We start from the raw sequence: 222748 nt of genomic DNA, 5'->3' as shown, positions 1-222748 counted from the left end.
CCGCCGTCGAGGGGGACACCTCAAACCGGGCCGCCGCCCCACGCCGCGTCTGGCCGGCTGCAACATCGCGAACGATCCTAAGCCGCAAGTCCGATGAAACCGGTTTTCCCATGGTGCGCATCCTCCCACGCTCCAGGAAATCAGAATACGCTTCCATACGAAACTATGCGATTCAGACTTCTTACCGGACGCTCATGCGCGGCTTTCGCCTCGACGCTTGCGGATGTGCCGGCTGCGATCGACGGGGCGGCGCCGGCAAGGCGCGTCCGATGCGAAGGCGGCCGGAGCCATGTCCGGCCCCCAGGGGCCACGCTCGGGAGTGGTGTTGAGGGCGCCGCCGGCAACACCGGCTTCCGCGTCTTCTCCGAGGCATGCGTGCGCGGCGCCACCCGCCACCAACGGCTCAAGGTGCCGGGCAGCCAGCCATGGTCAGGATGGCGGCGTTGAAGGCGCCGTCGAACGCCAGCAGCTTTTCCGCTGTGCCGCTCGACGAGAGAGGGGCGCTCTTCGAGGGTAGAATCGGATCCGGCCCGGCGACGGCGTCGTTCAGGTCGCCGCGTATTCGTCGTCGGTGACCGGCTCCATCCATTCGACGTGCGAGCCGTCCAGGGCCTCCTGCATGGCGATGTGCGTCATGGCCGTGTCGGGCCCGGCGCCATGCCAGTGCTTTTCTCCCGGCGGGATCCAGACGACGTCGCCGGCACGAATGACCTGGACCGGTCCTCCCTTCGTCCGGGCGAGACCGGAGCCCGAAACGACGTAGAGGGTCTGGCCCAGCGGGTGCGTGTGCCAGTTCGTCCGGGCGCCCGGGTCGAAGCGCACCACGGCCGAGCGCAGCCGCGCCGGCTCCTGCGCTTCGATGATCGGGTCCTGCCAGACTGCCCCGGTGAAGTGGGCGGCCGGTGGCCGCCGCGAGGCGACCGATCCGCAACGTTTGATGTCCATCGCGCGCTCTCCTGTGTCCGTGGCGCTTGCTCCGGCCCCTTCCGACCCTGTGCTTTCGGTGTCGCTGAACCGGCTATGCGCGATCCGTCATGTAGCCCGAGCCGGCACCGTCGAGAAAGGGCGTTATGACCCGTTCGACTTTCTCGACGACCTCGAGGCTGAGGACGTTGCCGTCGACTTTGCGGGGCAGGGGCTGCTCGCGCCAGGCGGATCCGTGGGCCTGGATATGGTCCATCGCGCGATTGGCGTTGGAGAAGGCGTTTGCGCCGGGCTCGCCCTGCGCCGCTTCGAAGGCTGCCGCAATGGCGATGCTCAACCGGTCCGAAAGCTCTCCCGCCGCAGCAGCGTGGCCGGCGTCCCGCAGGCGCAGAATTTCGCGCAGGTGAGGGGCGACGGCATTGCCGGTGCTGAGCAGCCAGCCGTCATAGGGGCCAACCGGCTTCAAGGCCTCAGCATATCCGCCTTCCGCCCCGCGAACCATCCAGACCGTGCCGAAGTCGAGCCCGCTGTCGGCAACGGCGTCGGCCCCGGAACTGTCCTTGAACATCGTCACCCTTGGCGAGCGCGACAGCTTGGCCAAGGTCTGCGGCGCCAGCACGCAGCCGGTGACCTGCGGCAGCTGGTAGACGGCGATCGGCAGCGTGCTCTCTGCCATGACGGCGTCGTAATGGGCCTCGATCGATTCCTGTGTGGCGGCCGCATCGACGGGCGGGCAAACCACGACGCCCTTGCACCGCTCGGACAAGGCCGGTTCGGCCCGAAGGCGCTCCTCGAGACGTCGCAGACGCGCCACCACCTCTTCGGTGGTCGGGCAGAGTGCGCCGAACAGGATCGAGAGGTCGAGATCCAGGACCTCCTCTCTTGCCGCAAGGTCGATCAGGGCGTCGAAGCCTGCCGCGTCGATGTCCCAGCCGTCGCCGGTGGAGCCGGCCAACATGATCTGGCGGACCGAGGAGCGAATGGCTCCGAGATGTGCGATGGTGCGCTCGATGTCGACCGCGCCGGGACGCTCGCCGCTGTAATGGGTGAGGATCGGCACCCACAGCCCGTCGTCGGACCCCTGGTCGCCAGTTGGCGTGATTTCACTCATTGCTGCTTTCCTCTCGCAAATCCTGCGTATTGTTCTGGCCGCGAGGGCAATCTCGCGTCATCTTTCCGGGCCGCGGTCCTCTACGGGCCGTCGCCGGGTCAGACCGGCCGGACGTGGTCGAAGCGCGGATTGCGGGCGAAGACCGCGTGGCGTTCGCCGCCGGCCCGCATTTCGGCGGCGATCGCACGCTCGATCCTGCCGAGGGTTTCCGCGTCCTCGATGATCTGCGGCGCGATCGCCTGGGGAATGACGACGATCCCGTCACCGTCGGCGAGAACGTAATCCAAGGGCGCGACGGTGAGCGTTCCGCCGAGCAGCGACGGCATGGCGACCGAAACGTCCCTGGCCGTCAGGCGCCAGCGCCGGGCGGCGTTGTTCGGCACCACTTGAGCACAATGGCAGGGCATGCCGTAGCCGCGGATCTCGTCGGCGTCCCGCACCGCGCCGCTGGTCACGATGGCACGGCAGCCGGCGCGCTGGACGCTGTAGGCCATGAAGCCGCCGAGCACCGCGCCGGAGGTGAAGCCGCCGGTCTCGATGAAGAGGATGGTGCCCGGAGCGCAGACGCTTTCGAGCGTGTCGGCCGGCATCGGCTTGGCCGGATTGACGGCGCTGAGCGTCGGGGCGCCCTGCAGGCAGGCGGCCCGTCCCGCGACCACTCCGTGCGGGGCTATCGGCCGGAGCGACGAGGCGAGCGCATGGTTCGGCACGCCCGCCTCGTCCATCACGTCGCTGACGAGGCCGGTCTCGAGCTTGGCCAGCCGTTCCAGCCAGTCTTCAGCGTTCTGCGACATGAACCGTCACTCCCATTTCATTCGCGATCTCGACGATCTCCCGCAGCACACCGCGCTGGAGAGCGATGCCGTTCAGGCTCTGATCCTGCTCCATTTCGTGCTCGCGCTCGCCGGGCATGCGCACGCCGTCCGATCCGGGGGCGGGGGCGGATGCCTTCAGGAGATCGACATAGCCGTCCATCCGGGCCCGGAAGGCAACCGGATCGAGAAAGGCTGCGACGTCGATCGCGAGGACGAAATGGCTGTTGCGCTGGGGCGTATCCAGATCGTCGTAGAGGTTGGTCAATTCGGTGCCGAAGGCGCCGCCCATCAGGACGCCGGTCAGGATCTCGCAGGCGAGGATCAGGCCCCAGCCCTTGTGCCCGCCGATCGGCAGGATCCAGCCGCCGTTTCGAACCCATTCGGGATCGTTGGTCGGCCGCCCGTCCTTGTCGACCAGCCAGCCGTCGGGAAGCGGCCGCCCCTCTTCGGCATGTTGCAGGATCTTCCCCCGGGAGCTCATGCCGAGCGCCGCGTCGAAGATGATCGGTGGGTGGCGCCCGGCCGGAACGCCGATGGTGATCGGCAGCGGCCCGGTGATCGGCGTCGTGCCGCCCCAGGCGGGCATGATCGGCGAGGCGTTGGTGGTGGCGATGCCGATCATGCCCGCTTCGATCGCCTGGCTGGCGTAGAAGGCGCCCTCGCCATTGTGGTTCGAATTGTGCACGCCGACGGCGCCGATGCCGCGCCCCTTGGCCTTTCGGATCGCCATTTCCATGGCACGCGCCGTCAGCACCGAGCCGAGGCCCGCATCGCCGTCGAGCAACGCCGTGCCCTCCGTCTCGCGAACGATTTCAGCCTCGGCGTTCGGATTGATGCCGCCGATGCGCAGCCGCCGCAGATAGACGGGGAGCCTGAGCACCCCGTGGGAATTCATGCCGCGCAAATCCGCCGACACCAGGGATCTCGCGACGATGCCGGCGTCCTTGGTCGGCACCGAGAGCCTGACGAGCAGGGTCTCCACCATCTCCCGGAGCGGCGCCTGCTGGACGCGCACCGTCTTGGCGTCTGCGGCCTCGACCGGCAGATCGAACGTCTCGCGCTCGGTTCTTTGCCCCGTCGTGCTCGCGCCGTCAGCCATGATGAGACCTCCCCTCGCTTCAGTTCGTTCGGTATCGCCCGCCCGTGCGGACGTCTTTCGGCATTAAAACAGAATGCCCCGTGGCAGCGGCACCATGAGCACGTCGGACATGAGCGCCGCGACGCCGACGATCCCGCCAATGCCGACGACCATGATCAGGAGCAGCCGTTTCGGCGCGAAGGTCTCGCGCTCGGCGATCAGGGTCAGGGCGACGAAGGCGACGGCACTCGAGACGATGAAGCCGATCGTGTTCATCGCGAACAACCAGAGGCCGAAGACCACCAGGAGCGACAGCGGCCGCCCCAGGGATTCGGTCCCGCCGCGTTCGGCTGGCGAAGACGTCCGCCCGTTTGCCCGAAGAACGGCGGCGGAGCGGATCAGGATCAGCACCGAGCAGATCGCCATCGCCGCGGCCATGGTGCGCGGAAACACCGAGCCGAGAGCCGTGTACCGATCCGCGTCTGTCCAGACGAAGACCGACAGGGCGATGAAGCAGAGCGGCGGAGCGAAGTTCGAGAGAAGCAAGGTCACTTCGATGCCTCCGATCGGCCGGCTTCGGTGGCCGGATGTCTTTGCCGGCGCCGTGCCTTCCACAAGGAGCGCAGGGCAGGCCCCAGAAGTCCCATGACGATGATCGTGACGAGGAACAGCGAGATCGGGCTCTGGAAGAAGCGCCCGACGATGTCTCCCTGCGCCCGTCCGATCAGGAAGGTCTGCACGAAGCCCTGCTCGGCGATCGAGCCGAGGACGAGGCCGAGCGCGATCGGCGAGGTCGGATAGCCCACTTCCTTGATGAGCCAGGCGATGACGCCGAGCACCAGCATGATGACCACGTCGTACCAGTTGTTCTGGATGGAATAGCTGCCGACCACGGTCAGGAAGGCGATCGAGGGAACCAGCGCGGCCTTGGGGATCGAGGCGATGCTGCGATAGGCGTAGCGCCCGATCAGAAGTCCCACCGGCAGCATGAACAGCGTCGCCAGGATCAGTCCGGCAATGAAGGTGTAGGTGATCTCGGCCTGTTCGGTGAACAGCGTCGGCCCGATCTTGATCCCCTGCACGAGCAAGGCGCCGAGGATGATGGCGTCCGGCGGGGTGCCGGGGATGCCGAGGACGAGGGTGGGCACGAAGCCGCCCCCGACGGTGGCGTTGTTGGCCGATTCCGTCGCGATGATCCCGGCGGGGTTGCCCTTGCCGAAGCTGTCTTTGTCCTTGGAGGCGCGCTGGGCCGCCGAATAGGTGATCAGACTGGCGATCGAGCCGCCGGCACCGGGCAGAATGCCGATGAGCGTTCCCACCACCGAGCTGCGGACGAGGTTGAACTTGTTGCGCCCGAGGATCGAGAAGGCCTCGCGCAGGCGAAAGCCGGCGACGTGCGATCCTTGCGGCGGATCGAGATGGGGATCGGCGGTCCGCACGAGGTCGAAGAGCACCGGAATGCAATAGATCCCGATCAGTCCGGCGACGACGTTGATGCCGCCGATGAGGGCATTGGTGCCGAAGGTGAGGCGCAGATCGCCGCCCACCGTCGCGACGCCGACCATGGACAGCATCAGGCCGAAGAGCGCTGCCACGAGCCCCTTCAGCTGATTGCCGACCGAAAGCGCCGCGATCAGCGTCAGCCCAAGAATGGCGAGCCAGAAATATTCGGCCGGCCCGAACTGCAGCGCGACCCGGGCGAGGGGCGGCGCGAGGAGAAGCAGCATCAGGGCCCCCGTCAGGCCGCCGAAGACGGAAACCAGGGTCGCGAGCGTGACTGCCAATGCCCCGTCGCCGCGCTTGGCCATCGGGAAGCCGTCGAAGGTGGTGGCGATCGCCGAGGGCGTGCCCGGCGTGTTGACGAGGATGGCCGCATAGGCGCCGCCATAGAGGGCGCCGGTATAGATCGCGCCGAGCATGACCAGCCCGGACGCCGGGTCCATGGTGAAAGTGAAGGGCACCAGCACCGCGAGCGACATAGTCGCCGACAGTCCCGGCAACGCGCCGATCAAGGTTCCGACCGCGACCCCGAAAAGCGCGAGGAGGAGATTGGTCGGCTCCAAGGCATTCGAAAAGTATCCCAGAATTTCCATGGCCGCCTCCCGCGCCGAAAGGGACGAGCCGGTCGAACGACCGGCCCGCCGACAGCTCTTACTTGTCGATCAGCCCGAGCGGCTCGGCGACCGACGTGTAGATCTCCGTCTGCTCCGCGATGAATTCCGGGATCTCGGAATAGGTGATGTCGACCGGGACGAAGCCGGCCTGTTCCATCTCCTGCTTGAACTCGGCGTTCTGGCTGATCTTGGAGATCATCCCGGAGACTTCCTGGCGGCGCTCCTCCGGCGTCCCGTTCGGCACCGCGACGCCACGATAGGCGCCGCCGACCAGATCGTAGCCCAGCTCCTTGAAGGTCGGCGCGTCGGGAAGCGCCGGCAGGCGTTCGTCGGCCGCCACGGCCAGCACCCGCAGCTGGTCGCCCTGGTTCACGCCCTCGGTGGTGTAGGTGACCGATGCCTGGACCTGGTTTCCGAGCAGCGCTGCGGTGGCCGGGCTCGTGCCGCTGAAGGGAATGTAGGTCGTGACGACCTCGGCCACCTGATCGAAGCGCTCCTTCATGACCTGATCGCCGGAATTGGACCCCGAGCCGGAGAAGGTGAGGCTGCCGGGATTCTCCTTGGCGTAGGCGATCAGATCGTCGAGTGTCTTGAACTGGCTGTCCTTGGGAACGACGACGATGCTGGGCGTGTACTGGAAGAAGTTGACCGTGGCGATGTCGTCGGTCTCATAGCCGACATCGGCGGCCATGGGCTGGAGGATGTTGTGGGGCAGGTTGGTCCCCATGATCGTGTAGCCGTCGGGCTCCATGGAGTTGAGGCGTGCCCAGCCCTGCGCGCCGCCGCCGCCGGGCATGTACTGGACGACGGCCCCAACGCCGATCTCCGCCTCGAAGTACTTCTGCTGCATCCGTGCGGCGAGATCCGACGCGCCGCCGGCATTGAAGACGACGATGTAGTTGATCGGCTTGTCCGGATAGCCGCCCGAGGTCTGGGCGAAGGCCGGTGCGAGCATCAGGCTCGTCGCGCCGAGGGCCAAGGCTCCGGCAAAAAGACGTCTGGTAAACATTCTGTTCCTCCCATGAATGGACTTGGTAGTGACCGGCTCTAGCGGCCGGCTCGAATCCGGACACTCATCCGAGCGCCCGGCAGACCGCGTCGGTCACCTCGGTGCAGCTGGCCGAACCTCCCAGATCGCGCGGAATGGCGTGTCCCTCGGAAAGGCTCGTCGCGACTGCTTGGCGAATGCGATCAGCGGCGCCGGCCAGGGCCTCGTCGGCATGCTTGTCGGCCAGCCAATCGAGCATCAGGGCGCCGGAAAGGATCATCGCCAGGGGGCTCGCGGCGTTCTGGCCGGCGATGTCGGGCGCCGAGCCGTGGGCGCCCTGGAAGAGGCCGTGCGTATCGCCCACTTCGCCGGACGGCGCGATGCCGAGGCCGCCGACGGTCGCCGCGCCGAGATCGGAGATGATGTCGCCGAACATGTTCTCGGCGACGATCACGTCGTAGAAGTCGGGCTTCTTCAGCATGTGGACGGTGATCGCGTCGGCATAGGCGTAGTCGATCTCGACGTCGGGATAGTCGCCGGCGACCTCCTGGCAAACCGCGCGGAAGAAGGCGTAGGAGCGCAGGATGTTGGCCTTGTCGCAGACCGTGACCCGGCGTTTGCCGTCACGGGGCGCGCCGTCGCGCTTGCGCGACAGGTTGAAGGCGAATCGGGCGACGCGCTCGACGCCCTTGCGGCTGACGACCAGAGTGTCGGTTGCAAACTCGTTGCGCAGGACGACGCCGGCGCCGCGGCTGGCATAGAGGCCCTCGGTGTTCTCGCGGATGATGACGTAGTCGATGTCGATGGTCTCGCGCGCGGCGAGCGGCGATCCGACACCGGCCAGAAGCTTGATCGGACGGACGTTGGCATAGAGATCGAGCTTGAAGCGGAGCTGCAGATGCAGCTCGTTGCCGACTTCCGTGCCGTCGGGATAGGTGATCTCCGGCAGGCCGGCAGCGCCGTGGAGGATCGCATGGCTCTCGCGGCACAGCCTCAACGTTTCGTCCGGAAGCACATCGCCGCTGCGGGCGTAATGGGCGGCGCCGCCCGGCGCATCGATGAAGTGGAGCACGTTCTCGCCGACGGCTTCGCGCAGAACCCGAATGGCGGCTTGGGCGACTTCGGGGCCGATTCCGTCACCTTCGATCGTGACGATGTCGTAACGCGGCATGAGGAGATCCATTGCTATTGCCCGCTGTGGGGGCCGCGGGAGGGGCATCCGGGCCGGCGATGGCTGGAGCGCCAGTCCTTCCTCGGTCGGTGAGGTGGCGACCATACGAGCGGGCGGGGGCGGCGCAAGAGTTTTACGAGCGCCATTTGCGTCGCAAACTTCATCGCTTTAAGCGGTAATAAGATTATTGATAATCGGCGAGGGGGACGATTTGTCGAAACATGGAAGCAGGACCGCCGAAGCGGTGGCCCGGGTCGTCTCCGAGCTCGAACGCGACATCATCTTCGGCCGTTATCTTCCCAAGCAGCGGCTTTACGAAGACGAGTTCATGGTCGGCTTCAATGCCAAGCGGCACGTGGTCCGGGCGGCGCTCGTCGAACTCGAACGGCGGGGGATCGTCGAGAAACTGCCGAACCGGGGCGCGGCGGTGCGCTATTTCTCGCGCCAAGAGGTCGAGGATCTCTATCTCCTGCGGGCCATCCTGCATCGGGAGGGCGCCCTGCGCATCCGGCTGCCGCCGGACGCTGCGTGGTTCGAACGGCTTCAAGAGGCCCAGGAAGCGCATCGCGACGCGTTCGACCGGCGCGATCTCCTGGCGATCTTTCAGACCAACGCCGAATTCCACCGCATCCTGTTCGAGGGAACGGGCAACGCCTATCTGATCGAGGCGATCGCCGCCACCGACGCCAAGACCCATGGCATCCGATCCCACGGCCTCAGCGTCACCGAACTGGTCGACAGGGCCAAGCTCGAACATGTCGCGATCATCGAGGCGATCGAGGGGGAGCGCCTCGAGCAACTCGCCGACATCTGCGTGGAGCACATCCAGCCCGCCAAGAAATTCTATCTCGACAAGTTTTGCAGCAATCTCTAGCCGGGTCGCGGTATGCTGAACATGAACGGGACCCGCGGCGTCGCCAGATCCGATCCCATCGGGATCGATCGCATGTGTTCGGCGGGCGAATGCGCCGACGTCCTCGTCTGCCGGTATTCGGAAAACGGAAGCGGCTCGGCGGCGGATCTTATCCGGCTCGATCCAGAACAAGAGCTCGGCGATCATCCCGGCGAAGTGGCGCGGTCGCGAATGGATGAACCGCAGGACGAAAGCGAAGCCGCCATAGACGTTCGTCTCCTGTGTCGCGATCCAGCAGAAGTCATCGAGACGCGGCGCCCCGCAATGTTCGACGATCCAGTTGAGGTTATGGATGTCGATCGCGGAATAGTCGACGTGGTGGACGATTGGCGTGGCGGGGCGTAGAAGCAGTCGATGCAATTCGCGCCTGGCCGATGCCGAGCGCGAGACCTTGCTTCAGGCGCTCGGAGCGGAGAACGGCAACATCAGCAAGGTCGCGCGGCGGCTCGGAATTTCACGACCGACGCTCTACCGGAAACTGGAGCTTCACGGCCTGTCGCGAAAATTCGTGTGAGCCGTCTTCTTTCCTCTTCTTGCTCGAAGCCGATGACCCATCCGCCAGAGCCTGACGCTGCAAAACGTCGAACGCTTCCGCAGGCGTGCAAGCGCCGATTCCGCATCTTCTTCCGCCTTGTGCGGATCGCATTTTGCGCGTCTACTCGGCTGATGGGAACTTCGAAGGACGTCAGCCATGTGCCATCTCTTCGCTAGCATTCCGCAGGATGATACCGAAATGGAGACCCGTTCGGTCCGGATGAATGGACAGGTCACGTCCATTCGCCTGGAGGCGGCATTCTGGCATACGCTTGAGGATCTGGCGGAAAACCAGGGAATGACTTTGGCCAAGTTTCTGACGACGCTTCACGACGAGGTGCTGGAATTGCAGGGGCGGGTGCGTAATTTCGCCTCGCTCCTGCGCTGTGCCTGCCTCGTCTATCTGCAGCAACAAGACGCGGCGGTGTTCGAAAAGCCCGGCACTGCGCCGAGCCGCCACCCTTTGTCGGGCATCCGTATCGCCAGCTAGCCTCGATCGGTGCGGAGGGGCCTGACCGGCGCAGCCTCGGCCGAAGAGAGGGCGAGGCGCCGGCCTCCATCGGCATTTTCCCAGCGCGAAAATGCTGGCGTAACAGCATTCTACTACCCGGCCACGCAGACGACTTCCTAGATTGATTCCAACTTCGGTACCGATCGACGACGCAAGATCGGACTGCCGATGAAGGAGCATGAGGGAGTTTTCGTGGCCAAGGTCATCCACACAATGATTCGCGTGCTCGACGAGGCGCGCTCCATCGAGTTTTACGAAAAAGCATTCGGGCTGAAGATCGCCGACCGCTTCGACTTCGACGGCTTCACACTGATCTATCTGTCGAACGCGGAAGCGACCCACGAGGTCGAGTTGACCGTCAACAAAGGGCAGAGCGAGCCCTACGACCTCGGCAACGGCTACGGCCATGTCGCGGTTTCCGTTGCCGATCTTGCCGCCGAACACGAGCGGATGAAGGCGGCCGGCCTTTCGCCCAAGGACATCAAGGAAATCAGCCACGACGGCAAGCCGCTCGGTCGGTTCTTCTTCATCGAAGACCCGGACGGCTACAAGATCGAGGTCCTGGAGCGGCGCGGCCGCTTCCAGTGACCGTCGGCATGGCGCTCCCGGGGAGGGAGGGCGCCCTGCCGCTTCGATCGGACGACCGCATCACAACCAAAATATGGGAGGAAATGGCATGGCAAAGACGACGCTCGCGCTGAACCGGCGCGGTTTTGTGAAGGCGGGCGTCGGGCTGCTCGCCATGACGGTCATGCCGTCGGGCCTGATCGTGGGGAACGCCTGGGCACAGATGCCGCGCTCCGCCAAGCCGGACACCTTTGCCGCGCTCGTTCAGATGTCGCGGGACTGCTATCCGCACGAGGCGGTCGCCGATTCCTATTATGCCAATGCGGTCAGTGTCCTCGACGAGGCTGCGCGATCCTCCGAGGCGGATCTGGCGCTGCTCGAGGACGGCGTCGCCGAGCTCGATGCGGCCGCCAGGGAAAAGGGCGGCACCGACTACAAGTCGCTTCCGGACGAGGCCGACCGCGTCGCCATCCTCGAGGCGATGGGCGAAGCCGATCCGTTCTTCCAGAAGGTGCGCTCCAACCTCGTCGTCGGCCTCTACAACCAGAAGGAGCTCTGGCCGATCTTCGGCTACGAGGGCGCCTCGGCCGACCAGGGCGGCTACATCGATCGCGGCTTCGACGACATCGACTGGGTCTGACGGCACGTCCTCGACCACACCGCGCATCGAACGAACAGCATTGGGGCAGGGTGCCAGGCCGCGAGGAGGCGGCGCGCATCCGGGAGCGCCCGGGAGGAACCAACATGCCAGCACCTTACGATCTCAACGACGACAGCGTGGTCGTCATCGTCGGCTCGGGCGCCGGCGGCGGCACGCTCGGCACACAGCTCGCCCTGAAGGGCATCGACACGGTGATCCTGGAGGCGGGATCGCGCCACGAGACCTGGGACTTCATCAACGACGAATGGGATTCCTTCGCCCAGCTCGCCTGGAAGGACAAGCGCCGGACCTCCGGCGACTGGCGGGTGTCGAAGGACTTTCCCAACCTGCCCGCCTGGATCGTCAAGTCCGTGGGTGGCTCCACTGTGCACTGGGCCGGCGCCTCGCTGCGCTTTCAGGAGCACGAGTTCAAGACGAAGACCCATTACGGTGAACTCGCCGACGCCAATCTCCTCGACTGGCCGATCGACCTCACGGAAATGGAGCCGTGGTACGCCATGGCCGAGGACCGGATGGGCGTGACCCGCACCAACGGCATTCCAGGCCTTCCCGGCAACAACAACTTCAAGGTCATGGAGGCCGGCGCCAAGAAGATCGGCTACAAGGAAGTTCACACCGGCCGCATGGCCATCAACTCCGAACCGCGCGACGACCGGGGATCGTGCCTGCAAATCGGCTTCTGCTTCCAGGGCTGCAAGTCGGGCGCCAAATGGTCGACACTCGTTGCCGAGATCCCCAAGGGCGAGGCGACCGGCAAGCTCGAAGTGCGGCCCGACTGCATGGTGCTCAAGATCGAGCACAACGACGCCGGCAAGGTGACGGGCGTCGTCTATGCCGACAAGGAAGGCCGCATGCAGCGCCAGAAGGCCCGCATGATCGCAGTCGCTGGCAACTCGATCGAGAGCCCGCGGCTCCTGCTCAACTCGGCCTCGTCGAAATTTCCCGACGGGCTGGCGAACTCCTCCGGACAGGTGGGGCGCAACTACATGCGCCACACCACCGGCTCGGTCTACGGCATCTTCGAAAAGCCGGTCCACATGTATCGCGGCACGACCATGGCCGGCATCATCCGTGACGAGGCCAAGCACGACCCCTCGCGCGGCTTCGTCGGCGGCTACGAGTTCGAGACGCTGTCGCTCGGCCTGCCCTTCATGGCCGCCTTCCTCGACCCCGGCAAATGGGGCCGCGATTTTTCCAGTGCCATGGACGGCTATGCCAACATGGCCGGCATGTGGATCGTCGGCGAGGACATGCCGCGCGCCGACAACCGCGTGACCCTGTCCGACGAAAAGGACGAGCACGGGATGCCGATCCCGGACGTCCATTTCGACGACCACGAGAACGACACGGCCATGCGCAATCACGCCTACAAGCAGGGCGCGGCGATCTACGACGCGGTCGGCGCGGTCCGCACGATCGAGACACCACCTTATCCCTCGACCCACAATCTCGGCACCAACCGGATGAGCGAGAAACCCGAGGACGGGGTGGTCAATCGGTTCGGACAGGCTCACGACATCTCGAACCTCTTCGTTTCGGACGGCTCGCAATTCACCACAGGGGCCGCCGAGAACCCGACGCTGACCATCGTCGCCCTGGCCCTTCGCCAGGCCGACCACATCGCCGGCCGCATGGCGAAGGGCGAGCTTTAGGCACCGGCGACACAGCGAGGCGACGAAGCGAGTTTTCCACCGCAAAATGCCGCCCGGCATGGCCCATCGGGCGGATCGCCTCCGGCTTCCGACCGATGCCGTCGCACGACCGACGGGGCTGAATCCTTATCGTCAGGCGAAAAACTTCTCCCGCTCTTCGAGAACGCCGCCTTTACCGGCGGCGCTTCCTCATTCAACTTCCGTATCGGCGATCTAGGGAGGCCGCCGGGAGGAAGACGACATGAGTGCTGCGGCGCAGTCCACGCCCGCCGTTGCGGGTGCGAGGACATCCCTGGCCAAAGGTCTGGATCTGTTGACCGTCATCGCCGAGCGCGGGGCGGACGGCATGGTCCTGAGCGCTGCGGCGCGTCGCGCCGGCATGCATGTGGCGACCGCCCACCGGCTGCTCGGGACGCTCACCGAGGCCGGCTTCGTCAGCTTCGATCCCTATTCCAAGCGTTACCATCTCGGCATCATGCCTTACGAGATCGTCGGCAGGGCCGGCGAGAACGTCGCCTTCGTCGAGCTGCGCAGGCGCATGCGCTGCTCGCTTCGGGCCGTCCAGGAGGACGTCGGCGGCATCGTCTGCCTGTCCGTCCCCTCGCGCGGCGAATCGCTCTGCATCGACGTCATCGGCGGCGACACCGATATCCACATCAACACTCTCGAGGTCGGTTCGCGGCGCCCCCTCGGGGCCGGGGCGGCGAGCCTCGCTTTGCTCGCCGTCATGCCGGAAGAGGAGCGCGAACAGACGATCGAGCGCGAGCGCGAACGCTACCGCAAATACGGCGATCTGACCGCCGAGATCGTCCGCGCCGCCATCGCCCGATATCCCGTCGAAGGCTACGTGGTGAACGATGCGGTGATCATCCCGGACATCGCCGCCATCGGCATTCCCTTGTTCGAGGGCGACCGCGTGATCGCCGCCTTGTCCGTGACGAACGTCCAGTCACGCCTGTCGAAGCAGAAGGCGGCGGTGGTCGCCACGATGCTCGCCGTCGCCGAGCGGGCCGGCTTCACCACCTGCAGGAAGATCTGATGTTTCCGATCGATCTCTTTCATCGCCAGGCCCGGGCGACACCCGATGCCGTTGCCGTCGAAGCCGCGGACGCGTCCTTGAGCTACCGCGAGCTCCACGCTTCGGCCTCTGCCTTCGCCGCCGCACTGCAGGACATCGACCCCGAACCCGGCTCACGGGTCGGCATCTGCTGCTTCAATCATGTCGAGCACCTGATTGCGTGGCTCGGTGTGCTCGCTGCCGGCAAGGTCTGGGTGCCGCTCTATCCGAAGAACAAGAGCGAGGAGATCGGCCGGGCCGTCGACTTCACCGGCATGAGCATCGTGGTGGTCGATCCGGAGGTCCGCGAGCTGGTGTCCCGGGGCTCCGCGCGGATCTTGACGACGTCGCCGGACAAGGGCGAGGCGACCGTCGCCGGCCTCGTCGAACGCCATGCCGGCAAGCGGCCTGCCTTTCACCCGCTGCCCCTCGATGCCACCCAGGCGATCAAGTTCACCGGTGGTTCGACCGGCGTGCCCAAGGGCGTGATGCAGCCCTACCGGTCCTGGAACACCAACATCGCCACGCAGATTGTCTCCTGGAACCTGCGGGAAGGCGACCGCTATCTGGCGGCGGCGCCGATCACCCACGGCACCTCGACCTACATCCTGCCGACGCTGGGCACCGGCGGGACGATCGTCCTGACCGACAGGCCGAGGCCGGCGGAGGTGCTGGCGCAACTCGCCGACAACCGCATCGCCACGACCTTCGTCCCGCCGACGATGATCTACATGATGATGCAGGAGCCCGGCATCGAGACGCTGCGCTTTCCGACCCTGCGCAACCTCGTCTACGGCTCGGCACCGATGCGCAGCGAGGAGATCGAGCGCGCGCAGAAGATCTTCGGCCCGGTCGTCGCATCGACCTACGGCCAGACGGAAGCGCCGCAGATCGCCACGATGATCTCGGCGGACGACCTTCGGCGCGAGGACAAGCGCGCCTCCGTCGGTCGTGAGACCTTTCTCACCCGAGTCGCAATCGTCGACGGCGACGGCAACGAACTGCCGGCCGGCGAGATCGGCGAGATCGTCATCCGCGGCGATCTGGTGATGACCGGCTACTGGCGCCAGCCCGAAAAGACCGCTGAGACCGTTCGCGACGGCTGGCTCCACACCGGCGATCTCGGCTCCTTCGACGAGGAGGGCTTCCTGTTCATCAAGGGCCGCTCCAAGGATGTGGTGATCACCGGCGGCTTCAACGTCTATCCCTCCGACGTCGAGCCGGTGATCGCCGAGCATGATGCCGTCGCCGACTGCGCGGTCTTCGGCGTGCCTGACGACAAATGGGGCGAAGCGGTGCTCGCGGCGGTCGAGCTCAAGCCAGGCCGCGCCGCCGATCCGGCCGAGATCATCCGCCACGTCAAGGACAGGCTCGGCTCGGTGAAGGCCCCCAAGGAGGTCCTCGTCTACGAAGAGCTTCCCCGCAACGCCTACGGCAAGCTGCAGAAGCAGACTCTCGTCGACGACTTCGAGGCGCGCAGAAACACGAAGGAAACGGCATGAGCCAGACGCCCACCACCGCTTTGTCGCGCTACACCGAGACCGACGTCTACTACCGCGACCGCAATCTGGTGAAGGACATTCTCGCACCGGGCAAGAACGCCGATTTCGTCTCGGTCGCCGTCTGGCACATGCTGGGACGGGAAATATCCGACGGCGAGCGCAATGTTCTCAACGCGGTGCTGATCACCATGATGGAGCACGGCTTCACGCCGAGCGCCATCGCCACCCGCTCGATCTACATGAGCGCGCCGGAGAACCTGCAAGGGGCCGTTGCTGCCGGGCTTCTGGCAGTCGGCTCGAGCTTCGTCGGTACGGTGGAGAACAATGCGCGGTTGCTCGATCGCATCGTGAAGGCCGCCCCAGAGGACCGGGAGGCGCTCGCGGCCGAAATCGTCGACGATCATCGCTCCCGCAAGGCGCCGTTGCCGGGGTTCGGGCACCATCTGCACAAGCCTGTCGATCCCCGTGCGCTGCGGCTTCTCGAAATCGCCGGAGAGAACGGCCTCGATGGTGAACATTGCGCGGCGCTGCGTCTCCTGTCGCGCGTCCTCGACGAGAAGCGCGGCAAGCCGACCACCATCAACGCCACCGGCGCGACGGCGGCGCTGCTGGGCGAGATGGGCATTCCGGTGGAACTCATGCGCGGCTTCAGCGTGCTCGGCCGCACCGCCGGGCTGATCGCCCATATCGCCGAGGAGCAGCAGCGTCCGAGCGGGCGCTTCATCTGGCAGCTCGTCGACGACGCGATCCCCTACGAGGCCGACGATGGCGGGGAGAAGAAGCGATGAGGGCGACGGCGCTCGTCACCGGCGCCGCCCGCAACATCGGCGGCGCGATCGCCAAGCGATTGACGGCCGACGGCTTCGATGTTGTGGTGCTCGACCGGGTCGAGCCGGATCACGACAGCTTCGTCGAATTTCTTGAAGTCGACCTGTCCGATGTCGCAGACCTTTCGAAGACGCTCGACGATCTCGTCCGCCGAAGGCCGGTGACTCGGCTCGTCAACAATGCCGGCATCGTCGCGCCGGCAAGCGTCGAGGACACCGACCCCGCGTCGATCGACGCGGTGGCCGCCGTCAACGTCAAGGCGCCGCTGATCTGCCTGCAGAAGGTGCTGCCGGCGATGAAGGCGGCAGGCATCGGCCGGGTGGTGAACATTTCGAGCCGGGTGGCCCTCGGCAAGGAAAAGCGCACCGCCTATGCGGCCTCGAAGGCCGGGCTGCACGGCATGACCAAGACATGGGCGCTGGAACTCGGCCGCCACGGCATCACGGTGAATGCCGTCGGGCCCGGCCCGATCCGCACATCGCTTTTCGACGAGGTCAATCCGCCCGACGATCCCCGCACCGCGGCGATCATCGCCAAGGTGCCCGTCGAACGGTTGGGCACACCCGACGACATCGCCGACGCGGTCTCGTTCTTCGCGTCGGATCGCGCGGGCTTCGTCACCGGTCAGGTTCTCTACGTCTGCGGAGGCATGACCATCGGATCGGTCTGATCCAACAGCAGGCAATGCGTCAAACTGGGAGGAAAGACGATGAAGACATTCGGTAGACTGCTCGCTGCGGCGACGGTGTTCGCAACCGGGCTCGGACTGGCATCACAGGCCAGTGCACAGGCCGACGACTATCCCACCAAGCGCGTGACGATCATCGTCCCCTACAGCGCTGGCGGCGCCACCGACGTCCTCGCTCGCCAAGTCGCGCAGGGGCTCACGGAAAAATGGGGTGAGACCGTCACGGTCGAGAACCGCCCCGGCGCCGGCGCCACGCTCGGTACGGCCCAGGCGGCGCGCGCCCGCCCCGACGGCTACACGCTGTTCATGGGGCAGGTCTCGTCCCACGGCATCGCCCCGGCCGTCTATGCCAATCTCCAGTACAAGGCCAAGGAAGACTTCGAGCCGATCGTCTGGATCACCGAGATCCCGAACGTGATGGTCGTGCCGGAAGCCTCCAAAGCCACTACCGTGCAGGAGTTCATGGATCAGGCGAAGGGCAAGAACGTCAGCTTCGGCTCGTCGGGCACCGGCAGCTCGATCCATCTGTCCGGCGAGATGTTCAAGGCACGCACCGGCCTCGACATGACCCACGTACCCTATCGCGGCAGCGGCGAGGCGGTTCCCGCCCTGGTCTCCGGCAATATCGACGTGATGTTCGACAATCTTCCCTCGGCAATGCCGCAGATCAAGGCCGGCACGATCCGGGCCCTGGCGGTGACGTCGGCCGAGCGTGATCCCTCGCTCCCGGACGTTCCGACGCTCTCCGAGACCGGCATCGAAGGCCTCGAAGGCTTCGAGGCGAAGTCATGGTTCGGCCTTCTCGCTCCGGCCGGAACGGACAAGGCGATCGTCGATAAGGTCAACGCCTCGGTGAACGAGGTGATCAGCGGCGAGACGTTCCAGACCTACGCCAAGAACAACGGCGCGACGGTGGTCGGGGGTTCGCCGGAGAAGTTCGGGGAGTTCATCGACGCCGAGCTCGACAAGTGGGCGAAGGTGGTCTCCGACGCGGGCGTGCGCGTCGAGTAAGCCGTCTTTGGCGGGGCGCGCGACGAACGGCGCCCCGCCTTCCTCGTTCGTTCGTGGAGGCATCCCGATGTCGGATACATCAGTCGAGGCGGGCGGAACGCCGGTCGCGCGGCGAAGCTCGCGCGACGTCTTCTTCGGTCTCGGCGTCGCGGCGGCCGCGCTCGTCTTTGCCCTCGTCGCCATCCCGGCCTTCATTTCCGTGCCGGCGAGCGTCAAGGCCGCGCCGCTCTCGCCGGCGTTTCTGCCTTACGTTCTCACCGCCCTGATCGGAGTGCTCGGCCTCGTCTGCGCCGCCCAGGCGATCTTCGGCCAGGGCGTTCCGAAGGAGGACGGCGAGGGCTTCGATCCGGCACGCGGATGGCCCTGGAAACTCGTCCTCGTGCTTGCGGTTTTTGCCGCCTTCTGGTGGCTCCCGGAAAGCGTCGGCACGTTGCCCGTCGCGATCTTCGCCATGGCGGTCCTTCTTGCGATCGGCGGGGAACGCTCCTGGGTGCGGGGGGCCGCCGTCGCCATCCTCATTCCAGTCTTCGTCTGGCTGTTCTTCACCCAGGTCGCGCAGGTGCCGTTGCCCGAGGGGCCGGTCGAGGAGTTGATCGCGCTATGATGGAGAATATCGGCCTCGGCCTCTCGCTGTTCTTCACCCTGCAGAACTTCGTCGCCATCGGCGTCGGCGTGATGATCGGCGTCATCATCGGCTCGATCCCCGGCTTGACCGCAACGATGGCCGTCGCCCTGGCGCTGCCCTTCACTTTCTCGCTGCCGCCGGTGACAGGCATCCTTTTGCTCGTCGGCATCTACAAGGGCGGCATCTTCGGCGGTTCGATCTCGGCGATCCTCATCCGCGCGCCGGGCACGCCGGCCGCCGCCTGCACCACCCTCGACGGCTATCCGATGGCGCGCCGGGGCGAGGCCGGCAAGGCGCTGCAGATGGCGCTCTACGCCTCCTGCATCGCCGACGTCATCTCCAATCTCGCGCTGATCTTCCTCGCCGGCACCATCGCCAGCTTCGCGCTCGAATTCGGCCCGCCGGAATATTTCTGGCTGATCGCCTTCTCGCTGACCATCGTCATCTCGATCTCGGGATCGTCGCTGACCAAGGGCATCATCTCGGGCCTGCTCGGCGTCCTCTTGTCGACCGTCGGCCTCGATCTCGTCTACGGCACGCAGCGCCTGACCTTCGACAATTTCAACCTGATGGGCGGCATCGGCTACATTCCGCTGCTCATCGGTCTCTTCGCGATCCCGGAAGTCATCGAATTCTACCTCCAGCGCGCCAGCCCGCTGAACGTCTCCTCCAGCGACAGATCGCGGGTGTCCTGGGCCGAGTTCAAGCGTTGCCTGCCGACGATCGTGCGCGGCAGCTTCATCGGCGTGGCGCTCGGTTCGGTTCCGGGCATCGGCGCGACGGCCGCCTCGTTCCTCTCCTACGGCGAGGCCCGGCGGAACTCGAAGACGCCCGAGACCTTCGGCCGCGGCGAGATCAAGGGCGTGGCGGCGGCCGAATCCGGCAACAACGGCGTTGCCGGCGCGACGCTGATCCCGCTGCTCGCCCTCGGCATTCCGGGCGACGTCGTCACCGCCGTCATCCTCGGCGCGTTCATGCTGCAGGGGCTGACGCCCGGGCCGCTGATGTTCCAGGACAACATCGACCTCATCTACGCGCTGTTCTGCGGCATGATCGTCGCGTCGGTCTTCCTGTTCGGCAGCGGCCTCTTCGCCATCCGCTACTTCGCCAAGATCACGGACGTGCCCCGGCACATCCTCATCCCGTTGGTCCTGCTGTTCTGCGTCTTCGGCAGCTACGCCGTCCAGAACCAGATGTTCGACGTTTTGATCATGCTGTGCTTCGGCGTGCTCGGCTTCCTCATGGCGCGGATCGGCATGTCGACTCCGCCGCTTTTGATCGGCTTCATCCTCGGGCCGCTCTTCGAGGACAATCTGCGCCGCTCCTACCTCATCGCCAACGACGCCTCGGTGTTTGTGCGCAGCCCGATCTGCTGGTTCTTCATCGCGGCCACCGTGCTCTCGCTGTTCATCGGCCTGCGCAAGGAGTTCCAGTCCGCGAAGGCGGCACGCGAACGCGCGGCCGCGGGCGCATGACAACGAAACGGAAGGAAGTCATGGATCGGGATCTCGAGGGCCGCGTCGCGCTTGTCCTCGGCGCGGGCTCGCTCGGCGAGGGGATCGGCATCGGCAAGGCGATCTGCCTCGCCTTCTGCCGGGCGGGCGCCACCGTCGTCGCCGCCGATCGCGACCTTTCCGCGGCCGAGGAAACGGCGCGGGTTTGCCGCGAAGCGGGTGGGTTGGCAGAAGCCGCCGCGGTCGACGTCCTCGACGATGCCGCGCTCGCAGCGCTGGTCGGCGAGACGGCGGAGCGCCATGGCCGGATCGACGTCCTCCACTGCAATGTCGGTCTCGGCCGGGCCGGGCCGTCGGGCGAGACTTCGCCTGCGGAATGGCGCCGGATCGCCGACGCCAATCTGACTTCGCTGCATGTGGCGTCGCAGGCCGTCGTGCCGATCATGACCCGGCAGGGCAGGGGCGTCGTGCTCGCCACGTCCTCGATCGCCGGCATCCGCCATGTCGGCTACCCGCATCTCGCCTATGGCGCGACCAAGGCGGCTGCCATCCAGTTCATCCGCCTCTTTGCCATGGAGCATGCGGCGAGCGGCATTCGGGCGAACACCATCATCGCCGGCCTGATCGATACCCCGCGCATCCGCACCACGCTGGCGAAGGCCTATGCCGGCAAGAGCATCGACGACGCGCTGGCGGTCCGAAATGCGCAGGTGCCGCTCGGACGGATGGGGTCGTCGGAGGACGTCGCCGAGGCGGCGCTGTTCCTTGCCTCCGACCGCGCCGCCTACATCACCGCCACCGAGCTCCTGGTCGACGGCGGCCTCGCCGCGACGGTGCGCCAGCCGGCTGTCTGAAAGGCACGACCATGACCCTTCCCACGACGATGTCCGCCGTCTTCGCGGCCCGGCCCGGCGGCCCCGAGGTGCTGGAGATCCGCACGGTGCCGGTTCCGCAGCCGGCGGCGGGCGAAGTGCTGATCGAAGTGGAGGCCGCCGGCATCAACCGGCCCGACGCCAAGCAGCGGGCCGGCAATTATGCGCCACCACCCGGCGTGACGGAGGTCCTCGGCCTGGAGGTCGCCGGCCGGATCGTCGCCTGCGGCCCGGGCGTCGACGAGGCAATGATGGGCAGGGAGGTCTGCGCCCTGGTCTCCGGGGGCGGCTATGCGCAGTACTGCACGGCACCAGTGCCGCAGATCCTGCCGAAGCCGGAACGGCTTTCCTGGATCGAAGCTGCGGCACTTCCCGAGACCACGTTCACCGTCTGGGCAAATCTCTTCGACATCGGCCGGCTTCGCGTCGGCGAGCGCGTGCTGATCCATGGCGGCACCAGCGGCATCGGCACGACGGCGATCCAACTGGCCAAGGCATGCGGATGCTGGGTCGCGACCACGGCGGGAAGTGAGCACAAGGTCCAGCGGGCGCGAGAGATCGGCGCAGATCTCGCCATCGACTACCGCCAGGAGGACTTCTGCCAGACCGTGCTCGACGGGACGAAGGGCGAGGGGGTCCACGCCATTCTCGATCTCGTCTGCGCAGACTATCTCGACCGCAATCTTCGCTGTCTCGCCGACGACGGCCGGTTGATCGTCGTGTCGTTCCTCGGCGGCGCCGTCGGCAGCGTGAACTTTCAGACGCTCGCCAAGCGCCGGCAGACGATCTGCGGCTCGACCCTCCGTCCCCGCTCCATCGCCGACAAGGGGCGACTGGCGCGAGAGATCGAGACCCATGTCTGGCCGCTCGTCGAGCGCGGCTTCTACGCGCCGGTGATCAACTCGGTGCATACGCTCGAAAACGTCCGCGACGCCCATCAGGAGATGGAGGACGGGCAGCATGTCGGCAAGATCGTTTTGGCGGTGAAGCCGTCGGGAGTTCGGTGATGGGCCCGATCGGCCGCCTGCTCATCCCCTGAACGCCATCCAGAGGCGCCTTTCTGCTCCGGTTCCAAGGCAGGTCCTGCGTCTTTCCGATCAGGGTCTTCTCGCTCCAAGCTCCATCCGCACGCCATTTCTCGATCAGCTTGGCATCGACCGCCACCACGCTGCCTTCATGGACCGGCTCTGCCAGCTTTGCTGGGCGGCAAGCGAGGAGGCTGTCGACGCAAGAGCGCGCCGCCGAGAGAGTGTCCAGATCGGGGAACCGATACGGCCAGCCGGCGTGACGACCTCAATCGAAAATGCGGTGACGGTTGAGGATGGCGTTCGGGTCGAAGGCGGCTTTCAGCCTGCGCATGACGGCGATCTCGGCTTCGCTTCGCGCAAGATGCAGCCAGGGCTTTTTGTCGACACCGATTCCGTGTTCGGCGGAAATCGAGCCGCCATGCTCGGCGGCGAGCCGGTACACCCGGTCGATCGCCGCACGGCCCTTCGGCGTGCTGATGACATAATGCAGGTTGCCGTCGCCGAGATGCCCGAACAGGATGAATTCGGTCCCTGCGTCGATCGCCTTCACGGCCTTCTGGCTCGCCTTCAGGAAGTCTCCTATCCGAGAGACCGGGACGCTGATGTCGCCGCCGGTTATATTGTTGCGGGACCTGACGTACTCGGCGCAGGAATCGCGGATGTCCCACAGCTGGGCGAATTCCCGCCTCGACTGCGATATCACCGCGTCTTCCACGCTACCGGCCTCGATCGCCTCCATCAGGCAGGCCGTGAAGCTGTCGAGTTCACTTCCGTCCTGCCGGATTTCAGCCTCCGTGAGAACGTAGAACGGCGCCTTCGTGGAAAAGGGACGGGGCACGCCGAGAAACTCGACCACCCCGTCGAAGGCCGCGGGCAACATCAGTTCGAAGGCGGACAGCGCGCTGCCGAGCCTGACGCGCAGCACCTTGAGAAGGGCGATGGCCGCATCGAGCGAGGGGACGGCGAGCAAGGCGTTGACCGTGTCATGGGGCTTGGAGTGGAGTTTCAGAAGCGCTTGCGTCACGACGCCGAGCGTTCCCTCGCTGCCGATGAAAAGCTGCTTCAGGTCGTAGCCCGAATTGTCCTTGTCGAGCCCGCGCAGGTTGGAAAGGACCGTCCCGTCGGCAAGCACCGCTTCGAGGCCGGCGACCTGGGCGCGGAACATGCCGTAGCGAAGGACGCGGATGCCGCCTGCATTGGTCGCGATGTTGCCGCCGATCGTGGCAGTGCCGCGGGCGCCGAGATCGACGCCGAACAGATAGCCGGCCGCGTCCGCTTTCTCCTGGACGGTCTGAAGTGGTGTGCCGGCCGAGGCGAGGATGGCACCGGCATCGGTATCGACGTCGCCGACATCGCTCATGCGCTCCAGCGAGAGAACGGCTTCGCCGGGATGGATTCGGTGCCCCCCCGACAGTCCCGTGCGCCCGCCATGCAGCACGAGCGGCTGGGCGAAGGCGTTGCAAGCGGCGAGACACACAGCGACCTCACTGGTCGAGGAGGGCCTCATGATGAAACGCGGTTGCGCGGAGAAGCGGCCGCGGCGATCTTCCTGATAGCGGGGATCGATGTCGTCGCCGATCATCAAGGCTGCGCGAGGCAACAGAACGGCGAGGCGGTTCAAAAGCGCCTCGTTCGGCGGCGCATCGCTCGCGAGTTCCTCGATCACGGCGGCCCCCTCCATCCCGCAGCTTCCAGAATGAAGGACTTTACCACCAAACTTATATTTGTCATACCTTTTCCATGGCGTCGTCGAACTGGTGCCGGACCGGCAGACCGGGAGGCGAGCCAGCAGCGAATTGGAGGCACGAGCGATGACCATCGAATATGATCGGATCGTCAGGACGAGTCTCTCCAGACAGGTCGCCGAGTCGATCCGTGCGGCGATCCTGGACGGGCGGCTTGGCGTCGACCAACGCCTCCCGGACGAGATCGAGCTGGCCCGGCGGTTCAAGGTTTCCAGGCCGACGGTCCGCGAGGCGCTGAAACGGTTGGCGGCGCAGAACCTGATCCGCTCGCAGCGCGGGCCGTCCGGCGGGACTTTCGTCGACCTCCCGAGTTTGGAGAGCGTCAGCCGGACCATCGAGGGGGCGACAACCCTCCTGATCGGCATGGGAGCGTTTTCCGTCGAGGAAATCGTCCTCAGCCGCATGGAAACCGAGACGCTCGCCTGCCGCCTGGCGGCGGCCAACCGGACGCAGAGGGACCTCGATGCGATGGAGGCGGAGATTGCGGTCGAGCGCGAGGCGACGCTGAGCGATGAAGGGTTCTGCGCCTCCGACGTTCGCTTTCATCGGGCGGTGGTCGATGCGACGGCGAACGGGCCGCTGAAATTGATGATGTACACGGTGATCGAAAGTTTCATCCCGATCACCAACATGATCATCGTCGAGGACCGCGAACGTCGGCGGGCTGCCGAGTCCCACGCGCGCATCACGCAGGCGATCGCGGCTCGAGACGGGGAAGGGGCGGCTGCCCTGATGCGCCGCCATCTCGAAGGCATGCGCGGAATTCTCGAACAGGCGCTCGCCCAGCGTGCGGCCCGATTCGCGAGTACGACCGAAGATGCACTGACGGCGAGCGGCGCGGGCGCTTCCACCCCCCGTTTGCTCGATGGCCTTGGATGAAGCGGCACCTGCCGCCGCCCGAGCGACGCCCGCCCTCTTTCACCCCCAGCGGAGAGCAACAATGACAGATCCGTTTCGCGCCCTGATGATCGTCGATCAGGACGGCAAGCCGAAAGCCGAGTTCCGCGAACTCACCATCGCCGATCTGCCGGACTACGACGTTCTGGTCGAGATCGCCTATTCGACCTTGAACTACAAGGATGGCCTCGCGGTCTCCGGCAAGGGAAGGATCGCGCGGCGCCTGCCCATGGTCGCCGGCATCGACATGGCTGGCACGGTGGTGGAGAGCCGTTCGCCCGATTGGAAGCCCGGCGACAAGGTCGTCGCCAATGGCTGGGGCATGTCCGAGACGGAATGGGGCGCCTATTCGCTCTATCAGAGGGTCAAGCCGGAATGGCTGATCCGCCTGCCGGAGGCGTTCGACATCAAAGCAACGATGGCGATCGGAACGGCCGGCTACACGGCGGCGCTCTGCGTCGACGCTTTGGAGGACTGGGGACGGATCGCCGCCAAGGACCTGCCGGTGCTGGTCACGGGCGCAGCCGGCGGTGTCGGGTCGACGGCGATCAGCCTGCTTTCGGCAAAGGGCTACGAGGTCACGGCATCGACCGGGCGGCCCGACACCCACGACTACCTGAAGAGCCTCGGAGCGAGCGGCTTCATCGACCGCAGCAGCCTTACCGAGAAGGGCAAACCGCTCGACAAGGAGCGCTTCGCGGGCGCCGTGGATACCGTCGGATCCACCACGCTCGCCAACGTCCTGGCCCAGACCGCCTATGGCGGCGCCGTCGCCGCCTGCGGCCTGGCTGGCGGCATGGATCTGCCGGCGACCGTGGCGCCGCACATCCTGCGCGGCGTGGCGCTGATCGGCATCGACAGCGTCATGGCACCGCTGGCCAAGCGCGAGCGCGCCTGGAAGACCCTCGCCGATCATCTGGACAAGGCTCACCTCGACAGGATCGCCCGCGTCGAGCCTCTCTCCGACCTGCCGAAGCTTGCCGAAGAGATCGTCGCAGGCCGGATCCGCGGCCGGGTCGTGATCGACGTCAAGGCCTGACGGATATCCGTCCTTGCGGAAAAGAAAGGCCGGGCGCGCTGCAACAGCGCCCGGCCTGAATTCGTGTTCGAGAGAGAGGTCGCCGGAGCCTTCCCGAAGCTTCAGCCGGCCGTCTGGGTGATGAACTTGGTCATCAGATAAGCCTCGATCGCTTCCGAGCCGCCCTCGGTCCCGTAGCCGGAATCCTTGATGCCGCCGAAGGGCACTTCGGGCAAAGCGAGGCCGATATGGTTGATCGTCATCATCCCGGCTTCGACGCGGGTACCGAGCTCGCGCATCGTCTCCGCCGACCGGGTGAAGGCATAGGAGGCAAGGCCGAAGGGCAGCCGGTTGGCCTCGGTGATGGCCTCCTGCGCGTTCGAAAAACGGTTCACGATCGCCACCGGGCCGAAGGGCTCCTCGTTCATGATCCGCGCCTTGACCGGTACGTTGGCGAGCACCGTCGGTTCGAAGAAGTTACCCTGGTTGCCGCTGCGCTTGCCGCCGGTCTTGAGCTCAGCGCCGTTCGAGACGGCATCGGCGACGAGTTCCTCGAGCGCCGGAATGCGCCGCTCATTGGCGAGCGGCCCCATCTGGGTCCCCGCGTCGAGGCCGTTGCCGACCTTGATCGCCTTGGCCGCCGCAGTGATGCCGTCGAGGAACGTGTCGAAGGCGCCGTCCTGAACGAGAAACCGCGTCGGCGAGACGCAGACCTGCCCGGCATTGCGGAATTTCGAGGCGGAAAGGAGCTTGACCGCCTTTTCGAGATCGGCGTCGTCGAAGACGATCGCCGGCGCATGGCCGCCGAGCTCCATCGTCGCGCGCTTCATGTGCTGGCCGGCGAGCGCGGCGAGATGCTTGCCGACGCTGGTCGAGCCGGTGAAGGAGATCTTGCGGATCACCGGATGGGGAATGAGATATTCCGAGATTTCGGCAGGAACGCCATAGACGAGGTTGACGACGCCTGCAGGCACTCCCGCATCGACGAAGGCGCGGACGAGCGCCGCCGGGGCGGCCGGCGTTTCCTCCGGCGCCTTGACGATGATAGAGCAGCCTGCGGCCAGAGCCGCGGAGAGCTTGCGCACCACCTGGTTGATCGGGAAGTTCCAGGGCGTGAAGGCCGCGACCGGGCCGACCGGCAACTTGATGGCCATCTGTGCGACGCCCGGTACACGGCCGGGGATGATCTGCCCGTAGGTTCGCCGCGCCTCCTCGGCGAACCAGTCGATGACGTCGGCACCGGCAAGGATCTCGCCTTTGGCCTCAGGAAGCGGTTTGCCCTGTTCGCGCGTCATGATCCAGGCGAGTTCGTCCGCCCGCTCGCGGAAGATGTCCGCAGCCTTGCGCATGAGCTTGGAGCGCTCGAAGGCGGACGTTTGGCTCCAGATGCGAAATCCCTCTTCCACCGCCGCGATGGCGTCGTCGAGATCGGCGATGCCGGCATGGGCGACGGTTCCGATGACCTCGTCGGTGGCGGGATCGCGGACGTCGATCGTCCGTCCATCCTTGCTGTCGCGCCATTGGCCGGCGATGAACAATTGGGTGTTCGGATAGTGCATCGTTTGCGTTCCTATGGGGATTTCAGAATGTTGGGGCGGGCCAAGCCCGCTCAGTTGCGACCGAGATAGCCGAGAGCCAACGAGATCGACTGTGCCGCTTCCAGGACGTGGACCGAGAACTGCTTGATCTGTTGACGCTTGATGCGGGTATCTGGCCCCGACATGCCGATCGCACCGACCATCTGGCCGGAACGTCCGAGGATCGCCGAGGCACAGGCCGCAATTCCTTCGCGCCACTCGCCGTGGGGTACGATCGCATAGCCGTCCTGTCTAGCCTTCTCGATGTCGGCCCTCAGCTCCTGCAGCGTCGCCCGGGTGGTGGCGGTGTAACGGTGGAGGCGATCGGGGAACCGGTCGAGATAGGCATCCGGCATGTGAGCGAGCATCGCCTTGCCGGTCGCGACCGCGTAGGCGGGAGCCCGTGACCCGACGCTGGTATGGGCACGGATGTGATGGGCGCTCTCGATCTTCTCGAGATAGACGACCTCGAGCCCGTCGAGGATCGACAGGTGAATGGTTTCTCCGGTGGCCTCGGCAAGGCGCTGCATCGAAGGCTGGGCGATCTCGATGAGATCCATGCGCCGGATGACCTGGCTGCCGAGTTCCCAGATCCTCGTCGTGAGGCGGTAGGTGCTCTGCCCCTCTATCTGCCGGACATAGCCTTGCTGCTGCAGGGTGGAGAGAAGGCGATGGACGTTGCTCTTGGTGAAGGACAGCTCGTTGGCGAGATCGGTGACACCACGAGGCGTCTCGCTGGCGGCCAGCGTCTCGAGCAGTCGCAATCCCTTGATGAAAGCCTTGTCCATGAAATGCCTGATCGCCGGAACGAGTGTCGGGTCATGAAGCCATATACTCTTCGACCGGATAAGGTGAGCGCAAGAACCCAAAAGAGCTGCGAGAAGTTGTGACGGCGGCCATCGGGCAGGACGAACCGCGCTTTTCCCACGACACGCGGGGCTGTCACACAGGCGGCGATCGGGGCGACTGCGTTCGGTCGTCGCCCCGACTGGTCGTGCCTTATTCGGCCAGCAACGAGTTCAGCTTCTCCTGGCCGTATTCCTCATTGGTGGTCCGGCCGTCCGGCGACATCGCCCCCCAATATTCCGGGCTCCACACGATCGCCTTGGCGACGTTGTCCGGGTTGTTGGCCCAATAGCGGCTGACTTCCGGATCGGCCGCTTCGAAGACCAGCGGCGAGGGCAGGGCCACCGGATAGGCGGAGGTCAGTTCCGCGGCCCGCTCGGCGTCGAGCCGCCAGGACAACAGCTTCAGGGCGTTGTCGTAATGCGGCGCGTCCTTGGGGATCGAGAAGAAGTCGTAGTAGATGAAGCCCTGGTTCCAGTTCAGCTCGATCGGGGCGCCCTCGAGCGCCAGCAGGCTCATCGTGCCGGTATAGGCCATGCACATGTCCGCCTCGCCGTCGAGCAGCAGCTGCGGCGGCTGTGCGGAGGTCGTCCACCACTTGACGACATGCGGCTTGATCTCCCGAACCTTCTTCAGCGCGCGCTCCATGTCGAGCGGATAGAGCTCCTCCTTCTTGACGCCGTCGGCCATCAGCGCCGCCTCGAAGACGAAGCGGGGCCAAGCGGGCAGGCATCGCTTGCCGGGGAATGCGTCGACGTTCCAGAAATCCGCCCAGTTCTGCGGCGCCTTTTCGCCCGTGTAGCTATCGGTGTTGTATGCCATGCCGACGCCGATCACCTGCAGCGCCACGCCCTTCGGCCGCTTGAGGTTCTCGGGCATGGTGTCGAGCGTCTTCTTGGCGCTGTCGGAGAGCTTGTCGTAATCGATGTCGGCGAGGCAGCAGTCGCCGAGCAGCTTGGTCTCCTGATCGAAGATGAAGGTCAGGTCCCACTCGGTCTTGCCGGCCTCGACCTGCGCCTTGATGCGCGGACCGCTACGGGCTTCCTGGACGAGGACGACGTCGATGCCGGTCTCCGCCTCGAAGGGATCGTACATGATCTTGCGCAGCGCATCGCCATAGGCGCCGCCAGGATCCTGCATCACCACTTCGTTGCTCTGGGCGAGAGCCGTGCCGGTGACGGCAAGGCCGACCGTCGCGCCGAATACCCCCGCCATCAGGCGGGACATCGTATTTGCCAATCTCATTTCAGTCTCCTCTCTCGTTGTTTTCGTTGCATTCATTGGGCGCGCTGCGGACGGGCAAGGACCGGGCGTGCCAGGATGATGCCGCCGATGACCAGGAGGACTTCCAGGGTCGAGACTACGGCGAGCACCGGGTTGAGCTGATAGTTCACGTCGGCCCATAGCCTGAGCGGAAGCGTCTGCAGGCGGGGGCCCGTGAGGAACAGCGTGAGCACCAGTTCGTCGAACGAGTGCAGGAAGGCGAAGAAGGTCGCGGCTGCGAGCCCCGGTGCGATCGCCGGCAGGGTCACCATGCGAAACACCGTCATCGGCGAGGCGCCGTGGACGGCCGCGGCCCGTTCGAGATCACGACTGACACTCTGAAGCGAAGCCGAGACGATCACCACCACGATTGGCAGACCGCCGATGGCATGGGCAGCCGCAAGCCCCCCGATCGTGCCGTCGAGGCCGGTTCGCAGATAAAGGCCGTAGAGAGACAGGCCGAGCACCACCGGCGGCACGATGACGGGGCTGACGATGAGCAGCATGATCAAGGTCTTGCCGACGATCTTGCTGCGCACGATCCCCATCGCGGCCGAGGCGCCGAGAGCGACGGCCATGACTGCGGAAATCACCGCAATGCTCAAGGAGTTGAGGAAGGCCTCGATCCAGGCGCTGTCGGTGAAGAATTCCTCGTACCAACGCAGCGAATAGGAGGGCGGCGGGAAGGTCATGTAGCTGGCATGGCTGAAGGAGATGATCGCAACCGCGACGATCGGCACGATCAAGGTGGCGATCACGAAGATCGTCATTGCGCTCACGGTCACGCGCCCGACCGAGCCCGGCAGCTTCGACAGCGCCCGCAGGATCGGCCAGCCGAGGGTGTCCGCGACGACCATGCCTGCCGTGCGGCGGTGCGGCGCGCTCGCTCCAGATCGGCTCTTGCTCTCGTGCGCCTCGGCAAGCTTGCCGCCGCCCCAGAGGAACTCGAAGCCGAGGAATCGACCGGCGACACCGACCACGACGAGGGTGATCACCAGGAGGACGACGCCGAGAGCCTGCAGGAAGCCTTCGCTGGTGACGAAGTTCGCCTGCTGGGTGATGTGCATGGCGAACATCTGGTCGCCCGGCCCGCCAAGCAGCGTCGGCGTGATGAAGAAGCCGAGGCCCATGACGAAGACCAGGAGAAAGCCGGCGCCTGCCCCCGGCAGGGTGAGCGGCAGGAGGACCCGCCAGAAGGTGGCGATCGGCCCTGCGCCGCTCGCCGCGGCCGCACGCGTCAGCCCGCTGTCGAGGCGGGCGACACTCGAATAGATCGACAGCACCATGATCGGCAGAAGCACGGCCGTCATGCCGAGCAGCACGGCGCCGCGATTGAACAGGAGCTGCATCGGCTCGTCGAAAATGCCGAGGGCGACGGCGAGCTTGTTGATCGGCCCGTTGCGGCCGAGAAGCACCATCCATGAGTAGGTGCGGATCAGGATCGCGATGAAATAGGGAAGGATGATGGTGGTCGCGACGAAGACCTGGACCCAGCCACGCGTGCGATGGATCATCAGGGCCGTCGGATAGCCGAAGATACAGCAAAGGATGGCGACGGTGACCGAGATCCCCATCGTCCTGACGAGAGAATCCCAGTAGAGCGGCAGCGAGAATACCCGCTCGAAATGGATCCAGGGTGTCGAGCCGTTGAAGCTGATGCGGATCAGGTCGATCAGCGGGACGAGGTAGATGAAGCTGAGGAAGATGACCGCCGGCGCGAGCAGCCAGATCGGATTGCGCAATCGCTGCGAGAACGGCACCGCACGCGAGCCGGCGGCGGGCAAGTCGAGGGCCGGGGCGCTCATGACAGCATCCAGCAGTCGTCGGCGCCCCAGCTGGCGTGGAGCGTCCCGCCGATCGCAGGCAGTCCGCGATGCGCGCTGTCCGAACAGCGGATCAGGAGCTTTTCCCCACCTTCCATCTCGGCCTCGATACGCAGGATCTCGCCGAGAAACAGTGCGGACGTCACCGTGACCGGGATGGAGTTCTTCCCGGCCTCGTTCGAAATCGTGATCCGCTCGGGGCGCACCAGAACCGTCGCCTTGCCGACGTCGATCGCGTTTCGGCTTCGGGCGCTGAACGTGTAGCCGGCGCGGTTGCGCAGCGTCATCATGTCCCCGCGCTTCTGCATCACCTCCGCCTCGATCAGATTGCTCTCGCCGACGAAGGAGGCGACGAAACGATCGACCGGATGGCGATAGATTTCCACGGGCGTTCCGACCTGGACGATATGCCCGGCATTCAGCACCGCGATCCGGTCGCTCATGGTCAGCGCTTCGCCCTGGTCATGGGTGACGAAGAGGATCGTCGAGCCGAGGGTCTGATGGAGATCACGGATCTCGATCTGGATCGATTCCCGCAGGCGCCGGTCGAGAGCACTCAACGGCTCGTCCATCAGGACGACCTTGGGGCGCATGACGATCGCGCGGGCGATCGCGACGCGCTGCTGCTGGCCGCCGCTCATCTGTGAGGGCGCCTTGTGCGCGTGGTCCGACATGCGCATGATCTCGAGCGTCTCGGCGACCCGTCGCTCCGCGGTCTGCCGATCGACGCCTGCCATGCGCAGCGGAAAGGCGACGTTCTGCGTGACCGTCATGTTGGGGAAAAGGGCGTAGCCCTGGAACACCATGCCGAAGCCGCGCTTGTGGGTCGGCACGTGATGGATGGGCTTGCCGTCGACGAGGATTTCTCCCGCATCGATTTTCTGGAAGCCGGCGACGAGATTCAGAAGCGTGGTCTTGCCACTGCCGCTCGGTCCGAGGAGGGTGATGAACTCGCCCGGGCTGACGCTCAGGCTGATATCGTCCGCGGCACGAAAATGCCCGTAGTACTTGGTCACACTCCTGACGTCGACGCTGCTGCCGATCGTCTGATTGGCGGGACTGGAAGCCGCCGGTCGAGCGGGTGCCGAGGCGTCCGCCCAACCCTGCGGCGCGCGAGCCGAATCTTCCATCTCATGTTCCTTCCGGGTCTGTTCCATAATATAGAACAGCTTTCCAGAATTCATATTTTCCCGAGTAAAGCCGTTTGTCAAGCGGCCGGTGGACCCGGCACCGGCGTTCAGGAATGATCCAACAAAAACAGAGCTTTGACGCGCTCCAGCATCCTCATGAGTCCTCCGGAGAGGCGCGTTTGACAGGGGCCTCGAACAAAGAATATAGTTCATTTAGAACGGCGTTCCGAATTATAGAACATGGGGCGCGATCGCGGCTGCTGTCGCGGGAGGCAAGCGTGGGTTCTGATCTGAGACGAATGGCGGAGGCGGTCCAGCCGGGCATGTGCATCGCACTGCCGGTGGATTATGCCGGCGTTTCCATGGCGATGACCCGGCCGCTGATCGAGCATGGCGCCGATCGCCTGCATCTGGTGTGCGTGCCGACGGGTGGTCTGCAGGTGGACATGCTGATCGGAGCGGGCCTCGTCGCTCGCGTCGAGACGAGTGCCGTTTCGCTCGGCGAGGCCGGCGGCGCGCCGCGCTTCAACGATGCGGTCAAATCCGCAAGGATCGAGATTTGCGACGCCACCTGTCCGGCCATTCATGCAGGGCTTCTTGCCAGCCAGAAGGGTGTCCCCTTCGTTCCCATCCGGGGGCTGATCGGCACCGACGTCCTTGCCAACCGGGGCGACTGGCGGGTGATCGACAATCCCTTCGAAGCGGCGGGCGATCCGATCGTCCTCGTGCCGGCGATCCATCCCGACGTCGCGATCTTCCATGCGCCGATGGCCGACCGTGACGGCAACGTCTGGATCGGCCGCCGCCGCGAGCTGGCGGCCATGGCCTATGCGTCCCGGACGACCCTCGTCACCGTGGAGCGGATCGTCGAACGCAGCCTGCTCGCCGACGAGACCACGGCCGCAGGGACGCTGCCGGGCATTTACGTCAGCGATGTCGCGGTCGCCGAGCGGGGCGCCTGGCCCTATGGGCTATGGGGCGAGTACGAGACCGATACCGCGGAGCTGAAACGCTACGCCGCGGCCGCGCGTTCGGCCGAAGGCTTTGCCGACTACATGAGCGGCGATCTGCGGGAGGCCGCGCGATGAGCGGACCTGCAACCTCCCGCGAGATCCTGATCACCGCCATAGCGCGGCTGCTCGACGGCGTGCGCCACGTCGCCGTCGGTGCGGCTTCGCCGATCCCGGCGGCCGGCGCCATGCTGCTGCGCGCCCTGAAGCAAGAGGCGAAGGCCGAGAGAGTGCGTCTTTCGATCCTCGGTTCGGTCGAACACAATTTCTTCACCAATGGTTCGGCGGAACTCTTCGACTGCGCGGGGCAGGGGCGGATCGACGCCTTCTTTCTTGGCGGCGGCCAGATCGACGGTCGCGGCAACGTCAATCTGGTCGGCGTTGGCGACTATCCGGCGACGAAGGTGCGCTGGCCCGGTTCCTTCGGCTCCGCCTATCTCTATTTCGCCGTGCCCCGCGTCATCCTGTTCCGCGAGGAGCATACGCCCCGGGTGTTCGTCGAGAAGGTCGACTTTATCAGCGCCCCCGGCGTCAGCGAACCGGGCGTCTGGCGCGAAGGCGGCCCCGCGGCCCTCGTCACCAGCAAGGGGCTGTTCTCCTTCGATCGAAGCCGTCCCGGCTTCCGACTCGAAAGCATCCATCCGGCCCATGATCTACGCGAGATCAAGGCGGCGACCGGATTCGCCTTCGAACACGACGAGCGGCCACCCTTCACGCCAGCCCCGAACGAGGAAACGTTGGCGCTTCTTCGCGGCCGCGTTCTCGACGAACTCCACGAAACCTATCCCGGCTTCGCCGCTGAGCTTCGCCGGGAAATCGATGGCTGCGCCAGCGCGGCATAGAAGCGAGTGCTCATGACGACCGATCGCGGTTCACTGTCTCATCTGAAGGTCATCGACGCCAGCCGCGTGCTCGGCGGGCCTTATGCCGGCCAGGTTCTCGCCGACCACGGCGCGGACGTCATCAAGGTCGAGCCGCCGACGGGCGACGAGACGCGGGGCTGGGGGCCGCCATTTTTGGATGACGCCGCGAGCTATTTCCTGGGGCTCAACCGCAACAAGCGCGGCATGGCGCTGGATCTCTCCCAGCCCGCCGGGCGCGAGCTCCTCCTGCGGCTTCTCGAAGACGCCGATGTCTTCATCGAGAACTTCAAGACCGGCACGTTGGAGAAATGGGGCCTCGGCCCGGAAGAACTGGAGACGCGCTTTCCGCGTTTGATCCACTGCCGGGTCTCCGGCTTCGGCGCCGACGGGCCGCTCGGCGGCTTGCCGGGCTACGACGCGGCCGTCCAGGCAACCTGCGGCATCATGAGCGTCAACGGCGAAAAGGGCGGCCAGCCCCTGCGGGTCGGGCTGCCGGTCGTCGACATGGTGACGGGGCTGAACGCCGTCATCGGGATCCTGATGGCGCTGGCCGAACGCGGAGAGAGCGGCAAGGGTCAGTTCGTCGAGACGACGCTCTACGACTGCGGGGTTTCGCTCCTCCACCCGCATCTGCCGAACTACTATCTGAACGAGGTGCCGGCCAAGCCCTCCGGCAACGCACACCCGAACATCTGCCCTTACGATACCTTTGCGACGGGGACGGAGCCGATCTTCCTCGCGGTCGGCAACAATCGCCAGTTCGCGCAGCTTTGCCGGACGATCGGCCGGCCGGAGCTTGCCGAGGATCCCCGCTTTGCCTCCAACGGCACCCGCAACGTCAACCGCGACGCGCTGAAGGCCTTACTGGAGGAGGCGCTGGCGGAGCATGACTGCGAAGTCCTGGCGGAACGCCTGATCAAGTCCGGTGTCCCCTGTGGTGCGGTCCGCTCCATCGACCAGGTGGTCGCCGACCCGCATACGCATCATCGGGGCATGATCGTCGACATCGGCAATTATCGCGGCACGGGAAGCCCGATCAAACTGTCGCGGACGCCGGCGAGCTATCGCATGAAGCCGCCGGCCTTCGCCGAGCACACCGCCGACATCCTGGCCGGCATCGGCGTTGCCGGCGCGGACTATCAGGACGTGTTGCCGGGGCTCGAAGCGGCGCCTTCCGTCAAGACCAAGACCGCCTGAAGGGGGGCGCGACGTGACCGAGACGATCACCATCGGAACGATCGGCGACGGCTTCATGCAGCCGCAGCTGTTCGAGGCGGCGCTGCGCAGGCGTCTCGGCGAGCGGCCGGTTCGCTACCAGAGCATGATGCCGGACTGGCCGTTGAGACTGCAGACGACCAAGAAGGACCCAAGCCTGCCGGTGGCGGAGTTTCTGGGGCGGCCGGAGGAGTATTTCGACTTCCTCGCCGATCTCGACATCCTGATCACCCATCTGGCGCCGATCACCGCCGAGAGCCTTGCCCATGCGCCGAAGCTGAAGATCATCGCCGTCTCGCGCGGCGGGCCGGTGAACGTCGAGATGCCGGCGGCGCGCGAGCGGGGGGTCACCGTGATCAACACGCCGGGACGAAACGCCTCGGCCGTCGCCGAATTCACCATCGCCTCGATCCTCGCCGAAACCCGCAATCTCGTCCGCGGGCATCTGAACGTCGCCGGCGGTGGGTTCGGCCGCGAATTCTTCCATTACGACCAGACCGGGCCGGAGCTCTGTGAAATGACCGTCGGCATCGTCGGCTATGGCGATATCGGCACCCGCGTCGCACGGCTCCTCCACGCCTTCGGCGCGCGCATCCTGGTCGCCGATCCGTTCAAGAAGCTGACGGAGGCGGACCGCGCGATGGGAATCGAGAAGGTTCCCTTCGACGATCTCCTGCGCCAGAGCGACGTCGTCACCCTCCATCCCCGCGTCACGCCGGAGACCCGCGGCATGATCGGGCGAGCCCAGATCGCGATGATGAAGCCTGGCGCCTACATCATCAACACGACGCGCGGGCAGGTGCTCGACTATCAGGCGCTCTTCGACGCGCTCGTGTCGGGGCATCTGAAGGGCGCGGCCCTCGACACCTTCGATCCCGAGCCTCCGCCGGCGGACCTGCCGCTTCTCAAGCTGCCCAACGTGACGCTGTCGCCGCATATCGCCGGCGCGTCGCGCTATTCCGCCCATAAGGCCGCCGAAATGATCGCCGAGGATATCGGCCGTCTCCTGGAAGGCCGCTCCCCCCTCTATCCGACGAAGTGAGATCGATGATGGACGACGAACTGAAGCTGCGCACGGAACTGGTCGAAGCCTGCCAGAACATGAGCCGGCTCGGCATCAATAAGGGCACGGCCGGCAATGTCAGCGTGCGCCATGGCGAGGGTCTCCTGATCTCGCCGACGGGCGTTCCCTACGACAAGCTGACACCGGAGCACGTGGTGGCGATGCGCTGGGACGCGACCTTCGAGGGCGACGTGCTGCCGTCGAGCGAATGGCGCTTCCATCGGGACATTCTTCAGGCGAGGCCGGATCTCAACGCCATCGTCCACACCCATTCGACCAAGGCGACGGCGGTCTCGATCCTCGAAAAGGACATTCCGGCCATCCATTACGCGATCGCCGCCACCGGGGCGTCCAGGATCCGCTGCGCGCCTTACGAGATCTTCGGCTCCCAGGAGCTCGCCGATCGCGCCATCGAGGCGCTGGAAGGCTCGCGCGCCTGCCTGCTCGCCCATCACGGCGTGATCGCGGCCCATGTCTCCATCGCCCGGGCGCTCGCTTTGGCCGTCACTGTCGAGGAGCTTGCCAGCCAGTATCTTCTCTGCCTGCCGACCGGCGAGCCGCCGGTCCTCAGCGAAGAGCAGATCGCCGAGGTGCTGGTGAAGTTCAAGACCTACGGGCAGCAGAGTCCGAAGGTCGTCGAAGGCTATCGTCAGGCGTCCTGAAGCCGATGAACCCGGTCCTGCTCTGTCTCGATTCCGGCACGACGGCTGTCAAGGCTGCAGCCTTTGACGGTTCCGGGCGTCTGCTCGCGGCCGCGGAGCGGCCGAACCGTGCGCTCAGGCGGAGCGCCGAGCGGGTCGAACAGGACATGGGCATGTCCCGCCAAGACGGGTTTGCCGTCCTGAGGGACTGCGCGAGCCAACTGTCCGGCCCGGTCGCGGGCATCGTCGTCACCGGGCAGGGCGACGGGCTTTGGCCGGTGGGCGAGGATCTCGAACCCGTCGGCCAGGCGATGACCTGGCTCGACGGCCGCTGCCGCGCGCTGGCGGGGGATCTGGCGGAGCAGGGCGCTCTGGATGAAATCCGCCTGCTCACCGGTTCGCGCCCGACCTCCGCCTCGCAGAGCCTGCAGCTTTTCTGGCTCAGCCGCAACGAGCCGGAGCGCTTCGCCAAGATCCGCTTCGCCTTGCGCCTGAAGGAGTGGCTGTTCCTCGGCCTGACCGGCAAGGCGATGGCGGAACCGAGCGCCGTTCTGCCGGTATGGGGTAATTGGCGCACCGGCGCGACGTCGCGCCTCGTCGAGGTGGCGATCGGCCTAAACAAGGGCATCGCCCTGTTGCCCGAACTCGCGCCGATCGACGCCTGCACGGCATTCCTCTCGGGCGAGGCCGCAGCCGAGATCGGCATCGCGGGACGGGACATTCCCGTTCTCCTTGGTCCAGGCGACGTCCAGACGACGCTGATCGGGCTCGGCCTCGGAACGCGTCCAGGTGTCAGCCGCGCCTCGATCTTCGGCACCAGCGCCATCCATGCCTGCCACATCACCGACGCCGGTGTGGTCCCCACCGAACCCGCCGGAGCGATGGTGCAGCAATTCGCCCTCGGCGAGGGCTATCTCTGCTTTCACCCGAGCTTCAACGGCGCGACGCTGATGTCCCATCTCGGCAGGTTGATGGCGGGTGTGCCGGAGCGGAGCGCGCCGCATTATTCCGACCTGATCCTGCACCCGTTCTTCGAGCCCGGCGGCGAACGCGCGCCCGTGACGACGCCGCATGCGACCGGCGCGATCTTCGGCCTGACCGCGCAGACCCGGCCAGAGGAGATCGCCTGGGCGGCGCGCGAGGCGCTGGCCTTCGTCGCCCGCAAGAGCCACGACATGATGAACGCCCCCGCCGGTGCGCTGTCGCTCGGCGGCGGCCTTGCCGGCGACGCGACGTTTGCGAGCTTCCTCGCGACGCTTCTCGGCGCGAAGGTCGAGCGGACGACGACGGGACATGCGAGTCTGCGCGGGCTCGGCACGATCGGCGCGAAATTTCTCCTGGGTGCCTCGGACGCAGAGATTGCCAGCTGGATCGGCCCGCCGGACGAGGCCATCGAGCCGGGCACGGGCCCCGTCCGCGACTACGCCATGGCGAAATACGATCTGTTCGTCCGCCTCCTCGATGCCGTGGCGCCGAACTGGGAAGCCTTCTCGGCATTGCGCCGGCAGGCCGTGATGAAGGAGCCTTGCGCATGAACGGCGCCGATCTTCTCTGCGAGACGCTGCTCGCCAACGACATCGACGTCTGCTTCGCCAATCCCGGCACGTCGGAGATGCATTTCGTCGCCGCCCTCGACCGGCAGCCGAAGATGCGCTGCGTCCTCGGCCTGTTCGAGGGCGTGGTGACCGGCGCGGCGGACGGTTATGCGCGCATGGCAGACAAGCCGGCGGCGACGCTTCTCCATCTCGGTCCGGGCCTCGCCAACGGCATCGCCAATCTGCACAATGCCCGCCGCGCCCACACGCCGATGGTCAACGTGGTGGGCGACCATGCGACCCATCACCTTGCCTATGACGCCCCCCTGACCTCCGACATCGAGTCCCTGGCGCGACCGGTGTCGCACTGGCTCGGCCGGGCCGAGCGCGCGGATCTCGTCGGACAGCGGGCGGAGGAGGCAATCACGGCTGCGACGCGGCAACCAGGCCAGATCGCGACGCTGATCCTCCACGCCGACGCGGCCTGGAATTCGACCGATCGGGCCGTCGCGAAACGGGCTCCGCGACTGGCGCCCACGGCGCCCGACGGAGCGCGTGTCGACACGGCGGCAAGGGCGCTGCGGGCCGGTCGGCAGACGACCATCCTCGTCTCCGGCCTCGCCCTGCGCGAGCGGCAGCTGAAACTTCTCGACCGTCTTGCCAATGCGACCGGCGCGCGGCTGATGGCTCAGCAGGCCAATGGCCGCATGCAGCGCGGCGCAGGGCGCCCGGCGCTCGACCGGGTGCCCTATGTCATCGACCAGGCGCTCGCCACCTTCCGCGACACCGAGCAGGTTATCCTCATCGGCGCGAAGGCTCCAGTCGGCTTCTTCGCCTATCCGGGCAAGCCGAGTTCCATGCTGCCGGAGGATTGTGCGGTCCTCGAACTGATCGAAGAGGGCGGCGACGTCGTCGCGGCGATCGAGGCCCTGGCCGAGGCGGTCGGGATCGGCCACGTGGCGGCCCCCCGTCTCGCCGAGCGGTACCGGCCCCCCCTGTTGTCCGGGCGGCTGACGCCCGAGGCGATGGCGATCGCGCTTGCCCACCACATGCCTGCCGATGCGATCGTCTGCGACGAGTCGGTCTCGTCGGGCCGCGACTTCTTCCGCAGCACCCATGGTGCCGAGCCCCACGACTTCCTGCAGCTCACCGGCGGCGCCATCGGGATCGGCCTGCCGCTGACGACGGGGGCGGCCGTCGCCTGTCCGGGCCGCAAGGTGATCGGTCTTCAGGCCGACGGCAGCGGCATGTATACGGTTCAGGCGCTCTGGACCCAGGCCCGCGAGGCGCTGGACGTGGTGACGATCGTCTATGCCAATCGCCGCTATCAGATCCTGCACAAGGAGCTGGAAAATGTCGGCGCCGGTGCGCCCGGCGAGAACGCTCGGCGCATGCTGGACCTCGACAATCCGGAACTCGACTGGGTGAAGATCGCGGGTGGCATGGGGGTGGAGGCCGCACGCGCCGACACGGCGGAGGGTTTCGAGACGCTTCTTTCCGCAGCGTGCCGGCGAAAGGGCCCCTTCCTGATCGAAGCGGTGATCTGAGCGGCTTGAAAGAAGAACGATGGGTACTGTCGAACGCATTCCGCATTGCAGCCATTGGGGCGCCTATACGATCCTCGTCGAGAACGGGGCGATCGTCGGCGTCGAACCCTTCGAGCATGATCCGGCGCCGTCGCCGATCATTCACTCCGTCGCGGAGTGGGCGAAATCCGATCGGCGCGTCCTTCGTCCGATGGTGCGCGAAGGCTGGCTGGAAAAGCGCGAGAAGAGCGATCGGCGCGGCCGCGGCAAGGAGAAATTCGTGCCGGTGAGCTGGGGCGAGGCGACACGCCTCGTCGCTGAGGAGATCACGCGGGTCGCGGGCAGCCATGGCAATGCGTCGATCTTCGCCGGATCCTATGGCTGGACAAGTTGCGGCCGCTTCCACCACGCCTCGACGCTTCTGAAGCGCATGCTCAATCTCGTCGGCGGCTTCACCCGTCACGTCGACACCTACTCGATCGCCGCCGGCCCTGTGATCCTGCGCCATACGCTCGGCGACGAAGGCGCCTGCGGCGGACAGGCCAACACGCTCGATACGATTGCCGAACACACCGAAACGCTGGTCGTCTTCGGGGCGCTGTCGCCGCGCACGGCGCAGAGCGAGGCCGGCGGCATCGCCACCCATTCGCTGGAAACCTATCTCAGACAGATCGCCGATCGCGGCGTTCGGGTCGTCCTGGTCTCGCCGTTGAAGGACGACGTCCCCGAATGGCTGAATGCCGAATGGTGGCCGATCCGCCCGAACACCGACACGGCGCTGATGCTGGGGCTGGCCGGCGAGATCTTGAAGAACGGCCGCGAGGCGCGCGACTTTCTTGCACGTTGCACCAGCGGCTCCGAGCGACTGATCGCCTATCTCGACGGCCACGAGGACGGTGTCCGCAAGGATGCGGCCTGGGCCGCCACGATCACCGGCCTCGACGCGGCCGGGATCGCTGAGCTTGCAAATACGCTCGTCGCCACGCGCAGCATGCTGACGGTGAGCTGGAGCCTGCAGCGTGCCCATCACGGCGAACAGCCCTTCTGGGCGGCGCTGGGCCTGGCATCGATCGTCGGCCAGATCGGCCTGCCGGGGGGCGGCGTCGGCTATGGCTACGCTTCGCTCGGCGGCGTCGGCGCGCCGATCAATCTCGGCCGCTCGCCGGCCATCTCTCCCTTTGCGAAGGTCATCGACAGCTTCATTCCGGTGGCGCGCATCTCGGACATGCTGCTCAACCCCGGCAAGACCTTCACCTATGAGGGCGCGGAGCGGACCTATCCGGATATCAGGCTGGTCTACTGGGCCGGCGGCAACCCCTATCATCATCATCAGGACATCAATCGCCTGTCCGAGGCCTGGACTCGGCCCGAAACGATCATCGTCCAGGACCCGATGTTCACCGCGACCGCCCAGCGTGCCGACATCGTTCTTCCCGCCTCCACCTCCATCGAGCGCAACGACCTTGCCGGAAACAAGCGCTCCGACTTCATCATCGCCATGAAGAGGGCGATCGAGCCGCTGGGCGAGGCGCGCTCGGATTTCGACATCTTCAACGGGATCGCCGAAAGGCTCGGCGTGGGCGAGGCCTTCGCCGAGGGGCGTGACGAGATGGCCTGGCTGCGCCATCTCTACGAGACGAGCAGGGAAGATGCCGCCAGCCGCCTCGGCTTCGAGATGCCGGACTTCGACGCGTTCTGGGAGGCGGGCTATGCGCGCTGCCCGGTGAAGACGGGGCACACCTATCTGGCCGAATTCCGAGAGCACCCGGAGCGAAACGCGCTCGTCACGGAGAGCGGCCGGATCGTGCTCGGCAGCGACAAGCTGGAGCGTCTCGGCCATGCCGGCTGTCCGGCCCATCCTGCGTGGATGGAGCCCGCCGAATGGCTCGGCCGGGACGATGCGGGCGGGCGGTTGCATCTGATTTCCCACCAGCCGGCCGGGCGCCTGCACAGCCAACTCGAGACCGGCGAGGCGAGCCTTGCCATGAAACGGGGCGGCCGGGAGCAGGCGCGCCTCAACGCAGAGGACGCGAGGCGCCTTTCCATCGCGGACGGAGAGACGGTGCGCCTGTACAACGACCGCGGCGCCTGTCTTGCGACGGCGACCGTCGCCGACACCGTGCGGCCCGGCGTCGTCGTGCTGCCGACCGGGGCGTGGTTTACGCCGAGCGGCAACAGCGGCCTCGACCTCGCCGGCAATCCGAACGTCCTGACCCTCGACATCGGAACCTCCGAGTTCGGCCAGGGCTGCTCGGCCCACACCTGCCTCGTTCACGTCGAGCCCTATGCGGGAGAGGCTCCCGACGCGTTCGAGGCCTATCGGAAGAACCTCGCCGCGATCGCGGCGGAATAAGGAGTGCCTCCATCATGACCGACCAGCCGATCAGCCGCTTTCCTGTGCCCAAGATCGAGGACCTGCCGGAAGACATTCGCGACCGTATCCTCGCCGTGCAGGAGAAGTCCGGCTTCGTGCCCAACGTCTTCCTGACGCTTGCCCACCGGCCGGATGAATTCCGTGCCTTCTTCGCCTATCACGATGCGCTCATGGACAAGCCCGGCCCGATCACCAAGGCGGAACGCGAGATGATCGTCGTGGCCACCAGCAACGTGAATCAGTGCCAGTACTGTGTGGTCGCCCACGGCGCGATCCTGCGCATCCGAGCCAAGGATCCGCTGATCGCCGACCAGGTCGCGATCAACTACCGCAAGGCCGACATCAGCGAGCGCCAGAAGGCGATGCTGGACTTCGCCATTAAGGTCTCCCAGCGCGCCTACGAGGTGGGGGACGAGGACATGGAGACGCTGAAGAGCCACGGCTTCACCGACGACGACGTCTGGGACATCGCCGCGATCTCGGCGTTCTTCGGCATGTCGAACCGCCTGGCGAATGCGACCAGCATGCGCCCCAACCCCGAATTCTATGCGATGGGGCGCTGATCGTGGCCCGCAAGGGATACAAGGATCTCCTCGCCGAGGCGGATGCTGTCGTCTGCTCCATCACGGTTGAAGAGGCGGCGGCAGCGCTTGATGACGAGAATATCGTTCTGGTGGATGTCCGCGATCCCCGTGAATTGACGCGCGAAGGCATGATTCCGGGCGCCTTCCACGCTCCGCGCGGCATGCTGGAGTTCTGGATCGATCCGGAAAGCCCGTATCACAGGCCGGTCTTCGCTGAACCGAAGACCTTCGTCTTCTACTGCGCGTCGGGGTGGCGCTCCCTGCTCGCCGCGAAGACCGCCCTGGAAATGGGTCTCGACGCGCGGAGCATGCGGAACGGCTTTTCGGGCTGGAAGGACAATGGCTTGTCAGTGGTGCAGAAGGAAAGCTCGACGAAATAGTACCGGCCGTGTCGGCGGCATATCTATCATATGTCCCGAGGCGAGGCTGCCGACGAAGAACACGACCTCATGCTCAGATCGAGCGCACCGGAAATCAACTCGAGGCGGCGTACGCCAAGGTCGCAGCCGCCTTGGCAAGACCGGCGAGCGCAAATCGCTGTTTGCCAGCGAGGGCAGCTTTTGACCGCGTCACTTCATCCCCTTCACCCCGCTCGGCCGCGCCTGTTCAGTCCCACAGTGTGATGGCGTATCTTTGAACTCGAAAGAGAGGGAAGCGCTATGGGCCAGGTTCTTCACGGCAGCGCCAAGACCACGCACGCCGTTCGAGCAGAACTACAGCGATCGAAAGCTCCGACGGCGGCGCGGCAGACGGCAAGTTCGTCGACGGATTGGCCAAGTTCGGCCCAGAGATAGAAGCCGGAACCTTGCTCATCCGGACGGAAAGTCCGATCTCCTCCAGCTCTGTCACGGCCGCGGCATTGGCGCTCTCGACGCGTGAGCGAAGCCGGCGCAGATGCCGCAGATACTGGCCGCCCTGGATCAGATTGAAGACGAAACGCTCCACATGATCGGAGGTGGCGACGCATGTCAGGAGCTTCATGTCCGTCAGCGGGCCGATGAGGGAGGGATGGCCCGCGATGAAGCCGCATCTGAGGCTTGCAGAGAGCGTCTTGGAGAACGTCCCGAGATAAAGAACTCGATTGAGCTGATCGAGCGCGGCGAGACGCGAGAAGGCAGGTGGGACGATGTCGGCAAAGGCGTCGTTCTCGACGATCAGGAAGCCCCACTGTTCAGCTGCCTGCAGAAGGCCGAATGCCACCGGCGGTTCCAGCGAGCCGCCGGTGGCATTGTGCGCCTGGGACTGGGTGAAGAAGAGCTTCGGCCGGTGGGGCGCAAGCTTGTGCCTGAGGTCGTCGAGGTCGGGACCATCCGGCGTGCGGCGGCGTCCTATATGGCGTGGATCGCCCGCGACAACGGCGGCTTTCAGACATCTTCGACGCTGCCGGCCATGCGGGCCCAGGTCCAGTTGCTCGGGATCGGCAATCCGTTCGCGGCTCGCTTGAAACTTCTGGCCGCGCGCGAACCCTGGAAATGCCGATGGCCGTCGGCCTTGTCGGGGGGCGACGAAAACGCATCCCCCCGCTCAGGCCGCGCCGAAGATTCTGCAGGTTCAGAGCGCGCAGGAGTTGGCCGAGGTGACCGTCGCGGTCGCCCAGAACATGGCGGCCCTTCGCGCGCTCGCGACGGAGGGTAGCCAGCGCGGACACATGGCGTTGCACGCCCGCAACATCGCGATCGTCGCTTCAAGGGCGGTTCCAGCAGCCCGGACGGTGGAGTCTACTACGTCGGGCCCGACGGTGGCGATCCCCTGTCCGTTCTGCCGAACCTGAAGATCGCCAACGGCATCGGCCTCAGCCCGGACGGCAAGACGTTGTGGGTGACGGAACTGGCGGGCGGAAAGCTGCAAAAGGGTCTCGCTCGCCGACGCCACCATCGTCGCCCCCTTCGGCGCGGTCGTCACCTACACCTTCACGGGGGCGGGACCGGATTCGCTTCGCCTGGATGCCGACTCCTGCCGGGACGCGACGAGGGACACAATCTGCAATCGACTTCCATGGCGATCCGGCCGGGAACCGACGAGATGCTGATCCTGACCAATGACTGGGATCAGGGCCAAGGCTCGACGATATTCGCGGTGAAAGCCCTGGCGAAGGCTGCAGCCAACCCCGCCGACAGCGAGTAGGCCCGCGGTTCTGCCACAGGTGATCCGACGGGGTATCTCACCGTGCCGGCATCTCGCTTGAGCGCAGCGAGATGCCGGCGGATTGTGCGTTCCAGGTCCCGCCTGGCCATCGGACGATCGGGAGCGCATCGCCGCTTCGTCGTGGCCGGCTGTTCAGCGGTCGGCCGAGACGGTCATCTTCTGCGGCCGGACGATGGCTGGTCGATCAGGCCGCGGGATCGAGGATCTTCGTGTCGCTCTGCTTGTAGCGGAACTTCGTGTCCGTCAGTCCCGCGGCGTCCGACAGGGTGGCCGCGAGGAGCTGCGGTGCGAAGATGTCGAAGATCGCCTGCAAGATGCGATCCTCAGCGTGTGGGACCTCGAGGACGGTCAGCGTCCTGCCGTCGGCAATCCCGCTCTTCGAGGTGACCAGCAGCGCCGGGCAGCCGATGGCGTCGAGCTGGCGGGCGAGTTCGACCTCGCGGCCGCTGCCGAAGATCACGACTCCCGTCGTCTCATCCATCGATTCCATCGGCCCGTGCAGATAATGGCGGGTGTCGTAGGCGGCGGCCGGGATGCGTGAGGCCTCGCGGATGAGCAGCGAGGCTTCGTCGGCGGTTCCGAGCGCCGCGCCGGCGCCGACGCAGTCGATGGCGCGCCGATCGGCGAACAATCGCCCGAGCCGGTCCATCTTGGCATCGGCGGCCTCGAGGATCGCCGCGGACTGTCCGGGCAGGGCGTCCCAGTCGGTGCCTTTGCCGCCGGTGATCGCGTCGAGAACGAGGCCGGCGACGAGCAGCGTCGCGGTGTAGCCGGTGCTCGACGGCGTCGCATCGGCGCCGTTGGCCTGCGTCACGTGATGGTTGGCCGCCTTTGCCAGTGGGCTTTCCGCGCTGTTGGTGATCGCCAGGCTTTCGGCGCCCGGCAGCTTGCGAAGCGCCTCGACCGTCTCGACGCTGCGGCCGCGATGCGACAGGGCGATGATGGAATCGGCGAGATCGTAACCTTCGGCCATGTCGACCGCGCGGATCGCCACCGCCCGTCTGCCCCGCCGCTGCATCTCGCTCGCGGCGACCACCGCCGCAGCGAAGCTCGCCCCGATGCCGGTCACCGCCGTCAGGCCCGCGCCGAAGCCGGAGAGATCCATGCCTGCGAGTTCGGCCCGTGCCGCGGCGAGGCTGTCGGCCAGGGATTCCGTCTGGCGGGCGACTGTCGATCGATAGCTCATGAAGATGCCTTTGCTGTCATGGTGGATGTGTGCGGCCGCACGAAGAGCGCGCCCGGCTCGCTGCGGGCGAGTTGCGCGGCGAGGCGGTGGGCTCCCTCGACGGGCGCGCCGGTGAAGAGGATGGGTTCGATCCGGCTGTCGCAGCTTTCTTCGAGGCCCGCGCAGAAGGCGCGCCAGAGGCTTGGCTGCGAAGAAATCACGCTGCCGCCGGCAACGACCCTTCGGGCGCCGGCGCCGCGGCGATCGAGCCGTGCGACGAGTTCGGCGAGCGAACGCCCACCTTCACTGACTACCCGCGCGGCGAGCCTCGATCCCGCCGCTTCGGCGGCAAACACGATGGGAGCGAAGGAGCCGGCGGCGACGGGGCCGCCGATCTGACCGAGGCGGCTTCCGATCCGGGCGGGGGAGGGAATTTTGAGAGCCTCGAAGACCGCGGCCACCAGCGGCTCGTCCCGTCTGCCGCCTTCGTCCAGATGGCGGGCGACGGCCCTTGCCGCCTCGCGGACGAGACTGGCGGCGCTGCCCTCGTCGCCGATGATCCAGCCCCATCCGCCGGCGACCAGCATCTCGCCCGTTGGTGTGCGGCAGACGGCGATCGAGCCCGTCCCGGCGACGAGGCCGATCTCGCCCGGATGACCGAGAGCTGCCGGCATCAGTTCGGCGTCGTTGACGACACGCACCGGGAACGGGCTTATTCGGGCAAACGCCGCCTCGAAGGCTTCGCACTCCGCCGCGTCGTCGCAGCCATGCGCCCCGACGGCCATCGCCGCGATGGCAGTTCCCTCTGACAGGTCGTGGACCAGTCGCAACAGCTCGGCGGCGTCCGCATGCCATTCCCGCAGCCGCCAGTTGGCGGTCGGGACGACCTCATCCCTCGCCAGGTCCGGTCCGCGCAGCCGCAAATGCGTCTTCGTCCCGCCGATGTCGATCCCGACGACCGTTGCCGTCGATCCTGCGCGGTCTGCGTCTTGCCCGCTCGTCATGCGGCACCGGCTGGGCGGATGCGCTGGCCGGCGGCGCCGAACAGCAGGAAGCGGGATGGGTCGAGCCGGATCCGGTTCGCCGTTTCGGCGCGATGGCGGGCATTGTCGCTGCGCGCGATGATCCGCTCGCCGGCCGGCATCGTCGCATGCACGTAAGTCACGTCGCCGAGTTCCTCGACGAGCGTCACGTCGACCTCGACATCGCCGTCGCGCCTTTCATCGGAAGGGGCGAGCCGGACGTGCTCCGGCCGCACACCGATCTCGATGGGCCCTTCGGCGGCGTCGAAGCCTTCAAACGGCATGACGAGGGATGTGGACGATCCGCCGATGCGATCGAGGACGATCGCGTCGGGGCGCACCTCCTTCACCGTCGCCGACAAGAAATTCATCTTCGGTGATCCGATGAAGCCGGCGACGAAGCGGTTGTCCGGGTCGTCGTAGAGGTCGAGCGGGCGTCCGCACTGCTGGATGACGCCGCCATTGAGAACCACCATCCGGTCGGCCAGGGTCATCGCCTCGACCTGATCGTGGGTGACGTAGATCATCGTCGCTTTGAGCCGCCGATGCAGATCGATCAGCTCGGCGCGCATCTGCACGCGGAGTTCGGCGTCGAGATTCGACAGCGGCTCGTCGAACAGGAAGACCTTGGGCTCCCTGACGATCGCCCGGCCGATGGCGACGCGCTGCTTCTGGCCACCGGACAACTGGCCGGGCCTGCGATCCATATGCTTCTCGAGCTGCAGGATGGCCGCGGCCTTTGCCACCTTCTCGCGGATCTCCGCCTTCTTCGCCCCCGCCATCCTCAGGCTGAAGCCCATGTTCTCGGCGGCCGTCATGTGCGGGTAGAGGGCGTAGGACTGGAACACCATCGCTGTGCCCCGGCGGGCCGGATCGACGTCGTTGAGACGCTCGCCGTCGAGATGGAGATCCCCGGCGGTGACCTCTTCGAGACCGGAAATGATGCGCAGCAGGGTCGACTTGCCGCAGCCGGACGGGCCGACGAAGACGACGAACTCGCCGGACCGGATGTTGAGATTGATGTCGCGCAGGACGTCGACGACGCCGAATTTCTTGGCGACGCCGGTGAGATCGAGTTGTGCCATCTGAGCCTCGGTAGATCCTCAGCCCTTCGATCCGGACATCGCGATGCCCTCGACGATCTTGCGCTGGAAGATGAGGAAGAAGAGGAGCGGCGGGATGGCCGCCAGAAGATTGGCGGTCATCACCACGTCCACCGTCTGGTGGGAGAAGGGTGCGTTGAAAAGCCCGACGACCTGGCTGACCGTGTATTTCTCGGCGTTCGACAGAACGATGAGCGGCCAGATGAAATTGCCCCAGGTCTTCATGAAGGTGAGGATCGCCAGCGTGACCATGGCGTTGCGGGTCAGCGGCAGGACGACGTGCCAGTAGATCTGGAAGTGCCGCGCCCCGTCGAGCCGCGCCGCCTCGATCATCTCCTTCGGCAGGCCCTTCATGAATTCGACCAAAAGGAACAGGCCGAAGGCCGAGGCGAGGCCGGGCGCGACGAGGCCCTGCATCGTGTTGATCCAGCCGAGTTCGGCCGTCAGCAGATAGGTCGGGATGATGGTGACGGCCGTCGGCACCATCAAAGACAGCATGATCAGGCCGAAGAGGGGACGCTTTCCGGGGAATTCGAACAGGGCGAATTCGAAGGCCGCCATCGAGCCGAGAAGCAGCACGCCGGCGATGGTCAGGAGCGCATAGGCCATCGACATGTAATAGGCGTGGAGATAACCGGTCTCCCGCATGATCATCGCGACCTTGTCCCAGCCGGCCGCAAACGAGGTCGGATAGAGCCGCGGGTTGATCGAAACCGGCGTCCCGGGCTCGGTGAAGACGACGTTGACCATCCACCAGATCGGGAAGACCACGACGATGGTCACGCAGATCGCCATCGCCCAGCGGCACAAGTCCCAAGCCGTGATGGAGGACCACCGGCTCCGCCGGCTCCCGGTCGCCTCGATCGCGAGGGTCATGGCTTGCTCCTCATGGCTCGAAGGCCGAACATCCCGGCGGTGACGACGATGATCAGTGCGGTGAGGATGAAGCCGTAGGCCGAGGCCTGGCCGAAGCGGACCGACCCGAAGGCGCGGCCCATCATGTCCATGACGGGAAAGAGCAGCGCGTTCTGCCGGCCGCCGTAGTTGGTGAAGGACGAGCCGGTCAAAAGCCACGGCACGTCGAAGACCTGAAGGGCCGAGATCAGACCGTAGGTCATGACGAAGAACAGCACCGGCGCCAGCATCGGAATGGTGACGTGGCGCACCTGCTGCAGCCGGCTGGCGCCGTCGAGCCGCGCCGCCTCGTAGAGATCGACCGGAATGTTCTTCAGCCCGGCGAGGAGGATGACCATGTTGAAGCCTGCAGACACCCAGATGTCGACCGCGATCAGCGAGAAGAGCATCGTGTCGGTGTCGTTGAGGAAGTTGACGGACGGATAGCCGAACCAGCCGAGCACCATGTTCACCAGGCCGAAATTCGGCGCATACATCCACCGCCAGATCGTCGCCGCCAGGAAGGCGGGCAGGACGACGGGCAGGAAGAAAACGCTGCGGAAAAGGTTCGACCAGAAGCCGCTGAAGCTGTCGACGAGAAGCGCCAGGCCGAAGGCCACCGCGATGCCGAGCGGTACGGTGATGACGACGTAGGTGACGAGGTTCCACATCGCCCGCGAGAAATCCCGCGAGCCGACGATCCGCTCGTAATTGGCAAGCCCGACGAAGTGCGGCTCGGTTACGGCGTTCCAGTCGTGGAAGCTGTAATAGAAGCCGCTGACGATCGGATAGAGAAAGAAGGCCGCGAACAGCGCCACGAAGGGCAGCACCATCAGATAATGTGGCAGATGTCTCAAATTCATGGTCATTGCCCCGGGCAGGCGTCCGGCCGCAGGGCCGGACGCGCTTTCATCGCTCAGTTGGCCAGGCAGTCGTTGAGCTCCTCGACCAGTTCCTTCGCGCCCTCTTCGGGGGAGGCATCGCCGTCGGCGACCATCGCGGCATTGTCGGTGACGATCGAGCGGTAGCAGTTCGGATAAGCGCCCTCGAAATAGGGGGGCATGACGTCGACGGCGTATTTCACTGCCTGCACCGACTTCTCGATCAGCGGCAGGGCGGCGACGTCCGGATCCGCCATGGCCTCGGCATTGGCGTTGTAGCGCGACAGGAGCTTCGCCCAGCGCGCCATCTGGTTCTTCTCGGTGATGTAGGCGGCGAATTCGAAGGCGATCTTCTGGTGGTCGCCCGGCGCCACGCCGACGATCTCGTAGCTCTTGATGCCGCCGTGCTCGCCTTCCTTCATACCGGGCACCAGCACGAAGTCGTATTTCAGGCCCGACTCCTTCGCCGCCTGCTCGTAGGTCGGATTGACCCACGGGCCGACGACGTGGAACGCCAGCTGGTTGGTGATGAAGAGATCCTTGGTCGACTGGTCGTTGCGGCTGGTGCCGCTGTTGAGCGGCGCCATGTCGACGAAGAGCTGCAGGACCTTGGCATAGGTCTCGGGATCGATCTTGGTCTTCATTGCCGCGAAATCGATGCCCCAGCCGTCGATGCCGCCGACGATCGCATAGGTGCTGGCGACCGAATTGAAGACCTGCGTCTGGTCGGGCACGGCGTATTTGCCCGCCTTCTGAACGGCCTGCATCTGCCCGTACCATTCGTCCCAGGTCTTCGGCGGTTGCGAGGTGTCGATCCCGGCTTCCTCGAGGACCGTCAGATTGCGGAACATGATCTCGCCGAAGCCCGTATAGGGCAGGCAATAAAGCTCTTCCGGCTTCGGCATGCAGCTCTTCAGCGCGTCCGCGTCGAACTGGGCGCGGTATTCTTCGGGCATCTCCATCCACAGCGGGTAGAGGTTGGACAGCGCCCCGACCTCGACGAGCTGCGCGCCGACGGCCAGCCCGTTCATGAAGACGTCGGGCAAGGTGCCACTGGCGGCGCCGGCGATCTGCCCCGCCGTCAGGTCGTCGTCGCCGCGTCCGGAAATGTTGATGGTGACGTTCGGATGCTTTTCCTTGAACTCGGAAATGAACGTCTGCTGCAGCGCCAGGGCGTCGCCCTGGGCGAAGTCCGAATAGACCCAGTATTCGAGCGTTACCGGCTCGTCGGCCGCCCGGGCGGAACTGGCCGCGAAGGCCAAGAGGACGGTTGCTGACTTCAGCATGGCGGAACTGCGCATGAGGCTCTCCATTTGCTTGACTTGCACCAGACTCTCAGCCGCAGGATCCGCGCGACTTATGTTAGGCATGTTAACAAACAAAATTGGATGCGCAAGCTGAAAAGCCCGTCGAACGTTCGTTCCTCCATCTGGGGCCGATCCGCGGCCGATCTTAGGTGGATCGCCCGTCGGCCGATCACGCCAGGCCGGCATATCCTGCGATCTGAGGTGGGGGCGGCAGCCGCGGGGGCGGATGGGGGCACGGCGGCATGGGCTCGCCGGGACGGCTCGGTGCGTCGCTCCGCTAGAGCGAAGGCTGGGCCAGCACGACGTCCAGTGCGCGGTCGACCGCCAGCTTCTCGATGCCGAGCACGGTGGCATCGGGCCCGAGCGAACTGGTCTCGATGCTCACCGGATAGCTGAGGGCGTTGGCGACCGTCCGCACAACCGGCAGGATCAGCTGGCTGGTCCCGACGCCGCCGCCGAGAACGACGAGGCCCGGATCGACGATGGCGACGCAGCTGGCGACCAGCGCCCCGATATCGGCGGCATGCCGCTCCACGTGATCCCGGGCGACGGCGTCGCCGTTTTCAGCCCGCAGGAACAGTGCGCCGGCGTCTTCTGGAGCCGCCGCCGCCGTCGGCCACGCCTGGCGCACCCGCTGCATCAGCATTTCCGTGCCGAGATAGGTTTCGGCCTCGCCGGCGACCGGGGTGTGGCCGGGCGCGAAGGGATAGGCGAGGTGGCCGATCTCGCCGGCCGCCCCGTTGCGCCCGCGAATCAGTCGTCCCCCCAGCATCAGCCCCATGCCGAGTTTGAGGCCGATCTGGATATAGGCGAAGTCTTCCCGGCCCTGCGCGACGCCATAGACGTTCTCGGCGACGGCGGCGCAGTTGACGTTGTTTTCCAGCACCAGTTCGGGGCCGTCCGGCGGCGCGAAATGGGTGAAGAGTTCGTCCTGGCGGGTGGAGGCGCGCTCGGCGCCGTCGACGACCACCCGCGAGGGCAGGGCGATGCCGATGGCCCGCAGCGGCCCCCATGTCGCCTCCGTCTCGCCGGCTGCCGCCGCGAACTCCTCGGCGACGGCCCGGCTGATCTCTTCGTTCATCAGCCGATGGCTGGCGGGAAGCCTGTAGGTGCGGCTGTGCAGCAGCCGGTGATCGAGCGTCGCCACCCGCAGCCGCACATGGGTCGAGCCCGCATCGACCGCCGTCACGTGGCCGGCACCGGCGCCGACCCGGTAGAGCGCCGCCTTGCGCCCGGGCTGCCCTGCGACTCGCCGACCTTCTCGACATAGCCGAGCCGCTCCAGTTCGCCGATCGAGGCGGACATGGTCGGCCGCGACAGCGCCAGCTGCTCCCCGATCTGCGGCCGGGTCGAGGGGCCGCTCGCCACGAGGCTGCGAAACACGGCGCGTGCGCTCGGCGTCAGCTCGGCGGCCGAAAAACGCTCGCCCGGTCTCGACAAATGACTGAAACCCATTTGTTATGCAGCTTTATGAAATTGCGACGACATCGCGTTCCAGCATGAGGATGCATATGTCATGGCAGAAGGAAAATGGCAAAATGGCTGATCTGTCAGAGCTCGAGCTCGGTTACGACGTGCCGGCTCTGCCGGGTATGGCGTCGGGCGAGATCCAGACGCCGGCCCTGGTCGTCGACCTTGATGCCTTGGAGCGCAATCTCGCCCGGATGCGCGGCTTTGCCGAGACTGCCGGAATGCGCCTGCGGGCACATGCGAAGACCCACAAGTCGGCTGACGTCGCAAGGCTGCAGATGAGCCAGGGCGGGGCCTGCGGGATCTGCTGCCAGAAGGTCTCGGAAGCCGAGGCCATGGTGCGCGCCGGCATCACCGACATCCTGGTGACCAATGAGGTTCGCGATCCGGTCAAGATCGACCGGCTGGCCCGGCTCGCCACGCGAGCCCGCATCATCGTCTGCGTCGACGCTCCTGAGAATGTCGAGCCGCTGTCACAGGCAGCGCAGCGCCACGGCGTCACGATCGAAGCCTTGGTGGAGATCGATTGCGGCGCCGGCCGCTGCGGCATCGAGCCCGGCCCGCCGGCCGTGCGGCTGGCGCTGGCGATCGCGGGGGCGAAGGCTCTGCGTTTTGCCGGCCTGCAGGCCTATCACGGACCCGCCCAGCACATCGCCGATCCAGCCGAAAGAGCCGCCGCGATCGCGGCGGCCGCCGACGTCACCGCCCGGACGGTTTCCCTCATCCGGGACGCTGGCCTCGATTGCGACATCGTCGGGGGAGCCGGAACGGGGAGCTTCCCGTTCGAGGCGCGGTCCGGCGTCTACAACGAGCTTCAATGCGGCTCCTACGTCTTCATGGATGCGGACTATGAGAAGATCCGGGCGGAGGACGGCGGGAGGGTCGGCGGGTTCGAGAATGCGCTCTTCGTCCTGACCTCCGTCCTGAGCCTTCCGACGCGCGAACGCGCAGTCTGCGACGCCGGCTTGAAAGCTCTGGCTGTCGACAGCGGCCTCCCGAGGGTCTTCGACAAGCCAGGCGTGCGATACACCGGCGCGTCCGACGAACATGGCGTCCTTGCGGTCGACGGCGGCGAACTCGACATCAACGAAAGGATCAAGCTCGTCCCAGGCCATTGCGACCCGACCTGCAATCTCCACGACTGGTTCGTTGCCGTGCGCGGGCAGACCGTCGAGACGCTGTGGCCGGTGACCGCGCGGGGGAAGGTCTTCTGACGGGAACTCCACGCCACCACATTGCGGGACTGAACATCCAGTGGACTGAATCCGACGCTTGGTGTCCCCACGCTTGACGGCGGCGATGATCTTGTCTGGACCTGCGGTCCAGACGAAGGCGATCTGGCCCGAAAAGTGGACGGGTTCAGGGCCGCCCAGGGCCTTCGGGCGCTTGGCGTCGGAGACGTTCATCCCGCCATACTTCGCCTTACAGTTATATAACGTCGCCTCGCAGACGCCGTGCTGGCGGGCCAGGTCGCCCGCCTTCGCACATGCCTCGTGCTCACGCAGAACTGTGATGATCTGCTCTTGCGTAATTCGCTTCCGCTTCCTCACTCCTTCCTTCGATCTCTAATCTGAGATGGAGGAAACACTCAGTGGCAGGTCAACGCTTCTCGAAGCGGAACATTCCGCCGTCGCCGGGCAGTTCCGGATCATCCGGACGGTGCGGGTTCGGGTGGCCGGCATGGTAGTATGCGGTGATCTGGAAGCCGCAGACATTGACGTAGAAGTGGATGTTGCGTTTTTCGAAGTATGGCGTGTGGGTCGTCCAGACCTCCGTCTCCGGGTAGCGCTCCTCGATCGCCGCCCACGCCTTGCGACCGATGCCGCGGCCCAACTCGTCTGCGCGCACGAAGAGGAGATCGAGCGAATTGTGGCGCGTCTCCGCATCGATCGAGACGACGGCGCCGCCGACCCAGCGCCCGTCCTCGAGGATGCGGTGAACCACCGCGTTCGGTGCGTCGAAGGAGGCGGCAACCTCCTCGTCGAGCGGGATCGGTCCCTTGTCCACCGATCCGAACGTGTCCACGACCGCGATCGCGAAGGCGTCCTGAAGATCCTTGCGGAAGCGGGGCAGGTCGGCTTCGGACGCGACGTCGAGGGTGATGCGGCCGGGTGCCGGAATGGCAGTCATGGGAGGTCTCCAGAATTGGAAGAGGATTTTTGGGGCGCGGGTGCGGGCCCGGCCTCGGCGGGGATCGCCCTGCACCGGACGGTCATTCTCCGGCGGGCGCCGGGCTCGGCTCGATCCGATCCCTGGCCTTGCGCTCGGCGAGGCGCATGACGAGGACGAAGAAGACCGGCACGAACAGGACGGCGAGGACGGTGGCCGAGATCATGCCGCCGAAGAGGCCGGTGCCGAGCGCGTTCTGCGTCTCGGAACTCGGGCCCTTGGCGATCACGAGCGGCACGATGCCGAGGGTGAAGGCGAGCGAGGTCATGACGATCGGCCGCAGGCGCAGGCGCGCCGCCTCGACCGCCGCCTCCGCCAGACTCATGCCCTCACCCCGCAGCTTGCGGGCGAACTCCACGATCAGGACCGCGTTCTTGGCCGACAGGCCGATCAGCGTGATGAGCCCGACCTTGAAGAATACGTCGTTCTCCAATCCCCTCAGATGCACCGCAGCCACGGCGCCGACGATGCCGAGCGGCACCACCAGGATGACCGAGAGCGGAATCGCCCAGCTTTCGTAGAGAGCCGCGAGAACGAGGAAGACGACCACGAAGGAGGCTGCGAGGAGGATCGGCGCCTCGGCGCCCGACTGACGCTCCTGAAAGGACTGGCCGACCCATTCCACGGCAAATCCTCCGGGAAGCTCGGCGGCGAGCCGCTCCATCTCTTTCATGGCATCACCGCTCGACACGCCGGACGCGGCATCGCCGGAGATGCTCAGCGAGGGATAGCCGTTGGTGCGGCTGAGTTGGAGCGGTCCGAGCGACCATGTGGGCGTCACCACCTCCGAGAGGGGCACCATGCCGCCCTTGTCGTTGCGCACGTGAAGCTTGAGGACGTCCTCGACCTGCATGCGGTCCTCCGCTCGCGCCTGGACGATGACCTGCTGAAGGCGGCCGGCGCGCGGGAAGTCGTTGACATAGGTCGAGCCCATGGCCGCACCGAGGGCGTCGGTGATGGCGGAGAAGGACAGGCCCAGCGCCCCGGCCTTCTGCCGGTCGATGTCGAGCTTCACCGTCGGGCCGCTCGGCAGGCCGTCGACGCGCACGTTCTGGAGGAGCGCGCTTTTGGCCGCGAGGTCCACCAGCGTCTCGGACGACGCCTGCAGCGCCGCGGCGTCGCGGCCCGCTCGGTCGAGGAGGCGCAGGGCGAAACCTGAGGTCGTGCCGAGCTCCTCGATGGCCGGCGGCTTCATCACGAGAACCTCACCCTCGGTTGCTTGCGCCATCGCCCTCGTTGCCGCCTCCACTTCGGTGTCCGTGTCGCCGGTCCGCTCGTCGAAGTCTTTCAGGCTCGTGAAGGCCATGGCGGCGTTCGATCCCGAGCCAGAGAAGCCGAAGCCCATGATCGAGAGGTTGCCCGCGATGTCGGGGCGCGTCGCGACATGGGCGTCGTAACGCTCCACCAGCTTGCGCGTGCGCTCGGCCGTCGCGTCGGCCGGCAGGGTGAAGGAGGTCATGAAGGTGCCCTGGTCCTCGTCCGGCACGAAGGCTGTTGGCAATGCGCCGAAGCTCAGCGCCAGCGCGCCGACGATTGCGCCGTAGACCAGCATGACGCGGGCGCCCCGCCTCACCAGCCAACCGACCCACGTGACATAGCGACCCGTCAGCCGATCGAAGCCCCGGTTGAACCAGGCGAAGAAGCCTCGGCGCTCGTGATGGGCCGTGACCGGCTTCAGGATCGTGGCGCAGAGCGCGGGCGTCAGACTGAGGGCCAGAAAGGCCGAGAACAGGATCGATACCGCGAGCGAGACCGTGAACTGCCGGTAGATCGCCCCGATCGAGCCGGTCGCAAGGCCCATGGGGAGGAACACCGCCGTCAGGACGAGGGTGATGCCGACTACTGCGCCGGTGATCTCGCGCATGGCACGGCGCGTGGCCTCGCGCGGGGACAAGCCCTCCCTCGCCATCAGGCGCTCGACGTTCTCCACCACGACGATCGCGTCGTCCACGATGATGCCGATCGCCAGCACCATGCCGAACATGGTGAGCACGTTGACCGAGTATCCGATCCCCCAGATCACCGCGAAAGTGCCGAGGAGCGCGATCGGCGCGACGATTGCCGGGATCAGCGTATAGCGCACGTTCTGCAGGAACAGGAGCATGATCAGGAATACCAGCACCATCGCCTCGCCGAGCGTCTGGACGACCTTGGCGATCGAGAGCTTCACGAAGGGGGCGGTATCGTAGGAGATGGCGTAGGAAATGCCCTCCGGCATCGAGGGAGCGAGCTCGGCGAGGCGGGCGCGCACGCCCTCCGAGGTGCTGACGGCGTTGGCGCCGGGCGAAAGCTGAATCGCGGCGGCCGTCGCGGGCTTGCCGTCGTCGAAGATCGAGAAGCCCATGCTCTGCGGGCCGACCTCGACCGTCGCCACGTCGCCGAGCGTCAGCTTCGAGCCGTCCGGGTCGGCGCGCAGAACGATGGCGGAGAATTCCTCGGGCGTCTCCAACTGGCCGCTGAGGGTCAGGGGCACGCTGACCGCCTGGCCGGGAACGGTCGGCGGCTCGCCGAGCCGCCCCGGCGCCACCTGGACGTTCTGCGTCTGGATGGCCTGGACGATCTCGGCCATCGAGACCGAGTAGGATACGAGGCGGGCGGGATCGACCCAGACGCGCATCGCTGCCTCCGAGCCGAAGGACTGGACGCGGCCGACCCCCGCCACCTGCTTGAGCTCAGGCGACAGGCTCCGCGCAAGATAGTCCTCGAGCGCCAGCGTGGCCACCTTGCCGCCCTCGGAGCGCAGCGTCACGATCATCAGGAAGCCGGACGAGGCGGCCTCGACCGAGAGGCCGGCGCGGCGCACGGGCTCGGGCAGGCGCGGCTCGACAGCCTTCAGGCGGTTCTGCACGTCGATCTGGGCCATCTCCGGATCGGTGCCGGGCTTGAAGGTCACGGTGACGCTGGCATTGCCCGATGCGTCCGCCGAAGACTCGAAATAGAGGAGGTTCTTGACCGCCGTCAGTTCGCGCTCGATCGGCGCGACCACGCTGTCGGCGACGGTCTGCGGGCCGGCGCCGGTATAGGTCGCATTGATGCTGACGCTCGGCGGCGCGATCACCGGAAAGCGCGAGACGGGAAGCTGCGGGATCGCCGCAAGCCCCGCCAGTGTGATGAATATCGCGACGACCCAGGCGAAGACCGGCCTGTCGATGAAGAATTGCGGCATGGGAGAGCTTTCAGCCTTCGGGCGAGGATGCGGCGGGCTGGTAGGGGACGGGAGCGAGCGGACGGCCCGGCTCGGCGCGATCCTGCCCCTCGACGAGGACGGTCTCCCCGGCAGAAAGACCGGACAGAATCACGTAGTGCCGCTCGACCAGGGGACCGAGCTCGACCGCTCGGAGGGTAGCGGTGTTGTCGGGTCCCAGAACCGCGAGTTGCGGCTGGCCCGACGCGTCCCGTTGAACCGCCTGCTGCGGCACAGTGAGCGCTGCGGGATAGACGGCGCTCGGCACCTTGGCGCGCAGATACATGCCGGGCAGGAGCTGGCGATAGGGATTGGGCACTTCGACCCGCAGGCCAATGCTGCCGGTGCCCGGATCGACCGTGCTGTCGGAGAACAGGACCTTGCCGGGAAACTCGTAAGGTTTGCCCGCGATCGTCAGGATGTCTACGGCCAGCGTGCCGGCCTCCTCGCTGCGCCCGCTCGCCACCATGTCCTCCAGAGCCTCGCGACGGATCGAGGGCTGGCGCACGTCGAGATAGACTCGGTCGAGCTGCTGGACGACGGCGAGTGCCGTTGCGCCGCCGGCCGTGGCGAGGCCGCCCTCGGTGGTGAGAGCCTGACCGATCCGCCCGGGGACCGGGCTTCGGACGGTGGCATGCGCCAGCTCCAGCCTGCGGCGCGTCAGGTTGGCCGTCGCCTCGGCGACGCTCGCCTTGGCCTGGGCGAGCGCGGCCGTGGCGTCGCCCAGCGCGGCGGCGCTCGCCGTGCGCGTGGCCGACAGCGCCTGGACACGCTCGTATTTGAGGTTCGCGTTGAGAAGGTCGGCTTGCGCCCGTGCGAGAACGGCACTCGCCGCCTCGACGTCGGCGGCGAGCGGGGCGGGGTCGATCTGGAACAGCGGCTGGTCGGCCGTCACCTCGGAACCTTCGGTGAACAGAACTTTCTGGATGATGCCGGAAACCTGAGGGCGGATCTCGGCGGTGCGCAGCGCCGAGACGCGGCCCGGCAGCTCGTCGGTGACGACCACCCGGCGCGGTTCGACCGTGACCACGGCGACAGGCGGCGGATCAGCGGGCGGGGCCGCCTGCGCCGTGCCTGTTTCGCCCTTCGAGCAGGCAGCGAGCAGCAGCGCGGCGGCGCCGAGACAGGCGGGGATCGAGAAGCGGCGCAGGGTCGGCATTGCGGTGTCTCCATGGCAACGGTCTCGTCGCGTCCAGACGACGACGCTCCTATCGGCCCGTTCCGTTGGCGCCGCGTGCAGAATAGGTTGCGGTTTCGTGGAGAACGCGCCGGGGCGCTCGACGGCCGCCGTGCCGGATGGCATCCAATGGTCAAGGAGAACGCCCGCCATGACAGCCCTTGTCCTAATCGCCGAGGACGACGAGGAGATCTGCGCCATTCTCGACGCCTATCTGGTGCGCGAGGGCTTCCGTACGGTCAAGGCACGGGACGGCCGCACCGCGCTCGACCTACACCTCGCGCTGAAGCCCGACCTCGTGCTTCTCGACGTCACCATGCCGCGCCTCGATGGATGGGAGGTGCTGGCCGAACTGCGCCGCCGGGGCTCGACGCCGGCCATCATGATCACCGCGCTCGACAAGGACATCGACCGCCTGCAAGGACTGCGGATCGGGGCGGACGACTACGTGGTGAAACCGTTCAACCCGATCGAGGTCGTGGCGCGGGCGAAGGCGGTGCTCCGTCGGTCGGGATTGGCGAGCGCGGCGGGCGTCTTGCGGGTCGGGGAGCTCTCGATCGATCTCGACGCCTACCAGGCGAGCCTCGGCGACGCGCCCCTCGCGCTGACGCTGACCGAGTTCCGCATTCTCGCCCACATGGCGCGCAGCCCGACGAAGGTGTTCACCCGGAGCGAGCTGGTGGATGCCTGCCTGCCGGGTTCGGACGCGCTCGACCGCACGGTGGACAGCCATCTCAGCAAGCTGCGCAAGAAGCTGGAGCAGGCGGGCGCGCAGGGGCTCCTGCCCGGCGTGCGCGGCGTCGGCTACCGCCTGACGGCGTGAAGGTCATGAAGCTTCGCGCCGGGCTGAGCCGTCAGATCCTCCTGGCCATGTCCGCCATCACCGTGACGGCCGGGACCCTCGTCTTCTTCGGGACCTATCTCGCCTACACGGTGATCATCGCCTTCTATCCACGGCTGGACAGTGGGGACGAATGGCTCACCGCGACCGACCTCGCAATTTTGGGAGCCTCCATCCTCGTCGCTCTGCCGGTCGCGGCCGTGGTCGCCCTGCGTCTCGCGCGGCGCATCCTGGAGCCCTTGGAGGCGCTTGCTCGAAGCGCCCGGCGTATCGCGGAAGGCGATCTGTCGGCGCGGGCCTCGCCCGGCGACCGCTCGCTCGGCGAGATCGCGACGCTCATCGACGACTTCAACACCATGGCGCAGCGCCTTCAGGACATGGCCGCCGACATGGCGCTCTGGAACGCCACGATCGCGCACGAACTGCGTACGCCGCTGACCATCCTGAAAGGCCGCCTCCAGGGCATGATCGACGGTGTGTTCGACCCGGACGAGCGTTCGCTCCGGGGGCTGGTCCTCCAAGTGGACAGCCTGGCGCGGCTCGTCGAGGATCTGCGCACGGTCACACTCGCCGACAGCGGCCATCTCGACCTGCGCCTCGAGCGCGTTCACCTCGCCAAGGAGATCCGCGAGATGGCCGAGCTGCTGGCTCCCGAGCTGAGGGCCCAGGGCTTCGCGCTCGCGCTCGACCTGTCGGACGTCACGGTCGAAGTCGACGCGACGCGCGTGCGGCAGGCCCTTCTCGCTCTCATCACCAATGCACGGCGCTATGCCATGCGCGGTGCGATCAGGATCTCGCTGAGGCAGAGCGGCGGGGAGACGGTGCTCGGCGTCGCCGACGAGGGGCCGGGCCTTCCGCCGGACAAAGCGACGCGCATCTTCGATCCCTTCGTGCGAGGCGATGCGATCCGGTCGCGCGAACTGGGCGGCAACGGGCTCGGCCTTTCGGTGGTCCGCGCCATCGTCGAAGCGCACGGCGGGTGCGTCCGCTACCGTCCTTCGCAGAGCGGCGGTGCTTTGTTCGAGATGGCATTCAAGACCGTGACCTAGCCCAAGGGCGCAAGGACGCATAGTTTCCAGCCGTCTGCTCCGTCCCGTAGGACGAAGGACTTCCCGACCTCCACTCGATGTCCAGAGGCTACCTCAGCCGGAACGGCTGGTCGAACCGCTGCATATTGTCGTGGTGCTGCTGGTAGTTGACGAGTTTGGCGAACAAGACGGCGAAGGCACCGCAGACAATGCAAACGATGAAGAAATTTCGGACGATCATGCGCGGCCTCCTGGTTGCGCGAGATGTCTATTGCCAGCCAGTCGAGGAAAGATGCAGGTTTGGTGCAGATCGCATGGAGAGTCTCGCGCACCGTAAGCGGCAGTAGTTTAGACCTGCTGCTCGGCAATTCACTGCCCTTTGCACGTCTTGACGCACGCCGGCCTTCGATGTTCCCAAAATTCGACTGAGGGTTGCGATGGGCGGAACCCGAAGGGCAGGTTTCCGACGATCACTGCTAAGGAGGTGACAGTCTCCTTCCTGCTCGTGGCCACCGCCCCGCGGATAGCTTGACCGTGCGGGAAGGCGGTGATCGGGTGTCGAACCACTGCTTGCAGTTGCTGTCGTTGTCTTCCGTTCTCACGGATGTGATCGCCCGTCGAAGTCGGCCGGAAATCTTGGATCGGCTAACGGTTGCGGAAGAGCGACTGTAGTTGCTCTCGTGTGATCTCAGGAAGTTCGCTCATCAGCAATTCGGCGGCCATACCGTCCAGACAAGCGCCAGATAGCGTGCCTCCTGAACCTCACGAGCTCGGAGACTGAGCTTAACATGCGTCAGCCCGATTCGCCCGGCGAGCCCATCTGGCAGGCGCTTGCGCCAATAGTAGACGGCGCCGCGTCGTTCGAGACCTGTCGTGATCCCCATTTCACACTCCGTGTCACACGGTTGTGTCACAGTCGTGTGTCCCATTTGGCGGAATGGCTCCCCAGCTGGAACGGATCGATCAGTATTTCAATAGCTTAGATGGGTCTGGCTGGGGCGGCAGGATTCGAACCTGCGAATGGCGGCACCAAAAGCCGCTGCCTTACCACTTGGCGACGCCCCAATGGCTCGAATGGCCGTGGGCCGGTCTCATACCGGCTTGTGCCGCGCCATGCAATGCGTCCCGTGAGGCTATGGTGGTATACGGTTCGGCGATTTTCTTCGTCGGGAGCGAGGGGGACCTGCTCGCGGGGGACGTTTCGGTTCTGCGGGAGTCGCGCCATGACGGGGGACCCTGGCCCCGAGGCTTGGCACATGGCACGAAGATGGCGAAGTGACGATCCGCCGGTGCAGCGGTGCCGACAAGTCGGGCAGGGGGTGCGAGCGGCTTTCGCTTCGCCGGTAGCCCTCCCGGAAATATCGATTCCCGCTTTTCCAATCATGCGCTATCCGCGCCGACGCGCCCGGGCGCCGTCGTCGTAGCTCTCCCGGAAATACTGCAGGAAGACGTCGAGCATGCCGTGCTCGAAGGGTTCCGTCTTGGCGTCCCAGCGGTTGACGAAGACGTCCCAGGCCTGCGCCTTCTTGGAGAACGGCACGACCGAAGTCGGTACCCGCGCCATGACCGCTTCGGGCGAAAGGTCGTCGATCAGCCGCTTCAGGGCCTTCTGCATGGCCGCGAAGGTGATCAGTTCGTGTTCGGAAAGATCGCGGAAGGCTTCCTCGAAGCTCTCCTGCGCCGACAGGTAGTCGTGCCCCGCGCTGCCGAACATCCTGGTGAGAGCGGCCTCGGCCGTCGGCGAGAATTTCAGCGGGTTGTTGCCGGCGGCCTCGATCGTCGTGCGATCGGCGCTGCGGGTGAGGGTCTTCGCCTTGGCTCGCATCTTCAACAGATCGCCGACGCCCTTTGCGACGACGCCGAGAAGCACACCGATCTCCCGGGCGGCGTCTTTCGGCGGGCGCTTGGCGAAGGCGCCGGGATCGAGGCCCGCCGCCAAGGCGATCGCCGAAAGCAGCGTGTCGGCATCGGTTCCCGCGGGCGAGGCGAGGCGTTGCGCCGAGCCTGCCATGTCCGGCGGGGCAGCCGGTCTCGGCGGCATGTCCTGCCAGGCGATGGGTCGCGGATCGGGCGGCGTCGCCGCGAGGCTGCGACGGTCGCCCGCCGGTCGCGGCCACGCGGCAGCGGCGGGCATGGACGGCGGCTCGGGGGAGGGCGCCGGTGCGTTGATCTCGAACGGATCGTCGTCGCTTTCGCCGCGAGGCGGGGATCGATCGAATTCCTCGTTGGCCTCATGCCGCTCCCCGGGAAAAGCCTCGACCCCGCTCCTTGGGGCCGGTCCATCGGGAGGGCTCGACCAGTCGGGAGACGATCCGCCGGCCGGTCCGGCCGGTGCCCCGGCCGCTCCCTGCACGTCGAAGCTGAAGGCCTCCTGCTCGAAGGCCGGCGGGTTCGGCCGGCGCGGCGGTTGCAGGTCGACCGGCGGCGCGACGGGTCCGTCGATCGCCCAAGGGTTCCCCATTGCCGCGCCATTGCCTTCAAGGGGCGGAGGGAGCGGCTTGCCGCGCCCCGGGCCGGCGGGAAGGGAGAGAGGAGACGGCCCCTCGTCCCAGCCGCCGCTGCCAGCCTCGATCCTGACCGCGAGGACGTAGTGGCCGATCTGGATGCGGTCGCCGGTCTCGAGCCGCTTCGGGCGGGCGAGGCGGCTGTCCGAGCCGTTGACGAAGGTGCCGTTGGTGGAATGGTCGATGAGGAGAAAGCCGCCGCCTTCGAAGCGCACCTCGCAGTGGCGGCTGGAGATCATGCGTTCGGGATCGGGCAGCACGAAGTCGCGCGGCGGCTCGCGGCCGATTTCGAAGGAGCGGTCGGTGGCGGAAAACCCAGTCGGTCCGCCATTGTCCAGCCTGTCGAGATTTTCGACGACGAGTTCGATGCGCATGCTCCACCTGCTCCTCTCACCGCTGCGGCGGAAGGTCTTCGCCGGCGACGATCGCTGCCGCGATGCGCCGCGCGAAGGTGACGAATTCGTCAAGCGTCGCGGCGCGTGCGGCAATCTCGCTCCGGGCGAGGAGACCGAGAATGCCGGCGTTGATCGCCCGCGGAGTGGCGAAGGCAGGCGCCGACACCTCCGGCAGTCCCGGCGTCGAAATGCTGCCCGAGCTCCAGCCGAGACCGAGAGAGATCCAGACGGCCGGGCTCCGCGGCCGCGATGCCTCGGCGATGGCGAGGATCTCCCGCCGCAGCACCTCGCGGTTGAGATCGCCCCAAGATTCGGCGAGCCACGCCGCGATCAGTGCCACGAGGCGGGCGTCGGACCGGCCGTCCGTCGGCGGACGCGCCGCAAGGCAGCGATGGCCCCAGGCGACGGCCGCGGCCGGCGGCAACAGATAGGCGCAGAAGGTCACGGCTTCCTCCGGGGTGGTGGAGGACATCAGCCGGGCGAGAAACTGCGGGCTGGTCTCGCCGCCGGGCCGGGCCCGCATGTCGTCGGCTATGGCGGGACTTGCCGAAAACACGTCCCGGGCCAGGATCGCCAGGTCGGGACGCCGCGTCCCCGGCAGATTTCCGCCGGCCCCGTCGGAGGTAAGGCTCGCTTGGCGGGGCTCGATCATGTGTTGATCTTCACCAGGGCGCCCTTGATGTCCATCGTCATCCCGGCCTGGTGCTCCGAGTTCAAGCCCGCTTTCGAGGTGAATTCCTGCGATGCTCTGATCTCGACGTTCGGCGACTGGATGATGATCGACTGGCCCTCCATGACGATGGAACTCGCGCCGACCCGAAGCGTGATGCGCCGGCCGGCGGTGACGGTGAGGTCCCGGCCGACATCGAGCGTGTCGTCGTGGCCGATGCCGCTCGTGCGGTCGTTCAGTACCTGGCGGCGTTCGTTGTTCAAGACCTTCGCCTCGAGATCGTGCTGGGCGTGCAGGCGGACCAGCTCGTCGCCGCTGGTATCGTCGATGGCGAACTCGTTGTAGCCCCCGCCGCCGACCGTCGAGTTGGATTTCCACCCGGCGATGGTCTTCTTGTCGTCGAGCGGGTAGGGCGGCTCGTTGTCGCCGTTGTAGACGCAGCCGGTGACCACCGGCCGATCCGGATCGCCGTCGAGAAATTCGACGATCACCTCCATGCCCACCCGGGGAATGAAGATGGCGCCGAAGCCCTTGCCGGCCCAGACCTGGGTCACCCGGCAGCGCATCGACCGGTCCCCCTGGCGGTCCCAGTGGAACCTGACGAGGATGCGGCCGTGCTCGTCGCAGTCGATCTCGCCTTTGCCGACCACCTTTGCCGTCTGCGGCCCGGGCGCTCTGGGTCGGGGCGTCGCACAGAGCGGCAGGAAGGGGATGTCGGCGGGAAGGACGGTGTAGGCGCCCTCGTAGGAATCCTCGCCTCCCGAGGCGCCGCTGATATAGTCCTCGGCCCGGTAGTGGTGGCTCGCCGCCAGCGTCAGATATTCGCGGTTGAGCGAGCCGGTCGGATGGTTGGCGAGGGTGACGAGGTGGCCGGGCGAGAGGCTCATGCAGTCGCCTTCCATCGTCATCTGCCGGTCGAGCGCGCGCGTCGCCTCGATCCTGGCGCGCGCCAGATCCTCGCCGGCCCCCCGCTCGGTATAGCGGCCGGGGAAGCGGTAGACCTCGAGGTCGCCATGGGCAAAATCGCTGTCGCCCCGGCGCTCCGACCTGAGGTCGGCACCGGGTTTCTTGAAGTCGTAGTCGTTCAGCGTGGTGCGGCCGTGGGTGAAGCGCCGTCCGGCGACGATGCGCGAGAGATGCTCCTCGGGGCGCCGGTACTGGCGATCGAGCGGATAATAGTTGCGGACGGAGCCCGGCACCGGATCGTAGCCGGAAATGCCGTCCGCCATGACCAGCGTGTGTTCCCCGCGGCCGTGCCTGAAATAATAGGCGATGCCGTGCGCTTCCATGAGCCGGCGGCAGAAGTCGAGATCGCTCTCCTCGAACTGCACCGTGTATTCCAGCGTCGGATAGGATCTCGTCAGCCGCTTTTCGAATCGGGCGAGGCCGCCATGGGCGGAAAACACCTTCGAGACGATGTCGGGCGCCGTCATCTCGTGGAAGATCAGCCGGTCGACGCGGTGGCCGAGGAGTTCGAACCAAGGCCTCAGGGTCAACTGGTAGCGATAGGCGCCTTCTTCCGCACCGAGCCATTCGGCATCCGTGAGGATGCCGTCGAAGAAGCGGACGCCGTCGCGGATCGTGTTGAGGCGAACGGTCGAATGTTCGCCGATCGCCGCGGAAAAATCGAGATCGGGCTGTTTCGACAGGGCGTCGACCCGCAGATCGAAATTTTCGCTGACCGCTTCCGTCCCGGTCAGCCGGTGGAGAACCAGAACGTCTTCGCCGAACGGCGTCGTCAATTCGCCGATACGTGTCTGTTGCAGAAGCGATCCGCTCATCGAAGCCGTGTCGTCCCTCTCCGTTCCGAGGATCGCCGGAAACGCCACCGGCACCGATCCCGCGACGGCTTTCCGGCGAGAGGCCATCCGGCCGCGGGGCCGACCGGCGCAGCCTAGCAAAGAAGACGGCCGATCCACAACCTATATGTGCATCATCCGAAATATGCTCGCAAATCGAGATGGACGCCGTGTGACTGGCGAAACGCCTCGGCGAGAAAGGTCGGGAGGACGGCAGCTGCCCGGGTGAGGTGTCGCAGCCGCAATCAACGGCTTGCGGCCTTCGCCGCCATTCTCTCGCGTCGACCGCGCGGCGCGAGGGGCGCCGGCTTACGCGGCGTTCTGGGCCATGGCGCTGGTCATCAGCGCGTAGATGGCGCTGCCGTCGCGCGTCGCGCGGATCTCGTCGACGATGTCGCGGTTGCGCAGCAGTCGGGCGACCTTCGACAGGGCCTTGAGGTGATCTGCGCCCGAGCCCTGAGGGGCGAGAAGCAGGAACACGATGTCGACCGGCTGGTCGTCAAGAGCGTCGAAATCGACGGGCCGCGAGAGGCGGGCAAACAGGCCGACGATGCGGTCGAGCTCGCCGAGCTTGCCATGCGGAATGGCGATGCCGTTGCCGACGCCGGTCGAGCCGAGCTTTTCGCGACCCAAGATGGTCTCGAAAATCTCGCGCTCGGAAATGCCGGTGATCTCGGCGGCCTTGCCGGCCAACTCCTGCAAGACCTGCTTTTTCGAGTTGGCCCGCAGATCGGGCATGATCGCGCCGGGGTCAATCAGCGTATTGACATCCATCGAAGACCAGCCTTCTCGCTTCAGGCACGTCACCCTAGAGGGCGGAGCTTATCGCGCCGTTACGATTCCCGCGAGTAGTTCGACGGATCGACCCAGCCATAATTGCCGTCAGCGCGGCGGAAGACGATGTTGAGGTCGCCCGAATTGGCGTTCCGGAACAACACGAAAGGGCTGTCCTGCCGATCGAGTTCCATCACCGCACCGGCAACCGAGTGGGTGCCGACCTTGAGGGTGGTCTCGGCGATGATGGCGGGGGCGTAGTCGGCCGGAACTTCTTCCGCTTCCTCGGGGATCGCCGCCATGACCTGATAGGCCATCTCGCGGTGGCTGTTGTTCTGATGGTCCTTCAGCCGCCGCTTGTAGCGGCGCAGCCGCTTCTCGATCCGCTCGGCGGCGCCGGCAAAGCTTGCTTCGGGATCGTGGGCCTCGCCAGCTGCCTGGAACACGACGCCGGTATCGAGATGGACCGTGCAGTCCGTGGCAAAGCGGCTGCTGCCTTCCTTCGAGACGACGACGGTACCGGAGAAATTGCCGTCGAAATATTTGTCGACCGCTTCGCCGAGGCGCTCTTCGATGCGCTGGCGAAAGGCTTCGCCGACATCCATGTGCTTTCCCGATACGCGCAAGGCCATTCCATCTCTCCTATCCTTCGCCGTCGCCCCGTCGACGCTTCGGTCGACCGGGACGCGGCGCTTCCGAGGGCGGCGCCGACGCGCCGAAGCGCCTGCCCGGCACCGAGCAAAGCCGCACCCGGAAGTGCGGCCTTCTAGAAACGTCGCTCGGACCTGTCAACGCGGCCGGCTCCCGAACCAGCTAGATATGGCTCGGACCGTCACAATGGAAGCCGAAGCCCGGATGGATTTCGAGGAAGGGGACGGCGAGGCCGGGCTCAGGAGGCGAGCCGGCGGGCGTTCATCTCCCGCCGACGCTGGATCGAGGAGGCAATGCCGAGCGCTTCGCGGTATTTCGCCACCGTCCGCCGGGCCAGATCGATCCCTTCCTTCTTCAGGATGGCGGCGATGTCGTCGTCGGACATGACCTTGTGGACGCTCTCGGAATCGACCAGCATCTTGATGCGGTGCTTGACGCTCTGAGCCGAATGAGCGTCGCCGCCATTGGCCGAGGCGATCGCCACGGTGAAGAAGAATCGCATCTCGAAGGTACCGCGGGGCGTCGCGATGTATTTCTGCGCGGTGACGCGGCTGACGGTCGATTCATGCATGCCGATGGCTTCGGCGACGGACATCAGCGTCATCGGCTTGAGACCGCCGACCCCGTGGGTGAGGAATCCGTCCTGCCGGCGGACGATCTCCGTCGCGACCTTCAGGATGGTCTTGGCGCGCTGATCGAGTGCCCGCACGAGCCAGTTGGCCGATTGCTGGCATTCCGACAGAAAGCTCGCGTCCTCGCCCTTCAGCGCGCCGCCGCGGACGGCGGCGAGGTAGCTGTTGTCGACGATCACGCGCGGCAAAGCGTCGGAATTGAGCTCCACCAGCCAGCCGCCGTCGATCGCTTCCGTGACGAAGACGTCCGGCACGATCGCCTCGGTTCCGTCGTGGTCGAAGGCATGGCCGGGTTTCGGATCGAGGGCCCTGACCTCCGCCAGGATGTCCATCAGCTCCGCTTCGTCCTCGCCGGTGAGGCGGCGCAGGGTGGAAAAATCCCGCCGGGCGAGCAGGTCGAGATTCTGCAGCACCACCGCGATGACGGGGTCGTAGCGGTTCTTCCGTCTCAGCTGGATGGCGAGGCATTCCGAAAGGTCGCGGGCAAAGAGGCCGGCCGGCGAGACCTCGCCCTGCAGCTTGGCGATCGCGGCCGCGACGGCTTTCGGGCACTCGCCGAGGCTCGCCGCAACGTCCTGCTCGGTGATCCGCAGGTAGCCGCTTTCGTCGAGATGCTCGACCAGGACGGCTCCGATCCGCTGCGACGCCCGGTCGACGAGAATGTCGGCGACTTCCTTCGACGCGTGCTGGTGCAGCGAGATGCGGCGGTCGGCGAGATCCTCGATGCTGAAGTCGCCGTCGCCCGATCGCCCTCGCTCGGAGCCCGACCGTGGCGCGGAGGCCGGGCGGTTCGCCGGATCGCTCTTGGTCGAGGCGAGGCTCGGCGCGGCCGTGCCGGCCTCTGGCCCGGCAGCCGGCGCGGCAACGCTTCGCGAAGGCTCGCCTTCCGGGCCGGCGCCCTGGACGAGCAGTGGGTTGCACTCCATCTGGGTGTCGACGAAAGCCTGCAGTTCGGTGGTGCTGTATTGCAAGAGACGGATCGACTGGAGCAGCTGGGGCGTCATCACCAGCGACTGCGACTGTCGGATCTGCAGCTTTGCGGAAAGTGCCATTTACGCCGATCGAACTCGCTGTGAACCGGGCGTGACGCGGCGTCGTGCCATTGTCACGCGGCGACGTGCGAAGGTTCCAGGAAAAGGCGCAACGACCTCTCCCAAGCCTCAGCGCCGCCATCAAAGCGGTTGAGGTCATGGCTTGTCAATCGACGATGTCGCCGTCCGTCCCGGTGAGTGGCGCTGGGGAACTCAGAAGCTGAATTGCTCACCGAGATAAAGCCTGCGCACGTCGCGATTGTCGACGATCGCCTGGGGGGTGCCGTGCGTCAGGACGGAGCCGGCGTGCATGATGTAGGCGCGGTCGATCAGGCCGAGCGTCTCCCGGACGTTGTGATCGGTGATGAGCACGCCGATGCCGCGCGCCGTCAGGTGACGCACGAGGCCCTGGATGTCGGCGACGGCAATCGGATCGACACCTGCGAAGGGCTCGTCGAGCAGCATGAAGGTCGGCTTGGAAGCGAGCGCCCGGGCGATTTCGCATCGCCGTCTCTCGCCGCCGGATAGCGACGTCGAGGCCTGCTTGCGCAGGTGCGAGATGTGGAACTCCTCGAGCAGCTCGTCGAGTTCGGCCTCCCGCAGCTTCTTGTTGGGCTGCGCCACCTCAAGCACCGCCCGGATGTTGTCCTCGACCGAGAGGCCGCGGAAGATCGAAGCTTCCTGCGGCAGATAGCCGATGCCGAGACGGGCGCGCCTGTACATCGGCACCTTGGTGATGTCGTGGCCGTCGAGCCCGATCCGTCCGGTGTCGACCGGTATGAGCCCGGTGATCATGTAGAAGCAGGTGGTCTTGCCGGCGCCGTTCGGCCCGAGCAGGCCGACGGCTTCGCCGCGGCGCACCACCAGCCCGACGTCGTCCACCACCCGGCGGCCGCGATAGGTCTTTGTCAGGCCTGCTGCGACCAGCGTCCCATCGAACCGACCGGCGCTGGAGGCCTCGCCCTCGGGCTGCGAACGAACGTTCAAGCCTTCGCCCTCTCTAGCGCGCCTGACCGGAGCCACTCTGGCCCGGCGTCAGCATCAGACGAACGCGGCCGCCTCCTGCCGTGTTGCCACATTGCGTGCTTTCCAGCTTGGCGACGCCGGTGTCCATGCGGATCGTCAGACGGCATCCCTCGGCGACGTTTTCGCCTTGAGTGAGGACGACGTTGCCGGTCAGGGTGACGAGATTCTGCGCCATGTCGAATGACGCCTGGTTGGCCGTGGCGACCTGGCTGGAGGACTTCACATAGACGTTGTTGGTCGCCTCCAGCCGGTCGATCTGGCTGGAGCCGCCCGGAAGCGAGCCCGGCTCAGACTGGGCGGCGGCGTCGCCGCTCGCCTTATTCGCCGCGTTGCCGTTTCTCTTGTAATAGACGATCAGCTTGCCGGCGCTCAGCTGCACCTCGCCCTGCTTCACCGAGACGTTGCCCGAGAAGGTCGCGACGGTGTTCCGGTCGTCGATGTCGAGCTGGTTGGACTCGATCGCGATGGGCTGGTCGCCGCGAAGCTGCAGGCCGGTGAAGGTCTGCCTCGCGCCGCCCTCGCTCTGGGCCGCCACGGGGCCGCTCAGCGCCATCACGACGGCGACGGCAATGGCCTTTGCGGAGAGGGCCTTTGCGGAGAAATTCTGAGAGCTCATGCTCTGTCACTCTTTCGGCTGGAAAGCGGAAGCCTCGCTCTTCAGCGAGGCCGGGTTGATCAGCATTTTCACGCGGCCGCCGAAGGACAGGAACTGACCGCCGTCGGAAACCTTCAAACTCTGCGCCTCGATCGTCTGCGTCCCCGACTTGATCAGCACCGGGCCTCTTCCGTCCATCGTTCCCGACGACAGATCGATGTCGGCGCCGGCGAGTCGAACCGAGATTCCGCTGGTCGTCTTGACGGAGATGCCCTGGCTCAGCTGCAGCGTTCCGACCGTGGCGTCGTAGTAGCCGGACTCGGAGCGGATGTCAGCCGTGACATCGTCGTCGATCGGGACCGTGGCCTGAATGGCGTCGAGGGTGATGCCGCCGCCGTCGAGCGACTGCACCGCGCGGCTCGCGATGAGCTGGTAGGGCCTGTTCTTGCTGTCGACGCCGGACATGCGCGGGTCCTGCATGACCACGCTGCCGTCGTCGATTGCGGTGCTCGTCACCGAAACGTCGTCGGTCACGCTGCGGGCCAGCCAAATGAGCACCAGACCGCCGAGAAGGATCACCGCGGCCACGACGGGCAGGCCGATCTTCAGCATCCGTACGAGACGGGAATGCCGTACGGCGCGCGAGAACTCGGCCTGTCTGGTCGCCGAGAATTCCGCTCGGCCCGCGTCGCCCCGGCGTGGCGGGTCGAGATCAACCATCTGTAATGTCAAGGAAACCTCTCATCGGAATCGGCTCCTCGATCCGAGTTCGAGCCGTCTTGCGAGCTGTTCTGAACCTCAAGGCGGCGCTCTTTAGCATCAATCAACGTGTTTTGCGACAGTCAATAGCACGGAAGCGACATATCGACGTGGCGACTATCGGCCTTCCGTGTCCTGGCGAAGGCCATTGCAGGTTTCCTCCGTCCCGATCCGCGTCGCCGCCCGCCCCGATCTCACATTCGAACTTCACAGGTGCCGTGCTTTTCGCTAGCCAACTGTCTGGTGAGACGAGGTAATGGAACGGAGAGCGGAATGGTCAATGTGGCCGGCGAGTTGATCGATCGTCGCCGACTTCGGCGCAGACTGAGCTTCTGGCGCATCACGGCCGTGGCGATCGCCGTCGTGGCCCTGATCGCCGTGCCCTTTCTCGTCGGGATTCCGAGCGCCTTCGACGGTCGGTCGTCCGATCAGATCGCCCGGGTCTCGATCGAGGGGATGATCCTCGAGGATCGCAAGCTCCTGGAGCTCCTCGACGAATTGAAGGACGACGACAACGTCAAGGCGGTCGTCATGCGCATCGATTCACCGGGCGGCACGACGGCGGGCGGAGAATCGATCTATCAGGCGGTGCGAGCGGTGGCGCAGAAGAAGCCCGTCGCCGCGCAGGTCGGGACGCTGGCCGCCTCGGCGGGCTACATGATCGCTGCCGGTACGGATCACATCGTCGCCCGGCGCACCTCCATCGTCGGGTCGATCGGGGTGATCTTCCAGTATGTGAACGCCGAGAAGCTCCTCGCTACGGTGGGCGTCGAGGTCAACGCCATCAAATCCGCGCCGCTGAAGGCCGAGCCATCGCCCTTCGGACCGCCGCCGCCGGGCGCCGAGGACATGATCCGCCGCCTGGTGATGGACACCTACGACTGGTTCGTCGGGCTGGTCGCCGAGCGGCGCGGCATCGCGCCCGGAGAGGCGCGGCGGCTGGCCGACGGATCGATCTTCACCGGCCAGCAGGGCCTTGGTCTCAAGCTCGTCGACGAGATCGGCGGCGAGGAGGCGGTGCGTCGCTGGCTGGAGACGGACAAGAAGATCCCGGCCGGACTGAAGTTCGTCGATCGCAAGCCGGAGGATGATTCCTCCTTTTCCCTGCTCGGCTCCGCTCGCTCGCTCGCCTATGAGATCGTCGGCCTCGACTTGCGGGCCGGAAATCTCCCCTCGGCGCTGATGATGAAGGCGGGACAGCTTGACGGGCTCGTATCGCTCTGGCAGCCTTTGAGTAGCCGCGCAAATGTTCAGTGAAGCCTCGGAATTCTTTATAAGTTTTGCCGACGTACCGCAGCGGTGGGGGACAAGGACATCGTCTGCCCGCTGCGGCGTTTTGCATGAGGGATATCGCGAATGATCAAGTCCGAGCTCGTCCAGGCCATCGCCAACCGCAATCCGCATCTTTATCAGCGGGACGTCGAGACGATCGTCAACGCCATTTTCGACGAGATCACCGAGGCTCTGTCCGACTCGAACCGCGTCGAACTGCGCGGCTTCGGCGCCTTCTCGGTGAAGAACCGGCCGCCGCGCTCGGGCCGCAACCCGCGCACCGGCGAAGCCGTCTCCGTCGAGGAGAAGTGGGTGCCGTTCTTCAAGGCCGGCAAGGAATTGCGCGAAAGGCTGAACCGCAAGTGACGTCGATGGCGCATTTGCCGGCTCGGACGGCGACGAGAATGCGCCCGGCGCGTTGACGCGGCCCGCCCTTCTGCCATCTTATGCCTCCTGCGTCGCCGCGCGCCCTGACCAGCCTGGACGAAGAGACATGATCGCCAAAATCACCGCCGCCATCGTTCTCCTGCCGATCACCATCGTGCTCGTGGTGTTCATGGTGGTCAATCGAGGCGACGTCACGGTCAGCCTCGATCCGTTCGGCAGCATTCCGCAGCTCAGCTTCGACGTGTCCCTGTCCATCCTCATGATGGGCGCAGTCATCTTCGGTCTCGTTCTCGGCGGCATCGGGACGTTTCTGAGCCAGAACCACCACCGCCGGGCCTCCTACAAGCGCAAGCACGAGATCGAGCGGCTGCAGCGCGAAACCGGCAAGAAGGACGAGCGCATCCGCATGCTGGAGGAGGATCGGGCTGCTGCGACGACCGGGACGGGCTCGAGAGCCCTCGTGCCGGCTGCGCGCGCTGCCTGAAGGCCTGGGACACCTGAGGTCGAAGGAAGGACCGGCCCAGCGAGGCCGATCTGCCCGCATCCGCGATCTGGACCTGCCGGCGAGACGAGCAGGCGAGGGCCGCGAGGCTTGACTGGACGGCGGACGCCTACGCTTCAGACGTCTTGTCCGGCTTCGTCAGCAGTCGCCCATGCCAAGCAAGGTCGGCGTGGAAGAACGGCCGCAAAGCGAGAAGCTTCGTCATCCCGGCCATCGAGCCTGGATCCATTCCTCAGCGGCGAAGCGGCCTGATGCTTTGACCCATTCTGCGACGTCGTTGTGCCGCGCGAGTCGCGGGCCGCACCGCAGATGATGAGATTTGTGAATGCGGTAGCGGCAGACGCCGAGGGACGGCGGCGAGACGTCACCAAAAACGCGTCTTCAGCAAAAAAAAGAGACCGGGAGCCCCGTCTTCAAGACTCCCGGTCGAGCGGCCACAGTGGAAGGGACGGGACACTGCGACCGTTTCTCACCGCCGATTGTGAAAGACGGTTGGCGGCGGAGCGGCAGATCGTGGTGTTGGTTGACGACCGGCTGCTCCATGCCGTGGAACATCGCACCAGCCCCCTGAACGGGGCCGGAAGCCGCCGTTCATCTACCGTTCAGGGTGCAGCCCCGGTTGCCCGGCCGTTCCGGCACGGGCGCAGAGCGAGCTGCGACGTCGCCAAAAAATTTTGCCGGCTTCGAATTCTCTCTTGAACCGCCCAGCAGGCGCGACCAATTCTTCGGTGCGGCCGCTGGAAAGGGCCGCAGGACCGAAGCAACGCCAGACGGGTTGCTCGATCGGTCATGGACGAAACTTGTTGCTTCCTATGGAGAACATCATGCGTCACGTTGATTTTGCCCCCCTCTATCGTTCCACCGTCGGCTTCGACCGCCTCGTCTCGATGCTCGACGGGCTGTCCCAGCCCGACAACGGCCAGACCTATCCGCCCTACAACATCGAACGCACCGGCGAGAACGCCTACCGCATCACCATGGCGGTCGCGGGCTTCGACGAGACCGAGCTTTCGATCGAGTCGCGTGAGAACACGCTGACCGTGAAGGGCGAGAAGGCCGAGAAGGAAGACGGCGCGAGCGAGACCCTCTATCGCGGCATCGCCGGCCGCGCCTTCGAGCGGCGCTTCCAGCTCGCCGAGCATGTCGAGGTCCGGGGCGCCAGCTTGAAAAACGGCCTCCTTCACGTCGATCTCGTCCGGATCATTCCGGAGGCGATGAAGCCGCGCAAGATCGAGATCGTCTCGACCGCCGGCAACGCCAACGAGAAGCAGATCGAGGCCGCCGCGGCCTGAGGCCGCACGACAGCCTGCGCTTGCCGTTCGGCGCCCGCGTCGTCGCAAGCACACGATATGCGAACTGCCTCGCCCCCGGCAAACACCGGGGGCGTTTCTGTTTCGATCTCATGCGAGGCGGCATCGGCGCTGAATGAGGGTGGCGAAGCTCTGATGCTTTGAGCAGCGAGGCGAATTCGGCAGTCTTGCGATCCTTGGTGAACTGGTACGCTTCCTGCTTGGCTTGTCGCTGGACGGCAAGGACGCCCATGAAGGGCTGCCCGTCCGCCCGGCTGACGCAAGTGGAGGCATCGATGCGCGAAAAGACGGCAGCGCCGCTTGGCACACTGATTTACAAGCTCGACGACGTGCCGCCGCCGGGGCCGGCGACGCTGGCTGCGGTCCAGCACATCCTCGCGGCGATCGTCGGCATCGTCACGCCGACCTTGATCATCGGCGGGGTGCTGGGGCTGGGCGCCGAGGTTCCCTATCTCATCGCCATGTCGCTGTTCGTCTCGGGCGTTGCCACCTTCATCCAGTGCCGGCGGATCGGCCCGGTCGGCTCCGGCCTCCTCAGCCTGCAGGGCACGAGCTTCGCCTTTCTCGGCGCGGTCCTCGCGGCGGGCTTCGCCGTCAAGGGACGGGGTGGCACGCCCGAAGACATCCTGGCGATGATCTTCGGCCTCTGCCTCGTCGGCTGCCTCGTCGAGATCGCGCTCTCCCAGTTCATCGGCAAGCTCGGCCGGATCATCACGCCGACCGTCACCGGCGTCGTCATCACCGTGATCGGCCTGTCGCTGGTCAAGGTCGGCTTCACCGATTTTGCCGGCGGCGCGACGGCGGGCGAGAATCTCGGCGATCCGGTCAATCTCGCCCTCGGCTTTCTCGTCGTGGCGGTGATCCTCGTCCTCAGCTTCCATTCCAACCGATGATCCGCATCTCGGCGATCATGCTGGGGCTGGTGGCGGGGTTTCTCGTCGCCCTCGTCCTCGGCAGGGTCGACGTCTCGTCCTTCGGCACCGGACCGCTGTTCGCGCTGCCGATGCCGCTGCGCTACGGCCTCGACTTCGACCTCGCGCTGTTCCTGCCGATCGCCTTCATCTATCTCATCACCGCCATCGAGACGACGGGAGACCTCACCGCCAATTCGGTGATCGCCGGCGAACCGGTGAGGGGCGATCTCTACCTGTCGCGCATCAAGGGCGGCGTTCTTGCCGACGGCGTTAATTCGGGCCTTGCCGCGCTGTTCAACACCTTCCCCAACACGACCTTCTCCCAGAACAACGGCGTCATCCAGATGACCGGCGTCGCCAGCCGCCATGTCGGCCTCTACATCGCCGGCATCCTGGTGGTGATGGGCTTCCTGCCGATCATCAGCAGCGTCTTCCTGATGATCCCCAAGCCGGTGATCGGCGGCGCGACGCTGGTTCTCTTCGGCACCATTGCCGTCGCCGGCATCCGCATCCTGGCCAGCGAGGATATCGACCGGCGCAAGGCCTATATCATGGCCGTGTCCTTCGGCCTCGGCCTCGGCGTCACGCTCGTGCCCGACGCCACCCAGCAGCTGCCGGACTTCATCCGCCAGGTCTTTGCGACGCCGATCACCCTCGCCGGCCTGTCGGCGATCGTCCTGTCGCTGGCCATTCCTGAAACCGCCATCGACGCGCCGGCGGCGCCTTCGCCGACTGTGGATGCCGTCGCGGCCGAATAGCCGTCATGCCCGTTGCGGCTTTGAGGCACCTTTCGTGTCAGGCGGTCTTGGGTCGCTTGTAGCGGATGGTCTCGAAGCGCGGGCCGAGAAGGTCGACCATCAACAGCTTGCCGATCAGCGGCTCGCCGATGCCGCAGATCAGCTTGATCGCCTCGTTGGCCGCGAGCGTGCCGAGGACGCCGGTGGTGGTGCCGAGGATTCCGGCCTCGGCGCAGGACGGCACGACGCCGGGGGGAGGGGTCTCGGGGAAGAGATCGCGGTAGCGCGGGTTCTGCCGTCCGTCCGCGTCTGTCAGATGCGGCGCCAACACGGTGAGCGAGCCGGAAAAGCGCTGCACCGCCGCCGTCACCAGCGGGATCCTTGCCGCTTCGCAGAGATCGGCCATCAGATAGCGGGTGGAAAAGTTGTCCGAACCGTCGACGACGAGATCGTAGCCCGCGACGATCTCGGGTCCGTTCTGCGCGTCGAGCCGCACCGCATGGGGCGCAAAGGCGACATGCGGATTGAGGCCGGCGACGCGCTCGCCGGCACTGTCGAGCTTCGGCCGGCCGATGTCGGAGGTGGCGTGGATCACCTGCCGCTGCAGGTTGGAGAGCGACACCGTGTCGTCGTCGGCCATGCCGATCCGCCCGACGCCGGCCGCCGCGAGATAGAGCGCCACCGGCGAGCCGAGGCCGCCGGCACCGACGACGAGCACCCGGGCAGTCTTGAGCCTCTGCTGACCGGCGCCGCCGACTTCCGGCAGTACGATGTGGCGCGCGTAGCGCTCGATCTCGTCCCGTCCGAGCGCCTGCCCCGCGGTGGGGGCCTTGGTCTGCCTCATCGTCTCATTCTCCACTCGCCCGGCCGATCGGGATCATGTTCGCCCGCCCCTCGAGCGCCTCGAACAGCGCCTCGTCCGTCCCGGTCATGAAGGCCTGGACCCCGAGCGTCGAAACGAGATCGAACAGCGCCTGGCGCCTCCCGGGATCGAGATGGGCGGCCACCTCGTCGAGGAGGAGAATCGGCCGGAAGCCCGAAACCTGCGCGACGAGTTGGGCGTGAGCGAGGACGAGACCGATCAGGAGGGCCTTCTGTTCGCCGGTCGAGGCGAGGGCGGCAGGCATGTCCTTGGCGGCGAAAAACACCGAGAGATCCGCACGGTGCGGCCCTTCACGCGTCCGGCCGGCGGCCCTGTCCAGGGAGCGTGAGCGCTTGAGACCGAGGCGTACCGCCTCTTCGGCGTCGACGGCGGGACCGGCCAGATCCACGTCCTCGAAGCCGGACTGGAGCGACAGCCGCGCGGCCGGAAACGGGCTTGCATCCGCCGCCGCGGCGATCTTCGTCGCCAGCATGTCGGCGAGTTCGGTGCGGGCGATCGCCATGGCGACGCCGAGTTCGGCCATCTGCGCCTCGAGGCCGGAGAGCCAAGCGTCGTCCATGCGGTCTTCGGAGAGGAGGCGATTGCGCGAGCGCATCGCCCGCTCGTAGTCGCTGGCGCGGCGGCCATGGGCCGGATCGATGGCGAGAACCATCCGGTCGAGAAACCGCCGGCGGTCGGCGCCAGGCCCGGTGAACAGGCCATCCATCGCGGGCGTCAGCCAGAGGACGCGGCAGATATCCAGAAGCTCGTCGGCGGTCTTCGCCGCGGTTTCGTCGATCCTGAGGGCACGGCTCGCGGGCCCGTCCGCCGTCGGATGCAGCCGCGATTCGACAAGGACCTCGCCGTCGTTCGAGACCACCGCGGCTCTGGCGAAGAACCCGCCGCTGCCGCCCTTGCGCGCCATTTCGCCATAGGTGGCGCGGCGAATGCCCCGGCCCGGCGAGAGCAGCGACAGGGCTTCGAGCAGATTGGTCTTGCCGGCGCCGTTGTCGCCGAAGAAGACGACGAAGCCGCTGTCGAAGGACAGATCGAGGGTGGGATAGTTGCGGAAGTCGCCGAGCCGCAGCCGCTCCACCCGCGTCGAGGGCAGTGGCACAGAAGACGGCGCGGTATCGCTCAAAGCCGGCCTCGCCGCTTGCCTCACACCCGCATCGGCATCAGGACGTAGAGCGTCGTCTCGTCGCCGCCGTCCCGGATCAGGGTCGGCGAGCCGGGATCGGCCAGCATGAAGACGGCGCTTTCGCCGGACAGCTGGCTGGTGATGTCGAGGAGATAGCGGGCGTTGAAGCCGATCTCGATGTCGTCTGAGCCGTATTCGACGGCGAGTTCTTCGGTCGCCGTGCCGCTGTCCGGCGAGTTCACCGTCAGCATCAGCTGGTCGGGCGACAGCGACAGCTTCACCGCCCGACCGCGTTCCGACGAAATGGTCGAGACGCGGTCGACGGCGGCCGAGAAGGTCTGCCGGTCGAGGGTGAGCGCCTTGTCGTTGTTCTGCGGGATGACCCGCTGATAGTCCGGGAAGGTCCCGTCGATCAGCTTGGAGGTCATCACCACGGCGCCGATGGAAAAGCGGATCTTCGAATCGGAGAGTTCGACCGCCACCATGTCGTCTTCGCCGCATTCGCCGAGGAGCTTCTGCACCTCGCCGACGGTCTTGCGCGGCACGATGATGCCCGGCATGCCCTCCGAGCCCGACGGCGCATTGACCTCGGCCCGGGCGAGCCGGTGGCCGTCGGTCGCAACGGCTCGCAGCGAGAGGTCGCCGTCGACCTCGACGGTGTGGAGATAGATGCCGTTGAGATAGTAGCGCGTCTCTTCGGTGGAGATCGCGAACTGGGTCCGCTCGATCAGCCGCAGGAGGTCCGCCGCCTTGAGGGAAAAATTGTGGCTGAGGCTGCCGGCGGTGATGTCGGGAAAGTCCGACTCGGGCAGGCACTGCAGGCGGAAGTTCGACCGGCCGGAGGAGATCGTCATCTGCGTCCCCTCGCCATTGGTGGCGAGCTTGACCTCGGAGCCCTCGGACAGCTTGCGGACGATGTCGTAGAGGAGGTGGGCCGGCACCGTCGTCGCGCCCGTCTCCTCGCCCATCGCCGGAACGGTTTCGGTGATTTCGATGTCGAGATCGGTCGCCTTCAGCCGCATGCCGTCGCCCTCGGTGCGCACCAGCACGTTGGACAGGATCGGAATCGTGTTGCGCCGTTCGACCACGCGGTGGACGTGCGACAGCGACTTCAGAAGGTTCGAACGCTCGATGATGATACGCATGGGGTCTGCCGTTCCATAGGTTCCGGGGACCCGACCAAGAGCCTTCCGGGACCAACGTTCTTAGAGGCTCGCTCGCGGCTTGAAAAGGGCGAAGCGGCGGGGCGGCGCGCCAAAAGCGCGCTGCACCGCCGTCTTCGGCCGCATCGGAGGCGAGGGCGCCGGTGGGCCGGCTATTCCTCGATCATCCGCCGGATCAGGTCGAGCTCGTTGGAGAACGTCTCGTCCTTGGAGCGCTCGCCTTCGATCTTGCGGACGGCATGCAGCACCGTCGTGTGGTCCCGGCCGCCGAAGCGCCGGCCGATCTCCGGCAGGGAGCGCGGCGTCATCGTCTTGGCGAGATACATGGCGATCTGGCGCGGGCGGACGATGGTCTTGGTGCGCCGCGCGGAGAGAATGTCGGTGCGCGTCACGTTGTAGTGGCGCGAGACGAACTTCAGGATGTCCTCGATCCGCACCTTCCGCTCGACATTCGCCCGGGTCAGCTGGTTGAGCAGGTCTTCCAGATGCTCGGCCGACAACGGCTGGCCGAGCGAGTGGCGAAAGGCGATCTGGTTGAAGGCGCCTTCGAGATCGCGGCCGGAGCCGATCACCCGCTTGGCGATCGTATCGATCATGTGGTCCGGCATGGCGAAGGTCGGATCCTCGGCCCGCATGGCGGCGGCGCGGCTTTCGAGGATCGCCTTCCTCATCGGGTAATCGGGAACGCCGATCTCCAGCGTGATGCCGTTGGCGAGCCGCGAGCGGACCCTCGGATCGAGGGATTCGAGATCGGCCGCCGGCCGGTCGGCGGCGCAGATCACCTGCTTGGCCGAATCGATCAGTGCATTGAGGAGGTGGCAGAACTCCTGCTGGATCGACTTGCCCTGAAGGAACTGGGTGTCGTCGATGATCAGGATGTCGATGCCGCGCAGGGTCTCCTTGAGGTCGAGGGCGCGGTTGTCGCGGATGGCGGTGGCGAAGCGCCACATGAAGTATTCGGCGGTCAGATAGACCACCCGCGGCCGGTCGGGCCGGCGGACCGCCGAATTGGCGATCGCCTGGAGGAGGTGGGTCTTGCCGAGGCCGACCGCGGCGTGGACGAAAAGCGGGTTGAAGCGCACCGAGCCGGGCCCGTTTTCCGCGATGGATCTTGCCGCCGCGAGCGCTACCCGGTTCGACGCCCCCTCGACGAAACTCTCGAAGACGTAGCGGGGATCGAGCGGCGAGCCGAATTCGGGCGAGCCCGATACGGTGAACGGCGCTTCGAGCAGCTCCTGTTCCTCGGCCACCGGCTTCTGAACGAGCCGCGCGTCGCCGGCTGCCAGGGGAACGGCCTGTTCGGCGCGTCCGCCGATTCGGCTCGAACGGATGGTGACACCGCCGCCCCGGACGGCGGAGCGAACCGCGACGTCGACGCGCAGCGTCCCGGGGACCTCGTCGGCAAAGATCTCGGTCAAGAGCTCCTGATAGTGCGACTGAATCCATGAGCGCAGGAAGGCAGTCGGCACGGAGACCTGGCAGACACCCTTGCCGAGAGTGTCGAGTTTCATGCGCTGGAACCAGCTCATGTAGATGTCCTGGCCGAGCTGAGCCTTGAGGCGCATCTTGACGCGCTCGATCACCTCCGCCCGGTCTGAGTCAACATCCGTCATCATTGCCCCGTGCTTGCCGCTCTTCATTTGCGGCGCGTTCATGGCGCCGTCGATCTTGGTTCTCGCCGGGCCCGTTGCCGCCGGGCGGGCGCGAATCATCTCTGTAGCCATGGAAGACCCTCCGCTTTCCAGCCGGCGATGGTGCCCCGGTGACCATTCTGGTCGGGGGCGCCCTCGAAGCCGTCGAGAATGTTGATGCAATGTTCGAAACCGGCCGCTGTCAGGGCACGCGCGGCCGCGACCGAGCGAACCCCTGAGCGGCAGAGGAGAAAGATCTGACCATCCCGCTTGCCCGGCCCTTCGCCGAGTGCCGCTTCGACCCGCTCGACGAAAGCCGGATCGACCGCCATCGAGGGATAGGACTGCCACTCGACCAGAACCGCCGTCTTGGCGAGCGGCGAGAGGTCGGGGATCCCGACATAGGTCCATTCCGCCGCGGTCCTCACGTCGACGAGGATTGCGGTCGGATCGTCCGCCAGCACCGACCAGCACTGCCGGACGCTCACATCGCCTTCATAGCCCTGCGCCATCGCACCTTCCCCAGAGTGAGTACAACGACAGTATCCAGCCGGCTGCCCTTCGGGCCGACTACCAACCGTCACTAAATTTCATGATAGGATTTGAGAGTCTAAAAGGCGGACGTTGCGAAGGACGTCCGCGAACCCATCACAGGACTGCTTGAAGCTCTGGATAAGTCCGCTTGTCCCCGCACTACGTCTGTCTCCGCTCTTGTCATGGCGAGAATTTACGAAACCCGAGCGGCCGGGGCAAGCCGACTCGATGGGATTCCCGGTCGACGGCAGCGCCCTTGTTGCGACTCCGACATCGCCTCCGCGCAGCCTTCCCGCCGGAACCCCTTATGCCCCTGCGGTTTGGCTCTTGCGGCTGCGCGCCTCGCACCCTCGAAAGAATAAATTTTGCGGAATTCGCGACGGGCTACTTGACTCAAAGGCTTGGCAGAAATTGGTTAGCCGGCAACGACGGTCGAATTGGCGACCTTCGGCAAGTAATTGATAAATAAGAGTCTTTTTGAACAACGTGTCAACGGCATGATGCCTCGCGACAATCTGACGCCTTCCGCGACCGAATCCTCGGCCCGTCGTCGGCGTCAAGCCTCGAATCAAAAAAGCCCGGCCGCGAGCCGAGCTTTCTCAAAGTCATCGCAGAGGAAAAATCAGGCCTCCGCGATCGCCTTCACGCGATGCGACAGGCGAGAGATCTTCCGGGAAACGGTGTTGCGATGGAAGACACCCTTGGATGCGGCGCGGCGCATCTCCGGTTCGGCATTGCGGAACGCGGCGACTGCGGCCTCCTTGTCGCCGGCGGCAATCGCCTCTTCGACCTTGCGCAGGAAGGTCCGTACGCGCGAGCGGCGGGCACCGTTGATGGCCGTGCGGCGAGCGATCTTTCGCGTCGCCTTCTTGGCCGAAGGAGTGTTGGCCATTGTCGTCTCTCTTTCCTGATCGGACCATGAAGCGCCAGCGTTCAGCAGGCTACGCAGCGCACAAAAGAACTGGGCGGCGCCCGCTAGGCACCGCCAATTGGCGCGCCTTATAAGAAAATGGCGGCGCCGCGTCAACCTTCGACGTCGTCATCGCGTCGTCATCGAGCGCCCGGGGGTGAGGGCGGAGGCGCAGGCAGGCGGGCGCTTCAGCGATTCTTGAACTGCGGCGAGCGCTTCTGCACGAAAGCCTCCATGCCCTCGCTCTGGTCCTCCGTGGCGAACAGCGCGTGGAACACCCGCCGCTCGAATCGCAGTCCTTCGGACAAGGGGACCTCGAAGGCGCGGTTGACGGCTTCCTTGGCCAGCATGACCGCCGGCAGGGAAAAATTGGCGATCTTGTCGGCGGTGCGCAGCGCCTCCTCGACGAGGTCGCTCGCCGGCACGATTCGGGCGACGAGGCCGCAGCGCTCGGCCTCCTGCACGTCCATCAGCCGGCCGGTGAGGCAGAGATCCATGGTCTTCGCCTTGCCGATCGAACGGGCGAGGCGCTGGGTGCCGCCCATGCCCGGGATGACGCCGAGGGTGATCTCCGGCTGGCCGAACTTGGCGTTGTCGGCAGCGATCACGATGTCGCACATCAGCGCGACTTCGCAGCCGCCGCCGAGGGCGTAGCCGGCGACCGCCGCGATCGTCGGCTTGCGAAAATCGCCCAGCCCCTCCCACTCGGCCCAGAGATCGGTCGTCAGGGCCTCGGGAAAGTCCAGCCCCTGCATCTCCTTGATATCGGCACCGGCGGCAAAGGCCTTTTCCGACCCCGTCAGCACCACCGCGCCGATCTTGGCATCGCTCTGGAACGTCTGCAGCGCCTGGACGATCTCGCGCATCATCTGGACGCTCAAGGCGTTCATCGACTTCGGCCGGTTGAAAGTGACGAGGCCGACACGGCCGCGGGTCTCGACTTTGATCGTCTCGTAGCTCATGGCGCTCCACCGTCTCGACATGCGCCGAACGCAACGCCGACGCTTGCTTTTCGCCATGCTTGGACGATCGAGGCAGCGAACGCAATACGACTTGACGGCGCAGGTTCCCCCGCCCGTCGAGCGCTAGCGCTGGCAGAGCGGGCAGAAGAATGTCGAGCGGCCGGACTGGACGATCCGCTTGACGACGCCGCGACATGTCTCGCGCCGGCACGGCTCGTCCTCGCGGCCATAGACAGCGAAGGAATGCTGAAAATAGCCGAGCGAGCCGTCGGCTTGGCGGTAGTCCTTCAGCGAGGAACCGCCGGCGGCGATCGCATCGAAGATCGTCTCGCGGATCTGCCGGGCGAGTTCGTCGAGCCGCTTCGTCGGCCCGCCCTTCGCCGTCACAAGGGTGCCGGCGGCCCGGCGCGGCGACAGCTTGGCTCGCCAAAGCGCCTCGCAGACATAGATGTTGCCGAGGCCGGCGACGACCTTCTGGTCGAGAAGTGCCGCCTTCAACGGCGCGGCACGGCCCGCAAAGAACGGCGCCAACGCCGCGCCGGACAAGGCGTTGCCGGTCGGCTCGATGCCGAGCCCGCGAAAATGCGGATGGGCGTCGAAGTCGACCCTCTCGATCAGACTCATATAGCCGAAGCGCCGCGGGTCGTTGAAGATCACCGTGACGGCCGTCGCCTTGGCGGTCTCCAGCTCGAAGCGGACGTGATCGTGCAGCCGCTCGCTCGATCGGGGGTGGACGAAAACGCCGGGTGTGCTCGCTCCGGCCGGGCTCTCGATGCGGAACGAGCCGGACATGCCGAGATGCATGGCGAGAACGGTGCCGCCTTCGAGATCGGCGAGGAGATATTTCGCCCGCCGTCCGAGCCCCTCGATCCTGCGGCCGGCGAGGCGCACGGCGAAGTTTTCCGGTAGCGGGAAGCGCAGATCCGGGCGGGCAAGGACGACCCGCTCGATCCGGGCGCCCGCCATGACCGGCTCGAGGCCGCGTCGCACGGTCTCCACCTCTGGCAATTCCGGCATGTGCGCTTAAGTCCTTTGCTGAAATGGGCGCTTGGCGGCGGCCTCTTGGCGGGGCGCGAAGAAGCCGTTAGGCCCGTCCCGCGCGACGTCTTCTCGCTGCCCGCCAGGCGATGAGTCGGGTGCCCGCACTATCCGCATCGAACCGATGCGTTGCAACGAAGGTCGAATGTCATGTCGCAGTCGCGCGTCACCGGAGCCGAAGCCATGGAGACGGCCTATGGCTATGCGACCGTCAGCGGCCGGGGCGAGAAGCAGGAGCGCGTCAACGAGGTCTTCCACCGCGTCGCCGAACGCTACGACCTGATGAACGACCTCATGTCCGGCGGCCTGCACCGGGCCTGGAAGGCGGCGATGGTCGCTTGGCTCAGCCCGCCGCACCGGCCGGAATATCGCTTCCTCGACGTTGCCGGCGGCACCGGCGACGTCGCCTTCCGCATCGTCGAGGCCACGCGCGGCCGCGCCCACGGGACCGTGCTCGACATCAATGCCTCGATGCTCGCCGTCGGGGCGGAGCGGGCGATCAAGAAGAAGCTCGGCGGCAATCTGACCTTCACCGAGGGCAACGCTGAGGAACTGCCCCTGCTGGACAACCATTTCGACGCCTATACGATTGCCTTCGGAATCCGCAACGTGCCGCGGATCGGCGAGGCGCTGAAAGAGGCCTACCGTGTGCTGAAGCCCGGCGGCCGCTTCATGTGCCTGGAATTCTCCGAGGTCGACCTGCCGGTTCTCGACAAGATCTACGACGCCTGGTCGTTCAATGCCATTCCGCGGATCGGCGAACTCGTCGCGCGCGACCGCGACTCCTACGCCTATCTGGTGGAATCGATTCGCCGGTTTCCGAACCAGGCGAACTTCGCGGCGGCGATCCGCGAGGCCGGTTTTGAGCGGGTCGACTACCGCAACCTGTCCGGCGGCATCGCGGCCATCCATTCGGGATGGAAGCTCTGACGCCGGTGACGCTTGCAGTCGACATCGCACCAGCGGAAACATCCGTGCTTCATCGAAACCGTAGACGGGGGGCTCGCGTGATTCCGACCGCGTCCCAGTCCGGCCGGGCCAGGCGGCGAGACTCGTGACCAATCCAATTTCCGGGACGTTCGCGCTTGTCCGGGCCGTCTTCGTGCTGGCGCGCGAGGGCGTCGTCGGCGCCTTTCCCGCCGAGGGCCTGCCGGCCGGCGCCAAGCTGCTGCACCGTTTCGCGCGGTTGATCCAGCGCGGATCGACGAAGGGGCGGGACCGCTCCGACCGGCTGTCGCGGGCGCTGCACCGGCTCGGCCCGTCCTATGTGAAGCTCGGGCAGTTTCTGGCGACGCGCCCGGACATCGTCGGGGCAGACATCGCCGGCGAACTCGGCGCGCTGCAGGACAAGGTGCCGCCTTTCGAGCGGCACCTCGCCGTTGCCGAGATCGAGACGACCCTGGGGCGACGGCTCGACGACCTCTACATTGATCTCGGCGAGGTCGTGGGCGCAGCCTCGATCGCCCAGGTCTACAAGGCGCGGATCCGCAATCCCGACGGCAGCGAGCGCTTTGCCGCGGTCAAGGTGATCCGGCCGGGCATCCGGGCGCGCTTTCGCCGCGAACTCGACACGTTCCGTTTCATCGCCGACTTTCTCGAACGCTTCGTCGAATCCTCCCGAAGGTTGCGCCCGGTCGCCGTGGTCGAGACGCTCACCCAGTCGACCCGCATCGAGATGGATCTCAGGCTCGAAGCGGCGGCCTCCTCGGAAATGGCAGAGAACGTCGCGCACGACAAAGGCTTCCGCGTACCGGGGATCGACTGGGAGCGGACCGGTCGCGACGTCATCACCATGGAGTGGATCGACGGGATCAAGCTCTCGGACGTGAACGCAGTCATTGCCGCGGGGCACGACACCAAGAAGATCGGCGTCACCGTCGTCCAGTCGTTCCTGCAGCACGCGATGCGCGACGGCTTCTTCCACGCCGACATGCATCAGGGCAATCTGTTCATCGCGCCCGACGGCACGATCGTCGCGGTCGACCTCGGCATCGTCGGCCGGCTCAGCCGCGATTCCAAGCGCTTCCTCGCCGAGATCCTCTACGGCTTCATCCAGCGAGACTACCGCCGCGTCGCGGAGGTGCATTTCGAGGCCGGCTACGTGCCGCGCACCCAGGACGTCGCGAGCTTCGCCCAGGCGCTCCGGGCAATCGGCGAACCGATCTACGGCCAGCCGGCGGAAACGATCTCCATGGGGCACCTGTTGTCGCTGCTCTTCGAGATCACCCAGCTCTTCGAAATGCAGACGCGGCCCGAACTCGTCCTCCTGCAGAAGACCATGGTCGTCGTCGAGGGCGTCGCGCGCAGCTTCGATCCGAAGTTCAACATGTGGGTCGCCGCCGAGCCGGTGGTTTCCGAATACATCATGGCCGAACTCGGCCCGGCGGCGAAGCTGCAGGAGGCGCGGGACGGGCTTCAGGCCGGGATGAAGCTTCTGCGCAAGGCGCCGGAACTCGCCGTCGGCCTGGAAATCCTCGGCCGCGAACTCCCCGAACTGATCGAAAACGGCATCCGCCTCAACGACGACACGCTGTACGACCTCGTCCAGGACGGCAAGGCGAGCATCATCCTCGGCCATGTCGAGCGCTGGGTGATCGCGATCGCCCTCGTCACCATCGCGGGCGCGCTGGTCTTGGGGTGAGACGGGGGTGGCGCGTTGCTCGCGGCGGGGCGCGCGGCTGCGTTGCCGGGAGGAATGCGCAGGGTTAGATACTGTGACGGAAGATGCAGGCCGGCAGGAGGATGCGAATGGCAAGCCTGACGATCGACGATCTGGATGACGCCGCGCTGGAGCGTCTCGAGGCCATGGCCAGGAACCACAATCGGTCTGTGGCCGATGAGGCGAAATCGCTGCTCGTGGAACACTTGAACGATGTTCCCGCCTCGAAGGCGGAACGAGAAGCCGATCTGGATCGGCGGGTGGCTCTGGTTCTGGAGAAAATCAAAAGCGGCGAGGGAGTTTCCGATCTCGGCATCGCTCTCGGTCAGCCGGCCCTCGTCGGCCATCCGGTGCGATCGCCCGAGGAGCAGAAGCGCGTCTTCGAAGCGATTATGGCTCTTCGGGTACCCCCTTCATCCGAGCCGTTTGATCAGAAGGCCTTCACCGACGAGCTCTGGAGCTTCGTCGAGTGATTGTCGTCGACACCTCGGCACTAGTAGCCATCCTCCTGTCCGAGCCCGATGGAGAAGGCCTTGCCGGCGCGCTGATCGTCGAGCGTGAAGCAGCAATGGCTGCTCCTTCATTTCTAGAGACAAGCATCGGTCTCAATGCGCGCATCGGTTCGCAATACAAGCCGAGGCTCGAAGCCTTGGTCGCGTCCACAAACATTCAAATGATACCTTTCACGAAGGAAATGGCCGACATCGCAGCAGTCGCCTGGCAGCGCTACGACCGTGGTTCGGGCAGCGCCGCGAAGCTGAATTTCGGCGACTGCTTCTCCTACGCGCTGGCACAATCTCTTGATGCGCCGCTGCTTTTCAAGGGCGACGACTTCGCGGCGACCGACGTGACGGCGGCCCTGGCCCCATGAGCGCTCTTGCCGGCAAGCGCATCCTCCTCATCATCGGCGGCGGCATCGCGGCCTATAAATGCCTCGACCTCATCCGCCGCCTCAAGGAGCGCGGCGCCGGCGTCACACCGGTGATGACGCGGGCGGCGGCCGAGTTCGTCACACCGCTTTCGGTCGGCGCGCTGGCCGCGAACCGGGTCTATTCCGATCTCTTCGACCGCGAGGACGAGCAGGACGTCGGCCACATCCGCCTTGCCCGCGAGCACGGTCTCGTCGTCGTCGCGCCGGCGACCGCCGACCGCATGGCGCGTCTTGCGGGCGGGCTTGCCGAGGATCTCGCCGGGGCGATCCTGCTGGCGACCCGCGCACCGGTCCTCATGGCGCCGGCGATGAACCCGGCGATGTGGGAGCATCCCGCCACCCGCCGCAATCTAGCGCGGCTCGGCGAGGACGGCGTTCGCTTCGTCGGCCCCGGCACGGGCGAGATGGCCGAAAAGGGCGAGGCGGGCGTCGGCCGAATGGCGGAACCGCTGGAGATCGTCGCCGCCGCCGAAGCCATCCTGTCGCCGAAGGAGCGGCCGCTCGCGGGGCTGTCGGCCGTCGTTACCTCCGGGCCGACCCACGAGCCGATCGACCCCGTCCGCTACATCGCCAACCGCTCTTCGGGCCGTCAAGGTCATGCGATCGCGGCGGCCTTGCGCGATGCCGGCGCGGACGTGACGCTGGTCTCCGGCCCGGTGACGCTGCCGGATCCACAAGGGGTCTCGGTGCGCCATGTCGAAACGGCGGCCGAAATGCTCTCTGCCGTCGAGGCGTCGCTGCCGGCCGACATCGCCGTCTTCGTCGCCGCCGTCGCGGATTGGCGGGTCGCGGCCGAGAGTCTGCGCAAGATCAAGAAGACTGCCGAGGGCCCCCCAAGCCTTGCCTTGGCCGAGAACCCGGACATTCTGGCCACCATCGGCCATCATGCCAAGCGGCCAGGCCTCGTCGTCGGCTTTGCGGCCGAGACCGACGATCTGTTGGCCAACGCTCGTAACAAGCTGGAACGGAAGGGCGCCGATGCGATCCTCGCCAACGATGTCTCGCCTGAGGGTGGCGTGATGGGGGGCAGCGACAACACCATCCGCCTCGTCACGGCCGATGGGGTGGAAGAGTGGCCGAAGCTCGCCAAGGACGCGGCAGCCGGACGGCTGGCGGGCTGGATTGCAGCGCGGCTCGGGCGGAGCGTCAGGAAATGAGCGTGTCACGATCACCGGAAGGCGCGACGGTCCGCGTCATGCGGCTCGAAAACGGCCAAGACGCGAAGTTGCCGAGCTATGCCAGCGAAGGCGCGGCCGGCGCCGATCTCAGCGCCGCCCTGGTGGCGCCGCTGACCCTCGAACCCGGCGAGCGCGCCCTGGTGCCGACGGGGCTGGCGGTCGAGCTGCCCGACGGATTCGAGATGCAGATCCGGCCGAGATCCGGTCTTGCCGCGCGCCAGGGGGTTACGGTGCTCAACAGCCCCGGCACGATCGACAGCGACTATCGCGGCGAGGTGAAGGTGCTTTTGATCAATCTCGGCGCCGAGCCGGTGATGATTTCCCACGGCGACCGGATCGCCCAGGTCGTGATCGCCCCCGTGACGCGGGCGGCGTTCACGCTGGCCGAGGCACTTTCCGGCTCGGTTCGGGGTGAGGGGGGGTTCGGCTCGACGGGGCAGAACTGAGGCCCCCTGGCGGCCGGATGCATTCTCTCGGATTGCCATCGGGCCGGCCCATCACATCGACGCCTCCCAATCGGCGCGGCCGATCAGCGAGCCAACGGGACGGCTGCGGCGGTCCGCAGTCCGTCGCCGCCGCGCAGGCGGCCGTTCCCCTGGGCGGTTATCGCCGTGATGGTGCAGCGGTTCCGGCCGCCTTCCTTGGCCTTGTAGAGATTGGCGTCGGCCGCCTCGTAGACCCGCGCGAAGGGCTGCGGCGACCGCATGAAGACGCCGCCGATCGAGACGGAAAGCTGGGCGCCCTTCGTGTGCGAGCCGACATGCAGTCGATTGATCGCTTCGCGCAGACGCTCGGCCACCATCTCGCCCTGATCGGCATTGCTGCAGGGAAGCGAGATGACGAACTCCTCGCCGCCGAGCCGTCCGACCGCGTCGCTTTCGCGGGTCAGCTTCTTCAACGTCGCGGCGATCTTCTTCAGGGCGATGTCGCCGACGGGATGGCCCAAGCGATCGTTGATCTTCTTGAAATGGTCGGCATCGACGATAAGCAGCATCAGTCCCTTGTCGCTCTCGCCGAGAAGCAAGCGCAGATGGCTGCGGAACTTCCGGTCGAAACCCTGGCGGTTGAGAACGCCGGTCAGCCGGTCCGTCAGGGCTGCCCGCATCAGGCCGTCATTGTCGGCGTAGAGCGAGGATACCCTGAGGGCGAGATAGGCAAGATAGGGAAGAGCACTCGCTACGGCGACGGCAACCGTGAAGCCGACGGCCCTCAGCATGACCGCCTCGCCGTAGGGCTTGAAGAACCACAGCGCCAGGGCCGTGGTCGCGAGCGTCACGACGACCGCAAGAAGAACGAACTCCCCCCAGACGGTTTTCATTCGGTCTGATGATGGCTGCATGTCGTTGGCCCCGCAACGTTTCGAATGCTCGTATGCACTCTGCGTCGGCGTTCAGCCTGACGATATATTCTTGAAGATCAGGTCGCTGCCGGCAGTACAATTTGGTTAAAACATTGCCGATCGCCTCGCGTTCTGCGGCTGCCGCGCAAAGCTTTTCCGACGATGCCGGGCGGATTGGGAAAAACAGGCCTCCTACCGAGCGGCCAAGCGTCCTATCTTCCCTTCGAGCGACGTTTCGACGCAATGGGCCGTTCGGCTTTCCCCGAGCCGGGCAGCCGCGTCTGGCGGCAAGCTGCGTAAGGCCGGTGAGGACGAAATCCTCGCGCCGGTCCGAACGCCACCGACCCGAGGCCGAACGGTCGCGCCGAACGAGATCTCGCCCCGGCGAATGCCGGACAAAAACTTGGAGGACATCATGGATAAGCCCGTCACCGACAGCCTGCCGCGAACCAAGGGACGGGGTCGGATCTACGATTCCATCACCGACACGATCGGCGATACGCCGCTGGTGCGCCTCGACAAGGTCGCCAGGGAGTATGGCGTGAAGGCCAATCTTCTCGCCAAGCTCGAATTCTTCAATCCGATCGCCAGCGTCAAGGATCGCATCGGCGTGGCGATGATCGAGAAGCTCGAGGCGGAGGGTAGGATCACGCCGGGCAAGACCACGCTCGTCGAGCCGACGTCGGGCAACACCGGCATCGGCCTCGCCTTCGCCGCTGCGGCGAAGGGCTACAAGCTCGTCCTCACCATGCCCGAGACGATGTCGATGGAGCGGCGCAAGATGCTGCGGCTGCTGGGCGCCGATCTCGTCCTGACCGAAGGCGCCAAAGGCATGAAGGGCGCCATCGCCAAGGCCGAGGAACTGGTGCAGAGCCTGCCCGACGCCGTGGTCCCACAGCAGTTCGAGAACCCGGCCAATCCGGAGATCCACCGCCGGACGACGGCCGAGGAAATCTGGAACGACACCGGCGGCAAGGTCGACGCGCTGGTCGCCGGCATCGGCACGGGCGGCACGATCACCGGGGTGGGACAGGTTCTGAAGGATCGCAATCCGGCGATCAGGATCTTCGCCGTCGAGCCGGAGGCCTCGCCGGTGCTGTCCGGCGGCGAGCCGGGCCCGCACAAGATCCAGGGCATCGGCGCGGGCTTCGCCCCGGCGATCCTCGACCGCGAGATCTACGACGAGATCGTCAAGGTCGCCAACGACGAGAGCTTCGAATATGCCCGTCTGGTGGCGCGGCTCGAAGGCATTCCGGTCGGGATCTCGTCCGGCGCGGCCGTGCGCGCAGCGGTGATCGTCGGCCAACGCGAGGAGATGGCGGGCAAGAACATCGTCATCATCATCCCGTCCTTTGCCGAGCGCTATCTCTCGACGGCGCTGTTCGAAGGCCTCGCCGACGAGAGCTGACGCCGTTGGCCGGCGAGGAGCGCAAGGCGATGGACGTCTTCGCCCTCACTGAGCGGCTGATGCGCATGGACGACGCGGCCTGGGCGCGTCACGCCAACCCGCTCAGCGTCTGGAGCCGGGTGGCGACGCTGCCGCTGCTCGTCCTGGCCTTCTGGACGCGGGCCTGGATCGGCTGGTGGTGTCTCTTGCCCGTCGCCGCCGTCGTGATCTTCGTCTTCGTCAATCCGCGGCTGTTCGCGCCGCCCGCCCGGCAGGACAGCTGGGCGGCGCGGGCGACCTATGGCGAGCGGCTGTTCCTCGCGAGGCGGGAGCGCGCCGTCCCGCCGCACCACCGGCGCGTGGCGCTGCTCCTGACAAGCGTGTCGGCCGCCGGCGTGGTGCCGCTCGTCTACGGTCTTGCCGTCCTGCAGGTCTGGCCGACCCTCTTCGGCCTTGTTCTCGCGATGGGCGGCAAGCTGTGGTTCTGCGACCGCATGGTCTGGCTGCACGAGGACATGCGCGGCGAAAACCCGCCGCGCCGTGAACCCGCAGCCTGACCGTGGCCCGTGGGGCTTGCCGGAGGGGCGGATGAGGGCGGGCCGCTGCGCCGCCCTTCATGGGGTGGTCGTGGAAGCCGCGGCACCGTCCGTTTGTGTCGGCGGGCGTTCGGCCCGGCTCAGCGTCCGTCGCGCTTTGCCAGCGTCCTGAGCCGAAGCGCGTTCAGCTTGATGAAGCCGGCCGCGTCCTTCTGGTCGTAGGCGCCGTGGTCGTCCTCGAAGGTGACGAGGGCATCCGAATAGAGCGACTTCGGTGAGGAGCGGCCCTCGACGATGACGTTGCCCTTGTAGAGCTTGAGGCGAACCTCGCCCTCGACGTTGCGCTGGCTGAGATCGATCGCCGCCTGCAGCATCTCGCGCTCGGGGGAGAACCAGAAGCCGTTGTAGATCAGCTCGGCATAGCGCGGCATTAGCTCGTCCTTCAGATGTGCCGCGCCGCGATCGAGCGTGATCGACTCGATCGCCCGGTGGGCGACGAGGAGGATCGTGCCGCCCGGCGTCTCGTAGATGCCCCGGGACTTCATGCCGACGAAGCGGTTCTCGACGAGATCCAGCCGGCCGATGCCGTTGTCACGGCCGAGATCGTTGAGCGCGGCGAGCAGCTCGTGCGGCTTCATCGCCTTGCCGTCGATCGAGACCGGATCGCCGTTCTTGAAGCCGATGATGATGACGGTCGGCTTGTCCGGCGCCTCCTCGGGGCTGACCGTGCGCATGAAGACGTAGGGCGGCGGCGTCTCGGCGGGGTCCTCCAGCACCTTGCCCTCGGAGGAGGAGTGCAGGAGGTTGGCATCGACCGAGAAGGGCGCCTCGCCGCGCTTGTCCTTGGTGACGAGGATCTGGTTCTTCTCGGCAAAGTCGATCAGGTCGGTGCGCGACTTGAACTCCCAGTCGCGCCAGGGGGCGATGACCTTGATGTCCGGGTTGAGCGCGTATGCCGAAAGCTCGAAGCGGACCTGATCGTTGCCCTTGCCCGTCGCGCCATGGGCGATCGCGTCGGCGCCGGTCTCTCTGGCGATGTCGACGAGATGTTTGGAGATCAGCGGCCGGGCGATCGAGGTGCCGAGGAGATAGGTGCCCTCGTAGACGGCGTTCGCCCGGAACATCGGGAAGACGAAGTCGCGGCAGAACTCCTCGCGCACGTCGACGATCCGGATGTCCTTGACGCCGGCCCGCTCGGCCTTTTCGCGAGCCGGGGTCAGCTCCTCGCCCTGGCCGAGATCGGCGGTGAAGGTCACCACCTCGGCGCCGAACTCGGTTTGCAGCCATTTCAGGATGATCGAGGTGTCGAGCCCGCCCGAATAGGCGAGGACGACCTTTTTGACGTCGCGTTTGGTGGCCATGATGTTTGCGTGTGCCCGCTGAAGATTTGCGTCATCGGGCGTCTACACAAAAGCGGCGGCGAAGGGAACACGGGGAGGCCAGCTAACGCGCGAGCCGCCGATGAATCCACTGCCAGGCCTTGTCGGATTTCAGGTCGAAATCCGTGCATTCGTCGTCATAGAGTTTGCCTTCCGCATAGTGTTTGGCTGCCATCCCGCCAGCCACGCCCATTACGGTGCTGGCAGTCGCGATGGTCAACAGGCCGACCCAACCCAGAGGCCCGGAAACGACCATCAGGGCAATGCCGGCGACAGCCGCAGAACCGGCAAGCCCACCAGCTTTCTCCGCGACGATGATCGTGCGCTCCTTGTCGGATTCCGCGGTTCTGATTGCCGTCGCTGTGACACCGAGATCGATCACTCCGAGCACGACATTGCCGCGGCTCGCCGCTCTGCCGATGCGGCCGAGGGTTCGAATCTGGTCGCTATGCGCAGCGAGCTTATCCGCAGCGTGCGGTGCGACGCGCAGCACTTCGCCCGGCTTGCGCGAAGGGTTGATGAGGCGATGCAGCGGGCCCAGCTTGGATTCGACCGCCTTGATCCGTTTCGACCGCTGGTAGTCATATTGACCCTTGTTGAGAATCCCGGCGCTTTTCATTCCGTGCAGGCCGATGATTTCGCGGATCGGCTCCTGTGCCGCATGAGCGGTCTTTTTGACGAAATCGAAATAGTTTCCTGAGCCGGTCAGGGCGGCGTCGTACATGTTGATGGAGCCGATGAAATCCTGCTCCGGTGCCTGTACGGTGGTGAGCTTTGATTTGATGATCCCGCATGCGCTTTTCGCGCTTGGCGCCAGACGTGGCAATTCCCCATCGACGCCTTTCGAAGATCCAGTCGACGGGAATTGAAAGGGCGCCGCCTTTTGCATCCCGGCACTGGCTGAAGGGGCATTGGAGTGCGAGTGAATGCCCCTATTCGCGGAAGGCGGCAGCACGACGATCTGGCCCGGATAGATCCGATCCGGGTCCTTGATGTCAGGATTGCTCTCGAGAATGAGCCGGACGACGGCCTCTCTATCTCGAAGGAAGGCGGCGTCGCCGTAATGTGCTCGCAGGATGCGATAGAGTTCGTCGCCTGGGCGCACCTGATAAAAGCCGATGCTCATGCGGGTCCGCCATCTCGAATAATCGTAAAGGTTGTATAATTGGCTTCTGCATCGCCTGTCAAAGCGCGCCCGGCGTTGCGTCTGGTGGGCGAGAAGCGAATGGCGTAAAGAGGTCGGCAGCCTCGCCAACCATGCGGCCATCATGACCTTCATTCCCGACCTCTCGACCATCCTCGCCTTCTCCGTCGCCTGTTTCGTCCTGACGATCACGCCGGGGCCGGACATGACGCTGTTCCTCGGCCGCACCCTCGCCGGCGGCCGCGCGTCGGGGATCGCCGCGTATGCCGGCGCCTCGACAGGCTCGCTGATCCATACGACGCTTGCCGCAGTCGGCCTGTCGGCGCTGATCGCCGCCTCGCCCGAGGCATTCTTCGTTCTGAAGATCTTCGGCGCCGGCTATCTCATCTTTCTCGCCGTTCAGGCGATCCGCACCGGCTCGACCTTCAAGCTGGATGCCAATGGCGAGAAGAAGCAGCCCTCGCTCAAGGGCAGCTGGCTGACGGGAATCGGCATCAACCTCTCCAATCCGAAGATCATCCTGTTCTTCGTGACCTTCCTGCCGCAATTCGTCCATGCCGGCGATCCCCATGCGGGGCAGAAGCTGTTCTTCCTCGGCGTCTATTTCATCGTCTTCGCGACGCCGTTTTCCCTCGCGATGATCGTCGCGGCCGACAAGCTCGCGAGCGCGCTGAAGCGCCGGCCGAAGATCACCCGGGCGATCGACTATCTCTTCGCCAGCATCTTCTCGGCCTTCGCGGTGAAGATCCTCATGACACAGGGGCGCTGAGCGACCATCCGGTCCGCTACCAGAGCGGCCGGTCTGGATCGTTGGCGAACAGCGTATCGTCCCGGCGCAAGGTCGCCTTGCTGTCGATGCCGTCGACGACGATGGTGGTGACGAAGCCCGCATCGGCCATCGCGTAGCAGGCATTGCCGAGAAACCCGCCGCCCTGGTTCAGGGTCACGCGAACGGGCGGATTTTCGGGGTCGGCATAGACCGGCTCGCCGACCATCAGGTCGATTGCATCGGAGGGATCGAGCCTCGTAAGAGCCACTCTCACCGCCTCGGCGTTTGCGTCCGCCGGATACTTGTCGTCGAGCATCTGCCGGCGCAGGCCTTCGAGGCTCGCCATCGTTCTCGCGTCGGAGCCGACGCGCGGCTTGGCATCGGCAAAGGCGCCGATCATCCGCTGGACGGCGTTGCGGCAGGCAATGGTGGGCCAGTCTCTCGGCAAGGGCAGGGGGTCGCCGACGAGGCCGATGCCGAGGCCGGCGATTTCCGCCGGAGTGTCGATTATTTCCATCTTTGCCGGGGCCGTCGTCAGCAGCTTCGACAACAGCCCGCCATCCACCGACCGCATGCGCGTCGCATAGTCGAGCAGCAGCGCATTCACGAGGCGCGACTGGTCGAGGACCTCGTTGACCAACTCGACCTGATCGGCGCGGCCCGAGAAGAAGCCGTGATAGCCGAGCCGGGCGCCCGGTTCGACCTCGCGGCGCACCTGATGGGCGTAGCTGCCGAAGGCCTTGCCGCCGAGAAAGGCGATGGCGCAGGCGCTAAGACAATTCTTGCCGCGCTCGACGATCGTGCCAGCATAGGCCGTGTGGATCGCCTCGCCGAGCCGCATGCCTTCGAGGAGGCTGCCGCCCGGCGAATCGAAGGAGACGGCGAAGAGGGGGCCGTCGATCCGCGGCGCGACGGTGGTGGTGAAACGGTCGGCATCGCCCTTCTCGATCGGGCCGGTGGCGTGGATCGTCTCGCCCTCGATGCGGAACTCCATGGAGAAAGCCAGCGTCGGCAGAAGGCAGAGCAACAGGGCGGAGAGGAAAGGTTTCATCGGAGGGACCGCGGATCGATGATGACGTAGCGTCATCATAAGGCGGCTCGCGGTCGGATGCACCCCTCGGTAGGACCAATAGGGGATCGGGCCTCAATAAGGCGGCAGTGTCTTCGCCTTCTGGCCCTTCGCCGCCTCGGCCCACCATTCGAGGTCGGCCGCAAAGCGGGGAAACGCCTTTTCCAGCCGGGCGCCAGGCTCGCCTGTCGGCCGCCCGCTCTCGTCGAGTGTCGCCGATATCGGCCCGACCGACAGGGCGGAGGAGATCACCACCATGCCCATCTCGGACAGGGTGCCGTGCCAGGCGAGCGCCGCTCGTACGCCCGAAAAGCGCCCGGCCGAATAGCTGGCGATCGCCGCCGGTCGCCAGAACCACTCTTCGAGAAAATGGTCGGTGAGGTTCTTCAGCCCCGGCTGCACACCCCAATTGTATTCGCCGGTGACGAAGACGAAGCCGTCCGCCGCCTTGATCTTCGCGGCAAGCGCTTCGAGCGCCGCCGGAGCCGTGCCTGGGGCGTATTCCTTGTACATCCGATCGAGCATCGGCAGGTCGAGCGCCTTGGCGTCGATGAGTTCGCAGTCGTCGCCGCGCGCCTTGAAGCCGTCGACCACGAAGTCCGCGAGGCGGATGCCCATCCGGTCGCGGCGATAGGAGCCGTAGAACACCAGGAATTTCATGCCGCCGAGCCTCCGTTGTCGTGAACCGGGCGCAGGCGCCCGGACGGCCAAATGAGCCAGCTTTCGGTCAGGGGAAGGGGCTTGGCCGATTGTGGCGGGAGTTTGACCTGGATCAAGTCGGTCGCATGTCAGACTGACTAATCCTGGGGCGGTCCCAATCGCCAATCCCAGCAGAGATCATTCCATGCCCATCCACCATCAGACCGCCGCGCTCCTCGCCGGCGCAGCCCTTGCCGCCGTCACCTTGAGCGGGCCCGCCGCTGCCGCGGATCTCACCGGCATTGCCGCGCCTGTCGAATATCAGAGCCCCTGGCAGATCCGCCTGCGCGGCCTCGGCGTCCTCACCGAGGACGAAGGATATGTCGACGGTGTCAATGGATCGGACCTGTCCTATTCGAACACGGTGATCCCCGAACTCGACATCAGCTACTACTTCACCGACAACATCGCCGCCGAACTCATCCTCGGCACGACCTATGCGAATGTGAATGGCGAGGGGTCGATCGCCGGCCTCGGCCGCGTCGGCAAGACCTGGCTGCTGCCGCCGACCCTGACGCTCCAGTATCACTTCACCGATTTCGGCAAGTTCAAGCCCTATGTCGGCGCCGGCGCGACCTATGCGATCTTCTACAACCAAGACGGCGACGCCGCCTCCGACCTCGATATCGAGAACACCTTCGGCGCGGCCTTGCAGGTCGGCTTCGACTACATGATCGACGATCACTGGGGCTGGAACGTCGACGTCAAGAAAATCTTCCTCGAGCCGGATTTCGATGTCGTCGTCGGCGGCAGCAAATTGTCCGGCAAGGCCAAGCTCAATCCCTGGCTGATCGGCACGGGCGTCACCTATCGCTTCTGAGCGATATTCCGAACGGGGACGATGCCGGGACCGGACGGGGACCTTGCATCGTGAGGCGGGGTCGGGGCACAGGCTTAAGGCTGGCGCCCCGATTGCGTTCTAGGCATAGGCATAGGGCCCGCCGCGCTTCAGCCCCTGGCGATAGGCGGGCCGCGCATGGATGCGCAGGAGGAAGTCGCGCAGCCGCGGATGGTATTCGTAGCCGAAACGCTGGGCTGCCGCCTCGACGGGAAAGCTCATCATGATGTCGGCGACGGAAAGCTCGGCGCCGGCGAACCAGCCGGTCTTTTCGATCGAGCGCTCCCAATGGTCGAGATGCAGCGCCATCTGCGGCTTCACCAGCATCTCGTCGACCTTTTCCATCGCGGTCTTGAGGATCGGCTTGGCGAAGAACGGCGCCCGATCCGGGATCATCTGCAGGACGAGCATCAGGAACAAAGGCGGCATCGCGGAGCCTTCCGCGTAATGCAGGAAGTGCCGCGCCTGCCAGTAGTCGTCGCTGCCCTCCGGCGGCATCAGCCGTCCCTCGCCATACCGCGAGAGAATGTATTCGACGATGGCGCCGGTTTCGGCGATGGTGCGGCCCTCGTCGGTGACCACCGGCGACTTGCCGAGCGGATGCACCTTCTTGAGCTCCGGCGGGGCCTGCAGGTCCTTGGTCCGCTCGTAACGCTTGACCTCGTAGGGGGCGCCGAGTTCTTCGAGCAGCCAGAGCACCCGCTGGGAGCGCGAGTTGTTCAGATGGTGGACGGTGAGCAAGGGCGCACTCCGGAGGGCGAGGGAAAAGGGGCGGCCGTCAGGACGCCTTCCGGCGCTCGTCGGTCTTTCCCATCACGAACTAGTGCGCCAGGGCGGGCTGGGCCATGGCTGTCCGCCTTTCCGGGCGCCACGTGCGATCCTGACGGCCGGCAGGACCGGCACATGGAGGCATGCGGCCATCGATGGCATTCACCCCGCTCGTTCGACCCCTATTTGGGGGGCTTGTCGCGTGTCTCGCGGCGGTGTCGCTACAGGAACGATTTTGACGTTTACGTAAAAGTAGCGTATCAGGCCGCCAGCTAGGCAGCACTCGGGGCAGCTTCGGCATTCGCCCCAGGCAAGGAACCGAAAGGGAGCCGTTCCATGTCGTTTCGCAAGGACAAGATCACCCGCCCGATCTTCAAATGGGCCAAGGGCGTCATGCCGTCCATCTCGAAGACCGAGCAGGAGGCCATCGGCGCCGGCACCGTCTGGTGGGACGGCCAGCTGTTCTCCGGCAATCCGGACTGGGACGAATTGATCAAGACCCCGCCGGCGCGGCTTTCGCCGGAAGAGCAGGCCTTCATGGACGGGCCGGTGAACGAGCTCTGCGGGATGATCGACGACTGGAAGATCGCCTCGCAGGATCACGACCTTCCCCAGGAAGTCTGGGCATTCCTGCGCGAGAAGAAATTCTTCGGCATGATCATTCCGAAGGAATATGGCGGCCTCGGCTTTTCCAACACCGCCCATTCGGAGATCGTCCGCAAGGTCTCGTCGGTTTCGGTGGTCGCCGGCGTCACCGTCATGGTGCCGAACTCGCTCGGACCCGGCGAACTGCTCCTGCATTTCGGCCGCAAGGAAGAGCGGGACTACTGGCTGCCGCGCCTTGCCGACGGCCGCGACATTCCCTGCTTCGGCCTGACTTCGCAGGATGCCGGCTCGGACGCCGCGGCGATGACCGACACCGGTATCGTGGAATATGGCGAGCATGAGGGCGAGCGCGTCCTCGGCATCCGCCTCAACTTCCACAAGCGCTACATCACCCTCGGCCCGGTGGCGACGGTCATGGGCCTCGCCTTCAAGATGTTCGATCCGCAGAACCATCTTGGCCGCGGCGAGGAACTCGGCATCACCGTGGCGCTCTTGCCGACCTCGCATCCGGGGGTCTCTCACGGCGAGCGGCACATCCCGCTGCACAGCTATTTCCAGAACGGCCCGCTCTCCGGCGAGGACGTGTTCATCCCGCTCGACTGGATCCTCGGCGGCGAGAAGCAGATCGGCCAGGGCTGGACGATGCTGATGACGGCGCTGGCCGCCGGCCGCTCGATCTCGCTGCCGTCGCAGGCCGCAGCCGCCGCTGCCTATTGCGCCCGCGTCACCGGCGCATACGCCCGGGTGCGCACCCAGTTCGGCGTGCCGATCGGCATGTTCGAGGGCATCCAGCAGCCGCTCGCCGAGATCGTCGCCAATGCCTACACGATCGACGCCGCCCGGCGGCTGACGGTCGCCGCCCTCGACGAGGGGCACAGGCCCTCGGTGCTGTCGGCGATCATGAAGGCTCACGCCACCTACCGGATGCGCGAATGCGTCGAGCGGGCGATGGACATCCATGGCGGCAAGGCGATCATCGAGGGCGAGAAGAACTATCTCGCGCCGATGTACATGTCGGTGCCCATCGGCATCACCGTCGAGGGCGCCAACATCCTCACCCGCAATCTGATGATCTTCGGCCAGGGGGCAATCAGGGCCCATCCCTACATGCTGAAGGAGATGATGGCGCTGTCGGAGGAGGACCGGGAGAAGGGCCTCGCCGATTTCGACGAGCATTTCTGGGCCCATGTCGGCCATTCGATGAAGACCGCCTGGCGCTCCTTCGCGCGCGGCTGGACCGGCGGCCTCGCCGCCCCGGCGCCGAAGAACGCCGCCTTCACCGGCCACTGGCGGCAGCTGTCGCGCTATGCCGCCGCCTTCTCGCTGCTCTCCGACCTGTCGCTGCTCACCCTTGGCGGAGCGCTGAAGCGCAAGGAGATGCTCTCGGCTCGGCTCGGCGACATCCTGTCGGAACTCTATCTCCTCGGCGCGGTGCTGAAGCGCTTCGAGGTCGAGGGACGCCCGGAGGCCGACAAGCCGCTGATCGAGTACATCATGGAGAAGGGCTACTGCCGCCTCGGCATCGCCTTCAACGGCGTGCTCGACAATCTGCCGGCTCGCTGGGCCGCCGTCTTGGTGCGCTTCCTCGCCTTCCCGCTCGGCGTTCCCTACGAGGAGCCGTCGGACGAACTGACCACCGAGGTGGCGAACATGGTGATGCGCCCGTCGTCCCAGCGCGACAGGCTGACGCCGGACGTCTATCTCGGCGAGCGCCATGCATCGCACCCTGTCAAGGACCTCGAACATGCCTTCGAGCTGGTCTGCGACGCGGCGCCGATCGAGAAGAAGATGCGCGAAAAGAAGGTGAAGGATCCCCTTGCCGCGCGGGATGCGGGCGTTATCACCTCGGACGAGTACGTGCGCCTCATGACGGTGAAGGAAGCGGTCGCCAAGGTGGTCGCGGTCGACGCCTATCACGCGCACGACGTGTCGCCGCTCGCCGACCAGCACGCCACCCAGCGGCGCAAGGCCGGCAACGAACAAATCGAGCCGCGCGAGGCCGCCGAGTGAATTCACGCCCCGTCTATCTCGTCGACGGTGCCCGCACGCCCTTCATCAAGGCGCGCGGGCGCCCCGGCCCCTTCACCCCCGTCGATCTCGCCGTCCAGTGCGGCCGGCCGCTCTTGTTGCGGCAGGGTTTTCCGGTCGCGGCGATCGACCTCGTCGTCCTCGGCTGCGTCAACGTCGTCGCCGACGAGATGAACCCGGCGCGGGTGGCATCGCTGAGGCTCGGCATCTCCGACGAGATCCCGGCCTTCACCGTGCAGATCAATTGCGGCTCCGGCATGCAGTCGGTCGACACGGCCTTCCGCTACATCGAGCGCGGCACCCATGAGATCGTGCTCGCCGGCGGAGCCGAGGCGCTCAGCCATTCGCCGCTGGTTCTGCGGCGCGGCGCCGTCGAGTGGTTCGCGGCGCTCAACCGGGCGAAGTCCGTTGGCGAGCGGGCGGGGATGTTCGCCAAGCTGAAGCCGGACTACCTCAAGCCCGTCATCGGGCTGGAGCGCGGCCTGACCGATCCGATCACCGATCTCAACATGGGCCAGACGGCCGAGATCCTCGCCCATCTCTTCGACGTCTCCCGCCGCAATGCCGACGCCTATGCCATCGAGAGCCATCGCCGGTTGGGCGAGGCGACAAAGAACGGCTGGCTGAAGGACGAGATGCTGCCCGCTGTCGCAAGGGACGGCAAGGTCTACGACCATGACGACGGCATCCGGCCGGGAACCACGGTCAAGGATCTCGGCAAGCTGAGGCCGGCCTTCGAGAAGCCCTATGGCAAGGTAACGCCCGGCAATTCCTCGCAGATCACCGACGGCGCCTCCTGGACGATCCTCGCCTCGGAAGCGGCGGTGGAGAAATACGGGCTGAAGCCGCTGGCCCGCATCGTCGATTCCGACTGGGCGGGCCTCGATCCCTCGATCATGGGCCTCGGCCCGGTCACGTCGACAGCGCCGATCCTGAAGCGCCAGAACATCTCGGTTGCGGATATCGATCTGTGGGAGCTGAACGAGGCCTTCGCCGCGCAGGTGCTCTCCTGCGTCGCCGCCTTCGACCAGCCTGACGTCACCGACGGCGTCCTCGGCCTCGAAGGACGCGGCGGCAGGATCGGCCACGACAGGCTCAATGTCGACGGCGGGGCGATCGCGCTCGGCCATCCGGTCGGCACCTCCGGCAACCGCATCACGCTTCATCTCGCCAATGCCATGAAGCGGCTCGGCAAGAAGCGCGGCATCGCCACCGAATGCATCGGCGGCGGCCTCGGCGGGGCGATGCTGCTCGAAGCCGCCTGAGCGTTTGCTCGGGCGAATTCCAATCGACAAGAAACGCGGCGACAGCGGACGGAAACGGACGATATGGGCAGGATGCTGAACGCGCTTTCGCAGCGCGATCTCGAACTGGGGCCGGCACGAGACGTCGAGCCGACCGGACATTTCCGGGTCGCGAAGGACGACAACGGCGTCGTCTGGATGGTGCTCGACCGCACCGACAAGCGCGTCAACACCATCGACCGTCCGGTGCTGGAAGAGCTTGCCGGCCATATCGAGCGCTTCGAGAAAGAGCGGCCGGCGGCGATCGTCATCCGCTCCGGCAAGGCGGCCGGCTTTGCGGCCGGCGCCGACATCAACCAGTTCGTCGGCGCCTCGACCGCCGAGATCAAGGCAGCCCTCGATCAGGGGCACCAGGTGCTGGATCGTCTGGCGGCGCTGCCATGCCGGACGATCGCCGTCGTTCACGGCCACTGCCTCGGCGCCGGCCTGGAACTGGCGCTCGCCTGCGACCGCCGCATCGCCGTCTCCGACGCCTCGCTCGGCTTTCCCGAGGTGATGCTCGGCCTTCACCCCGGCCTCGGCGGCACCTTCCGGGCGCCCTCCATCGCCGATCCCGTCGAGGCGATGACGATGATGCTGACCGGCCGAGCAATGCCGGCCAAGCGTGCCCGGTCGATCGGTCTCGTCGACGCCGTCGTCGAGGAGCGCCATGTCGCGGCGGCCGTCGAGGCGGCGTTCTATGGCGACCTGCGCAAGAAGTCCCCGTCGCTCCAGGCACGGGCCATGGGCTACAAGCCTGGCCGTCAGTTCGCCGCGCGGCAGATGCGCAAGAAGACGGCTGAAAAGGCGCGGCAGGAGAACTATCCGGCGCCCTTCAAGCTGATCGACCTCTGGGAGGAGCATGGCGGCAACCCCAGGGCCATGCAGCGCGCCGAGATCGATAGCTTCGCCGAGCTGATCGAGACCGAGACCTCGAAGAACCTCGTGCGGGTGTTCTTCCTGCGCGAGAAGATGAAAGGCCTGAAGGACGGCTCCTCAGGCGTGAAACATCTCCATGTCGTCGGCGCCGGCGCGATGGGCGGCGAGATCGCCGCCTGGGCGGCGGGGCAGGGCTTCAAGGTGACGCTCGGCGACATCAAGCTCGAGCCGATCGGCGGCGCCGTGAAGAAGGCGGCGAAGATGCTGGAGAAGGTGCTGAAGGACCCGCTGAAGGTTCGCGACGCCCTCGACCGGCTGATCCCCGACCCGGACGGCCTCGGCATCTCCCATGCCGATCTCGTCATCGAGGCGGTGCCGGAAAAGATCGAGCTGAAGCACAAGATCTACGCGGCGATCGAGCCGCAGCTGAAGGAAGGCGCTCTGCTCGCCACCAACACTTCGGCCTTGCCGCTCGCCGATCTCGCCGCCGGCCTCAAGGACCCGTCACGCTTCGTCGGCCTGCACTTCTTCAACCCGGTCTCGCGCATGCAACTCGTCGAGATCGTCTCGCACGATCGGATCTCCTCTGAGACGGCGCGCCGCGCCACCGCCTTTGCCGCCGAGATCTCGCGGCTGCCGGCTCCGGTCGGCTCGGCGCCCGGCTTCCTCGTCAACCGCGCGCTGACGCCGTACATGGCCGAGGCGCTCGTGCTGCTCGACGAAGGCATCCCGAAGGAGCGCATCGACCTGCGGGCCGAGGAATTCGGCATGCCGATGGGGCCGATCGAACTGACCGATCAGGTCGGGCTCGACATCGCCCTCGACGTCGCCACCTCGCTGCGGGAACGGCTCGGCGAAAACACGCTGCCGCCGGCCCCCGACTGGCTGACGAAGATGGTCGAGGAGAAGCGTCTCGGCCGCAAGACCGGGCGCGGCCTTTACGACTATGACGACGAGGGCAAGCCGAAGAAGATCGCCCCCGAAGCGCTGCCGGACAATTCCAAGGACGATCCGGACATGATCGACCGGCTGATCCTGCCGATGCTGAACGCCGTCGTCGCCTGCATCGACGAGGGCGTCATCACCGACGAGGAGATCGTCGACGGCGCGATGATCTTCGGCACGGGCTTTGCGCCCTACCGCGGCGGCCCCGTCCACTATGCGCGCCAGCGCGGCATCGACGGGATCGTCCAGCGGATGAAGGATCTGGCGGCCAAGCACGGGCCTCGCTTCGAGCCGCATCCGGGCTGGGAGCGGCTCAAGGGCTGATGGTGCGACGCTTCGCCGACGAGGACGAACTCGCCCGCGCCATCGTCGAAAGGGTCGGCAGGAAGATCGTGCTCGCCTTGCCGCTCGGCCTCGGCAAGGGCAACCACGTCGCCAATGCGCTCTATCGCCTGGCAGCGGGAGATCCGTCCATCGTTTTGACGATCTTCACCGCCCTGTCGCTTGATCCTCCCTCGGGGGGCAGCGGCCTTGCCGGCCGTTTCGCCGGCCCGCTCGCCGAACGGCTCTATGACGGGGTGACGCGGCTCGACTATGTCGACGCCCGCAAGAAGGGGCAGCTGCCGCCGAATGTCCGGGTGATCGAGTTCTTCCTGCAGGCCGGATCGCTCCTGTCCAACCGGGCGGCGCAGGAGAACTACGTCTCGGCGAACTACACCCATGCCGCCCGCTATGTGGTCGAAAGCGGCGTCAACGTCGTCGCCCAGATGGTGGCGCCCTCCGAGGACCGGGAGCATTATTCCCTCGGCTCGAATACCGACATGACGCTCGACCTCCTGCCGGTGATGGAGGCGATGAAGGGCGCGGGGCGAGAGGTTCTCCTCGTCGGCGAGGCGAACCGGGAGATGCCCTTCATGGGCAGTGCGGCCGCTCTTGATGTGTCGCGCTTCGACATGATCCTCGAAGGTGGCAGGGCCGAGGAGGCCCGGCTCTTCTCCGTGCCGAAGCAGCCGATTTCCCTGACCGACCACGCCATCGGGCTCTATGCGGCAGCGCTGGTGAAGGACGGCGGGACGATCCAAATCGGCATCGGCGGCATGGGCGACGCCATCGCCAATGCGCTGATCCTCCGGCACCGCGACCCGGTCCGTTTCAAGGCTGTGCTCGCGGCGCTCGGAAACTGGCCGGAGACGATCGAGCTCGAGACCCGCCCCTTCGAGGAAGGCCTCTATGCGCTGTCGGAAATGTTCGTCGACCCGCTGATGCAACTGATCGACGCGGGCATCGTCCGGCGAGAGGCATCGGACGGCAAGATCCTCCATGGCGGTTTCTTCGTCGGGCCGGAGAGCTTCTATCGCCGGCTGCGGGAAATGGACCTCGAACTGAAGGAAAAGATCGCCATGCGCGAAATCTCCTTCATCAACGACCTGCCCGCCCATGATCGCGCCCGCCATGCCGCAGACCGGCGCGACGCGCGCTTCTTCAACTCGGCGATGATCGCCACCGCCCTCGGCGACGTCTGTTCCGATCAACTGGAAGACGGGCGGGTGGTGTCTGGCGTCGGCGGGCAGTTCAACTTCGTCAATCAGGCCTTCGCGCTCGAAGGCGCACGCTCGATGCTGATGCTCGCTTCCACCCGCAATGGCGGGCGCCAGTCGAACATCCGCTGGAGCTACGGCCACACCACCGTGCCGCGGCACATGAAGGACGTCGTCGTCACCGAATACGGCGTCGCCGACCTTCGGGGCCGCGTCGACCGCGACACCGCCGCGGCGATGATCGCCATTGCCGACGAGAGTGCGCAAGGCTCGCTGATCGGGCAAGCCGTTGCGGCGCGAAAGCTCGAAATCGGGCACCGGCCGAAGCGGTGGAATTCCAGGCGGGAGCTGGAAGACGCGCTGAGACCCTTTGCCGACGTTCTGCCGACCTATCCCTTTGGCACCGACCTCACCGCGGAGGAGCGGCAGCTGGCCCCGGCGCTGCGCCGATTGAAGGAGCACGAGGGCAACTGGCCGGCGATGGCGCGGCTCTTCAGGCGCGGGCTGGGCGGCGAACCCTCTTCCGCTCACGCCGCCGCGCTGGGCAGGCTGGACCTCGCAAGGCCGCGCAGCCTCGCCGATCGAATGACCCGGGTCCTTGTCCTCGGCGCGCTGCGGGCCGAGAGTGATCGCGCCAAGGACGCGGGCGGATGAACGCCGCACCGCGACAAGGCGCGCCGGGCTTCACATCAGATCGCGACGCAGAGATTTTCCTGCTCGCCGAGGCCGCTGCCGCCGAGGCGTATCCGATCGCCGGCCTTCAGGAAGCGCGGCGGGTCGTAGGACAGGCCGACGCCCGCCAGCGTACCCGTCAGGATGACGTCGCCCGGCTCCAGCCGCATGAAGCGCGAGACGTAGGAGACGAGGTAGGGGATCTTGAAGATCATCTCGCCCGTCGAGCCGATCTGCTGGCGCTCGCCATTGACGTCGAGCCACAGTGCGACGGAATCGGGATCGGACAACTCGTCCGGCGTCACCAGCCAGGGGCCGAGCGGGCAGAAAGTGTCGTGCGACTTGCCCTTGGTCCACTGCCCGCCGCGCTGCAGCTGAAAGTTGCGCTCGGTGATGTCGTTGGCGAGGCAATAGCCGGCGATCGCGCGCTGGGCATCCTCGACGCCGGCATATTTGGCGACGCGGCCGATAACGACGGCGAGCTCGACGCCCCAGTCGACCCGGTTCGCCAGCCGGGGAATCTCGATCGGATCGTTCGGGCCGCAGGCGCTCGTCGCCGATTTCAGAAACAGCGTCGGCTCCGGATTCATCCGGAAGCCCGCGAGCCGGGCGCTGTCGGAATAGTTCGGCCCGACGCCGACGATCTTGCCGATGCGTTCGATCGGCTTGCAGAGGCGAACGCCTTCCGCGACCTTCGGAAGCGTCTCGGGATCGATCGCCGCAAGCTCCACCAGCCGGTCGGGGTCGAGATTCGCGCCGTCGAGGGTCCCGACGTAATCGGAAGTATCGCGGATGCCGCCGGCCTCGTCGACGAGGCCCGGGCGCTCCGAACCACGCTCGCCAAACCGAACAAGCCGCATCGAGACCTCCCTAATGTATCGTGGAAGAAATGGCTGAACGGGCGGCCGGGTTCCTTGCAGGCGCGGGTTCGCTGCAGAAAGGGTCGCCGTCCGCTTTCACTCGCGACATATGGAGTTGAAGTGGACGGGCGTCGACGCGCTTTCAATCGAAACAGTTCGAATAATTGATGATATTGCACAGCCGGCGATCGACTTCGCCGCGCGGAGCGACGGAGGAGATCAAACAATGCCACGGCCACCAGTCGAGGACATCGCCTTCACCTTGCGGACCATAGCGGGTCTCGACGGGGCGATGGCAGAGGGGCTTCTCCCGGATCTTTCGCCGGACCTCGTCGAGGCGGTTCTGGCGGAAGCGGCGCGCTTTGCGGATGAGCGCATGGCGCCGCTCGACCGGATCGGTGACGAGGTGGGGGCCTGTTTCGAGAACGGCGGCGTCACCATGCCGTCGGGCTGGAAGGAGCTTTACCGGGACTGGACGGCGGGCGGTTGGAACGCCTTGTCCGGCCCTGCCGAATATGGCGGGCAGGCGCTGCCGACGGCGCTCGCCGCGGCAGTTGCCGAGATGTGGAACCACGCCTCCATGCCCTTCGCCCTCGGCCCGCTGCTCACCATCGGCGCGGTCGAGGCGGTGGAAAAGCACGGCTCCGAAGAGCTGAAGCGCATCTATCTGGAAAAGCTCGTCTCCGGCGAATGGATGGGCACGATGAACCTCACCGAGCCGCAGGCGGGCTCGGATCTCTCGGCTCTTCGTTCGCGGGCCGAGCGCCGGAGCGACGGCAGCTACCGGATCTTCGGCCAGAAGATCTACATCACCTATGGCGAGCACGACCTGACCGACAACATCGTCCATCTGGTGCTTGCCCGGCTGCCGGACGCGCCAGCGGGCGTGAAGGGCATCTCGTTGTTCCTCGTACCGAAATTCCTGCCGGACGAGAGCGGCGCGCCGGGCCGGCGCAACGACGTGGTCTGTCATTCGATCGAGCACAAGCTCGGCATCCATGCCTCGCCGACCTGCACCATGCTCTACGGCGAAGGCACGGTCGAGGGCGAGGAGCCGGGTGCGGTCGGCTTCCTCATCGGCGACGAAAATCGCGGCCTCGCCTGCATGTTCACGATGATGAACAACGCCCGGCTGATGGTCGGGATGGAAGGCGTCGGCCTCGCCGATGCCGCCTATGACAAGGCGCTCGCCTATGCGCGCGAGCGCCGCCAGGGCCGGGCGACGCGGCTGGCGCCCGACGCCGAGAAGGCCGGCTCGATGAGCCCGATCCTCGCTCACCCGGATGTCGCCCGTACGCTTCTGACGATGAAGGGCCTGACCGACGCTGCCCGCGCCATCGCCTTCAACTGCGCCATCGCCACCGACCGGGCGCGGGCCCATGCGACGAGTGATGCGGAAAAGGCCGGCCTCTGGCAGGAGCGGGCCAATCTCCTGACCCCGGTCGCGAAAGCCTTTGCAACCGACGTCGCCTGCGAGGTCGCCTCGCTCGGGATCCAGGTTCATGGCGGCATGGGCTTCGTCGAGGAGACCGGCGCCGCAAGGCTGCTGCGGAACGCCCGCATCACGCCGATCTACGAAGGCACCAACGGCATCCAGGCGATCGACCTCGTCACCCGCAAGATCGGCCAGTCGGGTGGCGAGGCGGTGTCCGGCCTGTTTGCCGAACTCTCGTCGACGCTTGCCGAACTGTCGCGGCGAAATGCGCCGGAATTCGGCGAGACGGCCGCCTGTCTCGAAGCCGGAATGGCCGATCTTCGGGCCGCGACGGACCATCTCCTCGGCCTGTTGCGATCGAAGGAGACCGACGCGGCGCTCGCGGGCGCTGCTCCGTATCTCAGGCTCTTCGCCCTTGCATCAGGCGGCATATGGCTTGCCAAGGGCGCACTGGCCGGGCCGAACGATCAGCGGATCGCGCTTTGCCGGTTCGTCGCCGAGAATCTGGTGACCGAGTCGTCGTCCCTCAGGCACAAGGTGGTGGCAGGGGCAGCGAGCCTTGCGGCCGCCCACGATCTTCTCGTCGAGGCGGCATCGTGATGTCCGAGCTGATCGAAACCGGCGTAAGGGACGGCGTCATGACCCTCCGGATGAACCGTCCGGACAAGAAGAACGCCCTCAATCGCGAAATGTACCGCGCGATGCTCGAAGCATTGCAGGCGGCGTCGTCCGACGAGGCCATCCGCGCGGTCGTCTTCGCCGGGGTGCCGGGGGCGTTTTCGGCCGGCAACGACATCAAGGACTTCCTGGCGATCGCCGAGGGCGGCTCGCTGCCGGCCGAGACGGGCGATTTCCTGCATCTCGTCGCTGGCTTCGACAAGCCGATGATCGCCGCGGTGGACGGGCTGGCCATCGGCATCGGCACGACGCTGCTGATGCATTGCGACCTCGTCTATGCGAGCCCGCGATCGATGTTCAAAACCCCCTTCCTCGACCTCGGCGTCACGCCGGAAGCGGCCTCCAGCCTGATCGCTCCGCGCATGATGGGCGACCAGCGGGCCTTTGCCCTGCTCGTCCTCGGCGAGAGCTTCGACGCCGAGGCGGCGCGGCAGGCGGGGCTGGTCTACAAGCTGGTCGACGCCCCGGAAGAGGCGGCATCGAGCGCCGCGGTCCAACTCGCCGCGAAGCCGCCCGAAGCGCTGCGGATCGCCCGAGGCCTGCTGCGCGGCCGCCGCGAGGACGTGCTCGCCCGCATGGACGAGGAACTCGAGATCTTCGCCGGACGGCTCCGCTCCGACGAGGCGCGGGCGGCCTTTGCGGCGTTCCTGAGCCGCTGACGGGCGAGGACCGTTGGCTCGTCGTCGTCCGGGACTCTTCGGCGAGGCAGCGGAGGTGAGATGCGCCCAGCGACACCGTTCCTCCGTCAGCGGTCCCATGCCGGAAGCCGACCGCGCTGGATGATCCCATCCGCCGGCCGCATTTGCCCCGCCGGCAGCGGCAGTGATAGACGCTGCCGTTTCGGCGCCCTTCGAACGCGACTCGTCGAACCCTTGTCAGGATGCCCATGACCACCGCATCGCCCATCATCCGTGAAAAGGTCTCGTCATGCGTCTAGGCGGGCGTCTGGCCGCGGCGATCGAAGTGCTATCCGACGTCGAGGCGCGGCGGCGGCCGGTCGCCGACGCGCTCAAGGACTGGGGCCTCGCCCACCGCTTCGCCGGCTCCGGCGACCGGGCGGCGATCGGCAACATCGTCTACGACGCCTTGCGCAAGAAGCGCTCCTACGGTTTTCGCATGGGCGACGAGGGCGCTGCGGCGCTGGGCTTTGCCGCGGTGCTCGATGGGCTCGGAATGGAGACGGCGGAACTGGCCGCCGCGCTGGACGGCGACCGTTTCGCGCCAGCGATGCCGGGAGACGACCAGGTCGGGCGCTTTGGCGGCGCCGATCTCTCCGAAGCGCCCGATGCCGTGCGCGCCGACGTGCCGGACTGGATCGCCGCCCGTCTCGAAGCATCCCTCGGCGACGGCTGGGTGGAGGAGGCCGCGGCGCTTTCGACGCGTCCGCCGCTCGATCTGCGCGTCAACACGCTGAAGGCCGATCGCGACAAGGTGGTGAAGGCGCTCGCGCCTTTCGACGCCACCGCGAGCGATCTCGCCCCGGAGGGCATCCGCATCGCCGCGATCGAAGGGGCCGGCCGCCATCCGAACGTACAGGTGGAGGCGGGCTTCCAGAAAGGCTGGTTCGAGGTGCAGGACGAGGGCTCGCAGCTCGCCGCGCTGCTCTCCGGCGCCGCTCCCGGCGAACAGGTGCTCGATCTGTGCGCCGGGGCAGGGGGCAAGTCCCTGGCTCTGGCCGCCATGATGGAGAACACCGGCCAGATCCATGCCGCCGACTCGGACCGCCACCGTCTCGCTCCGATTCACGAGCGGCTCGCCCGCGCCGGCAGCCGCAACGTTCAGGTCCACGATCCGCGCGAGGACATGGCCGGTCTCATCGGCTCCATGGACCTGACCCTCGTCGACGCGCCCTGCACGGGCTCCGGCACCTGGCGGCGGCGGCCGGACGCCAAATGGCGCCTGTCCGAAAACGCGCTCGCCAAGCGGATCGAGGAGCAGGATGCGGTGCTCGATCGCGCTGCGCGCTTCGTGCGCCCCGGTGGCCGGCTCGCCTACGTCACCTGCTCGCTCATCGCCGACGAGAACGCCGCCCGCATCGCCGCCTTCCTGGAGCGGCATGCCGGGGAGGGGTTCGCGGTGGCCGACACCGGTGCGCGCTGGGCCGCGATGCTGCCGGAAGCGATCGAGCGCTGCCGCGTCAGGGACCTTGCCGGAGGGAGCGTGATCACCATGACGCCGAAACTCACCGGCACGGACGGTTTCTTCTTCGCGCTGCTTGAGCGGGCAGGATGAACGGCGGCCCGAATTGGCCGCTCGTCGGGAAGTGGCGCATCCTCTCGACCGAGATGTGGGATCGCGAGGCGCTCGACAGCTGCGGCCCGGCCTATTTCCTGTTCGGCGAGCGGGAGGGCGAGGCCCGGCTGATCGTGATGGAGCTCTCCCTCGACTGCGGATTCTCGAACACCATGGTCCACTTCGATTTCCACGGCTCGGACGAGGGAATGGAGATTTCGGGAGACGGCTTTGCGGAACTGCGGGAGGACGGGCTGATCGAAGGCGAGATTTCACTCAGGGACGGCGACGAAAGCATGTACGTCGCGCGCCGGTGGCGGGCCGAGGACGAACGATGAGCCGATATCTCGCCCTGCCGCTGTTCCTGCTCCTGAGCGTCGGGGGCGGTGCCCTGATCGGGCTCTCCGTTGAGACTGGCGGCTGGTACGCAGAGCTCGCCAAGCCGAGCTTCAACCCGCCGGATTGGGTCTTCGCGCCGGTCTGGGGAACGCTCTACATCCTCATCGGCGTTGCCGGCTGGCGCGTCTGGCGCGCGGGGATCGGAACGGCGCAGAAGCTGTGGTGGCTGCAGCTGGCGTTGAACGTCGCCTGGCCGCCGGTGTTCTTTTCCGCCCACATGCTCGGCGCGGCTCTGATCGTCATCCTCGCCCTCGACGCGGCGGTCGTCGCCTTCGTCGCCGCTGCCTGGCGCACGGAGCGGGTGTCGGCGTTGCTGTTTCTGCCTTATCTCGCCTGGGTCGCCTATGCGAGCCTTCTCAACGCGGCACTCTGGTGGTTGAACTAGCGGCCGCAACGAACGCGCCGAGGCCGCCATGACCAATCCACCCGAAACCGACCATGCGATCGAAACCATCGGCGGTAGAAGCGTTCTCTTCGTCATGGCCGCCCATGCCGAATATGGCGAAAAGCTCAAAAGCCGCATCCGCCCGCTTATGACCGGCGTCGGGCCGATCGAGGCGGCACTCCACACCGGCGTTGCGCTGCAGCAACTGGAGACGCGAAGGGGGCGGCCCGATCTCGTCGTCTCGCTCGGCTCGGCCGGCTCGCGGAGGCTCGAACAGGGCGAGGTCTATCAGGTCGCCTCGGTGTCCTGGCGCGACATCGACGCCTCTCTCCTGGGATTTACGAAAGGCGTGACGCCCTTCCTCGATCATCCCGTCGAAACGCCGATGCCGACACCGATCGAAGGGGTTCCTGCCGCCCGCCTCTCGACGGGCGCCGACATCGTCTCGGGGCCGCGCTACGACGCGATCGACGCCGACATGGTCGACATGGAGACGTTCGCGGTGCTGAGGGCTTGCCAGCGCTTTGGTGTCCCGCTCGTCGGCCTGCGCGGCATATCGGACGGAGCCGCCGAGCTCCATCACTACGACGACTGGATGACCCTGCTGCACGTCATCGACGAAAAGCTCGCCGAGGCAATCGACCGGCTGGAGGCGGCGATGGAACGAGGCGCGACTTTCGTCTGATCAGCTTCCCAGTTCCTCGAAAGTGAAGAGATAATCAATGCGGGCCCCCGCCATCGCTGGCAGGGGCCCGCATCATGCGGTCGGCAGGTTCGCTGGTTCGTCCTACTGTCCGCCGCCGAGGCTGTGGACGTAGACCGTCAGCTCCTTCACCGTGGTTTCGCCGAGGCGCTCTTCCCAGGCGGGCATGACGCCGTGGCGGGGGGCGGTGACCTGCCGGACGATGTCGTCCTTCGTGCCGCCGAAGAGCCAGATCGCGTCGTTCAGCGCCGGGGCGCCGAGTTCCTTGACGCCTTCGCCGCTTTCGCCGTGGCAGGCGGCGCAGTTGTCGGCGAAGACAGCCTGGCCCTTGTCTGCGGCCGCCTTGTCGTCGGCATTGCCGGCGAAGGAGAGGACGTATTCGGCGACGTCGCCGATCTGCTCGCGGTCGAGGATGCCGTCGCGGCCGAAGGCCGGCATCTCCGAGATCCGCGTGTCGTCGTCGCTCGCAAAGCGGATGCCGTGCTGAAGCGTCGTGTGGATGGCGTCGAGCGAGCCGCCCCAGAGCCAGGCGTCGTCGTTGAGGTTCGGATAGCCCGGCCCGCCTTCCGCGCCCGAGCCGTGGCATTGGACGCAATTGACCTTGAAGGCCGCCCGGCCGCCGGCGATGGCGACGGTGCGAAGCTCGGGATCGGCATTGATCTCCTCGACGGAGAGCGAGGTGATCTGCTCGATCTGTCCGGCCCGTGCTGCGTTGGCGGTGGCAGTCTCTTCGGCGAGTTCGCCGCGGCTCGACCAGCCCAGCAGTCCGGAAGTGGCGGAATTTACCAGCGGCCAGGCGGGGTAGAGCACCGAATAGACGAGCGCGAAGGCGATCGTCGCGTAGAAGGTCCACAGCCACCAGCGCGGCAGAGGATTGTTGAGCTCCTTGATGCCGTCCCAGGAGTGGCCCGTGGTCTCGACACCGGTGATCTGATCGACGTCCTTGTGATCGGCCATGGCTCAATCGTCCTTGAGAGGGATGGCGGCGGCCTCGTCGGCCGCCCGGCGGGCACCGGGGCGCAGCACGAAGCCGACGACCCCGAGGAAGAAGAGGGCCATGGCGAGCAGCATCCAGCTATCCGCGAAGGCGCGCATGGTGTGGTAATCGAAGTCCATGTCGGGCCTCCTCAGCGCTGGTTTTCTTGCGGGTCGTAGACGGAGAAGTCGACCAGCGTGCCGAGCATCTGGAGATAGGCGACGAGGGCGTCCATCTCGGTCAGGCGCTGGGGATTGCCGTCGAAATTCGCCACCACGGCCTTGGGATAGCGGGCAAGCAGACCGGAGGTGTCGCCGTCCGGGTTCACCTGGGCCTTGAGATCGGCCGCGGCGTTCTCGACCATCGCATCGTCATAGGGCACGCCCACCGCCCTGTTCGCCGCCAGATGTCCGGCCGGATCCTTCATGTCGAGATCGGCATTCAGCAGGAAGCCGTAGGACGGCATGATCGATTCCGGCACGACCGAGCGCGGATCGGTGAGGTGCTGCACCTGCCATTCGTCGGAGTAGCGGCCGCCCACCCGGGCGAGATCCGGCCCGGTGCGCTTCGAGCCCCACTGGAACGGGTGATCGTACATCGATTCCGCCGCCAGCGAATAATGACCGTAGCGCTCGGTCTCGTCGCGGAACGGGCGGATCATCTGCGAGTGGCAGTTGTAGCAACCCTCGCGCAGGTAGATGTTGCGGCCGGCCAGTTCGAGCGGCGAGTAGGGCCGCATGCCTTCCACCTTCTCGATGGTACTCTCGATGTAGAAGAGCGGGGCGATCTCGACGATGCCGCCGATCGTCACCACCAGGAGCGACAGGACGAGGAGCAGCGTGGCGTTGCGCTCGATCTTGCCGTGATGGGCGAGGATGCCTCTGGCGACAGGGTCGGCCTTCAGCTCCGGCCGCGCCCCGTCGAGGGCGAGGTTTTCGTCTTTCTTGTCGGTCATCGGATTTTCCTCACTCCGCCGGCTGCAGGGTTTGGGTGCCCATCGGCACCTCCCGACGGAGGTCGCCGCGGATGGTCTTGTAGACGTTGAAGGCCATGATCAGTGCCCCGACCAGGAACATCGCCCCGCCCAGCATGCGCAGGACGTAGTAGGGATGCATGGCGGCGACGGTCTCGGCGAAGGAGTAGACGAGATATCCGTCTTCCCCGTATTCGCGCCACATCAGGCCCTGCATGATGCCCGAGACCCACATGACGGCCGCGTAGACGACGATGCCGAGGGTGGCGAGCCAGAAGTGCCAGTTGACGAGGCGGAGCGAGTAGAGCCGCTCACGGCCCCACAGCTTCGGCGTCAGATGATAGACCGCACCGAAGGAGATCATGCCGACCCAGCCGAGCGCGCCGGAATGGACGTGTCCGATGGTCCAGTCGGTGTAGTGCGAAAGCGAGTTCACCGACTTGATCGACATCATCGGGCCCTCGAAGGTCGACATGCCGTAGAAGGCGATGGAGATCACCATCATCCGCAGCACCGGATCGGTGCGAAGCTTGTCCCAGGCGCCCGACAGCGTCATCAGCCCGTTGATCATGCCGCCCCAGGAGGGCATCCACAGCATGATCGAGAAGACCATGCCCAGCGTCTGCGCCCAGTCGGGCAAAGCGGTGTAGTGGAGGTGATGGGGGCCGGCCCAGATGTAGAGGAAGATCAGCGCCCAGAAGTGGATGATCGACAGCCGGTAGGAATAGACCGGCCGGTTCGCCTGCTTGGGAACGAAGTAGTACATCATTCCGAGGAAGCCGGCGGTGAGGAAGAAGCCGACGGCATTGTGGCCGTACCACCACTGGGTCAGCGCATCCTGGACGCCGGAGAAGGCCGAGTAGCTCTTGGCGCCGAGGAAGGAGACCGGCAGCGACAGGTTGTTGACCACGTGCAGCATCGCGATGGTCACGATGAAGGCGAGGTAGAACCAGTTGGCGACGTAGATGTGCGGTTCCTTGCGCCTCACCAGCGTGCCGAGGAAGACCGCCAGATAGGCGACCCAGACGACGGTCAACCACAGATCGACGTACCATTCCGGCTCGGCATATTCCCGGCTTTCGGTGATGCCGAGGAGATAGCCGGTCGCCGCCATGACGATGAACAGCTGATAGCCCCAGAAGACGAACCAGGCGAGGTTGCCGCCCCACAGCCGTGCCCGGCAGGTGCGCTGGACGACGTAGAAGGAGGTGGCGATCAGCGCATTGCCACCAAAGGCGAAGACCACCGCCGACGTATGCAGCGGCCGCATGCGGCCGAAATTGAACCAGGGCTGGATGTTGAGATCCGGCCAGGCGAGCTGCGAGGCGATGACGACGCCGACGAGAAAGCCGACAATCCCCCAGAACACCGTCGCAATGACGCCGTAGCGGACGACATCGTCCATGTAGGCCACCGACGCGGTGGCCGCGCTCTGGCTTTGCGCCGCCAAGCCGCCCCTCGGCCCCGTCTGCGAGCCGTCCGCCCGCAACGGGATCATCTTGTCGCCGGAAAAATCGATCCGGCGCATCAGCACGATCGTCGCCAGCGCCAGCACGACGAACAGCACATAGGAGTGCGCTCTGAATGGCTCGTCAGCCGCGAAGCCGGCGCCGAGCAGCGCCAGGAACGCGGCGAGACCGACGAGCATGGTCTCGGTCGTATATTTCATCAAATTGCCACCCTCGCTCGAACCGGCGGCAAGCGGCGGCCGGAAGGGCCGGGCCGAACGCCGGGATCGGGAGTGCACTTGTCAGTTTCCGCAGGCGCGCGCCTTGACCTGGATCAAGGAAGTCCGGGCCTCGATCGGCGAGACAGATGCCATGATCAACGCCATCGGAGCAGCGCCATGACGTTCCAGCCCCGGTCCCAGTCGGAAGCCGAGTTTTCGGCCGAAGTTTCGTACCAAGGCGTCGCAAGCGCCGTCGTCGTCTTTCATCCCGCCGCAACCCGCGGCGAGTTGCCGCGGTCGGTGCCGAGCGTAGATGGCTTCGGCGCTGCGCCTTTGGGTGCGGGTTCTGGGGTCGCAGCGGCGCTGTCCCATCAGCTTGCGGCCCAGCGCCGGCTCTGCGATGCGCTGGAGGCGATCGCAGACGGCTTGCCGGACGATCTCGACGCCCAGCAGACGCTGCATGTCGCCCGCTCCATCGGACCGGGTATTCGTCGTGCGCACCGCTTCGAGGAAGACACCGTCTTTCCCGTTCTCAAGACGAGCCGCGACGCGTCCCCGGAACTCTCCGGGACGCTGCAGCGCCTGCATTTCGAGCATTGGGAGGACGAGAGCTTCGGCGACGAGCTGGCCGACAAGCTGATCGACTACGTCAGGACGCGGGCCGCGGCGAAGCACTGCAAGGCATCGCAGGCCGGCTTTCCACGACGCATGGGCTCTTTCGGTATCGTCGCCGCCGAGCCGGCGGGATCGTCGGCGAATCCGGCGGCCGAAGCGCTCGGCTACATGTTGCGCGGCTTCTTCGAAGGGCTCCGGCGGCACATCGCCTTCGAAGAGGAGCATCTCGTTCCACTTCTGGCGAAGATCGGGTGAGGCGATGACGGCCTTCCAGTCTCCGGTCGATCACCGCGCCGTGCTTGCCCGCTACGGCGCCGAGGTGCCGCGCTACACCAGCTATCCGACGGCGCCGCATTTTGCCGCAGGCACTGGCGGGGCTTTGTGGGACGAGCTTTGCGACGGGCTCGATCCCGAAGCGCCGGTCTCGGTCTATATGCACGTTCCGTTCTGCGACCGGCTGTGCTGGTTCTGCGGGTGCCACACCAAGCAGACCCGCCGCTACGATCCGGTCGAGGCCTATGTCGGCTCGGTCGTTGCGGAGATCGCCGCCTTTCGTCGCCGCCTTGGGTTTTCGCCGAAGCTCGGCGCCCTGCATCTCGGCGGCGGCTCGCCGAGCTTCCTCCGCCCGGACGACCTGAAGCGCCTGTCCGAGGCGCTGCACGCCGCCTTCGACTTTGCCGCGGATGCCGAGATCAGCGTCGAGATCGACCCGTCGGATGTGACGGACGAGACGCTGTCGGGCCTGCGCGCCCTGGAGGTGACCCGCGTTTCGATCGGCGTTCAGGATTTCGACCCGGCGGTGCAGGCGGCGATCAACCGGCCGCAGAGCTTCGAGCAGACGCGCGACGTCATCGCGGCGCTGCGCGCCTCCGGCCTCGTCTCGATCAACATCGACGTGCTCTACGGCTTGCCGCTGCAGACGCCGGAGCGGCTCGACGCGACCGTCGAACAGGTGATCGCGCTCCAGCCTGAGCGCGTGGCGCTGTTCGGCTACGCCCACGTGCCGCATGTGAAAAAGCACCAGACGATGATCCGGACCGAAGACCTGCCCGGATCAGAGGCGCGGTTCGCCGATGCCGCGCGCGCGGCATCGGCCTTTCGGAGCGCCGGCTACGAGGCGATCGGCATCGACCATTTCGCACTGCATGGCGACAAACTCGCCAAGGCGGCGCGCTCAGGCACGCTGCGCCGCAACTTCCAGGGCTACACCGCCGATCCCTGCGACACGCTGATCGGCTTCGGCGCCTCGGCGATCTCGCGCTTTGCCGGCGGCTATGTCCAGAACACCGTGCCGACCGGCCTCTATCAAGGCCGGATTGCGGCGAGCGAGCCGGCCGCCGAACGCGGCTACCGGCTGAGCCAGGACGACATGATCCGAAGCCATATGGTCGAGCGGCTGATGTGCGACTTCGCGCTGGATCTGGGGGCGCTGTCCGACCGCTTCGGCGTCGCGGCACAGCCTTATGTCCGCGAGGCCCTGCGGCTGGCGGCGATCGATCCGGACGGGCTTGTGGAGGTCACTGGCCGTCGCTTCGTCATCCGCCCCGAGGCGAGAAGCCTCGCCCGCACGGTCGCCTCCTGGTTCGACGCCCATCTTCGGAGCGGCGAGGCGCGTTACTCGAAGGCGGTGTGAGGTGTCACGAAGCGACACGCCGCGTTCGGTCCACTGAATCAGGCCAAGAAACCGCCAGTCCATGTTTCGCGCGACGAGCTCGAAATTCTCGCATCTTGCAAGTTAATGCGGGTCATTGGTAATTGGTTTTGCTTATGAATTTGATTTGCGGAGTTCGGAGAAAGTCTTCCTGCGCGTTAGCTGGAGATTAAGTGGGCGAGGGTACCACTTCGGCAAAGGCACGCCGCCGGGGCAGCCTTCGTCGATGAAAGTTCGTTCACGTGCGTCTCTCAGACCTCAAGATATCCCGCCGCATTGGTATCGTCGCGTCCATCTCGATCCTCGGGATGCTGGGTCTGGCCACGACCTTCGTCGTCGAGCGGGGCATTCGGTCGGCCTATGACGATGCGGCGGATCGAGCCGCGGAGACCGAACGGCTGATCGACCAGGTCGAGATTGCCTTCCTGGAGGAGCGGCGAAGCGAAAAGGACTTCTTTCTTCGCAAGGACATGGCCTTTGCCACCGCGCACGAGACCATCGCCGCGACGCTGAAGGCGGACCTTGCCTCCTTGGCGGACATGGTCGCAGAAACGGAGCGGCTGAGCCCGCTTTCGAGCGATGTCACGCGGATGAACTCGCTGTTTCAGGATTACCGCGGGCAATTCGGTGAGGCTGTCGAGGTGACCCAGGCATTGGGTCTCGACGAGACGAGCGGCTATCAGGGCGCGTTGCGGGCCGCCGTTCACTCGTTGGAAGAGACCCTGAACAAACTCGGCGATCCCGAGTTGCAGGTGATGATGCTCATGCTGCGCCGGCACGAGAAGGACTTCATGCTGCGCGGCGATCCCAAATACATCACCAGGCTGCAGGATCAGCTCTCCGAGCTTCGCGCGTTGCCCTCGCTTCGTTTCGGCATGCCGGCGTCCTACCGAACGGCGATGGACGACCTGCAAAGCTACGAGACGAGCTTCCTGGCGTTCACGCAGGCGACGATTGCCGCCGCGGATATCCGCAAGCAGCTCAGCGAGACGTTCAGCGAGATCGAGCCGTCGTTCGAGACCGTGAAGACGGCCGTCTCTCAAGCACGTGTCGATGCCAAGACGCAGAGCGCCTGGATTTCATCGCTTGCATTGAAGGCGATGATCGGTTCGGCCGTTTTCCTCGTCCTGCTCATCGCCACAATTCTGTTCGTCGTCGGCCGCTCCATCACGCTCCCCCTGGGCCTGACGGCCCTGGCGATGCGCAAATTCGCCGACGGCGATACCACTGCGGCGCTTCCCGACGCCGGCCGGAAGGATGAGATCGGCGACATGGTTCGTGCTCTCCAGGTCTTCCGCCAGGCCGAAGAGGACAAGCGCCGAATGGAAGCCGAGGCGTTGGAGGCAGGCCGCACCTCGGCCGAACAGCGGCGTCGAGCCGAGTTGGCGGCGACGGAAGAGGCGCGGCGGGAGTTCATCCGGAACGTTTCCCCGGCCTTTACGGCGCTCTCGAACGGCGATCTCACCGCTCGGATGGAACGGAGCCGGATGGTTGGATTCGAGGAAATCTGCGATCAGTTCAACGAGTCGATCCAGAGCCTGGAGGAGGTGATCGGCGCCGTCGTTTCGGCATCGGGCTCGATCCATGTCGGGCTCGACGAGATCAACACCGCCTCGAACGATCTGGCGCGGCGTACCGAGCAGCAGGCTGCGAGCCTGGAAGAAACGGTGGCGGCGCTCTCGGAGGTGACGAAAGGGGTGAATGGGACGGCCGACGGAGCCGCACGGGCTCAGGAGTCCGCCCTGCAGGCTCAACGCAATGCCGAGAAGGGCGGAAGCATCGTGGCCCAGGCCGTCAACGCGATGACCCAGATCGAGAAGTCATCGGACCAGATCGGTCAGATCATCACAATCATCGACGAGATCGCCTTCCAGACCAACCTCCTTGCCCTCAATGCGGGCGTCGAGGCGGCGCGCGCCGGCGAGGCCGGCAAGGGCTTCGCCGTGGTCGCACAGGAAGTGCGGGGACTCGCTCAGCGTTCCGCCGAAGCTGCCAAGGAGATCAAGGCGTTGATCTCTGCCTCGGGAGAGGAGGTCCACAGCGGTGTGCAACTGGTCACGGCCTCCGGCCAGTCGCTGAACGAAATCGTCGCCCAAGTCGCGGATATGTCGGCAATCGTTGCGCAGATCGCCAAGGGTACCCGCGAGCAAAGCACGAGCCTGAAGGAGGTCTCGGCCGCTGCAGACCAGATGGACAAGGTGACGCAACAGAACGCCGCAATGGTCGAAGAAGCGACGGCCGCCGCCCAGGCTCTGGGAAAAGAGACGGATCATCTCTCACAGCTCACGGGCCGCTTCAAAACGGCCACATCCCGGACAGCGGACGCGGATCGATCCGCAGCCCGTCCAGTCACTCGGCCCACGACGAGACGCGCGGCCCCGGCCGCTCAATCCGTCCCGCAACTCAAGGTCCTGGGAGCGGGCGGAGCTGCGCTGAAAGCAGACGCCAAGGAATGGGAAGAGTTCTGATCTGAAACGGAAAGCCCTGCATTCGGCTCTTGCCTCGTTTCTAGGCCGCATCCACCTCGCAGCGAGCTCTCAGCCGTTCCAGGTCGGGCACCGTCACCGTCCGGTTGTTCTCGACGACGATGACACCGGCCTTGCGCAACCTGGTGATCTGGCGGCTGACCGTCTCGATGGTGAGGCCGAGGAAATCGGCAATGTCGGCCCGCTTCAGCGGGATTTCGAAGCGGATCGGCCGATCGCCGCTTGGCGCCTCGGGATCGACGTTCTCGGCGATCATCAACAGGAAGCTCGCGACCTTTTCGGCCGCGGTCTTGCGGCCGAGGGCGAAGATCCACTCGCGCGCTTCGTCGAGTTCGTCGAGCGCCTGCTGATAGAGCCGGCGTTCGAGATCGGGCGAATGGGCGATCATCTCGTCCATTACCTGCTTGGGAAAACTGCAGAGCTTTACGTCGGTGGCCGCCTCGGCGGTCGTTTCGCTGAAGGAGCGGAACGGACGGCCGACGAAATCCGGCGCAAACTGCAGACCGACGATCTGCTGCCGTCCGTCCGCCATCAGCCGGGTGAGCTTCACGACGCCCGCGAGAATGTTGGAGTAGTGCCTGAAGTCCTCGCCGGAGGAGACGATTGCGCCATCGCCAGCCACCGTCTGTTTGACGGTGTGCCGGCTGAGCCGGGTCAGCTCTTGCGGCGTCAGCGCGCCGCAGATCCCGCGATGGCGCGCCTCGCAGGCGCGGCAGACCACCGGGACATCGGAATTGTGGACGTCGAGGCGCGGCTTCCCGGCTATCGCGTCCGCTGTCGGCAGATCGTTCCTCATGGCCACGCCAACCCGCATGACAGGCCGGCGTCTGTCAATTGGGAATCATACCTGTTCCCCACGCAAGGTTCGCCCGACGCTGTTCGGGCGCCGGCGCTTCGGCGGGGCCACGCTCGGCGTCGTGCCGTGGACACGGTACCCGTCGCCGGCCGCCGTGCCAGCGCCAGCTTGCCATTGCACCGCCGCGGTCAGTCGAGCGGATAGCGCTCGCGCAGTGCCCGAACCTGATCGGCGGTGAGCATGCGCGGCGATTCTCTCCTGAGGAGCATGGCAAGTTTCGCCGTTTCTTCCAGTTCCTCGGTGGCGAAGACGGCCGCGTCGAGATCCTTGCCGGCGACGACAGGGCCGTGATTGGCGAGGATGACTGCGGGGCGGGTGCCGCCGAGTTCGGCGACGGCCGCCCCCATCGCCGGATCGCCGGGCATGAAATAGGGAAGCAGCTTCACCCTTCCCAGGCGCATGACCGAATAGGCGGTGAGCGGCGGCAGGACGTCGTCTGGATCGACGTCCGGCAACATCGAATAGGCCACCGAATGGGTGGAATGCAGGTGGACGACCGCGCCCGTCGTGCCGCGCGTGCGGTAGAAGGCCTCGTGCAGCGGCATTTCCTTCGTCGGCTTGTCGCCCGATACGAATCGTCCGTCGGCGTCGAAGAGCGACAGCCGCGCCGGATCCAGATCGCCCATGGTCGAGCCCGTCGGCGTCACCAGAAGGCCGCCATCTGCCGTGCGCGCCGAGATGTTGCCCGACGAGCCGCAGGTCAGGCCGCGATCGAAGAGCGACTGCGCCATCCGGCAGATCTTTTCCCGCAGCCGGGTCTCGTCGCTCATCGTCTGTCCTCGTCGTGTCGCGGCACTGCGGTCGGGGCCGGCGGATAGACCCCGGCGAGCTGGGTGAGGTGGCGCGACATTTCTTCGCTGGCTTGCATCGGATCGCGCGCTTCGATCGCCGCGAAGATCCGCACATGGGCTTTGAAGGCGCGCTCGGTCTGACCGGGTGTCTGGAGGCTGGTATTGCGCACCTCCGTCAGCCATTCGCTGACTGCGGCGAAGAAGGCATCGATCATCGGGTTGCCGACGATCCGCGCGATCGCGGCGTGGAACTCGATGTCGGTGCGACCGAAGGCCTCGAGGTCGCCCATCGCGGCGCGATTGCGCTCGAGCGTCGCCTTCAGTTCGGCGACGGTCCTGTCGTCGGCCTGTTCCGCCGCGATGCGCGCCGTCCCGGTTTCCACGATGAGCCGGACCTGCATCAGCGAGCGCAGCCCGCCGGGCTGGGCCAGATGATAGGTCGCGGCCTGCGACAGCATGGACAGGAGAAAGTCCGGCTGCGGCGCCGAGACGCGCGCCCGCGTTCCCGGCCGTGTCGTCACCATGCCGCGGCTTTGCAGGGCGGCGATCGCCTCGCGCACCGTCAGCCGCGAGACACCGAACTCTTCCATCAGATCGCGCTCGGAGGGGAGGGGATCGTCGGTTCCGTAGACGCCCTCGCAGATCTCCGTCGCGAGTATTTCCACGAGCTCCTCGTGCATCCGTTTCGGCTTCAACAGGCGGCGGGCCCGCGTGGCGGGCGCTGCCGGACCGTCCGGATCTGTCATGTCCACCTATCCTGTCGCTTCGTTCGAGCACCCATTGACACGGCTACCAAGTTTACGCCAGAAAGTCACCATCTCATCTGAATGTCTGATGGTCGGACCAGTTGAGAATGGCCACGGGAGCGGCCATACCGAATCGGGAGGTTCTTATGAGAACGATGCTACGCGCCGCGCTGCTCGCGGCGGCCACCACCGTGTCGACGATGCCGGCATTCGCCGAGGACATCGCGATCGCGCTGCATGTCGAACCCAGCCACGAGATGTTTCAGGTCGGCGAGCGGCTGAAGAAGAACATCGAGGAGCAGTCGGGCGGGCGCTATACCGTGACGCTGCTCGGCACCGAGGTTGGCGGCGAGCGCGACCATCTGGAGGGGGCGAGCTTCGGCGAATACCAGATCGCTCTCGGGGGCTCGATGCCGATGACCCTCTATGCGCCGGAATATGCGGCGGCCGATCTGCCCTTCACTTTCGGTTCCAGCGAAGAGGCGCGGAAGGTGTATGAGGGCGAGATGGGCGAAGCCCTGCGGCAGAAGGTCATCGAGAGCGGCCATCTGCGGCTCGTCGGCCTGTCGGTGCGCAATCCGCGCAACCTGACCTCGAAGACGCCGGTCAAGACCCCTGCGGACGTCGAGGGCGTCCGCATGCGCGTCCCCGAGATCGCACCCTGGGTAGAGATCTGGACCGAGATCGGCGCACTGCCTTCGCCGATCGCCTGGCCGGAGGTCTACACCTCGCTCCAGACGGGCGTCATCGACATGCAGGAAAACCCCGTCGACTACATCTGGTCGGGCAAGCTCTTCGAAGTGCAGTCCTATGTGAACCGCACCGAGCACGTCTATTCCTTCTTCCACTGGCTGATGAACGAGGACTTCTATCAGGGCCTGCCGGAAGAGGATCGCACGATGATCCAGTCGGCGATCGACGAGGCGATCGTCTGGGGCGACGATCTCGTCACCGGCAACCAGGACAAGCTCTACGAGCAGCTCCAGGAAAAGGGCATGGAAGTGGTCGAGCCGGACGTCGCGGCCTTCCGCCAGAAGGCTGCGCCGGCCATCCGCCGCATCGCCGAGGGCTTCGCCCCTGAGGTCCGCGAATACGTGCTCTCGAAGCTCGGCGACGAGTGAGGCGAGAGCGGGAGCGCGCCCACCGCGCGCTCCCGCGACGGTTGGTCGGTCGGGAGGATCTTCGTGGAACGTCCATTGAACGAGGGGGCTGGAGCCTGGCGCGTCGCCGCCGTCTTCTGGTCTGCCGTCGAAACGGTCATGACCCTCGCCTTCATCGGCATGCTGGTCGTCATGTTCGTCCAAGTCGCGGCGCGATACGTCTTCGCGGTCGGCGTCCCCTGGACCGACGAGACCTCGCGCTTCCTGTTCATCGGCGAGATCTTTCTCGGCGCGGCGATCGCGCAGCGGGCCGGGGCGCAGATCCGCATCACCATCCTCCTCGACATGCTGCCGCGCTCTGCGCGCCGGGTATTCGACGTCATCGGCGACCTTTTGACCGTCGCCATCGCGGGCGCCCTCGTCTGGGGCGCCGTCGGGATGATGCAGCGGACCGGCAGCGTCAGCGCCAGCACCATCCCTGTGTCCTTCTCCACCCTTTATCTCATCCAGGCGATCGGGATCGCGATGCTGGTGCTGCTCGTCCTGCGCGACCTCGTCCTGACCCTTTTCGGCCGCTCCACACCGGAGAGCGCGGCATGACGATCTTCTTTGCCCTGTTCGGCACGCTGCTGCTGCTGCTCTTCGTCGGTGTTCCGGTCGGCTTCGCGATGATCGGCGCGTCGATCGCCGTCCTCGCCTCGAACCGAGGTCTCGGCTCGGTGCCCTACGAGATGGTGGCGCAGCGCACGCTTTACGGCGTCAACAGTTTCACCCTCCTCGCCATCCCGGCCTTCCTCCTGATCGGCCGTCTGATGAACACCTCGGGGATCTCGGACCGGGTCTTCGACATCGCCCGCTCGCTTGTGGGGCATCTGCGGGGCGGCCTCGGCCACGTCAACGTCCTGTCGAGCATGCTGTTCGCCGGCATGTCCGGCTCCGCCGTCGCCGATGCCGGCGGCCTCGGGCCGGTCCAGATGAAGGCGATGGAGAAGGACGGCTACGACCGGGGCTTCAGCGCCGCGGTCACCGCGAGTTCGGCGACCATCGGCCCGATCATCCCACCGAGCATTCCGGCCGTCATCTACGGCGCCCTGGCCAATGTCTCGATCGCCGCGGTGTTTCTCGGCTCGATCGTGCCCGGCGTCCTGATGGGCCTCGGTCTCATGGCCCTCGTCGCCTACATGTCTCACAAGCGCGGCTACCCCGTCGCTACGCGGGCTTCGATCCGCGACATCCTGCGGGCCTGCGGCCGCGGCTTCCTGCCGATCCTGACCCCGGTCATCATTATCGCCGGCATCCTGTCGGGGGTCTTCACGCCCACCGAGGCGTCCGCCATCGCCGTCGTCTACTGCGCGCTGATCGCCTTTTTCGTCTACCGGACGATCTCGCTGCGGGAGTTCTGGACAATCTGCCGCGAAACGGCGGTGGACACGGCGGCGCTGCTCGTCATCATTGCCGGCTCGGCCCTCTACGCCTGGGTGCTGGCGCGCTATCAGGTGACATCGCAGATCATCGACTTCCTGTCCGCCAACGTCGCGGACAAGTGGGTGCTGCTGCTGCTTCTCAACCTCTTCATCCTCCTCGTCGGCTGCTTCATCGACAGCGTGCCGGCCCTGTTCCTGCTGACGCCGATCCTGACGCCGCTGGTCGTGAGCTACGGCATCGACCCCGTCCATTTCGGCGTCGTCATGATCTTCAACCTGATGATCGGCCTCGTCACGCCACCGGTTGGAACCGTTCTGTTCACCGTTCAGAAGGTCGCCGACATCCCGTTCGGCAGCCTGGTGCGCGAGATCCTGCCCTTCTACATCCCGCTGTTCGGGATGCTGATCGCGATCACCTTCATTCCGTGGCTCGTCCTCGGTGTGCCGAACTGGCTGCTGAACTGACGGGCGCGGGTCAGAATCACCGGAGTAGACGATGTCTGTGCTTGTTTTCGGCGGCCTCGGTCATGTCGGTTCCTGGGTCGCGCACGACCTGGCGGCCCGCGGCGAGGAGGTGGTGATCTTCGACGCCGGCGCCGACCGGCTGGAAGGTCGCGGCCTCGATCATCTCGAAGCCGTCGCCGACCGGATCACCCTCGAGAACGTCGATGTCCTCGACGTCCATACGCTTTTCGAGCGCATGCGGGCCTACGAGGGGAAGATCGACTGCGTCGTCTGGGGCGTCGCGGTCATCGCCGGACCAAGCTTCGCCAGGCGTCCGTTCCGCAACATCCAGATCAACACGGTCGGGATGCTGAACGTTCTCGAAGCCTGCCGCATCCTCGGCGTGCCGAAGTTCGTCAACCTCTCCTCCGGTGCGATCTACGGCAATCATCCCGGCGGGCAGACCGAGGAGACGCCGGTTCAGGTCACCGACCTCTACGGCGCGACCAAGGCGGCCAATGAGGCGCTGGCGCTCCAGTATGGCGGCACCTACGGCTTCGACGTGCGCAACGCTCGCCTCTACTTCGTCTACGGGCCCGGCCGGATGCCCTCGCGGATGCACGTGCTCTACCAGGCGATGTTCGGGGCGCTCGAGGGGCTGGAGAACGTCTCCTCGCCGTCGGGCGGCGACCAGTCGCTCGACTGGACTCACGTGCGCGACACGGCGGCGGGTATCGTCGCGCTCATCGACGCTCCGTCCGACGTCGCGGGGGAGGCGTTCAACGTCTCGTCCGGCGTCGCCGTGCGCCACGACGAGATCATGAAGACGTCCGACGAAATCGCCGGTCGCAGGAGCGGCATGGCCCTGGGGCCGGGGCGCTTCTTCGAGCGCGGCGCGCCGCTCGACATCACCAAGGCGCGCCAGCGCCTCGGCTTTTCGCCCCGATTCACCGACATCCATGCCGGTATCGAAGACTACGCCCGGTGGATCGAGGCGCAGGGAGGCAAGAGGTGAACGTCGCCGCCGAGGCCCCGGCCGCCGGGCCGGGGCGCATCCGCGCCACCTATCTTCTGCGCACTGCGGGCGATGCGGACAAGGTCGCGGCCATCGTCGCCGGTGAGCAATCATCTGGCACGTTTCTTCCAGTTCCCGGCGAGAGCGAGGCGCTCAAGCAGCGCTCAGCCGCGCGTGTCGAGCGGCTGGCCCCGGTCGAGGATGGTGGTCTGCCGCCGCTTCCCGGTGCATCGCCCGGCGCGTTGGCCAGCTACGAGATGGAGCTGTCCTGGCCCTTCGCCAATCTCGGCGCCTCGCTGCCAAACCTTCTCGCCGCCCTTGCCGGCAATCTCTACGAGCTGCGTGACGTTGCCGGGCTGAAGCTGCTCGACTTCGCCGTGCCGGCCGAATTCTACGCCGCCTATCCCGGGCCGGCCTTCGGCGTCGCGGGTACGCGGCGCCTTGCCGGCGTCGCGGAGGGTCCCCTGATCGGCACCATCGTCAAGCCCTCCGTCGGGCTCGATCCGGCGGAGACGGCGGCCGTCGTCGACCAGCTCTGCGAGGGCGGCATCGACTTCGTCAAGGACGACGAGCTGCAGGCGGACGGGCCTGGCTGCCCGTTCGACGAGCGCGTGAAGCGGGTGCTCGACGTGGTCCGGCGCCACGAGGCGCGAACCGGCCGGACCGTCATGGTCGCTTTCAATCTGACGGGCGAGATCGACGAGATGCTGCGGCGCCACGATCTCGTCGCCGAGCTCGGCGGAAGCTGCGTGATGGTCAGCCTCAACGGGGTCGGGCCGGCCGGGGTCACCGCCCTGCGGCGCCATGCTCGGCTGCCGATCCATGCCCACCGCAATGGCTGGGGCTATCTCGGCCGGTCAGTGGACAATGGCTTCTCCTACGTCGCCTGGCAGAAGATCTGGCGGCTTGCCGGTGTCGACCACATGCATGTAAACGGCATTGCCAACAAGTTCTGGGAACCCGACGACAGCGTCGTCGCCTCCGCGCGGGCCTGCCTGACGCCGATGACGAAAAGCCATCGGAACGTCGTCATGCCGGTGTTCTCCTCCGGCCAGACGGTGATGCAGGCCGAGCCCACTCTGGCGCGCCTCGATTCGAGCGACTTCATCTTCTGCGCCGGCGGGGGCATCGTCGCCCATCCGAGGGGGATCGCCGCCGGTGTCAGGTCCCTCAGGCAAGCCTTCGATGCCGCGAGCGCCGGAATTCCCCTCGGCGAAGCCGCCAAACGCTCCCCCGAACTGGCCGAGGCCGTGGAGAAGTTCTCATGACGATTGCCACCGGAAACGTGATGCTGGCATTTTACGGCGACGATTTCACCGGGTCCACCGACGCTTTGGAGGTGACGGCCCTGGCGGGATTGCCGACCGTCCTCTTCACCGGGGTGCCGAGCGCGGAGGATCTTGCGCGTTTTGAAGGCTACCCCGTCGTCGGCATTGCCGGGACGGCGCGCTCCCAGTCGCCGGAATGGATGGAGGAGAATCTCCCCGCCTGTTTCGAGGCGCTGGCGAAGCTGTCGCCGCGGATCATCCAGTACAAGGTCTGCTCGACCTTCGATTCCTCGCCGCGGACCGGCTCCATCGGCAAGGCGATCGACATCGGCAGCCGGTTCGTTGCGGCCGACTGGTCGCCGAGCATCGTCGGGGCGCCGCATCTCGGCCGCTGGCTCGTCTTCAGCAATCTGTTCGCGGCGGCCGGCGGAACCCGCTACCGGATCGATCGCCATCCGACCATGTCCCGCCATCCGGTCACCCCGATGCGGGAGAGCGATCTGCGCCTGCATCTGAAAGAGCAGACCGGGCGCACGATTCTCGGTATCGACCTCGCCAGCCTGGCGCGGGGCGAAGCAGGGGCCGAGCGTGAGAAGGCCCGGGCCGAGCGCGCGGTGGCCTTCGTCGACGTCGCCGACGACGCGTCCCAGCGCGAGGCCGGCCGCCTCGTCTGGGAGGGGGCGGGAGAGGGGATCTTCAGCGCCTCTTCCTCCGGTCTGCAATACGCCCTCGTCGCCCATTGGCGCGAGACCGGCGTCTTGCCGCCGGAAGCGCCCACCTTCCCGCCGGCAGCGGCGGTGGATCGCCTGCTGGTTCTGTCGGGAAGCTGCTCGCCGGTCACCGCCGAGCAGATCGCCGCGGCCGAGGCGGCCGGCTTCGCCGCGGTCCGTCTCGACGTCGAGGCCGCGGTCGACGCCGCGCGGCAGGAGGGTGAGGTCGCCCGCATCATGGATGCGGCGACGGCTGCCTTCGCGACCGGCAAGGGCGTCGTCGTCTTTGCCGCGAAGACCGTCGACGACCCGGCCTTCGTCGCCCTGAAGGAGCGGGCCGGCACCGACGCCAGCTTCTCGGCTGCCCAGGACGCCATCGGCCGCACCCTCGGTCTCGTCGCTGCGAATGCCGTTCCGGCCTTCGATCTGAAGCGCATCGTGGTTGCCGGCGGCGACACCTCGGGCAGGGTGCTCGAGACCATCCCGGTCCTGGCGCTGGAAGTCGCCCACCCCCTCGGTCGCGGGGCTCCCGTCTGCCGCTGCCACGGCACCGAGCCGGGTTTCGACGGCCTGCAAGTCGTCCTCAAGGGCGGCCAACTCGGCCAGCCCTCGCTCTTCGTCGATGCGCTGGAGGGTACGGCGCGAGGATGAACCCATCGGCTCGTTCGAACGAGCTGTCGCGCCGGTCCCGCCCGCTCGGCGAGGTTGGGGGATGGATGAGGAGACCGTCACACCCCCGACCGCCCGCGATGGCCACGACCGGGCAAAGGCTTGGCGGCTTTTGGCGGATGCGACCGGCGGGTTGTGGGAACTCTTCCCGATTCTGAAGAAACGGCGCTGCCCGGGTTTATACTTCGCGCGTGAAGCGGCATATTGGGAGTGGCGGGGTGCTGCCTGCTCTGCGGGTTCGCCGCAGGAGAGAAGGCGCCCTTAACGCAAATGGGAGAGCAAGCTATGGCCTGGAACAAGCCGGTTGTCACCGAAATCTGCATGGCGATGGAAATCAACGGCTACATGCCCGTCGAATTCTAATCGGCCATGACTGTCGATATGGGCCGCGGGCGGGATCACCGCCTGCGGCTTTTTGTTTTGGGCTCTGCTGCCGGCGGCGGCTACCCGCAGTGGAACTGTCTGTGCGACGTCTGCCGGCTCTACTGGGCCGGCGACGAGCGGGTCGTTGCGCGCTCGCAGTCCTCGATCGCCGCATCCGCCGACGGCCGCAACTGGCTCTTGTTGAATGCCTCGCCGGATCTGCGCCAACAGGTGCTGACCTCGCCGCGGCTTGCCCCCAGCGCTCATGCCGATGACGCGGCAAGGCGGGCGACGCCAATTTCCGCCGTGCTCGTAACCAATGGCGACGTCGACCACATCGCCGGGCTCCTGACACTGCGCGAAAAGCAGCGCTTCCCGCTCTACGGAACGACCGGCGTTCTCGGCATGATCGCCGAGAGCCCGGTTTTTCAGGTGCTCGATCCGGCCTTCGTCGAAAAGCGCCCGGTGGCGATCGGCGCCGGCTTCGAGCCTTTGCCGGGCCTCTTCGTCGAGATCTTCTCCGTGCCCGGCAAGGTGCCGCTGTTCATGGAGAGGGGCGAGGTCGATGTCGGCGAGGAAAGCGAGATGACCGTCGGGGTGAAGCTTTCGGCGCACGGAAAGACCGCCTTCTACATTCCCGGCTGCGCCCATTTGCCGGCAACGCTCGCGGAGCGCATTCGCGACGCCGACGCGCTGCTCTTCGACGGCACGCTCTTTGCCGACGACGAGATGCGGCAGGCCGGCGTCGGGGAAAAGACCGGCCGGCGCATGGGCCACATGCCGATCTCGGGCGAGGGCGGCAGCCTTCACGCCTTCGAGGGGCTCGACATCGCCCGCCGCGCCTATATCCACATCAACAACACGAACCCCATTCTCGTCCAGGGTTCCGACCAACGCGCGACCGTCGAAGCCGCCGGCTGGACGGTCACCCATGACGGGATGGAGATCGCCTTATGACCAAGTCCCGAGCCGAGATGATGAGTGGGGCGGAACTCGAGGCCGCGTTGCGCCGGATCGGCGAGACGCGCTACCATTCGCTCCATCCCTTCCAGATTCTGTTGCAGGAAGGCCGGCTGAACCGCCCGCAGGTTCAGGCCTGGGCGCTGAACCGCTATTACTATCAGGCGAACATTCCGGTGAAGGATTCCTACATCCTCGCCCGGCTCGGCACGGTCGAATTGCGCCGCGAATGGCGTCAGCGCATTCTCGATCACGACGGATCGGAGACCGAGCGCGGCGGCATCGAGAAGTGGATCGCGCTGACCGACGGTGTCGGCCTCGACCGGGACTACGTCATGTCCGGCCGCGGCATCCTCGCCGGCACGCGCTTTGCGGTCGACGCCTACGTCCATTTCGTCCGCGACCGCTCGCTGCTCGAGGCCATCGCCTCCTCGCTCACCGAATTGTTCTCGCCCAACGTCATCGGCGTGCGGACCAAGGGCATGCTGGCCCATTACGACTTCATCTCGCAGGACACGCTGGCCTATTTCGACAAGCGGCCGGTGCAGGCCAAGCGCGACAGCGATTTCGCCCTGAACTACTGCCTCGAGCACGCCGACACCCGCGAGAAGCAGGAGGCGGTGATGGATGCGCTGCGCTTCAAGTGCCAGGTGCTCTGGGCGCAGCTCGATGCGTTGTACTACGCCTATGTCGAGCCGGCCCTGACGCCGCCGGATGCCTGGCGGCCGGGCGAAGCGGAAAGCGGCGGGAAGGCGCCCTGATGGCGGCGCCCCGGAGCATTGCCGACGAGACCGTCCCGGCCCTGCCGCGCGGGGTGAAATTTCGCGAGGACAAGGCCCGCGGCCGCTACGTGCTGCTCGGGCCGGAGCGGATCTTTGAGGCCGATCCGATCGCCACCGAGATCTTGAAGCGGATCGACGGCAAGACGACGTTCAAGGCGATCCTCGGTCAACTGACCCAGTTGTTCACCGCCGACGAGGCGACGATCCGTCCGGATGTCGAGGCACTCCTGACGGATCTGTCCGACAAGCAGATGGTGACCCTATGAGCGACACGATCCTCCTCGACCGCCCGGACAGGGCGGTCACGCCGCAGCCGCAGCCGCCCCTCGGCCTCCTCGCCGAGGTCACCCATCGCTGTCCCTTGCGCTGCACCTATTGCTCGAACCCGCTGCAGCTGGATCCGAAGTCGGCCGAGCTCGACACCGAGACCTGGAAGCGCGTCTTCAGCGAAGCCGCCGAACTCGGCGTCATCCATCTCCACATGTCCGGCGGCGAGCCGACGGCCCGCCGCGACATCGTCGAACTGACCCGCCACGCCGCCGAGGTCGGGCTTTATATCAACCTCATCACATCGGGCATCGGCGTCGACGACGCCAAGCTCGACGCACTCATCGAGGCCGGCTGCGATCACATCCAGCTGTCGATGCAGGGCGCCGACGAGGGCATCACCCAAAGGGTCGGCGGCTATCGTGGCGGCTATGAGAAGAAGCGGGCCTTCGCCCGGGCCGTGGTCGAGCGGGGCGTACCGCTGACGTTGAACGCCGTCATCCACCGGATGAACATCCATCAGGTGCCGGAGATGATCGAAAAGGCGGTGGAGTTCGGCGCCAAGCGCCTGGAGATCGCCCACACGCAATATTACGGATGGGCGCTGAAGAACCGGGCGCAGCTGATGCCGGTCCGCGAGGACGTCGACCGGACCATCGAGGAGGTCGAGACGGCCCGCGCGAGGCTCAAGGGTACGCTGGTCATCGACGCGGTGTTCCCCGACTACTACGCCCGCTATCCGAAACTCTGCAATGGCGGCTGGGGAACCCGCACCTTCTCGGTCACGCCATCCGGCAAGGTGCTGCCCTGCCACGCCGCCGAGACGATCACCCATCTCGACTTCTGGAACGTCCGCGACCACTCTCTGGCCGAGACCTGGTACGACGGCCCCGCCTTCACGGCCTATCGGGGCACGAGCTGGATGAAGGAGCCCTGCCTGTCCTGCGAGCGCAAGCATGTCGATTTCGGCGGCTGCCGGTGTCAGGCCCTGGCACTGACGGGCGATGCGGCGAACACCGACCCGGTCTGCATCAAGTCGCCGCTGCACGACAGCATCGGGACAATGGCGACGACCGAGTCGGCCGTTGCCGAGCCGGGCGCCGCCACCTATCGCGGTTTTCGTGCGGGGTAAGGGCTTCCGCCTGGTGACTATTCGGCAGCCTGGCGCTCGACCAGCACCGGCGCGTCCGCCTCACGGAAATACGCATGAGCTGCCGCGACGCCGGCGCCGGGGGTGATCTTCGCGCCGGCATCGGCGAGCGAGATCTCCGCCGCAGCGAGGGCTGAAAGGCACATCACCGCGTTGAGATCGCCGAGATGGCCGATCCGGAAGACCTTGCCGTTCAGCCGTGCGAGCCCGCCGCCGAAGGAGGTGTCGTAGCGCTCGTAGGCGATCTTGATCACCCGGTTGGCGTCGACACCCTCGGGCACGTAGATCGCCGAGACAGTGTCGGAATACCATTGCGGCCCGGCGGCGACGAGCTTCAGGCCGAGGCCCTGGATGCCGCGGCGAACGCCTTCGGCAAGGCGGTGATGCCGGGCGAAGACGTTCTCCAGACCCTCCTCGAACAGCATGTCGAGGGCGGCGCGCAGGCCATGGAAGAACTGCGTCGGCGGCGTGTAGGGGAAGTAGCCCTGATCGTTCATGGCGATCTGGTCGGCGAAGGCGAAATAGCTGCGGGCCATCTTCGGCCGATTGTCATGGTTCGCGGCGAGCGCCTTTTCCGAGACCGAGAGGAACGACAAGCCGGCCGGCAGCATGAAACCCTTTTGCGAGCCGGCGACGGCGAGGTCGACGCCCCATTCGTCCTGCCGAAACTCGATCGAGGCGATCGACGAGACGCCGTCGACGAACAAGAGGGCCGGGTGGGAATGGGCGTCGAGAACCTTGCGCACCCCGGCAATGTCGGAGGTGACGCCCGTGGCCGTCTCGTTGTGGGTGACGAAGACAGCGCGGATCTCGTGGTCGGCGTCGGCGGCGATCCGCGCCTCATAGGCGTCGAGGGGGACGCCCTTGCCCCATTCGACGTCGATGACTTCGACGTCGAGGCCGAGACGCTGGGCCATCTCCACCCACAGATGGGAGAACTGGCCGAAGCGCGCCATCAGCACCTTGTCGCCGCTGGCGAGGGTGTTCTGGATCGCCGCTTCCCAGGCGCCGGTGCCCGAAGAGGGGAACATGAACACCCGTCCGCTCTCGTTTCTGAAGGCGCGCTTCAGGTCGCCAAAGAGGCCCAGCGTCAGCTCCGGCAGGTCCGGCGAGCGCTGATCCTCCATCGGCACGTTCATGGCGCGCCGCACCCGGTCCGGCACGTTCGTCGGTCCCGGAATGAAAAGCTGTCTGATGCCGTGTTTCACGTCGTCCTCCCTGTCGCGCCGCACACGGCGTCCTCGGGCACCCATGGCGCCCGGATTTTTGCGGCGATGGTAGCGAGGCGGAGGATAAATGAAACTTTTATTTTCTCACCGCCAGAGATAGAAAAACTTATGGATGTCTCGAGAATTTTTTTTGCCCCTTTCGCCTTATCTGCGCCGGGACGGTTCCGGCGAGCGTCGGCCGTGACGGAAACACCAAGAGAAAGCAGCGGCGATGGGACTTCTATCCGGCCTGATGGGCCTGACCAGCGACGTCGACGTGAACGAAGTTCACGCCGAGCTCGCACCGATCATGATCGACGGCGAGGAGATCGTCCTCGCCTTCGCGGTCGTGCGCGACATGCTCGTCTTCACCGATCTCAGGCTGATCATCGTCGACAAGCAGGGCATGACGGGCCGCAAGCGGACGATCCAGTCGATCCCCTATCGGGCGATCACCACCTTTTCGATCGAGACGGCGGGCACGTTCGACGCCGATTCCGAAATGACGATCTGGGTGAGCGGCCAGCCACCGTTCACCCGTGAATTGTCGCGGCGCTCGAACATCGCCGGCATCCAGAAGGCCCTGGCAGAAGGTGTGCTCGGACGGCGCTAGCATTGCGAGATCCGCGCCAGGCCCCGGACGAAAGCGGACATGTCGATGCCGCCGTTGAATCACCGCGGCCGGGAGAGGTCGTGCGACGGTTTTTTGTCAGTCCGGTAGAAAAATTTTAAGCTTCGTGGATCGGAATCGGATCTCGGGAGTTGAAAAGCGATGCCGACGATCACAACCGCCATTCGATTTGCCGAAACGAGGGACGCTGCCGCCCTTGCGAATGTCCACGAATCGGCCTGGCGGGGCGCTTATGCCGGCCTCATTCCCCACGGCTGCCTGACTTCGATCCTTCAGCGCCGGCAATCCGGCTGGTGGCAACGCGCCGTGCAGAACGGCGCCGGCATTCTCGTCGTGGAATTTTGCGGCGAGACGGTCGGCTACGCCACCATGGGCCCGAACCGGACGAAGGCCCTCGCGGTCGACGGCGAGATCTACGAACTCTACCTGAAGCCCTCCCATCAGGGCGTCGGTTTCGGCCGGCGCCTTTTTTGCGCCAGCCAGAAACTCCTGCGCGAGCGGAACCTCGCGAGCCACGCCGTCTGGGCGCTCGCCGACAATTCGCTGGCCACGGGCTTCTACGAACGGCTCGGCGGCGTGGTGATCGCCGAAGGCGAGGAGCGCTTCAACGACATGGCGCTGCGCAAGATCGCCTATGCCTGGCCGGCCAAGTAAGGTTCACCGCGGAAGCTTCGTCAGCGGCCGGTTCTGCTGCGCGCCCGTCTTCGCCCCAGCGTAAGACGGCTCCGGCTGGACGCGGCCACGTGCCTTTCGTGGATCAGGCGCCCTCGACCATGATGGCGCGATGGCCGATGTCGGTGCGGAAGAACCCGTCGTCCCAGCCCACCTGCTCGACGGCCGCATAGGCACGGGCGGCCGCCTCGCGTACCGTGGCGCCGCGCGCGGTGACGTTGAGCACCCGGCCGCCGGTCGCCACGAGACGGTCGCCATCGCGGCTGGTGCCGGCGTGGAAGATCCGGGTCGTCGCATCGTCTGCCGGCAACTTGGTGATTTCAGTGCCCTTGCTGTAGGCGCCCGGATAGCCTTCCGCGGCCATCACCACCGTCAGTGCCCGATCCCGCGACCAGGTCGGCGCGATGGCCGAGACGTCGCCCCTGGCGGCCGCCAGGAAGGCCTCGAGCGGATCGCCGTCGAGCCGCATCATCAGCACCTGCGCTTCGGGATCACCGAAGCGGACGTTGTATTCGATCAGCTTCGGACCGGTCTCCGTCAGCATCAGCCCGGCATAGAGGATACCGCGAAACGGCGCGCCGATCTCGGCCATGCCCTTCAGTGTCGGTTCGACGATCTCCTTCATCGCCCGCTCGACCAGCCGCTCGGTCATCACCAAAGCGGGCGAATAGGCGCCCATGCCGCCGGTGTTCGGCCCACGGTCGCGGTCGAAGGCACGCTTGTGATCCTGGGCGGTGCCGAAGACGATGGCGCGGTTGCCGTCGCAAAGGCAGAAGAGGCTCGCCTCCTCGCCTTCGAGAAACTCCTCGATGACGATCTCGGCGCCGGGCCCGCCGAAGTCGCCCTCGAAGCAGCCGTCGACCGCCGCCATCGCCTCCGCCCGGTTGGTCGCGATGGTCACGCCTTTGCCGGCCGCCAACCCGTCGGCCTTGATGACGGTGGGATAGCCGGTCTCGTCGAGATAGGTCTTGGCCGCGGCGGCGTCGGTGAAGCGCTTGTAGCGGGCGGTCGGAATGTCGTGGCGCGAGCAGAGATCCTTGGTGAAGGCCTTCGAGCCTTCGAGCCGGGCGGCCGCCGCCGATGGCCCGAAGACGAGGATGCCGGCTTCCTCCAGCCGGTCCGCCAGCCCCGCCACGAGCGGTGCCTCCGGGCCGACGACGACGAGGCCGACCGCCTTGTCGCGGCAGAACCGGACGATCGCTTCGTGATCGGCGACGTCGAGCGGGACGATCTCGGCGCATTCGGCGATGCCCGGATTTCCCGGCGCCGCATAGAGCCGGTTGAGCATCGGCGACTGGGCGATCTTCCAGGCCAACGCGTGTTCGCGGCCGCCGGAGCCGATCAAGAGGACATCCATGCGCATTTCCCGGCTCGAGCCACTGTCGTTTTTCATCATCAGAGTGCCGATAGGGGGCTATGGGCAGGGAGGTCAAGAACGGCGGGCCGCGAAAAAATTGCGCCGGGAAGCATTGCAACGTGATTTTCACTTGACTGCAGCAATCATGCACACACTCTGGTCGCCATGGCGAATCTCAAAACCAGCCTGGCTGAATCCACCGATCGGGTCTCCGACGCGCCAGTGTACAACTGGGTGTATCGCTGGCTACCGCGAGCCATTTGGCCCTATGCGCAGCTCGCCCGGTGGGACCGGCCGATCGGCTGGCAGCTTCTGTTGTGGCCGTGCTGGTGGTCGGCGGCGCTAGCGCCCCAGGCGATCGCTCCGAGCGCGGTGCATCCGGGCCTGCCGAGCCTCTGGCATCTGTTCCTGTTTCTCGTTGGCGCCGTCGCCATGCGCGGAGCGGGCTGCACCTACAACGACCTCGTTGATCACGACATCGACGACAAGGTGGCGCGAACGCGCTCGCGCCCGCTGCCCTCCGGACGGGTGAGCCGCGGGCAGGCGAAGCTGTTTCTCGTCCTGCAGTCGCTGCTCGGCCTTCTCGTCCTCCTCCAGTTCAATCTCTTCGCCGTGCTTCTCGGTATCCTTTCGCTGCTGACGGTGGCGATCTATCCGTTTCTCAAGCGCTTCACCGACTGGCCGCAGCTCGGCCTCGGCCTGGCTTTCTCATGGGGCGCGCTGATGGGCTGGGCCGGCCATTGGGGCTCCTTGTCGCTGTCGCCGCTGCTGCTTTACGCTGGCTCGATCCTCTGGACGATCGGCTACGACACGATCTACGCCCATCAGGACAAGGAGGACGACGCCCTCGTCGGCGTCAGGTCGACCGCCCGCCTGTTCGGACGGCATACGCGCGAAGCCCTGACAGTCCTTTATCTCGGGGCGATCGTCCTGTTCTTCGCCGCTTTCGCCACCGCCCCGATGGGCGCGGCCGGAGGCCCGTCCTGGCCCGCCTATGCTGCGCTGGCCGTCGGTGCGGTGCAGATGGTCTGGCAGATCCTCAGCCTCGACATCGACGACCCCGATCAGTGCCTCGGTCTGTTCAAGTCGAACACGGTGTTCGGTTGGATCATCTTCTTCGGCCTGATCTTCTCCGCGCTGTTCTCGCTGTCGATGCCGGTTACCGCGAGCTGAGCCGCCGGGCTGCGTCATTGTCTCACCCGGCTGGTTTTCGGCCTTGGCGACGTTGCTGCTCCTCGCGAAACCGGGCAAGCGTTCCCATCTTTGGGCCATGCCAGCCGCGCGCGACCGTCGTCGCTGCGCCTCACCCGTCTGAGAGGACATCCTGCCCGAAGCCGTGCTCCACCCCCGCCACGTCGACGTCCACCTTGCCGACCCGGCTCTTGCGGACGACCGCCAGACAGGCTGGCTGCCGTTGCTCGATCCGGCCGAGCGCGCCCGCTACGAGCGCTACAAGGTCGAGGGCGCGCGGCAGGAATATCTGACCGGCCGGGCGCTGGTCCGGACCACCTTGTCGCGCTATGCGGACGTCGATCCGGCGGACTGGCGCTTCGAGGCCAATCGTTACGGCCGCCCCTCGATCGCGGCGGATCAGGCCCATCTCGCGCCGGACCTCGTCTTCAACCTCTCCCATACGCGAGGGCTCGTCGCGCTCGCCGTCGGACAGGACTGCGACCTCGGCGTCGACGTCGAATGGATCGACCGGGACAACGAACTCGCCAGGCTCTGCGACCGCTATTTCGCTCCCAGCGAGGCCGCCCATGTCCGGGCCGGCGAGGGGGCGGAACGGACGGAACGCTTCTTCGCCTTCTGGACGCTGAAGGAGGCCTACATCAAGGCGCGCGGCATGGGACTCGCCCTGCCGCTCGACGGCTTTGCCTACGACATCACCGGCGATGCGCCGATCATCGCCTTCAAATCCAGCTGCCCGGACGATCCGGCCCGCTGGCGTTTCCTCAGGCGCACCATGGGGCCGAGCCACCGGCTCGCCCTTGCCATATCCTCGCGACAAGGCGGGATGCGGCTGTGGTTCGGACGCGTCGTGCCGCTTGGAGACGACGCGCCGGTCGAAGAGACGGTGCTTCCTCTCGATGGCGGGCAGCGCGCGCCGTGAGACTCTACGCCGTCGCCGATCTTCATCTGGGATTTGCCGCCAATCGCGAGGCCCTGGCCGAAATCCGGCCACGCCCGGACGACTGGCTGATTCTGGCCGGCGACGTCGGCGAGACGACCAATCATCTGCGCCTTGCCTTCGAGAGCCTGGCGCAGAAGTTCAAGCAGCTCGTCTGGGTGCCCGGCAATCACGAGCTCTGGGCGGTGGGCGAGCGCGGTGCCCCCGCCGGCGAAGCGCCGCGGCGGGGGGAGGCGCGCTATCGTGCCTTCGTCGATCTCTGCCGCGAATACGGCGTTCTGACCCCGGAGGACGACTATCCTTTGATCGAGATCGACGGCAGTCCGCTCCGGCTGGTGCCGATGTTTCTGCTCTATGATTATTCCTTCCGCCCGCCGGACGTCGCCGCGGAGGACGCGCTGGCCTGGGCGCGCAGGGGCGGGGTGCGCTGCGCCGACGAGCAGTTTCTTTCGCCCGCCCCCTTCGCCAGTCGCTCCGAATGGTGCCGGGAGCGCTGCGATCTGACCGAGGCGCGGCTGCGGGAACTCGGCGAGGAAAGCGTCCCGCGCATTTTCGTTAATCACTGGCCCCTGCGCGAGGAATTGGCCCGGCCGCCGCGCATCCCGCGCTTTTCGCTGTGGTGCGGCACGACGCGGACCGAGGACTGGCACCGCCGCTTCAATGCTTCCGTGGTGGTCTCGGGCCACCTCCACATGCCGTCGAGCCGGATCATCGACGGGGTCCGCTTCGAGGAAGTCTCGTTCGGCTACCCCAAACAGTGGCATGGACGGCGCGCGCCCGACGAGGCGCTGCGCCGGATCATGATCTGAGGGACCGCGACGCGGCCCCTCGATTCGTCGTGTCGTTCAGGCGACGACATGCAGGAAACCGGCGGCCAGGGCGACGGCCACGAACAGGAGACCGGTGACGGCGACGGCTTGGACGGCTTCGGTGTGGAACAGGCTGCGGAGCATGGCGGCGAACCTTTCGTGATGGCGTTGCGCTCTGCGCCGCATGTGGTCTTTTCCATCGCTCCGCGACATTCGGATTGCGACATCGCGTGACGCAACATGCACATTCGTCATCGATGACGAATTTTTCGGAAAGCCGCCGGCAAGCTTCCTTTGCGTCCCCTCTTCCAACCGTGGATTTGACGCGCCTTCCGGCGCTCAGGCCGAGTGCGAAAAGATGTCCTCTTCCCCCCATCCGGCGAGGTCGAGCTTCACCCGGGTCGGCAGGAAGGCGAAGCAGGCCTTGGCGAAATCCATGCGCTCCTCGCGCTCGAGCCGCTTGTAGAGGACGCCCATGATGTCGTGGAGATAGAGAACGTCCGAAGCGGCATATTCGACCTGCGCCTGAGACAGCGTCTCGGCCGCCCAGTCGGAGGACTGCTGCTGCTTCGAGAGGTCGACGCCGATGAGTTCGCGGGCGAGATCCTTGAGCCCGTGGCGGTCGGTATAGGTGCGGGTCAGGCGCGAGGCGATCTTGGTGCAGAAGACGTTGGCGGTCATGGCGCCGAAGGCGTGGTAGAGCGCCGCGACGTCGAAGCGGGCATAATGGAAGATCTTGGTCTTCGAGGCGTCCTTCAGGAGCGCGGCGATGTTCGGTGCCTCGCGCTGGCCCTTGGCGATCTGGACGACGTCCGCGGTGCCGTCCCCCGGCGAGAGTTGGACGACGCAGAGCCTGTCGCGCCGCGTGTCGAGGCCGAGCGTTTCGGTGTCGATGGCGACGGGGCCGTTGTAGCGGGAGAGGTCGGGAAGGTCGCCCTTGTGCACGCGGATGGTCATGATCTGCCTTTGTCGATTCGTAATCCTGCAGATCGATAGCGGATTTCGGTCGAAAGCCCAAAAGCAGACGCGGTCCCGGGCGGCCTGCCGGCGGCTGCCTCTTCGCCGAACACAGGCGACGCAATCGAAACAGGGCGGCGCCGCTTCAGGCACCGCCCCATCGCGAAGGTGTTCGCGAACCCCTTATTCCGGACGAACGACGCTGCCGTCGGGGGAGACCGGCTGAGCGGGAACCGCGACCGGCGCCACGGCCGCCGGAACCGCCACTGCGGGCTGCAGGGTCAGCTTGGAGACGCCAAGCGCCGCGTTGATCCCTTCCTGGGCCTGCAGGCTGAGCGGCTGCAGCGTGTAGCTGTCGTTCGCGCCGCCGACGAGGACGTTCGCGCCGCCGCCGACCAGTGCCGAAGCCTCGGCAGTCGCGCCGACATAGGTGCCGGCGAGGGCGCTCTGGCTGTAGGCATTGCCGTCGGCCATGACCACCGCCCAGGTCATGACGGTCCGACCGGTCACGCCAACGTCGAGGCCGAAGGTGTCGAGCGTCCCGGCATAGACTTCCCGGGCTCCGCCGCCGGCCGGCGTGAACTCGCAGACCAGTTCCTCGGAGGAGCCGACAATGAAGCCGGTAGAGCCCTTGCTGTGGCAGCCCAGCGTCCCAGCCTCCACCGCGGCGGAAGCCGGCATGGCGAAGAGGGGCAGCGACAGGGCCGTCGCGGCAGCCAGCGCGAGGGGGATGTGACGATTCTTCATGGCAGGGTACCTCATTTCAGCGATATGTCCGCTTCGGAAGAGGCAAACCAAACGGCGGACCGGGTGTTCCAATTTATGACGCTGCGGAACGGCGACTTTTTTCCCGCCGAGATGATTCAGAGGCGTTCTCCAGGACGGCGAAACGGGAAAACCGCCCCGGGGAGGACGGAGCGGTTTCCTTGATCTGTCCGGCCGCTCGTGAGCGGCGGGGGAGGGGGACCGGTGACGAAGAACGGCCGGACAGCGTGAGGACGGATCAGTGGCAGGAGCGGACGCGCTTCCAGACCCAGAGCTTGTTGCCGCACTCGTCGTAGCCGGCGAAGACCTTGCGCTTTTCGACGTGGCAGACCTTTTCGTAGCGGACGGTGTCGTAGCCGTGGTGCGGCTTGTGCCAGCTTTTGGCGCTGGCCGGGGCCGAAAGGGCGGCGCCGGCGACGGCGATGGTGGCGATGGCGATGATGGTGTTGCGGATCATTTGTCGGGCTCTCCTGGGGATCGAGGCTGGTCTCTCCGACCGATGCCCGAAGAGTGAAAAGCCCAGAGCGGTTTCTGCGGCTCAGACCGCCGAAGCTCGGCGAGAACCTCGATGGCGCCCGCTGAACGCCCATTCGGCCACGATCCCCGCCGCGTCCGCCTAAACGAAACCTGCCGGCACGGTGGCGGGGACGGGATCAAGATACAGGTTTATGAACTTACTGAGTTCATCGAAAAGTTACTTCGTATCGTCAGCCTTTGTATTAATGGATTTCGAAGGATGTTCGCTGTTTCATGAAATTCCGTGGCAGCCAGTAACTCAATTGAAATGAGGTATGGCCGTTAGATGGCATGACGACACGATCGAAGGCCTCCCGCCATGGCAATCACCCGACGGAATTTCCTGGGCGTCTGCGCCTTGCCGATTCTGACCGGCATGGCCTTGCCGGCTCGTTCGGCCACCCCTCACGACGATCCCCACTCCCCGATACTCACCGTCAGCCGCAATGGCGGGCGGCTTGCTGAATTCAGCCGGGCCGATCTCGCCGCCATGCCGCAGACGCGGCTTTCGACCCATACGCCTTGGACCAGCGCGCCGACGGACTACGAAGGCCCGTCCGTCGAAGTCTTCCTCTCGAATTTTCCTGGTGAAGGCGAGCGGCTGCGGCTTCTCGCCCTGAACGATTATCTCGTCACCGCCGAAGCCCGGATGCTGATCGAGGCCGGCGCGATCCTCGCAATCAAGGAAAACGGTAGCTTCATGCCGGCCGCGCGCAAAGGGCCGGTCTTCCTGATGTTTCCCTTCGATGCCGATCCCCGCCTGCAGTCGCAGCGATACTACAGCCGGGCTGTCTGGCAGCTCATCGCGATCGAATTGACATGAGGGGGTATTCGCTCAGGCGGCTCGCGGGCGCCGGCTGGTTCATCGGCGTGCTCATGACGGCGACGGTGATGCTGGGGCTGACGGCCATCCAGACCTCCATCCAGACCGAGAGCTATCACCGCGGTCTGCTGGATGCGTCCTCCCACATTGCGACGTTCGACTATGCGCGGGCGCAGATCGAGATCGAGAGGCTCGCCCGAACCATCGAGGGATTGGAGGCGGGCCGCGTCACGCCAGATCAGCTCGACACCGCCTTCGAAGTCGTTCGTACGCGCGTCGACGCCATCCCCCTCGTCATGACGGGTCGGCCGTTCCGAGATGCCCTCGTCGCCCGTGAAGAGCTTGCCGAGGCGTGCGACGACATCGAAGCGGTGCTGCCGCTCATCGGGCAACCGGAGATCGCGCGCCAGGTGGTCGACCGCCTCGACCAACTCGCCGGGACGTTCTCCAGGCTGTCGACCCTCTCCAATGGCATCCAGGGAGACCTCATCGCCAGCTGGCGGGATCGCCTTTCGATCGCCCTGGCGGATCTCGGCTTCGATCTGCGGCTTCTGTGCGGCCTCGGCCTCGTCCTGCTCGTCGTTTTGTCCGTCCAGAAACTGCGCTTCAGGCACCAGGCCCTGACGGATCCGCTCACGGGCCTGCCCAACCGTGCCTCCTTCCGTCAATGGTCGCGCCGGACGGCGGGGAAGAAGGACATCGCCGTCGCGGTCGTCGACCTCGATCTGTTCAAGGAGATCAACGACAGTTGTGGCCATCAGCGTGGCGATACGCTGCTTTGCGAGGTTGGTGGCATCTTTCGGGCGGTGATGGACAGGCGTGACGAGTTCGCCCGCATCGGCGGCGACGAGTTCGGGCTCCTGTTCGTCGGGCCGGGCGCGCTGGAACGGGCCGAGCATGCCTGCGCCGAGGCGGCGCGCCGCCTGGGTGAGCTTCAGACGATCTGCTGCGATGACAGGCGGCCGACGTTCAGCATCGGCCTTGCCGCCTCCAGCAACGGGGACCGGACACTGGAGGCGCTGCTGTTGGAAGCAGACGCGGCGATGTACTGCGCCAAAAGCGCCGGCGGCGACTGCATCGTCGTCGCCTCGGACGATTTCCGCAATGGATTGGAGCAACGCCGGCTCCTGCAGCGCGACCTCGCCACCGCGGTGTCACGGGGCGAATTCGAGACGGTGTTCCAGCCGATCGTCGAGGTCGGAACCCTGCGCGCCCACGGCTTCGAGACCTTGCTGCGGTGGGATCATCCCGATCTCGGCCGTCTCTCTCCCGATTTCTTCATTCCGCTCGCCGAGGAGACCGGCGCCATCGTCGAGATCGGCCGCTTCGTCCTCGACAGGGCGCTTTCGGTCGCGGCGAAATGGCCGGAGCCGCTGACCGTTTCCGTCAACGTCTCGGCGGTTCAACTCGGCGACAAGGCCTTCGTCGCCCATGTGCATGAATCGCTGCTCCGCCACGACGTGGCGCCACACCGGCTGATCCTCGAGATCACCGAGACGGTGCTGATCCGCAACGGCAATGCCAAGGCGGTGCTGGACGAATTGCGGGCGCTCGGCGTCGGCATCGCGCTCGACGACTTCGGCACCGGCTACGCCTCGATGGGCTATCTGCGGCAGTACCGCTTCGACAAGATCAAGATCGACAAGTCCTTCGTCTCGACGATGGTCGACGAGGGCAAGAGCGCCGCGATCGTCAGGGCGATCTGCGGGCTTGCCCGCGACATTTCCGCCACCGTCGTCGCCGAGGGAATCGAAACCGAGGAGCTCCTGTCGCTCGTCGGAGAGGCCGGATGCCAGCTCGGCCAGGGCTACCTCTTCGCCCGACCGATGAGCGCGCTGCAGACGACGCTGTTCATCGAACGAAACGGCTGGGGCGGTACAGCGGCGGTGCCGGCACCTGTGGCCTCCATCGATGCGACGGCCGCCGAAGCGGACTATTTCGTGCCGTACATCCGGTCGCCGGCGTCGCCGAGGCCCGGCACGATGTAACCCTTCTCGTTGAGATGGCTGTCGATGGCGGCGGTGAATATCTCGACGTCGGGATGGGCGGCGCGGAAGCGCTCGATGCCCTCCGGCGCGGCGAGCAGGCACAGGAAGCGGATGTTGCGGGCGCCGCGCTCCTTCAGCTTTTCGATGGCGGCGATGGCGGAGTTGGCCGTCGCCAGCATCGGGTCGACGACGATGACCAGACGATCGGCGAGATCCTCCGGCGCCTTGAAGTAATATTCGACCGGCTGCAGCGTCTCGTGATCGCGGTAGATGCCGACATGGGCGACGCGCGCGGCCGGGACGAGATCGAGCATGCCTTCCAGAAGCCCGTTGCCGGCTCTGAGGATCGACGCGAAGACCAGCTTCTTGCCCTCCAGCGTCGGCGCGTCGATCGTCGTCATCGGGGTTTCGATGCGCACCGTCGTCAGTTGGAGGTTGCGGGTCACCTCGTAGCAAAGCAGCGTCGAGATCTCTCGCAGGAGCCCTCTGAAGCTCGCCGTCGACGTCTCCTTGTCGCGCATGATCGTCAGCTTGTGCTGGACCAGCGGATGGTCGATGACGGTGATGCCCTCCATGATGCCCTCTCTTTCGGCTCGCGCATTCGTTCGTGTTCGGTGGGCGGTCGCGTCGCGCGTACTCGCCGGTTCGGATCAGACCTTTCTCCGGTCTAGTCCGATGTGGCGGGCGAGCCAAGCGAAAGCGCGGCGATCTGGAACCGGTCGAGCAGCCGGCGCCGGACGTCCTCCTCGACGAAGGCCGCCTCGATGGCGTTGCGGGTCAGCGCGATCCGCTCGGCGTCGGTCAGACCGTTTTCCCGCGCGAGCCGGTATTCGCGGGCAAGATCGGTGTGAAAGAACGGCGGGTCGTCCGATCCGAGCGTCGCCTTGACGCCCGCCGCGACCAGCCGCTTCAGGGGATGGGCGGCGATGTCGGGATAGATTCCGAGGGCGAGGTTGGAGCCGGGGCAGACCTCGAGGACGATCCCCGTCTCGGCGATCTCGCGGACGAGGTCCGGATCCTCGATCGCGCGCACGCCATGGCCGATGCGGGAAGGCTTCAGCCAGTCGATCGAGGCCCTGACGCTTTCCGGGCCGCAGAGCTCGCCGGCATGGGCGGTGAGGCCGAGGCCCGCATCGCGGGCGACGTCGAAGGCCCTGGAGAAATCGCGCGGCGCGCCGATCCGTTCGTCGCCGGCGAGGTTGAAGCCGGTGACGAAGGGACGGCTCGGCCCGGCGGCAAAGCGCGCCGCCGCCTCGACCGCCTCCGCTCCGAGATGGCGGACGCCGACGATCACCATGCGGGCTTCGATCCCGGCCTCGTCCCGCGCCCGGACTATCCCGGCGGCAAGGCCGCGGGCGTAGACCTCCGGCTCCGTGCCGCTCGATCGCGCATGATCGGGAGAGATGAAGAATTCCGCATAAAGTGCGCCCTCTGCCGCGAGATCCGACAGATGGGCATAAGCGAGGTCGGCATAGTCCTCCTCGCTCCGGAAAACCGTCGCGGCATGGTCGTAGGCGGCGAGAAAGCTGGTGAAGTCGTGCCAGACATAGGCGCCGTCCCGGATGATCGCCGAGACGTCGACGGCGTATTTCGCGCCGAGCCGCTCGACGAGGGCAGGCGGCGCGGCGCCTTCGATGTGGCAGTGGAGTTCGGCGAGCGGGAAGCGCGGAGCGCCGGCGCCGCGCATCGGCTGCGAGGCGATCACAGGAAGCTCCTGCCGTGGCGGCCGGGGTCGAGCCCGAGATGCACCGCCACCGAGGCGCCGATGTCGGCAAAACTCTCGCGCCGGCCGATCGGCCTCGGCTCGATTTCCGGGCCGAAGGCGAGGACGGGCACGATCTCGCGGGTATGGTCGGTGCCCCTGAAGGTCGGATCGCAGCCGTGATCGGCCGTGAGGATCGCGACGTCGCCGGGCTTCATCATCGCCTCGAGTTCCGGCAGCCGCCGATCGAATGCTTCGAGCGCCGCGGCATAGCCCGCAACGTCGCGGCGATGGCCGTAGAGGGAATCGAAGTCGACGAAATTGGCGAAGACGAGATCGCCGTCCGCCGCCTCGCTCATCGCTTCGAGCGTCCGATCGAACAGGGCCATGTCGCCGTCGCCCTTCAGGATGCGGGAAATGCCGCGATGGGCGAAGATGTCGGCGATCTTGCCGATGGCATGGACGTCACGTCCGGCGGCGACGGCCCGGTCGAGCAGCGTCGGCTCCGGCGGCGGCACGGAATAGTCGCGGCGATTGGCGGTCCGGGTGAAGGTCTCGGCGCTGTCGCCGGTGAAAGGCCGGGCGATCACCCGGCCGATGTTCAACGGATCGACGCGGCGGCGGGCGGCCGTGCAGACGTCATAGAGCCGATCGAGGCCGAAACGGCTCTCGTGAGCGGCGATCTGCAGGACGCTGTCCGAGGAGGTGTAGAAGATCGGCTTGCCGCTCGAGAGGCTCTCCTCGCCGAGTTCACGGATGATCTCGGTCCCCGAGGCGTGCCGATCGCCGAGGATGCCGGGAAGGCCGGTGTCGTCCATGATCTGACGGATCAGTTCGGGCGGGAAGGTCGGCACGGTCCGTGGAAAATAGCCCCAGTCGAACAGCACCGGGACGCCGGCGATCTCCCAATGGCCGGACGGCGTGTCCTTGCCATGGGATATCTCGCAGGCCGAGCCCCAGACGGCTTCGGGCCGCCCGGCGAGTTCGCCGTGCCCCGCCGCCGCATAAAGGCCGAGCCGTCGGAGATTGGGTATGTCGAGTTCGCCGCGGCGGCCCGCCGCGTCTGCACGGCCGGCCCGGCAGGCGTCGAGGATATGGCCGAAGGTGTTCGATCCGGCGTCGCCGAATGGCTCGGCATCCGGCGCCGCGCCGATGCCGAAGGAATCGAGCACCAGGATGATCGCTCGCGCCATGTCCGCCTCCTGCCTGCTGCGGGCGGTCTGAAGGCCGGCGGACCAGCGCTCGTCACCCGCGATCTCGGGCATGCTTGCTGAAACCGACAGCCGGGTCAGCAGCCCGAGCAGACCACCTTATCGCCGAGGCGCGGGGTATGATAGCTCGTCTCGCCCATCGTGATCGTGCCGAGAAGACCGAAACCTCCGAGCGTCTCGTAGTCGTAATAGGCATCGGTGACGATGATGTAGGCGCTCTTTTCCTTGGCGAAGTCGGCGGGCAGGGTGTATTTCTGGCCGGCGACGAGGGGCTTCGTGCCGACGATGGCGTTGCGCGACCTGGTCCAGTCGACGGTCGCCTTGCCGTTCGCGTCGATCTTGACCTGAGTGACGCGCAGAAACACCTTCGATGCGTCATAGGGCTGCATCAGCGAGGCGGTGACGTCGAAGAGCGAGTTGATCTGGCTGGGCGTCGCGACCTCGACCTGCCCGACGAGATCGCCGATCGTGCCGGCCGCATTGTGGATCTTGCGGTTGACCGCCAAGGCGACGGCGGCGTCGGAGCCGCCCATGTACAGCACCGCGATGAACGGGAAGACGATGGCGAATTCGACGGCGGCGACGCCGCGCTTGTCGCGCGGGAGACGGGCTGCCGCGCGCAGGAAGTCTTGCATCGCGAAGCGCAGGCAATCGAAGCGGCCGATGATCATCAGTACGGCTCCGTCATGAAGGCTGCGCTGCCGACCACCATGAAGGAATGGTCGCTCATGCTGGTCGCCATCTTGCGCAGAACGTCGACGTAGAGCGGCCATTTGTAATAGGCCTTGAGGGACGTGACCGTCTCGCCCGTTGGCTTGGTGTAGGAAAAGCCCGTGGTGTCGAGATCGCCATTCTTGATCGGCGCGCTCGTCGGAACTGCGCCGAACGACCCGTAGGTCTTCAGGTCGACCTGCAGCTTCGAGCAGTCGAAGAGGAAATTGACCTCCTTGCAGAGCTTGGCCTTGAATTCGTCCTTGGTGAGATCGGCGCTGGTGATCTGGCCCGTGCGAACCTCGCGCCCGATCTTGGCGACGGCCCGGTCCATGACGAGTTCGGCGTAGAAGATCGTCGCCGTTTCGATCAGCACGAGCATCAGGATCAGGAACGGGAACGCCAGAATGACGAATTCGATCGCGACGGCGCCGTCGCGGTTGCGAAGAAACGACGCGATCTTCCGCCTGCCTGTCGCGTGACTGGCCGGGGCGGTCTCTGCCTTCCGACAGTGCGAGGGCTTTTGGTCGGAGGCGTCGTCGTGGTCTTTGATCGTGAGCATCGCGCTTTCCGAAAATCGATGCTGAACGGCGTCTTCGAAGGGATGCCGCCGTCTCGCCGGGGCCGAGCGGCCCGAGAGCACCTCCCTGAAAATGACCGGCAACGCTTAGAAAAGCGTTACGTTGGGAGAGAGATTTTCATCGAAAGCGACGATTTCGGTGGGGTTCGATCGCCGCCCCTTACGCGCGGTCGCGCAACGGCCGTGCCGTCAAGCGGCCGGCTGGGACGTCTTCGCGCCCGCCCACTGCCCGCATTGCCGTAGCGGCCACGACGGTGGCATTAGGAAGAGTTCGGTTCGGACCCGCGACCGTCGTCGAGGTCGAAAGTCCGTCGGCGCGGGCCACGGCACGGAGACGGTGAATGACGGGCGCGTAGCGGCCGGGCGGCGCACCGCGGCCGCGATCAGTTGCCCCCGGCGGCCTGCTCGACGATGCTCTGACGCTGGGTCTGCTGCTGGACGACCGCGCTGAAGCTGCTCATGTCGTCTCCGACGGTGACGGTGGGGACGCATTTCGGCGTGCAGGCATAGGTCGAACGGCTTGCCTGCCGATAGACGCGGACGGTGTTCTCCTCGAAAGTCTGCACCGAGACCTGCTCGTCGATGAAGGCCTCGCCGTCCTCGCCGAGGATCACCACGTTGGTGATCCCGCTGCTCTTGCCGGTCAGGACGAGGCGGCTCGACGACAGGACCTGCACGTCGACGATTGCAGGATTGCCGACGATGACGGTGCCGGCCGGCTTTTCCAGCTCGATCACCTTTGCCTGATCCATCTCAACGGAGAGGGGGGCCTTGGCCACTGCCATGTCGGGGGAAGCGGCCAGGAAGAAGATGGTCGACAGCAGGGAGGCGACGGCTGGTCGCAGAACCATGGGAAAAAATCCGATCGATCGTCTTGGTTGCGGATTGGGTGTCAATCTCGCCGATTAGGCTGAACGAAGCATTAACGGCCGGCCGGCGGGGCGCTGGATGCTGCAGCCAAACCCGTTTGGGGCTAGCGCTTTCCGGCCGCGACGACCGGATGGCGGAGCGGATCTCGCATCGCCGGCCCATCCGACCGCTCCATCGCTGGATGGTGGCCCCGAACGATCGGGGCGGGCAAAGGCGGGAAATAAGTAAAAATCAACCAATCACTTTAAGCCCATCGCAACGGCACACGGCTAAGGTCCATGTCACCCGAACGACGGGACAGTCGACGGGCGCGCTACCCCGAGATCTCAAGGAGTCATCATGTCCAACCTCATCGCACGCTTTGCCAAGAACGAATCCGGCGCCACCGCCATCGAGTACGGCCTGATCGGCGGTATCATGGCCGTCGCGCTGCTCGCCATGTTCGCGATCTTCACGCCGAAGATGGAAGCAGCCCTCACCAACATCGGCGACAAGATGAAGACCGGCAAAGAGTAATAAGCGCGATCGTCTGACGATGACGCGTCGACGGATTGTAATGTGGGCGGCCGGCAACTTGCCGGCTGCCCACGATTGCTTTGGCCCAAGTGCTCATTCGGCCGCGCCGGTTGCAACTGGGCGCATTTGCCGGCTCATCTGCCGATCGGATCCATCGCGCCGTCCTGGCTCCTCCGGCCCGAGCGCAGGGCGCGCGATGGATTGAGGCCAACGTCCCATAGGCGAGAGGCTGTAAACGAACGGCTCACCTTTTGCGTCCATGGTCTCGTCGGACGGCACTTCTTGCCGAGCGTGGCAAGTCCGCCGGTTCGACACGCCGCGGTGAAGGAGACGTCATGCTCACCACAGTCCTGCTCCTCACCGTCTTCCCCTTCGCGATGATCTACAGCGCGCTCACCGACCTTCTGGAAATGAAGATCGAGAACCGGGTGATGATCGTGCTCGTGGTCGCCTTCGTTCCGGCGGCATTGCTCGTTGGCATACCATGGCCGCTGCTCGGCAGCCATTTCCTCGTCGGCTTCCTGTGCCTCTGCGTCACCTTCGGAATGTTCGCGGCCGGCTGGATGGGCGGCGGCGACGCCAAGCTGATCGCGGCGACGGCGCTGTGGTTCGGACCGAGCATGCTGTCAGTGGAGTACATTCTCTTCGCCGCGCTCGTCGGCGGTGCGCTGACGGTGGCGCTGCTCGTCCTACGCAGCCACTTCCTGCCGGTGACGGGCGTCGAGTTCGTCGACCGCCTGATGGAGACAGAGACCGGTGTGCCTTACGGGATCGCGCTCGGCGTCGCCGGCCTCTACGTCTATTCCGACAGCTTCTGGCTGACCGCGGCGCTCGGCTGACGGCGGGCGCCGCAGGCGCTGCCGCCTCGGATCCTCAGCGCTTCATCAGGCGGATCGCCTCGCCGACGATGCCGCGGCGGAACAACAGCACGCAGAGCACGAAGACGACGCCGATGATCACCGTCACCGGCACGTCGGACGTCGCGAAATAATTCTGCATCGTCACCACCACCGCCGCGCCGAGCGAGGGGCCGAAGATCGTGCCCATGCCGCCGAGCAGCGTCATCAGCACGACTTCACCGGACATCTGCCAGGCAACGTCGGTGAGCGTCGCGATCTGCAGGACGATCGCCTTCATCGCGCCGGCAAGGCCGGCGATCGTCGCCGACATGACGAAGGCCGCGAGCTTGTAGCGCTCGACCCGGTAGCCGAGGGAGATCGCCCGGTTCTCGTTCTCGCGGATCGCCTGGAGCACGTGGCCGAAGGGTGAGTGGACGATCCGCCAGACGGCGAAGAAGCCGAACAGGAAGACCGCGAGCACGAAGTAGTAGATGTTGAGCGGGCGGTTGAGGTCGACGAGGCCGAGGAGATCGCCGCGCGGCACGCCCTGGATGCCGTCCTCGCCATGGGTGAAGGGCGCCTGCAGGAAGATGAAGAAGATCATCTGCGACAGAGCGAGCGTCACCATGGCGAAGTAGATGCCCTGGCGGCGGATCGCGAGGGCGCCGACGGCAAGGCCCATGACGCCGGCGCCGACTGCGCCGACGAGGATCGCCGAGAGCGGCTCGAAACCCCAGACCTTGGCGGCATGGGCGGCGAAATAGGCGGCGCCGCCGAAGAACGCCGCATGGCCGAAGGACAACAGCCCGACATAGCCGAGGAGAAGGTTGAAGGCGGTGGCGAACAGCGCGAAGCACAGCACCGTCATCAGGAAGACCGGATAGACGAAGAAGGGCGCCGCGATCAGCCCGGCGACGGCGATCACCGCGACGACAAGGCCGATCCGCGAAAGGCTCTTCTGCCGCCGATGGCCAGCTTCGGCGTCCGTGGCTTCGGGCGCGGCGGCGCCGGATTGGGTGAGGCTCGACATCGTCAGATCTCCTTGCCGAAGAGGCCGGCCGGCCGAAGCATCAGGACGATCGCCATGATGACGAAGACGACGATGTTGGAGGCTTCAGGATAGAACACCTTGGTCAGGCCTTCCAGAATGCCGAGCACGTAGCCGGTGACGATCGCCCCGCCGATCGAGCCCATGCCGCCGATGACGACGACGGCGAAGACGATGATGATGAGGTTCGAGCCCATCAGCGGCGAGACCTGATAGATCGGCGCCGCAAGGACGCCGGCAAGGCCGGCGAGCCCGGCACCGAGCGCGTAGGTCAGCGTCAGCAGCAGTGGCACGTTGACGCCGAAGGCCTGGACGAGCTGCGGGTTCTCGGTGGCGGCTCTGAGATACGCTCCGAGCCGGGTCTTTTCGATCAGGAGCCAGACGGCGAGGCAGATGACGATCGAGGCGACGACGACGAAGCCGCGATAGTTCGGCAGGAACATGAAGCCGAGATTGGTGCCGCCCGAAAGCAGGGCCGGCCCGGCATAGGGCTGCCCCGCCGCGCCGTAGTACCAGCGGAAGGTGCCCTCGATGATCAGCGCAAGTCCGAAGGTGAAGAGCAGGCCGTAGAGATGGTCGAGGTCGTAGAGCCGCGACAGCATGGTGCGCTCGATCAGCGCCGAGATCGCCGCGACGATCAGGGGCGCGATGATCAACGCAGGCCAGAAGCCGATCCCGGTATAGAACAGCAGCAGGTAGGCGGTGAAGGCGCCGAGCATGTATTGCGCGCCGTGGGCAAAATTGATCACCCTGAGAAGCCCGAAGATCACCGCCAGGCCGAGCGACAGGAGCGCATAGAACGACCCGTTGATGAAGCCGATCAGGAGCTGGCCGAGGAGGGCGGGGAGGGGAATGCCGAAGAGCATCGTCATCGCGTCAAATCCTCACACGCCCACGACTTCGTGCAGCCGGTCGATTCTGCTCTCGAGCTCGGCCGTCGGGAAGCTTTCCAGGATGTGCCCGTCCTCCATCAGATAGAAGCGGTCGGCGACCTTTCTGGCGAAGCGGAAGTTCTGTTCGACGAGCAATAGCGTCATGCCCTTCTTCTTCAGTTCGATCAGGACGTCGCCGATTCTCTGGATGATGACGGGCGCGAGCCCCTCGGTCGGCTCGTCGAGGAGGATGATCCTGACGCCGGTTCGAAGGATCCGGGCGATCGCCAGCATCTGCTGTTCGCCGCCGGAGAGCTTCGTGCCCGGCGAATTGCGCCGTTCGGCGAGGTTGGGGAAGAGGTCGAAGATCTCCTCGACGCTCATGCCGCCCTCGGCGACCTTCGGCGGCAGCATGAGGTTCTCCGTCACCGACAGAGTGGCGAAGATGCCGCGCTCTTCCGGGACATAACCGATGCCGTGATGGGCGGTGCGGTGCACCGGCACCTTCATCATGTCCTCTCCGGCGATGCGGATCTCGCCCTCGCGGCGGGGAAGAATGTTCATGATGGCGCGCAAGGTCGTCGTCTTGCCGGCGCCGTTGCGCCCGACGAGGGTGATCGTCTCGCCTTCGTGGAGATCGAGAGACACACCATGGAGGACGTGGCTTTCGCCGTACCAGCCATGGAGATCGCGGACCTGCAGCAGCGGTTCCTTGCCGGCGGGGCGCTCGGTCACAGCCCTACTCATCCTCGCTCCCCATATAGGCCTCGCGCACCCGCTTGTCGTTGCTGACCGCCGCATAGTCGCCCTCGGCGAGGATTTCGCCGCGGGCGAGCACCGTGACCCGGTCGCAGAGGTCGGCGACGACGTTGAGATTGTGTTCGACCATCACCACCGTCCGGCCCTTGGCGATGCGGCGGATGAGATCGGAGATGCGGCCGATGTCTTCGGCGCCCATACCGGCCATCGGTTCGTCGAAGAGCAGCACCGGCGGATCGAGCGCGAGAGTGGTGGCGATTTCCAGCGCGCGCTTGCGGCCATAGGGCAGTTCCGCCGCATCGTAGGCGGAGAAGGCGGACAGGCCGACGGCATCGATCAGCCGCTCGGCCTCCTCGTTCAGCCGGCCGAGCAGGCGGTTGGAGCGCCAGAACTGCACCGCGAGCCCCTCCTTGCGCTGCAGCGCGACGCGGACGTTGTCGAGGACGGTCAGATGCGGAAAGACGGCCGAAATCTGGAACGAGCGCACGAGGCCCAGCCGCGCCACGTCGGCGGGCTTCACCTTGGTGATGTCCTCGCCGCGAAAGACGATCCTGCCCTCGGTGGGAGTGAGGAACTTGGTCAGGAGATTGAAGACCGTCGTCTTGCCGGCTCCGTTCGGGCCGATGAGAGCGTGGATCGTGCCTTCCATGACGTCGAGATCGACGTTGTTCACGGCCTTGAAGCCGAAGAATTCCTTGGTGAGGCCGCGGGCCGACAGGATCGCGTCCGACGAGGTGGCGCTCATTGCGTTCGGGTTCTCCTGGCGTGATCGATCCATGACCGGGCTGCGGCCGTTGCCTCGGCGTGACCGGCGGCCCGAAGCGACCGCCGGTCTCGGTGGTTCAGTTCTTCGGGAAGGACGACACGTCGCAGCCGCTCTCGGCCACGGTGGCGTAGGCCTTGTCGCCCGGGATTGTCTCGATCTGGTTGTAGAGATCCCATTCGCCGGTCGATTCTTCCGGTGTCTTCACCTGGAAGAGATACATGTCATAGACCATGCGGCCGTTCTCCAGGACCTTGCCCTTCTTGGCGAAGAGGTCCTCGACCGGCATCTCGTGCAGCTTCCTGGCGACGGCTTCGGTCTCGTCGGTGCCGGCTGCCTTGATCGCCTTCAGATATTGCAGCACCCCGGAATAGGTGCCGACATGGAGCATGTTCGGCATCTGCCCGTGTTTTTCCATGTAGCGCTTGGCGAAGGCGCGGTTTTCGTCGTCCTGATCCCAGTACCAGCCGGCCGTCAGATAAAGCCCTTGCGCGCCCTTGGTGCCGAGCGAATGGGCGTCGGTCAGGGTCAGGAGCAGCGAGGCCATCTTCTGGCCGGCCTGGGTGAGGCCGAACTCGTTCGCCGCCTTGACGGCGTTCGAGGTGTCGAGGCCGGCATTGGCAAGCCCGATCACCTTGGCGCCGGACGACTGCGCCTGCAGGATGAAGGACGAAAAGTCGCTGGTCGACAGCGGGTGGCGGACGGCGCCCAGCACCTTGCCGCCATTCGCCTCGATCACCTCGGTGGCCTGGCTCTGCAGCGAATCGCCGAAGGCATAGTCGGCGGTGAGGAAGAACCATGTGTCGTCGCCGCCGCGCACCAACGCGCCGGCCGTGCCGCGCGACAATGCACGGGTGTCGTAGGCCCACTGGAAGCCATAGGGGCTGCACTGGCTGCCGGAGATCTCGGCCGAGCCGCCGCCCGAGACGATGGTGATCTTCTTCTTCTCGCGCGACAGGCTTTGGACGGCGAGCGCCACCGACGAGGTCGGCAGGTCCATGATCGCGTCCACCTTGTCCTCGTCGTACCACTGGCGTGCGACGTTGGAGCCGATGTCGGCCTTGTTCTGATGGTCTGCGGCGACGATCTCGATCGGCGCCCCGAGGACGGTCCCGCCGAAATCTTCTACGGCCAGTCTCGCCGCGACGACCGATCCCTCGCCGCCGGTGTCGGCATAGACGCCGGAGCGGTCGTTCATGATGCCGATCTTGACGACGCCGTCCGAGATCTCCTGTGCGCTGGCCGATCCGGCCAGGGCCAGCGAGCCGGCGATCAGCCCGGCTGCGAGACCGGACCTTCGGCGCGATGCGCCGCTTCTGACAATGTGCATGCTGTTCTCCTCCCAGAGTTCATCGCGCCCCCTCTTCTCCCGGAAGGGCGCAACATGCATTGGATGGCGGGCAGGGTTCGACTGCAAGTGGTTTGTTCGACAAACTTCGGATTGCAGCCGGGCCACCCCAAGAGGAAGCCGAGCGGGAGGGGCAAACATCGGGCGCCTCCCTCCCGTTTCGGGTCGGTGCTCAGTTGGCGAAGGCGGAGACGTCGCAGCCGGAGTCTTCGACCGACAGGAAGGCCTCCTTGCCGGGAACTGCGGAAACCTCGGTGTAGTAGTCCCACTCGCCCTTCATCTCGTCCGGCTTCTTCACCTGGAAGAGATACATGTCGTAGACCATGCGGCCGTTCGCCTGGACCGTGCCCTTCTTGGCGAAGAGATCCTCGACCGGCAGCTCGTGCAGTTTGGCGGCGACGGCCTTGGTCTCGTCGGTGCCGGCGGCCTTCACCGCCTTCAGATAGCTCAGCACCGCCGAATAGGTGCCGGTCTGGATCATGTTCGGCATCCGCCCGGTCTTTTCCATGAAGCGCTTGGCGAATTCGCGGTTCTCGTCGTTCTGGTCCCAGTACCAGCCCTCGGTGAGGTTCAGCCCCTGGGCCGCCTCGGCGCCGAGACCGTTGACCTCGGCGAGGGTGAAGAGCAGGGCGGCGAGCTTCTGGCCGCCCTGGACGATGCCGAATTCGGAGGCTCCCTTGATGGCGTTGGCGGTGTCGAGGCCGGCATTGGCGAGGCCGATGACCTTGGCGCCGGAGGACTGGGCCTGCAGTAGGAAGGACGAGAAATCGTTGGTCGCCAGCGGATGGCGAACCGAGCCGAGGACCTCGCCGCCCGATTCCTTGACGAAGTTGCCGGTCTGCTCCTCGAGCGAATAGCCGAAGGCGTAGTCCGCGGTCAGGAAGAACCAGGTGTCGCCGCCGGCCTTGACCAGCGCGCCGCCGGTGCCGACGGCGAGCGCATGGGTGTCGTAGGCCCAATGGAAGCCATAGGGGCTGCACTGCTTGCCGGTGAGCTCCGTCGTCGCCGCGCCGGTGACGATGTCGATCTTGCCCTTTTCCTTCGACAGGCCCTGGACCGCGAGGGCGACCGAGGAGGTCGTCAGCTCCATGATCGCGTCGACCTGCTGCGTGTCGTACCATTCGCGGGCGATGTTCGAGGCGATGTCCGGCTTGTTCTGGTGGTCGGCGTTGATGATCTGGATCGGCTTGTCGAGCACGGTGCCGCCGAAGTCTTCGGCCGCCATCTCGGCCGCCGCGACCGACCACTTGCCGCCGAAGTCGGCATAGACGCCGGACTGGTCGTTCAGGATGCCGATCTTGACGACGTCGTCCGATACCTCCTGCGCGAAGGCGCCGGCGGGCATGGCGAGGCCGGCGACGATCGTCGCGGCAAGAAGGGATTTGTCGATGCGCATGCGAATTCCTCCCGAATGGACAAGCAAAGACCCCGATCTCCTCCCGGGCTCTTCCTCTCGGCGCGATGAGAGACAGCGAGCGGACCAATGTCAACGGTCTGATTCTGCGTCATGCCCGTCTATTGGCCGACATTAGACTTTGGTCGCAGAGTGTCCGGCCGGCGCCGATGCTTCGTTCGGCGAGGCGGCTGCGAGGGCGAGTCTTTCCCGGTCCGTCGTGGCCGCTCGTGCGGCTTCCCGGTCGTTCCGCGACCATCGTGCGCCGGTCCGGCTTCGCCCGGCGTTGCCGCGATCCAGCTGCCGTTTCCGGCCAGCCAGCGCGTCAGACGGGCGACGACGATGTGGCGGTTGATGTCGTAGCGCGGGTCGCGGCTGCGGCTGAGGCGCGTCTGGCGGTGGAGCTCCCGGCTGACGCGCTCGCTGACCGTGGCGCGAACCGAAACCTCGAGCCGGCCGGCATCGTCCTCGCCGCAGGCCTCGGCGATGGAGGGGCCGGCCGCGCCGTAGCGGCGCAGCGCCGCCTGCAGTTCGAGCCGCTCTCGCGTGATGCGGTCCAACTCCCGCCGCGCCTCCACCTGGCGGCGAATCCGAGCGGACATGATTTCGAGGAGAGGGGCGAGATCGTCGGTCGTCGTCACGGTGAAACTCCGGGCTGAGGGGCACCGGTCAGCATCGCCGACGTGAGGCGGGGCGGGGATATCTTCCTTGACGCGGGGCCGCAGATTGCTCCGAAAAATTGCCGTAGAGCGCTGATGAGTATGGCATCGGCAGGTGGCGTCGCATTTTTGCATATTAGGAAGATATTCACATATCTGCCGGTTTGGCCTATAACCGGGTGAAGCCAAGCCAGGAGACCGAGCCATGCAGCAGGCAATGCCGCACGAAACGAACGGTGCAACCGAAGGGTGCCGGAAGCCGCCCTTGTGGTGGGAGGCGGCGGGGGCGTTGATGCGCGGTCCCGCAGACTCGGCGACCGGAGGAGACGATCGAGATCGCCTCGCCGACGCCGCCTGTCGCCTGGCCCAGGAGATCGCGGCTCTGGGCTTCGACGTGCCGGTGGCCGAGATCCGCCGCCCGAGCCGCGCCGAGAGCCGGGCCTGCGACGCCCGTCACGCGGCGATGTATCTCGCCAACACCACCTTCGGCATCTCGCTGACGCGCATCGGCGCGGCGTTCGGCCGCGAGCGCACGAGCATCGCCTACGCCATTCGGAGGGTCGAGGACTGGCGCGACGACGCTGCCTGCAATCTCATGCTGGAGCGGCTTGAGGCGCTGGCGATCACCGCCTGCCGGACCATCGACACCGGCATCGCCGTCAAGCTTTCCTCGAAGGTGCGGCGATGAGCGCGGGGCCGGGCTTCAACGAGGAGGAAACGCCGCTGACGCGGCTGGCGACCCGGCGCGGCCGCGACGGCGAGCCGTTTCTAACCGCCACCGAGGCGATGGCGGGCGAACGGATCCGCGCCGACTTCACCCGTGGCCAGATGACACCGTCGCTCACCCAGCGCTGGGACGCCATGCCGCGCGCCCCGCGGCGGGGCGGGGGAGCCGAACTCGGCGACACCGCGATCGATGCGAGGAAACGGGTCTCGACCGCCTGCGAGGCCGTCGGCCCGGAGCTCTCCGGTCTCGTCCTCGACGTCTGCTGCTTCCTCAAGGGGCTGGAGACGGTGGAGCGGGAGCGGCAGTGGCCTGCGCGTTCGGCAAAGCTCCTCCTGAAGACGGCGCTCGCCATGCTCGCCCGGCATTACGGCTTCGATTGCGATCGCCAGGGCCGGGAAGGCCGCATCCGCCGTTGGCGGGCGCCGATGGAGGAAACGGTCGAACGGAGCCGGTGAAAAACGTCGGCCACTTCTTCTCTGGCGATCGGCGGCCCTCACGCCGCGGCGGCGGCCTCTCGGGCATCGTTCTTGATCCGCGCCACCATCGACCTGAGGCCGTTTGAGCGCTGCGGCGTCAGGTGCTCCTGAAGCCCGAGGCGGGAAAACAGTGCCTCGGCGTCGAGCGCCGCGATCTCCCCGGCGCGGCGGCCGGAGAAGAGGGCGAGCGCGATTGCGACGAGCCCCTTGACGATGTGGGCGTCCGAGTCGCCTCGGAAGGTCAGGTGAGGCGGGCTTTGCCCGTCGCTCTCGCTGACCAGCCAGACCTGGCTGACGCAGCCGCGCACCTTGGTCTCCTCGGTCATCTCGTCCGGGGAGAGATCGGGCAGCGCCCGGCCGAGCTCGATGAGATAGCGGTATCTGTCTTCCCAGTCGTCGAGAAGCTCGAAATCCGCGATGATCTCGTCGATCGTCTGCATGGTCGCTCCGGTCTCAGGCGCTGTGGTCTGGCTGCCGGATCGGCCCGAGATTCGCTGCAAGGCCAAGGTTGGCCTTGCTTCGTCTCGAACCATCCGGTCGTCGCTCTCGGCGTACCGGACATATAGGTGCTGCGGTCGGCACTGTCAGGTCCGGGGCGCGGGCACCGGCACCGGCACGATCTGCGCGAGGCGCCGGCTTGCCGTCGACGTCGGCAGCGGCCGGTTCTCCACCCGCGGCAGGCGGCCGCCGTCCTTCATCGTGACGCCGTGATCGGGGGCGGCATTCGTCGCGCTATCCAGCGCCCGGTCGCTGGGGATGGCGACGCGTGGCGACGCGGCGGTCGATGTCTGGATTGCAGCGGTGGTCACCGCATCGGTGCGCACCGGCGAGGCCGGAACGGGGAGAGCTGCTTCATCGCCGGCTACGGCGCGCGGCCTCGCCTCGACGGTCTCCGCGGTCCGCACCGCGTCGCCGGCCGTGCTTGTCCCACGACGCTCCGACACCGCCGAGCCGACGAAGCCGTAGGCGATCGCGAGCCCTTCGGCGACCCGCTCGCCGGCGAATCTGGCGACGTCACCGCCGGCGGCGCAGGCCGAAGGCGCCCGATCGCAGAAGTTCGACAGATCGGAAACCGCCGCCTGTGCGCCATAGAGCAGCGCGAAGGAATTGATCTCCGGCCCCGCGCCGCCCTTGTCTTCGCCCGGCACGACGAGTGCGATCAGCCCCAGAAAGAAACCCACCTTGATGACGAAGCGAATCATCGCCGTTCCCCGTCCCGTTCATCTCGCGCCGCGATCCCGACTCTCCGTTCGGCTCACGGCTTCATTCCAGCCATCTTGGCAGGCGGGCTGGAAGGTCACGTTGAAATTGCTCTGAAAATTTTAGCAAAACCCGATCGATTCGGGCCGACGCGGAGACGGAAAGCCTGGACGGAGCCGGATCTACCTCCTCGTTTCTGTTCGTTAACCATGTTCGCAGGTCGAGAACGTATGAAACGCATAGTTTCCTGGGGATCGCAGGCCTCGGACAAGGTCGCCGCCCGCCCGGCTTATGGCTTCCTTAATGCGCCCCGGCCATGATCGCCCAGTCGGTTAGGAGTCGTTTGGCGGCCCAGCCGGCACGTCAGATGATCTGCCAAGGTGAGACGAAGTATGAGGCAAGCGTCGAAGCGTCCAGCGGGCACAGGACGGCGTGTCCCATGGGCCGCGATCCGCTTCCTGAACCTGCGGCTCGACCAGTTCGTCGCGCCGTCGATCACGGAGGGCGGCGAGCGGCGCTTCCAGGCGTTCGTTCTGCGGCTTTTCCTCGTCCTCGCCCTCGGCACGGCCGTTTCGGCCCCGCTTCTTCTCGTCATGGGCAATTCGGCTTCCGTGACGGCCTTTCCGCTCATCCTCGCGGCCGTGGCGCTTGCATCGGCAGCCTATCTGTCGATCGCCGGGCGTCCGGACGCGGTGCTCTGGCTCTGGGGCACGATCGTCTCCGTCGGGCTTGCGATCGCGGCCCATGGCAATCTTGAGATGGCGAAGTTCGCGCCGGTGATTCTCGCCGTTCTGCCGCTCGAGGCCGCCGCTGCAGGACGCTATCGGCTGGCGGGCGGACTGACGGTGGTTTCGCTTTGCTGCGGCAGCCTGCTTCTTGCCGGAGGCTTTGGCGTCTCACGGCTGCCCGTCGCCGAGACCGCGCTCGGGCTCCTCGTGCTGTTCTATGGTCTGCGGTTCGTCGGTCTGAGGCGTCGTCCCGCTCAGGCTAGCCTGGCCGACGACCGGACTGGCGATTTCGTCGAACGTCTGGCTCGCCGTCGGGCGGCCGAATCGTTCGGGGCGATGATGTTCGAGGTCTCGCAAGGTGGCCGGATCGACCACGCCTCGACGAAGGCCGCGGAGGCGATAGCCGGCCGCGGCTGGGGCTGTCCCGGCGAACTCTTCGGCGAATTGTGCCACGTCGCCGACCGGCTGTCGGTCATGCAGGCGATCGATGCCGCGCGCGCCGGCGGCGAGCCGGGGCCGATCGAGGCGCGGCTGAAGGTGGCGCATGGCGGCTTCGACCGCTTCGTCCTGACGATCGATCGCATCGAGGAAGCCGACGAGGCCGGCGCATTCCTCGCTCCCGTCGTCTCCATCGCGCTCGCCGCCGCATCGGTCGGCGAGGCGATGGGCGATGCCGACGTCGAGACGCTGAAGGAGGCTTCGGCTGCCAAGAGCCGGTTTCTCGCCACCGTCAGCCACGAACTGCGCACGCCGCTCAACGCCATCATCGGCTTTTCCGACGTCCTCGATCAGGAGTATTTCGGCGGCTTCGAAAGCTCCAAGCAAAAGGAATATGTCGGCCTGATCCGCCAGTCGGGCGAACATCTCCTGTCGATCGTCAACACCCTCCTCGACGTCTCGAAGATCGAGGCCGGCCGTTACGAACTCGATCCTGAGCCGTTCGAGTTGTCCGTCCTGATGGCGGATGTCGGCGACTTCATGCGCGAGGAGGCCCGCCGCAAGGGGCTTCGGCTCGACGTGAGGTCGGGCGCCGGCGTCACCCTCGTTGCCGATCGCAGGGCCTGCCGCCAGATCCTCCTCAACCTCGTCGCCAACGCCCTGAAGTTCACCGAGACGGGGGCAGTGACGCTGGAGAGCCGCGTGCGCAACGGCTTCTGCGAGCTTTTGGTCAGCGACACCGGCATCGGCATCGCCGAGGCGGACATCGCGCGTCTCGGAATTCCGTTCGTCCAGGTTTCCTCCGGCCTGTCGCGGCGCTACGAGGGGACCGGCCTCGGCCTGTCCCTGGTCAAGGGACTCGCCGAACTCCACGGTGGTGGCATGGCCGTCGAGAGTCAGCCCGGCGTCGGCACGATGGTAACGATCCGCCTGCCCGCCGCCGGGTTGCCCACCGCTGAAGACCCGTCCGATTCACCACAGGAAAAGATCGTCGCGTTGAGTGATGCCCGCAGCAAAACGAACTCCCAGACGCAAATCCGTGAAAACCGACGCTCGGCCTGAAGGCCTGCTCGACACCGCCGCGGCGCTGTCGTCGCGAGCGGCGATCGGCTTCCTGCGTCTCGTCGCGCGCCATCCTGCCCTGTCGACCGGGATCGCCATCTTCGCCGTGACCGCCACCAGCGTGACGGTCAACGGTCTCTATGAGCAGCACGGGCGGCATCAGAACCCGATGCTGGCGACGCGACTTGTCGCCAGCGCCCCGGCGCCCGAACGATTCGGCTCTGCCGCAAATACGGCGCCCGAGCTCTCGTCGGCGGCCCTTGAGGCGCCCACCGCCCCGGCACAGGCGGCACCCGCGCGGCAACGGGCGGCGGCAGAACCGTCCGCGCCGGCAGGTACGACGGCGCCGAGCCGTCTGGCGAACGTACCCGCGCCGGCGCCGAGGCCGCTCGAACGACGCGATCCCGAGGAGACCGCATCGATCTCGCCGGGGCAGGGCGGGCGTGTCGTCGCCCCCAGCGCCGCCAAGCGGCCGAAGAATACTTCCGGCTCGAGATTCGGCGGGCTCGCCGAGGCCGAAAGGGTGAAGATGATCCAGGCGGCGCTGTCCTCGGCCCAAGTTGCCAACCTCACCGTCGACGGCGTCCTCGGCGAGCAGACCAGGGCGGCGATCCGCACCTTCGAGGCACTGGAAGGCATGGACGTCACAGGCAACCCGGAGCCCCGTGTCCTCGAACGGCTTGCCGAGATCGGCCTCGTCGAATAAGCCGGTCGGCATGCGGATCACCAGCGAGATCTTCGTCGCTCAGCTCGTGCGACGGCTGTTTGCGGCCGGCGGCTTCGCCGCCGTGATGCGGCGCGGCGCGGATGCCGCGGGCGCGATCTTCGTCGTCGCCCGTTCGCGCGACGGTGGTATCACCCTCTTCGGGCCGGCGGTGCAGAGCCTCGCAGACGACGACGGCAGCCGGCGCTTCATGGCCGAGCAGGCCGCCGACGAGGCCGCCCTCGACGCGCGCTTCGTGAGGGAGGCGCGCTTCGACCCCGACTTCTGGGTGGTCGAGATCGAGACCGACTCCCCCGAAAGCTTCATCGACGTCGTCGAGGCCTGAGCCTTCGGGCTCAGCTACACGCTCCTCAGCAGTGAGCGTCGATCACCTGCCGGATGGCAGCGACATGGGCAGGCTCCGCCCCGCAGCAGCCGCCGAGGATGGTCGCGCCGCGGTCGATCGCCGCCTTCGCGAACCGGGCCATCGATGCCGGTCCCTCAGGGTGAACGGCCCTCCCGCAGACGAGCTGCGGCAAGCCGCAATTGGGCTTCACAGCGAGGCCGACGCCCGGCATGCGTTGCATCGCGGCGGCGCCGGCAAGCGCCGTGTCCGGCCCCTCGCAGCAATTCGCACCGATCGCCAGTGGCGCGACCTCGAGACCATCGAAGGCGGCGGCGAAGCCGGACGGAGACAGGCCGGCCGGCGTCGTCCCGCCGGCGCCGAAGCTGGCGGTGGCGACATAGGCAAGACCGGCGGCGATGGCGGCCCTTGCGGCGGCGCGGGCCTCGTCGGCCGACACCATGGTCTCGAGCCAGACGAGATCGACCCCTCCGGCCTTCAGCCCGGCAATCTGCTCAGCGAAGATCTGGGCGTTGTCGTCCTCGGCGGACGAACGCCCAGCCACCTTTCGCCGCCAGGTGGGCCCGACGGATCCCGCCACGAGCACCGGCCGCGGCGCACGCTCTGCCGCCCGACGCGCCAGCTCCGCGGCGAGCCGGTTCAGTTCGCGCGGTCGCGAGTCGGCGCCCCACAGGGCCAGGCGAGGGGCGTTCGCGCCGAAGGAGCACGTCAGGATGATGTCCGACCCGGCGGCCACGAAGGCGCGGTGGAGCGCGGCGATCTCCTCCGGCCGCTCGGTCAGCCATCGCTCCGGCGCCACGCCCTCGGGAAGACCCGCCGCAAGAAGGTTCGTACCCATCGCGCCATCGGCGAGGAGGACGACGTCGTCGTCGCGGCGGAACGGTGAAGCGATCATCGTCACACGGCTGCCATCGCGGTTTGATCTTTCGGGCCCGCTCATAGCAGTTTGGTGCCGGAACGCCCAAGGTTCGGGTCAGCTTTCCGTGGTCAGTTCGATCGACGGTCAGGTTCGGACCCGCGGTCGCTCCTGCCGCCGACGATCCGGCCGGTGAGGGGACCCGACCACCATGTATGAGCGCTCCGTCCGACGTCTCGAAGAGCCTGAACTCGTCAGTGCGCTGGTCAGTGCGCTCCTCAAGGCCGGGTATTCCCGCGACACGATCGAGCGGGCGCTGATCCGTCAGGCGCCGGTCGATCTCGACGTCTTCTCAGAATGCTACAAGCAGCTGACGGAAGCGAGCGCCGCCTTGCACGGGACGACGGAAGTTCGTCGAAAGTCCGGCGTCCAGCAGGCGGCCTGAGCGTCCGGCTCCGCCCATTCGTCCCGTGGTCGATCCGGCCGGCCGCAGAGAATCTCTTGCACTTGAGGACGATATCCGGCCCATCGCGGCGGCGGCGAGGCCGAAACGCTGGACCGACCGGGCGAGGACTCGCTCTCCGCGCCGATGGCCATCGCGCAAGGCGTTCCGCGGTGGTGGCGGTGCCCGGTCCGCACCCCAGACGGGCTTCGCAGTGGGCCTGGGGAGAGTTTTTTCGAGCTGATTTCTCCGAGTAAAGGGAACGGTAACCGCATCTCAGTAGAACTGTCGACGACACCGGATGTCGTTGGCTTCGAAGAAGGTTCCGCGTATCGGAGCGCTACATCCGGTGTCTCTCCTCATGCCGTGGCGAAGATTGTCCCGCACGCATCGATGAGGGTCGCGAGCATCTGGGATGCGGCGGTGCTCCCTGTCTGAAGAATCCCCGCTGGAATTACATCGCGCTGCTTAGCGCCAGGGCCGCAGCTTCGTCCAACGGCTCGGGCCTCTCGCATCGCTGCTCGATCTCGATGGTCCGCTGCGTCGTCGCTGCATCGACGATCGCGGTGAGAACGGCGAGGATGTGCAGCGCCACGTCGCCATTTGCCCGATGCGGCCGGCCGGCCTCGATCGCCGCCGCCATTTCCGCCAGGCCGAGGCCGCGGTAGTTGGCGAATCGTGGCTCGGCCACAGGCCAGTTGGCGGCACCGAAGGTCCGATCGGTCGTTGCAGTCACCTGCCATTCGGCGGGGCCGACGGCGAGCTCGATATCGCCGCCGAACCAGTTCGGATCGGGAACCCGCATCGAGCCTTCGGTCCCGTGGATTTCCAATGGCCGCAGCCCGTGGCGCCAGACGTCCCAGCTGGCGAGAAAGGTGATCTGCGCACCGCTCTCGAAGGACAGCAGCGCCTGGAGCGAGGTCAGCACCTCGACGGGGATCTCCTTGCCTTCGACGGGCGAGCCTGGCGTCGTCACCTTGCGGGTCTCGAAGGCGATCTGACCGGTCGCCTGGACGCTGGCGACAGGGCCGAGCAGGTTGACGAGGGCCGTCAGATAGTAGGGTCCCATGTCGAAGACCGGGCCGCCGCCGGGCTTGAAGAAGAACGTCGGATCGGGGTGCCAGTGCTCCATGCCGTGGGAGAGCACCGCCGCCGTGCCGAGCACCGGCCTGCCGATCGTGCCGGCGTCGACCATCTGCCGCGCCGTCTGGATCGAGGCGCCGAGCACCGTGTCCGGCGCGCAGCCGACCCGGAGCCCCCGACGCCTCGCGGCTTCGACGATGGCGATGCCGTCCGCGAGCGAACCCGCCAGCGGCTTTTCGGAATAGACGTGCTTGCCGCTTTCCAGCGCCGCGAGGGAGATCTCGGCATGGGCGGCCGGCACCGTCAGGTTGAGAACGACGTCGATGTCGTCGCGGGCCAGGAGCGCCGGAACGCCGACGGCTTCGATGCCGTATTTCGCCGCCTGGCGCTCCGCCGCCTCGGCCTTCAGATCGGCGCAGGCGACAAAGCGGATGCCGGGAAAGCGCGGCGCGTTGACGAGGTAGATGTCGGAAATGTTGCCGCAGCCGACGAGGCCGATGCTGAGGGTCATGGGATGGTCTTTCGATCAGGTCAGGCGTTGGCGGCGGAAAGTTCACGCATCTTGGCGGCGCTGACGCGGGCGAAGCGGGCAAAATCCGACGGCTTGTCGTGCTCGGCGATCATCAGGCTGGCGCCGGAGGCTGCCGAGATCCGCCAGAGTTCGTCCCAGTCGAGAACGCCGGCGCCGACGTCCGCCCAGCCGTCCTCGTCGAGGTTCTCGCCCGCGGGCGCGATGTCCTTGACGTGGACGGCGGCGATCCGGCCGGCATATCGTTCGAGCCAGGCGGCGGGATCGGCGCCGGCGCGGGCGATCCAGGCGAGATCGGCCTCCCACAGGACGCCTTCGGCGAGAACGTGCTCGATCGGCCACGAGCCGTCGGCAAGGGCAGCGAACTCGAAGTCGTGATTGTGCCAGGCGAGCCTCAGGCCCTCGTCGGCGCATTCGGCGGCAAGTTCGGCAAGGCGCGTGCCGAGTTCGCTCCAACCCGCGGCGTCCCGCGGCCGCAGGTCCGGCATCAGAAAGGGGATCACCACGGTCTCGATGGCGAGCGTACGGCAGATCTCGACCACCTGGTCGAGATTATCCTCCGCCAAGGCGAGGTCGAAATGGCCGCTCTTCGCCGTCAGTCCGGCTTCGTCGAGGGCTTTGCGGAAGCCTTTGGCGTCCTCGTAGTTCGGGCGAAAGGTCTCGACATTGGTGTAGCCGGCTTCGGCGAGCGTCTTCAGGACGTCGACGTCGGGCGGCGCGAGGCGGGCCGAGTAGAGCTGGAAGGAAATCGGGTCGGTAATGGCCATGGGGTGACGTCCTGATGGGGATTGTCGGCGATCAGAGGCGAAGGTCGGTCGCGGTGTCGAACACGCAGGCATTCGCCGGGTCGAAGGAAAAGCGGATGGTCTCGCCGGGGCGGATCTCGGTCTCGCCGTCGGTGCGGATGGTCAGGGGCGCGCCGGCAAGGCTGGTCCACACGATGGTGTCGGCGCCCATCGCCTCGACCAGATCGACCGTGCCTTCGCAGGCGAAGTGGCCCTCCGGCACCTCGCCGAGGCCGATGTGCTCGGGCCGGATGCCGAAGACGACGGCGCCGTCCGCCTTGGGCGGCCGGGCAAAATCGTAGCGCGACAGCGGGACGCGCACGTCGCCCAGTTCGGCCGCCGGGCCGTCCGCGCCGCTCCGAAGCGCGCCGTCGAAGAAGTTCATGCCGGGCGAGCCGATGAAGCCGGCGACGAAGCGGTTGACCGGCCGACGATAGATATCCTTCGGCGCACCCAGCTGCTGGATCACTCCGCCACGCATCACGGCGATCCGGTCGGCCAGGGTCATCGCCTCCACCTGATCGTGGGTGACGTAGATCATCGTGTTGCCGAGCCGCTGGTGCAGCTTCTTGATCTCGACGCGCAGCTCGTTGCGCAGTTTCGCATCGAGGTTGGACAGGGGCTCGTCGAACAGGAAGACGTCGACGTTCCGCACCAGCGCCCTCCCGATCGCGACCCGCTGGCGCTGGCCGCCGGAAAGCTCGGAGGGTCGGCGTCTCATCAGGCCGTCCAGCTGCAGGAGATCGGCGACGCGCTTCACGCGGGCCTCGATCTCGCTTTTCGGCAGGCCGGCGATCCTCAGACCGAAGGAGAGGTTCTTCTCGACGCTCATGCGCGGATAGAGCGCATAGGACTGGAACACCATGCCGATGCCGCGGTCCTTCGGCTCGGCCCAGGTGACGTTCTTGCCGTCGATCCAGATCTCGCCGTCGGAAATGTCGAGCAGCCCGGCGATGGCGTTCAGGAGGGTGGACTTGCCGCAGCCCGACGGCCCGAGCAGGACCAGGAACTCGCCCGGCGAAATCTCGAGGTCGAGGCCGGCGATCACCTTGTGGGCGCCGAAGGCGATGTCGAGGTCGCGGACGGAGACCGAGGAGTCCTCGCCGGCGGCCATGGCTCCGCCGGGTCGGGCCTTGCCGCTGTGGTCGCCGGCGCCGGGGCGCGGAGTCGAATGGGTCGTTGCCTCTGCGATCATCCCTTCACGGCTCCCGCTGCGATGCCGCGGACGAACCAGCGGCCGGATACGAAATAGACGAGGAGGGGGACGGCGGCGGTGAGGATGGTCGCCGCCATGTTGAGGTTGTATTCCCGCTCGCCGTAGGTGGAGTTGACGACGTTGTTGAGCTGCACGGTCATCGGCAGGTTCTCCCGGCCGGCGAAGACCAGCCCGAGGATGAAGTCGTTCCAGATGTTGGTGATCTGCAGGATCGCCGCGACGATCAGGATCGGCGTCGACATCGGCAGCATGACGTTCCAGAAGATCCGGAAGAAGCCGCCGCCGTCGACCCGCGCCGCGTTGAACAGCTCCACCGGCAGGCCGGCATAGAAGTTCCTGAAGATCAGCGTCATGATCGGCAGGCCGAAGATGACGTGGACGATGACGATGCAGGCCAGCGTGTTGTAGAGCCCGACCATCGAGAAGGCCCGGACCATCGGATAGAGGAAGATCTGGTAGGGCAGGAAGGCCCCGAGGAGGAGGATCGCGAACAGGACGTCTGCGCCCTTCACCCGCCAGAAGGACAGGGCGTAGCCGAGGATGGCCCCGGCGGCGATCGAGGCGATCGTGCTCGGCACGGTGATGACGACGGAGTTCCAGAAGCCGACGCGGATGCCCTCGCAGTCGAGACCGGTGCAGGCGCTCGACCAGGCTTTTATCCATGCCGTCAGATCGAAGCTCTCCGGTAACGCGAAGATCGAGCCCTCGCGGATTTCCGGCATGGTCTTCAGCGAGGTCAGCACCATGACGACGGCCGGCAGCAGGAAGAAGGCCGCGGCGACGGCGACGAAGCCGTAGAGCCCGATCCGCCCGATGGTGAGCCGCCGCGGCTTGCGCCCGCGGGTCGCGGATCGTTCGCGATGGCGGGAGGGGGTGGCGCGGTCGTCGGCCGAGCCGGAGCGGAAGGCGAGGGCGGAGGCGCCCTTCGGCGGCTCGCGGGAGGAGGTGGCGTCGATGCTCATGTCGCCGCTCCCGCCCGCACCTTGCGGAAATATTCGCTGTAGATCCACGGCACCAGAACGGCCGCGACGGTGATCAGCATGACGGTCGCGGCTGCCGTGGCGAGCCCGATGTTCTGCCGGGTGAAGAGATTGTCCATGACGAATTTCGCCGGCATGTCGGAGGATATTCCCGGGCCGCCATTGGTCAGCGCCACCACCAGGTCGAACGCCTTGACGACGCTGATCGACAGGAGCACCACGGCGGTGAGGATCAGGGGCCGCAGCATCGGCACGACGACGAAGAGATAGACCCGCCAGGCCGGGATACCGTCGATGCGGGACGCCTTCCAGATCTCCTCGTCGACGCCGCGCAGGCCCGCCAGCATCAGCGCCATGACGAGGCCGGACGCCTGCCACAGCCCGGCGAGGACGAGGGCGTAGAGCGCCATGTCCCGATCCACCGCCCAGGCGAAGGAGAAGCTCTCGAAGCCCCAGTCGCGCACCGCCTTCTGGATGCCGAGGCCGGGGTTCATCAGCCACTGCCAGATCAGCCCGGTGACGATGAAGGACATGGCATAGGGATAGAGGAACACCGTCCGGAGGGTGTTCTCGAAGCGGACCTTCTGATCGAGCACGACGGCGAGGAGAAAGCCGAGCACGAGCGCGCCGGTGATGAACAGGACGCCGAAGATCACGGCGTTCTGCATCGAGACGAGCCACCGCGTCGAGGAAAACAGCCGGTGGTACTGGTCGAAGCCGACATAGACGTCGACGGGCAGGAGCTTGGATGCGGTGAAGGAGATCTGCACCGTCCAGAGCATCGTCCCGACATAGGCGACGAGGACCACCAGCCAGAACGGGACGAGCATGAGGCTCGCCGTCGAAGGACGCTTGCGGGGCGCCGTCATGGTCTGTTCTCCGGGAACTTGTCTCGCGAGCGGCGGCGAAGGCGGCGGACGTGACGCCGAATGCTGCAGATCGCGGGAAGGCCGATGAAGCGGACCCGGCTTGGTCTGCCGGGCCGCGCGCGTTCTCGGCTGCCGATCAGCCCTCGACTTCGAAGGCGTTGACGAAGCCCTCGACGACGTCCTCCGGCTGTGCCGACGGGTTGTTCCAGAACTGCGTGACGACGTCGTCGACCGCGCCGGCGAGGCTGGCGGAGACGAGGATCTCGAAGACCGGCGCCTGGCTGTCCTCGCTCTTCAGGAGTTCCAGCCCCTTCTTTGCGCAGGCGTCGAAGGCCGAGGTGTCGACGTCGTTGCGCACCGGCATCGAGCCCTTGGCGAGGTTGAACGCGGCCTGCGCGTCCTTGGAGATCATCGTCTCGACGAGGAGATCCTGCGCCTTCTTCTGGGCCTCGTCCTCGGTCTTCGGGAAGACGAAGACGTCGCCGCCGACCATCAGCATGGTGTCGTCGAGGCCGATGGTGCAGCCATAGTCCTCGCTCGGCGTCTTGCCGGCATTGGTGAACTCGCCCTTCACCCAGTCGCCCATCACCTGGATGGCGGCCGTGTCCCGGAGAAGGAGGGAGGTCGTGTCGTTCCAGCTGCGACCGGGCGAGCCGGCATCGACCAGGCCGCGCAGCGCGCCGTAGGTCTCGACGGCCTTGGCGAAGCCCTCCGAGCGCACGGCTTCCTCGTCCTTGTCGCGGTAGATCCGCATGTAGAGGTCCTTGCCGCCCTGCTGCAGCAGGATGGCGTTGAACAGCGCGCGCTCCTGCCAGGGCTGGCCACCGAGGGCGAGCGGCGTGAAGCCGGCCTCCTTGATCTTCTGCAGGGCCGGGATCATCGCTTCCCAGGTCGAGGGCAGCTCCGCGACGCCGGATTTCTCCAGAACGGTCTTGGAATAGAACGTCCAGTTCTGGCCGTGGACGTTGATCGGCAGGGCATACATCTCGCCGTCGCGGCTGGCGGCTTCGACCAGCGCGGTCGGCATCGCCTTCTTCCAGCCGCCTTCCTCGGCGAGCGCCTCGATCGGCCGGATCAGGCCCTGGGACACGAGATCGTCGAACTGGCGTCCGGTGTTGAACTGGGCCGCCGTCGGTGGCTGGCCGCCGACCATGCGGTTGATCGTCGCCGCCCGCGAGTTCTCGCCGCCGGCGGTCGCCGTGTCGACCCATTCGCCACCGGCCTTCTCATAGGCATCGGCGAAGGTCTTGATGGCGGCGGACTCGCCGCCCGAGGTCCACCAGTGCATGACTTCCGCCCGCGGCTTGTCCTGGGCGCTCGCGGGCATCGCCGCGAAGGCGAGGGCCGAACCTGCTAATATGGTCGCGATCAGTTGCTTCATTTTCTGCTTCCTCCCAAAAGCGGACCGTGAAGGTCTCCCCTATTACGGCTTCTGTAATCGATTACATCAATGCTAAGACGAATGTCGATCAATTACAAGCCGGCGATTGGGCTTGGTGGAAAAGCAGCGGAAGAACGATGAGTGAGCCCCGTCGGGCACCGAAGATCGGTGATGTGGCCGTGGCGGCCGGTGTTTCGGTGGCGACGGTGTCGCGGGCGCTTTCGGCGCCGGAAAAACTGAAGCCGGAAACGCGCGAGAAGGTGATGGTTGCCGTCGCCGCCCTCGGCTACACGCCGAACTCGGTGGCGCGGCAATTGCGCGCGGGCCATTCCTCGCTGGTCCTCGTCATCGTGCCGCGTCGGACCAATCCGCCGTTCTTCGCCGAGGTGCTGCACGGCATCGATTCCACCCTGGCTGCGGCCGGCTACGTGCTGATCACCGGCTACATGGAAGGCGCCGAGCACGATCTGAGGCTGATCGAACTCGCCGCGTCCGGCCATGTCGCCGGCCTCCTGACGATCTCCGGCGACCTGCCGAAAGTGGCGGGCCGCTCGATCCTCGACGCCGGCCTGCCGGCGGTGGCGATCTGCGCCGATCCCGGCGTCGAAGGCCTGCCGGCCGTGCTTCTCGACGACGAGCGGGCGGCCGCCATGCAGGTCGAGCATCTCGCAGCCCTCGGCCATCGCCGCCTGTTCTACGTCTCGGGACCGCCCGGCAACTACAACGAGGTGACGCGCCACCGCGGCATCGTCGCGGCGATCGAGCGGGCCGGGCTCGGTCGGGAGGCGCTGATCGAGTATCCCGGCAACTACACCTTCACCGGCGGCGTCGCCGGCGCGAAGGCCTATCTCGGCCTCGCCGACCGGCCGACTGGGGTGATCTGCGGCAATGACGAGACCGCCATCGCCTTCGTCAAGACCGTCCGGGCGGCCGGTCTCGATATCCCCGACGACCTCTCGGTGATCGGCTTCGACGGTATCGAACTCGCCGATTTCTGCGAGCCGACCCTGTCGACCATCGCCCAGCCACGCTTCGATCTGGGAGCGAGGGGGGCGCGTTTGTTGATCGATCGCCTCGACGGCAACGCGACCGCCGAGGCGATGCCGGCTGGGGGGAGGATCATGATGCAGGGGACGCTTCTCGCCCGCGACAGCACGCGCAGGATCGACTGAAATCCTGTCGACGCCCCATGTCTCACCGTTCAGAGCGAGCGAGCGAGATTCCTGCGCCAGAGCCGAGCAGCGCGGCGAAATAGACCGCGATGCCGTGGATCTGGATCGGAAAATCCACGGCCGAATGGGCAAGCACGAGGCCAAGCGCGGCAAGGCAGACGATCGGGATCGGGCGCAGTCGCCGACGCTCCCGCAGGCCGGTGAGGTAGCAGCGCAGCAGCAGAACGAGGCAGACGAGGAACAGTGGCACGAAGGGCAGTCCGAGGCCGAGATAGGCCTCGAGATAGGAATTGTGTGCCTGCTCGATAATGCCGTAGATGCCGCATTCGGGCAGGCGATACATCGCAAAGACGTCCTCGAAGGTCCCGAAGCCCGTTCCCCAGAGTGGATTGTCACCGATCGCGGCGAGGGTCTCGCGATATAGACAGGCTCGCCCCTCGTCGTAGCCGCTCGTTTCGACGCGCAGGAGTGTCTGGCCGCCAAACAGGCTGAATACCGCGAATGCCGCCAGGATCACGGTGCCCGTGGCGGTCCATCGGCCGACTGGTCCGACGTCCCGCCATCTCGATGTGTGGATGATGCCGAGGAGCGCCGCCAGCAGGCTGGCGAAGGACAGCACGATTCCGGCGCGCGAGCGTGTCAGAAACAGTGCGACCAGCGTGGCAAGAAGCACGAGCGTCGTCAGCAAGATCCCGGTGTGACGCTCAAGGAAGGCGAGACCCGGCTGGGAAGGCGTGCGCGGCGACCGCGTTCGGCCGGGCTGCGACGTTTGCCAGAACAGCCAGCCGAGTGCCGCCAGACTGGCAAGGCCGAAGAAGGTCGCCGCGTTGTTCCTGTTGACGAAGACCGAGGTGACGACGGTCGGATCGAGAAAGGTCTGGTCGAACAGCCGCATGTTCGGGAAGGCAAGGTAGCGCAGCAGCCCGAACAGCGGGACGGTGATGCCGAGAAGCGCGAGCGCGCGCCACGTCCGCAGACCCTCGACGTCGTCCCGCGACAGCAGCAGCGCCGTTCCGAAGACGAGAAAGGGAACTGCCACGCCAGGAATGCTGCGCAATGTCACGCCGGGCGCAATCGAGACCGCGCCGCCCGAAAATCCCAGATTCTCGGCGACGGCTCCCCAAACCGGATTGGCCATTGGATTGCCGGCCATCCATACGGCCTGAAGCAGGAGATAGGCGACCGTCGTGGCTACGATGACAAGAAGCAAACGGATGACACGACCACCAGACCGGGAAATGCTGGTGGTAGCAACGGTCGAGGCGAATACAATCGCAAGCACCGTGCCAGAGAGGTAGACATATTCTGGTCGTGCTGCCCCCAGTGGGGCAATGCTTATTGCGACACCAGAAATAAAAATTACCCGAATGACGGTGTATATCACCATTTTTATCTTCCTGTAGTGAAGAAAAAATTTGAAAACGATCCGTTAAAACATCGCGGAATTCGATTTAGAAAAACAAAAATAGAGCGACGGTTTCGCGTCATTGATAATATATGGCTAAAACGAGCAGAATTTATTTCCGCTATGAATGAAAAAGTTCTGAATGGCGATCGAATTGAGCAATGAATAAGACTGATTCGCATACAGTATAAATCGATTCTCAATAAAGCAGCCATTTTGGGCGAAATTGATAGAATTCTCATGGGATTGCTCACTGCAGTGATCGTTTCATATTTTAGGGCATTAACGAGAACGCGAGTAACGACTTGAAATAAGGAATTTGTAATGTTAACAAAAAGTCGCTTTTGAGAGTGAAATCAAGGATCGTGCCGTGTACCGTAGCGCGTTCTTCGTCGTCGATTTGCTGCTGATGTCCGTGGCTTCGCTGCTTGCGGTTGCGCTGCGAGGGGCTTCGGTGGAGGCGGTCCTGGATTCCCCGTATCACTGGATGTTCGCCGGCGTCGCCGTGCTGTGCGCCATGCTGGTCTGGCCCCTCTTGGGGATCCCGCGGCGCCCATGGCGGTACTTTGCCGCCTCCGATGTCGTCCACCTCGTCCTTGCAGTCACGGCCGTCGTGTTGATGACGCTCTTCGTCATGTTCACGGTCAATCGATCGGAACTCGTCGCCCGCTCCGTGCCGCTCCTGCAGTGGTGCCTCTGTCTGGCGTTGCTGATCTTCGCCCGGGTCGGCGTGCGCCATTTGCCGGCCTCGGCCCCGGTCGGGCGCGACGGAGTTCCGGCCGGTCGGCAATACGTTCTCCTCGTCGGGTTCAATCGTCGCTCGGAGGTCTATCTGCGGTGCATCGAGGCCCTGTATCCGGGGCGCGTCTCGGTCATCGGCATCCTCGACGACGACCCCTCGGTGAAGGGGCTGATGCTGAAGGGCAAGCCGGTTATCGGGCGGCCGGACAATCTGATCTCGGCGATCCGGCGGCTTCGCAACCACGGGGTGGAGATCAGCCGCGTGGTCGTGACGGTTCCCAGGGAGGAACTGTCGCCGGCCTTCAACGCCGCCTGTGAGAGGTTGCTGGCGGAGGCGGAGATCACGCTGGACCATTTCGAGGGTCTGTTCGGTGCCGTCCGAGCGCCCCTAGCCTCGGCCATTCCCACTGTCGACGGTCCCGGCGTCTCGCCGTCTCTCTCGGCAGACGGCGTCATGGCGCCGGGCGGCGGGCGGCGGCGATATCTTGCCGTCAAACGCAGCATCGACTTCGTTCTCGCGCTTTCGATGATCGTCCTTCTCGCGCCGCTGTATCTCGTTCTCGCTGCGCTCGTCGCCGTCGATCTCGGTCGGCCCGTGACGTTCTGGCAGGAGCGGCCCGGCCTGAACCGCCGTCCCTTCCGGGTCTACAAGTTCAGGACGATGGGCGATGCCTACGACGTCGAGGGCAACGAAATCCCGCTGGAACTCAGGCTGTCGCCGATCGGGGCGGCGCTCCGGCGGCTGCGGCTCGACGAACTGCCTCAGCTTTTCAACATTCTGGTCGGCAACATGTCGTTCGTCGGTCCCCGTCCGTTGCTGCCGGCAGATCAGCCGGAGCGGCCGGAAGTCCGCCTGCGCATGCGGCCCGGCCTGACGGGGTGGGCTCAGATCAACGGCGGCCGCGGCCTTTCCGTCACCGACAAGAGCGCGCTCGATTGCTGGTATGTCGAGAACGCCAGCCTATGGATCGACGCCAAGATCATCGTGAGGACGGTCCGCTTCCTGCTCGAAGGGGAGGCGCCGCCGCGCCAGCAGGTCCTCAATCAGGCCTATGGCGTCCTGGAAGATCGGCGGGTGCTCGCCAAGATGTCTCCGGCATATGGGCGGGCGACATGGCGGGCGTGAGGAATGGTGGGCTGCCGCACGATCGACCCGGACTCGCTGGCGCGGAAACCGAGGAGATTCGTGACGGGGCCGGATCTGCCGGCAACGGCAAGGGCGGCAGCTGGTTCGCCGTTCATTGCCATGCCGGCAAGGAACGAATGGCCGAGACGCATCTGCTGCGCCAGGGCTTCGGGGTCTTTCTTCCGCTGCTGCGCTGCGGCGAGACGAGGGCGCGCCGGGCGAGGCCGGTTCTGGCGCCGCTTTTTCCGGGCTACGTCTTTGCCGGGTTCGACCCACGCGCGGCCGGCTGGCGACGGGTCAACGGAACCTATGGGGTGAAGAAGCTGGTCTCTTTCGGCGAGACGCCGGAGCCGGTTCCTCCCACCTTCATGGCAGCGCTCAGACACTCCTGCGACGAGATGAGCATCTTCTCCTTCCGGCGGGCCTCCGCCTTTCGCGAAGGCGATCGCGTCAAGCTCGCTGCGGGGCCGTTCATGGGCATGATCGGTGAGATCGAGGCGATGGGCGGGCCGGACAGAGCCTGGCTGCTTCTGGCAATTCTGGGGCGAACCGCCCGGGTCTCCGTCGGTCTCGACGAGTTGCAGAAGATCGCCTGAGACGAAGGCCCCCCGGCATTCGGGTTCGATCCGGCCCGGAACCGATGCGGAGCGACCGGCGAGCCCGACATTCGTTGGGCAGATCGCGCGGCAATTCGACATATCGGGCAACCTGCCCGGGCGTGATGCGCCGATGCGGCGACCCTTCCGGCGGCAAGTGACCGGGAGTGCGGTAGCTATCCGATCATACCGAGGTGGGCGCCGGGTCGGATTGCTGCACCATGGCGAGAGGACGGCGGACCGCCGGTTCCGAGCCGCCAGAAGTGCAGCCAGAGCCCGCCGCGCGACCTTTGAACCTCTTGCGGCATGGGACGAAACCCGGATCTGGCGGCCCATCGGTCGGCGGAGTGTCGCCCGCCCGGGCCGTCAGACAAAGCCTTCACGGAGTTTGGCAATGAAATACGCGCTCGTCTGCGGCGCCGGCGGCTTCATCGGCCACCATCTGGTGCGGCGGCTCAAGGCCGAGGGTTTCTGGGTGCGCGGCGTCGACCTGAAGTTTCCACGCTTCAGCGGCTCGGAGGCGGATGATTTCGTCATCGGCGATCTGCGCCGCCAGAGCTTCGTCGACGCCGTCGTCGACCGGCATTTCGACGAGATCTACCAGCTGGCCGCGGACATGGGCGGCGCCGGCTACATCTTCACCGGCGAGCACGACGCCGACGTCATGCACAATTCCGCGACGATCAATCTCAACGTTCTCGACGCCGCCTATCGGCGCAACTGCCGGCGCATCTTCTATTCCTCTTCGGCCTGCATGTATCCGCAATACAACCAGCTCGATCCGGACAATCCGAAATGCTCCGAGGACAGCGCCTATCCCGCCGCGCCGGACAGCGAATATGGCTGGGAAAAGCTGTTCAGTGAGCGGCTCTATCTCGCTTATGCGCGCAATTACGGGATGGATGTTCGCGTCGCGCGCTACCACAACATCTTCGGCCCTGAGGGCAGCTGGAACGACGGCAAGGAAAAGGCGCCGGCCGCCATCTGCCGCAAGGTCGCGCAGGCCTTCGACGGCGACGCGATCGAGATCTGGGGCGACGGCCGGCAGACGCGGTCATTCCTCTTCATCGACGAGTGCCTGGAAGCGACCCTGCGCCTGATGCGCTCGGATTGGACCGGGCCGGTCAATATCGGCTCGGAGGAGATGGTGACGATCGATCAACTGGTCGACCTCGTCGCCGGGATCGCCGGCAAATCGGTCGAAAAGCGCCACGTCGAGGGCCCGACCGGCGTGCGAGGCAGGAATTCCGACAACCGGCTGATCCGGGAGAGGCTCGGCTGGGCGCCGAACGCGCCGCTGAAGGATGGGCTCGAAAGGACCTATGCGTGGATCGCTCGTCAGGTCGAGCGCAACAGCTATCTGGTCGCCGCGGAATGACCCATGCAGCGACCATCGGGGCAGCAGCGCTGCCCGCCGCGACGATCCTCGGCGCACGGGTTCACGGGCCGACGCTGGCGCAGGCGGTGGCCCTCATCGAAGAATGGATACGCCAGCCCGAAGGGCGCTGTCGCAGCGTCGTCGCGACGGGCTTTCATGGGCTGTGGGTCGGCCATCAGGACGCTGCGTTCCGGGCCGTGTTGAATGCCGCCGACCTGTTCTGCCCGGACGGCATCGCCCCGGTGTGGCTGTCGCGGCTGCAAGGCCGGGCGCTGCCGGCGCGCGTGCCGGGCGGCGACCTCATGGGGGCACTGCTGCGACGCGCCGACGAGGAAGGCTATCGCAGCTATTTCTACGGCGACACCGACGAAACCCTGGATGCCCTTTGCCGACGGGTCGAGGCGGAGTTTTCGGGCGCTGCGGTCGCGGGGCGCTACGCGCCGCCGTTTCGCAGCTTGTCCGAGGCGGAGGAGGCCGAGCACGTCGCCGCCATCAACGCGTCCGGTGCCGACATCCTGTGGGTGGGCCTCGGTTGTCCGAAGCAGGAGCGTTTCATCGCCCGCAACAAGCATCGCCTGACGGTGCCGGTGGCGATCGGCGTCGGCGCCGCCTTCCGGTTTCAGGCAGGCCTCGTGCCGCGCGCCCCGAAATGGCTCGGCGATGCCGGCTTCGAATGGGCCTGGCGGCTTGCTGCCGAGCCGCGGAAGATGTGGCGCCGCGACTTGACCGACGGTCCTCGCTTCCTCGCCGCGGCGCTGGCGGATGCCTGGCGCGTCCGGCGCGCGGTGACGAGCCGTTGACCGGCCCGCTGGCAAGGCGCGGGGATAGGCCAATGAATTCCGGGCCGGCCGCGGGCGCCCGAGCCGCGAGCTCCGTCGTCTGCCGTCTCTGGCGGGTGCTGTCGCCGCGTCGCAGGCGTCAGTTCTGGCTGGTGATCGTCCTGATGCTGGCCGGCGCGATCGCCGAGGTGCTGACGCTCGGGGCGGTTCTGCCGTTTCTCTCGGTCATCGCCGATCCGGCAAGCGTCATGGCCTATCCGAGCGTGACCCTCGTGATGGAATGGCTCGGCCTGAATGGCCGCGACGACCTCCTGCTCGCTCTGACGAGCCTCTTTGCCGTCACGGCCATCGGCGCCGCAGCCGTCCGGCTGGCGCTGGTCTGGGCGACCAACAAATACGTCTTTTTGGTCGGTTACGATCTCGGCACCCGGCTCTACGAGCGCATGCTGTATCAACCTTACGTCTTCCACGCCTCGCAGAACACCAGCGAGGTCGTCGCCTCGCTCCAGAAGGTCCAGCAAGTGACCTTCAACGTCCTCCTGCCGTTGATGCACGGCGTCAGCTCGGTGTTCATCGGCCTGTTCATCGTCGCCGCGCTGTTGTGCGTCGACGTGGCGGCGTCGGCTGCCGCCTTTGCCGGTTTCGGCCTGATCTATCTGGGTGTGTGGCTTTTCAGCCGGAGCCGGCTGCGCGCCAACGGCCGGATCATCGCCCGCGTACAGTCGGCCCGGGTCCAGACTTTGCAGGAAGGCCTCGGCGGCATCCGCGACGTCCTGCTCGATGGCAACCAGCCGGTGTTCCTGGAGAAATTCGCCGACCTCGACCGGCAGTTCCGCGATGCCCAGGCGACCAACAATCTGATCGCCGCGGCGCCGCGCTTCGTCGTCGAGGCTTGCGGCATGGTCCTGATCGCCTTCCTCGCCCTGGTCCTTTCCCGCGGGGCGGGCGGCATCGCTGCAACATTGCCGGTCCTGGGAGCGCTCGCGCTCGGGGCACAGCGTCTCGTCCCGCTGATGCAGCAGATCTATGGCGGCTCGAGCGCCATCGCCGCCTATGGCAGGACGGCGGAAGACGTCCTCGACATGGCCGAGGCGGCGGTGCCCGAGGAATGGATGGAGGCGCCGTCGTCGCCTCTGCCTTTCGAGCGCGCGATCACCCTGCGCGGGGTGTCTTTCGCCTATCGGGGGGACGAGCGGCGTGCGATCCGCGGTCTGGGCGTCACGATCCCGAAAGGCGCCCGCGTCGGCATCGTCGGTCCGACGGGCAGCGGCAAGAGCACGCTGATCGATCTTCTGATGGGCCTCCTCGAACCCACAGAGGGGGCGATCGAGATCGACGGCCGCCGTCTCGATGCCGCGACGCGACGGGCCTGGCGCGCCCAGATCGCCCACGTGCCGCAGTCGATCTTCCTGGCGGACGCGTCGATCGCCGAGAACATCGCCTTCGGCATCGCGCCGGAACGCATCGACCTCGAACGGGTGCGGCAGGCGGCGCAGCAGGCGGCAATCGCCCATCACGTCGAGAGCCTGCCGGAAGGCTACGCCACCATGGTGGGCGAGCGCGGCATCCGCCTGTCGGGCGGGCAGCGCCAGCGGATCGGCATCGCCCGCGCGCTCTACAAGGGCGCCAGCGTCCTGGTGCTCGACGAGGCGACGAGCGCGCTCGACACCCAGACGGAAGCGACGGTGATGGCCGCGGTGGAGCGGCTGGCCGCCGATCTGACCATCGTGATCATCGCCCATCGCACCTCGACCATCGCCTTCTGCGACCAGCAGATCCGGCTCGAGGGCGGCCGCCTGGTGAAAAGCGCGAACATCCGTGCGTCCACCCCGGGGCGCCGCAGCCCGTCGTCGCTCCTGCGGTTCGACGCCGAAGGCCGTTACGCGACATCCGTCGATTCAACCGAATGATCGGATCGAAACTCGTATGTACAATTCCTTCATGTGGGGCGCGCCTTCGGCGTCGAGGAACGAGATCCTCCGCTCCTATGAGCCGATCCAGCCCTTTCTGCTTCTGGAACTGTCGAAGCATCTTGCCATCGACACCTTCATCGACGTCGGCGCGAACATCGGAACCTACAGCCTGTTCTTGTCGAGGCTCGCCGGCGTCGGGGCCATCCACGCCTTCGAGCCGAACGGCAAGAGCTTCGAGGAGCTCGGCAGGAACATCGTGCTGAATGGCCTGGCACAGAAGGTACACACGCACCGCCTCGCCGCGTCGAGCACATCCGGCCAGGCGGTTTTCCAGGTGGTCGGGGACTATTCCGGCGCCAACGGCATCAAGTCGACGAGCATCCATGCGGCGGGCATCGCCGAGAGTGTCGTCGAATGCGTGACGCTGGATTCGATGCTCGACGCGTTCGGCGAGCGCATCGGATTGAAGATCGACGTGGAGGGCCATGAGCTCGAGGTTCTTCGCGGCGCCCGCCAAGTGCTGACGACGCGCAAGGCCCTTTTGCAGATCGAGAACTACCAGAGCGACGGCGACGACGTGGCAGGATTTCTGGGCGACGCCGGATACGAGAGGATCACGCGGGTCGGCCCCGACCATTACTACACGAACATGGCAGAGCGGCCGACGGATGCCGAACTGGTGGCGATGTTCGAGGAAGCGGCGCGGGCGGCGATCGCCGCCAATCTCGAACCGGGCGGCGCGACGGCGCGGATCAATCTTTCCTCTGGCGTCGCGCTGGAATTTGCCGGCGGGGCGGCGCGATTTCTGCGGACCGTCAAGCGCCGGCTGCGAGGCTAGGCCGGTGCTGAAAATCGCAAAGCCGGCGTCTTCCATCGGCAGGTTCGTCCGCGTCGCGCGGCGCAAGGCGCGATCGGCGGTCTTCCACGCCAATCGCTGGGTCCAGTATTGCCGTTGGCGCTATCGCGACGTGGATGAGAATGCCGGCACCCCCCACGGCCTTTCGCGCCCTTTGATCGTCTCGCTCACCTCCTATCCGCCCCGCTTTCACCTGCTTCCGCTCACGCTGAAGTGCCTGCTCTCGCAGTCGGTCCGACCTGATGCGGTGATCCTGTGGATCTCCCACGAGGACCGGGACCGCCTGACGCCTCGCATCCTGCGGCTTCAGGAATTCGGCCTGACGATCCGCTTCTGCGAGGACCTTCGCTCCTACAAGAAGATCGTGCCGACCCTGCGCGAGCATCCGGAGAGCTTCGTCGTAACCGCCGACGACGACGCCTGTTACGAGCGCGACTGGCTGAAGGGGCTCGTCGACGGGTGGCGCCACGACGACGAGGTCGTCTGTCACAGGGCGCATCGGATCAGGCTCCATGAAGACGGTTTGCCGCGATCCTACGGAGGGTGGGACTGGGAGACCCGAAGCCAGGAAGCCTCGCCGCTGATCTTTCCGACCGGCGGCGGCGGCGTTCTCTATCCTCCCGCCGTCTTCGCTCCGGACGTCTGCCGGCAGGATCTCTTCATGACGCTGTGTCCCTCGGCGGACGACGTCTGGCTCTATTGGATGATGCGTTCGACCGGGGCCGTCGCCAAGGCGATCGGTTCGCCGCCACCGATGTTCTGGCCGGCCGGCCGGCTCGACTCGCTCTCCCACCACAATGTCGGGGAGGGCGCCGGCAACGATCGCCAGATCCGTCGGATGATCGACGCATTCGGCTTTCCGGGAAAGGCGGTATCGAAACCATGAGATCGGTCCAGGACATCTTGCGGGTCGCGAGCCGCTTCGCACGAACCGGACGGCTGCGGGCCGAGTTCGCCGGCTCCGCGGCCTATTGGGAGGAGCGCTATGCGCGGGGCGGCAACTCCGGCGCCGGCTCCTACGGCCGCCTTGCGGTGTTCAAGGCCGAAACGCTGGACGCCTTCATGGACAGGCACCGGATCGAGAGCGTCATCGAGTTCGGCTGCGGCGACGGTAGCCAGCTCGAAATGCTGGAATGTCCCGACTATCTCGGCGTCGACGTCTCGGCGACCGCCGTCGAGGCCTGCCGGCGCCGGTTCCAGGACGACGGGCGCAAGCGCTTCTGCCAGCTGTCCGACTATGACGGGTCGCTGGCGGAAATGACGCTGTCGCTCGACGTCGTCTACCACCTCGTCGAGGACGCGGTCTTCGAGCGCTACATGGAGACGCTCTTCGACGCCGCGTCGCGGTTCGTTGCCGTCTATGCCTCGAACCACGAGGCACCTGGGCCGTCCGTCCATGTCCGCCACCGCAGGTTCACCGACTGGGTCGAGCAAAACCGGTCGCAATGGCGTCTCTGCGCCGTGGTGAAGAACCGCTATCCCGCCTTGCGCGGCGCGCCGGACGAAAGCTTCGCCGATTTCTATTTCTTCGAACGGCTGCCCGGCGGAGAGAGCCCGGGCGCAGCGGGTGCGTCGCGGTGAAGGCCCTCCTGAAGCAAATCGTGCCGCCCGCCGCCCGTCAGCGGATGCGGCGGCTCGAGCAACTCGCCAAGCTGCCCCTCTCGCTGGGGACCGGGCGGATCTGCACCTGCTGCGGCCTGAAGATCCGCCGGTTTCTGCACTTCTACGGGCGCGCGGACGTTCGCTGCCCCTACTGCAACTCGCTGCCGCGCCATCGCTTCCAGGCCAGGCTCCTGGGCATCGGTTGGCTCGGTGACGTCGCCGGCCACTCGATCCTGCACTTTGCGCCGGAGTTCTGTCTCGATCGGCTGCTGCGCCGAACGGGACCTTCCGCCTATCTGAAGGCCGACTTCATGGTCAGCTTCATTCCCGGCATCTGCGTGCGACCGGATGCGATCCTCGACATCCGCGCGACGCGGCTGCCCCCGGAAAGCCACGACCTGATCATCTGCAACCACGTGCTCGAACACGTGGAGGAAGACGAGCGCGCGATCGCGGAACTTCATCGTCTCCTGAAGCCGGAAGGAAAGGCACTGATCACCGTGCCCGTCGCGGCCGGTGCCGAACGAACGAGAGACTGGCGGAGCCTTGATCCCGACACGCCAAGCGAGCGCATTCTCCAATTCGGGGCGGAGGATCACGTGCGCTTCTACGGCATGGACATCGTCGACAGGTTCCAGGCCGCGGGCTTTGCGGTCGACGTGCTTCGGCCCGAAGACGTCTTCTCGCCCGCCGAGATCGAGACCTGGGGCCTGGCGCCGGAGGAGCCTCACTTCATCCTTTCGAAGGCCGCACATGCGCCCCGCGCCGCGTGATGCGAGGGCGAGGATCCTCGTCGCCCATCCCGGTCTCGGGGCAGGGGGATCAGAGGCGCGGGCGATGGCGCTCCTCGAAGCGCTGCAGGATCGCCATCGGACGACGCTGGTCACCGGCGCGCCCTTCGAGCCGGAGCGTCTCAACCTTGCCTATCAAACCGCCGTCGACCCGCAGAAGATCGCCGTCATGACCGCGCCGATGCCGCAAATCCTCGCCCGGGCCAATGGCGGCGACGCCCTGCGCGCGGCCTTCTTCGGGCGCTTCGTCCGGCGGATCGGCAGTGACTTCGACCTTTGCATCAGCGCCTACAACTTCGCCGATTTCGGCCGGCCGGGGATACACTTCGTCGCCGATTTTTCCTGGGACGACGATATCCGACGCAGCTTCGATCCGGGCTCGCCCGGCCTGCGAGGCGTCATGCAACGGCCGGGTGTCGCCCGCTCGGCCTATCTCGGCCTTTGCAATGCCGTTGCCGGCAGCCGGATGCGGCCGGTCCACCGAGACGGGGACGTCGTCGTCGCCAACTCGCGCTGGACCGCAAATCTCCTGCGGGAGCGGCACGGTCTGAAAAGCCGCGTGATCTACCCGCCGGTGCATACGGCGCCGGTTTGCGGCGAGGAGCGCAGCGGCGACTTCGTCATGCTCGGCCGGATTGCGCCCGACAAGCGCATCCTCGAGGCGATCGATATCCTGGCCGGTGTCCGTGAGCGAGGGCATCGCTTCGATTTTCATGTCGTGGGTCGGCTTGGCGCGGACGCCTATGGCCGCCACGTCGCCGAAAAGGCGCGGCAGGCAGGCGACTGGGTGCGGCTCGCCGGCGGACTCTATGGCGACGCAAAGCATGAGTTCCTCGGCCGTCATGGCTTTGCCCTGCATGTGCGCAAGCGCGAGGCCTTCGGCATCGCCGTCGCCGAGATGATCAAGGCGGGGCTCGTCCCCTTCGTGCCGGGCGGCAGCGCGCCGGCAGAGATCGTCGGCGACGAGCGCCTCACCTTCGACGATGCCGATCATGCGGTCGAGGTGATCGACCGGATGCTGCGCCGACCCGGGGAAATCACGGCGATCCGGGCGGGATTGGCGAAGCGGGGCGTGATGTTTTCTCAGGAGGCCTTCGCGGGGCAGGCGCTGGCGTTGATCGAAGAATGTCTTTCCATCCAGCCGGCGAAGGTGCTCCCGCGATGAAACTCTCCGTGGTCGTTCCGACCCGCAACCGGCCGCGCGAACTGGCGACGTTGCTCGCCAATCTCGCCGAACAGACGCGGTGGCCGGATGACGTGACGATCGTCGATGGATCGGACGAGGAATTCTGCCCCGAAATCCGCCGTCTTGCCGCCGCCTCCGGCCTTTCCTGCCGTTACCTGCGGCACTGGCCGCCTTCGGCTGCAGCCCAGCGCAATGCCGGGCTCGACGCGGTGCTGCCCGGCTGCGACCTCGTCGCCCTGATCGACGACGACCTGACCTTAAACCCGCAGGCCTTTGAGATCGCCTGCCGGGAAAGTGCGAGGCTCGGCGAAGAGTTCGTCGGTCTCGGCTTCAATCCCACCGAGGATGAGGCAAGGATCGGCTATGGCGCGCTGAAATCCACCGGGCTGGCGAGATCTCTCGGACTGTATTCCGATCGCGTCGGCGCCATCACGCCGTCCGGCTGGCACACGCGGCTGCTGTTCGTGGATCGCCTGACCGAGGTCGACTGGCTGCTCTCCGGGGCCGTCGTCTGGCGGGTCGCCGCCATCCGCGATCTGCGTTTCGACGAGTTCTTCGAACAATACAGCTATCTCGAGGATCTCGAATTCAGCCTCCAGGCGCGCCGCAGAGGCCGCTTCGCCATCCTGCCGGAGGCGACCTATCTCCATGTGCCGGCGGAAGGCGGGCGCAAGTCGCGCTTCTGGTTCGGCCGCATCGAGATCCGCAACCGCCACTACATCGTCCGTAAGCACGGACTGTCGCGCTGGCAGTTCTGGCTGGGGGCCGGCATTCGCACGGCCATGACGTTCGGCGGGGCGCTCGTCGGCAGGGGCGAGGATGCGGGGCGCCTGCGCGGCAACCTCGCCGAGGTTTTGAGCATGATCGGCAACCGAACCCGCACCCTGTTTCGGACCGATCGGACGGCAACGTCATGAGGGCAGCGAAGGTCGCCTCGCGTTTTGCCTCGGCATTCGGGTCGCTGTCGCCGGTGCTGCACCCGTTCAGCCGGCTGTCGCTGCGTCTCGATCGTTATAATCCGGTGGCGAGCTTTGCGGAGCTCAATCGCCGGACCGGCGGCGAATGGGGCTTGAAGAACGTCGTCTTCGAGAAGGATCCGGAGCTCTTCGCCCTGTTCATGCAGTACGGCCTGCACCAGAGGGCGCAGATCCTTCAGGATCTCGCCTATCTGAAGCATTTCGGCGTGCCAGACCGAGGCGGCTTCTTCGTCGAGGTAGGAGTCGGTGACGGCATCCATCTGTCGAACACCCATCTGTTCGAAAAGCAGTTCGGCTGGGACGGCCTGCTGGTCGAGCCGAACCCCGCATTCCACGATCCGATCCGGGCGTCGCGGTCGGCATCCCTCGAAACCAGTGCCGCCTTCGATGCGGCCGGCAGCATGGATTTCGTCTGCTCGGGCGAACTGTCTGGCCTGACGAACGGCACCGGCAGGGATCATCGCCGGCGCGAGGGGCGTATCGTCGAGGTTCCGACGGCGACGCTCACGGAGATCTTCCAGCGCCATTCGGTCCCGGAGCGGATCCAGTTCCTCTCGATCGACACCGAAGGCTCGGAGCTGAACGTGCTTCAGGGGCTGGATTTCACCCGCTACGCCGTCGATTTCGTCGTGGTCGAGCACAATTTCGATGCCGAAAAGCGCGAGGCCGTCGCCCGCCTGATGGCCGACCGAGGCTTTCGCAACGCCTCGTCCGCGGCCTCGCTGTGGGACGATTGGTTCGTCCGGCTGGCATGATCGGGGGACGCGTGACGATCATGCTGGAACGGCCCGAGGTTGCTGCCGATGGTGGCGAGCGGCACAAGGCTGCAGGCCGCGGATTGCGCGAGGTCGGCGCGGCGACTCCTCGCCAGGCTGGTGGTGCGGAAGGACGGTCCGTCCTCGTCGCCGCCTACGCCTGCAATCCCCTTCGCGGCTCCGAAGAAGCCGTCGGCTGGAACTGGGTCCAGTCGATCGCCGCGATGCATCGCGCCACGGTGATCACCGCCGAGTTCCACCGCAAGGACATCGAGGCGGCCTGCGATCCGAACGACAATCCGCGCTTCGTCTTCGTGCCGCACCGGGCCTGGCACTACAGCCCGACGCCGCTGTGGAAGAGGATCGAGGGCTCGATTACCAAGCCGGTGATGAATCTCGCCTATGCCGGGTGGCAGCGCGACGCGCTGACGGTGGCGAAGGACCTCTTGGCGCGAGAAGACTTCGATCTCGTCCACCAGCTGACCTATGTCGGCTTTCGCTTTCCCGGCCATCTCTGGCGGCTCGGCCTGCCCTTCGTCTGGGGGCCGATCGGCGGTCTGGAGAACACGCCCTGGCGCCTCCTGTCTGCGATGAGGCGGGGCGGCATCGTCTATTATGGCGGCCGCAACCTCATCAATTCGGCCCAGCGCCGCTGGCTGCAGTCGCCGCGCCGCGCCGCAAGGGCGGCAGGTCCCGGCCTGATCGCCGCAACCGGCAGTATCGCGGCGGAGCTGCGGGCGCTCTACGGCACCGAAGCAACGGTGATCAGCGAGGTCGTCGCGCCGGTCCAGCTCAGCCCCGCGAGCCCGCCGAGGCGGCAGGCGGGCGAGCCGCTGAAGATCGTCTGGAGCGGCCTGCATCTGCCCGGCAAGGCGTTGAACCTTCTGCTCGACGCGCTCGCGCCGATCGCCGGGCGGGCGAATTTCGAGCTGCACGTCCTCGGCGACGGGCCGCTGCGAGCGGCATGGACGCGGCGGGCCGAGGAACTCGGGCTGTCCGGCCGCTGCGTCTGGCACGGCATGGTGCCGCGCACAGAGGCGCTTCGAATCATGGGGGAAGGGCACGTCCTGGCGATCAGCAGCCTGAAGGATCTCACCTCGACGGTGCTGCTCGAAGGTCTGGCGCTGGGTCTTCCTGTCGTCTGTCCGGATCATTGCGGCTTCTCCGAGGTCGTGACGCCCGCCTGCGGCATCAAGGTCTCACCGCGGACGATCGAGGCGCTCGTGTCCGGCCTTGGTGCGGCCGTCATGGAACTCGAAGCCGACGAGACGAAGCGCTTCGCCATGGCCGAGGCAGCTCTCGGGCGCGCAGCAGACTACAGCCTCGCGCGCAATCGACAGCGTCTGGCCGCAATCTACGAGCGCGTCCTGGCAGAGGCTGCGCAGAAGACGCGGACGGCCGCGTGACGAGGGCTGTCCGCTTCGAGGAGGCCGGGTGGCGGAGACATTCCCTGCCGCGCCGAATCGCGCGCCGCCGCGATGCACGAACTTCGCCGCGATTTCGAATGCGTGACTGGGCGACCTTCCCGCTGATGCTCTGGATGGCCTTGTGGCTCTCGATCAACACCGGCCCCTGGAACCTTTCGGGTTTCGGCGACGGCACCAGTGCCAGCATCAACGCGTTGCGCGCCTCGTTTCCACTCCTGGCGCTGGTCCTTGCCGGCCTGACGCTCGGCGCCGGACGCCGTCGCCTGCCGCGCGGGCCCGTAGAATACGGTTTCTGGTTCTACGGTCTCGTCATGACGCTCGCGGCGACCGGCGCCGGCAACTGGTTCGGCCAAGCCTATTGGGGGCTCGCCTTCCTCGCCACCCTCGCCACCGTCGAGAAGGGATTGCGAAGCCCCGACCCGCTGGATTTCGCCCGCCGGCTGAACTGGCTGTCCTGGATCACCACCTGTCTCGTCCTGGCGACGCTGCTGTTTCTGGCGCGAGACGTTCTCATCGACGACAGCGGTTCCGCCTACGGTGCCATCACGCGCTACGATCCGGACGGCGGCCTCGGCATGTCCCGCTCGACCGGACTTGCGAGGATGGCGGCGGTGCCGGCGATCATCGCGCTGATCTTCATCGTCTCGCGGCGCGGATGGCAGCGGTTCGCAGCCATCATCGTCCTTGCCGCCGCTCTCGCCATCCTGTGGATCATGCAGGCCCGTGGCGCGGTGTTCGCCTTTGCCGGCGCGATGACCTTCGTCCTCTTCTTCGGCCCGAAGAAGCTCCAGAAACTCGGCTTTGTGTGCGCCGGGATCGTCGCCCTGATGGTGTTCGCCGGGACGCGGGAAAACGGCTTCGTCGATTTCTGGATGCACATCACGCGCGGCCAGGGTGCGGAAGGCTTCTCAACGATGAGCGGCCGGGACGTGATCTTTCAGAACGCTCTGGACCGATGGTGGGATTCGCCGCTGATCGGCTACGGACCCCAGGCCGACCGGATCTTCCCCGATGTCGGAAACGCCCAGAACGCGCTGCTCTATGCGCTGCTTTGTGCCGGCATGATCGGGGCTGCGGGATTCGTCGTGGCGATCGTGGCCGCGCTGCTCTGCATGGCGAAGCTCAATCTCGACCATCGCACCGTACCCTTCCGGGATCGCGAAATGCTGATGATCACCAGCGGCCTCGTCGTCTTCTCTTTGCTGCGCAGCATTCCCGAAAATCAGGCGGCGGTCTTCAGCATCGACCTCCTGATCCAATATCCTGCGATGATCTACCTTGCCATGCTCGCCATGGTTTCATCGCGATCTCGCCGCCGACGGCCGGCGAGAATTCATACGGAGCGGCCGTACCGCATCCGGTGATGCGCGCTTCGGCCGGCTCGCCGGAAGGCGCGCGCGGCGCAAGACGAACGCGCAAGATCGAAGGCCGTTCGCAGCAACGGTCTGCGGACCGAGCACCGTTGGACCCGTGGTTTGCAATCATTCGCCGCCCGCAACCGTTCCCGTTCGAGGAGTTTGACCATGGTCGTCAGATCGATAACAACTTTCGGGAGGGCCGCGCTCGTCGCGACCTCGGCGCTGATCGTGGTGCCGCCGGCCGCATCCGCTCAGGACGCGGCGGCGCAAGGGCCGACGGTCGATGCCCCGCCGCGGGAGAGCGGGGCGGCTGCGCAAGCGACGGTCGTCGCAAATCCGCCGGCCGAAAGCCAGGCGCCGGCGGACGGCAGAGGTACCGGTGTCGAAGACCCGCAGCCCGGCCGAATGGACGGGGATGGGCAAGCCTCCGTCCAGCCGCCGGCGCTCGACGAACGGACCCCCGGCCGGCAGGCAGTCGACCGCTTTCTCCGGAACCCTGCCGGGCTCCTGCGGCGCCATCCGCTGGCAGGGCAGGGGCTGGTCAACGAGGTCCGCCTCCTGGCCGTCACGGATGTCGAAACCGTTGAGGAGATCATCGCTCTCAGCAGCCGGTCCGGTGCCGCGACACAGGAGGCGATCGGTCGTGGTCTGGCAGCTGCGGCTCTGGCCCTCGTCGAAACCGATCCGGAGACGGCTGCCAGGATCCAGGAACTCGTTGCGCAATCCGGCCTGAGCGAGCTTCAAGCCGCTTTCCTCGGGCGCCAGAACGACGTCGAAACCTTCGCTCTCGGCTCGCCAGCGTCGGCAGGTGGCGGAGGGGGCGCCGGTGATGTCGGAGGCGGTGGTAGCGAGACCGGTGGGGAGATCGGCGGCTCTGCGGGAACCGGCGGTACGGGTTCGAACCTCCAGTCGGTCACCGCTTCGGGCAGTGGTCTTGATGGCGGCGGAACGGGGTTTCTCGCGGGTCTTTCGCCGAACGGCGATGGGTCGGATGACGACGGAAATCCGGCGACGATCATCGTCAGCCCGACGCGGTAACACCCCCGCCTATGGATTTTCCCGGACCTCGCCGGTCCGGATGGCTTTCGGCCGATCAAGGGGCCGGAAGCCATTTTCGTCTCAGGGAGTAGTATCTCAAATGCTTCAAACACAGCGGCCGTCGATCCAGCCCGACTATGGGCCGCCAATCGCTGAGAACGAGGGCCTCAACCTCGAGCAACTGATCGCCGCGGCGAGGCGGCGCGCCTGGCTCGTGGCGGTGTTTGTGCTGCTTGGTGTCCTTCTCGGTGCCGCCTACCTGCTCACCGCCGTCCCGCTCTATACGTCCTCGACGCAGTTGCTGATCGACACCCGGGAGAGCCGCAGCGCACAGGAGGCCAGCGTCATGCCCGACATGGTCTTCGACGAAGCGATGGTCGAGAGCCAGGTCGAGGTGCTGCGCTCGGAGAAGATCGCCGAAGCCGTCGTCGATCGTCTGAAGCTCCTCGACAACGGGGTCTTCAACAGCCGTCACGGCAATCTGTTCTCGATCGCGACCGACAATCTCGCCTTGCTTGCCGGCAAGCTCTCGGACGAGATGTCGCTCGCAAGCGGACCTGGGGAGCAACTGATTCCGCAGGAGGAACGTGACGCCGCGCTGCGCCGGGCGGCGGTCGCCAAGCTGCGGGCCAATCTCCAAGTCGGTCGGGTGAACCGCACCCACGTCCTCGACATATCCTACACGTCGGCAGATTCAGGGCTGTCAGGGCAGATCGCCAATGCGTACGCGGAGGCCTACATCAACGACAAGCTCGATGCGGCCTATGAGGCGACACGCCGCGCGGGCGTGTGGCTTCAGGAGCGCATCGCCGACACCGAGCAGCAGGCGAATGCGGCAGACATCGCCGTCCAGCAGTTCCGCCAGGAGCACGACCTGATGTCGGCGAGCGGCGAGTTGCTCTCGGATCAGCAACTCACCGGTGTCAACGGCCAGTTGATCGCTGCCCGGGCCGAGGCTGGAGAGGCGGAGGCGCGCTACAGCCGCATCCGCGACATCATCGACAACCGGGAGACGGATGCCGCGGTCTCCGAGGCTCTTGCCAGCGGCATCATTTCGGATCTGCGTTCGCGCTATCTCGATGCTTCGAAGCGCTACCAGGACATTGCCGGGCGGCTCGGGCCGAACCATGCGCAGGCTCGCAAGTTGAGCGGCGAGATGCACCAGTACGAGCGTCTGATCTTCGAGGAGTTGAAGCGGATCGCGCAAGTCTACCGCAGCAATCTCGAGGTCGCAAAGAATCGGGTGGCGGCGCTCGAAGAGGAGGTCCGGCGGCTGGCCGGCACGACGGCCGCCGCGACCGAGACCCAGACCGAGCTGCGCGAGCGGCAACGCCAGGCCTCGACCTATCGCAATCTCCACGACACGCTGGTCGCGCGCTACGAAGAGACCGTCCAGCGCAATACGTTTCCGATCAGCGAGGCGCGCATTCTGAGCTCTGCGGCACCCGGCGACAAAACTCATCCGAGGGCATCACTGGTGCTGACGTTGGCCGCTTTCGCCGGCGCTGCCGTCGGCGGCGGTCTCGGAGCGCTGGCGGAATTCCGCGACCGGGTCTTCCGAACCGGGGATCAGGTCCGAGACGAACTGGGACTGGAGTTCATCGGCGCCCTGAACGTCTTACCGTCCGGGCGGGCCCCGAGGCAGGATCGTCGGGCCGAGCCATCGGCCACAGCTGCGAGAACGGCGAGGGTCGATGCGCGCGACCCGGTCCTGCGTCAAAGCATCGACGCCCCCCTGTCGGCCTTTGCCGAGACGCTGAGAACCACGAAGGTCGCCTGCGATCTGGTCATCGGCAACAAATCGCCGAAGATCGTCGGCATCGTCTCGATCCTGCCGAACGAGGGCAAGACGACGGTGGCGAAGAATCTCGCCTCGCTCGTGGCGAGCAGCGGTGCAAAAGTTCTCCTGATCGACGGCGACCTGCGAAATCCCGGATTGACCCGCGGTGCCGTCACCGGCGCGAGCGAGGGCCTGATCGACGTTCTGCGGGGGAACCGGCCCTGGCGGGACGTGCTCGTGACGGAGGAGGACTCGGGCCTGCAACTCATCCCGACCCTGCCGTCCCGCTCGATCTCCCATACGGGCGATCTCGTCTCCTCGCCGCGCATGCGCGCCCTCCTGAGCGAGGCCGGTGGTCATTACGAGTATGTCTTCGTCGATCTCCCGCCGCTCGGGGCGGTGGTGGACGCCCGCGCGGCAGCACATCTTCTCGATGCGCTCGTCTTCGTCGTCGAATGGGGCAAGACCGACCGGAAGCTGGTCAAGGCGGCGCTCGAGAACGATCCGCGTCTTCACGAAATGTGCGTCGGCATTCTCTTCAATAAAGTCGATGTGGCCAAGATGAAACTCTATTCGGGCTATCATCACTTCGGCTACTACGACAAGGCATACGCCCGGTATTACAGTTCATGAGTAGAGCGAAGCGGTGAGAATGCTTCGCATTATATTTGCCGTCCTGGCCGTGGGATTGGCGTTGCTGTGCGCGTTCCTCTTCGCGGAGGTCCGCCGTGACGTGCCGGCCATCAGCGCCGCCGGCGATCTCATGGCACGGCCGCGTCTGTGGCGAAATTCCGCCGATCTCCTCGAAGGCTATCTCGCCTCCGTCGGATCGCGGAAGGACTGCGACCCCCGCTTCGACCGCAGCCTCGCCATCCTCGAACTCGCGCGGGCCGATCTCCTGGCGGCTCCGTCGAATGCCGATCCCACCCGGGTGAGAATCGCGCAGGAGACGGCATTGACGCGCGTCCGGCACGCCTTGCGCTGCGCTCCCCAGGATGGCGCGACCTGGCTGTATGCCGCTATGCTCGAGGCTGCGCTCGGCGAACCGCCGACAACCGTCGCCCGCTCTCTCGAACTGTCCGCCCTGATCACGCCCTACGACGCTGCGGTGCTGATGCAGCGGATCCGGTTTGTCGGTTCGCTCCAGGGGCGGGGACTTCCAGGCGTCGAGGCGATCTTCGAGCGCGATCTCCTCACATTGGCGAAGTGGGGATGTTTGGCCGATCTCGAGGCAGTCGCCGGCGCCCTGCCACCCCCGGCTGCCGCCTTGATGCGCATCATGCCGATGGCCGGTATCGAGCCACGAAGGCGGAAAATCATCCAGAACGCCGGCAGGACATCGGGAGGGTAAACGCGGGGGTGCGTGTCGCCGGCCAAGTGGCCCGCGAGGGGCCGATTTGGCTCAGTTCGTGAAGTTGGCGACGGAAATGACCGGTGCGGTGACCGTGCCCAAGACTCCGAGAGCCTTGGAAACTTCGACGGAATCGGCGTTCGAGACATATAGGATGTCGTCCGGTTCCATAAAGAACCGCTGCGCCAGGAAGAAAATCTCCGGTTTGCGGAAGTTCGCCTGATAGATGGTCGGGACCTTCGCGGTGGAGAATTTTTCTTCCGACCGGGCAAAGCGGCTGACGTCGATGCCGAGGCGCTCCAGCACCGACATCTCTTCCATTCGGTAGATGAACACCGCGCCGGGGTCGGCGCGGTTGTCGAGCAGCCCGCCGGCAAGGCCGACCGCTTCCGCCAGATTGAGGTTCTCCCGCCCGAAGGGGAAACGGCCGACCTGTCCCGACGCGCCGAAGCCCATGAAGATTTTCTGTTCGCCATAGACGTAGATCGTGTCGCCGGGAGCCGTGTAGATGTTCTCGCTGGGCGTCGCGATCAGCTTGTTGAAGGCGACCGTGGCGCTTTTCCCGCGACGCTGCAGCGTCACATAGGTCTCGTAGGGTTCGCCCCTGATGCCGCCGGCGCGCGCGATCATGTCGAGGATGGTGTCGCCGCCCTGGCTGACGGCGAAGGCGTTCGGCGTATTGACGCTTCCCACCACCGAGGCATTGGCTGCCTTCTGTTCCACGACCGAAAGCGTCACCTGCGGCTCGATCGCGCGATCGACCAGGCGCGAGACGATGTCGGCCTCGATGTCCGACTGGGAGCGCCCGACGGCGCGGACCGACCCGGCGTAAGGAACGGTGATGTAACCGTTCTTGCCGATGGTCTGCGACGGGAACGTCACGTAGTTGCCCGGCCGGCTGCCGGCTTCGGCCGGGATGAACAGACCTCCGGGCTGGGATTCGTAGACGGTGATTTGAATGACGTCGCCGACACCGAGCGTGATTGTCGGTGCTCCTCCGCGGCCGCCGCCGAAGCTCTTGAAGGTGTCGTTTCCGCGCTCTCCGCCGATCGCCTGCAGGACGGTGTCCGAAAGATCCACCAGCGCATAGCCATAGGAGACGGGATGCTTTTCGCCGATCGTCAGCGAAGCCTGCGTTCGTATCGCATCGTCGTGGGGGCCGGAGTTCGGAAGGCTGCTGCAACCGGCAAGCAACGCCAGACTGGCAACGCCAAGACCGATACGGGTTGCCAATTTCATCGCTCCGTCCCCAAACGATTGTGCGGCGACCACCATGCGGTCTTTCGCGGGCCGGGCGCCCTTCGACCGCACCGGCGCAACGTGCAGGACATGATATGACAGGGAACGGCTGAAGGGTCTCCAGCGGTTCTGTCTCATTCCATCAAAATGATATCTTTAGGTGACGAATAGTTGCGATATCGCAACAGAGTGGCAGCCTTGATCCACCTGCGGCACAATATCGCGCTGTCAGTTCAAGCGCTCGGCCGCGTTCGAGAAAAGACCCAGTGGCGTCGACTCGCGTATGGCCAGTTCCCGGCGCGCAGCCTTTCTCGTTGCCACTTCGGCCAACACGGCCGCGAGCGCAAAGGCAGCTTGAAAGATCCCCATGATACCGAATGCGATCGCTGAAGCGGCCAGGAAAGAAAAACCGCTTGCCAATTCGCATGCGCCGCCGGTCAGCAACAGGGCGAGGGAAAGGACCACGGCCCATGACAGGCTCCCGCGCACTCCCGCTGCGATTCCAACGATCAGTGAGACGGACGCCAAGAGTGTCATCGGCCGCATCCTTTCGATCTCGGGAGGATAAACTACCGAATGAAGCTGAAGGAAGGCTTGATCTTTTCCACCGTGATTTCGAAGCGGGGCTTACGATCGCGGCCCCAGCGGTCGATCCGGGAACCGAGTGCGCCGTGATGGGATTCGAGGCTCGATCGGACGACGTATTCCGCCTCGGCCGCAGGACGAGCACGACAAGCGGACAGCGCTCCGGCGAAGAATGAGGCCGCCGTCAGCGGGCCGCGTACCAGAGGCGGGGGTTTTCGCCGGAGGCGATCTTCAGCCAGGACAGATCGGTGCGATACCACTCGCGCAGAACATTGCTGCGGTTGTCGAGCACGAGATCGCCGGCCGTGGTGCGTGCGACGAGCACCGCGTGTCCTTCGCCGGCGCGCGTCCGTGCGACGGCCATGAACAGCGCGGATGCCGGCAGCCCGGCTCGGATCAGCGCTCGGCGCTTGGTCAGGGCGTAGTCTTCACAATCACCGCTTGCCGAATCTGCGCTCCAAACGTCGGTGCGATCGTGCCGCGGCTCGATCGAGCGGTTGACGTGCCGGTTGATGGCGGCGAGCGTTTGGCGGGTCGACGGCGTCATCGTGATCACGTCGGTCGCGCCGCCGCGGCAATCGCCCGGGTTCTGCTGGCAGAACAAGACGTAGGAAAACGGTGCGAGCGTCGGACGCTGCATCGAGATCCGCTTGACGGCGTCGATCCGGTCGAGAGAGCGGCCGAGGCCGCCGATGCCGCCGGCATGGGCCTGGGAGGTTGTCGAGCAGAGAAGAGCGACGGCACACAGCTTTGCAAGAGAGGTCAATGTCGGCATGTCAGCCTCCAGTTATCGACTGATTGGAGGGATACCGATTTCGGTTTCAGATCACGTTTCGGAATTGTGTCAAAGTTGAAGGGAACACGCCGTTGCGTGTGAGGAATCACTCCTCAGATGCACGGCCGGACGAACACCAACCGGTCGTCGAACGCCCCTTCCGGACGCCGCCGCGAGCCTTCTGCAGAGCGTCCCAAGCCGGCCTTCCATCGTCGCATCGGTTGGGCGACGGCTGCTTGCACCGCCGGCCGCAGCATCCGCCGATCATGTCCCGAAGGCAACGGTCGCAAGGGATCGGCGGCACGATGGCCGCCAAGCCTTCAAGAATGGAGCGCCATCGTCTACTCGACGGGTGCTCACTCGGACACGGCGGACGGGAGACGAACAGTGCCCGATGGATGCGAGCGAGGACGTCCCGCATCTCTCCAGCCGCGATGCCGGGGCACACACGCGGCGGGGCTCGCGCCGAGCGAGCCTCTCATGACAGACAAGGCGAACGCTTCATGTATCGTGCCGTTCCGCTTCAGGCCCTCGTCGTATCGATCCTCTTTCTCGCAGGCTGCGCGGGCGTGCCGCGCACGACCCTTCAACCGGTGGCCGAAACCGCCCCCGGCGCCCACCGCGTCGATATGCTGGTCGCGACGACGCGGGCGCCGTCGAAGGTGCGGGGTGAGATCTTCAGCGGCCGGCGGGGCGAGACGGTCTCGTACGAAGACGTCGTCGTCTCGGTTCCACCGGACAGCGTCCGCAAGCCGGGCCAGGTGATCTACCCGCCGCAGAACCCCGGTAATCCCGCGACGCAGTTCGTCACGCAGAAGATCGAATCCCTGTCGCCTTCGGGCGTAAAACGCTGGTACGAGCGGGTCGCCCGCCCGAAGAAGCGGGTGATCATCTTCGTCCACGGGTTCAACAACACCTTTGAGGACGCGGTCTTCCGCTTCGCCCAGATCGCCACGGACCTGCCCATCGACGCCGCGCCGGTTCTCTTCACCTGGCCGTCGGGCGGCTCGGTCTTCGACTATCTCTACGACCGCGACAGCGCCAACTTCTCGCGCGACGAACTCGAGAGCATGATCGGCCAGGTCGCCGCCCGTCCAGACGTAAAGGATGTCACCATCCTGGCCCACTCCATGGGCGGATGGCTGGCGATGGAAGCTGTCCGTCAGCTCGCCATCCGCCGCGGCGGCACGCTTCCGCAAAAGCTCTCCAACATCATCCTCGCCTCGCCGGACGTCGATGTCGACGTGTTCGTCAAGCAGCTCGACCAGATCGGCAGGGCCTCCCAGCGTATCACCATCTTTACCGCCACCGACGACGTCGCGCTCGACGTCTCCCGCCGCATCGCCGGGAGCAGCCAGCGGCTGGGCGCGATCGACATCACCAGGCCCGCCGTCCGCGACGTCCTGATCCGCCGCGGCATTACCGCCATCGACCTCAGCGCGGCCACGAGTTCCGACGGGCTCAACCACATCAACTTCGCCGACAGCCCCGACATGGTGGTGGCGATCGGCCAGCGGCTCGCCGCCGGTGATGACATCGCCGGCTCGCGGCCGGACCTTTCCGAGACCGCCGGGGCGGTGGTGCTCGGCGCGGCGCAGGGGGTCGGCTCGGCGATCGGCGCCGGCGTGTCGGCGCCGATCGCCGTCGTCAGTCCCGCCGCCCGGGAGCGATTGCGCGATCAGCTCGGCAAGAGTGGCCGGGCGCTCGGCGGCACGCTGCTGACGGCGACGGGCCGCTGATGCCGGGAGGCGATGCGCCGGTGTCCTTGCGGGGGAAGCGGTGACGATCGAGGGGCCGAATACCCCCGCGGCAAGCGGCCGGCCGGGAGCGGCCGCAAGCGACGACGGCGGCGGCGGGACGGACGAGAGGGATTGCGGGCCTCGGGAGTTCCTGTCATCTCCACGGCGATGCGAACTTCGGTTCGTCGCGCGGCTCGTCGCGGCTTTGTCGCATCCCCCGAATGGGTCAGTGGAAAGGAGTTCGATCGATGCGAAACGGCGGACAGCTTCTCGTCGAATGTCTATTGGCGCTCGGCGCCACCAAGAGCTTCGGCGTGCCGGGCGAGAGCTATCTGGCGGTCCTCGACGCGCTCCACGACACCAAGGGCCGGCTCGACTACGTCCTGTGCCGGCAGGAGGGCGGGGCGGCCTTCATGGCCGCGGCCTACGGCAAGCTGACGGGCAGCCCCGGCATCTGCATGGTGACCCGCGGCCCTGGCGCCACCAATGCGGCGATCGGCGTTCACACCGCCATGCAGGATTCGGTGCCGATGATCCTCCTCGTCGGCCAGGTCGGCACCCACATGAAGGGCCGTGAGGCCTTTCAGGAGCTGGATTACGCGGCCGTCTTCGGCACCATGGCGAAATGGGCCGTCGAGATCGACCAGGTCGAACGCATCCCCGAAATCATCTCGCGCGCCTGGATCACCGCGACGACCGGCCGCCCCGGCCCGGTGGTGATCGCGCTGCCCGAGGACATGCTGACGACGCCGACCGACGTGGTCCCGCTGCCGGGTCCGGCGGCGATCTTCGAGCCGGCGCCTTCGCGTGCGGCGATGGCAAAGCTTAGCGAGATTCTCGGCGAGGCGGAGCGACCGCTGATCCTCTATGGCGGCTGCAACTGGCAGGCCGGCTCGGCGGCGAAGCTACAGGCTTTCGCCGAGGCGGCCGACATCCCCGTCGTCTCGGTCTTCCGCTATCAGGACCAGTACGACAACTTCTCCCCGACCTTCTGCGGCGAGGCCGGCGTCGGCATGGCACCGGCGGTGAAGAAACTGCTGCGTGAGGCCGATGTCATCCTCGCCGTGAATAACCGCTTCGGCGAGAACTCGACGGACGGCTACACGCTCTTCGAAGTTCCCGAGGCGGCGCAGCGGATCGTCCACGTCCACGGCTCGGACCGGGAGATCGGCAAGGTCTATCGGCCCGCTCTCGGCATCCATGCCGGCCCGAATGCCTTTGCCGCCGCGCTCGGCGCGATGCAGCCGGTGAGGGGCAACTGGTCTGCGTGGCGGGAGAGCGCCCGCGCGGCCTTCGAAGCCGGCTTCGAGCTTCCCGATCTTCCCTCGCCCGTCGACATGGGCAAGGTGACGGCGCATCTGCGCGAGGTGCTGCCCGACGACGTGATCCTCGCCAACGGCGCCGGCAATTTCGCCGTCTGGCCGAACAAGTTCTTCAAATACGGGCCGAAGGCGCGGCTGCTCGCACCGCAGTCCGGCGCCATGGGCTACGGCGTCCCGGCGGCGATCGCCGCCAAACTCGTCCACCCGGAGCGCACCGTCGTCTGCTTTGCCGGCGACGGCGACTTCCAGATGACCTCGCAGGAACTGGCCACCGCCAGACAGGCCGGCGCCCAGCCGATCGTCCTCGTCCTCAACAACGGCATCTACGGCACGATCCGTGCGCATCAGGAGCGGCACTATCCGGCGCGCGTCTCCGGTACCGACATGGAGAGCCCGGACTTCGTCATGCTGGCGAGGGCCTATGGGTTTCACGGCGAGCGGGTGGAGCGGACGGAGGATTTCGCCGCCGCCTTCGAGCGGGCGCTCGCCTCGCCGACCGGCGCCGTCCTCGATCTGGTGATTTCACCCGAGGCGCTGACGCCGCGCCAGACGCTGACGCAGATGCGGGACGCGGCGCTCTCCGCCGCCAGCCGCAAGGGCTGATGCCGAAAGGCATTCGCCGTCATCGACGGGCGGGCGCATTGGCGTCCTCGCCCGTCGGTTTGAGCCTGAAGACCGTGAAAGCCGCATCGCCGTAACGGGCCTTGCCTCGCGCGCTACTTCTTTTCGAGAAGCAGCGTCCCTTCCTTCTGCAGCTTGCCCTTCAGCTTGCCGGCGATCGCCGCGAGGAAGCCTGGCAGGTCGATCTCGACATGCACGTTGTCGTCGAGGACGTCGAGGCGGCCGGTGACGGACTGGCCCATGACGCGGGCGCGAAAATCGAGATGGTCGCCCTCCCAGGTGTCCTCGAACTTCACCATCCCGCCGAGCATGTCCTGGCGCAGGCTGGCGAACCCGCCCTCGATGCGGGCTCTCGCCGCCTCGCGCGTGAGCTTGTGGGGAATGTCGACCTTCACCGTCTCGGCCATCGGCGTCTCCTAACGTTCAACTTGAATCAGGATATGGCGATTGAGCGCTTGCGGCGCAACGCGCCGAAGAACGCGCCGGGCGGCTGCACCCGACGTTCTGCCATTCCGGCAGCCTCTGAACGCGAAAAGAGCGCGGAGTTGCCTCCGCGCTCTCGTTCATTCTGTCAGGCTGGCAGGACTCAGGCGCCGGCGACGGCCCGGCGCTGCCCGCCACCACCACCGCTGCGGCGACGGTTGCCGCCCGGCTTGTCCTGGCGGCGGTTCTCGCCGGCATTTGCGTTGCGCGGTGCGCCCTGGGCGCCGTTGCCGCGGCGCTGCTGCTGGCCGTTGCGGCCCCGCGGCGACCGGGCGTCGCGGGCTGGACGGTCTTCGACTTCGTTCATCGCACCTTCCGGTACGACGAAGTCGGTCTTCTGCGGCTCCAGCGTCTGGCCGGTCAACCGGGCGATCGCCTTGAGCTTGGCGCGCTCGGACGGATCGATCAGCGAGATCGCGATGCCCGAATGGCCGGCCCGAGCGGTCCGGCCGATGCGGTGGACGTAGCTCTCCGGCTCTTCCGGCAGCTCGAAATTCACCACATGGCTGATCTCGTCGACATGGATGCCGCGGGCGACGATGTCGGTGGCGACGAGAACCCGGGCCGAACCCTGCTGGAAGGAGGCGAGCGCCTTCTGCCGGGCGGCCTGGCTCTTGTTGCCGTGGATCGCCAGCGCCGGAATGCCGGCCTTTTCAAGATCGCCAGCCAGCCGGTTGGCGCCGTGCTTGGTGCGGGTGAAGATCACCACCCTGGACAGGCTCTGGTCCGACAGCCTGTCGATCAGCCAGTGCTTCTTGGCCTTCTGCGGGACCAGGAAGACGCTCTGGGCGATCTTTTCCACCGTCACGACTTCCGGCGTCACTTCGACGCGCACCGGCTTGGTCAGGATCTTGGCGGCGAGATCGCCGATCGAGCGCGGCATGGTCGCGGAGAAGAGCAGCGACTGGCGCTCGGAGGGCAGCTTGGCGACGATCTTCATGACGTCGCGCACGAAGCCCATGTCGAGCATCCGGTCGGCCTCGTCGAGGACGACGTGCTCGACGGCCGAAAGGTCGATGGCGCGCTGGTTCAGAAGGTCGAGCAGCCGGCCGGGGGTGGCGATGACGATGTCGACGCCGCGGCCGAGCGTCATGATCTGCGGACGGATCGAGACGCCGCCGAAGACGGTCGTGTGGCTGATCTTGGTGCCGACGGTATAGGACTTGACGTTGCCGGCGATCTGCGAGGCGAGCTCGCGGGTCGGCGTCAGGATCAGTACCCGCGTCTGCTTCGGGGCCGCACGGCCGCCCTTTTTGAGGAGCGCGTGGATGACGGGAAGCGAGAAGGCCGCGGTCTTGCCGGTGCCGGTCTGGGCGATGCCGAGAACGTCGCGGCCGGCCATGACGGCGGGAATCGCCTGGGACTGGATCGGCGTCGGCTCGGTGATGGAAAGCTGCGCAAGCGCGTTGAGAAGCGTGTCGGCAAGGCCGAACGCCTGGAAATTCTGAGAGGTCAAAGCATGCCTTTGGATGCATGCGGCCCGGGTCTTGGGGCCGCTGAAAGTGCCGACCGTCTTCGCGCGGGCGGACGGGTCGGCGGGCCGTGTCGGGCTGGCCGATGGCAGTGCCATCAGGCCGATCCGATTTCGCCGAATGCTTCCAAATTCAATAGATGAGCTTTGAAGAACGACGATCGCGCGATCACGGCGTGATGGGTGTCATATCGAGGTTTTGTTGCGCCGCGTCAAGCCGCAATCGGTGTGCCATGTGCAGGGCGCATGCCTCGGGTCGGCACGCGTCAGTCCGAGGCGGAGGTTGGGTCAGGGGCGCGGGCGAATTGGTCGGCGATGGTCCCGGCGATGCGTGAGAGGACGCTTGCGCGCGAAACAGCCTCGGCGGCAAACAGCGGCACTTCCTGCAAGGTCTCGCCCCCGCGGGTGAACATCGCCCAGCCGGCCCGCTGGCCCTTTTCGACCGGAGCGGGGAGGGGGCCGTTGCCGAGGATGCGGCGTTCCACGCCCGACAGGCTGCCGCGCGGCACCAGCACCGTCAGGTCCTTGCGGGCGACCAGCGGCACGGTGCCGGTCGAGCCGCCCGCTACCGTCGCCCCACCCAGCGGCTCGCCGGCCTTGACCAGCGTCACCTCCTCGAAGTCCTGCAGGCCGAAATCCATCAGCCGCTTGGCCTCGCGAGCGCGCTCTTCGGTGGAGGTCATGCCGGACATGGCCAAGACGATGCGCCGGCCGTCCTTCTTGGCCGAGGCGACGAGGCCGTAGCCCGACGCCGAAGTGTGACCGGTCTTCAGCCCGTCCGCGCCGAGCGAAAGCAGGGGGTTCCGGTTCTTCTGGGTGATGCCGTTGAAACGGAAGCTCTCCTCGGAAAACAACGGATATTCGTTCGGAAAGGTCTTGATCAGATAGTCGGCGAGCACGGCCAGATCGCGCATCGTCACCTTTTGGCCCTCCGCCGGCAGGCCATGCGGATTGACGAAGTGCGAGTGGGAAAGACCGATCGCCTTGGCCTCGGCGTTCATCTTCTCGGCAAATTGCGGGACGCTTCCGGCGAGGCCCTCGGCGATCACGATCGCCGCGTCGTTGCCCGACTGGATGATCAGGCCCTTGATCAGATCGCCGAGGCTGACTTGCTTGCGCACCGGCAGAAACATCGTCGAGCCGCCGGAATTGGCGCCGCCCTCGCGCCAGGCCTTCTCGGACACCTCGAACGTGTCGTTGCGCGAGGCTTCGCCGCTCTTGATCATGTCGAAAACGACGGCGGCGGTCATCAGCTTGGCGAGGCTTGCCGGCGGGATCGGCTCGTCGGCGTTCTTCTCGTAGAGAATGTGGCCGGTGCCGACGTCGAGCAGGATCGCCGTCGGCGCCTTGGTCTCGAAGGCTGATGCCGGGGCGGCGCCCAGCGCGGCGAGGAGGGCGAGGGCGGCAAGGAGGCGGACAAGGGCGCGATGGAACGTCATGGGAAAGGCGTAACCAGAGGTGGCCGACGCTTCAAGCGCCTCACGGAAGTTTGCCGGGACTGGCAACAGGCTGCGTCTGGCGCCCCTCGTCCTTCGACAGGTTCAGGATGAGGGGCTGCTGAAGCGGCCGGCGTTGGAGGAGAGCTGGAGGCGGCGGCAGCCGTCACTGCGAGATCGTTCCCGACGTGCGGATGGCGGCAGTGCAGAGCGGGATGGTGACGAGTTCCGCAGCGTTGGTCTTCCCTCATCCTGAGCCTGTCGAAGGGCGAGGGATGACGGCTAGGCAAACCCGAAACGCGCGAGGAGGCCCCCCGATCGCCGAGCTGCGACCTTCATCCCGGTAACCGGCCCGCCGGAAAGACCCCACCTCCCGCACTCGGCAGATGACACCTGCCCGGTTCTCTGCCACAAACCCGTTATGCGGGCCCTGCGGCAATTCTTTCGTGACCGGTCTTCGGCGGCGGCCCTGGTCGCCGTCATCGTCCAGCTCATGCTGCTGCAGACGGTTGCCGCCGGTCAGGCCTGCCTGGACGTGGCGTTCGGCGGCGGGCCGCAGGTGTTATGCTCGGGCGCTCCGGTTCCGGCCGGGTGGGCAGGTTTTGCTGGCGAGACATCTGGCGACGGCTCGGGGCACTGCCCGGACTGTCCCTGCGCCACCCTTTGCAGTTCGTCGGCCCCCCATGCCGTCCTCGCGCCCCCCATCGTCGAGCCGGCAGTCTTTGCCGATCGGCCGGTCCTGACGTCGCGCGCGCTCTACAAAGACACGCATCTCTCCCGTGCGCTGCCGCCGGGCGAACTCCGCCTGCGCGGCCCGCCCGCATCCTCCGCCTGAAACAGCGAAAAACCTGTCCACCGCAGCCGAAGACCGGCGCGGACGTTTCATTCGGAGAACATCCCATGCGCATCACCGTTTTGGCCATTGTCGCCGCAGCCGCCATTGCCGTCGTCACGACGGCAAGTGCCCATTCCTTCAAGACCGGCGATCTGGAGATCGGCCATCCCTGGAGCCGCGCGACGCTTCCCAACGCGCCGGTCGCCGGCGGCTACATGACTATCGAAAACACCGGCACGACCGACGACACGCTCCTCGGCGGCTCGACGCCGGCGGCCGAAAAGGTCGACGTCCACGAGATGAAGATGGAGGGCGACGTCATGACGATGCGCCCGCTGACGCAAGGGCTGATCATTCCGGCCGGCGAAACCATCACGCTGAAGCCTGGCGGCTATCATCTGATGTTGATGAAGCCACAAAGACCTTTCAAGGAGGGCGAGCGGGTTCCGCTGACGCTGAAGTTCGAGAAGGCCGGCGAAGTGACGGTCGAACTCGCGGTCGACAAGCCGAACGCCATGGGCAAGGACGATCATGCCGGGCATGCCGGCATGAAGACGCAATAGGCAGGGCGGGGATCCGTTTGTGTGAAGGCGAGGCCGTTGCGGCCTCGCCGATCGTCTCTACCAGTCCTGCTTGGTCGGGGCTTCGTCCACTTCGATCCGCACGGCGTTCTTGTCGAAGGCGATGTGGCCGGCGATCTCCTTCACGCCCTCATGCGGCGTCTCGTAGGACCATGCGCCGTTTGCCCCGGCGCGGCCCATTGCCGAAATCGTCCAGTAGCTTGCCTCGCCCTTGTAGGGGCAGGTGGTGTGCTTGTCGGTCGCTTCGAAATAAGCCATTTCGACCCGATCGCGCGGGATGTAGTAGACCGGATCGTGGCCCTTTTCTTCCAGCCGCAGGGCTTCCTTGGTCGAGGCGATGATAACGTCGTTGAAATAGACCGTCACCGGTTGCGGCTCCGGCGTGATGCGGATCCGCTCGCGGATCTCTTCGGGGCTTGCCATGTCCATCTCCCATGGTTCGATTTGGTAAAGTAAACTGCGCCGAACGGCTTTCGATCCGGCAGAGCTGCCCGATTTGAATAGCTGCGCGGGAAGCGTGTCGACGCAAGGGTGTTGGCGTCCGGCCGCTGCGGCCGATATGGACACCGCAAAAGCCCAGATCGCACCCCCGACCGAGCAGCCAGGAGATCCCCATGCGAGCCCAGCCCCAAGCCTCCCACTATGTCGGCGGCGCCTATGTCGAGGACGAGGCCGGCGAAAGCTTCGAGAGCCTCTATCCGGCCACCGGCGAGACGCTGGCGACCCTTCATGCGGCGACCCCGGCCATGCTCGAACGGGCGATCGAGGCGGCGAGGCGCGGCCAGGCCGAATGGGCGGCAAAGAGTGGTGCCGAGCGCTCGCGGGTCTTGCGCCGGGCCGCCGAACTCATGCGCGAGAGGAACGAGGAGCTCAGCCAGATCGAGACCCTCGACACCGGCAAGGCGATCCAGGAGACCCGCGTCGCCGACGCGGCCTCCGGCGCCGACTGCATCGAGTATTTCTCAGCGCTCGCAGCCGACATGCGCGGGGCCCACATCCAACTGCCCAACGGCTTCGCCTATACCCGCCATGAGCCGCTCGGCATCTGCGCCGGGATCGGCGCCTGGAACTATCCGATCCAGATCGCCTCGTGGAAAAGCGCGCCGGCCCTCGCCTGTGGCAATGCGATGATCTTCAAGCCCTCGGAGGTGACGCCGCTGTCGGCGCTGAAGCTCGCCGAGATCTACACCGAGGCGGGCCTGCCGGACGGCGTGTTCAACGTGTTGCAGGGCAAGGGCGAACTTGGCGCCGCGCTGTCGTCCCATCCTGCCATCGCGAAAGTCTCGGTCACCGGCTCGGTTGGCACCGGCGCCAGGGTGATGGAGGCTGCGTCCGGGACGACCAAGCACGTGACGCTGGAACTCGGCGGCAAGTCGCCGATCCTCGTCTTCGCCGACGCCGATCTCGACGCGGCGGTTTCCGGCGCGATCCTCGGCAACTTCTATTCCACCGGCCAGATCTGCTCGAACGGCACCCGCGTCTTCGTCGATCGCAGCGTTCGCGCTGCTTTCGTCGAGAAGCTCGTGGCGCGGACGAGGGAGATACGCCTCGGCAATCCGATGGATCCCGAGACCCATCTCGGCCCGCTGGTCTCCAAGGCGCAGTACGACAAGGTCCTGGAATACATGGCACTCGGACGACAGGAGGGCGCGACGGTGGCCTGCGGCGGCGGCGCCGCGACCGTCTCGGGCCTCGAAAGCGGCTGGTTCGTCCAGCCGACGGTCTTCACCGACGTCGCCGACGAGATGCGGATCGCCAGCGAGGAGATCTTCGGCCCGGTGATGTGCGTCCTGGACTTTGCGGACGAGGAGGAAGTGGTGGCGCGAGCCAACGCCACCGATTTCGGCCTTGCCGCCGGCATCTATACCCGCGATCTTTCGCGCGGCCACCGGGTGGCGTCGCGGGTTCAGGCAGGCACGGTGTGGGTCAACGCCTACAATCTGACGCCGGTCGAAATGCCCTTCGGCGGCGTCAAGCGTTCCGGAATCGGCCGCGAGAACGGCCGCGAGGCGCTGTCGCACTACGGCCAGGTGAAATCGGTCTATGTGGCGACCGGGCCGGAGGATGCTCCCTACTGACCCCCTTCTTCGACGCCCGGCCCGGTGTCATCCGGCGTTGACAATCGGGCGTCGAACCTGTTTGCCCTAGCTCAGTGGGCAGAAAGCCCAGCGTATCGCGTGGGAGGTGCGTTTTTGCAGCCGGATCAGGGGCGGGCGGCGCTCGTCGGAATCATGGGGCGTCTTGCCCTCGGAGAGCAGGACGCGCTGAGGGAGCTTTATCAGCGCACCTCGGCGAAGCTTTTCGGCGTGTGCCTGCGTATATTGAACGACCGCGAGGAGGCCGAGGACGTTCTCCAGGACGTCTATCTCACGGTCTGGCGGCGGGCGGACAGGTTCGATTCCGAACGCGCGAGCCCAATCACCTGGCTGGCGACGATCGCCCGCAACCGGTCGATCGATCGCCTGCGCCAGATCGGCCGGCGCGGCGGCGACCATTCGATGGATGCGGCCGTCGATGTCGCCGACGATGGGCCGGACGCCTTCGAGCTGATGGCCGATCGCGATGATGGCCGTCGGCTCCGCGAATGTCTCGGGGCGCTCGACGCGCCGACGCAGACGTCGATCGCCTCCGCATTCTACGGTGGCATCACGTACGAACAGCTTGCCGAGCGGCTGCGTGTTCCGCTCGGCACGCTCAAGAGCCGGATCAGGCGCGGGCTGATCAAACTGAGGGAGTGCCTGTCGCAATGAGCGATCTGCGCAGCGAAGACGGGGGAGAGGCCGATCGGGCCGCCGAGTATGTGCTCGGCGTCCTGGATGGGGCCGAACGCCGCGCTGCCGAGCGGCAGATCGACCGCGACCCGGCCTTTGCCCGCGCGGTGGACGGTTGGAACGCTCGCCTGGCGCCGTTCTACGAGGCGATCGAGCCGGTCGAGCCGCCGGCCGGCGTCTGGCCGCGGATCGCCGAGGAACTCGGCCGCATGCGACGTCTGGAGCGCGTCGACGTTTCGCCTCACAAACCCAAGGGCCGCCGGGTTTCGGGGATCTGGCAATGGATCGGTCTGTCCGGCATGGGGCTTGCCGCGACGAGCCTGGCGGCTCTGATCGTGGTTGTCGGCGGGATCGGCGAATTCGGCCCCCAACCACCGGCGGCCGTCGACACCATTCTCGCCGGAACCCTGATGAACGATCAGGGCCAGGCGATGTTCACGGTCGTATTCTACCACGAGGACGATCACGACGTCGCCACCTTGATCCCGGTCGTCAATTCGTCCGACGCGGACCGCGTACCGGAACTGTGGGTCGTCCCCCCGGGGGGCTCGCCGCGTTCGCTGGGCATTCTCCATAACTCCCAGCCGGTCGTCCTCGCCGTTGCGGATCGGCAGGTCCTCGACCCGGACGCGGCTCTCGCCGTCTCCATGGAGCCGGCAGGCGGTTCCCCGACGGGGTTGCCGACCGGCCCGGTCGTGGCCCATGGCGGTCTGAGGACGCCCTGATCCGAGCCGGGAAGCTGCGCCAGGCCGTGGCGTCTCGCCGAGGGGAGGCTGCGGACCACCGATTTCCGGTTTTGCCCCCGATGCTGTACGGCCGTTGGCCATGAACAAGCTCTTCTCGATCCTTCTCATCCTCATGATGGGCGCCCATCTGGTGCGCCCGCTCGGCTTGCCGGGGCTGCGGAAGCGGGGCGACTTCTGGAAGATCGCCCTCGTCGGCATGCTGGTGTTCGGGGTCACCGTCCTGCTCCGGACGGAGTGAGGCCCGGGAGGCTGCGAATCACCGCATTGCCCCGTGCCTATCGCCCTGAACGTCTCCGTAGAAACGTATACGTTGCGGTGCAGGACACCCTCTTGCACTGCAAGATCAAAGCTTCCGACGAGGCGCTCCTCGTTCGTTTTCAAGGCGATCGCCGAGACCCTTCCGCTCCCCTGTTGCGCTCAGGCGACGAAGCAGACAGTATGCCATCAAGGAATACGCCGGGGGGAGGCGCGGATGGCAACAGTGACGTTCAAGGACGTCCGCAAGGCTTTCGGAACCGTGGAGGTGCTGCACGGGGTTTCGATCGACATCGAGGAGGGAGAATTCGTCGTTTTGGTCGGCCCGTCCGGCTGCGGCAAGTCGACGCTGCTGCGGATGCTGGCCGGGCTCGAGCACGTCTCAGCCGGCGAGATCTGGATCGGCGACCGGGTGGTCAATCAATTGCCGCCGAAGGAGCGGGACATCGCCATGGTGTTCCAGAACTATGCGCTCTATCCGCACATCACCGTCGCCGAGAACATGGGCTTCTCGCTGTCTTTGAAGGGCGTCAAGAAGGCGGAGATTGCCGAGCGGGTGCGCCCGGCCGCCGAGATCCTCGGGCTGTCCCATCTCCTCGACCGCTATCCCCGGCAGCTCTCCGGCGGCCAGCGCCAGCGCGTCGCCATGGGCCGCGCGATCGTGCGCGAGCCGCAGGTGTTTCTGTTCGACGAGCCTTTGTCCAACCTCGACGCCAAGCTGCGTGTGTCGATGCGCTCGGAGATGAAGAACCTTCATCAGCGGCTGAAGACCACCACCGTCTACGTCACCCACGATCAGATCGAGGCGATGACCATGGCCGACAAGATCGTCGTCATGCATGACGGCCGGGTCGCCCAGGTGGGAACGCCGCTGGATCTTTATGACAAGCCGGACAATCTCTTCGTCGCCGGATTCATCGGCTCGCCGGCGATGAACTTTTTGACCGGCAGCGTCGATGCGAACGACCGCCAGGGCTTTTCCACCGGCAACGGCATTCGCCTGCCCATCGACAAGCCGGGCAAGGCGGAGCCGGGCCGCGAGCTCGTCTACGGCGTCCGGCCGGAGAGCTTCCATCTCGGCGGCGAGGTTCCGCTCACCGTCGACGTCGTCGAGCCGACCGGCTCGGAGACCCATGTCCTGGCAAGGCTCGGCGAGAGCCCGGTGACCTGCGTGTTCCGCGAGCGGATCGCGGCCCGTCCGGGCGAGGAGATCCGGGTCGGCGTCGATGCTGCAAGCGTCCATGTGTTCGACGCGAAATCCGGGGAGCGGGTTTCCGCGTGACTTGAAGAGTTTGCGGCGACCTCGGGCGCGTCAGCGCCAAGCCGCAGCGCTCCGGCGAAACGCCGGAGGGGAGGAGAGGTCGAATTGGGTCCAGCCTTCAACGCCGGACCGAGATCGAGACAGACGAATTCGTTGTGACAGGGAGGAAACGTCATGACCATCAATCGCAGAACCGTGCTTCAGGGCGCGGCCGGGCTGGCCGCTGGTGCGGCTCTCGGCAGCCCGTTCGGGGCGGGCAGAGCCTTCGCGCAGGGCACGATGCCGCAGTTCAAGCCGGAGGAAGGGGCGTCGCTGCGCCTGCTTCGCTGGGTGCCCTTCGTCACCGGCGAGGAAGAGGCCTTCAACGCCAACACCAAGGCCTTCACCGAGGCGACGGGCGTCGAGGTCCGCATCGACCAGGAAAGCTGGGAGGACGTCCGTCCCAAGGCCGCCGTCGCCGCCAATGTCGGCTCCGGGCCGGACATGGTGATGAGCTGGTTCGACGATCCGTTCCAGTATCCCGACAAGCTCGTCGACGTCACCGACCTCGGCAACGCCCTCGGCGAGGCCTATGGCGGCTGGTACGAGGGTCTCAAGGGCTACGCCACCACCACGGACGGCAAGTTCATCGCCATTCCGCTCTGCGCCATCGGCAACGCCATCTGCTACCGCGACAGCCACATGAAGGCGGCGGGCTTCGAGGAGTTCCCGAAGGACACGGACGGCTTCCTGAAGCTCTGTCAGGCGATGAAGGACAAGGGCACGCCTGCGGGCTTCCCGCACGGCAAGGCGGTCGGCGACGGCAACAACTACGCCCATTGGCTGCTCTGGAGCCATGGCGGCAAGACCGTCGACGAGAACGGCGAGGTGGCGATCAACAGCCCCGAGACCAAGGCGGCGATCGAATATGCCAAGGCGCTCTACGCCACCTTCATCCCGGGCACGGAAAGCTGGCTCGACATCAACAACAACCGCGCCTTCCTGGCCGGCCAGGTGTCACTGACCGCCAACGGCGTGTCGCTGTACTATGCGGCCAAGAAGGATCCGGCGATGGCCGAGATCGCCGAGGACATCCGCACCACCAACATGCCGATCGGGCCGGTCGGCCAGTCGGTCGAACTGCACCAGACCTCGACGATCAACGTCTTCAAGCACACGCAATATCCCGAAGCGGCCAAGGCCTACATCGCCTTCATGTTCCAGCCGGACCGGTTCAACGCCTGGCTCGAGGGCGCCAGCGCCTATTGCTGCCAGCCGCTGAAGCAGTTCGCCGACAATCCGGTGTGGACGTCGAACCCGGTGCACGAGGCCTATGCCAATGCGTCGGCAAGCCTTCGCCCGAACGGCTATGCCGGGCCGCTCGGACCCTCGTCGGCCGGCGTGATGGCAGATTACGTTCTCGTCGACATGTTCGCCGAAGCCGTGACCGGCCAGCGCTCCACCGAGGACGCCATCGCCAACGCCGAACGTCGCATCGCGCGGTATTATCGCTGAGGAGCGGACATGCCGGCTCGTCCGGCGGCAACGTTTCAGTAGTCCCCTCATCCTGAGGTGCTCGCCCGCTCATCCGAGCGGGTGAGCCTCGAAGGGCGAGGGGGCGCCTGGCGCTACATCTCCGCATCGTCCCGGACTCCGGCCCCACAGGGTTCCGAGATCCCGCCGAGCCTTTGCAGGCAAGTCGGTTTCAAGGGGCCTGTGCGGTGAAGGGCGGCGGCGAACGGTGAAGCTTCGTCATTCTCGGGCCCCGTCCCGAGAATCCAGGGGCGGTTGCCGCAACATCGGCTGCTGCCGCCCTCTGCAGCGGAAGCATTGGCGCCTGACGATCTCTGGATTCTCGGGACGGGGCCCGAGAATGACGACGCGTTGGTGGTATCGCACGGCGTGCTTCGGCGAAACCCGGCGTGCGTCGACGAAAATTGCGTGTCCCGTCGGTCGGGCGGGCTGAGAGAGCATTGTAGGGAGCGGTCGCAGATGGCCACCATCGACACAACGGGGCAGGGACGGAGCAAGTCCACCTATGTCCGCCCCAATCCGTTTCGCCGCTTCGTCGAAAGCCGCAACGGGCTCGGCTTCCTGTTTATGCTGCCGGCGGCGGTGTTCCTCTTATGCTTCCTGACCTACCCGCTCGGCCTCGGCGTCTGGCTCGGCTTCACCGATACGACCATCGGACGAAACGGCGTCTGGATCGGCTTCGAGAACTACACTTGGCTGTTCGACGACCCGGTGTTCTGGCTGTCGGTCTACAACACCATCCTCTACACCTTCGTCGCCTCGGTCGCGAAATTCGCCCTCGGCCTGTGGCTGGCGCTGATCCTCAACGAGCATCTGCCGTTCAAGACCTTCTTCCGCGCGATCATCCTCTTGCCCTGGGTGGTGCCGACGGTGCTCTCGGCGTTGGCGTTCTGGTGGATCTACGATTCGCAGTTTTCGATCATCTCCTGGGTGCTGATGCAGTGGGGCTGGATCGACGCGCCGATCAACTTCCTCGGCGATCCGAACAATGCCCGGGCCGCCGTCATCGCGGCCAATGTCTGGCGCGGCATTCCGTTCGTGGCGATCTCGCTGCTCGCCGGCCTGCAGACCATCCCGCAATCGCTGAACGAGGCCGCCGCCCTCGACGGCGCGACCTCCTGGCAGCGCTTCACCAGGATCACCCTGCCGCTGCTGACGCCGATCATCGCCGTGGTGATGACCTTCTCGGTGCTGTTCACCTTCACCGACTTCCAGTTGATCTACGTCCTCACTCGCGGCGGCCCGGTCAACGCGACGCATCTGATGGCGACGCTGTCCTTCCAGCGGGCGATCCCCGGCGGCCAGCTCGGCGAGGGCGCCGCCATCGCGGTGGCAATGATCCCGTTCCTCCTCGCCGCGATCCTGTTCTCCTTCTTCGGTCTGCAGCGCCGCAAATGGCAGCAGGGCGGAAACGACTGAGGAAAGACATTCGATGAGCCGACAGACGCTTCCCGCAGACCACGCCGCCGTCACCGACGATTCCGAGGGCATGCAGCAATTCAACACGCTGCCGCGCCGGATCTTCGTCGTCTACCTGCCGCTCGCCTGCTTCGTCTTCGTGCTGCTGTTCCCGTTCTACTGGATGGCGATCACGGCGGTGAAGCCGGACAACCAGCTGACAAACTACGCCGAATACTCACCGTTCTGGGTGGTCGAGCCGACTCTCGAACACATCAAGTATCTCTTGTTCGAAACGTCCTATCCGGGGTGGCTGTGGAACACGATGCTGGTCGCCGTCGCCTCGACGGTGATCTCGCTCTTCGCTTCGGTCTTCGCCGCCTATGCAATCGAGCGGATCCGCTTCACCGGGGCGCGCACGACTGGGTTGATGATCTTCCTCGCCTATCTCGTGCCGCCGTCGATCCTGTTCATTCCGCTCGCCTTCATCGTCTTCCAGGTCGGCATCTTCGATTCGCGCCTGGCGCTGATCCTCACCTATCCGACCTTCCTCATTCCCTTCTGCACCTGGCTGTTGATGGGATACTTCCGGACGATCCCGTTCGAACTGGAGGAGTCGGCGCTGGTCGACGGGGCGACGCGCTGGCAGATCCTGACCAAGGTGGTGCTGCCGCTCGCCGTGCCCGGCCTGATCTCGGCCGGCATCTTCGCCTTCACCCTGTCCTGGAACGAGTTCATCTATGCGCTGACCTTCATCTCCTCCTCGGAGAACAAGACGGTGCCGGTCGGCGTCCTGACGGAACTGGTCCGCGGCGACATCTACGAATGGGGAGCGCTGATGTCGGGCGCGCTGCTCGGCTCTCTGCCGGTGGTGATCCTCTACTCGTTCTTCGTCGACTACTACGTTTCGTCGATGACAGGCGCGGTGAAGGAATAGGCCGTCATCGCCCCCGCAGGCCGCTTGGTGAGAGGGGCGTCGGCGCCGCGACTTTGTGCAGCGCAAGCTTGACAGCTTGGCCGACAGCCCTCATTGCCCACGCCACTTCGCAGTTGGGATGGCATTACGGAGTGAAAACGATGACCCTGGCGCTGGTCTTTCCCGGGCAAGGTAGCCAGACCGTCGGCATGGGCCGGTCGCTGAGCGAGGCCTATGCCGAGAGCCGGGCCGTCTTCGAGGAAGTCGACGAGGCGCTCGGCGAAAAGCTCTCGGCGTTGATCTTCGAAGGACCCGAGGACATCCTGACGCTGACGCAGAACGCCCAGCCCGCCCTGATGGCCGTCTCGCTCGCCGCCGTGCGGGCTCTTCAGGCGGAAGGTTTCGACGTCGCGGCTGCCAATTACGTCGCCGGCCATTCGCTCGGCGAATATTCGGCGCTGGCCGCCGCCGGCGCCTTCGAGATCGGGGCTGCGGCGCGGCTGCTGCGCCTCCGCGGCCAGGCGATGCAGGCGGCGGTGCCGCCGGGCGAGGGCGCGATGGCGGCGATCCTCGGCCTGGATGCGGCGAGTGTCGCCGATCTCTGCGTCCGGGCGGCGGAGGGCGAAGTTCTTTCGCCGGCAAACGACAATGGCGGTGGCCAGATCGTCATCTCCGGTGCGGCCGCGGCCGTCGCCAGGGCGGTGGCCCTCGCGCCGGAACTCGGGGCGAAGCGGGCGATCCCGTTGACGGTCTCCGCGCCGTTCCATTGCAGCCTGATGGCACCGGCCGCCGAAAAGATGGCCGAAGCGCTGAAGAGCGTCGCGATCGCCGTGCCGGTCGTGGCGCTCGTCGCCAACGTCACCGCGGCTCCGACCAGCGATCCCGAGGCGATCCGCGATCAGCTCGTGCGGCAGGTTACCGGCGAGGTTAGGTGGCGCGAGAGCATGGAGTATCTCGCCGGCGCCGGCATCACTGACATCGTCGAAATCGGCAGCGGCAAGGTCCTGAGCGGTCTCGCCAAGCGAATCGACAAGCGGCTCTCGGCTCAGGCGATCGGAACCCCGGAGGCTGTCAAAGCCTTCATCGACAGCCGCCGGACCGCCTGAAGCGGCCCTTCGGCGCGCAAGGGCGGTCGCCCCAAGAAACGATCCGAGGAAACGACCATGTTCGACTTGACCGGCCGCAAGGCCCTGATCACCGGTGCAACCGGCGGGATCGGCGAAGCCATCGCCCGGGCGCTGCATGCCCAAGGCGCGACGGTGGGGCTGCACGGCACACGGCAGGAGAAGCTGGAGGAACTCGCTTCCGCGCTGGGCGATCGCTGCGTGGCGCTGCCGGCCAATCTCGCCGACCGCGACGGGCAGACGAAGCTGGCCGAATCCGCCATCGAGGCGCTCGGCGGCGTCGACATCCTGGTCAACAATGCCGGCATTACCAAGGACGGCTTGTTCGTGCGGATGTCGGATGCCGACTGGGACAACGTCCTCGAGATCGACCTCACCGCGGCGTTCCGGCTGACCCGCGAGCTCACTCATCCGATGATGCGCAAGCGTTTCGGGCGGATCATCAATATCACTTCGGTCGTCGGCGTGACCGGAAATCCTGGCCAGGCCAATTACTGCGCGGCCAAGGCGGGGATGGTTGGCTTTTCCAAGTCGCTCGCCCAGGAAATCGCCACCCGGGGCGTGACGGTGAACTGTATCGCCCCTGGCTTCATTTCCAGCGCCATGACGGACAAGCTGAACGACAAGCAACGGGAGACCATCCTCGAGAGGATTCCCGCAAAGCGCATGGGGAGCGCTGCCGACATTGCCAGCGCGGCCGTTTTTCTCGCGTCCGAGGAGGCCGGCTACGTCACGGGGCAGACCATCCACGTCAACGGCGGAATGGCGATGATCTGACGGATGAGGGATCTCAGGCAATCCGCTCGTCGCCGCCATGGGCCGAAATGCGACGTTCGGCTTGTGTTTCTCGATGCGTCAGCCAGATACCACCGGACCATTGGCGCGACGGTAAGAAGGTGTTAACGAGCCGCCCCATCGTTTTTTCGGGGTGAACTTCATGGCGCGGCCGGCAAATCGGGACGCGCCGCTTGATAAAAGGCCGTCTCGCGTCTAACGAACGGCAAACGTCATCACAGCAGAGGAATGACAATGAGCGATACCGCCGAGCGAGTGAAGAAGATCGTCGTCGAACATCTGGGCGTCGAGCAGGAAAAGGTCACCGAGAACGCCAGCTTCATCGACGATCTCGGGGCGGACAGCCTCGACACGGTCGAGCTCGTCATGGCGTTCGAAGAAGAGTTCGGCGTCGAGATTCCCGACGATGCGGCCGAAACGATTCTCACCGTCGGCGACGCCGTCAAGTTCATCGAGAAGAACCAGGCCTGATCGGTCGAGGATCCCGTTCCGAGCTTCTCGCCCTGTCGCCTGCGGGCACCTGGCGGTTGCCGGAATGAGTGAAACGCTCGCGTTTCATCGGTTCTGGTGGAGCTTTTCGGATTCGCCGTCCGGCTCCCCGGCAACGAGGACCGGGGATCGATTGTCGGATCGGCTCCACGAAAGTCGGTCCGTCTTTCTGGCAAAAGAGCGGATATGAGACGAGTAGTCATCACCGGCGTCGGGATGGTCACACCCCTTGGCGCTGGCGCATCGGTCACCTGGAAGCGGCTTCTGGCCGGGGATAGCGGCGCGGCGAGGATCGAAACCTTCGAGGTCTCCGATCTGCCGTGCCAGATCGCCTGCCAGATTCCCCGTGGTGACGGCCATGACGGCACCTTCAATCCCGATCAGTGGATGGAGCCGAAAGAGCAGCGAAAGGTCGACGATTTCATCGTCTATGCCGTTGCCGCGGCTGCCGAGGCGCTGGACGATGCCAACTGGCATCCGGAGTCTTACGAGGACCAGATCACGACGGGCGTCCTGATCGGGTCGGGCATTGGCGGCCTGCAGGGCATCGAGAAGACCGCGCTTATCCTCGCGGAGAAGGGGCCCCGCCGGGTTTCGCCCTTCTTCATTCCCGGCAGCCTGATCAATCTCGCCTCCGGACACGTATCGATCCGCAACGGCCTCAAGGGGCCGAACCATTCGGTCGTCACCGCCTGCTCGACCGGCGCGCATGCCATCGGCGACGCCAGCCGGCTGATCGCCCTCGGCGATGCCGACGTGATGGTCGCGGGCGGTGCCGAATCACCAGTCGGGCGTCTCTCGCTCGCCGGCTTTGCCGCTTGTCGGGCGCTGTCGACCCATTTCAACGACGACCCTCAGCGCGGCTCCAGGCCCTATGACCGTGACCGCGACGGCTTCGTCATGGGCGAGGGCGCCGGCATCGTCGTGCTCGAAGAGCTCGAACACGCCAAGGCGAGGGGCGCGCGCATCTATGCCGAGGTGATCGGCTACGGCATGTCGGGCGACGCCTATCACATCACCGCTCCGGCCGAAGACGGCGACGGCGCCTTCCGCTGCATGTCCGCTGCCCTGAAGCGGGCCGGCATCACCGCCGCCGATCTCGACTACGTCAACGCCCACGGAACGTCGACGCCCATGGGCGACGAGATCGAGCTGCGTGCCTTCGAGCGGCTGGTCGGCGAATCGGCGTCGCAGATCACCATGTCCTCGACCAAGTCGGCCATCGGCCATCTGCTCGGGGCCGCCGGTTCCGTCGAGGCGATCTTCTCGGTGCTGGCGATCCGCGACAACGTCGCGCCGCCGACGCTCAATCTCGACAATCCGTCCGTCGAGACGAAGATCGACCTCGTGCCCCACCAGAAGAAGGAGAAGCAGATCGACACCGTCCTGTCGAACTCCTTCGGCTTCGGCGGCACCAACGCCTCGCTGGTGCTGCGGCGCTTCGCCGAGTAGAACGACACCGACAGCAGAGTCCGATCGGGGCGGGTGGTCATGGCGATCGTCCGCCCTTTTTCGTTCCAAGGCATCCGAAAAACGGGGTCGCCTGCTTTATTCTGGAGGAGATATCGCCGATGGCACGCATGAAACTCTTCTACGCGCCGGGCGCCTGTTCGCTCGCATCCCACATCGCCCTTGAAGAGGCGGGCGCCGATTTCGAGGCCGTGCGGATCGATACGGCCGGCGGCGAGCAGCGTTCGCCGGAATATCTGAAGATCAATCCGAAGGGCCGCGTGCCGGCGCTCGCCGACGGCGACTTCGTCGTGACGGAAAACCCGGCGATCCTGCGCTACGTCGCGGTGACCCACCCGGACAAGAAGCTCTGGCCCGCCGATCCGCGCGGCGAGGCACGCTGTGCCGAGTGGCTGGCCTTTCTCGCCTCGGGCGTTCACCCGACCTACGCCCACATCCGCCGCGCCGAGCGCTACGCCTCGACGGAGGCGGGCAGGAACGACGTCATCGAGACCGGCCGGCGGGCGACGCGCGACGTCTATGGCATGGTCGAGGCCAAGCTCGCCGGCAGGGGCAGCGACTGGGCGGCAGGCGAGGCCTATTCGGTGGCCGATGCCTATCTCCTGGTCTTCTGGAACTGGGGCACGGGTTCGGTTCTCGGCTACGACATGGCGGCGGAGTTTCCGGTCTGGACCGCGCTGAGCCGGCGCGTCGTCGCTCGTCCCGCCACCGCGGCGGTGTTCGAGCGCGAAGGCCTGGCGTTGCCGGAGCCCTGACCCAATATCTCCGCTCGGGACCCGGTTGCCCGCTCTCGCGATCCCGCAGCCTGAGCAAGATCCCGGACGGCTCCGCCAGGCGTAACATTTTTGCAACAATCGTTCCCGGGGCATCTACCGCCGCGCGTCCGAGGCTCCCATATCTCTGACGGGCGGCTCGCCGGAAGCGGGAGCCGGACTCCAATCTTTGCGTCGCGTGCCTCTTGAAAGGGCGCGGCGCGGCAAGGAGAGAGCCATGAATCTGGAAAAATATACTGAGCGCGTCCGCGGCTTCATCCAGGCGGCGCAGACGGCGGCGGTTTCCGCCGATCATCAGCAGTTTTCGCCGGAGCATCTGCTGAAGGTCCTCATCGACGACGAGGAAGGGCTCGCGGCTGGTCTGATCGAGAAGGCCGGCGGCCGGCCGCAGGAAGTGCGGCTCGCCGTCGATGCGGCACTGAAGGCCATGCCGAAGGTCACCGGCGGGTCGGGCCAGATGTATCTCGCCCAGCCGCTGGCCAAGGTCTTTGCCACCGCCGAGGAGATCGCCAAGAAGGCCGGCGACAGCTACGTCTCGGTCGAGCGCCTGCTGCTGGCGCTCACCATCGAGAAGAGCGCCAAGACCGCCGACATTCTGAAGAAGGCGGGTGTCACCCCCGCCGGCCTCAACGACGCGATCAACGATCTGCGCAAGGGCCGCACGGCGGACACCGCTTCGGCGGAGAGCGGCTACGACGCCCTGAAGAAATACGCCCGCGACCTGACCGAGGCCGCCCGCGAGGGCAAGCTCGACCCGGTGATCGGGCGCGACGACGAGATCCGCCGCACCCTCCAGGTGCTGTCGCGGCGCACCAAGAACAATCCGGTGCTGATCGGCGAGCCCGGCGTCGGCAAGACCGCCATCGCCGAAGGTCTGGCGCTCAGGATCGTCAATGGCGA

The 222748-nt window shown here is 66.2% G+C and carries 216 protein-coding genes, 1 tRNA gene and 3 pseudogenes (1 of these 220 running past the window's edge); 123 read left to right on the top strand and 97 right to left on the bottom strand.

The window, feature by feature from the left end; all coding sequences use genetic code 11:
• Positions 1 to 546: 546 nt before the first annotated feature.
• From GTK09_RS08905 to GTK09_RS08870, 8 genes are all read right to left on the bottom strand, one after another.
• The gene (locus tag GTK09_RS08905; RefSeq protein WP_163462786.1) at positions 547 to 945 is read right to left on the bottom strand and encodes a (R)-mandelonitrile lyase; all 399 of its coding nucleotides are present in this window, start codon (positions 943 to 945) and stop codon (positions 547 to 549) included.
• A 73-nt stretch (positions 946 to 1018) separates the two neighbouring features.
• The gene (locus GTK09_RS08900) at positions 1019 to 2035 is read right to left on the bottom strand and encodes a dihydrodipicolinate synthase family protein (protein ID WP_163462785.1); all 1017 of its coding nucleotides are present in this window, start codon (positions 2033 to 2035) and stop codon (positions 1019 to 1021) included.
• A 98-nt stretch (positions 2036 to 2133) separates the two neighbouring features.
• The gene (locus GTK09_RS08895) at positions 2134 to 2829 is read right to left on the bottom strand and encodes an RraA family protein (protein ID WP_163462784.1); all 696 of its coding nucleotides are present in this window, start codon (positions 2827 to 2829) and stop codon (positions 2134 to 2136) included.
• A complete protein-coding gene (locus GTK09_RS08890; protein ID WP_163462783.1) occupies positions 2813 to 3949 on the bottom strand; it encodes an Ldh family oxidoreductase in 1137 nt (378 codons plus the stop codon). Before GTK09_RS08890 ends, GTK09_RS08895 begins: the two co-directional genes overlap by 17 nt.
• A 63-nt stretch (positions 3950 to 4012) precedes the next feature.
• The gene (locus tag GTK09_RS08885) at positions 4013 to 4480 is read right to left on the bottom strand and encodes a tripartite tricarboxylate transporter TctB family protein (RefSeq protein ID WP_163462782.1); all 468 of its coding nucleotides are present in this window, start codon (positions 4478 to 4480) and stop codon (positions 4013 to 4015) included.
• Positions 4477 to 6021 (bottom strand): tripartite tricarboxylate transporter permease, encoded by a 1545-nt coding sequence (locus tag GTK09_RS08880; RefSeq protein ID WP_163462781.1) that lies wholly within the window; start codon positions 6019 to 6021, stop codon positions 4477 to 4479. The genes GTK09_RS08885 and GTK09_RS08880 overlap by 4 nt, the downstream gene beginning before the upstream one ends.
• Before the next feature lie 58 nt (positions 6022 to 6079).
• A complete protein-coding gene (locus GTK09_RS08875; protein WP_163462780.1) occupies positions 6080 to 7051 on the bottom strand; it encodes a tripartite tricarboxylate transporter substrate binding protein in 972 nt (323 codons plus the stop codon).
• 64 nt (positions 7052 to 7115) lie between these two features.
• Positions 7116 to 8201, bottom strand: coding sequence for an isocitrate/isopropylmalate dehydrogenase family protein (locus GTK09_RS08870; protein WP_163462779.1), 1086 nt, complete (start codon positions 8199 to 8201; stop codon positions 7116 to 7118).
• A gap of 244 nt (positions 8202 to 8445) precedes the next feature.
• On the opposite strand from GTK09_RS08870, the gene GTK09_RS08865 reads away from it, so the two are divergent.
• Entirely contained in the window at positions 8446 to 9075 is a 630-nt protein-coding gene (locus GTK09_RS08865) for a GntR family transcriptional regulator (RefSeq protein WP_163462778.1), read from the top strand.
• Between the two features lie 144 nt (positions 9076 to 9219).
• Here GTK09_RS08865 and GTK09_RS27975 read toward each other — a convergent pair.
• A pseudogene (locus GTK09_RS27975) lies at positions 9220 to 9399 on the bottom strand (amidohydrolase family protein); the annotation flags it as partial.
• A gap of 46 nt (positions 9400 to 9445) precedes the next feature.
• Between GTK09_RS27975 and GTK09_RS08855 the strand changes: the two are divergent.
• The 14 genes from GTK09_RS08855 to GTK09_RS08790 all read left to right on the top strand — a co-directional run bounded on the left by GTK09_RS08855 (position 9446) and on the right by GTK09_RS08790 (position 22083).
• Positions 9446 to 9628 carry a helix-turn-helix domain-containing protein gene (locus tag GTK09_RS08855; RefSeq protein ID WP_312869730.1) on the top strand — a complete coding sequence of 61 codons (183 nt, stop codon included), beginning with the start codon at positions 9446 to 9448 and terminating at the stop codon, positions 9626 to 9628.
• A gap of 177 nt (positions 9629 to 9805) precedes the next feature.
• A complete protein-coding gene (locus GTK09_RS08850; protein WP_163462776.1) occupies positions 9806 to 10138 on the top strand; it encodes a ribbon-helix-helix domain-containing protein in 333 nt (110 codons plus the stop codon).
• A 213-nt stretch (positions 10139 to 10351) separates the two neighbouring features.
• Positions 10352 to 10747, top strand: coding sequence for a VOC family protein (locus GTK09_RS08845; protein ID WP_163462775.1), 396 nt, complete (start codon positions 10352 to 10354; stop codon positions 10745 to 10747).
• An 88-nt stretch (positions 10748 to 10835) separates the two neighbouring features.
• On the top strand, positions 10836 to 11366 hold the full coding sequence (locus GTK09_RS08840) for a gluconate 2-dehydrogenase subunit 3 family protein (protein WP_163462774.1): 531 nt from the start codon (positions 10836 to 10838) through the stop codon (positions 11364 to 11366).
• Between the two features lie 104 nt (positions 11367 to 11470).
• Positions 11471 to 13039, top strand: a complete 1569-nt coding sequence (locus GTK09_RS08835; RefSeq protein ID WP_163462773.1) for a GMC family oxidoreductase — start codon at positions 11471 to 11473, stop codon at positions 13037 to 13039.
• Between the two features lie 241 nt (positions 13040 to 13280).
• On the top strand, positions 13281 to 14078 hold the full coding sequence (locus GTK09_RS08830; RefSeq protein WP_163462772.1) for an IclR family transcriptional regulator: 798 nt from the start codon (positions 13281 to 13283) through the stop codon (positions 14076 to 14078).
• A complete protein-coding gene (locus GTK09_RS08825) occupies positions 14078 to 15598 on the top strand; it encodes a class I adenylate-forming enzyme family protein (RefSeq protein WP_163462771.1) in 1521 nt (506 codons plus the stop codon). Before GTK09_RS08830 ends, GTK09_RS08825 begins: the two co-directional genes overlap by 1 nt.
• A complete protein-coding gene (locus GTK09_RS08820; RefSeq protein WP_163462770.1) occupies positions 15595 to 16386 on the top strand; it encodes a citryl-CoA lyase in 792 nt (263 codons plus the stop codon). Before GTK09_RS08825 ends, GTK09_RS08820 begins: the two co-directional genes overlap by 4 nt.
• Positions 16383 to 17096 (top strand): SDR family NAD(P)-dependent oxidoreductase, encoded by a 714-nt coding sequence (locus GTK09_RS08815; protein WP_163462769.1) that lies wholly within the window; start codon positions 16383 to 16385, stop codon positions 17094 to 17096. The genes GTK09_RS08820 and GTK09_RS08815 overlap by 4 nt, the downstream gene beginning before the upstream one ends.
• 39 nt (positions 17097 to 17135) lie before the next feature.
• Entirely contained in the window at positions 17136 to 18125 is a 990-nt protein-coding gene (locus tag GTK09_RS08810) for a Bug family tripartite tricarboxylate transporter substrate binding protein (RefSeq protein WP_163462768.1), read from the top strand.
• Positions 18126 to 18192: 67 nt separating this feature from the next.
• Complete coding sequence (locus GTK09_RS08805; RefSeq protein WP_163462767.1) at positions 18193 to 18729, top strand: tripartite tricarboxylate transporter TctB family protein; 537 nt, start codon at positions 18193 to 18195, stop codon at positions 18727 to 18729.
• Positions 18726 to 20225, top strand: a complete 1500-nt coding sequence (locus GTK09_RS08800) for a tripartite tricarboxylate transporter permease (protein WP_163462766.1) — start codon at positions 18726 to 18728, stop codon at positions 20223 to 20225. The genes GTK09_RS08805 and GTK09_RS08800 overlap by 4 nt, the downstream gene beginning before the upstream one ends.
• A 20-nt stretch (positions 20226 to 20245) precedes the next feature.
• Positions 20246 to 21058 (top strand): SDR family NAD(P)-dependent oxidoreductase, encoded by an 813-nt coding sequence (locus GTK09_RS08795; RefSeq protein WP_163462765.1) that lies wholly within the window; start codon positions 20246 to 20248, stop codon positions 21056 to 21058.
• Positions 21059 to 21069: 11 nt separating this feature from the next.
• Entirely contained in the window at positions 21070 to 22083 is a 1014-nt protein-coding gene (locus tag GTK09_RS08790) for an NAD(P)H-quinone oxidoreductase (protein ID WP_246217784.1), read from the top strand.
• A 286-nt stretch (positions 22084 to 22369) separates the two neighbouring features.
• Here the strand turns inward: GTK09_RS08790 and GTK09_RS08785 are convergent, their stop codons facing one another.
• Positions 22370 to 23770, bottom strand: coding sequence for an FAD-binding oxidoreductase (locus GTK09_RS08785; protein WP_312869727.1), 1401 nt, complete (start codon positions 23768 to 23770; stop codon positions 22370 to 22372).
• 145 nt (positions 23771 to 23915) lie between these two features.
• On the opposite strand from GTK09_RS08785, the gene GTK09_RS08780 reads away from it, so the two are divergent.
• Both GTK09_RS08780 and GTK09_RS08775 read left to right on the top strand, forming a co-directional pair.
• Entirely contained in the window at positions 23916 to 24728 is an 813-nt protein-coding gene (locus tag GTK09_RS08780) for a FadR/GntR family transcriptional regulator (RefSeq protein WP_163462763.1), read from the top strand.
• 61 nt (positions 24729 to 24789) lie between these two features.
• Entirely contained in the window at positions 24790 to 25785 is a 996-nt protein-coding gene (locus GTK09_RS08775; protein WP_163462762.1) for an MDR family oxidoreductase, read from the top strand.
• A 101-nt stretch (positions 25786 to 25886) separates the two neighbouring features.
• On the opposite strand, the gene GTK09_RS08770 is transcribed toward GTK09_RS08775, so the two are convergent.
• The 5 genes from GTK09_RS08770 to GTK09_RS08750 all read right to left on the bottom strand — a co-directional run bounded on the left by GTK09_RS08770 (position 25887) and on the right by GTK09_RS08750 (position 32403).
• Positions 25887 to 27323, bottom strand: a complete 1437-nt coding sequence (locus tag GTK09_RS08770) for an NAD-dependent succinate-semialdehyde dehydrogenase (RefSeq protein ID WP_163462761.1) — start codon at positions 27321 to 27323, stop codon at positions 25887 to 25889.
• A gap of 50 nt (positions 27324 to 27373) precedes the next feature.
• Positions 27374 to 28129, bottom strand: a complete 756-nt coding sequence (locus tag GTK09_RS08765) for an IclR family transcriptional regulator (protein ID WP_163462760.1) — start codon at positions 28127 to 28129, stop codon at positions 27374 to 27376.
• Between the two features lie 211 nt (positions 28130 to 28340).
• Complete coding sequence (locus GTK09_RS08760) at positions 28341 to 29432, bottom strand: ABC transporter substrate-binding protein (protein ID WP_246217783.1); 1092 nt, start codon at positions 29430 to 29432, stop codon at positions 28341 to 28343.
• A 32-nt stretch (positions 29433 to 29464) separates the two neighbouring features.
• Entirely contained in the window at positions 29465 to 31255 is a 1791-nt protein-coding gene (locus tag GTK09_RS08755; RefSeq protein ID WP_163462759.1) for an ABC transporter permease subunit, read from the bottom strand.
• Entirely contained in the window at positions 31252 to 32403 is a 1152-nt protein-coding gene (locus GTK09_RS08750) for an ABC transporter ATP-binding protein (RefSeq protein ID WP_163462758.1), read from the bottom strand. The genes GTK09_RS08755 and GTK09_RS08750 overlap by 4 nt, the downstream gene beginning before the upstream one ends.
• Positions 32404 to 32702: 299 nt before the next feature.
• Here GTK09_RS08750 and GTK09_RS08745 point away from each other — a divergent pair, with 299 nt between their 5' ends.
• The 10 genes from GTK09_RS08745 to GTK09_RS08700 are packed head-to-tail and all read left to right on the top strand — an operon-like array spanning position 32703 to position 43594.
• Positions 32703 to 33491 carry a CoA transferase subunit A gene (locus GTK09_RS08745; protein WP_203560949.1) on the top strand — a complete coding sequence of 263 codons (789 nt, stop codon included), beginning with the start codon at positions 32703 to 32705 and terminating at the stop codon, positions 33489 to 33491.
• Positions 33488 to 34255 carry a CoA transferase gene (locus GTK09_RS08740; RefSeq protein ID WP_163462756.1) on the top strand — a complete coding sequence of 256 codons (768 nt, stop codon included), beginning with the start codon at positions 33488 to 33490 and terminating at the stop codon, positions 34253 to 34255. Before GTK09_RS08745 ends, GTK09_RS08740 begins: the two co-directional genes overlap by 4 nt.
• Before the next feature lie 12 nt (positions 34256 to 34267).
• On the top strand, positions 34268 to 35473 hold the full coding sequence (locus GTK09_RS08735; protein WP_163462755.1) for a CaiB/BaiF CoA transferase family protein: 1206 nt from the start codon (positions 34268 to 34270) through the stop codon (positions 35471 to 35473).
• A gap of 13 nt (positions 35474 to 35486) precedes the next feature.
• Positions 35487 to 36533: a 2-hydroxyacid dehydrogenase gene (locus GTK09_RS08730; protein ID WP_163462754.1), complete on the top strand. Its 1047-nt coding sequence runs from the start codon at positions 35487 to 35489 to the stop codon at positions 36531 to 36533.
• 5 nt (positions 36534 to 36538) lie between these two features.
• Positions 36539 to 37216: a class II aldolase/adducin family protein gene (locus GTK09_RS08725; RefSeq protein ID WP_163462753.1), complete on the top strand. Its 678-nt coding sequence runs from the start codon at positions 36539 to 36541 to the stop codon at positions 37214 to 37216.
• A gap of 5 nt (positions 37217 to 37221) precedes the next feature.
• Complete coding sequence (locus tag GTK09_RS08720; RefSeq protein ID WP_163462752.1) at positions 37222 to 38730, top strand: FGGY family carbohydrate kinase; 1509 nt, start codon at positions 37222 to 37224, stop codon at positions 38728 to 38730.
• Positions 38727 to 40277: an acetolactate synthase large subunit gene (locus GTK09_RS08715; RefSeq protein WP_163462751.1), complete on the top strand. Its 1551-nt coding sequence runs from the start codon at positions 38727 to 38729 to the stop codon at positions 40275 to 40277. The genes GTK09_RS08720 and GTK09_RS08715 overlap by 4 nt, the downstream gene beginning before the upstream one ends.
• A gap of 19 nt (positions 40278 to 40296) precedes the next feature.
• A complete protein-coding gene (locus GTK09_RS08710; protein ID WP_163462750.1) occupies positions 40297 to 42609 on the top strand; it encodes a molybdopterin-dependent oxidoreductase in 2313 nt (770 codons plus the stop codon).
• A gap of 14 nt (positions 42610 to 42623) precedes the next feature.
• Positions 42624 to 43193 carry a peroxidase-related enzyme gene (locus GTK09_RS08705; RefSeq protein ID WP_163462749.1) on the top strand — a complete coding sequence of 190 codons (570 nt, stop codon included), beginning with the start codon at positions 42624 to 42626 and terminating at the stop codon, positions 43191 to 43193.
• A complete protein-coding gene (locus GTK09_RS08700; RefSeq protein WP_163462806.1) occupies positions 43193 to 43594 on the top strand; it encodes a rhodanese-like domain-containing protein in 402 nt (133 codons plus the stop codon). The genes GTK09_RS08705 and GTK09_RS08700 overlap by 1 nt, the downstream gene beginning before the upstream one ends.
• A 487-nt stretch (positions 43595 to 44081) precedes the next feature.
• On the opposite strand, the pseudogene GTK09_RS08695 reads toward GTK09_RS08700, so the two are convergent.
• A pseudogene (locus GTK09_RS08695) lies at positions 44082 to 44546 on the bottom strand (aminotransferase class I/II-fold pyridoxal phosphate-dependent enzyme); the annotation flags it as partial.
• 208 nt (positions 44547 to 44754) lie between these two features.
• Between GTK09_RS08695 and GTK09_RS28130 the strand changes: the two are divergent.
• Positions 44755 to 44985, top strand: a complete 231-nt coding sequence (locus GTK09_RS28130; protein WP_376767964.1) for a hydroxymethylglutaryl-coenzyme A reductase family protein — start codon at positions 44755 to 44757, stop codon at positions 44983 to 44985.
• Between the two features lie 558 nt (positions 44986 to 45543).
• Here the strand turns inward: GTK09_RS28130 and GTK09_RS08680 are convergent.
• The 8 genes from GTK09_RS08680 to GTK09_RS27400 all read right to left on the bottom strand — a co-directional run bounded on the left by GTK09_RS08680 (position 45544) and on the right by GTK09_RS27400 (position 53186).
• The gene (locus GTK09_RS08680) at positions 45544 to 46545 is read right to left on the bottom strand and encodes an SIS domain-containing protein (RefSeq protein ID WP_163462748.1); all 1002 of its coding nucleotides are present in this window, start codon (positions 46543 to 46545) and stop codon (positions 45544 to 45546) included.
• Positions 46542 to 47528 (bottom strand): N-acetylglucosamine kinase, encoded by a 987-nt coding sequence (locus GTK09_RS08675; RefSeq protein WP_163462747.1) that lies wholly within the window; start codon positions 47526 to 47528, stop codon positions 46542 to 46544. Before GTK09_RS08675 ends, GTK09_RS08680 begins: the two co-directional genes overlap by 4 nt.
• Positions 47525 to 48631 carry an ABC transporter ATP-binding protein gene (locus GTK09_RS08670; protein WP_163462746.1) on the bottom strand — a complete coding sequence of 369 codons (1107 nt, stop codon included), beginning with the start codon at positions 48629 to 48631 and terminating at the stop codon, positions 47525 to 47527. The genes GTK09_RS08675 and GTK09_RS08670 overlap by 4 nt, the downstream gene beginning before the upstream one ends.
• A gap of 18 nt (positions 48632 to 48649) precedes the next feature.
• Positions 48650 to 49525 carry a carbohydrate ABC transporter permease gene (locus tag GTK09_RS08665; protein WP_163462745.1) on the bottom strand — a complete coding sequence of 292 codons (876 nt, stop codon included), beginning with the start codon at positions 49523 to 49525 and terminating at the stop codon, positions 48650 to 48652.
• The gene (locus GTK09_RS08660) at positions 49522 to 50406 is read right to left on the bottom strand and encodes a carbohydrate ABC transporter permease (protein ID WP_246217782.1); all 885 of its coding nucleotides are present in this window, start codon (positions 50404 to 50406) and stop codon (positions 49522 to 49524) included. The genes GTK09_RS08665 and GTK09_RS08660 overlap by 4 nt, the downstream gene beginning before the upstream one ends.
• 53 nt (positions 50407 to 50459) lie before the next feature.
• Positions 50460 to 51725 carry an ABC transporter substrate-binding protein gene (locus tag GTK09_RS08655; RefSeq protein ID WP_163462743.1) on the bottom strand — a complete coding sequence of 422 codons (1266 nt, stop codon included), beginning with the start codon at positions 51723 to 51725 and terminating at the stop codon, positions 50460 to 50462.
• 283 nt (positions 51726 to 52008) lie between these two features.
• Positions 52009 to 52920 carry an ROK family protein gene (locus GTK09_RS08650; protein WP_312869724.1) on the bottom strand — a complete coding sequence of 304 codons (912 nt, stop codon included), beginning with the start codon at positions 52918 to 52920 and terminating at the stop codon, positions 52009 to 52011.
• Positions 52917 to 53186, bottom strand: coding sequence for a MarR family transcriptional regulator (locus tag GTK09_RS27400; RefSeq protein ID WP_246217781.1), 270 nt, complete (start codon positions 53184 to 53186; stop codon positions 52917 to 52919). The genes GTK09_RS08650 and GTK09_RS27400 overlap by 4 nt, the downstream gene beginning before the upstream one ends.
• A gap of 83 nt (positions 53187 to 53269) precedes the next feature.
• On the opposite strand from GTK09_RS27400, the gene GTK09_RS08645 reads away from it, so the two are divergent.
• A complete protein-coding gene (locus tag GTK09_RS08645; protein ID WP_163462742.1) occupies positions 53270 to 54415 on the top strand; it encodes a DSD1 family PLP-dependent enzyme in 1146 nt (381 codons plus the stop codon).
• Positions 54416 to 54571: 156 nt separating this feature from the next.
• Here GTK09_RS08645 and GTK09_RS08640 read toward each other — a convergent pair.
• The 4 genes and pseudogenes from GTK09_RS08640 to GTK09_RS08625 all read right to left on the bottom strand — a co-directional run.
• Positions 54572 to 54751: pseudogene (locus GTK09_RS08640) on the bottom strand (transposase); the annotation flags it as partial.
• 49 nt (positions 54752 to 54800) lie between these two features.
• Entirely contained in the window at positions 54801 to 55331 is a 531-nt protein-coding gene (locus tag GTK09_RS08635) for a GNAT family N-acetyltransferase (protein ID WP_163462740.1), read from the bottom strand.
• 82 nt (positions 55332 to 55413) lie between these two features.
• Positions 55414 to 58536, bottom strand: coding sequence for a multidrug efflux RND transporter permease subunit (locus GTK09_RS08630; RefSeq protein WP_163462737.1), 3123 nt, complete (start codon positions 58534 to 58536; stop codon positions 55414 to 55416).
• A gap of 10 nt (positions 58537 to 58546) precedes the next feature.
• A complete protein-coding gene (locus tag GTK09_RS08625) occupies positions 58547 to 59713 on the bottom strand; it encodes an efflux RND transporter periplasmic adaptor subunit (protein WP_163462735.1) in 1167 nt (388 codons plus the stop codon).
• Positions 59714 to 59882: 169 nt separating this feature from the next.
• Here GTK09_RS08625 and GTK09_RS08620 point away from each other — a divergent pair, with 169 nt between their 5' ends.
• Positions 59883 to 60554 (top strand): response regulator, encoded by a 672-nt coding sequence (locus GTK09_RS08620; RefSeq protein WP_163462733.1) that lies wholly within the window; start codon positions 59883 to 59885, stop codon positions 60552 to 60554.
• A gap of 5 nt (positions 60555 to 60559) precedes the next feature.
• Positions 60560 to 61621, top strand: coding sequence for an ATP-binding protein (locus GTK09_RS08615; protein ID WP_163462731.1), 1062 nt, complete (start codon positions 60560 to 60562; stop codon positions 61619 to 61621).
• Between the two features lie 88 nt (positions 61622 to 61709).
• Here the strand turns inward: GTK09_RS08615 and GTK09_RS27780 are convergent, their stop codons facing one another.
• The 12 genes from GTK09_RS27780 to lptC all read right to left on the bottom strand — a co-directional run bounded on the left by GTK09_RS27780 (position 61710) and on the right by lptC (position 72397).
• Complete coding sequence (locus tag GTK09_RS27780; RefSeq protein ID WP_281353349.1) at positions 61710 to 61841, bottom strand: hypothetical protein; 132 nt, start codon at positions 61839 to 61841, stop codon at positions 61710 to 61712.
• A 463-nt stretch (positions 61842 to 62304) separates the two neighbouring features.
• The gene (locus tag GTK09_RS28125) at positions 62305 to 62484 is read right to left on the bottom strand and encodes a DUF6538 domain-containing protein (protein ID WP_376767962.1); all 180 of its coding nucleotides are present in this window, start codon (positions 62482 to 62484) and stop codon (positions 62305 to 62307) included.
• A 106-nt stretch (positions 62485 to 62590) separates the two neighbouring features.
• Positions 62591 to 62665 (bottom strand) — tRNA-Gln (locus tag GTK09_RS08610).
• Positions 62666 to 62987: 322 nt separating this feature from the next.
• Entirely contained in the window at positions 62988 to 64478 is a 1491-nt protein-coding gene (gene tagH / locus GTK09_RS08605) for a type VI secretion system-associated FHA domain protein TagH (protein ID WP_163462729.1), read from the bottom strand.
• A gap of 16 nt (positions 64479 to 64494) precedes the next feature.
• Positions 64495 to 65151: a DUF6931 family protein gene (locus tag GTK09_RS08600; RefSeq protein ID WP_163462727.1), complete on the bottom strand. Its 657-nt coding sequence runs from the start codon at positions 65149 to 65151 to the stop codon at positions 64495 to 64497.
• A complete protein-coding gene (locus GTK09_RS08595) occupies positions 65148 to 66950 on the bottom strand; it encodes a type VI secretion system Vgr family protein (RefSeq protein ID WP_163462725.1) in 1803 nt (600 codons plus the stop codon). The genes GTK09_RS08600 and GTK09_RS08595 overlap by 4 nt, the downstream gene beginning before the upstream one ends.
• 327 nt (positions 66951 to 67277) lie before the next feature.
• Positions 67278 to 67742: a PTS IIA-like nitrogen regulatory protein PtsN gene (gene ptsN / locus GTK09_RS08590; RefSeq protein ID WP_163462722.1), complete on the bottom strand. Its 465-nt coding sequence runs from the start codon at positions 67740 to 67742 to the stop codon at positions 67278 to 67280.
• 59 nt (positions 67743 to 67801) lie between these two features.
• Positions 67802 to 68374 carry a ribosome hibernation-promoting factor, HPF/YfiA family gene (gene hpf / locus GTK09_RS08585; protein ID WP_163462721.1) on the bottom strand — a complete coding sequence of 191 codons (573 nt, stop codon included), beginning with the start codon at positions 68372 to 68374 and terminating at the stop codon, positions 67802 to 67804.
• A gap of 257 nt (positions 68375 to 68631) precedes the next feature.
• Positions 68632 to 70077: an RNA polymerase factor sigma-54 gene (rpoN, locus tag GTK09_RS08580; RefSeq protein WP_163462718.1), complete on the bottom strand. Its 1446-nt coding sequence runs from the start codon at positions 70075 to 70077 to the stop codon at positions 68632 to 68634.
• Positions 70078 to 70269: 192 nt separating this feature from the next.
• Positions 70270 to 71043: an LPS export ABC transporter ATP-binding protein gene (gene lptB / locus GTK09_RS08575; protein WP_203560934.1), complete on the bottom strand. Its 774-nt coding sequence runs from the start codon at positions 71041 to 71043 to the stop codon at positions 70270 to 70272.
• A 13-nt stretch (positions 71044 to 71056) separates the two neighbouring features.
• Complete coding sequence (locus GTK09_RS08570; RefSeq protein ID WP_163462714.1) at positions 71057 to 71698, bottom strand: LptA/OstA family protein; 642 nt, start codon at positions 71696 to 71698, stop codon at positions 71057 to 71059.
• A 6-nt stretch (positions 71699 to 71704) separates the two neighbouring features.
• The gene (gene lptC, locus GTK09_RS08565; protein WP_163462712.1) at positions 71705 to 72397 is read right to left on the bottom strand and encodes an LPS export ABC transporter periplasmic protein LptC; all 693 of its coding nucleotides are present in this window, start codon (positions 72395 to 72397) and stop codon (positions 71705 to 71707) included.
• Positions 72398 to 72709: 312 nt separating this feature from the next.
• Here lptC and sppA point away from each other — a divergent pair, with 312 nt between their 5' ends.
• From sppA to GTK09_RS27770, 6 genes are all read left to right on the top strand, one after another.
• The gene (sppA, locus tag GTK09_RS08560; protein WP_163462710.1) at positions 72710 to 73693 is read left to right on the top strand and encodes a signal peptide peptidase SppA; all 984 of its coding nucleotides are present in this window, start codon (positions 72710 to 72712) and stop codon (positions 73691 to 73693) included.
• A gap of 99 nt (positions 73694 to 73792) precedes the next feature.
• Positions 73793 to 74074 (top strand): integration host factor subunit beta, encoded by a 282-nt coding sequence (locus GTK09_RS08555; RefSeq protein WP_163462708.1) that lies wholly within the window; start codon positions 73793 to 73795, stop codon positions 74072 to 74074.
• Between the two features lie 127 nt (positions 74075 to 74201).
• Positions 74202 to 74579: a lipopolysaccharide assembly protein LapA domain-containing protein gene (locus GTK09_RS08550; protein ID WP_163462706.1), complete on the top strand. Its 378-nt coding sequence runs from the start codon at positions 74202 to 74204 to the stop codon at positions 74577 to 74579.
• A gap of 842 nt (positions 74580 to 75421) precedes the next feature.
• A complete protein-coding gene (locus tag GTK09_RS08545; RefSeq protein ID WP_163462704.1) occupies positions 75422 to 75889 on the top strand; it encodes an Hsp20 family protein in 468 nt (155 codons plus the stop codon).
• Positions 75890 to 76182: 293 nt separating this feature from the next.
• Positions 76183 to 76800 (top strand): solute carrier family 23 protein, encoded by a 618-nt coding sequence (locus GTK09_RS27775; RefSeq protein WP_281353348.1) that lies wholly within the window; start codon positions 76183 to 76185, stop codon positions 76798 to 76800.
• Entirely contained in the window at positions 76797 to 77579 is a 783-nt protein-coding gene (locus GTK09_RS27770; protein WP_281353347.1) for a uracil-xanthine permease family protein, read from the top strand. The genes GTK09_RS27775 and GTK09_RS27770 overlap by 4 nt, the downstream gene beginning before the upstream one ends.
• Before the next feature lie 37 nt (positions 77580 to 77616).
• Here the strand turns inward: GTK09_RS27770 and GTK09_RS08535 are convergent, their stop codons facing one another.
• The 8 genes from GTK09_RS08535 to mutM form a co-directional block, all read right to left on the bottom strand.
• Positions 77617 to 78402: a HesA/MoeB/ThiF family protein gene (locus tag GTK09_RS08535; RefSeq protein WP_163462702.1), complete on the bottom strand. Its 786-nt coding sequence runs from the start codon at positions 78400 to 78402 to the stop codon at positions 77617 to 77619.
• Between the two features lie 4 nt (positions 78403 to 78406).
• Complete coding sequence (gene recF, locus GTK09_RS08530; RefSeq protein WP_246217780.1) at positions 78407 to 79561, bottom strand: DNA replication/repair protein RecF; 1155 nt, start codon at positions 79559 to 79561, stop codon at positions 78407 to 78409.
• Between the two features lie 20 nt (positions 79562 to 79581).
• The gene (gene dnaN, locus GTK09_RS08525; RefSeq protein ID WP_163462701.1) at positions 79582 to 80706 is read right to left on the bottom strand and encodes a DNA polymerase III subunit beta; all 1125 of its coding nucleotides are present in this window, start codon (positions 80704 to 80706) and stop codon (positions 79582 to 79584) included.
• 170 nt (positions 80707 to 80876) lie between these two features.
• Positions 80877 to 82448, bottom strand: coding sequence for a chromosomal replication initiator protein DnaA (gene dnaA / locus GTK09_RS08520; RefSeq protein ID WP_203560933.1), 1572 nt, complete (start codon positions 82446 to 82448; stop codon positions 80877 to 80879).
• Positions 82433 to 82867 (bottom strand): rhodanese-like domain-containing protein, encoded by a 435-nt coding sequence (locus tag GTK09_RS08515; RefSeq protein WP_163462700.1) that lies wholly within the window; start codon positions 82865 to 82867, stop codon positions 82433 to 82435. Before GTK09_RS08515 ends, dnaA begins: the two co-directional genes overlap by 16 nt.
• A gap of 644 nt (positions 82868 to 83511) precedes the next feature.
• On the bottom strand, positions 83512 to 83781 hold the full coding sequence (gene rpsT, locus GTK09_RS08510; RefSeq protein ID WP_163462803.1) for a 30S ribosomal protein S20: 270 nt from the start codon (positions 83779 to 83781) through the stop codon (positions 83512 to 83514).
• A 206-nt stretch (positions 83782 to 83987) separates the two neighbouring features.
• Complete coding sequence (locus GTK09_RS08505) at positions 83988 to 84761, bottom strand: enoyl-CoA hydratase (RefSeq protein WP_163462699.1); 774 nt, start codon at positions 84759 to 84761, stop codon at positions 83988 to 83990.
• A gap of 123 nt (positions 84762 to 84884) precedes the next feature.
• Positions 84885 to 85778, bottom strand: coding sequence for a bifunctional DNA-formamidopyrimidine glycosylase/DNA-(apurinic or apyrimidinic site) lyase (gene mutM / locus GTK09_RS08500; protein WP_163462698.1), 894 nt, complete (start codon positions 85776 to 85778; stop codon positions 84885 to 84887).
• 171 nt (positions 85779 to 85949) lie between these two features.
• Between mutM and ubiE the strand changes: the two genes are divergently transcribed.
• The 6 genes from ubiE (at position 85950) to dut (ending at position 91013) form a co-directional block, all read left to right on the top strand.
• The gene (gene ubiE / locus GTK09_RS08495; protein WP_163462697.1) at positions 85950 to 86729 is read left to right on the top strand and encodes a bifunctional demethylmenaquinone methyltransferase/2-methoxy-6-polyprenyl-1,4-benzoquinol methylase UbiE; all 780 of its coding nucleotides are present in this window, start codon (positions 85950 to 85952) and stop codon (positions 86727 to 86729) included.
• A 124-nt stretch (positions 86730 to 86853) separates the two neighbouring features.
• Positions 86854 to 88440 carry a 2-polyprenylphenol 6-hydroxylase gene (gene ubiB, locus GTK09_RS08490; RefSeq protein ID WP_163462696.1) on the top strand — a complete coding sequence of 529 codons (1587 nt, stop codon included), beginning with the start codon at positions 86854 to 86856 and terminating at the stop codon, positions 88438 to 88440.
• Positions 88441 to 88547: 107 nt separating this feature from the next.
• Positions 88548 to 88931, top strand: a complete 384-nt coding sequence (locus GTK09_RS08485) for a FitA-like ribbon-helix-helix domain-containing protein (protein ID WP_163462695.1) — start codon at positions 88548 to 88550, stop codon at positions 88929 to 88931.
• On the top strand, positions 88928 to 89329 hold the full coding sequence (locus GTK09_RS08480) for a type II toxin-antitoxin system VapC family toxin (RefSeq protein WP_203560932.1): 402 nt from the start codon (positions 88928 to 88930) through the stop codon (positions 89327 to 89329). The genes GTK09_RS08485 and GTK09_RS08480 overlap by 4 nt, the downstream gene beginning before the upstream one ends.
• Positions 89326 to 90546 (top strand): bifunctional phosphopantothenoylcysteine decarboxylase/phosphopantothenate--cysteine ligase CoaBC, encoded by a 1221-nt coding sequence (coaBC, locus tag GTK09_RS08475; protein ID WP_163462694.1) that lies wholly within the window; start codon positions 89326 to 89328, stop codon positions 90544 to 90546. Before GTK09_RS08480 ends, coaBC begins: the two co-directional genes overlap by 4 nt.
• The gene (gene dut / locus GTK09_RS08470) at positions 90543 to 91013 is read left to right on the top strand and encodes a dUTP diphosphatase (protein WP_163462692.1); all 471 of its coding nucleotides are present in this window, start codon (positions 90543 to 90545) and stop codon (positions 91011 to 91013) included. Before coaBC ends, dut begins: the two co-directional genes overlap by 4 nt.
• Positions 91014 to 91096: 83 nt before the next feature.
• Here dut and GTK09_RS08465 read toward each other — a convergent pair whose 3' ends face one another.
• Positions 91097 to 91885, bottom strand: coding sequence for a GGDEF domain-containing protein (locus GTK09_RS08465; protein WP_163462690.1), 789 nt, complete (start codon positions 91883 to 91885; stop codon positions 91097 to 91099).
• A gap of 436 nt (positions 91886 to 92321) precedes the next feature.
• Between GTK09_RS08465 and cysK the strand changes: the two genes are divergently transcribed.
• Positions 92322 to 93314 carry a cysteine synthase A gene (cysK, locus tag GTK09_RS08460; RefSeq protein WP_163462688.1) on the top strand — a complete coding sequence of 331 codons (993 nt, stop codon included), beginning with the start codon at positions 92322 to 92324 and terminating at the stop codon, positions 93312 to 93314.
• 29 nt (positions 93315 to 93343) lie between these two features.
• Positions 93344 to 93850 carry a DUF6653 family protein gene (locus GTK09_RS08455; protein ID WP_163462687.1) on the top strand — a complete coding sequence of 169 codons (507 nt, stop codon included), beginning with the start codon at positions 93344 to 93346 and terminating at the stop codon, positions 93848 to 93850.
• 119 nt (positions 93851 to 93969) lie between these two features.
• On the opposite strand, the gene GTK09_RS08450 is transcribed toward GTK09_RS08455, so the two are convergent.
• Together GTK09_RS08450 and GTK09_RS08445 are read right to left on the bottom strand one after the other, a co-directional pair.
• On the bottom strand, positions 93970 to 95190 hold the full coding sequence (locus tag GTK09_RS08450) for an argininosuccinate synthase (RefSeq protein ID WP_163462686.1): 1221 nt from the start codon (positions 95188 to 95190) through the stop codon (positions 93970 to 93972).
• An 82-nt stretch (positions 95191 to 95272) separates the two neighbouring features.
• Positions 95273 to 96334 (bottom strand): LysM peptidoglycan-binding domain-containing protein, encoded by a 1062-nt coding sequence (locus GTK09_RS08445; RefSeq protein WP_163462685.1) that lies wholly within the window; start codon positions 96332 to 96334, stop codon positions 95273 to 95275.
• 142 nt (positions 96335 to 96476) lie between these two features.
• On the opposite strand from GTK09_RS08445, the gene GTK09_RS08440 reads away from it, so the two are divergent.
• Positions 96477 to 97121 carry a LysE family translocator gene (locus tag GTK09_RS08440; protein ID WP_163462684.1) on the top strand — a complete coding sequence of 215 codons (645 nt, stop codon included), beginning with the start codon at positions 96477 to 96479 and terminating at the stop codon, positions 97119 to 97121.
• 16 nt (positions 97122 to 97137) lie between these two features.
• On the opposite strand, the gene GTK09_RS08435 is transcribed toward GTK09_RS08440, so the two are convergent.
• Both GTK09_RS08435 and GTK09_RS08430 read right to left on the bottom strand, forming a co-directional pair.
• Complete coding sequence (locus GTK09_RS08435; protein WP_163462683.1) at positions 97138 to 98172, bottom strand: COG3904 family protein; 1035 nt, start codon at positions 98170 to 98172, stop codon at positions 97138 to 97140.
• Positions 98173 to 98265: 93 nt separating this feature from the next.
• Positions 98266 to 98850, bottom strand: a complete 585-nt coding sequence (locus GTK09_RS08430; protein WP_163462682.1) for an NADPH-dependent FMN reductase — start codon at positions 98848 to 98850, stop codon at positions 98266 to 98268.
• Positions 98851 to 99034: 184 nt separating this feature from the next.
• Here GTK09_RS08430 and GTK09_RS08425 point away from each other — a divergent pair, with 184 nt between their 5' ends.
• Positions 99035 to 99709 (top strand): OmpW/AlkL family protein, encoded by a 675-nt coding sequence (locus GTK09_RS08425; RefSeq protein WP_163462681.1) that lies wholly within the window; start codon positions 99035 to 99037, stop codon positions 99707 to 99709.
• Between the two features lie 99 nt (positions 99710 to 99808).
• On the opposite strand, the gene GTK09_RS08420 is transcribed toward GTK09_RS08425, so the two are convergent.
• The gene (locus GTK09_RS08420) at positions 99809 to 100468 is read right to left on the bottom strand and encodes a glutathione S-transferase family protein (protein WP_163462679.1); all 660 of its coding nucleotides are present in this window, start codon (positions 100466 to 100468) and stop codon (positions 99809 to 99811) included.
• A 363-nt stretch (positions 100469 to 100831) separates the two neighbouring features.
• Between GTK09_RS08420 and GTK09_RS27395 the strand changes: the two genes are divergently transcribed.
• From GTK09_RS27395 to GTK09_RS08400, 4 genes are all read left to right on the top strand, one after another.
• Entirely contained in the window at positions 100832 to 103111 is a 2280-nt protein-coding gene (locus GTK09_RS27395; protein ID WP_163462677.1) for an acyl-CoA dehydrogenase, read from the top strand.
• Positions 103108 to 104394 carry an acetyl-CoA C-acetyltransferase gene (locus tag GTK09_RS08410; RefSeq protein WP_163462675.1) on the top strand — a complete coding sequence of 429 codons (1287 nt, stop codon included), beginning with the start codon at positions 103108 to 103110 and terminating at the stop codon, positions 104392 to 104394. The genes GTK09_RS27395 and GTK09_RS08410 overlap by 4 nt, the downstream gene beginning before the upstream one ends.
• A 63-nt stretch (positions 104395 to 104457) precedes the next feature.
• Positions 104458 to 106560, top strand: coding sequence for a 3-hydroxyacyl-CoA dehydrogenase NAD-binding domain-containing protein (locus GTK09_RS08405; protein WP_163462673.1), 2103 nt, complete (start codon positions 104458 to 104460; stop codon positions 106558 to 106560).
• Positions 106560 to 108428 carry an acetyl-CoA hydrolase/transferase C-terminal domain-containing protein gene (locus GTK09_RS08400; RefSeq protein WP_163462671.1) on the top strand — a complete coding sequence of 623 codons (1869 nt, stop codon included), beginning with the start codon at positions 106560 to 106562 and terminating at the stop codon, positions 108426 to 108428. The genes GTK09_RS08405 and GTK09_RS08400 overlap by 1 nt, the downstream gene beginning before the upstream one ends.
• A gap of 35 nt (positions 108429 to 108463) precedes the next feature.
• On the opposite strand, the gene GTK09_RS08395 is transcribed toward GTK09_RS08400, so the two are convergent.
• Positions 108464 to 109306 carry a fumarylacetoacetate hydrolase family protein gene (locus tag GTK09_RS08395; RefSeq protein WP_163462669.1) on the bottom strand — a complete coding sequence of 281 codons (843 nt, stop codon included), beginning with the start codon at positions 109304 to 109306 and terminating at the stop codon, positions 108464 to 108466.
• A gap of 226 nt (positions 109307 to 109532) precedes the next feature.
• Between GTK09_RS08395 and GTK09_RS08390 the strand changes: the two genes are divergently transcribed.
• From GTK09_RS08390 to GTK09_RS08365, 6 genes are all read left to right on the top strand, one after another.
• Complete coding sequence (locus GTK09_RS08390) at positions 109533 to 111341, top strand: acyl-CoA dehydrogenase family protein (protein ID WP_163462667.1); 1809 nt, start codon at positions 109533 to 109535, stop codon at positions 111339 to 111341.
• Complete coding sequence (locus GTK09_RS08385; RefSeq protein WP_163462665.1) at positions 111341 to 112078, top strand: crotonase/enoyl-CoA hydratase family protein; 738 nt, start codon at positions 111341 to 111343, stop codon at positions 112076 to 112078. The genes GTK09_RS08390 and GTK09_RS08385 overlap by 1 nt, the downstream gene beginning before the upstream one ends.
• Positions 112079 to 112346: 268 nt before the next feature.
• Positions 112347 to 113651 carry an RsmB/NOP family class I SAM-dependent RNA methyltransferase gene (locus GTK09_RS08380; RefSeq protein ID WP_163462663.1) on the top strand — a complete coding sequence of 435 codons (1305 nt, stop codon included), beginning with the start codon at positions 112347 to 112349 and terminating at the stop codon, positions 113649 to 113651.
• Positions 113648 to 113989, top strand: coding sequence for a hypothetical protein (locus GTK09_RS08375; RefSeq protein WP_163462662.1), 342 nt, complete (start codon positions 113648 to 113650; stop codon positions 113987 to 113989). The genes GTK09_RS08380 and GTK09_RS08375 overlap by 4 nt, the downstream gene beginning before the upstream one ends.
• Positions 113986 to 114435, top strand: a complete 450-nt coding sequence (locus GTK09_RS08370; protein WP_163462660.1) for a TspO/MBR family protein — start codon at positions 113986 to 113988, stop codon at positions 114433 to 114435. The genes GTK09_RS08375 and GTK09_RS08370 overlap by 4 nt, the downstream gene beginning before the upstream one ends.
• Positions 114436 to 114463: 28 nt before the next feature.
• Positions 114464 to 115120, top strand: a complete 657-nt coding sequence (locus GTK09_RS08365) for a 5'-methylthioadenosine/S-adenosylhomocysteine nucleosidase (RefSeq protein ID WP_163462658.1) — start codon at positions 114464 to 114466, stop codon at positions 115118 to 115120.
• A 102-nt stretch (positions 115121 to 115222) separates the two neighbouring features.
• Here the strand turns inward: GTK09_RS08365 and ccoP are convergent, their stop codons facing one another.
• From ccoP to ccoN, 4 genes are read right to left on the bottom strand one after another with little or no spacing between them, the layout of a single operon-like run.
• A complete protein-coding gene (ccoP, locus tag GTK09_RS08360) occupies positions 115223 to 116095 on the bottom strand; it encodes a cytochrome-c oxidase, cbb3-type subunit III (RefSeq protein ID WP_163462656.1) in 873 nt (290 codons plus the stop codon).
• A 3-nt stretch (positions 116096 to 116098) separates the two neighbouring features.
• Complete coding sequence (locus GTK09_RS08355) at positions 116099 to 116254, bottom strand: cbb3-type cytochrome c oxidase subunit 3 (RefSeq protein WP_163462654.1); 156 nt, start codon at positions 116252 to 116254, stop codon at positions 116099 to 116101.
• 11 nt (positions 116255 to 116265) lie between these two features.
• Positions 116266 to 117069 (bottom strand): cytochrome-c oxidase, cbb3-type subunit II, encoded by an 804-nt coding sequence (ccoO, locus tag GTK09_RS08350; protein WP_163462652.1) that lies wholly within the window; start codon positions 117067 to 117069, stop codon positions 116266 to 116268.
• Between the two features lie 10 nt (positions 117070 to 117079).
• Positions 117080 to 118756, bottom strand: coding sequence for a cytochrome-c oxidase, cbb3-type subunit I (ccoN, locus tag GTK09_RS08345; protein ID WP_163462650.1), 1677 nt, complete (start codon positions 118754 to 118756; stop codon positions 117080 to 117082).
• 177 nt (positions 118757 to 118933) lie between these two features.
• Between ccoN and GTK09_RS08340 the strand changes: the two genes are divergently transcribed.
• The 3 genes from GTK09_RS08340 (at position 118934) to GTK09_RS08330 (ending at position 123490) form a co-directional block, all read left to right on the top strand.
• The gene (locus tag GTK09_RS08340) at positions 118934 to 119626 is read left to right on the top strand and encodes a hemerythrin domain-containing protein (RefSeq protein WP_203560931.1); all 693 of its coding nucleotides are present in this window, start codon (positions 118934 to 118936) and stop codon (positions 119624 to 119626) included.
• A 4-nt stretch (positions 119627 to 119630) separates the two neighbouring features.
• Entirely contained in the window at positions 119631 to 121004 is a 1374-nt protein-coding gene (hemN, locus tag GTK09_RS08335; protein ID WP_163462648.1) for an oxygen-independent coproporphyrinogen III oxidase, read from the top strand.
• Positions 121005 to 121492: 488 nt separating this feature from the next.
• Positions 121493 to 123490 (top strand): methyl-accepting chemotaxis protein, encoded by a 1998-nt coding sequence (locus GTK09_RS08330; RefSeq protein WP_203560930.1) that lies wholly within the window; start codon positions 121493 to 121495, stop codon positions 123488 to 123490.
• A 40-nt stretch (positions 123491 to 123530) separates the two neighbouring features.
• Here GTK09_RS08330 and GTK09_RS08325 read toward each other — a convergent pair whose 3' ends face one another.
• The 3 genes from GTK09_RS08325 to GTK09_RS08315 form a co-directional block, all read right to left on the bottom strand.
• On the bottom strand, positions 123531 to 124304 hold the full coding sequence (locus tag GTK09_RS08325) for a Crp/Fnr family transcriptional regulator (RefSeq protein ID WP_163462644.1): 774 nt from the start codon (positions 124302 to 124304) through the stop codon (positions 123531 to 123533).
• 188 nt (positions 124305 to 124492) lie between these two features.
• Positions 124493 to 125134, bottom strand: a complete 642-nt coding sequence (gene otnC, locus GTK09_RS08320) for a 3-oxo-tetronate 4-phosphate decarboxylase (protein ID WP_163462642.1) — start codon at positions 125132 to 125134, stop codon at positions 124493 to 124495.
• Entirely contained in the window at positions 125131 to 125901 is a 771-nt protein-coding gene (locus tag GTK09_RS08315; RefSeq protein ID WP_163462640.1) for a FadR/GntR family transcriptional regulator, read from the bottom strand. Before GTK09_RS08315 ends, otnC begins: the two co-directional genes overlap by 4 nt.
• A 146-nt stretch (positions 125902 to 126047) precedes the next feature.
• Between GTK09_RS08315 and GTK09_RS08310 the strand changes: the two genes are divergently transcribed.
• The 11 genes from GTK09_RS08310 (at position 126048) to pqqE (ending at position 136035) form a co-directional block, all read left to right on the top strand.
• Entirely contained in the window at positions 126048 to 127022 is a 975-nt protein-coding gene (locus GTK09_RS08310; protein ID WP_163462638.1) for a TRAP transporter substrate-binding protein, read from the top strand.
• Positions 127023 to 127085: 63 nt separating this feature from the next.
• Entirely contained in the window at positions 127086 to 127601 is a 516-nt protein-coding gene (locus tag GTK09_RS08305; RefSeq protein WP_312869720.1) for a TRAP transporter small permease, read from the top strand.
• Positions 127598 to 128890 (top strand): TRAP transporter large permease, encoded by a 1293-nt coding sequence (locus tag GTK09_RS08300; protein WP_163462637.1) that lies wholly within the window; start codon positions 127598 to 127600, stop codon positions 128888 to 128890. The genes GTK09_RS08305 and GTK09_RS08300 overlap by 4 nt, the downstream gene beginning before the upstream one ends.
• 31 nt (positions 128891 to 128921) lie before the next feature.
• Positions 128922 to 129884, top strand: coding sequence for an NAD-dependent epimerase/dehydratase family protein (locus tag GTK09_RS08295; RefSeq protein WP_163462636.1), 963 nt, complete (start codon positions 128922 to 128924; stop codon positions 129882 to 129884).
• The gene (locus GTK09_RS08290) at positions 129881 to 131152 is read left to right on the top strand and encodes a ribulose-bisphosphate carboxylase large subunit family protein (protein ID WP_163462635.1); all 1272 of its coding nucleotides are present in this window, start codon (positions 129881 to 129883) and stop codon (positions 131150 to 131152) included. Before GTK09_RS08295 ends, GTK09_RS08290 begins: the two co-directional genes overlap by 4 nt.
• The gene (locus tag GTK09_RS08285; RefSeq protein WP_163462634.1) at positions 131149 to 132513 is read left to right on the top strand and encodes a four-carbon acid sugar kinase family protein; all 1365 of its coding nucleotides are present in this window, start codon (positions 131149 to 131151) and stop codon (positions 132511 to 132513) included. Before GTK09_RS08290 ends, GTK09_RS08285 begins: the two co-directional genes overlap by 4 nt.
• A gap of 303 nt (positions 132514 to 132816) precedes the next feature.
• Positions 132817 to 132894 (top strand): pyrroloquinoline quinone precursor peptide PqqA, encoded by a 78-nt coding sequence (gene pqqA, locus GTK09_RS08280; RefSeq protein WP_163462799.1) that lies wholly within the window; start codon positions 132817 to 132819, stop codon positions 132892 to 132894.
• Positions 132895 to 132936: 42 nt separating this feature from the next.
• Positions 132937 to 133851 (top strand): pyrroloquinoline quinone biosynthesis protein PqqB, encoded by a 915-nt coding sequence (pqqB, locus tag GTK09_RS08275; protein WP_163462798.1) that lies wholly within the window; start codon positions 132937 to 132939, stop codon positions 133849 to 133851.
• A complete protein-coding gene (gene pqqC, locus GTK09_RS08270) occupies positions 133848 to 134615 on the top strand; it encodes a pyrroloquinoline-quinone synthase PqqC (protein ID WP_163462633.1) in 768 nt (255 codons plus the stop codon). The genes pqqB and pqqC overlap by 4 nt, the downstream gene beginning before the upstream one ends.
• On the top strand, positions 134615 to 134902 hold the full coding sequence (gene pqqD, locus GTK09_RS28240) for a pyrroloquinoline quinone biosynthesis peptide chaperone PqqD (protein ID WP_163462632.1): 288 nt from the start codon (positions 134615 to 134617) through the stop codon (positions 134900 to 134902). The genes pqqC and pqqD overlap by 1 nt, the downstream gene beginning before the upstream one ends.
• Positions 134899 to 136035, top strand: a complete 1137-nt coding sequence (pqqE, locus tag GTK09_RS08260) for a pyrroloquinoline quinone biosynthesis protein PqqE (protein ID WP_163462631.1) — start codon at positions 134899 to 134901, stop codon at positions 136033 to 136035. The genes pqqD and pqqE overlap by 4 nt, the downstream gene beginning before the upstream one ends.
• Positions 136036 to 136052: 17 nt before the next feature.
• On the opposite strand, the gene GTK09_RS08255 is transcribed toward pqqE, so the two are convergent.
• Entirely contained in the window at positions 136053 to 137261 is a 1209-nt protein-coding gene (locus GTK09_RS08255) for an aminotransferase class V-fold PLP-dependent enzyme (protein WP_312869717.1), read from the bottom strand.
• A gap of 232 nt (positions 137262 to 137493) precedes the next feature.
• On the opposite strand from GTK09_RS08255, the gene GTK09_RS08250 reads away from it, so the two are divergent.
• Together GTK09_RS08250 and GTK09_RS08245 are read left to right on the top strand one after the other, a co-directional pair.
• Positions 137494 to 137874, top strand: a complete 381-nt coding sequence (locus GTK09_RS08250; protein ID WP_163462627.1) for a PH domain-containing protein — start codon at positions 137494 to 137496, stop codon at positions 137872 to 137874.
• Positions 137875 to 138033: 159 nt separating this feature from the next.
• Positions 138034 to 138546: a GNAT family N-acetyltransferase gene (locus tag GTK09_RS08245; RefSeq protein WP_163462626.1), complete on the top strand. Its 513-nt coding sequence runs from the start codon at positions 138034 to 138036 to the stop codon at positions 138544 to 138546.
• 103 nt (positions 138547 to 138649) lie between these two features.
• Here the strand turns inward: GTK09_RS08245 and purD are convergent, their stop codons facing one another.
• Positions 138650 to 139921: a phosphoribosylamine--glycine ligase gene (purD, locus tag GTK09_RS08240; protein WP_163462625.1), complete on the bottom strand. Its 1272-nt coding sequence runs from the start codon at positions 139919 to 139921 to the stop codon at positions 138650 to 138652.
• Positions 139922 to 140086: 165 nt separating this feature from the next.
• On the opposite strand from purD, the gene ubiA reads away from it, so the two are divergent.
• The 4 genes from ubiA to GTK09_RS08220 all read left to right on the top strand — a co-directional run bounded on the left by ubiA (position 140087) and on the right by GTK09_RS08220 (position 143095).
• On the top strand, positions 140087 to 141094 hold the full coding sequence (gene ubiA, locus GTK09_RS08235; protein ID WP_163462624.1) for a 4-hydroxybenzoate octaprenyltransferase: 1008 nt from the start codon (positions 140087 to 140089) through the stop codon (positions 141092 to 141094).
• A 163-nt stretch (positions 141095 to 141257) separates the two neighbouring features.
• Entirely contained in the window at positions 141258 to 142034 is a 777-nt protein-coding gene (locus GTK09_RS27970) for a 4'-phosphopantetheinyl transferase family protein (RefSeq protein ID WP_163462623.1), read from the top strand.
• Positions 142031 to 142861 carry a metallophosphoesterase family protein gene (locus tag GTK09_RS08225; protein WP_163462622.1) on the top strand — a complete coding sequence of 277 codons (831 nt, stop codon included), beginning with the start codon at positions 142031 to 142033 and terminating at the stop codon, positions 142859 to 142861. Before GTK09_RS27970 ends, GTK09_RS08225 begins: the two co-directional genes overlap by 4 nt.
• A gap of 48 nt (positions 142862 to 142909) precedes the next feature.
• Positions 142910 to 143095: a hypothetical protein gene (locus tag GTK09_RS08220; protein ID WP_163462621.1), complete on the top strand. Its 186-nt coding sequence runs from the start codon at positions 142910 to 142912 to the stop codon at positions 143093 to 143095.
• A 105-nt stretch (positions 143096 to 143200) separates the two neighbouring features.
• Here GTK09_RS08220 and GTK09_RS08215 read toward each other — a convergent pair whose 3' ends face one another.
• The 3 genes from GTK09_RS08215 to GTK09_RS08205 all read right to left on the bottom strand — a co-directional run bounded on the left by GTK09_RS08215 (position 143201) and on the right by GTK09_RS08205 (position 145040).
• A complete protein-coding gene (locus GTK09_RS08215) occupies positions 143201 to 143818 on the bottom strand; it encodes a ribonuclease D (RefSeq protein WP_163462620.1) in 618 nt (205 codons plus the stop codon).
• A 183-nt stretch (positions 143819 to 144001) separates the two neighbouring features.
• Positions 144002 to 144565 carry a DUF992 domain-containing protein gene (locus GTK09_RS08210; RefSeq protein ID WP_163462619.1) on the bottom strand — a complete coding sequence of 188 codons (564 nt, stop codon included), beginning with the start codon at positions 144563 to 144565 and terminating at the stop codon, positions 144002 to 144004.
• Between the two features lie 256 nt (positions 144566 to 144821).
• A complete protein-coding gene (locus tag GTK09_RS08205; RefSeq protein ID WP_163462617.1) occupies positions 144822 to 145040 on the bottom strand; it encodes a hypothetical protein in 219 nt (72 codons plus the stop codon).
• A gap of 378 nt (positions 145041 to 145418) precedes the next feature.
• Here GTK09_RS08205 and GTK09_RS08200 point away from each other — a divergent pair, with 378 nt between their 5' ends.
• Together GTK09_RS08200 and GTK09_RS08195 are read left to right on the top strand one after the other, a co-directional pair.
• Positions 145419 to 145922, top strand: a complete 504-nt coding sequence (locus tag GTK09_RS08200; protein ID WP_163462615.1) for a putative pterin-binding protein — start codon at positions 145419 to 145421, stop codon at positions 145920 to 145922.
• On the top strand, positions 145919 to 147910 hold the full coding sequence (locus tag GTK09_RS08195) for a putative bifunctional diguanylate cyclase/phosphodiesterase (protein ID WP_163462613.1): 1992 nt from the start codon (positions 145919 to 145921) through the stop codon (positions 147908 to 147910). Before GTK09_RS08200 ends, GTK09_RS08195 begins: the two co-directional genes overlap by 4 nt.
• On the opposite strand, the gene upp is transcribed toward GTK09_RS08195, so the two are convergent.
• The 6 genes from upp to GTK09_RS08165 form a co-directional block, all read right to left on the bottom strand.
• A complete protein-coding gene (gene upp / locus GTK09_RS08190) occupies positions 147856 to 148485 on the bottom strand; it encodes a uracil phosphoribosyltransferase (protein ID WP_163462611.1) in 630 nt (209 codons plus the stop codon). The genes GTK09_RS08195 and upp overlap by 55 nt on opposite strands.
• Before the next feature lie 92 nt (positions 148486 to 148577).
• Positions 148578 to 149597: an adenosine deaminase gene (locus GTK09_RS08185; protein WP_163462797.1), complete on the bottom strand. Its 1020-nt coding sequence runs from the start codon at positions 149595 to 149597 to the stop codon at positions 148578 to 148580.
• A 14-nt stretch (positions 149598 to 149611) separates the two neighbouring features.
• Positions 149612 to 150805, bottom strand: coding sequence for a phosphopentomutase (locus GTK09_RS08180; RefSeq protein ID WP_163462609.1), 1194 nt, complete (start codon positions 150803 to 150805; stop codon positions 149612 to 149614).
• A gap of 95 nt (positions 150806 to 150900) precedes the next feature.
• On the bottom strand, positions 150901 to 151494 hold the full coding sequence (locus GTK09_RS08175) for a TadE/TadG family type IV pilus assembly protein (protein WP_163462607.1): 594 nt from the start codon (positions 151492 to 151494) through the stop codon (positions 150901 to 150903).
• Positions 151494 to 152096, bottom strand: coding sequence for a TadE/TadG family type IV pilus assembly protein (locus GTK09_RS08170; RefSeq protein WP_163462605.1), 603 nt, complete (start codon positions 152094 to 152096; stop codon positions 151494 to 151496). Before GTK09_RS08170 ends, GTK09_RS08175 begins: the two co-directional genes overlap by 1 nt.
• Before the next feature lie 401 nt (positions 152097 to 152497).
• Entirely contained in the window at positions 152498 to 152965 is a 468-nt protein-coding gene (locus GTK09_RS08165; protein ID WP_163462603.1) for a pilus assembly protein N-terminal domain-containing protein, read from the bottom strand.
• A gap of 358 nt (positions 152966 to 153323) precedes the next feature.
• Here GTK09_RS08165 and GTK09_RS08160 point away from each other — a divergent pair, with 358 nt between their 5' ends.
• Complete coding sequence (locus GTK09_RS08160; RefSeq protein ID WP_163462601.1) at positions 153324 to 153500, top strand: Flp family type IVb pilin; 177 nt, start codon at positions 153324 to 153326, stop codon at positions 153498 to 153500.
• 335 nt (positions 153501 to 153835) lie between these two features.
• Positions 153836 to 154339, top strand: coding sequence for an A24 family peptidase (locus GTK09_RS08155; RefSeq protein WP_163462600.1), 504 nt, complete (start codon positions 153836 to 153838; stop codon positions 154337 to 154339).
• A gap of 34 nt (positions 154340 to 154373) precedes the next feature.
• Here GTK09_RS08155 and GTK09_RS08150 read toward each other — a convergent pair whose 3' ends face one another.
• The 7 genes from GTK09_RS08150 to GTK09_RS08120 all read right to left on the bottom strand — a co-directional run bounded on the left by GTK09_RS08150 (position 154374) and on the right by GTK09_RS08120 (position 161163).
• A complete protein-coding gene (locus GTK09_RS08150) occupies positions 154374 to 155369 on the bottom strand; it encodes a branched-chain amino acid ABC transporter permease (RefSeq protein WP_163462599.1) in 996 nt (331 codons plus the stop codon).
• Positions 155370 to 155371: 2 nt separating this feature from the next.
• On the bottom strand, positions 155372 to 156259 hold the full coding sequence (locus GTK09_RS08145; RefSeq protein ID WP_163462598.1) for a branched-chain amino acid ABC transporter permease: 888 nt from the start codon (positions 156257 to 156259) through the stop codon (positions 155372 to 155374).
• Between the two features lie 12 nt (positions 156260 to 156271).
• A complete protein-coding gene (locus GTK09_RS08140; RefSeq protein ID WP_163462597.1) occupies positions 156272 to 157006 on the bottom strand; it encodes an ABC transporter ATP-binding protein in 735 nt (244 codons plus the stop codon).
• Positions 156999 to 157763 (bottom strand): ABC transporter ATP-binding protein, encoded by a 765-nt coding sequence (locus tag GTK09_RS08135; RefSeq protein WP_163462596.1) that lies wholly within the window; start codon positions 157761 to 157763, stop codon positions 156999 to 157001. Before GTK09_RS08135 ends, GTK09_RS08140 begins: the two co-directional genes overlap by 8 nt.
• Before the next feature lie 97 nt (positions 157764 to 157860).
• Entirely contained in the window at positions 157861 to 159111 is a 1251-nt protein-coding gene (locus tag GTK09_RS08130) for an ABC transporter substrate-binding protein (RefSeq protein WP_163462595.1), read from the bottom strand.
• A gap of 190 nt (positions 159112 to 159301) precedes the next feature.
• The gene (locus tag GTK09_RS08125; protein WP_203560928.1) at positions 159302 to 160525 is read right to left on the bottom strand and encodes an ABC transporter substrate-binding protein; all 1224 of its coding nucleotides are present in this window, start codon (positions 160523 to 160525) and stop codon (positions 159302 to 159304) included.
• A gap of 119 nt (positions 160526 to 160644) precedes the next feature.
• Positions 160645 to 161163: a hypothetical protein gene (locus GTK09_RS08120; protein ID WP_163462594.1), complete on the bottom strand. Its 519-nt coding sequence runs from the start codon at positions 161161 to 161163 to the stop codon at positions 160645 to 160647.
• A gap of 223 nt (positions 161164 to 161386) precedes the next feature.
• Between GTK09_RS08120 and GTK09_RS08115 the strand changes: the two genes are divergently transcribed.
• Positions 161387 to 161869 carry a helix-turn-helix domain-containing protein gene (locus GTK09_RS08115; protein WP_203560927.1) on the top strand — a complete coding sequence of 161 codons (483 nt, stop codon included), beginning with the start codon at positions 161387 to 161389 and terminating at the stop codon, positions 161867 to 161869.
• Complete coding sequence (locus GTK09_RS08110; protein WP_163462593.1) at positions 161866 to 162363, top strand: DUF6456 domain-containing protein; 498 nt, start codon at positions 161866 to 161868, stop codon at positions 162361 to 162363. Before GTK09_RS08115 ends, GTK09_RS08110 begins: the two co-directional genes overlap by 4 nt.
• 38 nt (positions 162364 to 162401) lie before the next feature.
• Here GTK09_RS08110 and GTK09_RS08105 read toward each other — a convergent pair whose 3' ends face one another.
• Both GTK09_RS08105 and GTK09_RS08100 read right to left on the bottom strand, forming a co-directional pair.
• Positions 162402 to 162824 carry a SufE family protein gene (locus tag GTK09_RS08105; RefSeq protein ID WP_163462591.1) on the bottom strand — a complete coding sequence of 141 codons (423 nt, stop codon included), beginning with the start codon at positions 162822 to 162824 and terminating at the stop codon, positions 162402 to 162404.
• A 144-nt stretch (positions 162825 to 162968) separates the two neighbouring features.
• On the bottom strand, positions 162969 to 163586 hold the full coding sequence (locus GTK09_RS08100) for a DUF5330 domain-containing protein (RefSeq protein WP_163462589.1): 618 nt from the start codon (positions 163584 to 163586) through the stop codon (positions 162969 to 162971).
• 390 nt (positions 163587 to 163976) lie between these two features.
• Here GTK09_RS08100 and GTK09_RS08095 point away from each other — a divergent pair, with 390 nt between their 5' ends.
• Genes GTK09_RS08095 through GTK09_RS08085 form a run of 3 tightly spaced genes read left to right on the top strand, consistent with a single transcriptional unit; the run spans position 163977 to position 166861 of the window.
• A complete protein-coding gene (locus tag GTK09_RS08095; RefSeq protein ID WP_163462587.1) occupies positions 163977 to 165812 on the top strand; it encodes a sensor histidine kinase in 1836 nt (611 codons plus the stop codon).
• Positions 165790 to 166518, top strand: coding sequence for a peptidoglycan-binding domain-containing protein (locus GTK09_RS27965; protein ID WP_163462586.1), 729 nt, complete (start codon positions 165790 to 165792; stop codon positions 166516 to 166518). The genes GTK09_RS08095 and GTK09_RS27965 overlap by 23 nt, the downstream gene beginning before the upstream one ends.
• 10 nt (positions 166519 to 166528) lie before the next feature.
• Positions 166529 to 166861, top strand: a complete 333-nt coding sequence (locus GTK09_RS08085; protein ID WP_163462584.1) for a DUF1491 family protein — start codon at positions 166529 to 166531, stop codon at positions 166859 to 166861.
• A 25-nt stretch (positions 166862 to 166886) separates the two neighbouring features.
• Here GTK09_RS08085 and GTK09_RS08080 read toward each other — a convergent pair whose 3' ends face one another.
• Positions 166887 to 167774: a homocysteine S-methyltransferase family protein gene (locus GTK09_RS08080; RefSeq protein ID WP_163462583.1), complete on the bottom strand. Its 888-nt coding sequence runs from the start codon at positions 167772 to 167774 to the stop codon at positions 166887 to 166889.
• A 172-nt stretch (positions 167775 to 167946) separates the two neighbouring features.
• On the opposite strand from GTK09_RS08080, the gene GTK09_RS08075 reads away from it, so the two are divergent.
• Positions 167947 to 168180, top strand: coding sequence for a hypothetical protein (locus tag GTK09_RS08075; RefSeq protein ID WP_163462582.1), 234 nt, complete (start codon positions 167947 to 167949; stop codon positions 168178 to 168180).
• A 451-nt stretch (positions 168181 to 168631) separates the two neighbouring features.
• Here the strand turns inward: GTK09_RS08075 and GTK09_RS08070 are convergent, their stop codons facing one another.
• From GTK09_RS08070 to GTK09_RS08045, 6 genes are all read right to left on the bottom strand, one after another.
• A complete protein-coding gene (locus tag GTK09_RS08070; RefSeq protein ID WP_163462581.1) occupies positions 168632 to 169771 on the bottom strand; it encodes a Gfo/Idh/MocA family protein in 1140 nt (379 codons plus the stop codon).
• A gap of 20 nt (positions 169772 to 169791) precedes the next feature.
• Positions 169792 to 170556: a sugar phosphate isomerase/epimerase family protein gene (locus GTK09_RS08065; protein ID WP_163462580.1), complete on the bottom strand. Its 765-nt coding sequence runs from the start codon at positions 170554 to 170556 to the stop codon at positions 169792 to 169794.
• Between the two features lie 31 nt (positions 170557 to 170587).
• Positions 170588 to 171688 (bottom strand): ABC transporter ATP-binding protein, encoded by a 1101-nt coding sequence (locus GTK09_RS08060; RefSeq protein WP_163462794.1) that lies wholly within the window; start codon positions 171686 to 171688, stop codon positions 170588 to 170590.
• A gap of 77 nt (positions 171689 to 171765) precedes the next feature.
• Positions 171766 to 172752 carry a carbohydrate ABC transporter permease gene (locus GTK09_RS08055; protein WP_163462579.1) on the bottom strand — a complete coding sequence of 329 codons (987 nt, stop codon included), beginning with the start codon at positions 172750 to 172752 and terminating at the stop codon, positions 171766 to 171768.
• A complete protein-coding gene (locus tag GTK09_RS08050; RefSeq protein WP_163462578.1) occupies positions 172749 to 173639 on the bottom strand; it encodes a carbohydrate ABC transporter permease in 891 nt (296 codons plus the stop codon). Before GTK09_RS08050 ends, GTK09_RS08055 begins: the two co-directional genes overlap by 4 nt.
• 136 nt (positions 173640 to 173775) lie before the next feature.
• The gene (locus GTK09_RS08045) at positions 173776 to 175020 is read right to left on the bottom strand and encodes an ABC transporter substrate-binding protein (protein ID WP_246217779.1); all 1245 of its coding nucleotides are present in this window, start codon (positions 175018 to 175020) and stop codon (positions 173776 to 173778) included.
• 137 nt (positions 175021 to 175157) lie between these two features.
• Between GTK09_RS08045 and GTK09_RS08040 the strand changes: the two genes are divergently transcribed.
• A complete protein-coding gene (locus GTK09_RS08040; RefSeq protein ID WP_163462577.1) occupies positions 175158 to 176192 on the top strand; it encodes a LacI family DNA-binding transcriptional regulator in 1035 nt (344 codons plus the stop codon).
• 22 nt (positions 176193 to 176214) lie between these two features.
• On the opposite strand, the gene GTK09_RS08035 is transcribed toward GTK09_RS08040, so the two are convergent.
• Positions 176215 to 177345 (bottom strand): O-antigen ligase family protein, encoded by a 1131-nt coding sequence (locus tag GTK09_RS08035; protein ID WP_163462575.1) that lies wholly within the window; start codon positions 177343 to 177345, stop codon positions 176215 to 176217.
• 622 nt (positions 177346 to 177967) lie between these two features.
• On the opposite strand from GTK09_RS08035, the gene GTK09_RS08030 reads away from it, so the two are divergent.
• The 17 genes from GTK09_RS08030 (at position 177968) to GTK09_RS07950 (ending at position 197251) form a co-directional block, all read left to right on the top strand.
• Positions 177968 to 179464, top strand: coding sequence for a sugar transferase (locus GTK09_RS08030; RefSeq protein ID WP_163462573.1), 1497 nt, complete (start codon positions 177968 to 177970; stop codon positions 179462 to 179464).
• Positions 179452 to 180060: a transcription termination/antitermination protein NusG gene (gene nusG / locus GTK09_RS08025; RefSeq protein ID WP_281353346.1), complete on the top strand. Its 609-nt coding sequence runs from the start codon at positions 179452 to 179454 to the stop codon at positions 180058 to 180060. Before GTK09_RS08030 ends, nusG begins: the two co-directional genes overlap by 13 nt.
• Positions 180061 to 180454: 394 nt before the next feature.
• Positions 180455 to 181438: an NAD-dependent epimerase/dehydratase family protein gene (locus tag GTK09_RS08020; protein ID WP_163462569.1), complete on the top strand. Its 984-nt coding sequence runs from the start codon at positions 180455 to 180457 to the stop codon at positions 181436 to 181438.
• On the top strand, positions 181435 to 182238 hold the full coding sequence (locus tag GTK09_RS08015; RefSeq protein WP_163462568.1) for a WecB/TagA/CpsF family glycosyltransferase: 804 nt from the start codon (positions 181435 to 181437) through the stop codon (positions 182236 to 182238). The genes GTK09_RS08020 and GTK09_RS08015 overlap by 4 nt, the downstream gene beginning before the upstream one ends.
• Positions 182239 to 182270: 32 nt before the next feature.
• Complete coding sequence (locus GTK09_RS08010; protein WP_246217778.1) at positions 182271 to 184127, top strand: ABC transporter ATP-binding protein; 1857 nt, start codon at positions 182271 to 182273, stop codon at positions 184125 to 184127.
• 16 nt (positions 184128 to 184143) lie between these two features.
• Entirely contained in the window at positions 184144 to 184968 is an 825-nt protein-coding gene (locus GTK09_RS08005; protein WP_163462566.1) for an FkbM family methyltransferase, read from the top strand.
• A gap of 4 nt (positions 184969 to 184972) precedes the next feature.
• On the top strand, positions 184973 to 185872 hold the full coding sequence (locus GTK09_RS08000; RefSeq protein WP_163462564.1) for a glycosyltransferase family 2 protein: 900 nt from the start codon (positions 184973 to 184975) through the stop codon (positions 185870 to 185872).
• The gene (locus GTK09_RS07995; RefSeq protein WP_163462562.1) at positions 185869 to 186567 is read left to right on the top strand and encodes a methyltransferase domain-containing protein; all 699 of its coding nucleotides are present in this window, start codon (positions 185869 to 185871) and stop codon (positions 186565 to 186567) included. The genes GTK09_RS08000 and GTK09_RS07995 overlap by 4 nt, the downstream gene beginning before the upstream one ends.
• On the top strand, positions 186564 to 187361 hold the full coding sequence (locus tag GTK09_RS27960) for a class I SAM-dependent methyltransferase (RefSeq protein WP_163462561.1): 798 nt from the start codon (positions 186564 to 186566) through the stop codon (positions 187359 to 187361). Before GTK09_RS07995 ends, GTK09_RS27960 begins: the two co-directional genes overlap by 4 nt.
• A complete protein-coding gene (locus GTK09_RS07985; protein ID WP_163462559.1) occupies positions 187342 to 188544 on the top strand; it encodes a glycosyltransferase family 4 protein in 1203 nt (400 codons plus the stop codon). The genes GTK09_RS27960 and GTK09_RS07985 overlap by 20 nt, the downstream gene beginning before the upstream one ends.
• On the top strand, positions 188541 to 189482 hold the full coding sequence (locus GTK09_RS07980; RefSeq protein WP_163462557.1) for a glycosyltransferase family 2 protein: 942 nt from the start codon (positions 188541 to 188543) through the stop codon (positions 189480 to 189482). The genes GTK09_RS07985 and GTK09_RS07980 overlap by 4 nt, the downstream gene beginning before the upstream one ends.
• Entirely contained in the window at positions 189479 to 190297 is an 819-nt protein-coding gene (locus GTK09_RS07975; protein WP_163462555.1) for an FkbM family methyltransferase, read from the top strand. The genes GTK09_RS07980 and GTK09_RS07975 overlap by 4 nt, the downstream gene beginning before the upstream one ends.
• Complete coding sequence (locus tag GTK09_RS07970; RefSeq protein ID WP_163462553.1) at positions 190294 to 191703, top strand: glycosyltransferase family 4 protein; 1410 nt, start codon at positions 190294 to 190296, stop codon at positions 191701 to 191703. The genes GTK09_RS07975 and GTK09_RS07970 overlap by 4 nt, the downstream gene beginning before the upstream one ends.
• Positions 191704 to 191801: 98 nt before the next feature.
• Positions 191802 to 193088 carry an O-antigen ligase family protein gene (locus GTK09_RS07965; protein WP_163462551.1) on the top strand — a complete coding sequence of 429 codons (1287 nt, stop codon included), beginning with the start codon at positions 191802 to 191804 and terminating at the stop codon, positions 193086 to 193088.
• A gap of 159 nt (positions 193089 to 193247) precedes the next feature.
• Positions 193248 to 194120 carry a hypothetical protein gene (locus tag GTK09_RS07960; RefSeq protein ID WP_163462549.1) on the top strand — a complete coding sequence of 291 codons (873 nt, stop codon included), beginning with the start codon at positions 193248 to 193250 and terminating at the stop codon, positions 194118 to 194120.
• A gap of 100 nt (positions 194121 to 194220) precedes the next feature.
• Positions 194221 to 196533 (top strand): Wzz/FepE/Etk N-terminal domain-containing protein, encoded by a 2313-nt coding sequence (locus GTK09_RS07955; protein WP_163462547.1) that lies wholly within the window; start codon positions 194221 to 194223, stop codon positions 196531 to 196533.
• Between the two features lie 19 nt (positions 196534 to 196552).
• Positions 196553 to 197251, top strand: coding sequence for a hypothetical protein (locus GTK09_RS07950; RefSeq protein WP_163462545.1), 699 nt, complete (start codon positions 196553 to 196555; stop codon positions 197249 to 197251).
• 51 nt (positions 197252 to 197302) lie between these two features.
• Here the strand turns inward: GTK09_RS07950 and GTK09_RS07945 are convergent, their stop codons facing one another.
• The 3 genes from GTK09_RS07945 to GTK09_RS07935 all read right to left on the bottom strand — a co-directional run bounded on the left by GTK09_RS07945 (position 197303) and on the right by GTK09_RS07935 (position 199850).
• A complete protein-coding gene (locus GTK09_RS07945) occupies positions 197303 to 198490 on the bottom strand; it encodes a polysaccharide biosynthesis/export family protein (protein ID WP_163462543.1) in 1188 nt (395 codons plus the stop codon).
• Positions 198491 to 198718: 228 nt separating this feature from the next.
• The gene (locus tag GTK09_RS07940; protein WP_163462542.1) at positions 198719 to 199027 is read right to left on the bottom strand and encodes a hypothetical protein; all 309 of its coding nucleotides are present in this window, start codon (positions 199025 to 199027) and stop codon (positions 198719 to 198721) included.
• A gap of 232 nt (positions 199028 to 199259) precedes the next feature.
• Entirely contained in the window at positions 199260 to 199850 is a 591-nt protein-coding gene (locus tag GTK09_RS07935) for a transglutaminase-like cysteine peptidase (protein WP_163462540.1), read from the bottom strand.
• Positions 199851 to 200353: 503 nt separating this feature from the next.
• Between GTK09_RS07935 and GTK09_RS07930 the strand changes: the two genes are divergently transcribed.
• Positions 200354 to 201589 carry an alpha/beta hydrolase gene (locus GTK09_RS07930; RefSeq protein WP_163462538.1) on the top strand — a complete coding sequence of 412 codons (1236 nt, stop codon included), beginning with the start codon at positions 200354 to 200356 and terminating at the stop codon, positions 201587 to 201589.
• 248 nt (positions 201590 to 201837) lie between these two features.
• The gene (locus GTK09_RS07925) at positions 201838 to 203514 is read left to right on the top strand and encodes a thiamine pyrophosphate-binding protein (protein WP_163462536.1); all 1677 of its coding nucleotides are present in this window, start codon (positions 201838 to 201840) and stop codon (positions 203512 to 203514) included.
• A 113-nt stretch (positions 203515 to 203627) separates the two neighbouring features.
• Here GTK09_RS07925 and GTK09_RS07920 read toward each other — a convergent pair whose 3' ends face one another.
• The 3 genes from GTK09_RS07920 to GTK09_RS07910 all read right to left on the bottom strand — a co-directional run bounded on the left by GTK09_RS07920 (position 203628) and on the right by GTK09_RS07910 (position 206925).
• On the bottom strand, positions 203628 to 203939 hold the full coding sequence (locus GTK09_RS07920; RefSeq protein ID WP_163462534.1) for a polyhydroxyalkanoic acid system family protein: 312 nt from the start codon (positions 203937 to 203939) through the stop codon (positions 203628 to 203630).
• A gap of 179 nt (positions 203940 to 204118) precedes the next feature.
• Positions 204119 to 205471 (bottom strand): DEAD/DEAH box helicase, encoded by a 1353-nt coding sequence (locus GTK09_RS07915; RefSeq protein WP_163462532.1) that lies wholly within the window; start codon positions 205469 to 205471, stop codon positions 204119 to 204121.
• A gap of 281 nt (positions 205472 to 205752) precedes the next feature.
• Positions 205753 to 206925, bottom strand: coding sequence for a D-alanyl-D-alanine carboxypeptidase family protein (locus GTK09_RS07910; protein ID WP_163462530.1), 1173 nt, complete (start codon positions 206923 to 206925; stop codon positions 205753 to 205755).
• A 418-nt stretch (positions 206926 to 207343) separates the two neighbouring features.
• On the opposite strand from GTK09_RS07910, the gene GTK09_RS07905 reads away from it, so the two are divergent.
• The gene (locus GTK09_RS07905) at positions 207344 to 207757 is read left to right on the top strand and encodes a hypothetical protein (RefSeq protein ID WP_163462528.1); all 414 of its coding nucleotides are present in this window, start codon (positions 207344 to 207346) and stop codon (positions 207755 to 207757) included.
• A gap of 65 nt (positions 207758 to 207822) precedes the next feature.
• Positions 207823 to 208320 (top strand): copper chaperone PCu(A)C, encoded by a 498-nt coding sequence (locus GTK09_RS07900; RefSeq protein ID WP_163462526.1) that lies wholly within the window; start codon positions 207823 to 207825, stop codon positions 208318 to 208320.
• A gap of 57 nt (positions 208321 to 208377) precedes the next feature.
• Here the strand turns inward: GTK09_RS07900 and GTK09_RS07895 are convergent, their stop codons facing one another.
• Positions 208378 to 208761, bottom strand: a complete 384-nt coding sequence (locus tag GTK09_RS07895) for a DUF427 domain-containing protein (protein WP_163462524.1) — start codon at positions 208759 to 208761, stop codon at positions 208378 to 208380.
• A 191-nt stretch (positions 208762 to 208952) separates the two neighbouring features.
• On the opposite strand from GTK09_RS07895, the gene betB reads away from it, so the two are divergent.
• The 14 genes from betB to clpB form a co-directional block, all read left to right on the top strand.
• Positions 208953 to 210416 carry a betaine-aldehyde dehydrogenase gene (gene betB, locus GTK09_RS07890; RefSeq protein ID WP_163462522.1) on the top strand — a complete coding sequence of 488 codons (1464 nt, stop codon included), beginning with the start codon at positions 208953 to 208955 and terminating at the stop codon, positions 210414 to 210416.
• 114 nt (positions 210417 to 210530) lie between these two features.
• On the top strand, positions 210531 to 211088 hold the full coding sequence (locus tag GTK09_RS07885) for a sigma-70 family RNA polymerase sigma factor (protein ID WP_246217777.1): 558 nt from the start codon (positions 210531 to 210533) through the stop codon (positions 211086 to 211088).
• Positions 211085 to 211834: an anti-sigma factor gene (locus GTK09_RS07880; protein WP_163462520.1), complete on the top strand. Its 750-nt coding sequence runs from the start codon at positions 211085 to 211087 to the stop codon at positions 211832 to 211834. Before GTK09_RS07885 ends, GTK09_RS07880 begins: the two co-directional genes overlap by 4 nt.
• A 100-nt stretch (positions 211835 to 211934) precedes the next feature.
• Positions 211935 to 212093 carry a hypothetical protein gene (locus tag GTK09_RS27155; RefSeq protein WP_203560926.1) on the top strand — a complete coding sequence of 53 codons (159 nt, stop codon included), beginning with the start codon at positions 211935 to 211937 and terminating at the stop codon, positions 212091 to 212093.
• 234 nt (positions 212094 to 212327) lie between these two features.
• Positions 212328 to 213392 (top strand): ABC transporter ATP-binding protein, encoded by a 1065-nt coding sequence (locus GTK09_RS07875; protein WP_163462518.1) that lies wholly within the window; start codon positions 212328 to 212330, stop codon positions 213390 to 213392.
• Between the two features lie 153 nt (positions 213393 to 213545).
• Positions 213546 to 214865 (top strand): ABC transporter substrate-binding protein, encoded by a 1320-nt coding sequence (locus GTK09_RS07870; RefSeq protein WP_163462516.1) that lies wholly within the window; start codon positions 213546 to 213548, stop codon positions 214863 to 214865.
• 585 nt (positions 214866 to 215450) lie between these two features.
• Complete coding sequence (locus GTK09_RS07865; protein WP_246217788.1) at positions 215451 to 216302, top strand: carbohydrate ABC transporter permease; 852 nt, start codon at positions 215451 to 215453, stop codon at positions 216300 to 216302.
• A gap of 13 nt (positions 216303 to 216315) precedes the next feature.
• On the top strand, positions 216316 to 217218 hold the full coding sequence (locus GTK09_RS07860) for a carbohydrate ABC transporter permease (protein WP_163462512.1): 903 nt from the start codon (positions 216316 to 216318) through the stop codon (positions 217216 to 217218).
• Positions 217219 to 217358: 140 nt separating this feature from the next.
• On the top strand, positions 217359 to 218303 hold the full coding sequence (gene fabD / locus GTK09_RS07855) for an ACP S-malonyltransferase (protein WP_163462510.1): 945 nt from the start codon (positions 217359 to 217361) through the stop codon (positions 218301 to 218303).
• Between the two features lie 57 nt (positions 218304 to 218360).
• Complete coding sequence (fabG, locus tag GTK09_RS07850; RefSeq protein ID WP_163462507.1) at positions 218361 to 219098, top strand: 3-oxoacyl-[acyl-carrier-protein] reductase; 738 nt, start codon at positions 218361 to 218363, stop codon at positions 219096 to 219098.
• A 252-nt stretch (positions 219099 to 219350) separates the two neighbouring features.
• The gene (locus GTK09_RS07845) at positions 219351 to 219587 is read left to right on the top strand and encodes an acyl carrier protein (protein ID WP_026358398.1); all 237 of its coding nucleotides are present in this window, start codon (positions 219351 to 219353) and stop codon (positions 219585 to 219587) included.
• Positions 219588 to 219791: 204 nt separating this feature from the next.
• Positions 219792 to 221057: a beta-ketoacyl-ACP synthase II gene (fabF, locus tag GTK09_RS07840; protein ID WP_163462506.1), complete on the top strand. Its 1266-nt coding sequence runs from the start codon at positions 219792 to 219794 to the stop codon at positions 221055 to 221057.
• Between the two features lie 119 nt (positions 221058 to 221176).
• Entirely contained in the window at positions 221177 to 221830 is a 654-nt protein-coding gene (locus GTK09_RS07835; protein ID WP_163462504.1) for a glutathione S-transferase family protein, read from the top strand.
• Positions 221831 to 222065: 235 nt separating this feature from the next.
• A protein-coding gene (gene clpB / locus GTK09_RS07830; protein ID WP_163462502.1) for an ATP-dependent chaperone ClpB crosses the window boundary here: on the top strand, positions 222066 to 222748 show its 5' end (the start). It continues 1939 nt past the right edge of the window; the window shows 683 of its 2622 coding nt (coding positions 1–683); the start codon lies at positions 222066 to 222068; the stop codon falls past the right edge of the window.

The organism is Jiella pacifica, from assembly GCF_010500815.1.
In the GTDB taxonomy this organism is placed as follows: Bacteria; Pseudomonadota; Alphaproteobacteria; order Rhizobiales; family Rhizobiaceae; genus Jiella; species Jiella pacifica.
The sequence above is the reverse complement of the archived record's forward strand: the minus strand, read 5'-3'. Positions and strand labels throughout refer to the sequence as shown.

Excerpts from the sequence above, each read along its gene's own strand:
- fabF (WP_163462506.1), top strand. The coding sequence starts at position 219,792 with ATGAGACGAGTAGTCATCACCGGCGTCGGGATGGTCACACCCCTTGGC.
- GTK09_RS07925 (WP_163462536.1), top strand. The coding sequence starts at position 201,838 with ATGCGAAACGGCGGACAGCTTCTCGTCGAATGTCTATTGGCGCTCGGC.
- GTK09_RS08365 (WP_163462658.1), top strand. The coding sequence starts at position 114,464 with ATGACCAATCCACCCGAAACCGACCATGCGATCGAAACCATCGGCGGT.
- GTK09_RS08005 (WP_163462566.1), top strand. The coding sequence starts at position 184,144 with ATGTACAATTCCTTCATGTGGGGCGCGCCTTCGGCGTCGAGGAACGAG.
- GTK09_RS08545 (WP_163462704.1), top strand. The coding sequence starts at position 75,422 with ATGCGTCACGTTGATTTTGCCCCCCTCTATCGTTCCACCGTCGGCTTC.
- GTK09_RS07860 (WP_163462512.1), top strand. The coding sequence starts at position 216,316 with ATGAGCCGACAGACGCTTCCCGCAGACCACGCCGCCGTCACCGACGAT.
- GTK09_RS08075 (WP_163462582.1), top strand. The coding sequence starts at position 167,947 with ATGTATGAGCGCTCCGTCCGACGTCTCGAAGAGCCTGAACTCGTCAGT.
- fabD (WP_163462510.1), top strand. The coding sequence starts at position 217,359 with ATGACCCTGGCGCTGGTCTTTCCCGGGCAAGGTAGCCAGACCGTCGGC.
- GTK09_RS08455 (WP_163462687.1), top strand. The coding sequence starts at position 93,344 with ATGGACGTCTTCGCCCTCACTGAGCGGCTGATGCGCATGGACGACGCG.
- GTK09_RS08220 (WP_163462621.1), top strand. The coding sequence starts at position 142,910 with ATGCAGGAAACCGGCGGCCAGGGCGACGGCCACGAACAGGAGACCGGT.
- ubiE (WP_163462697.1), top strand. The coding sequence starts at position 85,950 with ATGTCGCAGTCGCGCGTCACCGGAGCCGAAGCCATGGAGACGGCCTAT.
- GTK09_RS08740 (WP_163462756.1), top strand. The coding sequence starts at position 33,488 with ATGAGCGGACCTGCAACCTCCCGCGAGATCCTGATCACCGCCATAGCG.
- GTK09_RS07875 (WP_163462518.1), top strand. The coding sequence starts at position 212,328 with ATGGCAACAGTGACGTTCAAGGACGTCCGCAAGGCTTTCGGAACCGTG.
- GTK09_RS08840 (WP_163462774.1), top strand. The coding sequence starts at position 10,836 with ATGGCAAAGACGACGCTCGCGCTGAACCGGCGCGGTTTTGTGAAGGCG.
- GTK09_RS08070 (WP_163462581.1), bottom strand. The coding sequence starts at position 169,771 with ATGACCCTCAGCATCGGCCTCGTCGGCTGCGGCAACATTTCCGACATC.
- GTK09_RS08140 (WP_163462597.1), bottom strand. The coding sequence starts at position 157,006 with ATGAGTAGGGCTGTGACCGAGCGCCCCGCCGGCAAGGAACCGCTGCTG.
- GTK09_RS07985 (WP_163462559.1), top strand. The coding sequence starts at position 187,342 with ATGCGCCCCGCGCCGCGTGATGCGAGGGCGAGGATCCTCGTCGCCCAT.
- GTK09_RS08110 (WP_163462593.1), top strand. The coding sequence starts at position 161,866 with ATGAGCGCGGGGCCGGGCTTCAACGAGGAGGAAACGCCGCTGACGCGG.
- GTK09_RS07955 (WP_163462547.1), top strand. The coding sequence starts at position 194,221 with ATGCTTCAAACACAGCGGCCGTCGATCCAGCCCGACTATGGGCCGCCA.
- GTK09_RS08765 (WP_163462760.1), bottom strand. The coding sequence starts at position 28,129 with ATGGACAAGGCTTTCATCAAGGGATTGCGACTGCTCGAGACGCTGGCC.
- GTK09_RS08295 (WP_163462636.1), top strand. The coding sequence starts at position 128,922 with ATGTCTGTGCTTGTTTTCGGCGGCCTCGGTCATGTCGGTTCCTGGGTC.
- pqqE (WP_163462631.1), top strand. The coding sequence starts at position 134,899 with ATGAGCGACACGATCCTCCTCGACCGCCCGGACAGGGCGGTCACGCCG.
- ptsN (WP_163462722.1), bottom strand. The coding sequence starts at position 67,742 with ATGGATGTCAATACGCTGATTGACCCCGGCGCGATCATGCCCGATCTG.
- GTK09_RS08135 (WP_163462596.1), bottom strand. The coding sequence starts at position 157,763 with ATGAGCGCCACCTCGTCGGACGCGATCCTGTCGGCCCGCGGCCTCACC.
- GTK09_RS08355 (WP_163462654.1), bottom strand. The coding sequence starts at position 116,254 with ATGGACTTCGATTACCACACCATGCGCGCCTTCGCGGATAGCTGGATG.
- GTK09_RS08150 (WP_163462599.1), bottom strand. The coding sequence starts at position 155,369 with ATGTCGAGCCTCACCCAATCCGGCGCCGCCGCGCCCGAAGCCACGGAC.
- GTK09_RS08035 (WP_163462575.1), bottom strand. The coding sequence starts at position 177,345 with ATGGCCGGCAATCCAATGGCCAATCCGGTTTGGGGAGCCGTCGCCGAG.
- GTK09_RS08425 (WP_163462681.1), top strand. The coding sequence starts at position 99,035 with ATGCCCATCCACCATCAGACCGCCGCGCTCCTCGCCGGCGCAGCCCTT.
- GTK09_RS08645 (WP_163462742.1), top strand. The coding sequence starts at position 53,270 with ATGGCTGATCTGTCAGAGCTCGAGCTCGGTTACGACGTGCCGGCTCTG.
- GTK09_RS07930 (WP_163462538.1), top strand. The coding sequence starts at position 200,354 with ATGTATCGTGCCGTTCCGCTTCAGGCCCTCGTCGTATCGATCCTCTTT.
- GTK09_RS07845 (WP_026358398.1), top strand. The coding sequence starts at position 219,351 with ATGAGCGATACCGCCGAGCGAGTGAAGAAGATCGTCGTCGAACATCTG.
- GTK09_RS08800 (WP_163462766.1), top strand. The coding sequence starts at position 18,726 with ATGATGGAGAATATCGGCCTCGGCCTCTCGCTGTTCTTCACCCTGCAG.
- GTK09_RS08020 (WP_163462569.1), top strand. The coding sequence starts at position 180,455 with ATGAAATACGCGCTCGTCTGCGGCGCCGGCGGCTTCATCGGCCACCAT.
- GTK09_RS08145 (WP_163462598.1), bottom strand. The coding sequence starts at position 156,259 with ATGACGATGCTCTTCGGCATTCCCCTCCCCGCCCTCCTCGGCCAGCTC.
- GTK09_RS08630 (WP_163462737.1), bottom strand. The coding sequence starts at position 58,536 with ATGCCGCAATTCTTCATCGACAGGCCGGTCTTCGCCTGGGTCGTCGCG.
- nusG (WP_281353346.1), top strand. The coding sequence starts at position 179,452 with ATGGCGGGCGTGAGGAATGGTGGGCTGCCGCACGATCGACCCGGACTC.
- GTK09_RS08805 (WP_163462767.1), top strand. The coding sequence starts at position 18,193 with ATGTCGGATACATCAGTCGAGGCGGGCGGAACGCCGGTCGCGCGGCGA.
- GTK09_RS08325 (WP_163462644.1), bottom strand. The coding sequence starts at position 124,304 with ATGAGGAACGATCTGCCGACAGCGGACGCGATAGCCGGGAAGCCGCGC.
- GTK09_RS07865 (WP_246217788.1), top strand. The coding sequence starts at position 215,451 with ATGCTGCCGGCGGCGGTGTTCCTCTTATGCTTCCTGACCTACCCGCTC.
- GTK09_RS08735 (WP_163462755.1), top strand. The coding sequence starts at position 34,268 with ATGACGACCGATCGCGGTTCACTGTCTCATCTGAAGGTCATCGACGCC.
- hemN (WP_163462648.1), top strand. The coding sequence starts at position 119,631 with ATGACGGCCTTCCAGTCTCCGGTCGATCACCGCGCCGTGCTTGCCCGC.
- GTK09_RS08395 (WP_163462669.1), bottom strand. The coding sequence starts at position 109,306 with ATGCGGCTTGTTCGGTTTGGCGAGCGTGGTTCGGAGCGCCCGGGCCTC.
- GTK09_RS07945 (WP_163462543.1), bottom strand. The coding sequence starts at position 198,490 with ATGAAATTGGCAACCCGTATCGGTCTTGGCGTTGCCAGTCTGGCGTTG.
- GTK09_RS08060 (WP_163462794.1), bottom strand. The coding sequence starts at position 171,688 with ATGGCCGCCGGCGAGGACTCCTCGGTCTCCGTCCGCGACCTCGACATC.
- GTK09_RS27155 (WP_203560926.1), top strand. The coding sequence starts at position 211,935 with ATGAACAAGCTCTTCTCGATCCTTCTCATCCTCATGATGGGCGCCCAT.
- GTK09_RS08550 (WP_163462706.1), top strand. The coding sequence starts at position 74,202 with ATGATCGCCAAAATCACCGCCGCCATCGTTCTCCTGCCGATCACCATC.
- GTK09_RS08170 (WP_163462605.1), bottom strand. The coding sequence starts at position 152,096 with ATGCTCACGATCAAAGACCACGACGACGCCTCCGACCAAAAGCCCTCG.
- otnC (WP_163462642.1), bottom strand. The coding sequence starts at position 125,134 with ATGAGCGACGAGACCCGGCTGCGGGAAAAGATCTGCCGGATGGCGCAG.
- GTK09_RS08620 (WP_163462733.1), top strand. The coding sequence starts at position 59,883 with ATGACAGCCCTTGTCCTAATCGCCGAGGACGACGAGGAGATCTGCGCC.
- GTK09_RS08900 (WP_163462785.1), bottom strand. The coding sequence starts at position 2,035 with ATGAGTGAAATCACGCCAACTGGCGACCAGGGGTCCGACGACGGGCTG.
- GTK09_RS08200 (WP_163462615.1), top strand. The coding sequence starts at position 145,419 with ATGGCAATCACCCGACGGAATTTCCTGGGCGTCTGCGCCTTGCCGATT.
- sppA (WP_163462710.1), top strand. The coding sequence starts at position 72,710 with ATGGTCAATGTGGCCGGCGAGTTGATCGATCGTCGCCGACTTCGGCGC.
- GTK09_RS08485 (WP_163462695.1), top strand. The coding sequence starts at position 88,548 with ATGGCAAGCCTGACGATCGACGATCTGGATGACGCCGCGCTGGAGCGT.
- GTK09_RS08655 (WP_163462743.1), bottom strand. The coding sequence starts at position 51,725 with ATGCGCAGTTCCGCCATGCTGAAGTCAGCAACCGTCCTCTTGGCCTTC.
- GTK09_RS07920 (WP_163462534.1), bottom strand. The coding sequence starts at position 203,939 with ATGGCCGAGACGGTGAAGGTCGACATTCCCCACAAGCTCACGCGCGAG.
- GTK09_RS08445 (WP_163462685.1), bottom strand. The coding sequence starts at position 96,334 with ATGAGCATCGGCTTTTATCAGGTGCGCCCAGGCGACGAACTCTATCGC.
- ubiA (WP_163462624.1), top strand. The coding sequence starts at position 140,087 with ATGGCGAATCTCAAAACCAGCCTGGCTGAATCCACCGATCGGGTCTCC.
- GTK09_RS08450 (WP_163462686.1), bottom strand. The coding sequence starts at position 95,190 with ATGGCCACCAAACGCGACGTCAAAAAGGTCGTCCTCGCCTATTCGGGC.
- GTK09_RS08715 (WP_163462751.1), top strand. The coding sequence starts at position 38,727 with ATGAACGGCGCCGATCTTCTCTGCGAGACGCTGCTCGCCAACGACATC.
- GTK09_RS08675 (WP_163462747.1), bottom strand. The coding sequence starts at position 47,528 with ATGACGAGCGGGCAAGACGCAGACCGCGCAGGATCGACGGCAACGGTC.
- lptC (WP_163462712.1), bottom strand. The coding sequence starts at position 72,397 with ATGGTTGATCTCGACCCGCCACGCCGGGGCGACGCGGGCCGAGCGGAA.
- rpoN (WP_163462718.1), bottom strand. The coding sequence starts at position 70,077 with ATGGCACTTTCCGCAAAGCTGCAGATCCGACAGTCGCAGTCGCTGGTG.
- GTK09_RS08165 (WP_163462603.1), bottom strand. The coding sequence starts at position 152,965 with ATGGTTCTGCGACCAGCCGTCGCCTCCCTGCTGTCGACCATCTTCTTC.
- GTK09_RS08160 (WP_163462601.1), top strand. The coding sequence starts at position 153,324 with ATGTCCAACCTCATCGCACGCTTTGCCAAGAACGAATCCGGCGCCACC.
- GTK09_RS07995 (WP_163462562.1), top strand. The coding sequence starts at position 185,869 with ATGAGATCGGTCCAGGACATCTTGCGGGTCGCGAGCCGCTTCGCACGA.
- GTK09_RS08125 (WP_203560928.1), bottom strand. The coding sequence starts at position 160,525 with ATGCGCATCGACAAATCCCTTCTTGCCGCGACGATCGTCGCCGGCCTC.
- GTK09_RS08215 (WP_163462620.1), bottom strand. The coding sequence starts at position 143,818 with ATGACCATCCGCGTGCACAAGGGCGACCTTCCCGACCTCTCCCGCTAC.
- GTK09_RS08430 (WP_163462682.1), bottom strand. The coding sequence starts at position 98,850 with ATGAAATTCCTGGTGTTCTACGGCTCCTATCGCCGCGACCGGATGGGC.
- GTK09_RS08100 (WP_163462589.1), bottom strand. The coding sequence starts at position 163,586 with ATGATTCGCTTCGTCATCAAGGTGGGTTTCTTTCTGGGGCTGATCGCA.
- dut (WP_163462692.1), top strand. The coding sequence starts at position 90,543 with ATGAGCGTGTCACGATCACCGGAAGGCGCGACGGTCCGCGTCATGCGG.
- GTK09_RS08880 (WP_163462781.1), bottom strand. The coding sequence starts at position 6,021 with ATGGAAATTCTGGGATACTTTTCGAATGCCTTGGAGCCGACCAATCTC.
- GTK09_RS08515 (WP_163462700.1), bottom strand. The coding sequence starts at position 82,867 with ATGGCGCAGGGCTATGAAGGCGATGTGAGCGTCCGGCAGTGCTGGTCG.
- GTK09_RS08595 (WP_163462725.1), bottom strand. The coding sequence starts at position 66,950 with ATGAGCGGATCGCTTCTGCAACAGACACGTATCGGCGAATTGACGACG.
- GTK09_RS08390 (WP_163462667.1), top strand. The coding sequence starts at position 109,533 with ATGCCACGGCCACCAGTCGAGGACATCGCCTTCACCTTGCGGACCATA.
- upp (WP_163462611.1), bottom strand. The coding sequence starts at position 148,485 with ATGGAGGGCATCACCGTCATCGACCATCCGCTGGTCCAGCACAAGCTG.
- GTK09_RS08065 (WP_163462580.1), bottom strand. The coding sequence starts at position 170,556 with ATGGCCATTACCGACCCGATTTCCTTCCAGCTCTACTCGGCCCGCCTC.
- GTK09_RS08775 (WP_163462762.1), top strand. The coding sequence starts at position 24,790 with ATGACAGATCCGTTTCGCGCCCTGATGATCGTCGATCAGGACGGCAAG.
- hpf (WP_163462721.1), bottom strand. The coding sequence starts at position 68,374 with ATGGCCTTGCGCGTATCGGGAAAGCACATGGATGTCGGCGAAGCCTTT.
- GTK09_RS07970 (WP_163462553.1), top strand. The coding sequence starts at position 190,294 with ATGATCGGGGGACGCGTGACGATCATGCTGGAACGGCCCGAGGTTGCT.
- GTK09_RS07965 (WP_163462551.1), top strand. The coding sequence starts at position 191,802 with ATGCGTGACTGGGCGACCTTCCCGCTGATGCTCTGGATGGCCTTGTGG.
- GTK09_RS08210 (WP_163462619.1), bottom strand. The coding sequence starts at position 144,565 with ATGAAGAATCGTCACATCCCCCTCGCGCTGGCTGCCGCGACGGCCCTG.
- ccoO (WP_163462652.1), bottom strand. The coding sequence starts at position 117,069 with ATGACCGACAAGAAAGACGAAAACCTCGCCCTCGACGGGGCGCGGCCG.
- GTK09_RS08615 (WP_163462731.1), top strand. The coding sequence starts at position 60,560 with ATGAAGCTTCGCGCCGGGCTGAGCCGTCAGATCCTCCTGGCCATGTCC.
- GTK09_RS08660 (WP_246217782.1), bottom strand. The coding sequence starts at position 50,406 with ATGAATTTGAGACATCTGCCACATTATCTGATGGTGCTGCCCTTCGTG.
- GTK09_RS27780 (WP_281353349.1), bottom strand. The coding sequence starts at position 61,841 with ATGATCGTCCGAAATTTCTTCATCGTTTGCATTGTCTGCGGTGCCTTC.
- GTK09_RS08105 (WP_163462591.1), bottom strand. The coding sequence starts at position 162,824 with ATGCAGACGATCGACGAGATCATCGCGGATTTCGAGCTTCTCGACGAC.
- GTK09_RS07940 (WP_163462542.1), bottom strand. The coding sequence starts at position 199,027 with ATGACACTCTTGGCGTCCGTCTCACTGATCGTTGGAATCGCAGCGGGA.
- GTK09_RS08535 (WP_163462702.1), bottom strand. The coding sequence starts at position 78,402 with ATGAGGCAGACCAAGGCCCCCACCGCGGGGCAGGCGCTCGGACGGGAC.
- GTK09_RS27775 (WP_281353348.1), top strand. The coding sequence starts at position 76,183 with ATGCGCGAAAAGACGGCAGCGCCGCTTGGCACACTGATTTACAAGCTC.
- GTK09_RS08405 (WP_163462673.1), top strand. The coding sequence starts at position 104,458 with ATGGGCAGGATGCTGAACGCGCTTTCGCAGCGCGATCTCGAACTGGGG.
- GTK09_RS08570 (WP_163462714.1), bottom strand. The coding sequence starts at position 71,698 with ATGAGCTCTCAGAATTTCTCCGCAAAGGCCCTCTCCGCAAAGGCCATT.
- GTK09_RS08205 (WP_163462617.1), bottom strand. The coding sequence starts at position 145,040 with ATGATCCGCAACACCATCATCGCCATCGCCACCATCGCCGTCGCCGGC.
- ccoP (WP_163462656.1), bottom strand. The coding sequence starts at position 116,095 with ATGGCCGATCACAAGGACGTCGATCAGATCACCGGTGTCGAGACCACG.
- GTK09_RS27400 (WP_246217781.1), bottom strand. The coding sequence starts at position 53,186 with ATGGGTTTCAGTCATTTGTCGAGACCGGGCGAGCGTTTTTCGGCCGCC.
- GTK09_RS08790 (WP_246217784.1), top strand. The coding sequence starts at position 21,070 with ATGACCCTTCCCACGACGATGTCCGCCGTCTTCGCGGCCCGGCCCGGC.
- GTK09_RS08825 (WP_163462771.1), top strand. The coding sequence starts at position 14,078 with ATGTTTCCGATCGATCTCTTTCATCGCCAGGCCCGGGCGACACCCGAT.
- GTK09_RS08890 (WP_163462783.1), bottom strand. The coding sequence starts at position 3,949 with ATGGCTGACGGCGCGAGCACGACGGGGCAAAGAACCGAGCGCGAGACG.
- GTK09_RS08600 (WP_163462727.1), bottom strand. The coding sequence starts at position 65,151 with ATGATCGAGCCCCGCCAAGCGAGCCTTACCTCCGACGGGGCCGGCGGA.
- GTK09_RS08830 (WP_163462772.1), top strand. The coding sequence starts at position 13,281 with ATGAGTGCTGCGGCGCAGTCCACGCCCGCCGTTGCGGGTGCGAGGACA.
- GTK09_RS07935 (WP_163462540.1), bottom strand. The coding sequence starts at position 199,850 with ATGCCGACATTGACCTCTCTTGCAAAGCTGTGTGCCGTCGCTCTTCTC.
- GTK09_RS08050 (WP_163462578.1), bottom strand. The coding sequence starts at position 173,639 with ATGACGGCGCCCCGCAAGCGTCCTTCGACGGCGAGCCTCATGCTCGTC.
- GTK09_RS08155 (WP_163462600.1), top strand. The coding sequence starts at position 153,836 with ATGCTCACCACAGTCCTGCTCCTCACCGTCTTCCCCTTCGCGATGATC.
- GTK09_RS07905 (WP_163462528.1), top strand. The coding sequence starts at position 207,344 with ATGCGGGCCCTGCGGCAATTCTTTCGTGACCGGTCTTCGGCGGCGGCC.
- GTK09_RS08375 (WP_163462662.1), top strand. The coding sequence starts at position 113,648 with ATGAACGGCGGCCCGAATTGGCCGCTCGTCGGGAAGTGGCGCATCCTC.
- mutM (WP_163462698.1), bottom strand. The coding sequence starts at position 85,778 with ATGCCGGAATTGCCAGAGGTGGAGACCGTGCGACGCGGCCTCGAGCCG.
- GTK09_RS08795 (WP_163462765.1), top strand. The coding sequence starts at position 20,246 with ATGGATCGGGATCTCGAGGGCCGCGTCGCGCTTGTCCTCGGCGCGGGC.
- GTK09_RS08010 (WP_246217778.1), top strand. The coding sequence starts at position 182,271 with ATGAATTCCGGGCCGGCCGCGGGCGCCCGAGCCGCGAGCTCCGTCGTC.
- GTK09_RS08245 (WP_163462626.1), top strand. The coding sequence starts at position 138,034 with ATGCCGACGATCACAACCGCCATTCGATTTGCCGAAACGAGGGACGCT.
- purD (WP_163462625.1), bottom strand. The coding sequence starts at position 139,921 with ATGGATGTCCTCTTGATCGGCTCCGGCGGCCGCGAACACGCGTTGGCC.
- GTK09_RS08895 (WP_163462784.1), bottom strand. The coding sequence starts at position 2,829 with ATGTCGCAGAACGCTGAAGACTGGCTGGAACGGCTGGCCAAGCTCGAG.
- GTK09_RS08720 (WP_163462752.1), top strand. The coding sequence starts at position 37,222 with ATGAACCCGGTCCTGCTCTGTCTCGATTCCGGCACGACGGCTGTCAAG.
- GTK09_RS08400 (WP_163462671.1), top strand. The coding sequence starts at position 106,560 with ATGGTGCGACGCTTCGCCGACGAGGACGAACTCGCCCGCGCCATCGTC.
- GTK09_RS08250 (WP_163462627.1), top strand. The coding sequence starts at position 137,494 with ATGGGACTTCTATCCGGCCTGATGGGCCTGACCAGCGACGTCGACGTG.
- GTK09_RS07910 (WP_163462530.1), bottom strand. The coding sequence starts at position 206,925 with ATGACGTTCCATCGCGCCCTTGTCCGCCTCCTTGCCGCCCTCGCCCTC.
- GTK09_RS28125 (WP_376767962.1), bottom strand. The coding sequence starts at position 62,484 with ATGGGGATCACGACAGGTCTCGAACGACGCGGCGCCGTCTACTATTGG.
- GTK09_RS08370 (WP_163462660.1), top strand. The coding sequence starts at position 113,986 with ATGAGCCGATATCTCGCCCTGCCGCTGTTCCTGCTCCTGAGCGTCGGG.
- GTK09_RS08680 (WP_163462748.1), bottom strand. The coding sequence starts at position 46,545 with ATGAGCTATCGATCGACAGTCGCCCGCCAGACGGAATCCCTGGCCGAC.
- GTK09_RS08875 (WP_163462780.1), bottom strand. The coding sequence starts at position 7,051 with ATGTTTACCAGACGTCTTTTTGCCGGAGCCTTGGCCCTCGGCGCGACG.
- GTK09_RS08055 (WP_163462579.1), bottom strand. The coding sequence starts at position 172,752 with ATGAGCATCGACGCCACCTCCTCCCGCGAGCCGCCGAAGGGCGCCTCC.
- dnaN (WP_163462701.1), bottom strand. The coding sequence starts at position 80,706 with ATGCGTATCATCATCGAGCGTTCGAACCTTCTGAAGTCGCTGTCGCAC.
- GTK09_RS08665 (WP_163462745.1), bottom strand. The coding sequence starts at position 49,525 with ATGACCCTCGCGATCGAGGCGACCGGGAGCCGGCGGAGCCGGTGGTCC.
- pqqA (WP_163462799.1), top strand. The coding sequence starts at position 132,817 with ATGGCCTGGAACAAGCCGGTTGTCACCGAAATCTGCATGGCGATGGAA.
- GTK09_RS08835 (WP_163462773.1), top strand. The coding sequence starts at position 11,471 with ATGCCAGCACCTTACGATCTCAACGACGACAGCGTGGTCGTCATCGTC.
- GTK09_RS08015 (WP_163462568.1), top strand. The coding sequence starts at position 181,435 with ATGACCCATGCAGCGACCATCGGGGCAGCAGCGCTGCCCGCCGCGACG.
- GTK09_RS08440 (WP_163462684.1), top strand. The coding sequence starts at position 96,477 with ATGACCTTCATTCCCGACCTCTCGACCATCCTCGCCTTCTCCGTCGCC.
- GTK09_RS07950 (WP_163462545.1), top strand. The coding sequence starts at position 196,553 with ATGCTTCGCATTATATTTGCCGTCCTGGCCGTGGGATTGGCGTTGCTG.
- GTK09_RS08435 (WP_163462683.1), bottom strand. The coding sequence starts at position 98,172 with ATGAAACCTTTCCTCTCCGCCCTGTTGCTCTGCCTTCTGCCGACGCTG.
- GTK09_RS07880 (WP_163462520.1), top strand. The coding sequence starts at position 211,085 with ATGAGCGATCTGCGCAGCGAAGACGGGGGAGAGGCCGATCGGGCCGCC.
- ccoN (WP_163462650.1), bottom strand. The coding sequence starts at position 118,756 with ATGAAATATACGACCGAGACCATGCTCGTCGGTCTCGCCGCGTTCCTG.
- GTK09_RS08820 (WP_163462770.1), top strand. The coding sequence starts at position 15,595 with ATGAGCCAGACGCCCACCACCGCTTTGTCGCGCTACACCGAGACCGAC.
- GTK09_RS08725 (WP_163462753.1), top strand. The coding sequence starts at position 36,539 with ATGATGGACGACGAACTGAAGCTGCGCACGGAACTGGTCGAAGCCTGC.
- GTK09_RS07975 (WP_163462555.1), top strand. The coding sequence starts at position 189,479 with ATGAGGGCAGCGAAGGTCGCCTCGCGTTTTGCCTCGGCATTCGGGTCG.
- GTK09_RS08780 (WP_163462763.1), top strand. The coding sequence starts at position 23,916 with ATGACCATCGAATATGATCGGATCGTCAGGACGAGTCTCTCCAGACAG.
- GTK09_RS08300 (WP_163462637.1), top strand. The coding sequence starts at position 127,598 with ATGACGATCTTCTTTGCCCTGTTCGGCACGCTGCTGCTGCTGCTCTTC.
- GTK09_RS08330 (WP_203560930.1), top strand. The coding sequence starts at position 121,493 with ATGGCCTTTGCCACCGCGCACGAGACCATCGCCGCGACGCTGAAGGCG.
- coaBC (WP_163462694.1), top strand. The coding sequence starts at position 89,326 with ATGAGCGCTCTTGCCGGCAAGCGCATCCTCCTCATCATCGGCGGCGGC.
- GTK09_RS08850 (WP_163462776.1), top strand. The coding sequence starts at position 9,806 with ATGTGCCATCTCTTCGCTAGCATTCCGCAGGATGATACCGAAATGGAG.
- GTK09_RS08625 (WP_163462735.1), bottom strand. The coding sequence starts at position 59,713 with ATGCCGACCCTGCGCCGCTTCTCGATCCCCGCCTGTCTCGGCGCCGCC.
- pqqD (WP_163462632.1), top strand. The coding sequence starts at position 134,615 with ATGGCGGCGCCCCGGAGCATTGCCGACGAGACCGTCCCGGCCCTGCCG.
- GTK09_RS08195 (WP_163462613.1), top strand. The coding sequence starts at position 145,919 with ATGAGGGGGTATTCGCTCAGGCGGCTCGCGGGCGCCGGCTGGTTCATC.
- GTK09_RS08710 (WP_163462750.1), top strand. The coding sequence starts at position 40,297 with ATGGGTACTGTCGAACGCATTCCGCATTGCAGCCATTGGGGCGCCTAT.
- GTK09_RS08750 (WP_163462758.1), bottom strand. The coding sequence starts at position 32,403 with ATGGAAGATTCGGCTCGCGCGCCGCAGGGTTGGGCGGACGCCTCGGCA.
- GTK09_RS08380 (WP_163462663.1), top strand. The coding sequence starts at position 112,347 with ATGCGTCTAGGCGGGCGTCTGGCCGCGGCGATCGAAGTGCTATCCGAC.
- GTK09_RS08175 (WP_163462607.1), bottom strand. The coding sequence starts at position 151,494 with ATGATCATCGGCCGCTTCGATTGCCTGCGCTTCGCGATGCAAGACTTC.
- GTK09_RS08555 (WP_163462708.1), top strand. The coding sequence starts at position 73,793 with ATGATCAAGTCCGAGCTCGTCCAGGCCATCGCCAACCGCAATCCGCAT.
- GTK09_RS08315 (WP_163462640.1), bottom strand. The coding sequence starts at position 125,901 with ATGACAGATCCGGACGGTCCGGCAGCGCCCGCCACGCGGGCCCGCCGC.
- GTK09_RS08815 (WP_163462769.1), top strand. The coding sequence starts at position 16,383 with ATGAGGGCGACGGCGCTCGTCACCGGCGCCGCCCGCAACATCGGCGGC.
- dnaA (WP_203560933.1), bottom strand. The coding sequence starts at position 82,448 with ATGGCTACAGAGATGATTCGCGCCCGCCCGGCGGCAACGGGCCCGGCG.
- GTK09_RS08635 (WP_163462740.1), bottom strand. The coding sequence starts at position 55,331 with ATGACTGCCATTCCGGCACCCGGCCGCATCACCCTCGACGTCGCGTCC.
- GTK09_RS08185 (WP_163462797.1), bottom strand. The coding sequence starts at position 149,597 with ATGCGCGGCGCCGGCGCTCCGCGCTTCCCGCTCGCCGAACTCCACTGC.
- GTK09_RS08310 (WP_163462638.1), top strand. The coding sequence starts at position 126,048 with ATGAGAACGATGCTACGCGCCGCGCTGCTCGCGGCGGCCACCACCGTG.
- GTK09_RS07835 (WP_163462504.1), top strand. The coding sequence starts at position 221,177 with ATGGCACGCATGAAACTCTTCTACGCGCCGGGCGCCTGTTCGCTCGCA.
- GTK09_RS08905 (WP_163462786.1), bottom strand. The coding sequence starts at position 945 with ATGGACATCAAACGTTGCGGATCGGTCGCCTCGCGGCGGCCACCGGCC.
- GTK09_RS08505 (WP_163462699.1), bottom strand. The coding sequence starts at position 84,761 with ATGAGCTACGAGACGATCAAAGTCGAGACCCGCGGCCGTGTCGGCCTC.
- fabG (WP_163462507.1), top strand. The coding sequence starts at position 218,361 with ATGTTCGACTTGACCGGCCGCAAGGCCCTGATCACCGGTGCAACCGGC.
- betB (WP_163462522.1), top strand. The coding sequence starts at position 208,953 with ATGCGAGCCCAGCCCCAAGCCTCCCACTATGTCGGCGGCGCCTATGTC.
- GTK09_RS08085 (WP_163462584.1), top strand. The coding sequence starts at position 166,529 with ATGCGGATCACCAGCGAGATCTTCGTCGCTCAGCTCGTGCGACGGCTG.
- GTK09_RS27770 (WP_281353347.1), top strand. The coding sequence starts at position 76,797 with ATGATCCGCATCTCGGCGATCATGCTGGGGCTGGTGGCGGGGTTTCTC.
- GTK09_RS08755 (WP_163462759.1), bottom strand. The coding sequence starts at position 31,255 with ATGAGCGCCCCGGCCCTCGACTTGCCCGCCGCCGGCTCGCGTGCGGTG.
- GTK09_RS08040 (WP_163462577.1), top strand. The coding sequence starts at position 175,158 with ATGAGTGAGCCCCGTCGGGCACCGAAGATCGGTGATGTGGCCGTGGCG.
- GTK09_RS08870 (WP_163462779.1), bottom strand. The coding sequence starts at position 8,201 with ATGCCGCGTTACGACATCGTCACGATCGAAGGTGACGGAATCGGCCCC.
- rpsT (WP_163462803.1), bottom strand. The coding sequence starts at position 83,781 with ATGGCCAACACTCCTTCGGCCAAGAAGGCGACGCGAAAGATCGCTCGC.
- GTK09_RS27395 (WP_163462677.1), top strand. The coding sequence starts at position 100,832 with ATGTCGTTTCGCAAGGACAAGATCACCCGCCCGATCTTCAAATGGGCC.
- GTK09_RS08385 (WP_163462665.1), top strand. The coding sequence starts at position 111,341 with ATGTCCGAGCTGATCGAAACCGGCGTAAGGGACGGCGTCATGACCCTC.
- GTK09_RS08760 (WP_246217783.1), bottom strand. The coding sequence starts at position 29,432 with ATGAGATTGGCAAATACGATGTCCCGCCTGATGGCGGGGGTATTCGGC.
- GTK09_RS08745 (WP_203560949.1), top strand. The coding sequence starts at position 32,703 with ATGGCGGAGGCGGTCCAGCCGGGCATGTGCATCGCACTGCCGGTGGAT.
- GTK09_RS08770 (WP_163462761.1), bottom strand. The coding sequence starts at position 27,323 with ATGCACTATCCGAACACCCAATTGTTCATCGCCGGCCAATGGCGCGAC.
- GTK09_RS08045 (WP_246217779.1), bottom strand. The coding sequence starts at position 175,020 with ATGAAGCAACTGATCGCGACCATATTAGCAGGTTCGGCCCTCGCCTTC.
- GTK09_RS08705 (WP_163462749.1), top strand. The coding sequence starts at position 42,624 with ATGACCGACCAGCCGATCAGCCGCTTTCCTGTGCCCAAGATCGAGGAC.
- GTK09_RS07980 (WP_163462557.1), top strand. The coding sequence starts at position 188,541 with ATGAAACTCTCCGTGGTCGTTCCGACCCGCAACCGGCCGCGCGAACTG.
- GTK09_RS07870 (WP_163462516.1), top strand. The coding sequence starts at position 213,546 with ATGACCATCAATCGCAGAACCGTGCTTCAGGGCGCGGCCGGGCTGGCC.
- cysK (WP_163462688.1), top strand. The coding sequence starts at position 92,322 with ATGGATAAGCCCGTCACCGACAGCCTGCCGCGAACCAAGGGACGGGGT.
- GTK09_RS08285 (WP_163462634.1), top strand. The coding sequence starts at position 131,149 with ATGACGATTGCCACCGGAAACGTGATGCTGGCATTTTACGGCGACGAT.
- GTK09_RS08115 (WP_203560927.1), top strand. The coding sequence starts at position 161,387 with ATGCAGCAGGCAATGCCGCACGAAACGAACGGTGCAACCGAAGGGTGC.
- GTK09_RS08130 (WP_163462595.1), bottom strand. The coding sequence starts at position 159,111 with ATGCACATTGTCAGAAGCGGCGCATCGCGCCGAAGGTCCGGTCTCGCA.
- GTK09_RS08080 (WP_163462583.1), bottom strand. The coding sequence starts at position 167,774 with ATGATCGCTTCACCGTTCCGCCGCGACGACGACGTCGTCCTCCTCGCC.
- GTK09_RS08180 (WP_163462609.1), bottom strand. The coding sequence starts at position 150,805 with ATGGCGCGAGCGATCATCCTGGTGCTCGATTCCTTCGGCATCGGCGCG.
- GTK09_RS08810 (WP_163462768.1), top strand. The coding sequence starts at position 17,136 with ATGAAGACATTCGGTAGACTGCTCGCTGCGGCGACGGTGTTCGCAACC.
- GTK09_RS08095 (WP_163462587.1), top strand. The coding sequence starts at position 163,977 with ATGAGGCAAGCGTCGAAGCGTCCAGCGGGCACAGGACGGCGTGTCCCA.
- GTK09_RS07960 (WP_163462549.1), top strand. The coding sequence starts at position 193,248 with ATGGTCGTCAGATCGATAACAACTTTCGGGAGGGCCGCGCTCGTCGCG.
- GTK09_RS08670 (WP_163462746.1), bottom strand. The coding sequence starts at position 48,631 with ATGGCACAACTCGATCTCACCGGCGTCGCCAAGAAATTCGGCGTCGTC.
- pqqC (WP_163462633.1), top strand. The coding sequence starts at position 133,848 with ATGACCAAGTCCCGAGCCGAGATGATGAGTGGGGCGGAACTCGAGGCC.
- tagH (WP_163462729.1), bottom strand. The coding sequence starts at position 64,478 with ATGCGCATCGAACTCGTCGTCGAAAATCTCGACAGGCTGGACAATGGC.
- GTK09_RS07895 (WP_163462524.1), bottom strand. The coding sequence starts at position 208,761 with ATGGCAAGCCCCGAAGAGATCCGCGAGCGGATCCGCATCACGCCGGAG.
- GTK09_RS08465 (WP_163462690.1), bottom strand. The coding sequence starts at position 91,885 with ATGAAAACCGTCTGGGGGGAGTTCGTTCTTCTTGCGGTCGTCGTGACG.
- GTK09_RS08340 (WP_203560931.1), top strand. The coding sequence starts at position 118,934 with ATGACGTTCCAGCCCCGGTCCCAGTCGGAAGCCGAGTTTTCGGCCGAA.
- GTK09_RS07900 (WP_163462526.1), top strand. The coding sequence starts at position 207,823 with ATGCGCATCACCGTTTTGGCCATTGTCGCCGCAGCCGCCATTGCCGTC.